Origin of the sequence: Providencia hangzhouensis, from assembly GCF_029193595.2 — a bacterium.
GTDB classification, from domain to species: Bacteria; Pseudomonadota; Gammaproteobacteria; order Enterobacterales; family Enterobacteriaceae; genus Providencia; species Providencia hangzhouensis.
On the sequence record NZ_CP135052.1, the window covers coordinates 3,863,987 to 4,094,672 of the forward strand.

Here is a 230,686-nt window from a genome sequence, read left to right on the forward strand (position 1 = left end):
ATCCACATTAACTCAGCACACTTGATGATAAACGCCTGCATCATTTCTAATGCTTGGTCTTGAGTTAAACGGCCTGTTTTGATGTCATTTTCATACATTGGGAAGCAATATTGGTCGAGACGTCCTAAAGAAAGACCTGTTTGGTTTTCTTCGATTTCAAACAGTGACTCAACAGTCCAAATGCTTTGTAATGCTTCTTGCAACGTCGCCGGTGGGTTCGCTGGCACGTTTTCGTTGACTTGTGCGATAGTCAGCAATTCTTCGCGACGTTTTTGGTCTGACTCCAGCACGGCTAATTCACGAGCATGCGCAGCAATACGGTGTGAATACGCCACTACCCCTTCACAGGTTTCAATTGACGCTTTATAGAAATAAATACGGTCAATATCTTCTGGGTTTTCCATGCTTAACTCAGCCAGTTTCGCCTGAGCATCTGCTTTAATGCCATTCATTCCTTTGGTGAATAACAGCACGTCATAACCCGGACAAGTATCTCCACCACCGTTGATTTGGTGATAAGACAAATCACTGACAAACGTTTCACCGCTGAATTCCCATACCCCCGCTTCGCGGTATTGAGCCTCACAAATTTCATCCAATGAGCGCCCTTCCCAGAATGGCGCGATTTCCTCGCGGATCACTTTTTTGTCTTCTTCTGAGATAACAAATGGATCTTGTGGGCGCGTACTCATGGTATCGAGTTCTTCGACCACCCAGCGCCATGCGATATCTGGAGAGAAAGCACCCGCACGGGCTTTACCACATGGATGGCCTACAATCAGTTCTTCCGGCTGAATTAAGATTGGCGCAGTTTCACAAGCGCGGCGGAATGCTTTCGCACGCAATAGAATTGGCGGTAAACCAGGGTTATTTTTGACAACTTCAGTGAAGGCGAGTGCACGATAGATAGACACACTTGGGCGTGCTTCTAAGTAGCGGTTACGCAAGCGTTGTAAGCGAGGCGTTAACCCTTCCATCACTTTGAATTCAGTTTCCGCTTGTGCCGTTGGAGCAACATAGCTGGCATTTGGCGCGGCGTATTGCGGCTGAATGCTGTTTTTTCCGCAATATAAACGAACTTTTAAGCCGTTATTGATGACACTGATGTTTTCATGAGCAGATAACATCATAGCTGATAATTCGTTAATGCATACACGAGGGTCATTCAGATAAATACCGTCTTTTAATGCATCGAACATTGGGTAGCCATCGACTTGCTTGGTTGAGCGAACTTCAGAGAGCTCAGCCAGTTTCAACCATAAACTTTCTACAATCTCATAAGCTTGTGCTTGGGTTAAGCGGCCTTGTTCAATATCGCGTTGGTAGAATGGGTAAACTGCTTTATCGAACCCCATTGGGTTAACTGCATAACTGCCATTTTCTAAATGCAGGATAAGTTGCAGTAAATAGAACGCTTGGCAAGCTTCTTTGAATGTTTGTGCTGGTTTTGCTGGCACATTACGTAAAATTGCTGCGCTTTCTTGTAACTCTGCGCGACGGTATTGATTAGACTCTGCTGCTGCCATGCTCTCTGCTTTAGAAGCTAAAGCTTGCGCAAAATGGATAGCGGCATCACATGCGTAAATTGCCGAGCGGCAGTTATTCGCCTCATCAATACTATTACGGCTAACTGCACTGCCGATATTTCTAACTTTATTTTCTAATTGCGCTTTGATAGCTAAAAAACCGATGTTTAATACCGCTAAGTAATCGGGTGCATCAATGGCGCTATCGCCAGCTAAAAACGTATAAATGCTGTGGCTGTTGATTTCATTTTCAGTATGGAAAATCGCCCCACGAGGCGTTGATGATTGGCTACCAATAATCAACTCATCTTGGGCAATAAATGCAGGAAAATGACGGATAAATTCATAAAAACGTTGTGCAGGTTTAATCGCCTGCGGTGCGCCAGACAGTTGGTTGCCAAGCGCTTCTAAAATATTGGCACGTTCAGTAATAATTGAGCTATTGCGGGCACTTAAGCGTTCAGCCAGCATTTTTACGCGTGGGGTCAAAGCATATTTATTCATGTTAGCCTATCCTGATGTTCTTTCTAGTTTGTTGTTCATCACATAAAAGCGTTAACTGTTAAAAAGACTGTCTATACAGCACTTCCAGTTGCACCTTGCTCACATCCCGTGGATTGGTCGGAGTGCAACTATCGCGCAGTGCTTGCCTAACCATTTCCCCTAAACGGGCGTTAAAATCGAATTCATTAATACCGGTTGCTTGAATGCCTTTTGGCATATTCATTTCATCTTTCAATACGTTGATTGCCATAATTAAGCTCTCAACGCCTTCACGTATTGTTGAAGCAGGTAAATTCAAGTTTCTTGCAAGACTCGCGTAACGTTTCGCGGCTTCGCTATCACAGCGGCCTTCAAAATCCGCATTGAAAGCCACGACTTGAGCCATCAATAAGGCATTGGCACGACCATGTGGAATATGAAATACGCCGCCTAATGCATGGGCTAAGCTGTGAGTTATCCCAAGTGATGCGTTAGTAAAGGCCATACCGGCAATACATGAAGCGTTGTGCATTTTTTCGCGTGCCACTAAGTTGCTACCGTCGCGATAACAATCAATTAAGTGACCAAAAACCAATTGCACTGCTTTTTCTGCTAAGGCATCCGAAAAATCAGATGCGGTGCGAGAAACATACGCTTCCAGTGCATGACACAGCACGTCCATACCTGTATCTGCAGTAATCGAAGCTGGTACGGATTTCACCAGTACAGGGTCTAAAATGGCGACATCTGGCAGCATGAATTCGTCAACTAAAACCAACTTTTCAGACTGTGACTTGATGACTGAAAATGAAGTCACCTCTGAACCCGTCCCACTGGTGGTTGGGATCGCGATAAACTGCGGTTTGACTCGATTGACGTTTTTTCTGGTGTGCCAGAGGGAGTAAATAACAGCTTTCGCAGCATCAATCACCGACCCACCACCGAGTGCAATCACCACATCTGGATATTGCATATCCATGATTTTCATGCCGTTAACAATGGCTGAAATGTCTGGGTCCGGCACAACATCGTCGTAAATCGAAAATGTGATGCCACTTTGGGTTAGCCTGCGAGTGACTTCATCAGCTAAGCCAAACTTCACCATCGCTTTGTCAGTGACGATAAAGGCATGGTGAGCACTCATTTGTGAGATAAAATCCAATGCGTTAGCACCGAATTGGACTTTAGGTTTAATCAAAAACTGGTTCATGCTGTTTTTACTCCTTGGTATAAACCTTCTCAACAATGGCAACCACTGACATGGCTTTGTAATTGTCTTTATTCAAAGCGAAGTAAGCTTCAGCTAACACAATGTCGTTAATACCTGCGCCAACACTGTCGACTGCCACATACGTTTTGTTTTTCAACGGTTCAAGGTCATCCCCTAGCTTGGTAACCATTAATAAGTTACTGCCGCTAAGTTCTTGGCATTTCTGCGTTGCAACAACATGTCCGACTACCTTTGCGAGGATCATGGTTTATACCGCCTTATTCCAATGAGTTACTTATTTAGGCGTCCGAGAACGGCCTTGATGATTTGCTCAACATTTTCTTCAGTGATGTCACCTTGAGAAACTACCGCCTCAGCAGTCGCAGCCGTTGTTACAGTGCTGCCAAATCGGTTATCGCCAGTTGGGTTAGCCGCGGCTGGTGATGCTGCCGTAACAGGGTTACGGAAACGGTTGTCATCAAAAATACTCACTTGCGGTTGATTTACCGAAGTTGATGCTGTTGGCTGTGCAGGTGCACAAGGCTGAGCTGGCTGTCTTAAATCATCAATGGAACGTACGCCATAACCCACTTTACGGATATTGAGTAAGTTCATCGGGCCGACGTTATCTGAACTAGAACCGCCACCAACTGCCCCACAACCGAGCGTTAAAGCAGGTGTGATATTGGTCGTTGCACCAATTCCGCCCAGTGCCGCTGGTGTATTGATCAAAATACGATTGACGGGTTTTTCCAGAGAGAATTGACGAATAACATCTTCGTTCTGCGTATGGATCACCAAGGTATGACCGAGGCCTTCGTTGGTCAGTAAGTCAACCACACGATGGCAAGCTGACTGCCAATCTTCCTCGATATACATCCCTAAAATTGGGCATAATTTTTCGCGGGAGTATGGGTTTTTCGGTGATACGGTGTCTTGTAAAGCAATCAGCACACGTGTGTTAGCCGGAACAGTGAATCCTGCACGTTGACTCAGTGTGATAGCATCTTTACCAACGACTTCAGGGTTGATAGTACCGTTCGCTCTAAGCAACATGGATGCCATGCGTTTCGCTTCGTCTTCATTCATGAAGTAAGCGCCTTGAGCGAGCAGTTCACGATGAACTTCGTTGTAAATGCAGCGTTCTACAATGATCGATTGTTCTGAAGCGCAAATGACACCGTTATCAAAAGTTTTACTGGTGATGATGTCACTCACCGCTTGCTTGATATTGGCACTACGTTCAATAAATGCAGGGCCATTACCTGGACCACCGCTGATGGTTGGTGTACCGGATGCGTAAGCAGCGCGTACCATGCCTTCACCTCCCGTTGCCAAAATTAAAGAAACGTCTTTGCTGTGCATCAGCTCTTTCGTTGCTTCAAGAGTTAGCATCGTGACGCCATCGACAATTCCTACTGGCGCCCCCGCTTCTAATGCGGCTTTTTTGACAATTTCTAATGTGCGGAAACTGCAAGCTTTGGCATTTGGATGAGGGGAAAAGACAATGGCATTACCCGCCTTCAAGGCAATCAACGTTTTGTAGATGATGGTAGATGTTGGATTAGTAGAAGGAACTAACGCCGTGATCACACCAAGAGGAACCCCCACATCCATGACTTTGTTGACTTTGTCATCATTAATGATGCCAACGGTTTTGAGATCTTTAATGTGTTCATAAACACGCATTGAAGCAAAAGTGTTTTTCAGGACTTTATCTTGCCACTTACCGAACCCAGTCTCTTCATTGGCCATTTTTGCCAGCTCTTCTGCATGAAGTGCGGACTCAATTGCAATGTGTTTAACGATATTATCGATTTTTTCCTGCGAAAATGTCGCAAACTCTTTCTGCGCTTGTTTCGCGTTTCTAACTAGCTCTCTTGCCAGTTGTCTGGATTGCAGATCTTTGTCTAATGCAACCATGTCTTCCCCCGTATCGGAGCCAAAATTAATTCATTAACTTGTCGTGTGATTGGCTTTATCAGCCAATTACTTAGGCTTTGTGTTGCTGTGCAATTTTGCCAATATCGTTGTGTGGTCTCGCAATCACGCGTGAAGTCACCACGGTTCCGATACGTTTTGCAGCCTCAACACCTGACTCAACCGCTGCGTTAACGGCACCGACATCGCCTTTAACCATCGCTGTTACCAGACCTGAGCCAACATTTTCATAACCGATTAACTCAACATTTGCGGCTTTACACATGGCATCAGCAGCTTCAATACAAGCCACTAAACCTTTGGTTTCAATTAGACCAAGTGCTTCTTTCATAAGTAATTTCCTGTTTTATTCCGTGACTTTATACTGGGCGACGATTTTCTGAATATCACTATGAGGACGAGCGATAACCAGTGATGTCACGACGGTGCCAATACGAGATGCGGATTCAACACCTGAATCCACGGCAGCTTTCACCGCACCTACATCGCCTTTGACCATGGCGGTAACTAAACCTGACCCAACATTTTCATAACCAATCAGCACAACATTTGCGGCTTTACACATCGAATCTGCAGCTTCAATACAAGCCACTAACCCTTGAGTTTCAATAAGACCTAATGCGTCACCCATGTTTTTTTCCTCCGGAAAAAGTTATGCCTTATGCTTAATAACGATTTTATTGATATCGTTGTGTGGACGAGCAATGACTAGTGAAGTCACAACTTCACCAACACGCTGTGCTGATTCAACACCTGAATCGACGGCTGCCTTGACTGCTCCGACATCGCCTTTAACCATTGCAGTAACTAGGCCTGAACCGACATTTTCGTAACCAATTAGCTCTACATTCGCCGCTTTGCACATCGCATCAGCCGCTTCGATACAAGCCACCAGACCTTTTGTTTCAATAAGACCTAATGCATCACCCATTGTTGTTTCCTCCGAGAAGCCTTCTTTATTTTTTCTTTACCTTCGATATTCCAAGCTAATGTGTCCGAGTACATGTCCCTTGAAATATCTGGGTAATCATTTACGCCAATGGTGTCTGCGCGGTGATCTGAACGCATGAACGCAGCCTTTGGCTTCAAACTCACTATAGAACCGAAAAATAAAAACAAAATATAAATCCACAAAACGATAATATTTAGTTTTTTAATCTAAAAATTAGAGTGGTTAATTAAGCTATTTACATATTCATACTGAAAAAATTAAAAATTCACGTATCTGTGTTGCAGATAAAAATGGGCTAAATAAAGATTTAGCGTTAGCTAGGTAGATTGTTAATAAAATATTATTGAGCTGATAAAGGGGGGTAATTTGTGAAATGATAACTGTGGGTCTGCTCACTTGGTTATAAGCTTTGCCTACATCAGATATCCGCGAGTTAGGTTCTAACCAAGAGATAGTCTACCTGTCATGATGTCAATTTATAGCTAAATTGAGGATATTGCAGCTTGTGAATACCACATCAGGGAATACGACAAAATAGGAAATAAAGGGAAGTGGGATCGTCAGTTAACGATGAAGTGAACGGCTTCACCGCTAAGCTTATTTATTTAATGAGAACTGAATTAATCAAATTTGCTGCCAGGCTTTAACGTGCAGATATAAAGTGGAGAGTTAATTGAACTGAGTAATAAAGCTTTGTCATTGAGCTTTTGGGCATTAAGAAATAGCCCGTCATGGCTATCTGACATTTCTCGCATAAAGTAATCAAATATCACATCTGGTGATTCATCAATAGAAGAAGCACTCGCTTCCCATTGACTGATATTATAATGACGCTCTGTGGGAGAAACTCGTTTTGTTGTATAACTAAATTTCACATAGCGCTGTAAGTACAACCAGCCCGCTTTAGAATCGGTATATCCTTCAACAACGATGGCTCCTTTGCCATTGGCACCAAAATTGAAATGAATATTGCCATTAACGTTTTCATCCTGCATATTTTCAAAACGCATAATGCCTTTTGTCGAGCACATTAATAAACCATCTTGTTTATTGGAAAGTAAGACCGATTGAGTGTAAATCACAACAATAATAAATAGCAAAAAGCTCAGTAAGCATAATACTTTTCCTGATATCTTCATGATGGTTTCCAAGAATAGTAAAAGTAATTATCGCAATAGCTAAATGGGTTATCTTCATTTACTGCACAATGCGCAAGAAATACTCGACCCAATCCATTAGTCTGCAATTTATCTCCATAGAAAAAAACAAACCGTTCTTTCTCGGCACAGGCTAAATTTAAGTTATTTCTAACCTTATCAAAATTTTGTACATAGTTTAGTGCGACAGAGTTATTGATCATTTTTTCATTCGATAGCACATCACAATTAGTGTGCTCAAGTACTGTCATCTTAATCGGTACTGACGGCTGGTTTGATAAATAAGCCATGACCGCGAGTAAAACGGAACACAATAAAAAGACACCGCTAGCGAGATACCAACAGATTTCTTTTTTTTCTGGCGTCAATGTTGATTCTATTTTTTTGAGGTCTACAGGCTCAGAGATAGGTTTGGGAATTGGAGATAAAACAACCTTAGCCTCTTCTATTTCACTTAAGCTAGGGATTAACTCAGAGGAAGGAATTTTAATATCATCAATTAATTCAAGTGAAACATCTGAATTAAACTCTAATCGCCCCCTCGCCACCGTCACAATAATATTTTCAATACCATATGGACGAAATGCTTTTCTTAATATACTTAGATATTGGTTTAAATTACTGTTCGATGAAACTAATCCATTATCATCCCATACCGCTTTTAACACCTCATCTCGGGAAACAACACCTCTGTGTTGAATAAAATAAAACAACAACGCATTAGCCGTTATCGACAGTTGTGCATCCACCTCATCTTCTTTTAAAGATAAAGTGCCATCAACTGCATCATATAGAATGAAAGCATTGATTTTATATTTCACTGTCGCCTCATGTGCTTATTTTATGAATAAAATTGCACTATCATTACCACTATTATTTTTACTTACGTGCTATTTTTACTTATGGAATTTGTTCAAATGATATTGTCGTTAGCCGACTAACAATCGCATCACGTTCTTGCTGTGATAACGTTTCTCCCTCAGTCAATGACGAAAGCCACAACCCATCAGCCGCATAACGCACTAACGCGCCTAAATAACTGTTATCGAACTCATCCCCCTTTTCCAAATGGTTGGTTACCCAATCTCGCCAGCACTGACGTAACACTGGCTCAGTTGGCATAGCCAAAGACAATAACGCGAGCTGAAAACTTTCATCAGATTCTTTTAACTCACCAATATAGTGCAAATAAGCACGAGAAAAACGCCCATAGGGATTTGGGTCATTATCCATAATGGTATGTATTCTCTCATCCATAATCCCCAGCAATTGCACAAACAGTGCATGAATAAGCTCTTGCTTCGTTGGGAAGTGGTGCATTAACCCGCCTTTGCTAACACCCGCTTCCCTTGCCACTGCATTAAGTGAGAGTGAAGAGATCCCTTCTCTGCCAGCAATAATACGAGCAGCTTTCAGTAACTCCACTTGAAGCTTAATAGGATCTTTTTTTCTATGCTGAGCAGATTTATTCATGCGATGAATGATACCGACCAGTCGGTATGTTTCATTTTGACTAAAATCAAGTAACCCTGATTTGTTCATGGGTAAATCTAAATAGTGGAAGAGGACTCACAATATCGAATTATGATAAGTTGTAACCCCATAATTAATTTAAAAATATCAAATATTTTTGATATTTAGTTATCTATTTTAATTTCACTTAGTTTTGCACATCCTCAGATTATGATGTTTAATAGTGAGAGTGGAACAATTCTCTATTCAATAAATAACGGTTTGCAGTATTCCTAATTAACTCCCCGTGAAAGAGGTTTTATCATGTCAAATCAATACAATATTGGTGTCATTGTGGGTAGTTTGCGCGCTGATTCATATAATTTAGTTGTCGCTAAAGCCATGACTAAATTATTCCCCACAAATTTCACGTTTAAATTTATCAATATTGGTGAACTCCCTCTCTATAACCAAGATGCAGACCAAAATGTGTCTCCTGTTGTGGCTAATTTCAAATCTCAAATTAAAGCCTGTGATGGCATTATTTTCGCCACTCCAGAATATAACCGTTCAATGCCTGGCGTATTGAAAAATGCGATTGACCAAGGCTCTCGCCCATGGGGAGATAATTCATGGGATGGCATCCCTGCTGGAGTACTAGGGGTATCTATTGGCAATATTAGTACGGCTATTGCACAACAACATTTGCGTAATAGCTTGGCATTTTTGAATATGCCGACAATGAACCAACCAGAGTGCTATTTGAAGTGGTATGAAGGAATGGTTGATGAACAAGGTAATATTTCACCCAAAAGTAAAGATTTCCTACAACCGTGGGCAGATACCTTTGTGAAGTTTGTTGGTCATAATGCCAAACGTTAGCCATTAAAAAAGGCATCACAATCGTGATGCCTGAGGTTGTTGACAAAGCGGGATAAAAGCGTGGTTTTCCCACTTTGTGTTATCAGCCGAAAATCAATAAATTGATTTTCCTAATTTATTTTCAAAACCTATTCGACTTGCCGCCAAACATAATATGTTTGTCAGCAGTCTGAGGCATCACAATCGTGATGCCTTTTTATTATCTTCAAACCCTATTTAGCTTGCGACTAAAACAATAATTAACGTCCTGCTTTTAGCTTTTGGAAATACTCTTCATAAATAATATTAGTATTCCCCACATCACTTTGCCATTCGCCTTTTTGCAGAACTTCTTCACTTGGGTAAAGTGATGGGTCATTAGCAATTTCAGCAGGTAATAATTTTTTAGCTTCTAAATTTGGTGTTGGGTAACCAATAGATTCAGCCACTTGAGCCGCAATTTCTGGACGCAATAAGAAATTAATTAACTTATGGGCCCCTTCCACATTTTTGGCGTTAGCAGGAATAGCTAAGCTATCCATCCAGAAAATCCCACCTTCTTTTGGCCACACCACTTCAATCGGTAAGCCAGCTTGCCGCGCGACGAATGCAGAACCATTCCACAACATTCCCACATCAACCTCACCTTCAATAAATGGTGTTGCTGGGTTGTCAGAGTTGAAGGCTAAAATATTTGGGCGTAATTTTTGCAACTCTTTATACGCCTCTTCAATTTGTTTCGGATCAGTCGTATTACCTGAATAACCTAATTTAGTGAGCGCAACTTGGAAAACTTCCCGTGCATCATCCATCATCAGCAAGCTATTTTTATACTCAGGTTTCCAAAAATCCGCCCACGAGGTGACAGACTGTGGGTCAACAGCTTCACCATTAATACCTATCCCTGTCGCACCCCAAATATAAGGCACTGAATAATCATTATTCGGGTCAAATTCTTTATGGATTAAGTTTGGGTCAAGGTTTTTAAAATTGGTTAATTTGCTTTGATCAATCTTTTGTAGCATTCCTTCTTTACTCATTTTGGCAATAAAATAAGTAGAAGGCACCACCAAGTCATAAGCCCCTTCTTTATAGGTCTTTAACTTGGTATACATGCTTTCGTTTGATTCATAGGTGGAGTAAATCACCTTGATGCCCGTTTCTTTGGTAAATTGCTCTAATAAACCGGGGGGAACATATTCTGTCCAGTTATAGAAATACAGTACGTCTTTGTTATCGTCAGCGGCAGTTGCCGTGCCAATACTTGCAGCCATTAACCCTGCTGCCAGTAGATAGGACCATTTTTTCATTACTGAGTTTCCCTCAACAAAGTGTTTTTATCCCTTAATGCATCAAGTAACCACTTGAATTATTTAGGGTATATATCTTATAGGCTAAATAAAGCCCACCCTCTCGCCGTATGGCATCAAAAAGGCGCTGTTATAGAAAAAACCAACACCATCACTCATTTATGATTTCGCTTTTTTCGAGTATTTATCCCGCATCACCCATTGGCTTAAACAAACGAGCAGTAAAGACATAATCAACAATACTGTCGCCAATGCGTTTACTTCTGGGGAGACCCCGACTTTTACCATTGAATATATTTTCAATGGTAAAATCTCATAACTTGGCCCCGTAACAAATGACGAAACCACCACATCGTCCATCGACAATGTAAAACTCAGTAGCCACCCTGCCACAACCGCAGGGAGCGCTAATGGCAAAATGATTTTCCTTAAGATGGTAAACTCACCCGCACCGAGGTCACGTGCAGCTTCTAGCATCTTCACATCAAAGTCCTTTAACCTTGCATACACCGTCACCACTACAAAGGGTAGACAGAATGTAATATGGGAAAAAAGCAATGACCAAAAACCTAGCGAGACCCCAAGGATCATAAATAGAACCAATAACGAAATCGCCATGACGATATCAGGTGACATCATGACCACAAATAACATGCCACCAACAAAAGGTTTTCCTCTAAAGCGATAGCGAAATAATGCAACGGCGGTTAATGTGCCAATGGCTGTTGCGAAAGTCGCTGACAAAACCGCCATGGTTAATGAATGCCCCGCAGCCTCTAATAAGCTATCGTTATTAGCTAGTAATTCATACCATTTGGTTGAAAACCCTTGCCACTGAATACCAAAACGCGACTCATTAAAGGAATTAACAATCAAAATGATGATTGGAATATAAAGATAAGCGTAGATGATGGCCATGAAGCCACCACGCAGAGTACGTCCGATCATTCTTCATATGCCTTTTTATTCAGAAGCTTAGCTGCTCGGTAATACACATACAGCAATAACCCCATCATCACCGTGAGGAAAATGCTGGTTGCTGCCCCGAATGGCCAATCACGAATATTTAAGAACTGGCTCTTAATTACGTTACCGATCAGTAGATTTTTCGCACCACCCATTAAATCCGCGACATAGAACAGCCCCATTGCCGGTAATAAAACCAGCAAACAGCCTGCAATAATACCTGGCATCGTTAAAGGAATGATAATTTTCACAAACCGTTGAAATTTATTCGCACCGAGATCTCTTGCAGCTTCTATATATGACTTATCCAGCTTTTCAATACTTGAATACAGCGGCATCACCATAAACGGCAACAATATATAAATGAGACCTAGTATGACGGCTTCAGGTGTATACATAATTTTCAACGGTTTATCGATAACACCAACCCACAGTAAAAAGTCATTTAAGTACCCTTTGGTACTGAGAAAAACTTTTAACCCATAGATACGAATCAATGAATTGGTCCAAAATGGCACAATTAACAGAAACAGCATCAAAGGTTGCACCCGTTTAGGTAGCTTTGCCAATATAAAGGCAAATGGATAGCCAATAACTAAACAGAAAAAGGTTGCGATCACCGCCATATTGAGCGAGTGCAGCATGACCTCTGCATACATCGGGTCAGACAAGCGAACATAGTTATCCCACGTAAAAACTAAGTCAACTAAGTTGGTGTCGCTACGCGTCAAAAAGCTAGTGCCAATAATCATGATATTAGGCAAGAAGACGAATAGCAGCAGCCAGGCGACCACCCCAGTGATAATAACGTTCTGCAAAATTTTATGTTTACGAATGATCATCCAGAACTACCTCCCAACTTTCAACCCAAGTCACAGCAACTTTTTGGTTAAGGGAGTGGTCGACATCGGGGTCATCTTCATTGAAGAATTCGCTAACCATGACAATTTTGCCATCTTCCATTTCAACCACTGAGTCTAACGTCATGCCTTTATAGTTACGCTCACGAACGTAGCCAATCAGCCCCGGATGGTTATCTGCATCATTCACTTCTTCAACGCGCAAGTCTTCAGGACGTAATAACACACTGACGTGTTGCCCTTCTTTGACAGAGAGCTCAGTGAAAATATCACATTCATGCCCTTCAACATTGGCTCGAATACGCTTATCATCAATGCGACACAATACTTTCGCATCAAAAATATTAATTTCACCAATAAATTGAGCTACAAACAGATTTTTTGGTTCCTCATAGATTTCGCGAGGAGTACCGTCTTGCTCAATTTTCCCTTCACGCATCACTATGATACGGTCAGACATGGCCAAGGCTTCTTCTTGGTCGTGGGTCACAAAAATAAACGTGATCCCCAGTTTTCGTTGAAGCGCTTTTAGCTCATTTTGCATTTGTTTGCGCAGTTTATAATCAAGCGCAGACAATGATTCATCCAATAGTAGGACTTTCGGGCGATTCACTACCGCACGGGCTATCGCCACGCGTTGTTGTTGACCGCCAGATAGTTGGTTGGGTCTACGCTCAGCAAAATCTTCTAGCTGCACCATACGCAAGGCTTGGTCGACACGCTTTTGAATTTCAGCCGCAGGCGTTTTTTGCATGCGCAGGCCAAATGCCACGTTGTCGAAAACTGTCATATGAGGAAATAAAGCGTAGCTTTGAAAGACGGTATTTACAAAACGGTTTTCCGCTGGAATATCCGTAATATCTTGACCATCAAGAATAATTTGACCGCCATCGGCATCTTCTAGCCCTGCAATAAGACGTAAAACAGTCGTTTTACCGCAACCAGAAGGCCCCAGAATGGTCAAAAACTCACCGTTCTGAATGGTTAAGTCAAGCTCAGAAATAATTTGTTTGCCATCAAAACCTTTACTTAAAGATTTTAATTCAATGAGTGGTGTCAGAGAGGTTGTCTCAGTCATTTATTATACACTCTATCCCTAGGAATAATGCAGATAGAACCGCCACCGTTAAAGACTGTATAAGCTTGTCGGAGGTTTACTCTGTCAACTTAAGTAACATAAGTAAATAATTTCCCCAGCAAAGCCCAAAACCAGTAGCGCCATTTAAACTTCATAAGGCATGCATGATAAACACTGTTTTTGCAAATTGAAAGCCATTTTCACAACTTCGTTTGCCTTTCATTATGAATTCTCAATAAATAAAACAGATTTTTGAGAAAAATAAGCGACATAGCGATATATAGAATCAGTCTGTCCATATCTATAGATTTACATGATACATTCGAAGATAAAACTTAAGTCAAATTCAATGAAATTCATAGAGTTAAAACAATTCACAATAAAAATAATAATAATTATGGAATTAATAGTTTTTATTATTTTTAATTTTTTAATTCATATATTTAATGATATAAATTTTAAAACTTCATGCGAGATAAAAATACAATAAGCCTTTACCATAACTAACTCGTCGAGTTTTGATGGTAGTTATATCCAGTAGATATATATCGTGATTATATATAGAACAAAGGCAATAACTGGTAACATCTATAACAAATAATTAAAGTCGCAGTTAATAATATTATTATGTGATTTAAATCTAATTTTCATTAATCCTTATTTTTTATCTCAATAAATTTAACCAATATCATATTATTCTTTGCATCTCTTTGAATATAATAATCAAATTGATATAATTTCAATCTAAACTGTAACTTTTAGTGACTTATTTTGTGATTTTTGTTTCATTATTACACCTATAAATTTTACTTTGTATCTTTCGAGTTAAATCAATTAAAGAATAAACATAAGCCTTCGGGTGATTACCTTTGGAAATTCCACTGAAATTAATATGTGAGTGAGCAAAATGGCTAATAAAGAGTTTTTTTACCAAGAACCTTATCCATTATCTGAGGATAAAACTGAGTATTTCCAAGTCTCTGATAAATATGTTTCTGTAGAACAATTTGCTGGTAAGCAAATTTTAAAGATAGAACCTGAGGCATTAACTCTCCTTGCAGAACACGCAATTTATGAATCCCAGTTTTTTTTAAGAGCTGCGCACCAGAAACAAGTCGCCGCTATCTTACAAGACCCAGAAGCCAGCGAAAACGACAAATACGTGGCGTTACAATTACTTCGCAATGCTGAAATTTCTGCAAAAGGTATTTTGCCAAACTGCCAAGATACAGGAACGGTTGCGGTTGTTGGGAAAAAAGGCCAACAAGTTTGGACAGACTGCAATGACGAAGAGTACCTCTCTCGAGGGATTTATAACGTCTTCCAACACGAAAACCTGCGTTTTTCTCAAAATGCACCGCTAGATATGTTTAATGAAGTCAATACTGGCACAAACCTGCCAGCACAGTTTGACATTTTTGCGACCACAGGCGATGAATATCACTTCCTATTTGTTAACAAAGGCGGCGGTTCAGCAAATAAATCAGCACTTTACCAAGAAACAAAAGCAACATTAACCCCAGCTAAGTTAAAAAATTTCTTAATTGAAAAAATGCGTAACTTAGGAACAACAGCTTGCCCGCCTTACCATATTGCCTTCGTTATCGGCGGTACTTCAGCGGAAACAACACTGAAAACAGCCAAACTCGCCTCCGCAAAATACTACGACAACCTGCCAACCACAGGTAATGAGTACGGCCGTGCTTTCCGTGATATTGAACTAGAAAATGAGTTATTAGAAGCTTCTCGTCATCTTGGTTTTGGCGCACAATTTGGTGGTAAATATTTTGCTCACGATGTACGAGTTATTCGTTTACCTCGTCATGGTGCCTCTTGCCCAATCGGTTTAGCCATTTCTTGCTCTGCCGACCGTAATATTAAAGCTAAAATTACCAAAAGCGGTTTATGGCTTGAAAAAATGGAGCATAACCCAGCCCAATACATTCCTGAATCTATGCGTAACCAAGCTGAAGGAAAAGTGGTACATATCGACCTCAACCGCCCAATGAAAGATATTTTGGCTGAGCTGAGTAAACACCCGGTATCAACACGTGTTTCTCTCAGCGGGCCTCTGATTATTGCTCGAGATATTGCGCATACTAAGCTTAAAGAACGTTTAGATAACGGCGAAGAATTGCCTCAATATTTTAAAGACCACATGGTGTATTACGCAGGGCCAGCCAAAAAACCAGAAGATATGGTTTCCGGCTCTTTAGGTCCGACAACCGGTAACCGCATGGACCCTTATGTTGACCTGTTCCAATCCCACGGAGGTAGCATGCTAATGTTGGCGAAAGGCAACCGAACTCAAGCGGTAACTGATGCATGTAAAAAACACGGAGGGTTTTATTTAGGTAGTATCGGTGGCTCAGCTGCGATTCTCGCTCAAGAATACGTGAAAAGTTTAAATTGCCTTGAGTATCCAGAATTAGGAATGGAAGCGATTTGGAAAATGGAAGTTGAGGGGCTGCCTGCATTCATTCTCGTTGATGACAAAGGCAATAACTTCTTTGAACAAGTCCAAAATGAGACTTGCAGTAAATGCGTTAAATAAGATTTGCCACTCTAGCGCAAAGGAATGCGCTAAATTTCGTTAGCCTATATCACTACATAACGATGTAACATAACAAAGAGCAGGCTTTTGGCCTGCTCTTTGGTTGTTGACAACGTGGGATAACAGTGTGATTTTTCCCGCTTTGCGTTATCAGCCGAAAATTAATATATTGATTTTCATCATGTATTTTTAGCCATCTCTTCGGATTAATGTTAATAATAGTTAATACGGACAATCGTTGAGGCGCTAAATGGTCCTGTTTTTACCGCTCCCACCTTTTTAACCGTCGCACTGTAGTCACGTGTAATCGATGTACTCCCTAAGGGGAGTGTTCCGAAAAACTGGAAGTAATTAAATTTTATTTTTTCCGCTTTATCATCCGAAATAATTAAATTAGTCCCATTTTTTAGATCAATGGCATACTCTCCATTTAACGGGTCTGTAGTTTCGAAGTTAATATTCATGGAAAAATTATCTAAGCAGCCCCGCTTCACCGCTTGTATCTGAAAATCTTTTTTAAACTCTTTTCCTTGATTAAGCTCAGTGATCATTAACTGACCATAGTCAATTTGCTGTGACTCTGGGTAAACTTTAATATCAGCCCCACACTTGAGAAAGCGAATACCTCGTAACCCAGTAATAGAATACTTCAAGTTTTTTGCACCATTGGTATGGTTTATCCCACCACTTCCATCAAACTGGAAAACCGTAAATTGGTTATCCCCTGTGTAGTTACCTGAAGGAGGAACAATACCCGTCACTTTGATATATAGTGTAAAAGTCACTGTTACCGTGACATTCTCTCCGCGGCGAATAGGTGGAGTCCCTAAGTTGACACGCTGCTCATTTTGTTCCAATTGTTGGCCTTGGTAATTCGCGCCTAGTAATAACCCTGTCCCAAGTTTTTGAGATTTCGGATTAAAATACATATGAACAACGTCAACAGCATTACCAAGTACATTGTCACAATAAACGGTTACTGTTAAAGGGTCGGATTGCCAAATAATAGAACCTGCCGTTGTATCAGCAGGAATGGCCAATTGACCTACAGGAACTGCGGGTTTTTCGACGACTCCAGTCCCCTTTTCCACACAATCTAATGCAAAGGTTTTTGGGCTAATAAAAACGAATAGAAATAAAATATAAAAACCATATTTTTGAATAAACTTGTGTATCATGATTTATACACCTTATATGTAAGTAATATTTAAGGTAATTTGCGTTTTAATATTACCCACTGTTAATTCATTTCTTGGTAGATAACTCTCTAGCATGGAATAAATCGTAATTTGCTGGTTATCATCAAAATAGATTGGATAACTACGGTATTCACCATTGGGGACAATATTGCCATCTTTATCCATTAATCGAATCCCATAACCATTTAGAATGGTTTTACCACCAAATAAATTACGGTCTGTACTTTCAGTTGGTTCTGAAATAAACATGATCCGAACAACCGGAACCCTATCATCGCGATTGCGTTTTGGAAAAATACAATCATCAAACTTTAGTTTGATTTCATGCTTAGGGCTTCTGTCTCCAATTTCATTAAAGTAATTCAGAGATATTGGTCCTAATTCAATATTTTGATCTATCGAGTAAAATGAAATCTTACAAGGCAATGCCACCACATTTCCCGTAAAATTAAGATCACCTCTCATCATGCTACTATCTGCATAAGCTTGGCTTCCACATAGAGATAGCATAAAAAGACATATTGAAAAGTAGCAATTTCTCATATCTAAAATCCTATTGGCTCTCTTTTGACAGCTGGCAGGTCGACGCAGCGCATTGGTAAGTCAACATTTTCATGCCACCGTAATCATCCATATAACCGGTATATAACTGATTAAAACTGCTGGCTGGTACGGGAACACTTTCCTTAGAAAGCGGGGCAATCATCACACTTTCAAAACCAGGAAAATTTTTCTGGTTATTATTACTGAGATAACCCAATGTCACATAATATTTAGTTGGATTTTCAATAAGTAATTGCCCACCTGTGTGCGTATATTTCAGCTCTTTAGCCCATACTTTATCGCTGTTATTTTCGATTTGAGGTGGTCGATAAAACATTTTTAGACGGCTTTGAATCGCAATCTGTACGACATTTTCTTTATCTGTCACCGGTGGAATTTCACGCACATTTAAATAGAACAGAGATTCTCTATCTTGTGGAAGAGCATCTATTCCCTCTGTTTTAATAATTTTAATTTGGTTTTTAGCATTCGGCTCAACGCGTTGCATTGGAGGTAAAACTGTAAAAGGTTCAGAAACCTTATTCCCTTTTTCATCTTCCATCCAAGATTGAGCTAAGTAGGGCATTGTTTTGCTTTGGTTATTAATAACCAAACTGATTGATTTATCTTTGCCTGGAAAAATGATCCGTGTACGGTCAATATTAATCGCAGCAGACGCAACTTGCATGCCGACAAAAACTAATGAAAATCCTAAAGCTACTACATACTTTTTACTCATACATCATTCCTTTATTGGCAAGGGATCAGGACTTTCCCCTGATTTTTTTCGGCAATATTAGGTAAATTCAAACTACATTGGTTTGCGCCAGCAGCCCATTTCACTATGTAGCTTTCTTCTGGAGCCACACCCGTTAAATAAGCAACACCACTATCTGCAATAATTCCGACTTCTCTTCCTGTACTTAATTCAGTCACACTGGTACCAAGCGGTGGATAATTCCCATTATTCAAACGGATAACTGCTAAAATACGTTTTCCTTGGTTCGCTTTTATTCTCTGAAAACCAATTGAACCCTCAGTTAATGTTTTACCAATAATGTTGTCATTGACATCCACATCGTCAGGCAGTGTATTCATATCAATGTAAACATCTGAATTAGAAAAACTATTTAAGCTTGTCGCAACACCAATCCCAAATCGGTTCGTGACAGATTCACCATTATTAATAGAAATCCCAGCGACATTGTCACTATCAATCATCACTCGAGGTTCGTTGTTAGTCCCGTTACGGTGCATAGCTGCGCCATATTTCGTTGCTGTCATGGAGCCATACCAACTACCGCCAAAAGCACGATATGAGTTCACATTCTCTGTCGCATTAACATTCAATACGCCATAAGGCGATGAATATTGATAACTACCGCTGATATTTGGCTCAGCACGTCCAAGCTTGTGCTGGTCACCACCAACACGCATACTCCAGTAGTTATTATTCTCGTTCGGGCTGTAATAACCTACCGATTGGCCAAAGCTATGGTCATTATCTGCATATTGAGCGTCGTAACTGACTGACGCACCATTTTCAAGTGGCACGGAGAAAGAAAGGTAAATTTGATTATCATCCGTCTCTTCATATTTAATTTTATTAAGTGATAAGGTGCCGGAAATGTTTTTAATTTGCCCTATACTAAATAGCTTACTAAAACTCATACCAAAGTTTGTTGTAGATTCACTATTCCAAAATTGATGGTGAGAAGCATTAAAATAGACAGTTAAGTCCAACGGGCTGATATATTGGTTAAAAGACGCGGTATACACGTTTTTGTCACGTCTAAAATCAAGCACACCATTCGCTGCATCAATGTATTGAGGCATAGTTAAGAATTCTTTTTCAGAAAACTTATAACCTGCAAATGTGACCTGCGAATTGGTAGATTCAAAACGTTTAGAATAATTTAAACGGTAGCTGTTACCCGAATAAGAGCCAAAATTATCTACATTTGCATGAGTGCGAGTAATATCAAAGGAAATAGCGCCAAACATATTCATGTTTTGCCCTATTCCTAAGTTTATCGCTTGGTAATTGTTATTATCTACCGTAGCAATTAACCCGCCAAAGATGGATGTGTCACCAAATAAACCATAGGAAGCTTCCCCTACAATAAACTTAGGGTCAACTTTCTGCGAGCGGCCAAATGGGTCAGATTTACCCATAGTGAATTTATAAAGCAGTTGGCCCTGACGAGTTAAAAATGGCAGCGATGCCGCCGTCACTTGATAAGTGGTTTTTGAACCGTCCTCTTCCTCAATGGTGACATCTAAAGTGCCTTGTACCGCTTCAGTAATATCTTGAATATTAAATGGCCCTGGAGCGACTTTAACTTGTTTAATCACACGCCCATTCTGTGAAATAATCACCATTGCATTCGTTTTAGCGATACCCGTCACTTGAGGCGCGTAACCACGTAGTGACGGTGGAAGCATTCGATTATCACTAAAAATAGATGCCCCTATAAAGCGAAAACTATCAAATAAGTCAGTCTTCAAATAAGACTCACCAAGTAAAACTTTTGCACCCATTTGAGGCAAAGCACGAAAGGCATATAACTGAGTCCAATCAAACCGTTCATTCGTTTTACCTTGGGAGCGATTATATTGATATTGATAATCAGCGCGGAAACGCCAAGCTCCTAAGTTAACGCCAGCGGTACCGTTACTACTACCACTGAATGTTTCACTATTATTTTTAGGAGCGGAATAGTTGGCAAACAGGTTATAATCAAGAAATGCACCCATAATTCCATTTTCCCATTGGGAAGGTGGAACCCAGTACGGGTCATCATATTCTAACCAAGCTTGAGGGATAGAAAATAAGATATTCTGGTTAGCTTTGTCAAAGCGATAATTAATATCTAAATTTTTAGATAGCTCAATACACTGGCCATTATTATTTTGCAGAAGTTCTTCCTTAACTTTCTTTTTTAATGCAAAAATATTTACCATCTCTGGTGTAACACAGAGTGTTGAGGTATCTTTACTCTCTTCAATAAATTTAATTAAATATTGCCCTGATAATTTTCGACCATTTAATGTAATATCCGTTAGGTATTCACCTGCAGGAATAAAGTCTGGGTTAGAAAACTGACTTAAGTCAATATTATCTCTATCCTTAGCATCAATAATATTCATATTAAATTCCACTGCATTAGACATTCCAGAAAAGGAAAATGCCAAAGCAATCGAAAATAATATTTTATTTATTTTAAACTGAGGAAATAGAGACATGATGTTCCCTGTAAGAAAAATAAAAATAAAGAAAGAAAAATAACAGGCAAATACATGCCTGTTATTTTAAATAAAAAATTACAGGTAGTTTAAAGCGTAAGTTGCTTGAGAAATGATGCTACCAGTTTCAACTTTGCTACCATTTGCTTCAACACGTGCACTGAATACTAATTTATTTGGACCATCCGCTAATGGCAGCTCAACACTGGTATCACCAACTTTCATTGTTGCGCCATCTGCGTTGATTAAACGAACACCAACACCTTTAGAAGTACCTGTATTAGCCAGTAATTCTTTTGCTGTAGTATCTGGAGTACCCGTGAAAGTTACTTTAACTTTGCTAACTGCAGGGAAGACAACTACATCGCTAGCATCTTTAACTTCACCTAAATCACAGTTTTCTAACTGGATATTATATTGAACGCTTTGGCTATATTTGTTACCAGTTTCTAATACTTTATTTGCAACTTGGCCGAGGTCAACGTTAATTGTACCGTCACCTGGGATTGAGCAAGGTGCATTAATAACTTTACCAGTAAAATTGATGACACCACTACCTTGATCTACAGGTGCTGCCTGTGCAATACCAAATGAAGAAGCGATAATTGTAGCTAATGCAATCTTAGTTAATTTCATTTATATTTTCCTATAAAAAGACGACAGATGTACCAATCACCTAATAATCAATAAATTACTAGGTTGATATTTATTTGCTGAGAATGTAAAGGTAAAAATAAGAAAGTTAGATTTTTACTAAAAAAATAAAAACACTACATTTTTATTTTTTTAGATATTTAGTTAACTTTAAATATGAATATTTTTATAATTAGATTACTCTTAATTTTTTAAATTAATTACTTTCTTTATTGATAAAAACATCATCAATAAAAAAGCAAATCATTTCTGTATCTAAAGCGTTAGCAAGGGTGTGCAAGTTTTCAATATTTATATTGCACTCACCCCTTTCATAACGTGAAATCTGTTGTTGGCTAACACCAACAAGATTAGCTAATTCGATGCCTGAAAGCCCTAAATGCTTTCTTCTTTTTCTAATCTCTCTGCCTACTATCCGATTTACATTTATCATCAACAATAGCCCAAAATAACCTAAAATATTAAATGGCTAAATTATATTACAAATCAAAAAATTTCACATAATAAATTGCACTGATTATATAAAAAATCAAAAAAGAACAAACCAATTAAAACACGAAATTTGAGTTAATTATAGTTTTCAATATATAAAAGTAAAACTGTTTGTAACGATCGATAGAATAAATTAAAGCCACTGAAACCTATCAATATTTCATTTTTTTAGTTTGCATTATCATATAAGATAAAAAACACATAATTCATATTAGCTATTATTCTTTTTGAAATAAACAAATAATATGCAACTAATTGATATTAAAGAAAAATAATAAATTACCACTATCAATGGTAACATCCAAAAATATAACAACGCCTTAATTTATAATGGAATGAAGGCATTTATAATTAATTTTATATGGTATTCATTGATTCCTAAGTATTTTTATATACTTATTTTTATAAATTAATTTATTTTTTACATTTTTAATGTTTGCTTCAAAAAAACAACTAACAATGGTTTTTTTATTCTTATCATTTAATTTAATTTAATTTAATAGTATTTTTAATTACTCACAATAAGAGTTATAGGATATAAAAAACTGCAATTTTTTTTTATTGGTCGCTATCTACTCATAAATAAATCAAGTTATTCATATTAAGAGTAATAACAATATTGATAGCCATCGATAACTCACATTTCGAGTAAAAAACAACAATCACCAACAAAAATAACGTATAAATAACAATATGTTATACTTGTTTCCAATTGTAACAAAACACAAAAGTCTATTGCAGATCAACAAGGTAAAAATGAAATATAACAAAAAGAAAACATAATAATTGCACTTCTGTGAACTATAAAACGAGTAAAACAAGAGTTTTACCTCGCACTTTCACAAGAAATCAGTCAAAACAACAAGGGAAATGCTTACTATTATTGTGTGTTGCACATATAGCTTAGGTTAAATTTGTGCTTTTAATACCGAGAATAAAGAGCATTTGTATGCTTGATTCACTAAATGAAAGCATTTCATTGAGGAATAATTGACCTGATACGCTTTAAACCAAAATGGGCAGCATAGGAAGATTACACTTAACTAGGCTATTTTTCCGTATTATATATATTTCAACATCTCTTTTTACGTTAATTTATGTATAAAAATGCTAATACTGATGACCAGACAGATTCATTCAATAACCTATCGTTATGGAATGAGAAAATAACTCATTATTTTTAGCTCAAATAACATGTTTTTATTTCCCTAACTAAGGAGATAAAAATGATGCCAGCACAATCACTGCTTCGGGTTGCAACAGTCCAGTTCCAACACCGTCCTAGCGACAAAACCTACAATTTAGAACGTATCCATGAGTTTATTACTCAAGCCGCCCAACAGAAGGTAAAAATACTGGTTTTACCTGAAATGTGTATTACTGGTTATTGGCACGTGCCGAAGCTACCAGATGATGCCGTTTATGCTTTAAGTGAAACTTTACATGATAGCCCGTCATTAGCATTAATCCGCCAACGGGCCATTGAATTAGACATGATTATCGGGGTTGGGTTGATTGAAAAAGGGTTAGATGGCAAATGCTACAATACTTGGGTCGCTTGTATGCCAGATGGCCAATACCACGCTCATCGTAAATTACATGCCTTTGAGCACCCCGCCATTCATAGCGGAGACAATTACACTGTTTTCGATACGCCATGGGAAGTAAAAGTTGGTATTTTAATTTGCTGGGATAATAACTTAATTGAAAATCCACGCGTCAACGCGCTACTTGGTGCAGATATTATTCTTGCCCCCCATCAAACAGGTGGAACTCATTCGAATAGCCCTCATGGCATGAAACCGCTCGACCTTCGTCTCTGGGAAAATAGAAAACAAAATCCTCAAGCATTATTAGATGCATGTCAAGGGGAACATGGGCGCGGATGGCTAATGCGCTGGTTACCCTCCAGAGCCCACGATAATGGCGTGTTTTATTTATTTAGTAATGGAGTTGGCTTAGATGATGATGAAATTCGAACCGGAAACGCCATGATCATAGACCCTTACGGGCGAGTAATTAAAGAAAGCTGCGCAATAGATGATGATATCGTCATCGCGGATCTTGAATTAGATTTATTGCCTACCTCGAATGGCCGTCGCTGGTTAACCGGAAGACGCCCTGAGCTCTACCGAATCATCACTGAAACTCTGGGTTACGAAACGGATATTCGCCATGTCCGTTTTGCTTCTGAGAATCCCCCTTATCATCAAGAAAAGCAATAATAGTTAAAGTCAATGGCTCATAGCATTCATAATAGAAATGTTATAGCGTCTTCTATTATCAGGAACTGGCTAACAACTATGGATACTCGACTACTCCGTGCATTTATCACTCTCGCAGAGACAAAAAATTACCGCGAAGCCTCATCACGCCTATATATTAGTCAGCCAGCTTTAACAAAACAAATTCAACTTCTTGAGAAACAATTGGATATAGTACTATTTGAGCGGGGACGTCATGGTGCGGTACTATCAGATCATGGCCGCGCTTTACTGCCTTACGCAGAACACACGCTAAACCATATGGCGGAGCTGTTAAACCAAGCCGCCGCTCTTAGAGAAACTCCCCCGCTTTCTTTAAATGTCGGATTCGGTATTGCAACTTTTCACGAAGCCTCTTTTTTTGTTGCCCGTCTGAAAGAACAACTCCCCAATGTCACCATTCTATTAGAGGACATGCCCTCACATGTCATGAGAGAGAAGCTTGTTCAGCACCAGTTAGATATCGCATTTACCCGTAGTGATAAGCAAAACTCAGTGGAATACCTTGCCAGCCGCCCATTGAAAATTGAAACACTGGCGCTTGCTGTCACCAAAGACCAACAGCCACATAGTACAATCAATGATTATTTAGCCCAATATCCACTTCTGATGTTACGCGCACAACGCGGTCAGGGTCTTTATCAACAAGTTCAACATTATTTGCAATCTGAAAATCTGCATATCACGCCACGACAAGAAGCCAGTGACATTCAGACTCTAATTGCGTTAGTCGCCGCTAAGGTTGGCATCAGTCTTGTCCCATATAGCGCCAAGCAGATTGGTGGAGAAAATATCGATTTTATTCCAATTCAGGACAATGCAAATGCTCAATGGCAAGTTGATTTAGTTTGGCAAACGACATTACCGAAGACATGGCAGTCGCTTATTGAGAAATTGGTTGAGGAAACGTCAAAACAGACAATAACCCATATGTAAATTTGAGCTGATTTATCAAACTATACGAAACTGCTATTTATCGTCCATGTGATATTTTTAACTTGGTGATCCTAACTTTTTCTACGCTAGTACATACCATTATTTCTTGATTAAAAATAACAAGATTATTACCCGTACTATCGAGAGAACTCGCAAACTTAATGCCGTCAACGCCTGTAAAAACTTTGATGAATTCACAGATAAATTGAGTTGGAATATAGTCCAGATCTGAGTCGAATCGTCTCATAGGTTGGGATAAGTCTAAGCTGATCTTTTGCCTCAGCAATGTGCCTTTAATCTTTTTATTAATCTCGTTAGGGTGATAAAGGGAGGGGGTTTCTGTAAAATCAGCAATAGCAACTCTTGTAGTAACCGTTGAATCTAATTGAAATTTAGCTACCGTGACCTCATCCAAAAAAGTGGCTCGCACCTCATAAAGTGTTGTCGACAAATTGTCACTAAGGTACAAGTACGGAATACCTATTGGATTAGCACGACCTGAAGTCGTTAAATATTTAGGAGGACAAAGCATTTCTGTTTCATTAAAAGGATCTTGCCCCTCTTTTTGATGAAGTCTCGCTCGATAAAAAATATCACTTGGGCTTATGACAACTTGGCTTTGAAAAAAACTGTCCCAGCCAAGATCTTCTGTTAAATAATTGATATCTGTAAAATATCTTTTTTCCCACTTGAGTTGCTCTTTTAGCTGCTCCCAATAGTTTATGTTTTCATAGATTTCATCTATATAATCAGCACCATCACTCGCGCGAATAAAGTTTGTATCAATATTTTGTATAACATAATTTAGAACTTTATCTGCACACGTTTGGTTTTTAAAAAAACTCCAATCTCCCTGTAACAATTTAGATAAAGACGTTCCATGCTCTTTTGGAACTAAGTTAGTAAATAGTTCTGCAAAAAAACCATATAGCTCATCAACCCTGACAACGTCTACATCTAATGTTTTGCAAAAATCACATTGATTAATCTCACGCTGAGATATAATAAAGCCAATTATTTCAGTATCTGAAAAACATTCTTTACAAACAAATTTCATATATTAAATTGACCTTATATTAATTCATTTATAACTAACACATGATTTTTAATCGATATTTTTTTAACTGTACCTAAGCCTGGGTATTTTTTATCAGTAAAATATTTTCTCAGTTCATCTATCGCAATATTATCCAATGGTAATGAATCACAAAAAGTGATGGCCTTCTTTGTTGCCTCTGCGAATTTACCTTGTACGTTTTCTATTGAATCATTAGATTCAGATGTAAAATGGCTAATCCAAACCTCATTAGTAACCTCACTCTTCGGATAGGTGAGATGGATCACCACCGCCCTAGGAGTACTACCACCATCGACAAAATCACTAGGCAATATCGTATAATCAGAGAAACCTTGGTAGCCATCCTCTTTATAATAGAGATGCTCCTCAGTAAATTTATGCGCAGCTATATCCAAAAAATCGGAATTTCTTTGTTGTTTTTCAAATAAATCATCTAATCTAATGTAGTTTATATCAAGTAATTTCATATACTTGTCTAACCCTCGATACTTATTAGGGTCTAATAACATTAAATGGGAAATTTCATCTCGGGTAGATAATTCTTTCAACTGTTCTTCATCAGAAAATTTATCTAAACAAACTATCAAGCAATTTTCCAGATTATACTTATCTATACAAGAAAGAATATAATTACTGTTATCGGTATATATAAATGCAGGTAAATATGTTTCCCCATTTAATTCTTTCAAGTAATTCAATACATCATATCTATCCCCTGCAATCTCACCACAACAAGGATTAACGATGAGAAAAGCCTTAAAATTTTTCTCTTGAAAAATATTACATGCTAAATTCAATCCACTAAAACTAGATTTAACAGGTTCTAAAACCGGCATTACCTTATTATTTACAATGCCAGATGTAGCGAGTTCCCTTAAGGAAATCAGTTCAAACTGCCTTGCTCTTAAATATGGAAAATACATAGTTTACACCGTATTCGTTTTTAGTTTACTAATCAAATCCTCTCTATCCGTCTTTTTTAAATTTAAAGAAAGGCATATCTGATTAAGCTCATTATTTAGTTTATTAAAAAACAAATTATTAACTTTTCGTTCCTTCATTGCTTCAATAAACAAATGATTCAACTGATTATTTTCAATACTTGAAATTAACTCCTTACAAATATCAAATTGATTAAATGAGTTCATCATTGGCAACTCTTTATAGTAATTTTTTGATATTTTTAAATATTCCTTAGTGTGCAAAACATTCATCAATGTATCAATATCAACATGCTGATTTACTTTTGGCTTACGTTCTAAGTTAAACGCATTACAATCATTACTATATGAAATAACCCCAATAGAATTATCAAAATCGATATATCGCCCCAAATGCTCATGAGGGACGATAATATAAACCTCATTAAATAATTTTTTATACTCTTGGAGTTGATTAGATAACCGATAATCCTTATCTAAAATAGACTTAATTTCAAAAGCTTTCGATACACCATTAAACATAGCTAAATCTGCAATGGCATTTCCAATGCGAAATTCATTAAATATTATGGAACTATTACATCCCAATTCTTTTTTAAGCCACTGATTTAAAAATTCATTTTTTAAAACATACTCATTGGGATAATGCTTTAGCAATAACTTATAGGTCTTTTTTACAAAAGATAAATAGGTTTTACCTTTGTATTTTTCATATAGCTGATATCTATGTAGTTTTACATCAATTGATTTAAAATCGCCTTTAAACCAACGCGATACCTCACTTCTCAAAAAAAGAGAAGATAAGTCTCTAAGCTGATTCGAAGGATATGACATTTTATGTACTCTTTTCAGTATGGATCATTTATGCGTTTATTCTCTTCTATTATCTAACACCTTGAGCCATTATTCAATAACATAAATTTTACTTATTAATTGATATGATTCGTAAAAATAGCAAACCACTGTCAGTGGCAAACGTACAATTTGTAATCTTTCGGTAATATTGTGGCTTAAGACCTTTTCCATTTTGAAGTGAGTCTTCAGAATAAAATGTCTTCTTCCTCCTCGTCTTCACCAAGGCAAAAAAAACATAAAAGTAAGAACTAAGAATAATTCCGTAATTCCTATATATTAAATATTTGAACTTTGATATTTATTGTCAATATTATGATGAGATAGGCACTACTTATATGTCTGGTAATAGGTCAATCACCCCACTAAAAATCATTGCTTCTGGTGTGGCACTACCTGAAAACAAAATTTACTCCTCAATGCTTGATGAAAAGCTCAATAAACCAAAAGGTTTTGTTGAAAAACATTCAGGTATCGAATATCGCTTCCATGCAAGTCATACCGATTCACAAGCAGTGTTAGCTTCCCTGGCGATTCAAAATGCATTGCATGCGAACCATATCGTACCAAGCAGTATTGATATGCTAATTAATGCGTCTGCAATTCCCGTGCAAGCTTTGCCTTGCTCCGCAGCGCATATCCTTGAACAATCAAATTTAAATCAAGGGATTGCCTGCTTTGATGTTAATTCAAGTTGCATAAGCTTTATCACTGCGCTACAGGTTGCTGCGGGGTTATTAGCCACCAGTGCTTATCAACGCATTGCAATTGTTTCTGCGGATATCGCCTCGCGTGGTATTGATTGGCAAGATAAAGAATCATCGTTGATTTTTGGTGATGGTGCAGCTTGTGTTGTTGTGGAAAAAGGGGATGGGAATAGTGGAATTATTTCTTACACACACACCACTTATACCGCAGGCATTGATTTTTGTGAGATTCGCGCAGGTGGCACAAGACGCAATCCACGTGCAGGGATGACCGATGATGATTTTCTGTTCCATATGCAGGGGAAAAAATTGTTTCGCCTCGCATCTTCTTTGATTGAAGATTTTATGCAACAGGTTTCCAGTGAATCAGATATACAACTCAAACAAATTGGTACCGTGATCCCACACCAAGCAAGCCATCTTTCTTTAGAACATATGCGCCAACGTGTGGGCGTAACAACTGAGCAATTAGTCGATATCTACTGCCATCGTGGGAACCAAGTTGCGGCCTCTATCCCTTCAGCATTACACGAAGCAATTATCACAGGCCGTTTCTATGAAAAACCCAGTGCCATGCTAATTGGCACTGCCGCAGGGTTAGCGCTGTGCGCCATGGTATTAGTGCCATGAAGCTCCTCGTCACAGGTGCCACGAGTGGCCTTGGTAGAAATGCAAGTGAGTACTTACTGGGGCGAGGTTTTGAAGTCGTCACTTGTGGGCGAAACCCGCAAGCAGGAGAACAGCTAGTAAAGATGGGAGCTGAATTTATCTCTTGTGAACTGGCTCAGCTTTCTTTGCAACAGGCCAAAGAGATGATGACTGGCTGTGATGCCATTTGGCACTGCGCTGCTCTTTCTTCACCTTGGGGCAAACGTCAAGATTTTGAGACAACAAATGTTCATGCAACTCAAATTTTAGCTACCGCCGCGGGGGAAGCCAAAGTCTCACGCTTTATCCATATTTCCACCCCAGCCATTTATTTTAATTTCACCCACCAGCAAAATATTCATGAGTCCACGGTTAATAAACATTTCGCTAACCAATATGCCAGAACAAAATATTTAGCCGAAACTAGGATTGAGCAGTGCGTTAAGCAGTTTCCGACAACTCGTTACACTATTTTGCGCCCTCGAGGTTTATTTGGCCCCCATGACCGCGTTTTGCTACCGCGTTTGCTCGCCCAAATAAAATCACGTAAGGGAAAATTGGTGTTACCTAATGGGGGAAATAACCATTTTGACCTCACCTATGTGGGAAATGTGGTTCACAGCATGCAGTTGGCGACTTTCAAAGAAATACTCCCTAATGGCGCCATTTATAATATTACCAACCAACAGCCCCAAGCACTAAAACAGACATTAAATCAGTTATTTAGTGAGCTAAACTTAGATTGCGAAATTCGTTCAGCCCCTTACCCTTTACTGTATGTTATTGCCAGCCTATTAGAAGCCATTGGCTATTTAACGGGAAAAGAACCATTACTCACTCGCTATAGCCTTGGCGCAGCCTATTTCACCATGACATTAGATAACCAAAAAGCACAGCAAGAACTGGGTTACTATCCTTTATATAGTATGCAACAAGGTATTCATTTGACGGCTAAATGGCTGAAACAACAGGAGAACCCATGCTAAAAATTCATCAATATGAGGTGGGTTACTGCACACATCCAGGCTGTGTGGCTTTAAAAGGTGCTAGTTTTAAATCCTGTAAATTCCCAGCAAGAGCATGGCTGATTGAAGATGAACACCAGCGTTGGCTATTTGATACGGGTTATGCCACCCATTTTTATGATCATACGCGCCATGGCATTATGCGGTTATATCGAACCGTTACCCCAGTGTATTTCGAAAGCAAAGACGCCCTTGTCAATCAATTGGCTAATGATGGCTTAAAACCTAATGATATCAATGGGGTGATTTTGTCCCATTTTCATGGTGACCATATCGCGGGGCTACGTGACTTCCCTGACATCCCCATTATTTGCTCAGGAGATGGCTGGGCTAAAACACGCCCTTTAACAGGGTTTGCTGCATTGAAAAATGCCTTTGTCAGTGGTCTTCTACCAGAAGACTTTGAACAACGTACTGTATTTTATGAAGGTTTCCCAAAGGTGGCGTTACCGAATGAATTACAAGTTTTGGGCGAAGGCTATGCGGTAAATCAACAGAAGACGTTATTCATTGTGCCGCTTCCTGGGCATGCTGCAGGGCATATTGGTTTGTGTGTACTAACTGACTCAGGCTGGATATTGCTCGCAGGTGACGCAGCATGGTCTCCCACTAATTACCGTGAATTGCGCGGCCCTATGGCCATTGCCAATATCATCATGGATGATAAGCAGGCTTATTACGAAACACTCAATAAATTACATGAAATTGATAAACGCAATGTGGTTATCCAACTGTGCCACGAAGGGGATTTATTGTGATCCTCTCGATGCTTTGGCATTACTGGCGCGCTCGTCATTTGACGTTTCGCAACCGTGACGAGCTAGAAGCTTATCAACAAAAACGTTTGGCACATTTTAAGCGCAAAGTGCTATCGAAAAGCCCTTACTTTCAGCGATATATCAATCAGCCATTATCTAATTTTCCCATTATGAATAAACAAGTCATGATGGATAATTTTGATGAGATGAATACCGCCGGGCTTTCTAGCCAAAAACTTCTAGAATGTGCACAAAAAAGTGAGCAATCTCGGGATTTTGCCCCTAAAGTAGGGCGCTACAGTGTCGGGTTGTCCTCTGGAACCTCAGGCCGTCGAGGCCTTTTCGTTGTTAGCCCAGAAGAACAAAATGTTTGGTCTGGCAGCATGTTAGCTAAAATGCTACCTAAAAGTCTGTTTAGTGGTGAACGTGTTGCTTTATTTTTACGTGCTAATAATAACCTGTATGAAAGTGTCAATAACCGTTGGATTTCACTGCGTTTTTATGACCTTTTTGCAGATTTTGACCTGCAACTTACTGCACTTGAACAATATCAACCATCAATTATTGTTGCGCCAGCCCAAGTGCTATGCGCAATAGCTGACGCCATTAACCAACAGAAACTTCAACTAAATGTGCAGAAAGTCATTTCCGTGGCTGAAGTATTAGAACCCCATGATAAACAAAAATTACAGAATTGCTTCCCCAATGTTGGAGAGGTCTACCAAGCAACGGAAGGGTTTTTAGGCTGTACTTGTTCTCATGGTACTTTACACTTAAATGAAGCGTTTGTGCATATTGAGCCTAATTGGCTTGATAATAACCGTTTTTCGCCGATTATTACGGATTTTACCCGTAAAACACAGCCTATCGTTCGTTATCAACTGGATGATGTGTTAGTGGTGAAAAAAAACACCTGCCCATGTGGCTCCCCTGAAATGGCGATAGAACGCATTGAGGGTCGTTGTGATGATTTACTGCAACTTCCAGGCTATAACGGCAAAATGGTGACGATTTTTGCAGATCCCTGTGCGCGGGTTATTGTGAATCACTTACCTGTTACTGCTGATTTCCGCTTAACACAGCAAGGCAACTCATTATATTTACAGGCTGAATGCTCTCCCATGGAGTTATCCCATTGCCAGCAACAGCTAGCAAGTTACTTTGCAAGCCAACACGTTGATATTACGCAATTAGATTGGCAATTATCATCAGCCGCTATTACGCAAGCACTCTCGGTTAAAAAGCGACGTATAACCCGTAAGGAAGTAAAATGAACAACAGGGAATTATTCACTCGCTTTATCTATTGCCTACTCGGCTGGGGAACCGTAGGTATTGTTTACCAATATACCGGGCAAGTGACTGGGCAAGCTCATATTTTACTCCCTAGTGAACTAGATAATGCCGTCCCATTTTCCCCCGATGCCATCTGGCTTTACCTCTCCTTTTTTCTGTTTATCCCACTTGGGTATTTTCTCTGTCCCCTAAGAAAAACGCGCCCACTTATGTATGCCATGCAACTCTGTGCGCTGGTTTCTGGGGCTGTTTATTTGTGCTACCCCACGACTATGCTGTACCACGATTACGACTTATCAACCTTATCCGGACTGGCTTTATCTGCTTTAATGAATATTGATAGCCCACAAAATTTACTACCTTCTCTACATGTCTCATTGACTCTCGTCGTACTGAATGCATTATGGTCAACACAACAAAAATTTCGCACGGTTCTAGCCGTAATTTGGGCCCTTGCTATTTGTGCTTCTGTATTGGTGTTAAAACGCCATTTATTTATTGATGTGGTCACTGGCGCACTCACCGCTTGTGGGGCATTAGTGATTGTTCACACTGCGAAGTTTGTCTTAAAGAGAAACACTAATGAATGAATTAACCTTTCCGATTGTTTTCATGTTAGCGGTTGTGGTCGCAGAAGGTTTGGTGATAGCCAAAACACAAAAAGGAACCGTTAGCTGGCAAGAATTGGTGTTCAACCTGAACTCTGGCCATATTATGCTGTGGCTGTTTAGAGGGTTAGAGATTTTTTGTTACGGCTTTGTCGTGACCCACTACTCATTCAATCTCGTTGAAAACTGGCCAACCGCACTGGTGTGGGTGTTTACGATTTTTGCTTGGGACTTTGGCTTTTACTGGCTACACCGTTTACACCATACTTACCGTGTTTTATGGGCCGTTCATGTGGTACATCACCAAGGGGAGCACTATAACCTATCATTAGGCGTGCGTAATTCGTGGTATTCATCACTCACATCAATCCCATTCTTTATGTTGCTGGCACTAATGGGGATCCCATTAGAAGTGTTTATCACCGTTTCAATATTGCACTATACCATTCAATTTTTTAACCACAGTGCGCTGATCCCGCGTTTGGGTTGGTTGGAGAAATTTATGGTAACGCCACAGCACCACCGAGTTCACCATGTGAAAGAAGGACACTATTCCAACCGTAATTTTGGCGGCAGTTTTATTTTTTGGGACAAACTATTTGGTACGTTTTCCAAATTACCTGAAACGGAACACCATTTTGGCATCAAAGGGGCTCCTGCTTCTGAAAACCCATTTATTGATAGTAATTTGCCTTTTTGGCGTATCATTAAACGTCGTAGTCAACCCAAGGAAAAACCCGCACCATTATTTCGCGCGAACCAAATCGTATTAGTAATGGGAACACTTCTCCTATTTAGCCTAGTTATTGGTTATGTCTATATTTATGGCTATGGTTATCAGGGAACGACTCAACAGCAAGTGATTTTATTTATCTTATTAGCCTTAGGTACCGTGGCACTATCAGGTATTTCAGATGGCCGCAAAATTGGCCTGATGAGCTGGTTTTTTATCGCTTGCTTACTATTAATTTGCATTTTATTTATTTGGCAATGGACAACGCCATTTTGGGTAATTTTTACCACGGCTCTGTGGCTGCATAGTTTATTAATGTTACTTGGTATCGGCCGAAAACCCATACAGGTGCGTGATGTCGCCTGAGCCGCTAAGGCCGTTAGGCTACCAACACCGCCATGATCAAGCGTTCCAAAAAGCGTTGAACAAGGCCGCTAAACACTATTTACAACAGCGTGCAGATCACCGGTTCGCTGACTTACGCTTTTATTTAAAAAGCTTGGTTTTAATCTTGTGCTGCCTAGGCAGTTACGGCATAGCGCTATGTGTTAACGTGTCTTGGGCTTTTTTTATTTTTTATCCCCTGTTTATCTGTTTCGCATTATTATTGGCAATTAATTTAGTTCATGATGCTTCCCATAATGCGATTTTCAAACAGGCCAAAGCCAATTATTGGCTCAATTTTTGGGTCACTATTCCGTTGGGTTTAGACCCTGAATGTTGGCGAGTCAGGCATATTATTTTTCACCATGCTCACACCAACATTCGTCATTATGATTTAGATATCGAAGAAAATTTTGTCTTGCGCCAAACCCCTTATCAGCGCTGGTACCCGTTTATGCGAGCTCAGCATCTGTATTGGCCATTAATTGCCGCAATGACTTTCCCTGCATTGATTTGGTTCTTTGATTGGATGGATAGATTTCATATGACGCGCGTCGCTCCTCATATGCGCCATCAAGGCCGTCGTGGTATTGGGGCATTTTTATTGGCTAAGTTACTACATTTGATTGTTGCAATAGTCATACCTGCGTTTGTTATCACTGATATCAGTTTAGGTACCTTGCTACTCACTTACTTATTTAGCCAAATGCTTGCCTCCCTCGTATTTGTTGTATTAATACTTGGCACCCATTGGGCGAAAGCAACTTTTTATACGCCCCCCAAAGAAGGCAATATGCCGCATGGTTTTTATACTCATACTTTTTCAACCACTTATGATTGGCAAACCACACCTCGTTGGCTAACCTATTGGTTAGGCGGGTTAAACTTACATCTTACACATCATTTATTTCCGAATTGGAACCACCGCCATTACCCTGCACTTGCTAAGATCATTGAGCAAACCGCCGAACAGTTTTCGATGGATTATCATTGTATTAGCGCGAAAGAACTGTTTGTTTACCAACAACAATTTTTAAAAGAGATGGGAACGGGCAAGCAAGCGGATGAGCACTGAGCCAAACAACCCAGTGCTTACTTCGCTATATTGATTATCTGTCGATAATAATATTTTGATTTATGACGCTTTTTTCACTATTTCCTACCATCTGAGCAAATTTCTCTAATGGGTCAGTCCGAAAAGCATACAAACGTTTGAGCGCAAAAGGGTTATCCCCCAATTTAACTTTTCCTTGAATCGTAGTGACGGCAAGATGTAGCCCCGCATCTTTAGCCGCATCCATCGCTGATTGGTTATAACCACCAAATGGATATGCAAGGTAACGCTGCTCAGGTTCGAAACGGCTTAGAATTCTCATCGATCGTTTGAAATCCAACATGATCGTATGTTCTTTCCGGCTAAATAAAATGGGTGAATTATGATTATCTAAACGATGTAAAAAGTGAGTATGAGATTGGATATTAAAAACGTCTCGGCTATCTTTTATCTCTTGTTTATTCATAAATTGTAAGTCATGCGCTGACCATTTTTGTGGCTGTGTTTTAATCCGCGAAGAAATAATAAATAGCGTCGCCTGCTGGCGGTTATGCCTTAAAATCGGTAATGCATAGCGATAAACTGATTTTAAACCATCATCAAATGTCAGCACGACTGCTTTACCTGGTAAGTTAGCAGATTTATTCAGATAATCTTCCACATCGGCAAGCGAAAGCGTTTGGTAACCCGCCTGTTTTAAATAATTCATTTGTTCACGAAATGCTTCCACAGATGTCGTCGTTGACGTGTCACGAAAATGCTTATTTTCACTGTCTTTGAGAATATGGTGATAAGTTAAAATTGGAATGCCTTTATCTAATGCTACATCATCTAAACGCACATAGCCCAGCCTATCCCCTAGGCGAATCGTTAGCCAAGCAGTCTTTTCTCCTGCTTTATCCGTTTTAATCATCCGTGCTAACACAGGGTAGCGCAGGTTTTCCCATAAAGAGGCAATTTGCTTACTATTACTCTGAGTTGAGTTATATACCGCTGTTTTTTGGTGCGTGACCAAATAATCATAAATGGGATTTTGTAAATCATTTAGCCTATCCACTTCAGGTACATAACGCGGTTTTTGGTTAGAAAACGATACTGTTTTTACAAAGGCATACCCATTGCCAAACTGCATTGCACAATAATCCCCCGAAGGAGAATAGGCATAAAAACCGTGTTCTGCATTGAGTTCTGCGACGGCTCGCATTTCTCCAGCAATCATCGCAAAAATAATTTCAGGCTGTTTTGTTTGCACTAGCTTTGGTGGGATGTCTGCCAACTGCCAATCGTCAGTGTTGTTGACGGTCTCAGAAGCCAAAGATTGGGGAAGATAATTCGTAAATAAAATACAAAGCAATAAAAGAAATCGTTTAGACATGTTTTATCCACTATAAAGCTGGGTTTCCGCCATTATTCTAAACCTACTCTAGATTGAACCCCATACCCTGATAAAAATTTTTATTGTTCCCTGCTTCCCACTATTTTCACCTATTAAGCTGTTATACCAATTTTAAAGATACGCCATAATCTATCATACAAAATAAAGAGATCTAGCTCATATTTATCAGTAAAAAGCACCATACAGGCACAATCTGTAAATCATTTGACAGTTTAATCCACTTCCCACTGTTAGATTGGCATTCAACCACCTTACAACACCTGGGAACAACAATGAAAATAAAAGAAATTAGTACTTTTATCATGCACGTACCTGTCACTAATGACCTAATTGGTGACTCAACTCACAGCATTACCCATTGGGGGATGCCGGGTGTCATGATCAAAACAGAATGTGGATTAGTCGGTTATGGCCACACAGGGACACATGCCGACATCACCACTGACCGTTTAATCACCACTATTATTGAAGATGTTTTCGGCCCAATGTTACTCGGCGAAGACCCAACAGAAGTGCGCTATTTACATCGAAAACTCACTCGCAGCTCAACCAATATCTGGGTAGGTCGTGGTGGTTTGATGCAAATGGCGATTTCTGCCATCGATATCGCCCTTTGGGACCTTAAAGCTAAAGCCGCAGATCAGCCGCTATGGCAACTGTTTGGCGGTTCAAAACACAATAAAGTTAACGCCTATAACACCGACTGCGGTTGGTTAGTGCGTAGCCAAGAAGACTTAGTCGATGATTGTAAAAAAATGATCTTCGAAGAAGGCTTCAAAGCAATAAAAATGAAAATTGGTAAACCAGATCCACGCGAAGATCTACAACGTATTGAAGCTGTTCGTAACGCAATTGGCGACGATATCGACCTAATGGTCGATGCAAACGGTAAATGGGATATCAGTATTGCCAAGCAATATGGCCACCGTTTAAATGATTTCAATATTAAGTGGTTTGAAGAACCATTATGGCATGATGATGTCGCCAGCCATAAACAGCTTGCTGCTTATATGGATACACCTATCGCATTAGGTGAATTACTTTATCACAATGATTCATTTAAAGAATTTGTCTTGGCGGGTGCGGTTGATTACTTACAACCTGATGCAACACGCTGTGGCGGTTTAACAGCGGTATGGGAAATTGCTGACTTAGGTATGGCCTTTAATTTACCAGTGACACCACACCATGGCGATATGATGCAGGCACAATTGCATCTGGTAATGGCACATCCCGCTTGTTCTTTACTGGAATTTATTCCATGGACACTGGATTGCTTTGTTGACCCAGTCGAAGTCATTGATGGTGTTTATACCACACCAACCGCGCCTGGGGCAGGTACGACGTTAAAACCTGAAGCATTAGCCAAATTTAACGTGAAATAATGATCATTCCCTTTTTCAATATTTCATTTCTAACAACATGAAAAAGGGAAATTAATAACAAGAATTATTCATTTTAAATTACTTATTTATACTCTGAATAATTCATGGTGCAATCAACAACACTGCAACTTGAAGTATGACGAGTACATTAGCTCTATACTCTACTCTGCTGGTTATTCAGCGGCGGGCTAAACACATAATAAAAATGAATAGATAACATTACTATCTTACAAAAAACTGGGGTGAACCATGTCCACCAATACGGATCATTTATCATCGGCTACCAGCAAAGCAATACGAAAAATAATACCTATGGTGGTATTAATGTTCATATTGGCTTATTTAGACCGTTCAAATATTGGTTTTGCAAAACAAGAGTTTCAATTAACAACTGGGTTAAGTGACGCTGCATACGCATTTGGCGCAGGGATCTTTTTTATCGGCTACGCACTATTTGAAGTGCCAAGTAATATTCTGTTGTACCGAATTGGCGCTCGGGTATGGTTATCGCGCATTATGGTCACATGGGGGCTAGTCTCTGCCGCCATGATGTTTGCTCATGATGAAACCACCTTTATTGTGCTGCGTTTCTTACTTGGTGTCAGTGAAGCTGGCTTCTTTCCGGGGGTTATTCTGTATTTAACCTTCTGGTTCCCACAAAATATCCGAGCACGGGTGACAGGCTACTTCTTATTTGGGGCACCACTGGCGTTTATCATTGGCGGCCCATTATCTGGCTCATTATTGTCGTTAGAAGGAACTTCATTTGCCTTCGGTTTATACGGCTGGCAGTTAATGTTTGTCGTAGAAGGTTTATTAGCGTCTATTGTCGGGATTTGGGTGTTCTTTTACCTTGATGACCGCCCTGAAAAAGCCAAATGGCTGACAGCTGAGGAAAAAAGTGCACTTTCCGCTAAATTAGCCTTGGAAGAAGATGCCAAAGCAGGCCATAGCCCGAAAGGCGCCTTGAGAGCATTATTAGATATGCGCGTTCTCTACCTGTGTCTGATTTGGTTTACCGTTCAAGTATGTGGCTATGGGATTTATTTCTTCTTACCAACCCAAATCGGTACGTTGTTGGGCAGTAAAGTCGGCATACTTGTAGGCTTTGTTACCGCCATTCCACCACTGTGTGCGGCGATTGCGGTTTATTATGTACCTCGTATTTCAGAACGTCTAAAAGAACGTCGTAAGGTCGCTGCCATCACCTTTATGTTAGGTGCGGCGGGAATTGCGGTTTCTGGTTTATTCGATAGCATTCCCGTCATTGCGATTATTGCCCTGTGTGTGGCAGCGGCTGGTCACTTGGCGATGCAGCCTCTGTATTGGAGCTTCCCATCTGCATACTTAGGCGGCACCGCAGCTGCATCGGGTATTGCTTTGATTAACTCAGTGGGTAACTTAGGTGGTTTTGTGGCACCAAACTTACGAGTTTGGGCTGAAACTACCTTTGAATCTGCCCGTGCAGGACTCTATTTTATCGCATTGGTCGCCTTTATCGGTGGTCTGTTGATTCTGACATTAAAAAGATTAGGTATTGAAAAACGATTTGAAGATTAATTAATTATCTTTTAAATCCCTCCCGAGCCACATTAATGGCTCGGGTTTTCTATTACCCTATTTCTTATTTATGAGGTTTACTCGAATATTACGGCGGTTCATGATTGAACATAACCCTACCAAATGTCATGATAAAGTTAGCCAATCATGCAGGGAGCATTCAGATGAACATTGCGGTACAAAACAGCCAATTAGTTCTAACGCATGAAAATATTCTTGAAATATTAAAAACAAATAGTTGGTTTAGTAACTTACCTGATTATTTGATTTCCATCTTAATGACATGCGCCACATTACGTTTCTATCCAGATGGTGAAATGGTTCACTATCAGGGTGACCCTGCTCGTGGTCTATATGCGGTGATTCAAGGTTCAGTAAAAGTAAGTTCAATTTCCTCAGATGGCCGTGAATGTGTATTTCGCTATCTTTCACCAGGCAATTGGTTTGGCGAAATTGCCATGCTAGATAAATCAGCGCGCACCCATGATGCCAAAGCGATTAGCCCAACCATTTTACTGACAATATCACCGAAAGACTTAACCATGATCTTGGAAAAACACCCCGTTTTTTACCAATTTCTGAATATTTTACTCTGCAAAGTGATTCGTAATGCCTTTACCATTATCAATGACAGTGCCTTATTATCTGTTTCAGCCCGACTCGCCAAACGCTTATTGAGCTTAGCAGAAGGCTATGGCGAACCTCATGAAAAAGGAATTCAACTAAGCTTATATCTCACACAAGATGACTTAGCGACCATCATTAATACCACACGGCAAACCATCAATAAGCGTTTAGTCGCATGGGAAAAACTAGGCTGGATTGATGCAAAATACGGGAAAATTATTTTAGTTAACCTCCCCGCGCTGAAGCAAATATCGGAAGATGATGAGGAATAACTAGCTGTTATCATCCATGGTTGGGCTATCTGCGAAGAAATAGCGATCCATGGTGAATTCGAAGTCATCACTGGTCGCATTGAATAACATTTTTTTGGTATTTTCCAAATGTTGCCACATAGCTTGCCGCGCCCCTTTAGGGTCTCGACGCGCTAACGCCTGCAAAATTTGGTCATGTTCATCGCACCAGCTCTCAATCGAACGGTTATCAATGTGCTCATGAAGCTTGAGCCAGTAAGGGTTACGTAAGCGTTGGCTCCACATTTGCTCAACGATCACCACCATCGCACTGTTATGGGTCGACGCGGCAATTTGCATGTGAAAAGCAAGATCCCATGTTGAATCACGAAAACGATCCTCTTTGCGAGCATGCTTTTGAATATCAACTAGTTTTAAAATATCTTCTTTGGTGGCTTGGGTCGCGGCAAACTCGGCGATATGGCTTTCAATCAGTTGCCTTGCTTGTAAGAGCTCAAACGGCCCACAGCGGCTAAACTCTAATCCCGTTTCTGTATTGACTGAGTTATTAGACCGATTACTAATAACATGTATGCCAGATCCTTTGCGTACATCCACATAGCCTTCTACTTCTAACATAATGATGGCTTCACGGATCACAGTACGGCTCACCTTCATTTCGTCAGCAAGTAACCGTTCCGCAGGTAATTTAGTGCCAACTGGGTATTCGTCATTTTCGATACGTTCTTTGACCAGAGCCGCAACTTGTTGGTATAGGCGCGGTTCACTCTCTTGTGAGCTCATTATTTTCTCCTTTCACATAACCACCCGACTCGCTGGCCATCAATGTCCACAGTATAACGAAATTTTTCGACGATGGGTGAAATAGAACTTCACTAATAAATAAATCGCAATAAATTGGTATAACATCTTTTAAAGTTATAAACCAGACCGTATAATGAATGAAATTTAGACAACAAAAGATCATTCATACTTTTTATGGCTGATCATGCTTAATCCGATTTCCAGTTCAGGGAACGCAATATGATAAAAGATATAATTAAAATACATCCCAATGACAATGTCGCCATTACTTTAGTTAACCGACAAGCAGGGGAAACCATTAGTGTTGCAGAGCAATCAGTAACATTAAAACAAGATGTTGACCGAGGGCATAAAATTGCCCTCACCTTGATTGAGGCTGGCAATAATATTGTTAAATATGGCGCTCCTATCGGCCATGCAACGACTACCATAACGGCTGGAGAGCATGTTCATACTCATAATACCGCCACCAATTTAAGTGCCTTAAATGATTATGAGTACCGCCCTGAACACAACACAATTGCCGTTACACGGCCGGATCCAGAAGTGCAAATCTATCGCCGAGCAAATGGTGATGTCGCTATCCGTAATGAAATTTGGGTGATACCAACAGTCGGCTGTGTTAATGCACTGGCGAGAAAAATGATCGAACGCTTTAATAAACAACATAATGGCGCTTCTGATATTGATGGTGTTTATCTTTATAACCATACTTTAGGGTGTTCCCAGCTCGGTGATGACCATTTAACAACCCGTACTATTTTACAAGATATGGTTAAGCACCCTAATGCAGGTGGCGTTTTAGTCATCGGTTTAGGTTGTGAAAATAATCAAGTCGCCGCCTTTAAAGAAACATTAGGTGACTATGATGATGAACGCGTGAAATTTATGGTATGCCAACAATTAGATGATGAAATTGAAGCCGGTGTAGAGCACCTTAATGCACTTTATCAATTAGTACAGCAAGATAAACGTGAGTCAGGCAAACTGAGCGAAGTGAAATTTGGTCTTGAATGTGGTGGATCTGATGGCCTTTCAGGGATCACGGCTAACCCATTGTTAGGCTGTTTTTCTGATTTTTTAGTCAGTCATAACGGAACTACGGTGTTAACCGAAGTACCTGAAATGTTTGGTGCTGAACAAATTCTAATGAACCACTGCCATGATGAACTGACGTTTGAGAAAACGGTCAATATGATCAATGACTTCAAACAGTATTTTATTGCCCATGACCAGCCAATTTATGAAAACCCATCTCCAGGTAATAAAGCCGGAGGCATTTCGACACTCGAAGAAAAATCCCTCGGCTGCACACAAAAAGCTGGCACTAGCCAAGTAATGGATGTTTTAAAATACGGGGAGCGCCTGACAACCCCAGGATTCAACTTGTTAAGCGCACCGGGTAATGATGCCATTGCCACCAGTGCCTTAGGAGCAGCTGGCTGCCATATGGTGTTATTTACAACAGGTCGTGGCACGCCATATGGTGGCTTTGTCCCCACCATGAAAATTGCGACCAATAATGAATTAGCCGCCAAAAAACCCCATTGGATTGATTTTAATGCAGGTGCCTTATTAACAGGAAAATCCATGAATCAGTTATTAGATGACTTCATTCAGTTGGTTGTCAAAACCGTTAATGGTGAACCTACAAAAAATGAAATCAATGATTTCCGTGAATTAGCAATTTTTAAAATGGGCGTCACACTTTAAAAACAAATTAATCCCTATTGCTTTGGTTATTATTAAGCAATAGGGATATAACTAACTATTTATATTTATTAACTTTTTCCTACCGACCTTACTTTCTATCCTAAGCCATAAGCCCATTTATTGTGACACGAAGACAATAAAGAAAAGTCACCATTTCCCTATTTTTAAGATATGGTAGGATCCATTTCGTAATGACGAATTTTAATTTATTAGCAGGGTAAATAATGATAGACCTAAAACTTAGAGAGGCCAGAGACAGCCTTTCCACCAAAGAAAAACAAGTCGCTGAGTACATTATTGCTAATAAGAAAAACATGCAAAGTATGAGCATTCAATCCCTAGCCCAAGAAAATAAGGTCAGTACCACCACTATCTTGCGCCTGTGCCATAAGTTAGGCTACCAAGGCTTTAGCGATCTAAAAATTGATTTAATTTCATCGATTAATCACAAGTCTTACGGCACTCTACTACAAGAAGATATTGATATTAATGATTCAATGGAAACCGTTAATCACAAAGTAGGATTGATTGAAAAATCATCCATAGAAGAAACTTGCGCTTTGGTCAATTTAAATGCCTTTAAGCTAGCAAATGAATTAATTAGTAAGAGTAAAAAAATTGTCATTTATGGTGCAGGCAGTAGTGGATTAGTTGCAAAAGAATTTGAATATCAACTAATTAAAATAAAAAAAGATGTTAATTGTCACCTTGATTACAGCATTCAATTTAGTATCGTGAATACATTAGATCAGAACGATCTTGTCATTGTCATCTCTCATTCTGGTGAAAACCACGAATGTATCAAACTACTCACTCTTGCCAGAGAATTGAAAGTTCCGACCATTGCTATCACGAAAATGGGGCAAAGCTCGGTGTCATCGCTAGCAGAAACAGTCTTGCACACGATCTCCACGGAGCACGTTTCAAGGCTTATCCCTATTCGCTCAAAAATTTCGCAACTGACTGTAATTAATATGCTGATTACTAATCTATTTATTAAACAATATGATGAAAGAATTCAAAAACAAATTAGCACTCGTGCGGAGCGCTTTTCTCGCTTAAATAGCAATAACTAATCGGCTTTCTCCTCCTTAATATCTTCTATGTGGCTCTAAGTAGCCACTTCGATCTTGCTCACAAAAATGACCCTTTCTAGGAACTCCCCCTTTTCATTCCCCTTTTTTGTGATATTGTTACTTTAAAATAAATATACAAAAGTAATTTTATTACTAAAATAAAAAATAAATATAAGGGGAAAAAATGAGCTCTCAAATACCTATCATACTGGCTAGCCATGGGCCTTTTGCACAAGGGTTATTGGAATGTGCTGAAATGCTAATCGGCTCTCAAGAAGATATCAGCGTGATTTCTATCCAAAGAGAAAGCAACATTAATGAGGTAAAAAAATATTTATTTGAAACATATCAAAATGTTAATAAAGGCGATGGCGTTTTAATTTTAGTGGATTTATTAGGCGGTTCTCCTTGCAATTTAGCCAGCGAGCTCGTTATTACCCAAAATGATGTTGTGCTGTACTGCGGAATCAATGTTCCTACTTTTCTCGAAATACTCAGCAACCGAGACCTCCCTTTACATGAACTTCATCAAGTCATTAATGATGTATTCCCTGACAGTTGCCTTAATGTCGGTGAACAACTTAAACCATTAGCACAAAATGATAGCGAACTTTAGGAGAATCCCATGCCAATTAATGTTGCTCGAATTGATGACAGACTTATCCATGGCCAAGTTATAACCACTTGGGTTAAAAATTTTGATATTGAACAGGTGATTATCGTCAATGACAAAGTTGCCAATGACACCGTTCAACAATCAGTTCTTACTATGGCTGCTCCACCAGATCTAAAAGTAGTCGTTTTTGGCGTCGATAAATTCATTGAAGTCTTAAAAAAAACGGAAATTAAACGCCGCACTATGCTGCTGCTTACTAACAGTATTGATGTGAACAGGCTTGTCGAAAGTGGCTTAAAACTGGAAAAACTGAATGTCGGCGGGATGCGTATGCAAGAAGGCCGTCGTAATTTATCCCGTGCGGTTGCTGTAACACCGAATGAAGAACAAGCCTTTAGGTCACTTATCAACAATAACGTTGCCGTTGAAATTCAAATGGTTCCTAAAGATCCCATTGTTGAATTGAAAACATTACTCAATTAATTCATTTAATCATACTTATTTTCACTCAATAAGTAAGGAGCCTATTATGTTAGTAGAGGCCATTTTAATTGCAATTTGGGCAGGCATTTGCTCATTGGATGATGTCGGTCCGCAAATGCTAAGACGCCCACTGCTCACCGGTACTGTGGCCGGTATTATCATGGGCGATATGGTTCAAGGGTTAGCCATTAGCGCCACATTAGAATTGATGTGGATGGGAATTGGTAACGTCGGCGCTTATTCTGCACCCGATATTATCGCTGGTTCAATTATTGGAGTTGCACTCGGTATTGCTTCCAATGGCGGAATTGCAGCGGGTATCGCCCTTGCCGTGCCAGTCTCTATTCTATGTCAACAATTACTGATTATCTGGCGTTCTTTTGCCAGTTTCTTAAATGTCTGGGCCAGTAAATCCATTCTTGATGGAAACTACAGTGGCCTAACAAAAGTCCATTATTTTTCGACGCCACTGTGGTTTTTTATTCGCGCCATTCCCTGCTTTATTGCCGTTTATTTTGGTAGTGACTTAGTCAATAGCATATTAAATGCCGTACCTGAAAGTATTCTTACCGGTATGGGGGTCGCATCTAAACTGATCCCTGCTGTCGGTATCTGTATTCTGCTACTCATGTTGCTTAAAGGCAGAATGTGGTTTTTCTTTCTGCTCGGTTTTATGCTCACAACCTATTTAAAACTGCCAATTATCCCAATTACTTTTATCGCTCTGGCATTTGCAGTGCTTTATGACATGGCATTTGCCAGCAGTTTGCGCCAAACACCAGAAGAAAAAACAGCACCAACCTCCCATAAAAATGAAGAAGAGGAGTATGACCTATGAGTGAAGTAACCACCTCTGAAAATAAAAAACTCACGAAAAAAGAGCTTAATGGTATGTTTTGGCGAATTCAAACCATGTCATTCTCATACAACTACGAAAAACTGCAAACTATTGGTTTTGCGCATTGTATGGTGCCCGTTCTCGATAAACTGTATGAAAAAGCGGATCAAGAAACACGTATTAAAGCCATGCAACGCCATTTCGAGTTTTTTAACACGCAAATTAACGCTGGCGCATTAATTCTCGGTGTCACCGCTGCATTAGAAGAAAAAACAACAGAAGAAGAAAAAGAAGCTGTCGTTTCTGTAAAAGCCGGTTTAATGGGGCCATTTGCAGGCCTAGGTGATAGCTTATTAAAATTTACGTGGTTACCTATTTGCGGCAGCATCGGAGCCGCATTTGCACTGCAAGGTAATATTATTGGCCCTATCTTAATGTTTATTCTGTTTAATATCGTCAATATCGGCACCAAATATTTCTTTATTCATTATGGCTATAACAAAGGCGTTGATTTAATCGAGCAATCGAAAAAATCAAATATTATTCAGCGAATTACTAATATAGCGAACGTTGTCGGGGTCATGGTCCTAGGTTCCTTGATAGCGACGACCGTCAAGCTTTCCACTCCGCTAACCATTGCCGTCGGTGAGCAATCTATCAAAGTACAAGAGATGTTTGACAAGGTAATACCTAACTTACTCACTCTTCTCTTTGCCCTCGGTATTTTCTTCCTTGTTCGTAAATTTCAAGGGAAACATACCGTTGCACTCATTGTCGCCATTATGGTTTTAGGTGTTATTTGTTCTGTGTTCGGAATTTTAGGATGATAAAGGGAAATATATGGAAATCGAAGTCAACAGAGTGAGTGAATCAACACTCGAAATAAAGTTTAGTGAAATTCCATCCTCTCCTCTAGCATTATATTGGACGGATAGACCTGATACTCAAGTTTATCCTGAGAATTTCATTACAGATAAATTAGAGAATACCATTACAGTTCAAGACCCATTAAATGCTAAACAACGTATCTATTTTATTTTACAAAATGCCAACGGACGTAGATTATTCGCTGAAAGAACATTGCCTATTGAGGGATTAAATAACTTCCGTGATTTTGGGGGTTATACCACAACAGACGGAAAACAGGTGAAATGGGGAATGTTATACCGTTCCAACCATTTGTTTAATTTGAATCAACAAGCGGTCAACTATATTTCCCACCTAGGGATTAACAGCATTATCGATTATCGTACTCAAAATGAAATTAATAAATCGCCTAATTGCCATGTTGGTGAAAAGAAAACCTATCACCTTGATGCAACGGCTCAAACTGCTGAATTAGCAGCACAATTTGCCGCATCACCAGATAATGAAGACAAAGCACTAATCGAAAGTGTTATCCAACACATTCCGAAAGAAATGATTAACGGCGATGGGTTACAAATATTGGAACAATATCGCCAATTTGTGGTGAGTGATAAGTCAAAAGCTGCCTTTAAGCAAATGATAGAGGTTTTATTAAATAAACAAAATGCCCCAAGTATTCAGCATTGCCGTGGAGGAAAAGACCGAACTGGTTATGGTGCATTGCTGGTACTTTCCATGTTAGGAGTGCCAAAAGAAACCATTGTACAGGATTATATGATCACCCATTTTAACCGGCTTGAACGTAACGAAATTAAAATGGCGGGATATCGAAAAATAACCCAAGACCAAAATGTACTGGATTATTTACTCTCACTAATTGATACTCAAGAATCATTTATTTTAGAAGTCTTTAATACAATGGAGGAAATATCTGGCTCTGTTGAAATGTATATTAAAGATGAACTTAAATTCACAGATAATGATATTAAGCAACTTAGAGAGATATACTTAGTTTAAATAAATTTAATTATCTTATAAATAACCACAGGTTTAATCTAATAAACCCGAGAAATTGCTTTATTTAAAATAACAGTAAAATAGCCACATAGAATACTCATTGTGGCTATTTTATTGACGAAAAAATCCTTTATTGATCATAAGACCAATAATAACTCTCGTTCGCCAATTCTATTTAATTAATTTTTTAGCTACTTTATTTTTGCCCGTAATATGCATTTTTACCGTGCTTACGTAAATAGTGTTTATCTAATAATACTTGTTGCATGGAACCTATTTGTGAACTTAATTGACGGGTAAATAAATTCATATAGGCAATTTCTTCTAACACTACGGCGTTATGCACTGCATTATCGGGGCTTGTTCCCCAAGCAAATGGCCCATGGCTATTCACTAATACGGCTGGAATATCTTTTGCTGACAGGCCTTTTTCCTTGAAGGTTTCAATAATCACATGACCCGTTTCTCTTTCATAGTCCCCTTCAATTTCACTTGCTGTCATTTTACGGGTACAAGGAATTTCACCGTAGAAGTAATCGGCATGGGTTGTCCCTAAGGCGCTCAATGGCTGCCCTGCTTGAGCCCATATCGTGGCGTGACGGGAGTGAGTATGAACAATACCGCCAGTTTCAGGGAATGCTTGGTACAGAGCCAAATGCGTGTCGGTATCTGAAGACGGTCGATATTTCCCTTCGACTACTTCTCCACTTTCTAACGATACCACCACCATGTCTTCTGCTTTCATGGTTTCATAGTCAACGCCAGAAGGTTTTATCACCATTAGCCCAGCTTCGCGGTCAATACCACTCACATTTCCCCAAGTAAATGTCACTAGGTTATGTTTGGGTAAGGCAAGGTTCGCTTCAAAAACCTGTTGTTTCAATTGTTCTAACATAACAACTCCCTAGCTTGCTTAAATATGCTTTAATATCAACAACAAAAATTTATTATGGTGATGTTTTTTGTGTGTTGATAACCTTTATCTGGCTATTAAGGTAAACAGATTTAGGCCATTTAAAAAGCACCTCACTTTACAAATTCGTAACAAAATCACCTGAGTCGGTCTTATTCGGGCATATTCAGTCAAATAAAGTCATAATACAGATGTGGTTAAATGACCGAGTTAGCCCAATATTTTTTGTTTATTAAGAGAAAAGCAAAAAAACACCGCAAATATAGTGATTCAAATCTAATTATTATGTAACAAGCCACATTAGCACTCTTAAAATTAAGATCAAAATCACTTTAGCAGGCTTTGTTTTTTTCAAAAACAGATTACTTGAATCCAATCACGACAAAAAAAAAGCAACACGGGCAGAATAAATATCGTGGAAAGAATAGGAGTTAAATATGTTACAAGCCGAACGCCATAAATTAATTTGTTCTCATGTTTCGCAGCATGGCTCGGCGCTAGTGCGTGATTTAGCTCAATTATGTCTCGTTTCTCAAGAAACTATCCGTCGTGATTTAACTACCCTTGAGCGGGAAAATAAGATCATCCGTAGCTTTGGGGGCGCGGTAGCCATCGACCAAGAAGAAATGTCGATGGTGAATGTTATGCCTTCTTCGGTCAAACTCAGTCAAATGGTTGATGGCGCAGAGTCTTTTCGCAAAAGAACCGAAGAGCACCCTGATGCCAAGATGAAGATTTCAAAGGCCGCACTAAAATTAATTCAGCCTGGTGACTGTATTATGTTAGATAACAGTAGTACTTGCTGGTTTCTAGCACGGCAAATACCTGATATCGACATTACGGTAGTGACAAACTCGGTCAAGATTATCCAAGCCTTGGCCTGCCGTGACCGAGTGCGCGTTATTGGTATTGGTGGGGAATATTCAGAACGCCATGATGATTTTCATGGCCCAATTGCAGAAAGTATTATCCGTAGCTTTCAGATAAAAACCTTATTTCTTTCATGCCAAGGGTTCAATATCGAAAATGGTATTCGCGATGGCAGTGAAATAAACTCAAAATTAAAAAATATTATGTTACAGGTTTCCGAAAATAAAGTTTTGCTCGCGGATAATAGTAAATTAGGAAAATATGCATTTAGCCAGGTTTGTACATTTGATGATATTGACGTATTAATTACAAACAAACTAAATGATAATAGTTTTCAAGAAAAGTTCTCTAACCTTAGAATTATCGAGTGCGATAAATAAGTTATAAAAATAAAAATCATGTAACTGTGATGTAAGTAAAAAACAATAAGTTCTATTTTATTTTCTGTATTAAATAAGCGCAGGGATATTATTTACCCATAATTCCTTGGCACTTAATTATAGGCATATCTAAATATAAGAAGTTCATTATTTCTAAATAATGGAATTTCTTGATTTAGTATCCATCTACACTAAGGAATACAACTATGAACATGAAGAAGCTAGTTTTACCTTGTCTAATGAGCGTTGCACTATTTTCAAATGTCGCGATGGCTGAATCACAAAAAGCACAAAAGCCCTTTACCATGGGTGTCGTCGTTAAAGTCGGTGGTATTCCTTGGTTTAATGTGATGGAACAAGGTATTACTGAAGAAGGCAAAAAACTCGGTGTAAATGCCTTCCAAGTCGGTCCAACAACGGCTGACCCAGCGGAACAAGTTCGTGCTATCGAAGATTTAATCGCGAAGAAAGTGGATGTCATTGGCGTTGTCCCTAACGACGCTAAAGTTCTTGAGCCTGTATTAAAACGTGCCCAAGACGCTGGAATTAAAGTCATTACCCACGAATCACCAAACCAAAAAAATGCAGATTGGGACTTTGAATTACTTGATACCCAAAGCATGGGTGCTAACCATATGAGAGACATGGCGGCCTGTATGGGTGAAGAAGGCAAATACGCCATGTTTGTGGGAAGCCTGACAGTACCATTAGTGAACGAATGGGCCGACGCTGCAATTGCTTACCAGAAAGCGAACTACCCGAAAATGCAAATGGTCGATGACCGCTTTGGTGTTGCCGAATCCGTTGATGACTCAATGCGTACAGCTAATGATTTGTTATCTAAGCACAAAGACTTAAAAGGTATCATGTCATTTGGTTCACAAGGCCCTATCGGTGCAGGCCGAGCCATTGATAAACGCCGTAAAAATGATGAAACCTGTGTATTCGGGACATTCACACCTGGCCAAGGCATCAAATTACTGGAAAAAGGCGCAATTGATGGCGGCTATATTTCTAATCCAAAAGTCGCAGGACAAGTATTTGTACAGGTTGCGACTGCCATGATGAATGGTGAAGAAATTAAAGATGGCGTGTCTATTGGTGATATGGGTGAAATCAAAGTCAGTGGCAACACGATTTTGAGTGACAACCCCGTTAATTTGAATATTGAAAATACGAAAAAATTGGTCGAAGTCGGTCTGTAATTTCACCTTGTCAAAATAATGTTCAAAACAAAAATACAATATTTATCAAGATATTAATTTTAATGTTCTTTGAGTTCGAGTCGCCTGCACTGACGCAGCGGCTCGCGCTCATCACGAACAAGCCAACACCAATTTATTTGCAGTAGGAATTGTACTTATGACAAGCACCTCAAAAGCTGACAAATCCGATCCACTCATTACCTTGCGCGACCTTTCCAAAAGCTTCGGTGGTCACCGTGCATTACGCAATATCGATTTGACGCTCAACAAAGGTGAAGTGCACTGTTTAGCGGGCACCAATGGGTGTGGGAAAAGCACATTAATTAAAACCATCAGTGGTGTCTATGCCCCTGATGACGGTAGCAAAATTGAAATTGATGGAAAAAGTTATCACCGGTTGACGCCAGATAAAGCGCGTGAATTAGGCGTACAAGTTATCTACCAAGATTTGTCGTTATTTCCAAATTTAACCGTTGCCGAAAATATCGCCTTTGAGCTAAACCTCAAAGGCTATTTTGGCTGGTTTCGCAAAAAACAACTGCGCGAAAAAGCGCTAGAAATCCTCAATGAACTGGCTTTCACCATTGACCCCGACACGCCTGTGCAATTTTTACCCATTGCTCAACGCCAACAAGTTGCTATCTGCCGCGCCCTAGTCGCCGACGCACGCCTGGTCATTATGGATGAACCAACAGCTTCATTGACCCGAACAGAAGTCAACCAACTACTATCAACAGTTAATTACCTAAAAGATAAGGGTATTACTGTTGTTTTCGTAAGTCACCGACTAGAAGAAGTGAAAGAGATTTCTGACCGCATCACGGTGATCCGCGATGGACAAAAAATTGGGACTTGGCCTGCTGAAGGCTTAACTACCCGCAAAATTACTGAGTTAATGACTGGCTTAGACATTGTCCATGAACGCAAGCCACCAAATAACGCGGAAGACCGACGCACAGTACTTGAGCTAAAAAACCTCAGTCGAGCTGGGCAATATCGTGATATCAACTTAAATTTAAAACGCGGTGAAGTGTTAGGTTTATGTGGTTTGTTAGGTTCAGGCCGTACCGAATTAGCATTATCGTTATTTGGTATTACCCATCCAGATAGCGGCGAATTATTTATCGAAGACAAGCCTGTTAAGTTAAAAAACAACACCGACGCCATTAAGCGTGGCATTGGTTATGTCTCTGAAGACCGCCTGACTTTAGGTGCCATTTTACAACAATCCATCGCAGACAATATGGTGATTTCGATTCTTGATCGACTCAAAACACCTTGGCATTTAATCGATGAAAAACAGTGCCAAGAAATCGTACAAGAGTGGATAGCCGACTTAGATATTAAAGTCACCGACCCAAATAACGCCCTTTCAACACTTTCAGGCGGTAACCAGCAAAAAGTGGTACTTGCCAAATGGATTTTAACTCGCCCTAAAGTACTGATTTTAGATTCGCCAACCGTTGGTGTTGATATCGGTGCAAAAGACAGTATTTACAAGCTGATTCACCGTTTATCAGGTGTTGGTATCTCCATTTTATTAATTACCGATGAAGCCTCCGAAGCTTATTACAATTGCGACAGAATTTTACATATGAAACAAGGCGCTATCGTCAAAGAAATTGTGACAGATTCCATCAATGAGCAACAATTGGAGGAAATCATCAATGGCTAATTGGCAAAAATTACGACCACAATCTGTCGAAGGCTGGCTGACTTGGGTCATTCTTATCATGGTGGTGTTCTTCACATTGATGAGCCCACAATTTCTGACTATCCAAAATTTACTCGACCTCAGTGAAAGCTATGCGGTGACGGGTATTTTCGCCTTGGGCTTATTTGTGGTTCTTGTCACTGGGGGCATTGATATTTCGTTTGCCGCTGTGGCTTCCGTAGTGCAATACGTGATTGCGACTTGGTTATTGCAAGGTTTTATTGCAAGCCCTGCCGTTAGTATCACATTGGCGATTATCATCGGTATCGCTTTTGGCTTAATCAATGCCATTTTGATTTACTCGCTGAATGTTGTGTCAATTATCATCACCATCAGTATGCAATCACTGTTGTTTGGAATGCTGATGTGGTTAACCAACGGTCACAGTATTTATGACTTGCCAGATTGGTGGGTTGACCCTGTGACTATCCTGCCTTTTGAAGTGGATGGCGAATATTACCAAGTTGGCTTGCCGTTAATTGTAATGCTAGGCATTGCCTTCTTAACGTGGATTTTAATGAATAAAACCCACATCGGCCGTCAGTTATACGCTGTTGGCGGCAGCCAAGAATCTGCATCTCGTATTGGTATTCGTGTTTCCGTGATTTATCTGTTTGCTTACGGCTACCTTGGCGCGATGGCAGCGATTGGCGGCATGTTGCAAACCTACCGAATGAGTGAAGTGGTACCGAGTGCCCTTGTGGGAGGGGAGCTGGATGTGCTTGCCGCTGCTGTATTGGGTGGAGCCAGTTTATCCGGTGGCAGAGGCTCGGTGATAGGTACATTAATGGGGGTTTTCCTGATTGGTATCTTGAAAAACGGCCTTAACCTGATTGGTGTTTCAAACTACTTCGTCAATATCGTCATCGGGCTGGTTATTCTCATCGCGATTTGTATTACCCACTATAAAAAACGTAAAGAGACGGACGTAGGTTTTGTTTAACAGGAATATCACCATGAAAAAAAATGCTTTTTTTAAAATTGATGGCTCTGTTATCGGACTGCTTTCAATCTTTGTTCTGGCTATCGCCGCGTTTAGTATTGCCATGCCAGGGCACTTTTTTACTCAAAATACCTTTTTGAGTATCACTTTTCAGTTACCTGAATTGGGCTTACTCACCTTTGCCATGTTTGTACCTATGTTAAGTGGCGGCTTAAACCTCGCCATTATTAGTACTGCTAACTTAACTGGCCTGTTTATGGCTTGGGTGTTTATCAATTACCTGCCAGTGGATGCAGGGACGGGTACACAGCTGATGTGGCTGGTCTTCGCATTGATCGGCGCAACTGTAATTGCGGTCATTATCGGTAGCTTAACAGGGCTGATGATTTCCCATATCGGGGCACACCCTATTCTAGTCACTCTCGGTACTATGACGATTATTAGCGGTATTGGCGTTTACCTCACCAAAGGAGCAGCGCTGAGTGGCATGCCGCCCATTGTTCGTGCCATTGGTTCCGATACGGTGCTTGGGGTACCAATTGCGATGATTATTTTCATTGTTACCGCAATTCTCTTAGCGCTGTTTCTAGGCTGTACGCGTTTAGGTAAAAATATCTATATGAGTGGCAGTAACATCAATGCAACGTGGTTCAGCGGTATTCGTACCGACCGTGTCATGATTGCGATATACACCATTTCTAGCCTGTTATGTGTATTAGCTGGACTCATCATGATGGCTCGCTTTAACTCTGCACGTATGGGCTACGGGGACTCCTATTTACTGCTCACCATTCTTGCCATCGTATTAGGTGGAACTAACCCATTTGGGGGAGTTGGTAAGGTTAGCCGAGTGTTCTGTGCCTTATTGGTTTTACAGGTCATTGCGACAGGTTTAAGCCTGCTTGGTGTAAGCCTGCACTTTAACCTCGCAGTTTGGGGGATCACGCTCATCTTGGCACTAGCATTCAAGTTCTTCAAAGAAAAATGGAGTGCTAAACGTGCGATGAACCGCAACCAACGCCTTAATAAAGCATCGACACAAAGTTAATTTTTCAAGGGGAAAACCATGCGCAAGCATCCAATTGGTATTTATGAAAAAGCATTACCGAAAAACAGCAGTTGGTTAGAAAAATTAGTTATCGCAAAATCTGCAGGTTATGATTTTGTGGAGATGTCAGTAGATGAAACTGACGAACGTCTAGCTCGGTTAGACTGGAGCACCGCTGAACGTCTGGAAGTGGTTAGAGCCATTCAAGAAACAGGTATTCGCATTCCAAGTATGTGTTTATCGGGCCATCGCCGTTTTCCTTTCGGTAGCCATGATGAAGGCACTCGCATGATGGCCTATACCTTAATGGAAAAAGCCATTAAGCTCGCTCAAGACTTAGGCATTCGCACTATTCAGCTCGCGGGTTATGACGTTTACTATGAAGAGCAAGATGCCGAAACGATTGCCAATTTCGAAAAAGGCATGCAATGGGTCAGTGAAATTGCGGCCGCTTCTCAAGTGATGTGTGCGGTAGAAATCATGGATACGCCATTTATGAATTCCATTAGCAAATGGCAAACGCTTTCCGATAAAATTCGCTCGCCTTGGTTCAAGGTGTATCCTGATGTCGGCAACTTAACGGCATGGGGCAATGATGTCGAAAAAGAATTCACCCAAGGAATTGAACACGTCGCAGCAATTCACTTAAAAGATACGTATGCGGTGACTGAAACCTGTAAAGGCCAATTCCGTGATGTGCCTTTCGGTGAAGGCTGCGTGGATTTTGTTAATTTATTCAAATTATTAAAACGTTTAAATTACCGTGGCTCCTTCCTGATTGAAATGTGGACAGAAAAAGCCGATGAGCCACTGATTGAAATTATCAAAGCTCGTCATTGGATGGAAGACAAAATGCAACAAGCAGGCTGGCACAACGCCTAAAGGAGCCGATAATGAATGCATTTTTTATGGGTGTTGACCTTGGTGGTACCGTCATTAAAGCGGGTATCTACACCGCAGAAGGCCAAGAAATTACCGTTGCTGAACATTCTTTTCCCACTGAGAGTCCACAAGCAGGTTTTAGTGAACGCAATATGGAAATGCTGTGGGAAGCGGCTTGCAGCGTGATTCGCCAAGCGATTCAAAATAGCCAGCTCAACGCCGCCCAAATTTCCGGTGTCAGCTTTTCTTCTCACGGCAAAGGGCTGTACTTACTCAATAGCCAAGGAAAACCGGTTAGGAATGGGATTGTGTCATCTGATTCACGAGCTCAATCTATTGTTGATGAATGGCACCAAGACGGCACCGCGGATAAAGCTTATCCATTGAGTTTGCAGCAATTATGGGCTTCTCATCCTGTGGCGCTGTTACGTTGGTTAAAACAACACGAGCCCGATAATTATCGCGATACTCAACATGTTTTGATGGTCCACGATTACATTCGCTACCGTCTAACCGACCAAATTGCCTGCGAAGAAACCAATATTTCTGGCAGCCAATTATTTAACCAAACCCTGTCGAGTTATGACCCTAAATTATGCCAACTATTTGGTATTGATGAGGCAAATGACAAACTAGCACCGGTGATTAATTCGGCTCAACTTGCAGGAACGGTAACCCACAAAGCCGCTGCTGAGTCTGGACTTGTAGAAGGAACCCCTGTATTTGGTGGCTTCTTTGACGTGGTGGGTGCAGCGTTGGCGTCAGGGGTGAGCCAAAAAGATAAACTCAGCGCCGTAGCCGGAACTTGGACCATTTCAACCCGTGTCTTCGATGAAATTGTGCCTTCAGATTACCCATACGTATGGAGTAAATACTGTATTCCAGGTACCTATTTTGTCCACGAAGGCAGCCCGACTTCCGCCAGTAACCTCGCGTGGTTCACTCGTCACTTCTTCAATCAACGTTTGCAAGATTATAACGTACTGAATCACTGTGTGGCTGAAGGGGCAACACGGCCAAATGATATTCTGTTTTTTCCTTGGCTATACGGTTCTAACTACCACAGTAATTTGCATGGTGGTCTACTCGGTTTGAGCTCACACCATACGGATGCTGATATTGTTTATGCTATCTATCAAGGAATTGTGTTTTCACATTTGCTACATCAAGACCGTATTGTTGGCCTTGATAATACAACAGAATCTATTCGTTTCACGGGTGGCCCAACACAGTCACCACTGTGGATGCAAATGTTCTGTGATGCCAGTAACTTGCCGTTAGATGTCGTCAATGTACAGCAATCAGGTTGCCAAGCCGCTGCACTTTGTGCCGCAGTCGGAACAGGTTACTATTCAGGTTTTGATGTCGCTATTGCGGCAAGCACACCCAAAATCACGACTTACCAACCAAACGCCGTTGGGTATCAACAGTTACGTGATAAATTTGCCCGCTTTAAAGCAGTTGCAGATGCATTGAGTCAATAACTTGTTGAATAAAAATAAAGGCAGAACTGATAGCTCGGTTCTGCCTTATTTTTTGACATATTAATTGTCAGCGACAACTTTGGTATTAACTGTGGCTGGTGATAATACGGTATCCTGCGGCAAGCTATCGTACTTCACAAACTCGTCCCGTGGGAAAACAAAGACATCGATATCTTTTTCAGGTGTGATAGTCTCCGCCACGATACTTTTCGCTGGGGATGTTAGGTTAGTTTCTACTCCTAACCACGACGCGAAATAATCAAATAAATTCCACTCACTTAACATTTCATCGCGAAATTCACGTTTAGTATCATCCGAATTGATGACCACTAATGGGACTTGATATGCCCCTTTCACGAGTTGACCATGGCGTAAGTATAGATTTCCGTCTTTGATATACCCTTTATACTCTGCTTCCAGTGCTTTTACGTGCTGTTTATTGGCTTTGACTAGCCCTTGCCCATGGTCAGAAAAATATAAAATGGAGAACGGGTAATCCCCATTTTTATTATTTTCTTGCAAGATACTATAAATATCGCCAATAAAATCGTCACTCAGTTTAATCGCTGAAACATAACAGTTCGCTATACTTCCCCAGCCCGTATTAAATTGCTCAGGGTTAATGTTGTAATTATTTTTAACGAGTTCGCAAGCTCCTTTCGGCCAACCATCATGGTGAGGCCCCCACATATGAACAAAAATGACTTTTTCTTTCTCTGACGGGTTATTTAACGCAGCTTTAAAGGCAGGTAACATTTTAAAATCATTGGTGAGTTTATTCACACTGTCATCAACGACAAACTTTTCTTGCACGAAAAGGTTTTCAAAACCAGGCTTGCTGTCTCTAACCGGTAAAAAATAATTCGCCTTTAGAAAATAATTTGTAAAGCCAATTTCATCATCACCAAAACTGCCATTATTACCGATATAATAAGTTTCATAACCCGCTTTGTTGGCTAAATCAACAACTGAATTATTATTGTAATACGGCTTTTCATGGTGCTGTGTGATCGTCTTTAGATCATTTTTCGCTAAAGCTCGCGTTAAGGTCGGTACCGTATTGGATGCCGCACTAATAAAATTATTGAAAAAACGCCCATTTACCGATGAAAGAAACGGTGTATTTTCTAATGGGTAGCCATAAGTATTCATATAATTCTTATTGGTACTTTCACCAATAATGACAACTTTTATCTTATATTTATCATCGTTTTTTTTAGTGATTTGAATATCACTAGCCGTATTCACGCCATAGCAAATATCTGCATTGCTTTTTGCTGCTTGAATTAACTCAGGTGTACAGGCTTTTTTATAGACGCCGGCACTTTCATTGGTATTTGCTTGAGCCCATGAAACGCTAGCTAACAGAAGCGCACTATAAAGTGCGGTTAATTTCATTACTTTCATACTCAGAACCTCATCTTCGTAACTTATTATATTTATGAGTTGCTGTGGTGTAGCCAGGGTAGAGTTTGTGAAATAATGTAGCATTGCACTAAAATTTCACACCTTAATTAATATATTGAAATATTATTTCATTAAAAGACGAAGAAGACGAAATTGAGATACAGCTAACAATAATTAATTATGAAGAATCACGCATTTACTAGGCATATTTTCATGTTAGCTGTATATCAAGAAAGATAAAAAATTAGTAATCAACTAGTTATATACCATAAATTCATTTATCAGAATGAATAATAAGCGTTACACCCATTACATCTAGAGTTGTGATAAAGATCTGCAATTAAACATTAATCGCCATTTGATTAGTGATACAGCTCTAATTTTGCTCTTTCCTCACTAGAAAGCATTATGGAACCGGTTCCATAATACATTATTCGCAATGACAAATGGGCAAAATGCCCTTTAATCAGACAGAGGAAAGTCATGAGCAAACACATTATTGTTGTCACTGCGGCCTATGGGGCGCAAACCGTAAAACAATTAGGCGGCCAACAAGCCTTATTCGAAGTGATTCAAAACAGCCATGCAGATGGCGTGGAGATCCGCCAAGAGCTTTTGCTGCCGAATGATAGCCTGACGGATATTGCTGATAAGCTACAAGCAAGGCAACTAAAAGCTGTTTATTCTATTCCTGATACCCTATTTCAACAACGAGCTCCTATCGCAATCACCAAATTACAAGGCTATTTCGAAGATGCCAAACAACTCAATGCACGCTTTTTAAAACTATCACTTGGTGAGCTACCTGAGTGCTATGACTTATCCGAAGTTATTGGTGTCATCAATCAATACACCACCCAATTAGTGATTGAGAACGACCAAACAGAAGCCGGTGGTCATATTGCGCCTCTTGAACGCTTTTTTGCTGATGTCAAAACCCAGAATATGCCCATAAAAATGGCGTTTGATATGGCGAACTGGCATTGGCATCGGGAAGATCCGTTAAAAGCCGCACATATTTTTGCTCCCCAAGTCGCTTACATTCACGTTAAAGCCTGCCAATTGCGTGACAACAAACGTGTTGCTGTAGCACTTGATGACAGCGATGGCACTTGGAAAGAAGTGCTAACCGCCCTACCGAATGACGTTCCTTGTGGTATCGAGTTTCCACTCGAAGGCGATGATTTACGTGCAGTCACTGAATACTATGTTTCTCTGTTAAAGACTTTCTAGGTTAGAGGGAGAATTAATTTTATGAAAAACCAATTAGATGTCGTAACTCTTGGTGAGGCCATGATGATGTTCGTCGCCACACAAACAGGGAAATTACATGAGGTCGAAAACTTTGTTCGCCGTGCCGCAGGGGCTGAACTCAACGTTGCTGTTGGCCTTTCACGCCTTGGGTTAAAAACGGGATGGATTAGCCGCTTAGGTAATGACTCTTTTGGGCGTTTTATCCAAGCCACATTGGATAATGAATATATAGATACTCAATGTGTTACGGTAGATTCTCGTTACCCAACTGGCTTTCAACTCAAATCTAAAGCCGAAAATGGAACCGATCCCATCGTAGAGTATTTTCGTCAAGGTTCTGCGGCAAGTCACTTAGATTTAACAGACTTTAATGAAGATTATTTTCTATCCGCACGCCATTTACATTTAAGTGGCGTGGCAGCAGCACTTTCACCCACCAGCTACCAACTGTCACTGCATGCCGCGAAATGGATGCGAAATGCAGGAAAAACACTATCATTTGACCCCAACTTGCGCCCTTCTCTATGGAAGAGTGAAACAGCGATGGTAGAACAGCTCAACCAACTCGCGTTCCAAGCTAATTGGGTCTTACCAGGCTTAAAAGAAGGCAAAATTCTGACGGGCTTCGACCAATCCGAGTCTATTGCTGACTTTTACCTCGCTCAAGGTGTTGAAGCCGTTGTGATTAAAACCGGAGAACACGGCGCATATTATAAAACTGCGGGTAACCAACAAGGTATGGTTCCTGCCGTGCATATTAAACAAGTCATTGATACCGTCGGTGCCGGCGATGGTTTTGCCGTTGGCGTCATTAGCGCCTTACTTGAAGGCTTAACACTACCGCAAGCTGTTGCAAGAGGTAATTTTGTTGGAGCTAGAGCCATTCAAGTTATAGGTGATAGTGAAGGCTTACCAACTCAAGCGCAATTGCAGCATGAAATGGCATTACTCTCCGCCACCACCACTAAAGCTGCATGTTAAAAGGAAATCGATTATGACAATGAATACTCCAGCAGCGTCACGTTGGTGGCGCATCATGCCAATCGTGTTTATCACCTATAGCCTTGCTTATTTGGATAGAGCAAACTACAGCTTTGCCGCCGCTGCAGGTATCAACGCTGACTTAGGCATTACCAAAGGGATGTCGTCACTACTCGGCTCATTATTTTTCCTTGGCTATTTCTTTTTCCAAATACCAGGCGCTATCTACGCGGAAAAGCGCAGTGTCCGCAAACTGATTTTTGCCTGTATTTTTCTCTGGGGAATGTTTGCCAGCTTAACGGGAATGGTCAGTAATATCCCAATGCTAGTGATTATTCGCTTTAGTTTGGGTGTCGTTGAAGCCGCCGTGATGCCAGCGATGCTCATCTATATCAGTAACTGGTTCACTCAATCAGAACGCTCACGCGCCAATACCTTTTTAATTTTAGGTAACCCAGTCACGGTGTTGTGGATGTCCGTGCTATCCGGTTATCTCATTCAAGCGTTCGGTTGGCGTGAAATGTTTATCATTGAAGGGGTTCCAGCGATTTTGTGGGCTTTTTTCTGGTGGAGAACAGCACGTGATAAACCAAGCCAAGTGAATTGGCTAAGCCAGACTGAAAAAGAGACATTAGATAAAATTCTCAGTGACGAACAGAAAAACATCAAACCTGTCCGTAACTACCGTGAAGCTTTTAAATCACGTAACGTGATTTTACTGTGCGCCCAGTATTTTTGCTGGAGCATCGGTGTGTATGGCTTCGTACTGTGGCTGCCATCTATTATTCGTGGAGCATCTAACCTTGGGATGGTAGAAACAGGCTGGCTTTCTGCCGTTCCTTACCTTGCGGCAACCTTAGCGATGATCCTCGTATCATGGGCATCTGACCGTATGCATAACCGCAAACTATTCGTTTGGCCAATGCTTTTACTCGGTGCGATTTGCTTCCTCGGTTCGTACTTACTCGGTAGCACGAATTTTTGGTTCTCTTATACCTTATTAGTGATTGCGGGTGCAGCAATGTACGCCCCATATGGGCCCTTCTTCGCTATCATTCCTGAAATGTTGCCAAAGAACGTTGCAGGTGGTGCAATGGCATTAATCAATAGTATGGGCGCATTAGGTTCATTCTTTGGTTCATGGTTTGTTGGCTATTTAAATGGAGCAACCGGTAGCCCAAGTGCTTCGTATATGTTTATGGGACTCGCATTATTAGCCTCGGTTTTCTTTACCTTGATAGTCAAACCAAACCAAGAACAAAACAGTGATGTTGTCATCACGAAGCATGCTTAAAAGGGATACTATGAAACAGAATATTATTTTATATAAATCCATTCCTACGGATCAACTTGAACGGCTACAGCAACACTTTAATGTTACTGTATTTGATAGCGTTACACCTGAAAATCTCGCTAGCTTTAAACAAGCGTTATCCCGCGCTGACGGCATTATCGGGGCCAGCTATCCTATCACGGCAGATGACATTGCCAATGCTCCGAATTTGAAAGCGGCATCGACCATTTCCGTTGGTGTCGATCAATTTGATATTGATGCAATGAATGCTAGAAAGATTGCATTAATGCATACACCTAATGTATTAACCGAAACCACCGCCGACACCATTTTTACGTTAGTGCTTTGCAGTGCACGCCGCATTATCGAAATGGCTGAGATGGTCAAAAATGGCCAATGGACTCAAAGTATTGGTGAAGATGCATATGGCAGTAATGTGAATGGGAAAACTATCGGTATTTTAGGCATGGGCCGCATTGGCTATGCCGTTGCCAAACGCGCTTATTTAGGCTTCGGGATGCCAGTTCTCTATTACAATAACCATATCCACCCCGATGCAGAAACCCAACTTAAGGCACGTCGTTGTGACCTCGATACGTTGCTGGCAGAATCGGATTTTGTCTGTGTCGTGCTGCCATTATCAGCGTCAACCGAAAAGTTGATCGGTAAAAATGAGTTGGCAAAAATGAAACCCAGTGCATTTTTGATCAACGGTTCAAGAGGCCGTATCGTCGATGAAGCCGCCCTGATCGATGCATTAGAAAGTGGCACAATTCGCGGGGCGGGTTTAGACGTGTTTGAAGTTGAACCCCTTCCAAGCAACTCTAAGCTACTCACGCTGCCAAATGTGGTTGCTCTGCCGCACATCGGTTCTGCCACCCATGAAACCCGTTACGCCATGGTCGAGTGTGCTGTTGATAACCTAATAGCCGCCTTAAAGGGCGACCTAAGCCAAAATTGTGTTAACCCTGAAATAGCAAAATAGCTGGAATGCCCTAATTTATTAGGGCTCTTTGGCTCTTTAACCATCAATGCGCATGAGCGTGTCCCGGGCGAGCAACATTGCTTCGCTCACACTCGGTCAAAAATTGGATAGAATTCAGTTTACTGGTTGATGGCGCTAAATAATATAATCCGACGGTTTTTTGACTGGGTGAGTATATCTCCAACATGCCATTGACATCAGAATAATAATCACCTTTATTTATCACGATGTTAAAATCTTTTATTTTCTCAACGCGTCGCTGTTCCGTACTTTTCACTAACGGATAACTCATATACTCATAGCCAACAAAATCAACGATATTAACCTGATTATTATTGAAAAAGACTTGTACCTTACTTGCACCCGTTGGAAAAATAAATTTGCCATTTCGCTCTAATGTGATGTGATTATAGCTTTGGTCAACTTGGCAGGTATATTCTTTGATACCGCTTCTGGTGCTACACCCCGCTAAAACAAGGCTAGCTAGCAATAATATCCCTATCTTTCTCATATGTTCCCTATGCCCTCAAAATGGTTATAACATAATCTGCATATCAGTATACATGCAACAAACCTTAAGCCAAATTGAGAAATAGTAACGAAATTTTAAGAACCGAATAACTTAGCCCCAAAGACTACAATGTCGTCGATTTTCGGATCAGCAATTCCCCATTAAATAAATATTGCATTGGTGGCTTATCTGGGTTTTCAAGTTTTTCCAATAAGCACTCCACCGCTTTATGCCCCATTTCCGCTGTCGGCTGAGACACTGAGGTTACCCCTTGCCCAGCCAATGCCGCCCATTCGAGGTTATCGAAACTCAAAAAGCCAATATCCGTTCCCCAACGTAACCCTTGTTTATTCATGACATATGCCAACTGCAAAGTGAGCACTCCATTAGCGGCAACAATCACTTTGCGCATACCACGATGTGCAGTACAAAAATCGGCAACAATGGCCTCTAATTTTGCAGGGTCAGGCAAGGTCACTTCATGAAATTCGCTTTGGATATGTTGATGGCTCTGCGATAACGCTTGAAAGGTCTGTAAGCGCTCTTGGCGTGCGCTGTTATACACAATGGGCTCAGTCACGAAGCAAATCGCTTCAAACCCTTGTTCAATCAGATGATTAAAGGCCATTTGTGCAGAAGCGGGGTTATCTAGCCCCACCATGTCACTGGGAAAATTGTCGATTTTTCTATCTAACAAGACGAAAGGTAGGGTGGTTTCTTTCAGCACTTCAATGAATTGTTCGTTAACACCCGCTGAATTTATGATAAGCCCATCAACGCGGTAACCTTTTAGCAATTGAATAAATTGGCATTCACGCTCAATGCTGTTATCTGCATTGCAAACCACGGTCATGAAACCTTGTTTGATTGACTCGGCTTCTACCCCTTTTAATACTTCAACAGAGAATGGATTACCAATATCGGCAATAATCAAGCCAATCAAGCCTGTCCGCCCATGTTTCAAGCTGCGCGCCATTTGGTTTGGGCGATAGTTTAATTCACGAATGGCGCTTTCAATGCGTTGACGTAAATTATCAGAAAGCAAATGAAATTCACCATTCAAATAACGTGAGATACTGGTTTTCCCTGCCTGAGCTTTGGCAGCGACATCTTTGATCGTGGCAACTTTTTGCGTTTTCGGGGCCATAGCTTCAGGTTTTTCCATTCTCTAGAAACATCACCAAGAGGTTATCTTACTCGAATAAGCATCATTTTACTTGTGGTATTGCGTTAACTTGCTGTTTTAACCATTGAATAAAAATATCCGCCTTCGGGTTTCGTTTATCATTTAGCATCGCAAAATAGTGGCGCTGTTGGCACTTCAGCGAAATATCACCAAATGGCATTACTAGTTCTTGGCGCTTTAAGCGTTTTTCAACCAATTGTTTACGTCCCATCGCCACACCGGCATGGTTCATTGCGGCAACAATCGCTAAATCAGAGCGATCAAAGCATAGGTTTCGGCGATGAGGAAACAAGGTTAATTGGTAATGTTCACTCCACGCCTTCCATTCATCATAATCAGAGTTACTGCTCCAAGCTTGTCTATCATGTAGCAAAGTACAATTTTTCAATTGATGAATATTATTAAGCAAATCATGTTGTTTAGCATATTGCGGGCTACAGACCGGAACAATTGACTCTGACATTAAATCTTCACAATATAAATTGGGCCGAGTGATATCATCATAATAAATAGCAATATCAATGCCATAGCCACGAAAGTTAACGTCATCGTTGCCCGTTAATAGATTTAACTGAATTGAGGGATATTGGTTAGCAAAATCCGCAATTTTGGGAATTAACCAGCACTGGGCGATGGATGGTCGTGAATACACCGTAAGTTCACCCGAGATTTCTTGGTTTTTGATATCAATAATTTCTTGGTTAATATCATCCAAATTTTTGCGTAGTGCCCAATAAATTCGCTCACCATCAATCGTCAGCTCAATACGCCGATGAAAACGCTCAAATAATTTAAAACCTAACTCCCCTTCTAACGTATTAATTCGGTGGCTAACTGCACTGGGTGTTAATGCCAACTCCTGTGCCGCTAATGCAAAAGAGCTATGCCGTGCTGCTGCTTCAAAGGTATGTAGGCGCGATAGCTGATAACTTGATAGCCGTTTATTCCATTGAATAAATCCAGATTGCTCAAATTGATTGAAATTTTCTGACATCAACGCCTCCAATAAAAACAACGATACTCAATGATTTCTACAATACCCTTTTTAAGATGAATTTAGATGACCCAAAGACGCTACTCTCCGTTTTATATGACTAATATCACACCTTTGAGTTAATTTAATTCATCTAAAGCTCGTGTTTCATCGTTTGTCACCACTGAATATTTATTATCCAATAGAAAAACAATAACAAGATGATCAGAGGTAGGATATGGACTCTACAATGTGGATGATTGGTACTTTAGTTATCAGTATTTTACTAATCATCGTTTCAATTATTAAATTTAAGTTTCATCCCTTTTTAGCACTTTTACTCGCCAGCTTCTTTGTCGGTATCTCCATGCAAATGAATCCATTGGAGATGGTCAACGCTATCGAAAATGGCATTGGGGGTACACTTGGTTTCTTAGCTGCCATTATCGGGCTAGGAACTATTCTTGGAAAAATGATGGAAATCTCCGGGGCAGCAGAGCGAATTGGGGTGACATTACAAAAAAGCCGTTGGTTGACTCCCGATGTCACCATGGTACTCATTGGGTTAATCTGCGGTATCACCCTGTTTGTTGAGGTCGGTGTGGTGTTACTGATCCCACTCGCATTTTCCATTGCCAAAAGAACCAATACTTCATTATTAAAGTTAGCGATCCCATTGTGTACTGCGCTGATGGCCGTCCATTGCATCGTACCGCCACACCCTGCTGCTCTATTTGTCACAAATGAATTAGGTGCTGATATTGGTACGGTGATTGTTGCAGGGTTAGCCGTAGGCCTAGTCGCATCATTAGTCGGCGGGCCACTGTTCCTCAAATTCTTAGGTGACCGCTTACCGTTTAAAACTGTGCCAGAAGCGTTCTCAGATCTTGAGGTACGTGAAGAAAAAGACTTACCTTCTTTAGGTGCGACACTGTTCACGGTGTTATTGCCAATTGCCCTCATGTTAATCAAGACTGCCGCTGACTTGAACATGAGCAAAGATAGCCAGTTATTTACCCTCTTACAGTTTATTGGTAACCCAATAACCGCTATGTTTATTGCCGCTTTTGTCGCTTATTACATGTTAGGGATCCGACGTAACATGGGTATGAGCGTATTACTCAGCAAAACCGAAGAGAGTTTTAGCTCAATCGCTAATATTTTATTGATTATCGGTGCGGGCGGGGCATTTAACGGTATCTTAAAAGGCAGTGGACTGAGCGATTCCTTAGCGATGGTGTTATCTGGTATTGATATGCACCCAATTTTACTGGCTTGGCTAGTCGCCATTATTCTTCATGCCGCTGTCGGTTCTGCCACCGTTGCGATGATGGGCGCAACGGCGATTGTTGCTCCGCTAATGCCAATGTACCCACACATTAGCCCAGAAATTATGACATTAGCCATTGGCTCAGGCGCAATTGGCTGCACTATCGTCACTGATTCATTGTTCTGGTTAGTCAAACAGTACTGTAATGCGACTTTAGCCGAAACATTCCGTTTTTATAGTGTCGCCACGTTGATTGCGTCTTTCGTCGCGCTGGCCGGGACTTTTGCACTTTCATTTGTGATTTAAAAGAGAGTAATTATGACTCAGATAAATGTTGATAAGTTAATTGCTGACTACCCTTTAGTTCAGGACTTAATCGATTTAAAGCAAATTGCGTGGTTCAACCCAAAGGTCACGACGACGCAAGCGGGTTTGCCTTATGTCGGGCTAACCATTGAAGATGTTCAAGATGCAGAAGCGCGCTTAAACCGCTTTGCGCCTTATTTGATGAAAGCGTTTCCAGAAACTCAAGCGACACAAGGGATTATTGAATCTGAAGTTATCGATATTCCCAACATGCAGGCCGCGCTGGAAAAACGGTATCAAACGCCAATAACAGGGAAAATGTTACTGAAAAAAGATAGCCACCTACCAATTTCAGGCTCAATCAAAGCCCGCGGAGGCATCTATGAGGTTTTAACCCATGCAGAAAAATTGGCTTTAGCAGCAGGTTTATTATCAACAGATGATAATTATGAGATTTTAATCTCTGAACAATTTCGTCAATTCTTTAGCCAATACCGCATCGCGGTGGGCTCAACCGGTAACCTTGGCATGTCCATCGGCATTATGAGCGCTAAACTTGGCTTTAGCGTCAGCGTGCATATGTCCGCAGATGCCAGACAATGGAAAAAAGACAAATTGCGTTCACATGGTGTAAATGTTGTGGAATATGAGCAAGATTACAGCATCGCCGTTGAACAAGGCCGTAAAGAAGCAGAAAAAGACCCAAACTGCTTTTTTATTGATGATGAAAACTCCACGACCCTATTTCTTGGCTATGCCGTCGCAGGCCTTCGTCTAAAAAAACAATTTGTAGAGCAAGGGATTACAGTGGATAACGACCACCCGCTATTTGTCTATTTACCTTGTGGTGTTGGTGGTGGCCCCGGTGGCGTTGCTTTCGGGTTAAAACTCGCCTTTGGGGATGCCGCCCATTGCTTATTTGCAGAACCAACGCATTCACCTTGTATGTTGTTAGGAGTACATACCGGGTTACATGATGGCGTGTCAGTTCAAGAGATTGGTATCGATAATATCACTGCCGCTGATGGCCTTGCCGTTGGCCGCGCATCCGGTTTTGTGGGGCGCGCGATGGAGCGGTTGATTGATGGTTATTACACTATCGATGATAGCGAAATGTATAACCTGTTAGGCTTACTCAACCAGACCGAATCTATTAAATTAGAGCCTTCGGCCTTGGCGGGTATGACTGGCAGTGTGCATGTCACGCAAAACACAGATTATTTGCAATCCAAATCACTCACGCCTAAGCAACTGGCCAACGCAACACATCTGGTATGGGCAACAGGTGGCGGTATGGTACCCGCAGATGAGATGCAAAAATATTTATCACAAGCCAATCTAAGTTAACAATTAACATGTTCAAAGCCCTCCTCACGTTAAATGATATGAGGGCTTTTTACCATCAGCCGCAAATTATTAGTTTTGCAATGATTGCCCCGGTAATGGGACTAAATCACTTTCAATATAGCGTCTCACTAAAGTCGCGAGCGCGACTAATGAGTCCAAATGAGTCCTTTCCCAACCGTGGGAGCTATCTAGTGCGAAACATGCTAAAGCCGCACGAATATCCCATCCTGCATCAATTGCTGCAGCACTATCCGAACGATAATGTTTAAACGTATCGCGGACGTGAGGAATATCATACTGCTGGCATAATTGTAATAAATGCCGCGTAATTGCTAAATCAAACGGGCCGGTTCTGTCGCGAAAAGCTAAGGTGAGGGCGTCATCCCTTGTGGTTTGGTCTGGCGCAGAAACGGAGTTATCAATCGCCAATAACTCTTGAACTTGCGGACCAAAACCGTGGGTGCCTCCGATACCGACCTCTTCTGAAATCGTGAACATCATTTGGCAAGATACCGCTGGCACAATACCGTCATCCACCAGTGATTTTAATGCGGCTAACATCACTGCACATCCGGCTTTATCATCCAAATGACGCGATACAATAAAACCGTTATCAATGAATTCGGGTTGAGCATCCACTGCAACAATATCACCGACGTTTAAGCCATGGGATTGCAAATCAGCAAAGTTATAACAGGGGGCATCAAGGCGAATTTCTAAATTATCCCAATCGGCTACTTGGGTATCTACCTCAGTATTAAAACGGTGCCCTGAGGCTTTTAATGGCAAAATTGTCCCACGATATTGGTGATCATCACTAAATACTGTCACCCTTGCACCTTCCGCAAAACGGGCTGCCCATGTGCCTGTATTACGCAGTGCCAAACGCCCATTCGGTTTGAGTTGTGTCACCATCGCCCCTAATGTATCAAGGTGTGCGGCTAATGCACGTTTAGGTTCTTCAGAACCGAGTGTGATATAGAGCACCCCGCGGCGTGTGTATTTTGGTGTAAACCCCAACTCCGACAACCATTGGTGAGTTTGCGCAACGGCTTGTTCAGTCATCCCTACAGGGCTAGGTGTGCATAATAATGTTTTTAATACAGAGGTCAGATATACTTTATCTATCATTATATTACCTATCTTCACTTAAGAAACGTTCTTGTAATGTGGCTTGTAGAGCTAACATGGCTTGTTCTGCATAAGCCATATGTGCTTCCATTACCGATTGAACTTTAGCGGCATCTTTACGGCGTAAAGCCTCGATTAATTGATATTGGTATTCGATGCCTTGGCGCCTGTCGACAGGCTCAGGTTTTAAATAAATGTCCTGACAAACGGCTAAGTCTTTGAGTAAGCGTTGTAAAAAATGGCAGATAAACACTAATAAAACGTTATCGGAATAGCTGGCGACCACCGCATGAAAATCCAGTTCTGCCATTCGTTGCTGCCAGCGTTCATTTTCATCTACGGGCTCATGGTCATAAATGGCGATGGTATCGTACAGCTTTTGAATTCCTGCGTTATCGATATTATCAATGGCACTGACTGCTACCACCGGTTCTAATAATTTACGTAACGTATAAATATCCTTGATTGATATATCCCGCGTAAATAAATAGTTCGATAACAAACTCATCGCTCGCGCTTCAGTCATTGAATCAATAAACGCGCCACCACCAGGCCCAGTTTTTGTTTTAATTAACCCTTGAACTTCCAATGACTTTAATGCTTCTCTCACAGTGCTTTTGCTAGCGTTATAATGTTCAATTAACTCTTTTTCTTGTGGCAAACGGTCACCGGGTATGAGGTTATTGGCCATAATGGTTTCTTTTATCGCATTGACGATTTCATCAGTACGTTTAATACGCACTGACTCTATCGTCATTGGCTTATTGGTGCTCATATTAGCTTCTCAACTGGTTTAAATAAGTTTCTAATCGACTGAATCAACACGAATTCGTGGGGCACTTGCCAATAAATTTCGCGTATATTCATGCTCCGGTGCGGCAAATAAGCTGCGGGTATCTCGACATTCTAGCAAATCCCCTAAATAGAGTATGGCAACTCTATCTGCAATCGACTCCACTACCGCCAAATCATGGCTAATAAATAAATACGATAATGAAAACTGTTGTTTAAGTTGTTCTAATAACAATAAAACTTGCGCTTGTACCGAAACATCCAGCGCACTAACGGGTTCATCAAGTACCAATATTCGTGCATCCGCAGCTAATGCTCTCGCAATCGCTAACCGCTGTGCCTGCCCTCCTGAAAACTCATGAGGATAGCAAGCTAAAGCGTCGATTGGCATATTGACGGCTTCGAGTAATTCCGCCAAACGCTTCGCTCTTTGTGATGTGTTCATGTGCTTTAAGTATTTCAATGGAACCGTTAATGTCTCGCCTATCGTTTTACGGGGGTTCAAAGAAGCAACCGGGTCTTGAAAAACATACTGAACGGCTTGCCCAAATGCACGTGAACCTTGTTGCAGCCATTCGGCACGAGTTTGCCCTAATACCGTAATTTCCCCCGAGGTTTCACGCTCCAACCCAACTAAAATACGCGCTAAGGTACTTTTTCCTGAGCCACTCTCCCCTACAACAGCAAGGGTTTCACCTTCATAGAGCGATAATGAAATATTTTTTAGTGCGTGAACTTGGCGCCCTCGAGGGTGAAATAGGCTTCTTGGCTGCCCGAAGGTTTTCACCAACTGATTAACCTCAATCACTTTTTTCATTAAACCTCCTGAGCCGATGTTAAATCATCACCATTGGGCTGATGACCATAAAGTTGTTGGACTTGTTTTAAAAATCCACGCCCTTCCCCTAATTTAGGGACACTGGCGATCAGGCGTTGTGTATAAGGATGCTGAGGCTGGCGTAATACCGTTTGTGTCTCCCCTGTTTCAACTATCTCACCTTGCTGCATGACGGCAACACGGTCGCAAATTTGGTTAATAACCGCGAAATCATGGGTAATAAATAAGAGTGCAACACCGCGTTCACGGCGTAGTTGGTTGAGTAACTCTAAAATACGCGCCTGCACCGTAACATCTAATGCGGTGGTCGGCTCGTCGGCAATAATCAACACAGGATCATTAGCCAATGCCATCGCTATCCCTACCCGCTGGCGCTGCCCGCCTGAAAGCTCATGGGGGTAGGCATCAAAACGCTCCTGCGCATCTGGGATCCCAACGCTATCCAATAATTCAATGGCTTTATTTTTCGCCTCATAGAATGACAACGATTGGTGAGCGGTAATGGCCTCACGCAATTGCACACCTATGGTAAATTGCGGATGGAGTGTCGTCAGCGGGTCTTGGAAAATATAGGATACCTTCGCACCGCGACGGCGCTGCATAACAGATAACGGTAATGACAACATTTCTTCATGTTCTACATAAATACCACCAGCGGTAACCAACGCAGGAGGCGATGCAAGCAACCCCATTACAGATAAAGCCGTAACACTCTTACCCGAACCGCTTTCTCCAATTAGCCCTAAACATTCCCCCGCACCAACGGTAAAACTGATCCCTTTTACCGTTGGGCGTAATTGATTTCCTTGGCGAAAAGCGACCGACAAGTCTTTGACTTCTAATACCACTTGTTCGCCTCCCGTTTTCGCAGGAATATTAACTCTGTCAGTCTGTGTCATCGGTTGTGATCGCTGTAAGGCTCCTGATTTTAACCGGGGATCAAGAATGTCACGCACGCCATCCCCTAACAGGTTAAAACTAATCACAATAAGAAAGATCATAATACCAGGTACCAATGCCACATGAGGAGCAACAAACATTTGTGCGCGCCCTTGCCCTAGCATTGAACCTAAATCTGCATTCGGTGGTTGAGTACCTAGCCCTAAAAATGACAAGCCTGCCGTCTCTAAGATCATCCAGCCAATGGTCGTTGACATGGTAACCACAATGATTGGCAAGACATTCGGTAACACTTCCGTTAATAGGACTTGTAGGTGGTTTTTACCTGACAACCTTGCAGCTTGTATAAAATCTCTATCACGTAAACCCACCGTTAACCCACGAATATTCCTAGCAAAAAAGGGAATATTCACTAATGCGATAGCATACAACGCATTGAGTAGCCCTGGCCCAAGTACCGCTACAATCGCTAAGGCTAATAAAATGTATGGAAATGCCATTAGCATATCAATACAACGCATCAATAATGTATCAGTACGATGGCCTACATACCCAGCTACCAAGCCAATTAGGGTGCCGAATATTGCCGCAATTAGTGTTGCGGAAATACCGACCAATAGGGATACTCGCGTTCCCCACAGCAATCGAGACAAAATATCTCGCCCTAAATGGTCAGTACCTAATAAATGGCCAGATGAAAAAGCGGGAAGTAGCCGATTAACTAAATCTGTTTCATCAGGATTAGCAAGAGGTAGCCAAGGCGCTAAAAATGCCAAGAGCATAATGATAGATAACGTAAATAAGCCCAAAGTTGCTAAACGGTTCGCCAGTAATAATGAGCCAATCGATTGGCGATGACGATGCTGAATAACAGGGGTCACTGACTGGCTCATGATTTCAACCTCGGGTCTAACATGGCTTGCGCAACATCCGCAAGTAAATTGATAAAGACATAGGACGCTGCTGCAATCAATACGCCCCCTTGAACTAAAAACAAGTCACGGGTTGCCACAGCCTTCACTAACATGGCGCCTAGCCCCGGCCACTGAAAAACGGTTTCAATGTACACCGCACCACCAAAAACAAAGCCCGCTTGGATACCAATGACTGGGATAACGGAAACCAGTGCCATGCGAAATGCATGGCGAAAAATCACTTTGCGCTCACTCAAGCCTTTTGCTCTTGCGGTACGAATAAAATCAAGTCGCAGTACCTCTAACATTGCTGTGCGCGTCAAACGCGCTATCACCCCTGTCGCGACTAATGAAAGCGTCACTGCGGGTAAAACAAGGTGATGCAATAAATCGCTCAGGCCACCGCCTTGCCAAATATCGTACATTCCTGATGCCGGAAACCATTGTAATTGAACAGAAAAAAGCATAATCATCAATAAGCCGATCCAAAAAGATGGCATTGAGATACCCAATAAAACAGCAAGTGTAATAAATCGGTCACTCCAACTGAATTGGCGAATGGAGGAAAGGACTCCGGCCAGTAACCCTAAAACTGAACTCAGTAACAACGCACTTCCGCCCAAAATTAATGTGGCAGAAAATCGCTCTAAAACTTCATCAACGACAGGCCGGTTAAGAACAAATGAACGGCCAAAGTCACCCGAAATTAAATTATGCATCCAAATAAAATATTGCTGATATAACGGCTTATCCAACCCAAGCTCTGTTTTTACTCTAGCCACATTTTCAGGAGTCGCCCAAGGGCCAAGCAGCGCTTGAGCAGGGTCTCCAGGGATCATTGCCATGATAAAAAAGACAATTAACGTCAAACCAATCAGTATGGGTATGGTCGCTAAAATGCGTTTCAAACAGTATAACCACATAGTTTTTCCCCATAAAATCAAAAGATTAATTGAATATTCAATTCACATTAATCAATCTTTACGAACGTCTTTAAGTAATAAGTTAAAGTTAGGCTGCAATTTGAAATGTTTAACATGCTCATTAGCGACCGCATTTTGCTTCCAATTCGCCACAAATAACCAAGGGGCATCTTGATGAACAATTTTTTGTACTTGCCGATATAACTGGGCGCGCTCCTCGAGATTATTGGTGACTCGAGCTTTGTCTAATAACCTATCGAGCTGCTTGTTACTGTAATAACCAGAATTGAACCCGCCTTTATCCGGCCAAGAAGCGCTATGTAAGGTTAAAAAGGGTAAAGTATCTGGGTCATTCGTCATCCACGCCATTTCGGCCATATGCGCTTGTTTTAGACCTGCATTGACCTTTGATAGGTAAGTATTCCATTCAAAGGTTTGAATTTCGACAGATAGCCCAACCGCTTTCAGGTCTGCTTGAATGGCTGTCGCCATGGGGATCGGGTCTAGCATCCCTGAGCCCCCTTCCGTGACATAAAAAATAACTTTTTGCCCTTGAGCCCCTGCTTCTGCTATTAATTGGCGTGCTTTTTCAGGGTCATAAGGATAAGCCTTGGTTTCTGCATCAAATGCCCAATCAAATGCCGATGGGATTGGTCCTTGTGCTACCCCCGCAGAGTTCTGAAGAATGTATTTCACAATATTGTCTTTATTTACCGCATAGTTAACGGCTTGCCTCACACGCACATCATCAAACGGTGGCTGAGACGCATTGAGCATGGCATACCAAACATGAGGCCCTACGGCTTCATAAACATGAAAGCGGTTGTCATTAACAAATAATGGGACGTTATCAGCAGGGACTTCCACCATGGCATCAATTCCCCCCGATAACATTTCGGCTACCCGAGTATTGGCGTCAGTGATAGGCCGAAAAACAACATGTTTTAAACTGGGTTTACCATCCCAATAGTCTTCATTAGCGGATACGACCACCCTTTGGTTTGCGGTCCACTCATCAAACTTGAAGGGACCTGTTCCGCTAGGGTGCCGGCTAAAGTCTTTGTCATATTTCTTTACTGCTGCGGGTGAAACAATCAGCCCTGCTGGTGTCGCTAAGTTCGATAAAAACGGGGCAAACGGTTCTTTTAAGGTAAACACCACCGTTTTATCATCTGGAGTTTCTATCTTGTCTATTGCAGAAAAGAAAAATGATAATGGGAATGGCCCTGTATGGTAGTACGGGTGCTGGTTATCCAACATTCGTTCAAATGTGAATTTGACTGCATCCGCATTGAATGGGCTGCCATCATGAAATTTTATATTCTCGCGTAAATGGAAAGTATATGTGAGACCATCATCACTAACAGACCATGATTGGGCTAAAGCAGGTTCAAGCGTTAATGTACCATCCGCATTGCGAACTAACCCTTCGTACAAGTTAACCAAAATTCGAGAATCATTCGCAGCGGTTGCCACTTGTGGGTCTAATGACTGCGGCTCAGCAACTTGCCCTAATAACAAGACATCAGGATGGTTCACTGCCAATGTCGGTAGCGAAATAAAGCATAAAAGCCAAAAACTGGCTATCCACCCACATAAACGCATTTTCATTTGCTTCCCCCTGAGTGCTGACATTGCTATATGATTGTGAAGTGTGATTTGTGTCAATTTTGTTAATAATTTTATCTTTTTCTTTATTTATGATGATAAATTATATTTCAAGCAAGAATTTATAATGATAAATTTGATCAAGGTCTAATTTATGAGGTGTAAAATGACATTTTCAATTGTGGCGCGCTGCCCATTGACAGGAAAAATAGGTGCAGCGACGGCAACAGGTGGCCCTGCGGTTGGTGCATTGGTCTTACATGGCAAAAGCCAAACGGGGGCAATCGCAACTCAAGCAATGACCAACCCCATTGCTGGCTTAACAGGTATTGAATATTTGCAGCAAGGCCATAATGCGAATAAAAGCTTAAATCATCTGGTTAAGGAAGATATTGACTGTGAACGGCGACAATTAATTATTATGGATAACTATGGTGATACAGCTGATTGGACAGGTCAATATTGCTTACCTTGGTGTGGAAGTCTATCGGAACCCAACTTAGCCATTGCTGGAAATATGTTAGCTAGTGAACAAGTTTTGGATGCTATTCATCGAAGCTATCATAAAAATGCTCATCAAGATCTGGCTGATCGATTACTTATTGCCATGCAAGCTGGTGCCGATGAAGGTGGTGATTATCGAGGCATCCGCTCCGCTGCATTAAAAGTATGGAATGACCGGCAATACGCAGACATTGATATTCGCTGCGATTGGTCAGAAGCACCGCTATCAGCGCTTGAAACCATCCTTCAACAGGTTCGCTCCGAGGATTATGCTAATTTTTTCGCGCAAATCCCCACAGGAAATGAATATATCGCTAATAAGTGAAGCTATCATGGTGCATATCGACTAATAAAGTAAAATAACTGAATGATGTGTACCTGAAGTAAAAGTAACTATTTATGAAAATATTATTAACTGCATGAATAACTCTGTATTTTTTATCATTAAAGCCAGTTTAGCTTATTATTCAATTTATCATTCATTACTTAATCTTAATTATTCACTCTTGTCATACGTCCTATTACTTTTTACTATTCGTTGCCATCAGAAAATAAGTGGTTATTTTTAACAACATTAAAAATAATGAAAAACATCTATTGCTTTAAATTTATCTAATTCTATCTCATAAATGATTACGATAATTAACCTTAATAAAGACTAGGTTATTTATTTTTGTTTAGGCGCTTCACCACAGAAACAAAATAACATTTATTATCAATTGGTTATAAAACATCTCTCCAGCTAACCTAGTGGACAATATTTATGCAACCTAGCCAATCAATATTAAATACGGTTAAATACTGCAAGCCTTAACAAATGGATGATTAATAATCAAATGAACAAAAATAGCTCAAAAAGTACATTTAAAACTCATTTATATATTAATTTCCCAATTTTAGAACTTAAGGGATATTCAGAATTTTCATCTATGGTGAAATATTAATCTCCCTCTTTGACCCCCTCATCAATTATTGCCTTTAAGCTAAATTTTCATATTTACACCTGTACACTTTTAATGACATTAACATTAAAAAAATATTAATTCTTATATCTCTAAAATAAAGTAATCACCTACAAAGCCTTTACAGCACTGAGTAGATCAATTTACGTCGCATTTCATTTCAATGACCTTTATTAACAAATGCTACCGCCACTTAACAATTACAAAATATATGATAAGATCATTATCTCAATTTGAAATTATTTACTATATAAAAAACAAGATTGTTATTGAGGTTATAGATGAAAATCTCGAGAAGAAAGCTATTATTAGGGGTTGGTGCTGCTGGTGTTCTAGCAGGAGGTGCTGCGGTTGTTCCTATGATCAATCGTGAAGGTCGTTTTGAATCGACTAAATCACGCGTACCCGCTGTTGCTGGTACAGAAGGCAAATTACCAGAGTCTGCGGATGCAGTCATCATCGGTGCTGGCCTTCAAGGGATCATGACCGCAATTAACCTTGCAGAGAAAGGTCTTAATGTTGTTATCTGTGAAAAAGGTGTTGTGGGCGGTGAGCAATCAGGCCGTGCATATAGCCAAATCATCAGCTACAAAACCTCTCCAGCTATTTTCCCTTTACACCACTATGGGAAAATTCAATGGCTCGGTATGAACGAAAAAATCGGTGCTGATACCAGCTACCGTGTTCAAGGCCGCGTTGAAGTGCCTTCAAGCGAAGAAGATTTAGAAATTTCAAGAGCGTGGATTAAGTCTGCATCTGAAAACCCAGGTTTCGATACGCCTTTACGTACCCGTATGATTGAAGGTACTGAACTGGCTAATCGTCTGGTTGATGCGCAAACCCCATGGAAAATTGGTGGTTTTGAAGAAGACTCTGGTAGCCTTGACCCAGAAGTTGTTACGCCAACGATGGCAAACTACGCTAAATCAATCGGTATTCGCATCTACACTAATTGTGCAGTACGTGGTATTGAAACTGCAGGCGGCAAAATTTCTGATGTTGTCACTGAAAAAGGTGCAATCAAAACGTCTCGTGTTGTTCTGACGGGGGGTATTTGGTCGCGTCTGTTCATGGGTAACTTAGGTATTGACGTTCCAACACTAAACGTTTATCTGTCACAACAACGTATTACTGGCGTACCAGGTGCACCAAAAGGTAACGTACACTTACCTAACGGTATTCACTTCCGTGAACAAGCTGATGGGACTTATGCTGTTGCACCACGTATCTTTACCAGCTCTATCGTTAAAGACAGCTTCCTGTTAGGCCCAAGATTCCTACATGTATTAGGTGGCGGTGAATTACCATTAGAATTCTCTCTTGGTAAAGACTTATTCAACTCCTTCATGATGGCAACATCTTGGAATTTAGACGAGAAGACACCATTCGAAGAGTTCCGTACGGCAACAAATACACCAAACAATGAACACTTAGATGGCGTTCTAGAAAGACTGAGAAAAGAGTTCCCAGTATTTAAAGAGTCTAAAGTGGTTGAGCGTTGGGGTGGTACTGTTGCACCAACGGATGATGAAATTCCAATTATTTCAACCATCGAGCAGTATCCAGGTCTGGTCATCAACACCGCTACAGGCTGGGGTATGACAGAAAGCCCTGCATCTGGTCGATTAACGGCTGAGTTGTTAATGGGTGAAACACCATTTATCGACCCTACGCCGTATAAACTTTCTCGTTTTAACTAAAAAACGGGGAAAATAACGATTTTTACTGTGGATCTATTAGCGAATAGTTTAAAGTTAAATGAAAGTTTAATTTTTGATAAAATTAATAGATCCTATTTACTTTGATAATGTTAAGGAGTTTACATGCGCTATAAAACTTTATTGCTTTCTCTGCCTTTGATTTTAGGTGTAGCAAGTGCGAATGCAGCTGATGATGTTAAACGCGTTCCAGTGAAAGGATTCCCTATCTCTGAATCAGTAGAAATCAATGCGGGCAACCTCATTTTCCTAAGCGGAAAAGTTCCTTCTAAAATCTCTGCAGACGCTAAAGAAGGCGTTTTAGAGTCTTATGGTAATACCGAAGCACAAACAATCAACGTATTAAAACAAATCCAAGCTAACCTCGAAGGTATGGGTTTGACAATGAATGACGTTGTTAAAATGCAAGTATTTTTAGTTGGTGGTGAAGAAACTCAAGGTACTATGGACTTCGCTGGCTTCATGGCCGGTTACAATAAGTTCTATGAGTCTGAGAAAATTACTAATCTGCCAGCTCGTTCTACCTTCCAAGTCGCTAAACTGGCTAACCCAGCTTGGAGAGTAGAAATAGAAGTGACAGCGGTACGCCCTGCTGCAAAAAAATAAGTTATTCAATAACGAATAGCTAAACGATAATGAGGCATAGCAATGTGCCTCGTTATAATAACACTTCTTAATTGCCACATCTTTCAACATTCCCTCACAGACTGTCATTATTGCTTCCTGTATGCTATTGCTTAAAGTTCTTCAATAAATAAACGTGCTATGCTGCAATCATTAGCACTGCAATCATTAGCACTGCAATCATTAGGGTAAAAATGAGTCATCGCATCAAATAAGGCAATATATGATTAAAGAGTCTCTCAAGATCCACGGTAAAAAACAGTTTGAAATCAAACAAAAAGTTCTATTGCCTCGTAAATCAAAAGAGATCCGCTATCAGGTCGAAAGTTTTTTCTTTCTTCCATCATCATTGCAAGTCAACCCTGATCTATACACGCCATCAAGCCTTCAACGTAGCCTCAAAAACTATATCCGCTTAAGCCCACCCACGGTTAAGCTTTCAGCTTTACCAGAAGAAAATGGCGAATTAGATGACTTAAAACGCTGGTTAGAACAATGTGACCCATTAAACCCACCCTCATTGGACGAGTATGAGAACAAGTTAAAACGCTATGCTTTAACCTTTAAGCGCACGGTACGAATTAATGTCAAAATGATAAGCCAAAACGCCCAACGACAAACAGATGAATACTTAACCGAGTTTATGGCGAACATGGCGAAATGCCTCGGGGTTTATCGGGCGTTAGCGCCACTGGCGGGAAAAATTGAAGAAAGCATTCGCTCAAATGCATTTTCTTATTGCGACGAATTTATGACCTACTACACCATGAATTATTTGCGTGATTTATTAGCTGAGAAGCAAATACCGTTACGTGAAGAAATCCGTCATTTTTGGTATCAAGAAATGCGTTACCTAAAGAAACAATACCCTGATTGTTTTCCCAGTGATGAAACTGATGCCGAATTAGTGACATATCGTCGCAATTTATTGAAAAAATACATCAATCGCTACCTTTACTTAGAGATCCGCCATAAACGTGGGTTGCCATTATTATTGCACTCCATTTATGGTATCGCTGCAGCAATCTCAATGATTTTTGCCACGTTAATCGCCTTTCTTTGGCAAGGAAAATATGGCGCATTGAGTGCAAATTTATTTTTAGCTATGGTTATTGGCTATATTTTCAAAGATAGGCTGAAAGAAATCGGTCGTGAGCAACTCTATCGCGTTTTCCAAAAGTGGATCCCGGATAGACAGCTACGTATTTATCGTGAAGGTGTTAAGGCCCCTGTCGGGCTATGCAAAGAGTCTTTTCGCTTCATCAGTGAAAACATGCTCTCCCCTGATATCCGTGAAATGCGACAAAAATCCCATTGGGTTAATTTAGTTAATGTCCAACGTATGGAAGATATCCTGTATTACCGCAAAGATGTATTGCTTCATAACCGCCATTCGGTGTTTGAAAAAAACCAATCATCAATTGCTGATATCACACGCTTTAATATTTCAGATTTTCTAAAATATATCGATATTAGCTATGAAGAACTCACTGTAAATGATGATGAACCTACAATCATTGGTGAAAAGGTCTACCATATTTACCTTTGCCGCCGTGTCACAATTAACAAAAAAACCTACAATGAGCTGGCGCGTTTAGTGGTTAATGCCGATGGGATAAAACGCTTAGAAGTGTTGCAATCACTAGATTTACTGACAACCGATGAAGACATTGAAATTTCACCGCAATGAATTCATTCTGCCACTAACGGTCTTCTATTCGGTAATATTCCCATTCATTTAGGTTGTAGCCAACACCGCTACAGCTCAAACTATGATAACCATTTAATTTTCTAAATCATTCGAACTGTAGCAAGGCGGCAAGAGAAGATATCTCGGGGAGCATACAAAAGTATGTGACCCGGAGTAGCTGAACGTAGCCAACACCGCTACAGCTCGAAGGATGATAACCATTTAATTTTCTAAATCATTCGAACTGTAGCAAGGCGGCAAGAGAAGATATCTCGGGGAGCATACAAAAGTATGTGACCCGAGTAGCTGAGCGTAGCCAACACCGCTACAGCTCGAAGGATGACGAAAATTTAGTAGTAGAGAGCAATATACTGATCATCCACCCGTTTAATATCAACCGGAGTATCAAAAATATCCTCAATAATGTCAGATTTCATGATCTCTTCTGGCTTACCGTGATAAGACAGGCGACCGTTTCTCAGAGCGACAATATAGTCCGAATAAACGGAAGCGAAATTTATATCGTGGATTACTAAGATAATGGTTTTGCCTAGCTCATCTGCCGCTTTACGCAGCAGTTTCATCATGATCACCGCATGTTTCATATCCAGGTTATTCAATGGCTCATCAAGTAAAACATATTCTGTATCTTGACATAAAACCATTGCGACATAAGCCCGTTGGCGTTGGCCACCCGATAATTCATCTAAATAACGGTGACGTAAATCTGACAAATTTAGAAAAGAGAGTGACTCATCAATTTTCTTTTTATCGTCAATGGTTAAACGGCCTTTAGTGTATGGGTAACGCCCAAAACCAACCAATTCCTCGACTGTTAAACGGCTGGCAAATTGATTTTCTTGGCGTAAAACTGACAAACATTTCGCTAATTTATCACTCGGTGTTGTCGATACGTCTAAATCATTCACTTTGACGTAACCACCGTAATCAGGCTGTAACAAGCGCCCAATTATCGACAACAGTGTTGATTTACCTGCACCATTAGGCCCGATGATTGAGGTAATACCGCTATTTTTAATTGTTGTTGTTACGTTATCTAAGACTTTAGTATCCTGATAACTTTTCGATATCTGACTAATTTCAATCATACTAAAACCTTCTTAACACCATATAAATAAAGAAAATACCGCCGACAAATTCGATAACAACTGATAATGTCCCAGCCATATTTAAGCCATATTCTAGAATCAACTGCCCACCAATCAACGCAATGACACCAAGTAGAAAGGAAACGGGTAGCAAATAGCGGTGCTGGCTACTGCCAGCCACTAAATAAGCTAAATTCGCGACCATCAAACCTAAGAATGTTAAAGGCCCAACTAATGCTGTAGAAACTGCAACTAATATTGAAATAAGCAACAAAATGACAGTGACTTGCTGGCGATAATTAATCCCTAGATTCACCGCATTGGCTTGCCCTAACGCGATAACATCAAAACAATAACGCATGCGCCACAATAGGACACCTACGACTGCCGTGATCATTAATGTGAATAGAATTAGCTCAGGTGTTCCCTTTGTGAAGGTGGCAAACATCCGGCTTTGTAAAATGGAAAATTCATTAGGGTCCATTAAACGCTGCAGCAATGTCGCTACGCTGCGAAATAATGTGCCAAGAATGATACCCACCATCAATACTAGGTTGATATTCATTTTAACTGACACAAATAACCAGCGGTAGAGCAGAACAGAGAACAGTACAAGTAGTGTGGACTCTAATAGAAACTTACCAATATTCAATAACCAAGAGGATGGAAAACTCTCACTATAGAAGATAAAAATGGTTTGTAATAATACAAACAATGCTTCTAATCCCATGATAGATGGGGTTAATATCTTATTATTAGCAATCGTTTGAAAGAGAACTGTTGAAACCCCAGCCGAGAAAGCTACCACAATCATGGTGAGAACAATATAGCCTCGATGCGGCAAAATATAAGCAAGATTGCTACCCAAATTGACCGTCATATAAAGCACAATGGATAGCAGCGATAGTGCCAGTAGTATCCATATTCTTTGCAACGGCGTTACCCCTTTTTTAGGTAACGCTATTGATGAATTAACTTTTTGCATAACGTTGTTGCTTCAACAATAAATATAAAAAAATCACCGCGCCAACGACACCTAAAATCACACTTGCTGGGATTTCAAATGGATAGCGAATTAAGCGCCCAATAATGTCACACAGTAAAACTAAGCCACCACCAGCAATACAAATCCATGGGATGGTTTTACGTATGTTATCGCCCATCACTAAGCTCACGAGATTTGGAATAATTAAGCCTAGGAAAGGTAATGCCCCGACCACCACGACCACGACGCCACTGATTAAAGCGATAATCGATAAACCAATGGTCATCACTTTGCGATAATTTAGGCCAACATTAATTGAAAACTCACGTCCCATACCAGCCACCGTAAAGCTATCGGCAATCCAGCAAGCAATTAATGTTAATATTCCCACTAACCACAAAAGTTCATATCGGCCTTGAATGATGCTAGAAAAGTCACCGCTCATCCATGCACCAAGAGATTGTAGTAAGTCGAAGTAATAAGCGGTAAAAATGGTCAATGCGCTAATAACTGCCCCTAACATAATCCCCACCAGTGGAACTATCAGGGCAGATTTTAAAATCACACGACGTAATAGCACCATAAACAACATGGTGCCAAGAAGTGCAAAACCGCTGGCCACCACCATTTTAGTCATAATACTTGCTGCTGGGAAAAGCACCATGACGACCAATAAACCTAAACTGGCTGACTGGGTTGTTCCTGCGAGGGAAGGTTCAACAAAACGGTTTTGTGTTAATAATTGCATGATTAGCCCAGCAACACTCATGGCGCTACCAGCTAAAATCAAGGAGACGGTTCGGGGAATTCGGCTAATAAAAAAGATGTCTTGCATCTCTGGGTCGGTGAAAAGCGAAACGGGTGACACGTCACCCGCTCCAATAAACAAGCTTAATACCGCTAAAACAAATAACGCGATAATTCCACAAAAAAGATAAAGCGTTTTCATCGGTTATTTTGCTTGGCTCTTCTCTAATGCTGTATTGATATCGTCCATTAACTGAGAATAAGTTTGGATCCCACCAGCAATATATACTGCAGTTGGGTCAAGGTAAGTAATTTGGCCTTTTTCCCATGCAGCGGTTTTTCTAACTAATGCGTTATCTAATACTTCCGCAGCAGGCTGTGCATCCGTTTTGCCAATTGCGCTGTCACGGTCGATAACAAATAACCAGTCTGGGTTTAATTTCACCAGTAATTCTGCATTAACGATATTACCGTGGCGACCCGTGTTTTCTTCAAACACATAAGCAGGTTCAAAACCTAATACATCAAAGATAAAACCGAAACGAGAACCTGGTCCATACGCAGAAATTTTACCGCCACTAACTAAGATTACCATCGCTTTACCCGCAGTCGGCGCTTTAGCTTTGATACCTTCAATTTTAGTATTGAAATCAGAAATCAGTTTTTTGGCTTGTTCTTCTTTACCGAATAGCGCGCCAAGTTCATTAGTACGTTCAGTTAAGCTACCAATAAAGTTTTTGTTATCAATATCTAATGAAATAGTTGGTGCAACACCGCTGAGTTTGTCATAGGCATCACGAGCACGGCTACCACCTAAAATCAGGTCAGGCTTAGCATTACTTAAAGCTTCATAAGCAGGTTCAAATAATGTCCCGCCATTGACGTATTCAGAACCACTGTATTTAGTTAAGAACTCAGGGAAGTGAACGTTGGTTTGTGGAACACCGGCAACTGGTGCCCCGAGTGCATCCATGATGTCCAATGTTTCCATGTTCATCACCATGACTTTTTGCGGATGACGAGGAATTTCAGTTTTGCCTTGGGCATGTTCTATTGTGATAGTTTGTTTTTCTGCGACTTGAGCTGTTTCTGTCGTGTCTTTTGCGTTATCACAACCAGCTAACACTAACGCAGATAACAACGCAATACCCGAAACTAATGATTTTGCAAACATCTAATTTCCTCCGTCCATCGATAAAAGTACTGATGATAAAATTTGGTGATCCACAATGTAGCGTATATTACACGCAAACAAGCGCAAATGATATTAGTTTGCATTTGCATTCACTAAAAAGTTGTTGCAACGCACAAAAACATCAATTTAATTCGTTGAATCTATGAATTTTAAAGTGTTAAAAGGCAAGAGCGAGATAAAAAAACGAGGAGAACTCTATAAAAGAAAGGGTTGGCAGTTTGTTACGACACTTAATTCAAAAATAAATAGGTTGAGTTTTCTACTGTACGTGCTTGCTTAGCGAATTTTATTACAGTTAGGCGACATAAAATCGTCATCTCAACCTATTTATCATTAACAACCATTTAAAGACTTATTATTGCGAATCATCCAGTCGCCCATTTTCACTGAGCTGAGAGCTGATATCTTCAAGGAACCAATCAATTGGTGTTCCCATCAAAAATGCAAGTTTAAACAAATGAAACAAATCAATCTTGATTTTGCCTCTTTCATAGCGTGAGATCTGTTGTTGACTAACACCTAATAACTGAGCTAACTGAAACCCTGTATACCCCAGTTCTCTACGCTTTTCTAAGATCCTCTGACCTACCATATAATGGATTTTTTCACTGCCATTTTCTGAATACATATTTTCACCATTTATTAAGGCACAGTTAAAATAAGGGCTGCGGCACCTTCAAACTGACCGGCTTGAACTCGGCCATTAGTACCTAATACAGCTTTCATGGTTACCGAATTTGTTCCACCAGCAGGCACATGAATTCTGTAACCAGCTTCTCCTGGCGTATCGTTTCCACCTAGATACAAATTCGCGTATAAACTGTTATCTGGTCGTAAATTAACACGGCCATTTGTCACGTTAACACCTGTGGCAATCACTAGCACATCCATCGCTAAGTTACAGGTCACACTAATGTTTACTTGTTTTGATTGACCAGCAAGTTCAGCTTCACTAATCGAACCAAAGTTAATATCAGGGATCGTATTGTTAATCTTACAAGCCCCAATCGGTGGAGGCGCAATACCACATAATGAGCCGGGAATTAACCCACCGTTACTCGTAACCCCAGTACGATCTTGGTAAAACAGCCCCACACATTCCTGATTATTCTGTAGCCTAACCCCAGTATGAACAGCCCACTGTGTTGCTGGAGCTGTCGCCTTTGCCAAAACACCGGGTATATTCTGAACGTCACGCATGTATTCATACCTAGAAATTTCGGCCAACTCGACGGTTGCCGCCCCTGGTGTTCCAGCAGCTGTATGCTTATGGCTTATGGTGAGATAGCATTTCGACCACCTAAAGCAAGGATTACGCGTAGTTGGCAATTCAGGGTCCCAGCGAGCAATGACGTACTTATAGTTTGCATCCCCATTATTTGGGTTATTACCGGGCTTTGATTCAGTGATATAGGAAAAAACAGAGGCTGATGCAGTAGATGAAAACATGACTGCACCAATTAATAGCGATAAAAATACTTTCATATTAGTTCACAGCCTTATTATTCATAATCTAATTTAAATGTTGCTACAGCACTGTAAGGGCCTACTTTTATTGTCTTATTTGCAATAGCATCCGGTTCACCTTTTAAATAGGCATAGAACCTCAATTGGTTAGCACCATCTTGTAACGTTAACTTCGAGCCTTTCTGGTCAATAGCCAGTGGTGTTTTATCTGAGTTTTGTAACCCCACTGCGAAACCAGATGCAACACTACCTGTTGATAATGCAATAAAACCAGGAAGTGCAAGATTAGGTGTTCCTGAAAACGTCACTTCCACAAATTTGCCTATCGTTGTGTCACAGTCGGCCAGTTTAATCGCAAACTCTTTAGGCGGAGTTTCACCATAGGCGTAAAAGTTTTTTTCTGGTGTATCAAAAAATTCCATCAGGATGTTTTCATCACCCGGTAAAATAGTGCAGGGTTCCTCCACTAAATTACCGATAATCCTTAAATTATCAGGCACAGCGAAAGCAGTGCTAACGTTGATAAGTAAGGCACTAGCTACTGCACATTGAATTAGTTTGTTCATTATTGGTACTCCGCTAGCAATGTCCCTGTTGCGGCAAAGCCTCCTTCAGGCAACGTAACTCCCAATCTTTTCACAGGAACAACCTCTAAAACAGGTGGTTGCCCATAGCTAATCTTTAACGGTTTATTAATTTCAAAACCGAGGCCATTTTGGGTAATACGCATGCCAAGATCTCGAACATTAGTTTCCAGTGCCGACTTATCAAAATCTGTTGCTGTCCCTTTGATAGTTAGCATTAAGTCCCAACCTTTTAAGTTTTCTTCACACTTCAATGCGTAATTAATCGGTTTCGCAAAGTTAACGCCATCAACCTTATGTAAACCAATGTCTTTGTATTCGATGACGTGAACTTTATCTTCAAAAACAGTGCAAGGCGGTGGAAGTAACAAGGTTCCAGTAAATTCCACATCGTTTGCCATCGCAGCGCTAACAGGTATAACTAACAAACTCATTATCAGAGGAAGTCTTTTCATTATTTTTTTCATTATTTTCCCCTCACTGATAATCAAGTTTGATAGTGACGCCCGCATGAAAAACCCCACCCTTTGTTAATGTTGTGGATAAATCACGAACAGGTATGGCTTCAAATTGAGGGGCATTTGGATACACAAACTTAATTTCTTGGTTTAATCGAAGTTTGCTTCCGTTATAACGAAAAGCGATCCCTAAACCTTGAATGTCTGTTTCAATCGCACCACTATCAAAGGAGGCAGGAATACCAACCAACGTCATTTTCATTTGTGATGTCGGTCTTTTTTCACAATCAATATTGTAATTTATCGATTTTGCATAGGCGTTACCGTCAATCCGTGTACTCATGATTTCGTCAAAATTAACTTTGATTATATTTCCGCCATTAATTTTGCAAGGTGGTGGTGCCAAAACAACCCCTTTAATCGGTACGGTTATCATACCTGGCGTAATTGTCGCCCTTGTACTTCCTGATGGGCTAATACGCGAATCGGGTAATCCTGCATAGGAAACCGATGTAAAAAATATTCCAGCGAGACATGATGCCAGCAGGTACCGCTGCTTATTTAAATCACTCATAATCCACCTTAAAGTCCATTACGGCGCTGAAACTTCCTTCCGTCAGTTTTTCGGGAGTTCTCACTGGCGTTACAAAATATTGAAGTGTGCCTTGCGGTGCATCGAGAAATTGTGGACGACCACGACTTCCTAGCCTGATATCTTCTCGTTGTGCATCCGTCACTTCTAACGCCACGCCAGAGACACCTTTTACACTTAACATTTCTGGAAAATGCTTATCCGATACGGCAACAAAAGAAACCGTTATCACCGGTTGCATTGCATCCCATAGTGCACGACCCGTTCGAGTGTCTTTCATTCGACTTTCCGTACGAATGCAGTGCCTAAATTCTAATTCGAATGACACTGGCTCAGCTCTATCACCAGGTTTACGGAGTGAATAAGAAGGGATCTCCCCTAGAGACACTTCTTGGCGCTTTGAATTGGTCACATCCATCGTACAAGGTGCCTCGGTCATCATGCCATTTACTGTCAATGTTCCGTGTAATCCATCAATATCCCAGCTACTTATTCCAAAGGTAAATACTGGAACTAAGCCAAATAAGATAGTGCTGAACTGGAGAGTCCTTTTCATACATTATTCTCCGTTATCTGTCCGTCGAAGATTCAACTTTGCAAGTTGTACCGGCGCAACCAAACGTCAATTTAGGCCTTCCACCATAATCATTGATATAAGTTAGAACTGGTTTTGCCCCCATGGCACTTGCGCTACCCTTAAGCATTCCGTTACTTTTTGGTGAGATCATCACAGGCTCAAATTGCTTCACCGTATCTCCACCCACTCTTGAACTTGCATCCACAATCGTGACAAAGTAAGCAGTTGGATTTGTGATTTCGTAGGCATCTCCTTTACGCGTTAACGTAATTTTTTCCTGCCATGGATTTTCTAAATCCGTACGAGTGGCGTATAACGCTTTTGGTCTATAAAACAATTTAATACGCGTCTGTAATGCAATCTGTAAAACGTTAGCTTCTTTACTACGTGGTGGAATCTCTCGTAAGTTAAAGTAATAAACACTTTCTCTGTCCTGAGGTAATGTAGCGATATCAGGAAGAGATTGAATTTTAACCTGGCTACCTTCACCTGGTTCTACACGTTGAACTGGTGGTAAAACCGTGAGTGGGCTTTCAATTTTGTTACCATTAGCGTCTTCAATCCAACCCTGCGCAAGATAAGGTAATTCTGTGTTTTCATTCTTAATATTCAAGCTAATGGTTTTTTCAGTCCCATTATAAATAACGCGTGTTCTATCAAGTGCAATAGCAGCCAGAGCCTGCCCGCATAGCACCGCAGATAACGTGATTGTTGTAGTAAAAAATGCAATTTTTTTAATATTCATAAGTACCAACTATTTATAAAATCAAGCAACTTGGGTTACTCTGTATAATCTGTGCTGTAAGCAATATCCGGTGGTTTTAATAACCAACGCTGACTCGGCGCTACGCCCTGTTTAATCGGCGCAGGCTTGTAAACTGGAGCAGACTGCCCAACAGGAACGGCTTTTGCTGGCATATACCCAGGTTCAACACTTGGGCTGTTTGTACACGGTAATAACAGTGAGTTAAATTCAGCCGTGGTAATATTTTCTGGAACCTGAATTTTGCATTGCACACTTCCATCCCAATACACATCTAAAACTTCATTTGGGTTGATACCTGAGATATACACAGACCCATTATCAGTTACGATACCGAGCTCTCTATTCTTCTCATTTCTCACGGTGGCACCGAATGGCGGATAACTTCCATCTGCCAATGCCAATCTCACCATGGTTTTAATACCCGATAACACTTCAAACTCGCGGTAACCTACAGCCCCTTCAGTCAGCGTAATTGGCTGAGATGTCCGGATGGCTTCTACGTTGTCAGGCAATTGAGTCACATCAATGGATGTACTGGTACGATAGTAATCACTGATATCAGCAACTACCGCTTTACCAAAAATATTGGTTTCAGTGGTCGGCCCAAAACCTTGAATAGGCACATTTTTCACCCCCTCAGTTCCCACCATCACACGGCTTCCACCTGGGGTATTAATGCGGTGCAATGCAGCACCATGCCCTGTGACTGTAGCACCACCTTGTAAAGAAAATGCAGCTGAGGTAGTATCGCCATTGATATAGCTGGTACTTGCAGTAAGTGTTGCTAAATCAGCGTAACGTGTATAGAAACCATCAATAGTTCCACGGCCTCGGTTACTTACCCCAGTACCCACGCGATAGTTCGTCTTATCATCAATGGAATCAAAATAACTGACGGTGTGTGAGTTACCATCTCTTGTCACCATATTGTTGTAGCTAATTGACGCTCTATCTGCCCAAGGCAAAGAAAGATTCATATATAGCCCGTCGTCATTATTTCTATTATCAAATTTGTTACGGAATGCCGTTAAACTTAAGTTGATATTTTTAAAACGACCAATATCAAAATATTTCGCAATAGAAAGGTTATAACGTTTTGCCGCTGGCTTATTCCAATAGGTTTCGTGGTTATAGTTCAGATACGCGGTCAGATCTGCACTGGTGAAATACTTATTAAATGTAATCGTATACAGCTCTTTACTATTATCGAATTCCACACCTCTATAACGACGATCGAGGTACTGGTTCATACTCATAAAGTCACGTTCAGAGAATCGGTATCCTGCGAAAGTGACTTGGCTATCATAGTCTTCAAAACGTTTTGAATAACTTAAGCGATACGATGCCCCCGTATAGATTTTGTTATCTGTTTTCAGTTTCGCGCGTGACTCGGTGACATCGAATGAAATTGCACCAAAGGCGAGTAAATCTCGACCAACACCGAGTGATAACGCGTTATAGTCACCTGCTGCTATTGCACCGCCGAATAATGACCAACCGTTGGAGACCCCCCAGCTAAATTCCCCCGTAACAAACCCTTGCCCTTCTGTTTCATGTTCCATATTATTCGGTCGTCCACCTGCAATCTTAAACAGAACTGAGCCTGGACGAGTTAAATAAGGAATAGAGGCGGTATTCATTTGAAATTCTTGTACAGAGCCATCTTGCTCTTCGACGCGTACATCTAATTTACCGCTAACCGCATCACTTAAATCTTGAATACGGAAAGGCCCCGGAGCAACTTGTGTTTCATAAATAACACGTCCTTGCTGAGTCACGATCACTTTTGCATTGGTTCTTGCAACGCCAGTCACCTCCGGTGCATAGCCACGTAGGTTTGGTGGTAGCATTCTTTCATCAGAGATCAGGCTGGCCCCCATATAACGGAACGAGTCAAATAGTCCTGAACGTAAAAATTGCTCACCCATCGTGAGCTTTGCATTTAGCTCTTTTACTGCTCTATAGGCATAATATTGGCTCCAATCCCATTTACGGTCGGTCGATTGCCCATTAGTGCGATTATAACTTGCTTGCCAATCTGCCCTAAAACGCCACGCACCAAGGTTAAAGCCAGTTGTACCGTTACCAGTAACTGACTGGGTATTGGCTGAATCCGCAGGCCTTGTTAAGTTAGCATTCAAGTTATAGTCAAAAATTAGGGCGGGTACACCTTCATCCCAACGAGATGGCGGATCCCAGTTATCAGAAGTAAATTCGATATAAGCCTGAGGTACAGTAATTGTGACTGTTTCTTTGGCTAAAGAACCGCTTACTGTCATTCCAGGGATCGTTTCTGGAATTAAACATTGGCCATTTTTAGCAAACTCAACCTTTTTCTTCCATTCATCGCGCAAAGCAATATGTTCAACAACATCTGGCGTTAAACAAGGCTCCGTCATACTTGGATCATTAGGATCCTCGATATATTCAATATCAAAAATGTCAGCTAAGTCGCGATTATTTAAATTAATTTTAAATGGATATTTCCCTGGCATAACATAGCCCGCACGAGAGAACTCGTTTAAGGAAATATTTTTTTTATCCTGAAGATCTAAAACATCTGTATTAAACTCAATACTATCATTATTTGCATTAGCTAAATTTATATGAGCAATAGCAAGAAACACCATGGTAGCAACAGGCGTTAAAAAATAACTTACTGAGTTATTAAATACTTTATTTTTACTTTTTAATTGCAGAGCCATAATAGTCCCTTAGTAATAACTCAGTAATAATCCATTTTAAAACGGATAGTTGTCTGATAATTCCCTGGTTTTAAACGTTTATTATTAGATACTACCCGCACCTTATAATGCAGAGTTGTATTGCCTGCGCTAATGGGTAAATCAGGCATTGCTCTACCAGGTATAGCTACATTTCCAGCTGTATCAGAAATTTTTACTGACAATCCATTTGCATGCCCAAAAACATCGAAGTTACGGCCATCTGTTGGACCATCGAATGTAATATTGAAAGTTTGCCAATTAGGAGTTCCAGGAGTTACCGGTGTTAAAACACAATTGATAAGGCGTATAGAGAAATCACTTGTAGGACTTTCTCTGTCGTGAATTATCTGGCTAACCGGTACAGTCGTTATGTTAACTGATTGATCTCGGCTATCTGCATCTATTGCACAAGGGCTCTCAATGATTGAACCGCCCATGGTAACAGTTCCTTTGAACTGACTTTGTGCCCGAGAATTTTGATTTTGCGCACTAACTATCGGGGCAAATATCATTCCTGAAAGCACCATGACAATGATGCCAAAGTGATTCATAGCGACTCCATTTCAACTTAATAACCAATTTCAATGCATTAAAATTAGTGCCCATACATCCTTGTACGGGCTATACCAATTACTGGTAGCTCAGAGCAAATGTTGCAATTGCATCAAATTCACCTGGTACAGCTGGTTTGTTTGCTGCATCATCATCGCCTTGCAAATAAGCTTGGAAACGCAATGTGTTCGCACCAGTTAATAAAGTTTGAGATGGTGATTTAGCACCTAAAGCAATTTTAGTTCCGTTGTAATCAGTGATCACGATACCCGCGTTTTTCGCAGTACCAGCAATAGCTAAACCATCAGTTACCGAAGTACTTGGAATACCAGTAAATGTAGTTTGAACAGTTTTCAGAGTTGTGATGTCACACTGCTCTAATTGGATATTGAAGTCACGAGCAATACTTTTACCGCCACCGTTTAATGCAGACGTCGCGATAGCACCCATTTGTACTTCAAATGCTTGAGAACCTGGTGGAATTGAGCAAGGAGCATCAATAATTGAACCTTTGAAAGTGACTTGACCGCCACCTTGGTTTGCAGAAGCAGAACCAGCAACTACTGCCAGACCTAAACCTAATACTAAAGCAAGTTTATTTAATTTCATTTTATACATTTCCATTAGATAAAAAAGACGACACAAATTAAAATAATGAGTTATTATCAATCTGATTATTTTAATTTTTTCTTAAAATATATTCGATTAGTAAATATTAAGGATTGACACTAATAACTATTCCTATTTATCAAACTCCATTAATAAATAAAATAATTAAACAATGCATCAATGCGGTGCCATTATTATATCTCATTCTAGTTATGTCAAATCTGAAGATTAATTAACTACTCACATTGTAAGTTAGTGATATATATATATAATCCAGAGAATACTCTATTTTAAATACTCCATTACTGGATAAACGAGTGATGTACATCTAATTAAACCGACCTTTTTTTAATAAAAAACCACAAAATAAACCCAATCATTACTAATAAAGTTTTTTATACTCATAAAACGGGTTCTTATTAGTGAAAAAAAATGAGGTGGAAGATAATAATAAAACTAGAATTAGATAAAATCATTAAAACGAAAAGTTTACTGAAAAATAATTAATCAGAAACATCTCAAAAAAAACAATTAAATATTTTCATAATGTTTCTTAATTCACTGATTGTTACATTTAAGCCAAAAAGAAAAACAAACATAAAACAATAAATATCATATAGATACATTAAATTTTTGTGTTTTTTATATGAATAGCACCTAGAAAACAATAATATAATAAAACATTTTTTTAAATTGAAATGAAAATAGAAACAATTAAGAACAAACAAATTAAATAAGTATCTACTAGAAAAAAACTTCATTGCAAAATATTTCAAATGGTAATAAAAAGTAATTTTCAATAAATCTATAATTATATAAATCTTATCTTTAAGCCTCAAAAAACCCAAAAATTGGCTCCTATAATTACAATTAGGTTATTTTTTAAGATTAACTAACTAAATTAATATACGTTGGATAAAGTCAGTTTCTAGAAAACCCACCATGAATAAACAGAACACCTTAAGTTATTCTCGATAATTACATCACTGACCTAATGGTGATAGTTAAAATATAGAGGCTATACATTTAAGTAAAAATACCAATAAAAAATATTGGAATTAAAATATGATTAAATTAGACGTTATTGAGCAAAATAGAAGATAGATTGATCTCTAGCAGATTAAAAACAATCTGTGCTAGCTTAGTTTGATGTTAATACGTTTTTGTTTTCCTGATAGGCTACTCATTGGGTGGTCATGTGATGTAGGTAAAAAGCCTTATCATGCTCGAAGCACTTGCGAATCGGCAAATAACCGCTAACTAATCAGGATGTGAGATAAGAAGTTAAAAATTTACTGCCATTTCGTCGCATCAGAGTTTGAGGCGATTCCCAACAAGGATGACATTTCTTCGATTACGCTATGAGAACTGCTCCTCAATAGTGTTATTGGATTAGTTTTTCAGCTGTAAAGCAACATACAACAATACCTTACTTTCAATCGTTAATAGATCTAATTTTGTTATCTCAGATATCCTTTTTAAACGATAATCTAATGTATTTCTATGAATAAACAACTCGTTAGCTGTTTCACGAGATAATAAATTATTTTTAAACCAGACTGTTAATGTTTTAATTAGCACACCATTAGAATCTTCATGTAATAATGTATTCAATGGTTTTAATAGTTCTTCTGAAGACCATTTAAAATTTAAACCGTATAATAAAACCGGTAGCATAATATCTTGGTAACAGTAAATTTTTAACTGAGGTTTCTTAGCTTTCCCTACTTGCATGGTAATTTTAGCCGTCTCATATGATTTTTTAATCGATTCCTCTGCGGGCTCTAAAAAAAAATTACCTAATGATATTTTCACTTGTAATTTAAATAACTTCTGAATGTCTGATTCTAATTTTATAATTTTCTTTTTTGCATTATCAATATCCCATCGATTGAACTTATTTAGCGCAGGAGTTAAACAAACAATTTCCGTCAAAGATTGAATAGCGACTAAGTTATCAGGATTCTTATATTCAATTAGCTTTTTAATTTCTTGCAATTCACTAAATGCACTATTCACACCTAATTGGCCACTATCTAATTCAATAATTATAGCAACTCGTGGAATAGAAAAATTAATATTAAGCTTTTTAGACCATTCAGTTATATTATCGGGAATTGTTCCATTTTCGATATAAGTTAGAATAATTTCTTCTTTAAAACGATCGTTTAAATTCAAATGGTTATAAATCTCTGCCTGCTCTAGCATCATTACGGCTGTCATTGAAACCAACTCCCCAAATTGTTTAATTTGGGTTGGTTCTCCTGTTAATCCTATTACACCTATAATTTTACTATTCAAATAAAGAGGTAAATTAACACCTGGTTTAACCCCATGTAAATGATTTGCAGTGGCGTCATCAATAACAACCGTTCGCTTTTGCTTTATTGCAAGCAAAGCGCCTTCATGAAATTCTCCTAATCTATTACTATCTCCACTTCCTATAATACATCCAGTTTCATCCATAACATTAATATTGCAATCAATAATCTTCATGGTTCTATCAACGATTTCTTGCGCTAATTTGGAGGTAAGACAATAATCATACATATTTCAACCTCTTTTACTGGTGCTGTAAAATAGAAACAAGATTTTAAACTATAAGTTTTAATAATGTTTATTATTAATTTAATTGGTTCCAGTATTCAATATTCATTGAAAAAATCAAGAAAAATAAATTCAATTCAAAATAAAGCAAACAAAGCTAAATTTTCAAATTATTACTTCAATTCTTGTTGTCAATTTTAATATTCAACGTATTCGCTATATTTTTAGTACAATTAAATAAATTACTTTCAGCGTTATTCAGTGCTTCTTTTAGTGAACTGATTTTATGCAAAATACTAAACGCTGAATCAATACCATATTGTTGTAAATGACTGAGGTCATCACCAAGGCTTCCAACAATGGCAATAACGGGTATTTTATGTTTTCTAGCTAACTGAGCGACGCCGAAAGGCACTTTGCCATTCAAACTTTGGCTATCTAATCGCCCTTCCCCTGTAATGACTAAACTCGCCCCTACCATATGTGATTCAAGGTTCAAGGTTTGTGCAATAATATCAAAGCCAGGCTTAAGTTCCGCTTTTAGGAAAGCAAGTAAAGCTGCTCCCATCCCTCCTGCTGCACCGGCTCCTGCAATATAATGAACCTCAACATGCAAATCTCGCTTAATGATATCTGCGAAATGTTCTAAATTTTTGTCTAACATTTCAATATGTTCATTTGTCGCACCCTTTTGGGGGCCAAATATTACAGATGCACCATTTTTACCAATCAATGGGTTCGAAACATCGCAAGCAATACTAAATTGACAAGCTTTTATCCTAGGGTCTATTGTACTGACATCAATACACGCTAAGTCGGCAAGTGCTTGTCCTCCTAATTTAATTTGTTGCCCATGTGAATCTAATAATTTGGCCCCAAGTGCTTGCAACATTCCTGCTCCGCCATCATTAGTTGCACTCCCGCCTATACCAATAATAATCTGCTTTACCCCAGTATCTAGGCAGGCTTTTATCAATTCTCCTGTTCCATATGATGTCGTAAGTAACGGGTTTCTTAATTCAACAGGGACTAGCTCTAGCCCACTTGCCGCAGCCATTTCTATAAATGCTTGCTGCTTATTTTGAGATAAACCATAGAATGCTTGAACACTCGTGCCTAAAGGACCAATAACATCAAGGTGATAGATTTCGCCATGGGTAGCCTCAACCATCGTCACAACAGTGCCTTCACCTCCATCCGCAATAGGACACTTTACATAAGTTGCATGTGGAAATACCTCTTTGAACCCGTTCTCAATAACCGTTGCGACTTTCAATGCAGATAAACTCTCTTTAAATGAGTCAGGTGCAATGACTATTTTCATAAAAATAATCCTTTAGAAATTTTTATTATCAATAAGTTAAAAATTCAGGTGGGTATTGCCCCACCTGATACGACTTTTTATTATTTCGGTTCATCAAGTAACAGGATCATAATTAAGCCAATCACCGCACAGATACCAAAGTAAGAGAAAACAGCATCAAACTTACCAGTCATATCTAACAATAGCCCTGCCATCATAGGTGAAACGAAGCCACCTAAGTTTCCTCCACTATTCACAACAGATATCGCAATTGGGTAGTTATTATTATCAGCAACTCCCATTGGATAAGCAGTAAATGCAGGCCAGCCAATATTCAAGAATAAACCAACCGAGAAAAGGGCAAGCGCAACTGCAGTCGTACTTTCAGGAACATTCAACATCACTAACATCATGGCAATCGTCGCTACTGCGGTAAATAGCATCGTAGGTTTACGACGACGACCAAAAACTTTATCAGAAATCCAGCCACCAAAAATCGAACCGATAAACCCACCAACAAATGGCATTGATGCAACAAAGCCCATCTTCATAAATGAAAAGCCTTTTTCATTCACCAGATAAGAAGGTATCCAGGTTAATATTCCATATAAAATACTGACCATCATGAAATAAGAAATGGTATTACACCAAATATTTTTAGATTTAAATATTTGGGAAGCTGAACTTAATGGTGTGACTGATTTAACACGAATAAATTTATCTAGCGTATTAAATTTAGGACTCAGAACAATATTGCCTTCTATTTTCTTTTCTGCAATTTCTGAATTATCGGCACGAATATAATCTAATTCACTTTGTGAAACAAAGCGGCTTTCCTCTGGTTTTGTTCTAACAAATAAATACCAAATAATAGCGAGAAAAATACCGGGAATAGCAAACAGAATAAAGACCCAGCGCCATCCATAAGTTAATGCAATCCAAACGACTAATGGTGGAACAATAATCGGAGCAAACATCGTTGAAGCAATATAAACCCCAGTGGCAGTTGCTTTTTCTTTTGCTGGAAACCAGTTATTAATTGTCGACGTTAACCCGACAGGAGTTGGCGCTTCTGCCATACCTAGGCCGAGACGCAACCACTTAATTGCAAAGGCAGATTGGGCTAAGCCAATAAACCAAGTCATGGCGGAGAAACCGAGAATGGATAATGACACCATTCCTCTGATCCCACGTTTTGCCATCCAAAAGCCCGCGGGTATTTGGCATAAAGCATAACCGAGGAAAAACATACTCGCGAGAGATCCCGCTTCTAAATTAGTTAATTTAAACTCATCAGTAATAAAAGGTAGAACCGCACCAATATTACTTCTGTCTGCATAATTTACAGCATAGACGATAAAAATCAGGGCTAATACCACCCAACGATAATTCGTCTTTGGCTTAATCGGATTTGAATTTATCATTATTTTCGCTCCAGAGCAGTTTATTATTTAATACACGTTTTATTACCTGCTTTTTTAAGAATGAAACGATCCCTGCTAATTCATTAAAATTAACATTTAGGAACGTTATTTAATTTAAACTTACTTCAAATAATTTTATTTACTCGACAAGCTATGCATTGTTTCTTTTAATAAAGGATACAGCCCATTGTAAATATTAAACTGCTTGTCATAAGTATCTTGTGTTTTTTTATCTTGATTTGGTGTGAATGTGATATCTTCTGTTTTTATAATCGGTAAATCAGGGTCATTAATGCCACAGAAAAAACCAGCTCCTGTCGCACCAACCATTGCGGCGCCAAAAGCCGCTGCGTCTGCTGTTTGGGCAATATTATATTCAACCTGAAGAATATCCGCTTTAATTTGAGTCCATAATGTATTACGTGATCCACCTCCTACGCTGAGTAATTCATCTAATATCACTCCCCATTTTTCATTAGCAATATTCAAGATCTGTTTTAGACCATATGCTGTACCTTCAAATGCCGCCCTGACCATATCATCGCGAGTATGATTTAGACGTAAGCCTATCCATGCTCCCGATGCATTAACATCCCAAATAGGGCTACGTTCTCCAGCTAAATAAGGCAGATAAATTAAGCCATTGGCACCAGGTACTGATGATTTTGAAAATATTTCCAACTGTTCATGGTCATTAACTTCCGGCCAAATAGCCTGATTTAACCAACTGAATGTTCCCCCTGTTGTCGACATCGCACCATGGGCCAACCATTGATTGGGGACGATGTGGTACCGGTTCATAAAACGAGGATCAAAATTTGGCTCTTCTAAGCAAAACGTAATGACTCCCGATGTTCCTGTTGATTCAAAAGCCGTTTCAGGGTCAAGTAACCCAACCGCGAATGCTGCAGCGGCGGTATCTGCCGACCCTAAAATAATTGGCGTATTTTCTTTTAATCCCGTTTCTTGAGCGGCTTCTTTACTCACTTTACCAACCACAGAGGTGCATTGGTAAATCGGCGGCAAAATATCGTGATTAAACTTCCAATACCTTAATAATTCTTTTGACCACTTAGGAGCTTTCGCCAAAACCACTGCGCCAGAATACGCAGCTTGGGTCGGGTCAATGGCGGCTTTTTGGCTCCCTAACTTTAAAGATAAAAAACTATTAAGTAGCACGACTTTATGAACTTTTTGCATTAATTCCGGCTGTTGTTCTTGTAGCCATCCTAACGTTCCTACCCAACATGCAGACGGACTTGGGCTATTACAAGAAAGCGCCCGAACATGCGTTATATTTTCCCCAAGTGTTTGCTGTATGAAGCCTTCGGAACGCCCATCGAGGTAAGTAATCCCATTTGCGACAGGTTTATTATGTTTATCCAATAAAACCAGCGTTGGGCAAGCAACAGAGAAACTCACAGATACGATATTCTTTACTTGAGAAGTCACTTCTTTAACTGCATCTGCGGTCTTTCTCCAAAAATCATTTAAGTCAATTTCATGATTTTTGGGAGATTTGGAAATAATATTGGTATCACGTGAAGCCTTTGCCAATAATTCTCCATGGAAATTAAACGCACAAACTTTCACACTACTGCTACCTGCATCAATTCCCAAATAGACACTGTCCATCATGCTGCCTCCAACGCCTGCTTTTAATTGTTATGTATAATAATTTTAATCGCGTCACCTTTTTGAGCGGTTGCCATGGCCTCGTTGATCTCATCTAAAACAAATCGGTGAGTCACTAATTTCTCAATATCAATTAAGCCAGAAGAAATCAGTGTCAAAGCTTGTTGGTATCCTTCCCGGCTTAACGCACTGGCTCCCGTAAGAATAAGCTCGTTGTAGTGAATAATATTGACATCAATTTGCGCCATATCATCTTTTGAAAAACCAGCGAACAAGTTAACACGCCCGCCTTTTCTAGCGAGTTCCAACGCAGGATTAACTAATCCAGGGATGCCAATGGCAATAATCACAACATCTGCCCCCACACCTTCCGTCAAGCCTTTTACGACATCCAGTAAGTTTTCTTGCTGGCTATTAACGACGCGTGTTGCACCGCAATTTAACGCAGCCTGTTGGCGCTGTTCATTGAGTTCACTCACAATAATATTTGTCGCACCTGAGAAACGCGCAAGTTGCACGTGCATTAACCCGATAGGCCCCGCACCAATAATGACCACCGTATCACCAAGCTCAATACCCACATTTTTTTGTCCATTGATACAGCAAGCTAACGGCTCAGCTAATGCTGCGGCTTCAAAAGACATCCCTTGCGGTATCTTAAAGACGTTACCCGATGACAAAGCAACCTCTGGTATTCGAACATATTCCGCAAAAGCACCGTCAAACTCATATCCGATAGCTTGGCGATTTAAACAGACATTTTCTTTACCAATTCGGCAATAAACGCAAGAACGGCATGGTACTACAGGATCAACAGCGATTGCGTCACCGACTTTTAGGTCAGTCACATTTTCACCGACTTCGACAATTTCCCCTGAAAATTCATGTCCTATTACAGAAGGGTAACGCACACCTTTAGTTTTTTTACCGGAAATAATCCGTCCGTCAGTTCCACAAATCGCGGCTGCTTTGACTTTAATAACCACATCGCCTTTACCAACTTGTGGATATTTAACGTCTGCCACTCTAAGTTCATTAGGCGCATACAATACCGCTGCTTTCATTTTTTCCTCCCCCATGCATAACAGCTATGAACGTTAGTTATTTGCCACCAGCTTGCTTATATTCCGCGATAGCTTGGTCAACCGAACAATCATCATTAATTAATGCATTCAGAGCCTTAATGACTGCTGTTGGGTTTTCGTGCTGCCATACGAAGCGCCCGTATGTCACACCACCAACACCAATATCTAATGCTTTACGTGTATTTGTTAGGAAGCTAACAAGATCACTCCCCATATCACCGCCAGCTAAAGCAACCATTGCTGGGCAGCTATCAACGACTGATTTAAATGTCTCAGGGGAACCTGACCAAAGTGTTTTGATGATATCGACACCTAGCTCAGCGCCTGCGCGAACACAGTAAGCGAGATTTTTCGCATCAAAACTATCTTCAATCATTGGACCTTTTGGATAAATATGCGCGACTAAAGGCAGTCCCGCGGAAGCAGCGGCTTTTGATACTTGACCTAAAAATGTCAATTGCTGTGCTTGTTCAGGTCCTCCCATAATACAACCGACTGAAATTGCATCTGCTCCTAAACGAATCGCTTCTTCAACGTCAGCAACGGGTGTGTCATAAGCTTCATGGTAAGGTATGGAATAACTTGTCGCTTTCATGATGATAGAAACATCGGAAGCAACATACGGAGGATAAACCTTTTCAATAATACCTTTATGCATCGTAATGGCATCAGGTGCACCCGCAACAACCTGTTTCATGACAGATTTAATATCACCAATTCCCGGTAATACACCACGTGTAATCGGATGATCCATAGTAATCGCAAGAAGGCGGCCAGATTTTTTATTTAATAATCTTTTTAAACGAATTTCTTTTCCTAAAAACATATTAATGACCTCTTTAAATCAATGAGTGAATTAATTAACTAAATTTTGAGGATGGCCAGATAAAAAGGCTTCGATATTGTCCATCATCATGTCTGATAAGGTTTGTATGGCTTCAAAACTAGCCCATGAAATATGAGGGGTAAGAATAAAATTTGATAACTGAGTTAATTTCATCATATAGCTTTCTTTTTCGGGTGGTTCTGAAATGCAAACATCAAACCCTGCACCTAATATTTTATTATTTATTAGAGCGCCATATAATGCTTCTTCATTAACGATCCCACCTCGTGCTGTATTAATTAAAATACAAGACGGTTTCATCTGTTCGAATTCTGAAAAGCTAATTAAATCCTTGGTGGATTTGAGTAATGGACAATGAATAGAAATAATATCACTTTTCGCAATAACATCCTCAAATGGTGTATATAGTGGGCCCATATTATTCGTGCCTTTGTATGTGGAAAATAACACCTTCATACCAAAAGCTTTTGCGATATCAGCAACTGCCTTACCTAAGACACCATCACCAATAATACCAAGCGTCGACCCAGCTAAATTATTAATTTTATAATCAAAATAACAAAACTGGCCTGATTCTTGCCAACGACCATTTCGTACTGATTGTGCATAGGCTAATAAGCTACGACGTAAGGCTAAAATCAAGGTAAACGTATGCTCAGGCACTGTATTTATTGCATAATTTCTGATGTTAGAAACTAATATATTACGCTCATTACAAGCACCAATATCAATCACATCCGTTCCTGTTGCAGCGACAGAAATGAATTTGAGTTGCTTTGCAGATTCAATAATTTTTTTAGTGATTTTTACTTTATTGGTAATAATAATGTTTGCATTTTTCACTCGCTCAATAATTTCATCTTCCGATGTTTTCCCATATAGTTCTAAACTATATTCTTTATTTATTTTCTTAATATTTATTCCTTCAGGGAAAGTGTCATGATCGAGAAACACGATTTTAACTGTCATTTTTATTACCACCCAATTAATCAACAAAATGAATGTCAATTAGACTTTTTGATTTAATAAAATTATATAATTCGCTTATCAGGAAGGCATTGTAAGAATGACTAGTTTTTAACGTGAAAAATTGAATATAATTGTGCAAATGCACAATTTGTTATGAATTCGATCACAAGAATGTGATGAATAAAAAAACCCCATCTCCTATGAGATGGGGCGCCAAAATAGCAATATTTGTTGTTTACACAAGAACAAGTTGTACAAAAGCAATGTATTGGCCCACCTCCTTGTGGAACCCAAACCTAATGGCGATTTCTCACCAATTGATACCGACGAGTCAGGTATTCGATAGGTGCACTCCAAATGTGCACTAAACGGCAGAATGGGAAGAGTAAAAATATCGTCATCCCCAACACAATATGCAGTTTAAAAACAATGCCAACCCCTTCAAGGTAATTGGATGCCCCCCAATGGAATGTCACAATAGACTGTGCCCATCCCACTAATTTCAACATTTCGCTACCATCCATATGTTGTGCTGAGAATGGAATGGTAAGTAATCCTAAGCAAACTTGCACCACCAGCAAGGTTAAGATCATGATGTCACCAAAGGATGAAGTTGCTCTCACTCGTGGGTTTGTCAGGCGGCGCTTCAATAGCATCGCGCCACCAATTAACATCATCACACCTGCTGATCCCCCACCTATCATCGCCATTAACTGCTTAATGTGCATTGGCAGAAAAGATTCATACATCCAATGAGGCGTTAACATACCTAAAAAGTGCCCGACAAAAATCCCAATAATCCCCAAATGGAATAAGTTTGATGCCAAACGCATGTTCTTTTTATCCAACATTTGGCTGGAACCCGCTCGCCACGTGTATTGCCCGTAATCGTAACGTAACCAACTACCGACAATAAATACCGTCCCAGCGATATAGGGGTAAATATCGAAGAAAAATTGATTGATAAAATTCATTTTTGAACTCCTACATGGCTGCCCACACTGAGATCCAAATACTGTGGTACCACCGCATTGGCGAAGCGATGTTGATGCGCTGCAACTTCGCTACCACATGTTTTTTCATCGGCAAAAAATTTCACTTGCTCCTCTTCCCAAACTGCATCTAGCGCCTCTGGGGTATCATCCCGTACTTCGGTTGCTACTTGTTTGCTTAATTGCTCCGCAGCAATGTCGCTATGGGAAAGCTCAAGTAAAAAATCAAATAAAACAGAGAAACGGCTTTCTCGCTGTTTCAACCTTTCCCCTAACAGCGCTAAAATTGGCGCAATATCCTGTAGCCCCTCGATAGTTTCATCGGTCGGTAATGCCGTGAGGTATTCCAAATAAATGGGCAAATGATCGGGTAATTCACGGCAATCAATTTGCAAACCCTGTTGCTGATATTGAGCCATTAAATCAACCATCGCTTGCCCTCGGTCTCGGGATTCGCCATGTACATGCTCAAATAGCAATAATGATGTCGCGCGTCCTCTATCAAACAGTTCACAATATTGCGCCTGCATATCAAGTAAGTCTTCGTTGAGATACTCACGCACAAACACCATCAGTTGAACAGCCCGTGTGACAGGCAGCTCATCAGCCTGTTCTAGCGCTTCAATGAGCTCATCACGATGCAACCAAAGCGCTTCCGAAGGGTATTCCAATAACCGAGAAATCACTTTTAGTGTCATCATAGTGCTTTCTCCTGATTATTTTTTGGTGTGATATCAATGGCGTCAATGCGCCTGCTATTAAATAAATTCGCTTTGCTATCGCTGCCATGGCAACCATCACCAAAACTAAAGCCACAAGCTTTCGCTTCAGGGAATGCTTCACGCGCCAATTCTCGATGACTGGATGGAATGACAAAACGGTCTTCATAGTTAGCAATGGCTAAATAGCGGTACATTTCTTGTGCCTGAGCTTGTGTTAAGCCGACTTGCTCTAATGCACTGGTATCACATTGGTTTTCCACGGTTTCTGCCCGTTTGAAATGGCGCATCGCTAACATACGTTTTAACGCCAATAACACCGGTTCGGTATCCCCTGCGGTTAACAAATTCGCAAGGTATTGCACTGGAATGCGTAAACTTTCGACATCCGGCAATACACCTTTATTAGCTAATAGCCCTGAATCCGCCACTGACTGGATCGGTGACAAAGGTGGTACATACCACACCATTGGTAACGTGCGGTATTCAGGGTGTAATGGCAGAGCTAAGCGCCATTCCATCGCCATTTTGTACACTGGAGATTTCTGTGCCGCATCGATCACACTTAATGGGATCCCTTGTTTTTGCGCTTCTTCAATCACTTTTGGATCATGGGGATCAAGGAAAACATCAAGTTGGCTCTGGTAAAGGTCGGTTTCCTTTTCGACACTGGCAGCCGACTCAATTTTATCGGCGTCATACAGCAATACCCCTAAATAGCGGATACGACCAACACAGGTTTCAGAGCAAACCGTTGGCATACCTGACTCAATACGTGGGTAACAGAAAATACATTTTTCTGATTTACCGCTTTTCCAATTGAAATAGATTTTTTTATACGGGCAACCAGTTAAGCACATACGCCAGCCACGGCATTTGTCTTGGTCAATCAAAACAATACCGTCTTCTGAGCGCTTATAAATTGCACCACTTGGGCAGGTCGCGACGCAAGCTGGGTTTAAACAATGTTCACACAGGCGTGGCAAATACATCATGAACGTATTTTCAAACTGCCCATACATCTCTTTTTGAATATGTTCAAAGTTTTTATCTTGGGCTCGTTTGGCGAATTCACCGCCTAAATCATCTTCCCAGTTTGGTCCCATTTTCACGTTACTCATTCGCTCACCAGTAATTAATGAACGAGGGCGTGCTGTCGGTACGTGCTTATCTTCTTTAGCATTTTTTAAATGGCCGTAGTCATAATTAAACGGCTCATAATAATCATCCAAAGCAGGTACATCTGGGTTAGCGAAGATTTTTGATAAAACGCCAACTTTGTTCCCCATACGTGGAACCAATTTACCCTTAATGGTGCGGATCCAGCCTCCTTTCCATTTTTCTTGGTCTTCCCAATTATGGGGGTAACCAATACCTGGTTTGGTTTCGACGTTATTAAACCATGCGTATTCTACCCCTTCGCGGCTAGTCCACACGTTTTTACAGGTCACTGAGCAAGTGTGACAACCAATACATTTATCAAGGTTTAGCACCATGCCGACTTGAGAACGAATTTTCATTATGCTTTCTCCTTTCCGCTCAAGGTCTGCTGGTAGGCATCACCTTCACCATCCAGCCAGTCAACCTGTTTCATTTTGCGAACAACCACAAATTCATCACGATTAGAACCTACGGTTCCGTAATAATTGAAGCTATAGGCAAGGTGCGCATAGCCACCGATCATATGCGTAGGTTTCGGGCAAACACGCGTGACCGAATTATGAATTCCGCCACGTTGAGCCGTAACTTCAGAGCCTGGTAAGTTGATCAGTCGTTCTTGGGCGTGGTACATCATGATCATGCCATCAGGAATACGTTGGCTAACGATCGCTTTAGCGGTTAATGCACCATTACTGTTAAAAGCTTCAACCCAATCGTTATCTTCAACACCCAGTTCGCGGGCATCTTCTTCGCTCAGCCAAACAACTGGACCACCGCGACCTAACGTCAACATTAATAAGTTGTCACTGTAAGTAGAGTGGATCCCCCATTTTTGGTGCGGTGTTAAAAAGTTCAGTGCTTTTTCTGGGAACCCATTGGATTTTTTCCCCATAAGTGGCTGAGCCGCTCGAGTGTCAATTGGTGGACGATACACCACAAGGCTTTCCCCAAAGGCGCGCATCCATTCGTGATCTTGATACAATTGCTGACGACCACTGAGCGTCCGCCATGGGATCATTTCATGCACGTTGGTGTAACAGGCATTGTAGGAAACATGTTCATCTTCCAACCCTGACCATGTAGGGCTTGAGATAATTTTACGCGGCTGCGCAACAATATCGCGAAAACGGATTTTTTCGTCTTCTTTATAACGAGCAAGATGAGTATGGTCGCGGCCCGTTACTTTGCTTAATGCATCCCATGCTTTTACTGCCACTTGCCCATTGGTTTCAGGTGCAAGTGTTAAAATGACTTCCGCGGCATCAATTGCCGTTTCAATTTTTGGCCGCCCAGCATTGGTACCGTCAGGCTGGGTTTTATTGAGTTTTTTCAAGAAATCAATTTCATCTTGTGTATTCCAATTGATCCCTTTACCACCATTACCCAATTTATCCATCAATGGGCCAAGAGAGGTAAAACGTGCATAAGTATTTGGGTAGTCACGCTCAACACAGATAATATGCGGCGCTGTTTTCCCTGGAATAAGCTCGCATTGCCCTTTTTTCCAATCTCTAACATCAAAAGGCTGTGCCATCTCGGCTGCACTATCATGTTGAATCGGCAGCGTCACCACATCCGTTTCTTTGCCTAAGTGCCCAACGCTGACCTCAGAAAATGCTTTGGCAATCCCCTTATAAATTTCCCAATCGCTTTTGGATTCCCAAGCTGGGTCAACTGCAGCTGATAATGGGTGAATAAATGGATGCATATCCGAGGTATTCATATCGTCTTTTTCATACCAAGTAGCAGTCGGTAAAATAACGTCCGAGAACAGGCAGGTGCTCGACATTCTGAAGTCGAGAGTCACCACTAAGTCAACTTTCCCTTCTGCCGCTTTATCTTGCCATTCCACTTCTTCTGGTTTGACGCCGCCTTGTTGACCTAAGTCTTTGCCTTGAATACCATTTTCAGTTCCTAATAAGTATTTCAGTAAGTATTCATGGCCTTTCCCTGCGGAACCCAATAAATTTGAACGCCAAATAAACAGATTTCGTGGGAAATTTTGAGGGTCATCAGGTTGCTCTGAAGCAAAGCGAATATTCCCTTCTTTCAACTGCTTAACAGTATAGTCAGTGGGTGACATCCCTTCACTTTGAGCATTCTTCGCAATATTTAATGGGTTGACATTTAATTGTGGTGCTGACGGCAGCCACCCCATGCGTTCTGCACGTACATTCATATCAACCAAACTGCCGCTAAAGGCTTGCTTATCGGCTAGAGGCGATAACAACTCTTCTGTTGCGACTGTTTCATAACGCCATTGGCTTGAATGGTTATAAAAGAAAGATGTGCTATTCATATGGCGAGGTGGGCGCTGCCAGTCCAAACCAAAGGCTAAAGGTAACCAACCCGTTTGTGGCCGTAATTTCTCTTGCCCAACATAATGAGACCAGCCGCCGCCGCTTTGCCCAACGCAACCACAGAAAATCAACATATTGATAATCGCACGATAGGTCATATCCATGTGATACCAGTGGTTAATCCCTGCGCCAACAATCACCATAGAACGGCCATGGGTTTTCTCTGCGGTATCGGCAAACTCACGCGCTATGCGAATAATATTTTGGCGGCTAACCCCAGTGACTTTTTCCGCCCACGCAGGTGAATACGCTTTCATATCATCGTAATCAACCGCACAGTTTTCATCACCAAAACCACGGTCAATACCGTAGTTCGCTAGCATTAAATCATAAACACTAGTAACCAATGATTCGCTACCATCAGCTAACTGAATACGTTTAGCGGGCAGTTTATGTAATAAAACATCTTTAAGTTCAACATGCTGGAAGTGCTCACTTTCTAATCCACCAAAGTAAGGAAAACCAACATCGACAAATTCATCATGGCTATCTGCCAAGCTGAGTTTCATTTTAATGTTATGTGCATCTTGCCCAGCACGCGGTTCTAAATTCCATTTTTGGCCGCCATCCCAACGGAATCCCATTGAACCTTGTGGAGCACATAATTCACCTGTCTCTTCATCAATCGCAATAGTTTTCCATTCGGCATTTTTTTCTTCGCCTAATGAATTATGTAAATCAGATGCCCGTAGCATGCGGCCTGCGGCATAAGAACCATCTTCACGCTTATCTAGCATAACAAGCATCGGCATATCGGTATAAGTGCGCACATATTCACGGAAGTATTCCGCTTCACGTTTTACATGGAATTCATTGAGGATCACATGCCCCATCGCCATTGCCATGGCGCTATCCGTTCCTTGTTTCGGGTTCAACCAATGGTCACATAATTTGGCAATTTCCGCGTAGTCTGGCGTCACCGCGACCGTTTTCGTCCCTTTATAACGCACTTCTGCAAAAAAGTGTGCGTCTGGCGTACGCGTTTGCGGTACGTTAGAACCCCAAGCAATAATATAAGACGAGTTGTACCAATCCGCTGATTCAGGTACGTCAGTTTGTTCGCCCCACGTCATGGGTGACGCAGGTGGCAAGTCACAATACCAGTCATAAAAACTTAAGCATGAGCCACCAATTAACGATAAATAGCGAGCACCCGAGGCGTAGGAAACCATCGACATCGCGGGAATTGGTGAAAAGCCAACAATGCGGTCAGGACCAAATTCTTTAATCGTCGCGACGTTCGCTGCCGCAATCAGTTCATTCACCTCCTGCCAGCTTGAGCGAACAAAACCACCACGACCACGAGCTTGTTTATAGCTTTGTGCCTTCTGTGGGTCATTGATAATAGATAGCCACGCTGCAACAGGGTCTTGCTGCTCCGCTTTTGCTTCACGCCATAGTTTAAGTAAGCGCTTACGCATCATTGGGTATTTAACACGGTTTGCGCTATATAAATACCAAGAGTAACTCGCACCACGAGGGCATCCTCTCGGCTCATGATCAGGTAAATCTGGGCGAGTTCGTGGGTAATCCGTCTGTTGAGTTTCCCAAGTCACTAACCCATTTTTGACATAAATCTTCCAGCTACAAGAGCCCGTACAATTGACACCATGGGTGGAACGCACGACTTTGTCATGCTGCCAGCGGCTACGATAACCATCTTCCCAATCACGGTTTACATTTAACTCTTGCCCGTGATCACCTGAAAAGGTTTCGCCCAACTGCTTAAAATACCGAAATCTATCTAAAAACTTGCTCATCGGATTGCCTCCAAAGAGACGGCGACCGGCGCCGTACATTGCTAAAATTGATTTTTATGACTTGTTATTATTTGTGTTTACGGCCGTATACCAGCCATGTGATAAACACACAGGAAAGATAAAATATAAAAAACACTTTCATTGCATCTGCCGGTGAACCCGTCAGTGTTAATGATGTACCGAACGCTTTTGGAATAAAGAAGCCACCTATTGCACCAATAGCAGAGATAAACCCTAAAGCTGCAGCACTTTCTGTTACCGCCTCTTTTTGGGCTTCTTGCTCTGAAGCTCCTCTTAAGATGGCTTTGTCCATGGTTAATTTACGAAAAACAACAGCAATCATTTGGAAGGTTGAGCCACTGCCTAGCCCTGCTGTTAAAAACAGCACCATAAATACGCCATAAAACGCCCCGAAAGAGCCTCCTTGACCGTTTTCTGGTAACGTAAAAAACAGCAAGCCGGAGAAAACAGCCATGACCACAAAGTTCAGTAATGTGACTTTCACACCACCAAAACGGTCAGATAACATGCCACCGACTGGGCGAGCTAACGCACCGAGGAAAGGGCCAAAAAAGGCAAACTTCAAGATAATGACGTCTGGAAACTGGGTTTTCGATAACATCGCGAAACCAGCAGAAAAACCGATAAACGAGCCGAATGTCGCCAGATATAACAGGCTTAATACCCATAGATGGCCACGTTTCAAAACAGGTAATTGTGCTTTAAGAGATGCCTTATTAGCCGCTAAGTCATTCATGCCAAACCAAGCCATCACCGTAAAAAGCAGTAGAAATGGCACCCAAATCCAAGCAGCATTTTCTAACCACAACGTTGAGCCATCAGGCTGAGCCGCTCCAGTCCCACCAACGAAAGTAAATACACCAACACCAACGATAAAAGGCGCCACCAATTGCATGACGCTGACCCCTAAATTTCCTAGCCCACCATTCAGGCCAAGTGCACCGCCTTGGCGAGCTTTAGGGAAAAAGAAGCTGATATTGGCCATGCTGGATGCAAAGTTAGCGCCGGCAAAACCACAAAGTAGGGAAATAATGACAAAGACTTGATAAGGCGTGGCAGGGTTTTGAATCGCATAACCTAGCCAAATACATGGGATCACTAAAAACAGCGTACTAATAGCAGTCCAACGGCGCCCACCAAAAATAGGAATAACGAATGAATAAGGGACTCTTAATAAAGCACCTGAAACGGAAGGTAATGCGGTTAATAAAAATAATTGGTCTGTCGTAAAATTAAAACCCACTTTATTTAAATTAACCGCAACTGCACTAAATAACATCCATACGCAAAATGCGAGCAATAAACATGGAATAGAAATCCATAAATTACGATTGGCAATACGCTGCCCTGTTTGCTGCCAAAACCGAGTATCTTCAGGACGCCAATCCTGTATAACACCATTATTTGACTGTGCAGCTACACTATTAACATTATCTCGTTGAGACATAAATCACCCCGATAAATACAATTTCTGCTCGCAGTGTGTGGCGAATAGACCACCGTGAAGCTGATCTAAATCAAGAGAGATTTAAATGAAATATGCGTGATTTTTCTCGTTAACCACCAGAGGAGTATTAGGAGTACAAAACAATAATTGATTGAATTAAAACAAAAAAATTCATTGCCAGGTAATTTTATTTGTTGAAATTTAAAGCGAATAATTCAATGGGATATTAAGGAGTAATACCGAAGTGGCATATTCAATTTTATATAATAGAGAAACAATATCTACGTTATCAAAAATAATAAATAAACGTATAGAGTAGAAAGGATCATTTATGTCTATTGCTTATCACCGATTTTCAATCATTAACCAAGTTATTGGTTTAATGCTATTGATTGCCGTACTCGGTATTATTGGCATGACAATTTCAAATAGTATGATTATTAGTGTGCAAGGAAATGCACATGCAATAAATAAATCAGGCTCATTGCGGATGCAAAGTTATCATTTACTTTCATTAGTGCCACTCAACCAATATTCTGACGTATATGTTAGTGAGCTTGAAAAAAATTTATTAAGCAATGAACTAACACAAGTTGTCGATATAGAAGATTTAAATCCGCAATTTGCTGAGCTTTATCAATATTGGGTTACAGAATTAAAACCTGCACTTAACCATGCAGTTTCTCCTAATGATGCACGTCTCGCGGTCGTTACCTTTGTTAATAAACTCGATGCATTAGTTCGTAATATTGATGAAAAAACAGAACGAAAAATAACCTATGTAGCAATCACTCAAATGGTATTTATTGGCCTCGTTTTATTGCTACTTATTTTTGCTATCTGCCATTTTAGAAAGAAAATTTATACACCTTGGCTTAAGTTACTTCATATGGTGAACGCGATTAGTCACCAAGACTTTAGTCAGCGCTTTCCTGTAGGCAAAAAACAAGATGAGCTAAATTCACTGGGCCATACGTTAAATCAAATGTCGGATGAGCTCGCACAGAGTTACCATCAATTAGAATCTCGAGTTATCGAAAAAACCGCCGATCTGCAAAAGAAAAATAAAGTATTACTCTATTTATACCAATCTAATCGAACCCTACATGCCATTGGGCCACTATCAATAAGGTTAGAAAAAGTGTTATTTGAGCTTAAAAGTTTAATCCCACTGCAAAATATTAGATTGAGGCTATACGAAGAAAACAATGATGCCTGCTTTCATGAAATTCATTGTCCAGAAAACGAGGAGCACTCTCTCAAGTCACCCAAGATGGCTGAACACCTTAAAGTAATATCATGGGAGATTTCTGATAATTTACAGCGTTATGGCATGATTTTAGCTGAAATGGATATAAATCAGCCATTATCTGAAGAACAAAATAATTTAGTGCTGATGCTAGTTAAACAAATCGCTGGAATGCTAGCGATGGAGCACCAATTAGAGCAACAACAGCAGTTACTGATTATGGATGAACGATCGGCGATTGCGAGAGAATTGCATGATTCCATCGCACAATCATTATCTTGCCTCAAAATGCAAATTAGTTATCTGCAAATGCAACCTAAAACATTGCCAACTAAGCACCAAGAACTATTAAACGAAATGCGCAATGAAATAAATTCCGCTTATAGTCAATTACGTGAGCTTTTAACAACCTTCAGACTAAAATTAACTGAACCAGGCCTATTCCCTGCCTTAGAAAGCACAATCCAAGAATTCAGTCAGCGCCTTGGTTTTCAAATTGGATTAAATTACCAAATTCCAGCCAAAAGCCTCTCTCCACATCAATCTATTCATATTATCCAGATAATCCGAGAAGCTTTAAGCAATATTCTCAAACATGCTAATGCAAACTGGTCACAAGTCTCATTAATCGAAAATAACGGATTAATCACCATGGCAATAGAAGATAATGGGGAAGGTATTCAGCCTCAGCCAACAAAAAATAACCATTATGGATTGATTATTATGAGAGAAAGAGCGCTAAGCCTAAATGGGAAATATCAAATTTCCCCAAGAGTTCAGGGTGGCACTATTGTTAATGTCGTATTTCCACTGACTGTGGCTTAATTAAATTGGAGTAACTCACTAATGAAAAATGAAAATAAACTGACTGGGCAATCTACCATTTTACTGATTGATGACCACCCGATGCTACGTAATGGTGTTAAACAATTAATTAGTTTAGAACCCACATTAAAGGTAATTGGTGAAGCAGACGATGGAATAACGGGTATTAAAATTGCGGAAGAACAAGACCCAGATTTAATCCTATTAGATCTCAATATGCCTAGTATGAATGGCTTTGAAGTACTCGATAATTTACGTAACCGCGAACTTTCGGGCCGTATTATCTTATTTACGGTGTCCAATTATGGCGAAGACTTAATTAATGCGTTAAAACGAGGTGCTGATGGCTATTTACTCAAAGACATGGAGCCTGAAAAATTAATTATTGCATTAAAAGAAGCCGCAAGTGGTAAAATGGTCGTTAGCCCAACGCTCGCTTCCATTTTAGCTGAATCTTTAAGAGATAACCGAGCCCCTACAGAGCATAATCTATCAGCACTAACCCCAAGAGAAACCCATATCTTAGATTTAATCTCACAGGGGCTATCAAATAAGATGATTGCGAATAAATTACAAATCACAGAGAGCACCGTCAAAGTCCATGTCAAACACTTACTAAAGAAACTTAATTTAAAATCGCGCGTTGAAGCCGCTATTTGGGTTTTACAACAAAAGTAATGATACGGCTCCTTAACTTAATGCATCGAGCCATGGCTGTTGTTTTGGGTAACGTCGACGGTAGCCATGCATCGCAACAGATAACTGAATGAGATCCGTAAACCTTGTCGGGTCCAAACTGGTTTGCTTTTTAATTTGTTGTAACCGATAACTTAATGTATTTCTGTGAATGCCTAATTGCTGCGCGGTGCTACCTATTTCACCATTTTGCGATAAAAACAGCTCAAGGGTTTCAAGCAAAATATCGCCCGAATCATGCAACAATATTTTATGGCAAATATCTAAAAAGAAATTAAATAGATAGCTATTTTCCAATTCATTAAAGAGGCATAAAGATGCCATTTCTTTAAATAAAAAGACTTGTTTATCGGGAACCGTTAGCCGTCCAACTTCAATAACTGAACGTGCAAAATGTACTGCATCCCTCACATGTTCTTGCGTATCTGCCTGAACACCAACACCAATATAATATTGGCTAAGCTGGCTATCTAGAATGAAATGAAGATTAGAAATAAACGATTCATTTTGATAATGCGTTGATGGGAATAGCATCAAAATTTCGCGGCTATTGAGTAATAACACATCACTTTTTTCCATAGCTGATAATTCAGTAATGATTGTATCGAGTATTTCAGGGCGGTACTGAATAGCTTCAATATTAATAATCACAGGAATAGTCGGTAAAGTGAACGCAAAACCGGAATTATGCAATTTTAGAAATGCACTGCGCCCCTGTGCTGGCGTTGTGCTTTCTATAAACTGGACAAATAGCATGTCACGCAAACGATGCTGCCAGTTAATACTACGCCGCTCAATTTCTTGTTGAATTAGCAGCTCAGCCGTCAGTATAGCGAGCTCGGCATAACGCTGGATCACAACAGGGTCACCACTCACGCCAATCACTAATTCCACTTTATCAGCCACAACAATCGGATGGTTTATCCCCGGTGCCACATTCGAATAAGCTCGTGCTTCATTTTCATTGTAGATGGTGATCCGTTTGCCGCAGCGGATCACTTCCACTGCGGCTTCATGGGTTTCACCAATACGCTTTTTTTCACCTGAAGCGATAATCACGCCCTGACTATTAATCACATTGACGTTGTGATGGATAATTCCCATTGCACGCGTGACAATATCATTGGCTAGTTTTTCAGTCAGTAGCATATTACCGCCTCACTTTAGGGTTTTATTTGCGTATTCGGATTTGCGAGTACGGTACGCAGCAAATTTTCTGCTGTATCTGCCAAATAACGTTCACCATTTGTCATGGCTTGCTCAAGGGAAACTGGCCCCGGACAAAGCGACCACATTGCGGTAATGCCATGTTGGAATAAGATACGGCTATCTTCACTATACCCCCCACAAAGCGCAATGACAGGCACACCATAATGACTGGCCATACGAGCCACTCCCACAGGAGCCTTACCATTCGCACTTTGACTGTCAAGCCGCCCCTCTCCTACAATGACTAAATCCGCCTGTTGAATATAAGATTTTGCGCCAAGGAGCCCCAAAACGAGATCGATTCCTTTTTCGAGCTTTGCCGAAACAAACCAACGAAGCCCCGCACCTAATCCACCCGCTGCACCACTGCCAGCCTCCAGTGAAACATCTTTTCCCGTTATTGCTGACATTAATTTCACATAGTGAGCCATCCCAATTTCAAGCTGGTCAAGTGTGGCTTGGTCGGCCCCCTTTTGGGGACCATAAACATAAGTCGCACCATTTTTGCCTAATAAAGGGTTTTCAACATCGCAAGAGACATTAAATTCAACCTTAGCGGCTCGCGAGTCAAATTTATCAAAATCAATCTTTGCAATATTAATGAGGTCTTTTCCGCAAATTGGCGTCTCAATAAGCTGAGAATTTTTATCGTAAAACTGAGCACCCAATGCTTGAGCAAACCCTGCACCACCATCATTAGTTGCACTTCCTCCTATCCCGATAACAATACGAGAACAACCCATATCGAGTGCATGCTTGACCATTTCACCCAAGCCATAAGTTGAGGCATTTTCAACTCGACGATGCTCACGTTGAACGAGTTCCAGCCCACAACATTGCGCCATTTCGATAAAAGCGGTTTTTCCCTCCAATACTAATAACCCTGCATCAACCTTACTACCATAAGGCCCAGTACAGCTAAAAATGTAAGGTGTTACACCAGAAAGCGCGGGGCTATTCTCCAGTGACTCCAACAAACCTTCTCCGCCATCAGATATGGGTAATAACGTCATATCTAACTCAGAGGATACACGCTTGAAACCCTCAGCAACGGCTTGGCACGCTAACCTTGCAGAACAACTTCCTTTAAAGGAATCAAGTGCGATAACAATTTTCATGCAGACTTTCCTATTGTAAATGGCGATGTTGAATTATTTGCTTTCCACTGAAGTCGATACTTGTAATGGCTCAGCTTCGCTCATACCGTTAGTATTCACTCGTGACGCAATAATCGTTCCGATAACTAGCAAACCGACACCAAACCATAATCCAGAAGTGGCTGTTCCTGTATAATCTTCAAAAAAGCCAAGAATGAACGGGCCAAGGAAGCCGCCAAACAGCCCTAAGCAGTTCAATAGTGCCAAACTTCCCGCTAACATGCTGCCACTCATATAAGTCGGAGGAAGCGAGAAAATAATCGATTGAACCACAAAAAACATAAATGCCGTTAAGCAAAAGCCAATTAAACCGACAACTGGGCCACCCAGTGCACCAATCACTAACCCTACGGCCATTACTGCATAACCTGAAATTAAAATACGTGATGAACGACGCGGTGTATTAGCTTTTCTCGCGACAAAAATGCCACCAATTGCGGCTGAAATCCATGGAATCGCTGTTAATAAGCCGATTTGAATAGGTGTTAATTTGCCATATTCACCGATAATAGTCGGTAAAAAATAACTTAAACCATAGACCGAGAACTGGTGAGTAAAATAGATAGCAACAATCATCATAAAGGCTTTATTCTTAAATGCCGCCTTGAGTGAGAATTTACTGTTACTCACACTAATACTGTTTTTGTCTTGATCATGTTTATATTTAATATAATTCCGATCATCTTCATCTAACCATTTTGCATCTTCTGGTTTATTCGGCAACACGAACCACACAACAAATGCTAGGATAACTGCTGGCAAGCCTTCAATAACAAACATCCATTGCCAACCATGGAAGCCTAATAAGCCATCCATACTCAGCAATAAACCACTCAGCGGCGCCCCAATAATATTTGCAAGACAAACCCCGAGTAAAAATAACCCTGTTGCTTTAGCCCGTTCTTCTTGGCTAAACCAATATGTCATATATAGAATAACCCCAGGATATAAGCCCGCTTCAGCCGCTCCCAGTAATAACCGCAAGATATAAAAAGAAGTCGGCCCTGTCACAAACGCCATCGCCGCAGATAATAACCCCCAAGTGATCATGATCCGCGTGATCCAAAAACGCGCGCCTACTTTCTCCATTATCAAATTACTTGGGATCTCAAGAATCGAGTAGGTTAAGAAAAAAAGCCCCGCACCAATACCAAACGCGGTTGCAGATAATCCTAAATCAATCGACATCGCATTTTTTGCCATGCCAATATTTGTTCGGTCAATAAAGCTAATAATGTACGCTAAAATCAACAACGGCATCAGGTTACGGTATATCTTTGCGTTGGTTTTTTTCCCCTGAGCCACATAATCTAACTTTGCATTTGTAGAAAACATAGATAAGATCCTCATGTTGTAGTGAAACAGGTACGGCTCTTGGCAATAAGTGACATACCTGTTGTTTTACTTCAGCAACAGCCCGACGCCCCACGTCGGGCTTTCTGCTTGCAGCTTTTCTTATTCTCTTTCGAACAACATTGATATCCCTTGACCACCACCGATACACATAGTCACTAACCCGGTAGTAACCTGACGGCGTTCCATTTCATACATTAACTTCACAGGTAAAATAGCCCCACTGGCACCCACTGGATGACCCAGAGCAATTGCCCCACCATTCACATTCACTTTAGTGCTATCAAGAGACAAATCATTCATAACTGCAATGGCTTGTGCAGCAAATGCTTCATTTAGCTCAATTAAATCAATGTCTTTTACATCCATTTTGAGCTTTTCCATTAATCGACGGGTTGCTGGCGCGGGTCCAAAGCCCATAATGGCCGCTTCACAACCTGCTACAGCCCAATCGACCACTTTCATTCTTGGCTTCAGACCACGTTTTTCCGCTTCTTCACGACGCATCATCACTAATGCCGCAGCACCATCATTGATACCTGAAGAGTTTGCTGCCGTAATCACACCATCAGCTTTAAATGCAGGGCGCAATTTTGCTAATTTTTCACGTGGTGTATCACGCGGATGTTCATCGGTATCAAAAATACGTGTACCTTTACGGCCTTCGGGTATTTCTACTGGTAATATTTGGTCAGAAAAATAACCGGCTTGAATCGCTTTTAACGCTTTTTGCTGGCTATCCCATGCAAAATCATCCATTTCTTCACGGGTGATATTGAACTGCTCTGCAACATTTTCTGCCGTCATTCCGTTGTGATAAGGACCTTCCGGCCAGGTTAAAATAGACGTTAACCCATCCTCTAGCACATCATTTCCCATGCGATAGCCATAGCGCGCTTTGCGTAAGTAGTACGGCAGCATTGTCATATTTTCAGTACCACACGCCACCACAACATCTGATTGGCCAGTCTGCAACAACATCATGCCATCGGCTAACGCTTGTAGCCCTGAACCACATTGGCGGTTAACAGAATAAGCGGTGGTTTCTTTTGGTAACCCTGCTCGCAGTTGGCAAATACGAGCGATAAAACCACTTTCTGCGATTTGCCCAACATTACCCACAATGACTTCATCAACATCTTCGGGAGCAATTCCAGCTCTTTTCACGGCTTCACGGATAACCACCGCCCCGAGGTCATGTTGATGCGTATTTGCAAAACTTCCCCCCATCGTGCCAATTGCCGTTCTCACACCACTCACAATGACAATATCATTCGCTTGTTTCATTATTTCCCCCTATAACACCATTCCGCCGCCAACATTGATTACTTCGCCATTGATATAACGCGCTTTATCAGAGGCTAAAAATGCAACACATTGGCCAACATCTCGCGGATCTCCTGCAAAACCCGCAGGTATCTTGCTGATCATGATGTCCCACACTTTTTCAGGCACACCACGGGTCATATCCGTATCAATAAACCCTGGGCAAATCGCATTGACTGTGACCCCTTTACGGGCTAGTTCACGGCAAGCCGTTTTAGTCAGGCCAATAACCCCGGCTTTGGATGCAGCATAGTTGGCTTGCCCAACATTCCCAAGCCAACTCGCCGATGAAATATTGACAATTCGGCCGCTTTCTTGCTCACGCATTAACTTTGCCGCCTCTTGCATGCAGTTAAATGTCCCTTTCAGATTGATATCAATCACTTTGTCCCAATCATCTTCCGTTAATTTATGCAGCATGCCATCTCGGTTGATCCCCGCATTATTCACCAGTACATCAATCGCCCCAAAATGTGATAACGCTTTAGAAAATAAGGCATTCACTTCTTCACGTTTGGCAATATCGCAAGGAATAAAAATGGCTTGATGACCTTGCTCTTGTAGCTGTTTTGCACTTTCTTCACCTGATGACATGGCTAAATCAGAAATAACGACTTTTGCCCCTTCTTCCGCAAGTACCTGAGCAATCGCAAAACCAATACCTCTTGCAGAACCCGTCACAATAGCGACTTTATCTTTTACTAACATGGATAAATTCCTCTTTAATATTGAAACTATAAATACGAAACCAGTCCAAAAGGCGCTTCTTCAAATAATGAAGAAGACATCACTTTCAAATCAGGAGAAATTTCAGGTACGAAGTCCATATGGGCAAGAATGTCACGCTCTAGGTCAATACCGGGGGCAATTTCAACCAGTACCGGGGTTTTTCCCCCTAAAGTGAACACCGCACGTTCCGTGACAAAATGCATGGTTTGGTTAATATTTCGCGCGACATCCGCATTCCATGAAATTTGCCGTACTTGGTTAACTAACTTTCTAATATCCCCTTCCCGCACAATATTTAATTGCCCATTTTCACAACGAATATCTAACCCTTTTGCTGTGAACGTTGAGCAAAACACCACGTGTCGAGCATTTTGGGTGATATCAATAAACCCACCTGCACCAGGGCAAATATTGCCTAACAACGTCGCATTGACATGGCCACTGGCATCCATTTCCCCTGCGCCCATATACGTGATATCAACGCCTGCACCGTTGTAGTACAACATTTGGTCTTGGTGACTAATCATCGCTGACAGGTTACGGCCTATGCCAAAATCAATACCGCCTGCTTGGACGCCCCCCCAAATCCCTGACTCCACGGTGATATCGACGCGCTTGGTTGCATTTTCTTCCTGAATAATTGAGCCAATAACATCGTTTGGAATACCCGTTCCTAAGTTAATCACGCAGTTTTCGTATAGATAACGACATGCAATTCGCCCAATCAATTTGCGAATATCTAAAGGTAATGGCGTAGTTTGTTGGATAGGCGTGCGAATATCACCGCATAGCGTTGGGTCAAAAAACCAGCTCGAAGACTGGCGATGGTCTTCTTCAGGGTTATCACACACGACAATATGATCAATAAAGCTCGCAGGAACAGTGACACGCTTGGGATGTAAAGTCCCTTCTTCAACGCAATATTTCACTTGTGCAATCACTTTGGCACCAAAGCGTTTAGCCGCCAGTACCGCATGCAAGACCTCTAGGGCCATGGCTTCTTCATCGGTGGTGAGGTTGCCTTTACTATCAGCGTGAGTTCCTCTGATCACCACCACATCTAAGGGAATTTCTGGGTACCATAACCATTCTTCCCCTTTGAAATTCACTTTTTCAACCAAAGGGGGAAGTACCAACGTTTTAGCGTTCATCCTACCGCCTTCAAGGTCAGGGTCGATAAATGTTCCTAACCCTACTTTGGATAAGCGCCCCGGTAAGCCCGCGGCCATTGCACCATATAAATGCACCATTTGCCCTTGAGGGAGGCAATATGCTTCAACTTGGTTGTCATTAATCATTTGCATCCATCGAGGTGCTAGCCCCCAATGGGAACCAATAATCCGTTTCACCATCCCTTCATGGGCAAAGTGTTGATTCCCTCGAATACGGTTACATTGCCCAGCTGCGTGAACCAGTGTTAATTGATTTGGTGTACCCTCGGATAAAAAGCGTTGCTCAATTGCTGATAAAATAGATTCAGCAGCACTGGTTAATGTCATTCCCACAGTACAAATCGTATCGCCATTATTAATTAATTTAGCGGCATCTTGTTTAGAAATAAATTTATTATTCATGATAAAACCTACCTGAAGGCTAATATTTCATAGCCCCTTTTTGATTAATTAAAAACTAATTTATATTTTAGTTATTTAAAGAGTAATATCGTAATTTCAAATCTTTCTTGCTTATTTTCCCATTCCAAGTTCTAGGGAAGTTACGCGTAAACATAATTCTTACTGGAACTTTATACGTTGGCACCCTATCTTTTAACCACTCAATAATTTCTTTACTGGTTAAACACACTTGATTCTCAGGAATAATAAATGCAATGGGTTCTTCACCATAAATTGTGCTTTCAATTGGAATAACAGCGACCTCATTAACTCCTGGATAATTAGAAATTAAATCCTCGACTTCAATAGAATATATTTTTTCACCACCACGGTTAATCATATCTTTAATTCTATCTTGAATATAAAGAAAACCATCATTATCCATATAGCCAATATCCCCTGTGAAAAACCAACCATCATTAAATGATGTGGTATTCGCAGGACTATCCGGCCAATAACGTTGGATAACAACATCCCCCTTAACCCAAATATTACCTGTGCAGTTCGCGGGAAGATTTTCACCTTTATCATTACGTATGGTCACCTGTAACCCAGGGACTGGTGTACCAGAGCTAGACTTCTTATCGCTATAACGAATATCTTCACGAAATACAGTTGCTGGTGAAGAGGTTTCAGTCAAACCATAAATAGAATGAATGGATGTTTTAGCAAATATATAAGAAAGCTCTTTAATCGTACCTTCATTTAAATGCCCTGCACCACAAGCAATCATTTTTAATGAATTAAATCTTTCTAGGTTAATGCTTTTATTTTCTTTTATTTTCTGAATTAACAATATAAATACTGTTGGAGAACCATGTAAAAATGTTATTTTTTCTTTTGCAATTGTTGAAATAATATCTTTTGCATTGAATTTTTTATGAAGATAAATCGTCCCACCAATATGGATAAATAACGCCAAAATAGCAGAGAGGCCAGTAATATGATAAATCGGCACTGCTAAAATTGTTTTATCGTGTTCAGATAACTTTAATGTTTCCTGATAGGCATATACTGCAGACAATATATTTTTATGCGTGATCACCGCACCTTTTGGCGCCCCTGTTGTACCCGAGGTAAATATTATAACAGCAGGGTCTTCTTCATTAACTTGGTTAATAAAATTAATTTCATCAGTGAATATTACATTACGCCACTGAGAAAGACTCACCCCTTTTGCACTGAGCTGTGCTAACCATGGTTGATATGTATCATCCCAAAAAACAGCATCTGCATTAATACAAGACAAATGCTCTTTACCTTCAAACTCTTTCATTTTGGTACTCAAGGGAATTACCTGAATGCCCAGACCTACCGCGGCATAAAATAATTGGCAAAACTCAATCGTATTTCCCCAGCCAAGTACAATTCGATCGCCTTTTTTCAACTGCACGGTGGTTGTTAGCCACAACATTGTTTGGTTTACTTTCACAAGTAATTGGTGATAACTCCAACTTTGCTCTTCAAATACAATCGCAACAGCGTCTGGCTGCACTTTTGCTCTCTGTAATAAGCTTTGGTAGATGTTTGAATTTGGCGCAAGCATGGGCACACTCCGATACACCTGAATATGACTGATATGCTATCAATGTATAAAATACACTCCGATAAATTAGTGCCAATCTTCACAAATTATTCACACCCTTTTTTTATTTGAATTAGTGATCTGCACAATTCGCTTGTTAACAAATTTTTAACTTAAGTCTCATTTTAAGCTCTGGTTTTTATTGCAAATGAACATATTTACCTTTTGTTATTATCAAGCCATCCCAAAAAACATATAAATTCCTATGAATAGCTCGGTCATCATTGTGCGTATATACAATTACTCATAAACCCAAAAATAGTTTAGAACTAATAATTAACTCTTTCGTTTATCCCCTATGTGTTCTCGCACTCTGTGCTATTTATCCTACCCGCCAAAGCAAATATGATAAAAACAGTGGAGAATTCACGACAGATTGCTACAGTGGGGGGCCTTTATAATTAAAGAATTGATGAGAAAATAATCGCCACCTTTGAAAATGGTTAAGGAGATAACTCATGGCAAACACCCCCTATATTCCCCCGAGAGTCTGGCAATGGGAGCAAGGTAATGGCGGAAAGTTCGCCAATATTAATCGCCCAATTTCTGGTGCAACTCACGAAAAATCTTTACCTATAGGTAAGCACCCACTACAGCTATATTCATTAGGAACTCCCAACGGACAAAAAGTCACTATCATGTTAGAGGAGCTGTTAGCCCTTGGCATTAAAGAGGCTGAATACGACGCTTGGTTAATTAATATTGGTGAAGGCGACCAATTTAGTTCGGGTTTTGTTGAAATTAACCCTAACTCAAAAATCCCAGCGTTAGTCGACAGAAGCGGTAAGGAGCCTATCCGAGTATTTGAATCGGGTTCTATTCTGACCTATTTAGCTGAAAAATTTTCTGTTTTTTTACCCACAACTCAACCAGAACGCGCTGAAACCTTATCATGGCTATTCTGGCAAATGGGTTCAGCACCTTTTGCAGGTGGCGGTTTTGGGCATTTTTATGCCTACGCCCCTGAAAAATTTGAATACCCTATTAACCGCTTTGCGATGGAAACTAAACGTCAATTAGATGTATTAGACAAGCGTTTAGCAGAACACAAATATGTCGCAGGCGAGAACTATAGTATTGCAGATATCGCTATCTGGCCATGGTATGGCGCTTTAGTGAAAGGTTGGCTTTATGATGCTGCAGAATTTTTATCTGTCCATGAATATAAAAATGTTATTCGTTGGGCTGATGAAATCTATGCACGCCCAGCGGTACAGCGCGGCCGCCGTGTTAATCGCCTACAAGGTGACCCCGCACAGCAAGTACGCGAACGCCACGATGCGAGTGATATAGGTTAGGAACCACTCTTAATCCACTGAATTATAAAATAGCACAAGGTAAGTTAATTAGTGCTTACCCTGTGCTAACTCTACATGTCATCGACTATAACGCCCCTGCACCCACTGTGCGCATAACATCAAGCTCAAACTAATCAGCACGGCTAAACACGCCATCGCCATGCCACTACCAATTGAACCTTGCTCAAATTGACGCCATACAAAAATTGAAACCGTTTGCATACCGGCTGGGGCGAGTAATAGCGAAGAAACTAATTCACGCGAGGCCACGGCAAACACTAACATCATGGTAGCGACAAGGCTCGGTAAGACTAATGGAAACAAGATCAAACGCAGCGCTGTCATCGCAGATGCGCCATGCACTCGAGCAGCATCCGCTAAACTGCCACCGATTTGTGTTAATGCCGCGCTGCAATAGCGAACGGGGTAAGGCAATAACAAACAGCTATAGGCAAGCAATAAAATACCCCATGTATGATAAGGCGTTATTGGCCAAAAAGGTTGGTTCCACGCGAGGATCATCCCGACCGCTATCACTATTCCCGGAATAGAGATCGGTAACAAAGACAGCGCATCAATCATCACGGCACCGCGAATGCGCTGAGAAACCACCAGCCAAGCACAGAGAAAACCGAGTACACCAGTAAAAATAGCAGTTAACGTCGCCAGAGAGAGGCTCGTCCATAATGCAGACAATGCTTCAGTTTGTGAGCCAATTAACCCAGAAAAATGCCTGAATGTTAAGTTATCCCACGCCAGACCACCGGATACCGTTGAAGAAAATGCCGTGCCAAACATCGCTAACAATGGCATTCCTACCGCAAGAAATGCGGTTAAAGCAAATAGCCCAACGACTGGCCAGCGCCAGTAGCCAAGTGAGCGAGTCACCACTTCTGCCGCTTTTCCTGTTGTGGTAGCCACGCTTTTCCCTGACACAATAGAACGCTGTAATGTATAAGCAAAAATCGCCACACTGGCCAAAATCAACGATAATGAGGCCGCGCCGGGTAAATCAATCGGCCAATCCGCCAAGCGCTGCTCTATATCCGTAGTTAAAACACGAATACCATTCGAGGCACCAATGGCGGCAGGAATGCCATATTCTTCAATCGCCAAAGTAAAAATCAGCAATAACCCCGCCGCAATAGAGGGTAACGATAATGGAAGCGTCACTCCGAAAAAGGCATTCCAAGGAGAAGCCCCATGCACACGAGCCACATCGGCAAGTCGGTTACCATTCGCTGCCATGCTTTTCGACACCGCAAAATACAGAACTGGGAAGAGGTTTAGCGCCATAATCCCCATCATTCCACCCAGTGAGAAAATCGCACTTCCGGGGCTCACACCAAATAGCTGTTGGGAATAACCATTAGGTTGTAACGTAAGCATCCACGATAATCCAGCAATATAAGGTGGGATTAAAAAAGGAATAAGAAACAGTAGATCCCAACCTTTGGCGAAAGGGATATTAAACAGCCCGCGTAATGCCCCTAACGGAATAGCGATAATGGCGCTGATTGCTGCAACGCCTGTGCCTAGTGATAATGTATTTTGCAGTAATGATGGAAGCTCTGGCTCGTTGAGTAGCTGAATAATAGGCTCTAGCGGCTGGACAAACTGCCCTTGCCCTAATTGTGGGAAAATAGCCTGCAATACAATAAAGCATAATGGGATCACCACTAAAACCACTAATGTGGCCATCACCAAAAGCGGTAGAAAACGCGTTTTTGTCATTGAATACAACACTCCTGCTGGGCAGACAATCTACCCAGCGGTTTGCTAATTAATATGCTTACAAAACCAGCCTTAACGGAATAAAGCGCTTAAACGAGAGAGAACTTCGCCGCGCTCAGCGTTGTCTGTCGCAGCTTCTGGCAACAATTTGAGTGTTGAAAAATCAGGGCGTTTACCTGCAATATCTGCCCTAGCAGGCATTAGCCATGCATTAGCCACAATTTCTTGCCCTTCTGGCGATAGTACATAGTCGATAAATGCTTTAGCTTGGTCAGGCTGCTTAGAACTTTTTAAAATCATCATTGGGCGCGGGGCAATCGCAGTGCCACTACTTGGGAAAATCACTTCAATCGATTCTCCGTTCGCGATGCTACCATAAGCAACATAATCAACCGCACCAAAAACCGCCGCTTTAGCGCCTTGTAATACAGGAGTCAAGGCTTGAGCATTCGGCCCTGAAATCACCATACCATTGGCTTTCAAATCAGAAAATAGTGTCCATGCGGCTTCTTTTTTCGCATTCTGTAACCCTAAAACTAAGTCTAATGACGCGCCAGAAAGTGCGGGATCAGGCATTGTGACTTTATCTTTAAACTCGGGTTGGGCTAAATCTTGCCAATCTGTTGGTTTTGGGGTACCACTTTGGTTATTCCACACAATACCCAGTGCAGAGATCCCTTGCGCCACATAGTATGGCGTTTTAAAACGCTCAGGAACTTGCTGGGCATTTGGGCTTTCATAAGGTAGTAACCAACCTTTTTGTTGCAGATCAACCGCGGTATCCCATGATGCGGAAATCAATACATCCGCACGCGGGTTCGCCTGTTCCGCTTCCAGCCTCGCCATCACTTTTCCGGTTGTCGCTTGGAAAACATCTACTTTGGTACCCGTTTGTTTTTCAAACCCTGCGGCAAGCTGTTTTGCCATGGCGCCTGGGCCTGCGGTATACACGGTAATCGCTTGGGTTGAAACAGAAAATAGTGCACAGGAAAGGCCAAGGCTCATGGTAATACCCTTTAGTGAAAATCCGTTCTTTGATAGTAAATTTCGCATAACAATCTCTCTATTTATAGTGTCGTCAAACTGTCAATATTACCGTTTCGCATATGGGCGATTTGGTGTGCTAATACATGGGCTTCCGTAGGGTCGTGAGTGACATACACTGCAGTGATCCCCAAGGTTCGCAATAACTGAGCCATTTCCTCACACAGAGATTGGCGCAACGCGATATCGAGGTTTGACAGGGGCTCGTCGAATAACAAAATTTCAGGTTCAGCGATAATAGCGCGAGCAAGAGCCACACGTTGTTGTTGCCCGCCTGACAAATCGGCAGGTTTCCGTTTGGCGAAATCAGCCAGCCCTACGCGTTCTAAAGCTTGCATCACACGTTGCTGTATTTCTAGGCGGCCAATACCTCGCATCCGTAAAGGAAAGGCAACATTTTGGGATACAGTCATATGCGGCCACAGCGCATAATCTTGAAAAACCATGCCGAGGTTGCGTTTTTCTGGGGGGATAAGGTGATGTGAGCTCGCCACAAGCTGTTCGCCAAAATAAATAGTGCCATCAGTTGGTTGTAATAAACCCGCTAACAATTTCAGTAATGTGCTTTTACCACAGCCTGAAGGGCCTAATAGCGCAAGAACGGTGCCCTTGGTTACTGTTAAATTAATGCCATTTAGCACATATTGATGTGAAAATGCCTGAGATAAATTTTGTATTGAGATCATCTGTAAGCCACTCGCTTCTTGCTTAGGAGACAAAAAGACCGAGCACTCACTCGATGAAGAGAGAGCGTTTTGCATGTTCATTGTTATCCTCTTTGGGACTTAATCGTTATCAATGATGCTACGGCTTGAATACGTCAAATTGATGACAGTTTTGTGGCTAATTAATTTCAAATTCAATTGAAAAATAATCACCAAATAAAATAGTCACTTTATTTTACTGGTGAACGCCAATATATCTTTGATAACGTGCTGGCTTTAATTTGGTTAAATCCACCAGCACCAACCCGTCGATGCAATCGTTAAACGCGGGGTCTGTACCGAAATCCATAAACTGTACGCCGCCAGGTTCGCATAATTCGGTATATTGCTTATAAAGCGTTGGGATCGAGCAGCCAATGTTATTGAGTAAGCTTTTCAATTTAACCAAATCTTCATGGTAATTGCCCCCTGAAAATTGGGCTAATACCTGTGGCAAAGAAGCCGGGTACGGCTGATGTGACTGTGCAATGCTGTGTGGCGCTGAAAAATAGAGCCGATAAAAAGTAATCAGTAAATCACGTGCCGCAATTGGCATTGAGCCCGAAATAGATACAGGACCAAAAAGATAACGATAGTGTGGATATTTTGCCAAATACGCGCCAATACCTAACCATAAGTAATCTAAACCCCGTTTTCCCCAATATTTGGGCTGAATAAAACTCCGACCAAGCTCAATACCTTGCGCTAATATTGGCATCATGGCTTGGTCATAGTGAAATAAGCTAGAGCTATAAATACCCTCAAGGCCTTTGGTCTCAATTTGCTTTTTAGTCGGTATAAACCGATAAGCGCCAACAATATCAAGTTCGCTTTCATCCCATAAAACCAGATGATAATAATCGTCATCATAGCTGTCTAAATCACGGCGCTTACCTGAACCTTCCCCTACCGCACGAAATGCAATTTCGCGTAATCGACCAATTTCTCGTAAGATCGGTGACCTTACCTCTTGGTTTCGGTGATAAAGGTAAATCGCTTTCCCATCAGGAGAAGTTCCTAGCCGCTCACAGGCCACTAAGGCCTTTTTTAATTCAATTCTATCTTCTGGTAAAGCAATTGGCGATTCACTGGTAAATAGCCCTTCCTTACCTTTTCCCAGCAAATAGACATGGCGGCGAAAGCGCCCTGCTAACTCATGAGCCGCCGTATGACCATCATGCCAATGAATAAATGGGATACTGCCACCAATACGAATTTTTAATCTTTTTCCTCGCTGCTTAAACATTTCCCTGACTAACATTAAAGTAGATAATGGCTTGTAAACCAGCGAAGTTAAGTAAAATAAATGGCTATTACGCCCTTGAATATGGATGGGAACGATAGAGGCTCTAGCCTTTGCGGCTAAACGCAAAAAACCTGTACGCCAGTGGCCATCACGAACCCCTTTGCGACCAAATCGAGAAACTTCCCCCGCAGGAAACACAATTAATGCCCCTTGTTTATCCAAATGCTGTTGCATGGCTTCAACTTGTTGTCGACTGGTTCGGTTATTCATATTATCCACTGAAATAAATAAGCTTTTTAGTGGTTCTATATAATTGAGAAACTGATTTGCCACTATTTTTACATCAGGACGAACGGCAGCAACCACACGTAATAATGCAAGGCCATCGAGTGAACCTATCGGATGGTTAGCAACTAAGACAACAGGTCCTTGAGTCGGAATATTTTCTAAGTCACCCTCAACCATTTCACTAGAAATATCAAAGAACTCCATGATTTGTTCAATAAGATCCAAGCCCTTTAAGTGCGGATAATCTTGAGCAAATTGGTGAAATTCCTGTTCAAACAAAAGCTTTTTTAATAAGCGACGTTTCCATTTGCCTGGTGTTTGATGAGGAAAAATATCGTGCAGCAGGGTATCGACACTAAACATAATGCTATCTCCTAACTGAGTTACGACGAACTTAAGTCAGATTCATAACAACAATATGTTTATTTTATGACAAAATGGTGAAAGCACAAAAATGATGATGTAGATCATTACTTTTTATTTGCCAATATTATGGTTATCTAAAATCAATAATTTTCAGGAATATTGTTTTCTTAAATAATTTATATTTTACTTATTTTGTAATATGCATTTAGTCCACAACAATTAAAAAGGTAAAAACTAAACTTTTCGATTAGTTTTACTCAATTTATTTTAATAATTAAGAAGTTATCATTTATAAATATCCACCAATTAAATTGAACTAAAAATCTATTGCAGTAAGATTAATTTGAAACAATATCCTTTAAATTCAATCTAATAAAATTTAATCATCAGCTTGTTTTTTAATTATTATTTCATTGATAGGTAAATCTTATTTAAACAATCGCTTAAACCGATGGCCATCATTGATAAAAATCAAGAACTTCTCGGACTTATTTATCCATCATAGTCCGGCTGTAGAATTATATTAATTAAAAAATATTTAAATATATTTGACCGCAATCTTTCAAGGATAGTGTAATGAAAAAACTTACTCGCATTACGGTCGCTGTCATATTTTTGCTTTTACTCGGTTATTTTGGATTATCTGGATATGTGTGGTATCACGATAATCAACGAAGAGAAAATAATGACATTCAGACATCTAAAATTGCAGAAAATAATCAAGTCCTCCAATTCTTTGCCGAAAAGGGATGCGATTACTGTCACACACCGTCAACTGATTTACCTGCCTACGCATCATTCCCCATTGCTAAGCAACTGATGGAATACGATATTCAGCTAGGTTATAAGTCATTCAACCTTGAGGCTGCTCGCGCTGCACTCATCGCAGGAGAACCTGTACCACAAAGTGAATTAAATAAAATTGAGTGGGTTATGCAGAACCACACCATGCCTCCAACACGTTATGTTGCACTTCATTGGGCCAGCAGTGTCAGTGATGAAGAACGTAATAACCTATTGAATTGGATAGCTAAACAGCGGGAAGAGCACTATGCCAGCCAAGATACCGCTGCTGAACATCGCAACGAACCAATTCAACCAATTCCAAAATCACTGGATGTTGATGATGCAAAAGTCGCATTAGGTTTCCGCTTGTATCATGATGCACGCCTGTCAGGGGATAGCACAATTTCTTGTGCACACTGCCACGCACTCAATGCAGGTGGTGTTGATGGCCGTAAAACATCAATTGGTGTTGGTGGCGCAGTAGGCCCAATCAATGCGCCAACGGTGTTTAACTCTGTATTTAATGTCGAGCAATTTTGGGATGGTAGAGCACCTGATTTACAAGCCCAAGCCGGTGGCCCACCATTAAATCCTATCGAAATGGCATCAAAGTCATGGGATGAAATCATTGAAAAATTGGATAAAGACCCTGTCTTAAAACAAGATTTTAATGCGGTTTACCCAGAAGGTTTTACGGGTGACACCATCACCGATGCGATTGCAGAGTTCGAAAAAACCTTAATTACTCCAGACTCTCCGTTTGATAATTGGTTAAGAGGCGACAAAACTGCATTAACCGCACAGCAGGTCCATGGTTACCAGTTATTTAAAGAGAACAAATGTGCAACCTGCCATGGTGGCGTGATCTTAGGTGGTCGTTCCTTCGAACCTCTGGGTCTGAAAAAAGACTATGAGTTCGGTGAAATCACCGCTCAAGATATTGGTCGTATGAATGTCACCTCTGATGAGCGCGATAAGTTACGCCAAAAAGTCCCAACACTACGTAATGTCGAGCTAACCGCACCGTATTTCCACCGCGGCGATGTAGCAACCTTAGATGAAGCAGTGAAACTGATGCTGCGTTATCAAGTGGGTAAAGAACTGCCACAAAAAGATGTCGATGATATTGTTGCCTTCCTTAAGAGTTTAACAGGGGTATATACACCCTATGTGCAACAAAGTGAGTCACAACAGTAAATATCAATAGCTGATTGATATAAAAAACTAATAGCACCGTTCAAATAATAACGGTGCTATTTTTTATATAACACTGCCGTATAAGCTACCTACAACCCTGACTTGACCTGTATTCACAGCAATTCACATTATCGAACACCTCTTCCTCACTGTGTTATTACTTAAAAAGTTTCTGTTTCCTATTCATACGAAACAATGTTATCTAGCTCAAAGTTTTTATCAAATGGTATTTAAAAGGTATTATTAAATGGTATTGTTGTTTGCGTACCCTACAATACCTATAATTAGCCGTATAAAGGAATGAAAGATGAAAAAAACGACAGCAAAACTCTCATTCATGATGTTCATTGAATGGTTTATATGGGGAGCTTGGTTTGTTCCCTTATGGCTATTTTTGAATAAAAGTGGCTTTACCCCTTCTCAAATAGCATGGTCTTACGCCTGTACAGCCATTGCTGCAATTATCTCTCCCATCCTTGTAGGATCAATTACTGACCGATTTTTTGCTGCACAAAAAGTCCTGGCGGTACTGATGTTTGCAGGGGCAGTTTTTATGTTTTTCGCAGCTCAGCAAACTGAATTTTCTAGCTTTTTCCCTCTACTATTAGCGTATGCACTGACTTACATGCCAACCATTGCGCTCACCAATAGTATTGCTTTTTCCAATGTGGAAGATGTGGAACGTGATTACCCTCGTATTCGTGTAATGGGGACTATCGGCTGGATTGCATCGGGTATTGCATGTGGTTTTTTACCTTCCATGATGGGCTTTGGTGATATTTCTGCGACCAATATTCCACTCTTAGTGACAGCCGCTAGCTCGGCTTTACTGGGCTTTTTTACCTATTTCTTGCCAGACACCCCACCAAAAGGAACAGGCAAAATGAGTATTAAAGTCATGCTTGGATTGGATGCCATTGTACTATTAAGAGACCGTAATTTCTTAGTATTTTTCGTGTGCTCATTCCTCTTCGCCATGCCTTTAGCCTTTTACTATATTTTTGCTAACGGCTACCTTACTGAAGTTGGGATGAAAAATGCCACGGGGTGGATGACCTTAGGGCAATTCTCCGAAATCTTTTTTATGCTTGCTTTGCCCTTCTTTACCAAACGTTTTGGTATCAAAAAGGTATTACTTCTTGGTTTAATCACTGCGGCTATCCGTTATGCTTTCTTTATCTATGGTGATGCAGACCACTTATTTACCTATGGATTACTCTTCCTCGGTATTTTATTACACGGAGTTAGCTACGATTTTTACTATGTCACTGCATATATTTATGTCGACAAAAAGACCCCTGTACATATGCGAACAGCGGCTCAAGGCTTAATTACGCTCTGTTGCCAAGGCTTTGGTAGCTTACTGGGTTATAGCCTAGGAGGCCAAATGATGGAAAAACTTTTTTCTTACGGTGAACCTGTCAACGGCCAGACCTTTAACTGGGCCGGTATGTGGGGCTTCGGTGCTGCCATGATCGTCGTAATCACGATTGTCTTCATGTTAATGTTTAAAGAGTCGAGTCGTGATATTCAAGAAATTGATATTAATAAAAGTGGCGTAAAACCCACATCCAATTAGTCAAGCAATCATTAATTAAACGCCTTTATTAACCAACAACCAACACATGAAGGCGCTATTTTTAGCCAAAATTGAAGGAATTATAATGAACAAAGAGAACCGTATTTTAGGCACGTTTTATGGCCAAGCCTTAGGTGATGCAATGGGAATGCCTTCTGAATTATGGCCTCGTTCTCGTGTTAAAGCACATTTTGGTTGGATAGACCGCTTCTTACCTGGGCCAAAAGAAAATAATGCAGCTTGCTACTTCAATACGGCAGAATTTACAGATGATACCTCAATGGCCCTCGCACTTGCGGACGCGATTATAGAATGTGGTGGCAAAGTAAACCCTGAATTTATTGGACGTAATATTCTAAAATGGGCAGAGCAATTTGATGCCTTTAACAAAAATGTCCTAGGGCCAACCTCTAAAATTGCATTAAATGCAATAAAACAAGGGACTCCAATTTCTCAGTTAGAAAACAACGGCATGACAAATGGTGCCGCAATGCGAGTTTCCCCACTCGGTTGTTTACTGCCAACTCATTCTATTAATGAATTTATTGATGAAATTACACTCGCCTCATCGCCAACTCATAAATCGGATGTAGCAATTGCAGGTGCGGTCGCTATCGCTTGGGCAATATCTAAAGCGATAGATGGCGAAAATTGGTCGCAAATTCGCGACCAATTACCCGCTATTGCGAAATTAGCACAAGAAAAACACGTCACAACCTTTAGCCCATCAATAGCTGCACGTATTGAACTTGCTTTACACACGGTGAAAAACACAATTGGCACCGAGCAAGCAATGGAACAGCTTTATCAACTCGTTGGCGCTGGTACTAGCACCATTGAGTCAGTTCCTGCCGCCATTGCTATGGTTGAATTAGCGGAAACCGATCCCAACCGCTGTGCCATTCTGTGTGCTAATTTAGGGGGAGATACCGATACTATAGGGGCAATGGCCACCGCCATTTGTGGCGCACTGCATGGCATTGATGCCATCGACAAACAACTTAAAAAACAATTAGATGATGTGAATCAACTTGATTTTACACAGTATAGCAAAGCCTTTATGGCATTGAGAACTGCAAGAGAAAAAGCTTATGAAAACCGCTGAACTTATTGCCCATCTTCCATTGCAAGCAGAGCATCGTCCTGTCTGCCTGATTGGCGCAGCCGTTATTGATGTGATTGCAGATGCGTATTCACTGCCTTATCGCGGAAGTGACATCGAATTGCACCAACAAAGTGTCAATATCGGTGGATGTGCTCTGAATATTGCTGTGGCCTTGCAACGCCTTGGTATCCAATCACTCAATGCATTACCTATTGGGCAAGGTGTATGGGCAGATATCATCCGCAACCAACTCAATAAAAAAGGTGTGAGTTCAGTTATAGAAACGAATAAAGGTGATAATGGCTGGTGTTTAGCCTTGGTTGAACCCGATGGAGAAAGGACATTTCTTTCAATTAGCGGTGTGGAAAACCAGTGGGAACGCCATACATTAGATGATTTACCAATTACATCTAACACCATTATCTATCTTTCTGGTTACCAATTAGCAGCAAAATGTGGCGAAACTCTGCTTTCATGGCTGGAATCACTCTCCGATAACGTCACTTTATTTATTGATTTTGGCCCTCGGATCGCCGACCTTTCGAAAACACAATTATTACGATTGATGGCTTTAAAACCTATCATTTCATTGAACCGTCAAGAAGTCGAACATATCGTCACGCTGTTCCCTGATATCGCACACCAAGGAATGGATACAGAAGCATTAGCCAATATTTGGCATTCTCAATTTTCAGTTTCCGTGATTGTTAGAGTCGACAAAGAAGGCGCGTTCTTTCAAGAAAGTTGTCGTTCATCAGGCTGGGTGGCACCATTTAAAACTACCGTTGTCGATACCATTGGTGCAGGGGATAGCCATGCAGGAGGCGTGATTGCTGCATTGGCGTCCGGCTGGGCACTACAAGATGCCGTATTACTTGGAAATGCTGTCGCATCCTATGTTGTTAGCCATCGAGGAGGTGATTGTGCGCCTTCGTCTGAGCAACTCGCCGCGTATTTACAGCAATATTAATCATTAGAATAAAAAGAGGTCATCCCTCTTTTTATTCTTCAGATACAAATACATACATATCACTACGACATTGATTGAAACTGTATTCAATAGGGACATTTTTATGGTCGAAAGCCACCTGCTTAATCACTAAAACAGGCACGGTCTTTTCTAATTTAATGTGCGTTTGAAAGTCTTCATCTGGCATTCGAGCACTTACCTTGCTCTTTGTTCGCGTAGGATAAATATTTTGGCTGCGGAAATAATCGTACAAAGATAAACCAATATCGTCTACGTCACCAATCAGCCCAATAGGAACATATGATTCCTCAATAGAGACAGGCTGCTCATCCACGTAACGAATGCGTTTTAACATAAATACATCACTATTGATGGGGAGCGCTAGCGACTCTGCGACTTCCTGTGAACAAGGCACGATACTTTTATTGACCCAAAGTGTGTTTGGTTTTTTTCCAAGTAAAACAACTTGTTGTGAAAAACCCTTAGCTTCTTTGAGCGAATACTCAAACTTATCACTAATTTGGGTACCGTAGCCTTGTGACCGAATGATAACGCCTTCTTGCTCAAGTAACTCTAACGCTTTTCGAACGGTAATACGCGACACGCCTGTTTGTTGACCTAACTCCCTTTCACTGGGCAGCATATCACCTTGATGTAAAACCCCTGTTCGCACGGCAAATTTCACCGTTTCAGCAAATTTTACATATAAAGGTGTATTGTCTATTTCAGCAAGACGAGTACAAAGTTGTTGGATCAAAGATAAATGCGCATCATTCATATTGAGTTAGTCACCTAAAAATCGCAGCAATAATCCATAGTACCACTATCCATAGATTAATTGCAGGCAATTGAATTAGATAAATTTATTGCCAATGAAAAACAAAATGCTACAGGGTACCATTTCCACTGAGGTACACGCTTTTCTCTAATATAGGTAAAGTTAATTGTTGTTGATATCCATCCAATGTTTCTTTTGCCAATATTGCTAATGCACGGTAAAAATCGCTGTTAGCCGAATCTATCAATACTTCGAGAAAATGTGCCGACCAAGGTAATAGATGCCAAGCGAGTAACTCTTCTAAATCAGCTCTGCGATTTTGCTCAGCGAGCCAAGCCGCTAACATCAAGATCAGCCCAAAGTGGTCTTCTGGCTCTTTTTGTGTCGTTACGGGTTCAACACCTTTGGCTCGCATCCATTGGCGCAGCTCAACGGTTGAATCACCAAAAACAATTCTTTCTTTGTCTAGCCAGACTGAGCCCCAAGGAGGCGCGGGTAAAGCATAAGGCCCGATAAACAAGCGCTGCCATGCTTCACTCAGTGGTTCATTCTCCTGAGCACTGGATTGCAAAAGCTGGCTAATTTTCGCTAAAGAAGGTAAGGCAAATGGCCATTCTTCATGCCAAGTCGGCTCCTGAAGAATCGTGATAATCTCTGCGTTATTTTCATTTTCTGGTGAGAAATAAAATAAGGACCCCAGAACTCGCCCTGTCACTGCGACGTGTTCAAGAAAGCGTGCTTCTTGCATATTTGATTGTCTCTGAAGTTATCAGCGCAGGGAAACCATCTCCTGCGCTGAAAGGTTTACCAATTAAGCCACAGCCATGCCGACTGTCATGTGTAAACCATAGAATAGCCCACGACCGATAAATTCACCAATCAGTACCAGCACGGTACCAAGAAGTAAACTCAATACCGAAGGCTGATTTTGTCGCACAACAGGCAAAATCCATAGCAGCAACCCGAGACTGGTCACCACTAAACGTATCACTTGTAAAACACCAAAATCAGGGACTAAATCCACTGCTTTTTGTACAGAAGTGGCAATTAGCGCAATTTCTCCGCTTTGCAGTAGTACCGACGCGATAGTCACAATATAAGCCACGATACTAATCGCCGCTAATTTACCACTATTAAACGGAAATTTAGCTACTCGTAATAGCAAAGTGCCTAAGATTGGTCCGACAACAAACAGGGTCATAAAGAAGCCGATAGTGGTATGTGGTGTGTTCCATGTTGGCACCGTGCTTATCATATAAACTCGTGTCATTGCCCAAACAAATAACAGCCCCATCAACATGGTGATGATTAACCACACTTTATCTAACCCTGTTGGCATCTTTTTCATTGCAGATAACAGCCACCATAAGCCGCCCAAAGCAAAGAAAATGAAGCCAAACAACACTTCGTTACTTAATGATGACGCAAACACACGGTTCATCGAGTTAAATGCACGCATCGGTGAGCCCATATGCATCATCGATGCCAAAAATCCTAAGCCCATCAATACCCATAACGCGAACATTGCGTTCACAATGCGCTGTTTTTGTGGCTTATCATCTGTCGATAACCAAGCAAGCCCTGTCACAATCACGCCACCTGCAATACTTTGGCCTAATACCGTAAATAAAATCAGCGGCCATTCGTGTAATCCATTGCCCATGTTATACCTCCCGAGGATTGGCTAAATGGCCTGTCGTATCATTGACAGGGCGACTATTGGCATTGGGTTTAATGACAATATTGGGCTTGGTATAGTGCGCTTCTGGTAGTGGCGCAATCTCTGCCAAATTGCCATGTTTCTCACGTAACTCATCAATAGGACCAAAGTCTAATGCACGCAGTGGACAAGACTCGGCACAAATCGGTTTTTTACCGACGGCAACACGTTCATAACAACCATCGCACTTGGTCATATGCCCTTTTTCGCTATCAAATTGCGGCGCACCGTATGGGCAGGCCATATGGCAATAGCGGCAACCAATACACACACTTTCATCCACAACGACAAAGCCATCTTCACGTTTGTGCATCGCGCCACTTGGGCACACTTTCACACAAGCAGGGTCTTCACAGTGGTTACATGAAATCGACAAATAATAACTAAATACGTTTTGATGCCACACACCGTTATCTTCTTGCCAATCTCCCCCCGCATATTCATAAATGCGCCTAAAATTCACCGCAGGAGATAAATTTTTGTAGTCCTTACACGCTAATTCACAAGTTTTACATCCCGTGCACCGTGCAGAATCAATATAAAAACCATATTGTGTTGTCATGATTTATCTCCCTATACCCTTACCACTTCAACCAAATTACTGTGTTGCGGATTACCTTTCGCTAACGGTGACGGGCGTTGAGTCGTCAGGACGTTTAGGCTACCACCATGGTCCACCTTGTTTTCATCAGGTGCGTACCAAGCCCCTTCCCCCATTGCAACAACCCCTGGGATAATGCGTGGAGTCACTTTGGCAGCGATCTGCACTTCCCCTCTATCGTTGTAAATACGCACTATGTCACCATCTTTAATATTGCGACGTTTTGCATCAATAGGGTTGATCCACATCTCTTGTAAACAAGCAGCCTTAAGCACATCAATGTTGCCGTAAGTGGAGTGAACGCGCGATTTATAGTGGAAGCCACTCAATTGCAGTGGATATTTTTCGGTGAGCTTATCATCATGGCTTTCAAAGCCTGGGGAATACATTGGGAGTGCTGATATCAAATCACCTTCCGCTAGCGTCCATGTTTTCGCGATATCCGCTAATTGTGATGAATAGATCTCAATCTTTCCTGACGGGGTATTTAATGGGTTCGCAATTGGGTCTTCGCGGAAAGCTTTGTGTGCCACGACATGCCCTTGTGGGTTCATTTTTTTGTAAATCCCTTGCTGCTGGAATGTCTCAAAATCAGGTAGCTCAGGTAACTTCTGTCGTGAAATTTCATACAAATGGCGTAGCCACTCTTCTTGGGTTCGCCCTTCGGTAAATTTCTCTTCAACCCCCATACGGCGTGCGATTTGTGTACACATTTCATACACCGTTTTGCTCTCAAAACGTGGTTCAATGGCTTGGCTAGCGAAAATCACATAGCCCATATTACTAGCGGCACCATCCAAGCAAAAATCCATCTGTTCAGACGCGGTACAATCTGGCAGGACTAAATCCGCATATTTCGCTGAAGCCGTCATATGGTTATCAATCACTACTATCATTTCGCATTTTTTATCATCCTGAAGAATGTCATGCGTTTTATTAATATCAGAGTGTTGATTGATTAAACTGTTGCTGGCGTAGTTCCAAATAAACTTAATCGGAACATCCAGTTTATCTTTACCTCTTACCCCATCATGAGTTGCAGTCATTTCAGGGCCGCGCTCTATCGCATCAGTCCATAAAAATACGGAAATACTTGCTTTGACTGGATTTTTTAATGTTGGCATCCGCTCAAATGGAATATCATAGTTCCCTTCACGAGCCCCCGTATTTCCCCCATTTATACCAACATTACCGGTTAAAATCGGTAACATCGCAATCGCACGTGCGGTTTGCTCGCCGTTCGAATGGCGTTGTGGCCCCCAACCTTGGCTAATATAAGCAGGTTTTGCGGAACCAATTTCACGTGCTAATTTGATGATTTTATCAGCAGGAATACCGGTGATTTGTGCAGCCCATTGTGGTGTTTTTTCTACACCGTCATCCCCTTGCCCTAAAATATATGCCTTGTAGTGGCTATTTTTCGGAGCATCTGCGGGTAGCGTTTTCTCATCATAACCCACGCAATATTGGTCTAAGAAGGGTTGATCAACCATATCTTCAGTGATCAATACATGGGCGATTCCTGCCACTAATGCAGCATCTGTTCCGGGGCGGATCGGGATCCACTCATCTTCTCGTCCAGCAGCAGTATCGGTATAACGCGGGTCGATCACTATCATTCTTGCATTAGAACGCTCACGCGCTTGCTCTAATTGATAAGTGATCCCACCACCGCTCATACGGGTTTCGGCAGGGTTGTTTCCGAACAGAACCACCAACTTGGAGTTTTCGATATCGGAAACGCTATTACCTGCCCCACTACCATAGGTATAAGGCATCGCACAGCTGATTTGTGCTGTACTATAGGTACCGTAATGGTTTAAATAGCCGCCCATGCAGTTCATCAAACGGGCGATAGGTGAATTCGCTGGCGGCCATGAACGTGCGACTGTGCCACCTAATGTGCCAGTTCCATAGTTCAAATACACCGCTTCATTGCCATAATCGGCAATAATCCGTTTTAGATTATCGCTGATTAAATCGTAGGCTTCATCCCAACTAATTTGTTTGAATTTACCTTCACCACGTGCCCCAACGCGCAACATCGGGTATTTCAAGCGGTCAGGGTTATAGACACGACGGCGCATTGAGCGCCCACGTAGACAGGCCTTAACTTGATGCTTATTTCCGTAAACATCATCGCCGGTGTTGTCGGTTTCGACATATTTTATTTCACCATCAACAATATGCATACGCAGTGGGCAGCGACTCCCACAGTTAACGGTACATGCGCTCCAAACTATTTTTTCTTCAGGTATGGCTGTTTTGGGTGTGATTTCACTGATATCAGCAACACTATTAAAAGGTAAACTTAGCGCTCCACTTGCAAGTGCGAGTCCCCCGACGGTACTGGTTTGCATTAGCTTCCTGCGGCTGATCTCCGATTGGAGTACTCCCTCAGATAATGCTTTACTCATATCTGCCTCACTTAACATTGCTTCAAAGTTTTAAAATGGCTTTTTTGAAATTTATTTTTATCTTTAATTTATTTATCGACTTCCAATTACCATTCTATAACCGAGGCACCGTGAGGTATTGTGCACGATCAATAATCCAATATAAATTGTGTGGTTTTAATGCGTTATATCGAGTCATTCAAGCCAAATTAAAATTAATATAATTATTTTTAATGTTTAATAATGAATTAAATTGAAATAAATATATTCCATTCTTCTTTAACTTGAGTTTACTGTTTTTCATTTATTTCCGAGTCTCAATTCATAAAAAAAACCCTTAAACGAAAATTGACTAAAACGTTTAAGGGGAAATATAAAATATGAATTATCGAGTGAATATTTGTTCTGCTAACAGCACTTAAAACGGGCAATTACGCCGTTAATCCACCATCTAAGACCAATGTTTGACCTGTTAGGTACTGGCTGCTATTGCCAATCAAAAATTCAACTAGCTCTGCCACTTCTTGGGGTTGCCCTAAGCGGCGTAACGGGATGTTTTGGCACATAGCTTTTAATTTAGCTTCAGGCATTGCACGGGTCATATCACTATCAATAAGCCCCGGAGCAATACAATTCACACGTAACCCAAAACGCCCGACTTCATGAGCCAATGAACGCGTCAACCCCATCATCGCTGATTTACTCGCCGCATAAGCTGTTTGGCCAATATTGCCTTTTAACCCAGTAATTGATGACATCAATACGATTGAGCCGCTCCCCGCCATCAACATTGCAGGTAATAATTTACGGTGCCAATTCATCACGGAAATGACGTTATTCTCTAGCACATCTCGCCAGATTTCAGCATCTTGATGAATATGTAAGGCATCCCTAGTGATACCCGCATTATGAATAATAGCCGTAGGAGCCCCAAATTGTTCCAATAACGAGCTAGAAAGCGCGTCAACTTGTGCTTCATTCTTACCATCACACGGGGATCCTTTCACCCATGTATCTAAATTGGGGTTTTCAAGATTCGCTTGTGTTTCATTAACGCCATCAACGCTACGCCCAGTAAAAACCACATTCCAGTGGCGTCGCAATTCACTAACTAGTGCGAGCCCAATTCCCCGGCTTCCTCCCGTCACGAGTATCCATTGATTATTTGCCATTTTAAGATTTCGACTCCTTATCAATATGTTCACACAGCGCTTTCACCGAAATTTCTGGATGTTCTAGGAAAAATTCCGCATCTAAAGCAACATTAAAGTCACGTTTAACAAGCACCATAAGTTCAACATAATCTAAGCTATCGAACTCTAACTGGACTAAAGTCATCTCCGCATTCAACTCTTCTGCTTCTAAATCTTTTGCATCACAGATCATGTCACTAATTTTGATATAAATTTCTTGATATTGGCTCATTTGTTTTATCCTTGCATTCTTATTGAGTTATTGAATTAACTTTCAATGTTATTGAATTATTTATTATTTTTTCTCTGTAGCGGGCGGCGATACTAATACTCACTAATCGACCACTCTCACTATCCGCGATCACTAAGGCCGGCAAAATACGTAGGTAAATAGGCTCAGGAGAGGTGATAGGAGCCCATTTCGTTAGAAGTTCACGGTCAAACACCACCTCTTGGTGGGTTTGTACGATAGGATAACGGCAAAAAATATCTTTCAATGTTGAGCCGACCGGCAACCATTGTGCAATCTCTTGTTGTTCAAATAACGAGCTATCATGAATTAAGTACCAGAACAAAACTGCGTCAATAAACTGCCATTCATACATTTCGTTGGAAAACTGAGAAAATATTGACTGCAATTTCACCATCTCTGCGGTCGAAATCATTATTTCATTCGCGATTTCATGTAATACCGGTGGAGGGGTGAGTGACAATTGGCAAGTTAAGCAGTTTTGTTGCTCATCAGAAGAGAGTAAAGCCACCGATCCCGCTTTATTTCGTGCAACTAATTGATAATCTTTATCGTTCCATAGCGGATTGCGTAACCGCACGACACATTTGATAAACTCAGAGTCGATAACCTCTTGTGAAGCCAATAATGGGTGATTTAATGACTCACTCGCGAATTGTTTCACATCGAGTAGTGCACGCATGCCATGCACACTCAGTTGATCTCCGCCCTTCGCTTTGACCCATTCAAGGTCGAAATGAATCGGGTTATCATCACCAGAAAATGATGCCCACTGTTTTGCATCCTCAAGGGTATAACGTAACGTTCTCATAACGCTTTCTCTAAAATCAGCGCCGCGTTTGCCCCACCGAAGCCAAAACTCAGGTTTAGTGCACGCTTAACTTCACCAATACGGTGTTCGTTAGGAATATAATCGAGGTCACATTGCGGGTCCGGGTGATGTAAGTTAGCGGTTGCGGGCATCACGCCATGCGCCATCGCTTGCAAGCAAATAATGGTTTCAAAGCTACCAGCAGCGGCGATTAAATGTCCGGTATAGGATTTCGTACTGGATATTGGGACTTGGTAAGCTGCCGCACCTAATGCCTTTTTCAATGATTCTGTTTCATTTAAGTCATTAAGAGCTGTTGAGGTCCCATGGGCATTGATATAATCGAGAGATTCAGGAGCGGCTCCCGCTTGTTGTAAAGCCATTTCAATAGTTTTCACCCGAGCAACACAATCTTCTGCTGGTGATGTAAAATCAAAAGCATCAGAAAAATTTGCATACCCCGTAATCTCGCCCAAAATTGTGGCCCCACGAGAAATAGCGCTCTCACGCTCTTCTAAACACAACACGGCCGCACCTTCAGAAAGGACAAAACCACTACGATCTGCGCTAAATGGGCAACTGGCACGAGTCGGGTCTTCCGCTTCACGTGTTAAAGCACCAAGAACATCGATATTCCATACAGCACAATCTGTCCGCAAGGACTCTCCTGCACCAGCGAGCATCATATCGGCTCGTCCATGACGAATCGCTTCAAAAGCATCACCAATCGCAATAGTGCCTGTCGCACAAGCCGCGATGGTCGTGTTTTGATATCCACGCAAGTTCCAAAACTGGCTGCAAGCCGCCGTTGTCACATTTGGCATTGCATAAAAACAGTTGAAAGGCGAGGTCATCCCTGTCGCTTCGAATTCACTGACCGACATATAACTTTCATCAAGCCCTGCCCATCCTGTTCCCATAATGACACCGCACATCAGTGGGTCATAAAAATCAGTTAATGGCGTGCCTGCGAAGGCCATATCCATGGCTTCTCGCGCTGCCCCCAAGGCTAAACGCGTATGGCGTGGTAAACGACGACGAATAGCCGCAGGAACCCCTTTTAAGCTGGGTTCATTATCAATAAGCCCTAAAAAATGGCTGTGGATATTTTGTGCAGTTTTATCAACGTAACGATAACCGAGCTTTTTATCCATAATCGCTTGCCAACATGCTGAAGCCGTATCCCCCAAAGGAGTGACAGCCCCATAACCTGTGACAACAACGCGCTTAAAGTGAGATTTTTGGTTCATAATGGGTTGTCCTCCTGTTGGGCGCTACCGCCACCTTGTGCTAACCAAAGCTGTAGCGTTGCATAAAGATAATCGTATTGATTTTGAGCTAATGAATTTTCAATAGTTAAAAGGTCATCTTGCGCATTAAGCAGTGTTTGATAATCCACGGCACCTGCTCGGTAACGGCTGCTGGTTAGCTTTAGCCGCTGCTGGCTAAGTGATAATGACTGTTGTAATTGCTGACGAATTTCATCCGCAGCAAAACGGGCTTCCATCGCATTATCGACTTCTGACAAGGCGGTATAAGCCGCACTACGAAATGCCACTGCAGCTTGTTGCACTTGTAAGTCGGATTGTTCAATGGTCAATTTCACCGTATTCCACTGAATAAATGGCAAAGAAATCGAACCCCCAACAACACGTGTCGGGTCACTAAACCATTGAGAAAACAGCTGGCTACCCGCATTAAGCGCACCTTGCAAAGACAGTGTCGGGTAGAAGTTCAATTTAGCAGCGTCAGAATCAGCAAGCGCGGAACGTAAACGTGACTCGGCAGCTTGAATATCCGGCCGCTGTGCTAATACGGCCAACGGTGTCGCGTTAAGAATTTCAATCCGTTGATTTCGATTAAGTGCGGTGAGCTCACGCACATGTTGCTCTGCAGGGCGGTTTAACAATAGCGCTAATGCATTACGGGAGCTGTCACGTTCTTTAATGAGCCGTCGTAATTCATTTTTTCGACTAATCACAGTTTGCTGTGATTGTAAGAAATCCAGCTGGCTAACTTTTCCTGCTAAATACCATGACTTAATTTGCTGCTGGCTTTTTTCTGCAATCTTTTGGCTCGCAATCAGGTTATCAATCTGTTGATTTAACAGTGCAATATTCCAATATAATTGTGCAGTCGTATTAATAACCACTAATGCTGTTGCATGGTAATCCTGTTCGGTTGCTATTGCTTCCCACTCATTCTTTTCACGAATACGTGCCAGTTTTCCCCATAAATCGATTTCATAATTTAAAGTTAGATTTGAGCTATAACTCTCTTGGGGGGAGGTTCCATGACGTATAGATTTTGTATTACTTGCTGAGCCCCCAAGGGAGAAATCTGGGGTTATATTGGTATTTGCTAGCCCAGCCGTACTTCGCGCCAGCTTTAATTTAATTGCCGCTGTGGCTAAATCATTATTATTTTCTAATACCTGATTGATCAGTTGGGATAACAGAGGATCTTTAAAGTTATCCCACCAATTTTCAGTTAGGTTCAATGCCTGAACTGATGTCATCACGTCATTTGCACCGGATTGGCGTATTTTATCATCCCACTGCTGTGGCAAAGTGAGCTCAGGGCGTTGGTATTCCGTACGCGTAAAACTGCCGCAACCATTTAGCAAAAATAAAGCAGAAATAATATAAAGTGATTTGATATTCATTCGCGTGCCAATGCCTCCGTTGGGTTGAGTTTGGCAGCCCGACGAGCAGGAAAATAACCAAAAACCAAACCAATTAGAGCGGAGAAACCGCACGCTAATAAAACGGGGAACAGGGTAAATACCATCGTAAATTCAGTGGTGAAATAAGAGAAAACCCACCCCGCTAACCATGCACCGACAATACCAATTAACCCGCCAAGCGAACAAATCATCACGGCTTCTATCAAAAATTGGTTCATAATATCTTGAGGACGCGCTCCGACGGAAAGGCGGATCCCGATTTCATGAGTTCGTTCCGTCACAGAAACCAACATGATATTCATCACCCCAACGCCCCCAACCAATAAGGAAATAGCGGCAATCGAAGTGATCAGTAATGACATTGAGTCGGATGTTTTTTGTAATGCATTTGCGAGCTGGTCATCCGACTCAATAAAAAAGTCCTTTTTACCATGTTCGCGTAATAACAAACGCTCAACCTGTAATTCAGCTTGTTGAGAAGTTAAGTTTTCAGGGAAGCGCAACGAAATAAATTCAATGGGTTTGTCCCCGACCACACGTTGCTGTAACGATGAGTAAGGCACCCACCCCATAACAAAGCCACTCGACATTTTGGGCCCCGGTTTACGGGCAATACCAATAATTCGCCATGGTGAATGACCAATCTGCACAATTTGCCCTAACGGCTCTTCTTCTGGCTGAAAAAGTACCTCTCGGCTTCCTTCATCCAACACAATAACGGGTTCGCTGTCTGCCATATCGAGCGTACTGAAGAAACTGCCATGTAAAAGCTGAAACCCTTGTGCCGCAAAATACTCTTCTGAAACGCCATTAAGCATGATGGAGTTATCCAAGCCTTTATTAACGACCATCGTCATGCTGCTCGCGACGGGGGAAACAGACTCAATCCATGGCAACTGCTTTAGACTTTTAACATCATTTAACGATAATGCACGCTCCATATCAGGCCGCTTAGCCCCCCACCCAGTACCAGGGCGAATTTCCAGAGTCGTGCTGCCAAGCTTCCCAATTTCATCCATGATGGAGCGTCTTGCCCCTTCCCCCACGGCCATTGATGACACCACAGAAGAAATACCGATGATAATTCCCAACATCGACAAAAATGCACGCATGCGATGACCGAGTAAGGCCCGCCATGCCATACGAATAGACTCAATAATATTGCGCCACACCGATGCACGGCCATTATCTTCAACAGAAGGAAGCTGGTTCCGTTGTTTTGTGTCTGTCTGAGCTTGGTTCTGCTTATCAGAAACAATTTTTCCATCACTAATTTCAATAATTCGCTGAGTTTGCTGAGCGATATTTTTATCGTGGGTCACAATCACAACAGTGTGACCATCGAGATGAAGTTGATGTAAAATATCCATCAATGCGTGGCCACTAGCGCTATCTAATGCCCCTGTAGGTTCATCCGCAAGAATGATTTGCGCACCATTAACCAAGGCGCGGCAGACACTGACACGCTGCTGTTGCCCACCAGATAATTGATAAGGTTTGTGATCCAAGCGCGTTTGTAACCCTAACTTTTCTGCTAATAAAGCAACTCGAGCGCTCCGCTCATCTTCTGGCATCGCCGTATATAAAGCTGGGATCGCAATATTTTCTTCTGCAGTCAGGTAAGGCATTAGGTGATAACGCTGAAAAATAAACCCAAGATATTGGCTACGTAATTCTGCCAACTGATCGCTATTCACCTCATGAACCGCAATCCCATTGATCAACACTTCTCCTTGAGAAGGCTTATCTAAACAACCAATGATGTTCATCAGAGTCGATTTACCTGAACCTGATGCGCCAATGATAGCGACCATTTCCCCTTGGTTAATTGATAGCGAAATATCATTCAAAACAGGAATAGTTTGCGTACCGGCTGAAAACTCACGGTAAACATGATGAAGTTCAATCAGAGGACGGGTAAAAGATACATTTCGTGTCGTCGCCATCATTAACTCGCCACATTATCTGATTGAATAACAACTTGTTCGCCCTCGCTAATGCCCTCAAGTACTTCGACGAAATGGCGATCATTAATCCCCACTTTGATGGTGCGAGTTTCCGGTTTTTCATTGTTGATCACAGTCACTTCATATTGGTTTGCACCTACAGCTCGCCCCAGAGCACTAACGGGGAGTCGTAAAGCATCTTTCGCTTGTGCAACACGAATAAATACTTGCGCTGTCATTGATGTCTTTAATGCACGATCGGCGTTATCAACCTCGAACGTTCCGTTGTAATAAATTGCACTGTTCTGTTGCCCACCAGAATTATTGTTATTTTCATCAAGCGCTTCAGGGGGAATGGGTTGAACATACCCCATCGTACTTTCGTAGTGCGTTTCAGGGTCCGCGATCACATAGAATGTGAGGGGTTGGCCTGGGTGGATTTTTTGAATATCTGCTTCCGAAATTCGTGTCTGAACCTGCATTTTATCTAGGTTCGCCAACACTAAAATGGTCGGTGCCGTCTGTGAAGAAACGATGGTTTGCCCTTCGTTCGCCACAATACCCAGTACTTCGCCACTAATCGGCGCGATGATTCGTGTAAAATTGAGGTTAGCTTGTGCAGTTTGTACATCCATTTCTGATTGTGTGATTAACGCCTCATTAACATTAACCTGCTGTAATTGCGCCTCATATTGTGCTTGCGCTTGTTCATATTCACTGCGAATACCAGAACCATCTCGCTGCATCACTACCTGACGCCGATAGGCTTTGATGTACTGTATTAAAGTTGCTTCCGCAGCCCGTTTTTGCGCCTGAGCACTGGATAACCGGGCGGTTGCATTTTTGAGCTCAGACTGCTGGATAGTTGGGTCGATTTCTGCTAATAACTCCCCTTTAACCACTTTGTCGCCTTGTTTTACATATAATTTTCTGATTTGCCCGTTAACCTGAGCACCTACATTAACTTGCATTGAGGGCTTTAATGTCCCCGTTACCATGACGACTTTTTCAATATCGCCACGTTCCACCGATAAAATTACGTTTTCATGCAATGCTGGGGCGGGTGATTGCCACACAAAACGGCCGATCACCACGACCAGCACAAGCAATGCCACTAACCCACCTAAAGTGCGTAATCGTTGGGTCGTTAAACCCAATTTTGGTGCTACATGGCGGGAGGTCATAAGGAAGTTCCTTCCATTGCCGCTAACAAAGAAGGTTCAGATTGAGGCGTGCCTGCTGTGACACAAGGGGCTTTATTGGTGCTGTTCTCAAGACTTAATTCCCCATCCACGATTCGGTAAAGTGCATCGAAATTAGCCGCTAACTCTTCACTATGAGTGACAACAATCAATGTTTTACCTGTTTTCTGGCAATGTGACTGAATGGTTGCCATGACTATTTTCGCCGTTTCTTCATCCAAATTGGCGGTGGGCTCATCCAATAACAAAATAGGGCGGGCACTGTACAACGAACGAGCCAATAACAAACGTTGACGTTGCCCAAGTGACAGCGCCGCATGGCTTTCTCTTATTAACGCATTAACCCCACCAGGTAATTGAGTAATCACTGCGCCGAGTGCCAATTTATCAAGCAGCACTTCGACTCTTTTTTTATCTTTTTCGCGGAAGTTAGGGTCAAATAGCGTAATGTTATCTAAGACGGTCGCATTAAATAAAATATCTTCTTGGCTTTGCAAGCAAACCAATTGCGTAAGCTGCTGCACACTGACGGCTTCACCATTGGATTCGCATACTCCTTGCTGTGGGCTGAATAAACCCGCAATGGTACGTAATAACGTGCTTTTTCCTGCCCCTGACTCCCCAACAATGGCAACCTGCGTGCCTGAAGGTAAGTCTAATGACACATTATTTAAAATCGGTTTTGCAGGGTCATAACTGAAATGGATCCCCTTGAAAGATAAGTGTGGTGCTTTTCCTTGTACTGAGGTTTGTTTTTCGTGGAATGGTGCGGTGTCCTGCTCGCTTTTCTTAGGGAATAAAGAATGGGCGCGTGTATCAATAATATGCAGTTGCGACTTATGTATAATCGCATAAAAAATACGCGTCACATAATTGGTAAAAATTTGACGCAAGAAACTATAAGCAAAGAAATCCCCCAACGAAATTAACTCATTGGCCACCATGGGTAAAACCACCAACATAAAAATGACCATCTCCAAACTACCAGTTAATTGATAGATGCCATCTTTAATTTGTTGATACACATTTCTGCGTTGTATACAGGTAAACAATTCACGACTTAGCCATGCAAATTGCGCCTTACGCTGATTTTCTATCCCTGCTGTTTTTATGGTCAGAATGCCTTGCAGCGTCTCCATAAAAAAGTCATTTAATTCTGCCGATTTTAGCTGTAACTGCTGGGTATACCACCGATCACGAATAATCGCCCATACGCTAATTAAGCCCATCACGGTAACACCCACAGCTGAAATAGCCGCTAATACGGGTGCAATCCAAAACATGGTACCTAATGCTATCGCACAAATAACCCAATCCGTTCGTAGCCCGTTATCCAGCTCAATTTTTTCGGTTAATGCCCCCTGCCAAGCGACAAAACGGCTAAAAACATCCCCGGGTGCGCGTTTTTCAAAAAATCGCAATGGATTACTCAATAAACGAGAGAAACCAACCCCACTTTTAATCAACACAAAGTGTTTTACGAATCTCTCACTCAGCATTCTCACACCAAGGGCTAATAGTGTTGCAACCACAAAGGCAACAATAAACCAGCCATAAGGGAAAATGGCATTTTTGGCGTCGGAAAAGGCTTGGTTGATTGCATTGCTCACCATGGCTGGCATTAAAAATAGCGTTAAAGAAACCAAAAAAGCGAATATCATCAACCAATAAACACCGCGAATCTCTGAGGTTTCTTTCAGGCTCATTGCATGAGGGGCTTTTTTCCCTGCCCCATCATTTTTGTCTTCCGGTGCTAATGATTCAATTTTTTCCAGCGCGGTATCCGGTTCTAAAATTAATGCATAACCGCTGATTTCCGCTTTTAATGCAGAGAAAGGTAGCCACTGCTGCCCAATTGCAGGGTTCATCACACACACGTTATTTCCCTTGCGATAAGCAAGCAGCACAAAATGGCTTGCTCCGTAATGTAAAATAGCGGGAAGTGGTAAACTATTGAGCTCTTGGTGCTCAAATAACACCGGTGTCGTCGCAATACCGTAATTGGCTAAAATGGACGAAAGGTCAATCAAAGAAGTTCCATGATCCGATGCTGGATAGACCTCTCGCAGAGTTTCAAGAGAAACGTTGAGACCTTGGGTTTGTGCTAACATCGCAATACATGCTAAGCCACATTCATTGGTTTCTTCTTGAGAAACAAAATTTGGAATAATATTTTTCATTATTATTTAATGGCTAATAAAATAAAGTGAATGGCTATGCCATAAAAGCCAATCATTGGGATAATGACGAACCGCATTTTCAATGATGGCTGGCATTTGAGTTGCAACATCTTTTGCTGCAACAGGCGGATAAACCTTGATTTGTAAACCATTTTGGTAGTACAGATGATAAAAAACTACCTGTGCCGAAATCGCACTGGACAAACGCACAACACCATTGTGTAGCTTTGCTGCACGGTTAAATAAGTGGCACGATAATTTGCTCGACGCCCCTTCCTCTGTTTGAACCGTGTAATCAGGGGTAATATCAGGGAAAACAATCATATTTTTTTGCCCTGCCGCCGTTTCTGTCATCGCAGTCATTAATTGGCTAGCTAATACTTTATTTCCCTGATGAATGGAACAATAAGATAAATTCACCTGGCCTAACTCACGTGCCGAAGCGTTATACTTTTGCTGCTCTGCGCTCGACGAAACCACCACCGTTGCATTCCCAGGAGTCACCCCCGCCCCAACCATGGTGGCTAAAACATCAGAAACCATATGCAACGGAGCAAGTACAACGGGTTTATTTTGTTGGTGTAAGGGCGCAACGACGCTATCAAGTTCAAGTGTACAAACTCGAACTTGCGCCATGATTTTTTGGTTTTGTCCCCATGTGGCTGCCTCTTCCAAAATGAAGCGTCGAACGGCTATCCAGCCCATATTAATATGCCCTTTCGTTTCCATTAAACTACGAAAGTTTTCCGTGGCGACTTTATTCCGATTACGATATTGACGACCTAATAAACCTACACGACATAATAAATTAGAAACAAATAATACCGATGTGATATAGCCTCGGCGCAATAACAACCGTAAAAAGGCAAGTCCACTATGATTGAGTTTTTGATATCCTTTTTTAAACGGCATCAAACAGTTTTTCGCTGTAAATACCGTCCAGACAATGAAAAACCGGATCACCGTAACTCCTTATTACTTTTATCTAATAACTCAAGCATATAGGCAGTAAAGTCTGCAAAATCACGGTCTTGGTAAACAACATAGCGTTTATTGATAATAAAGGCAGGTGTTCCAGTAATTTGATAAAATTTGCTAATTTCAAGCATATTTTTTAGACGTTCTTGAACGGCTTGGCTTTCACTGGTTTTTAGGTATTGGGTTGAATCAATATTATGCCGTTTTAACCATTGGTTTAAGACATCTTTATTAGCTAAATCAAGCTTATCGTTGATAACGGCAGTATAAAGATCCTGACGTAATTGAGATTCCCCCCCCATCTCTTCCAATGTCGCAAAAATAGGCGCATAGGCAGCCAGTCCCATATTATTATCCATGGCTAAATGAACGACTTTAAAGTTGACATTCTCAGGGAGTGTTTTTTCGAATTGGCTGACATTGTCATGATTTACTGCACAATAATGGCAACCATAAGAAAGGACTTCTATGATGCTATTATTTTCTTTTATTGGACTCAACAGAACTTGTTCACTATTAAATTCAATAAAAGAAGAGCCTTGTGCATCATCATTTGAGAAAGTATTAAAAACAAAAATATGATAGAACAAAACCGTCATGAGTGAAGAAGCAATAATAACAAATAGAGTATAAAGTGTGATAGTTATTGGTTTAAAACGAGTATTCATAACAGTTAATTCCATTCAGGTACGAAAAATACATGGGGATAACTCCCCATGTATCAATTAATAAAAATTAAATTTAATACTATGGAGCTGTTACATCACAGTTTGATGCACCAACAGCTTTCGCTTTGTATGTTTTGTTACCGTGCTTATCAGTACAAGTCGTTACTAATTGGCAAGATTTAACACCACCAACAGTGATGCTCTCGTAAGAATCAGTACAAACTTGTTTTGTTCCACCAACTACAGCAGCAGCTTCGATAGCATTTAACTTTTTCATGTTATTTCCTTTAATATAGATTTTAATTAATAAAACGCCCTATTTATTGATAATTAACACCAATAAATCCTTTAGATTTTTAATTAACACACGAATTACCACGTGAATAATTAAAAATTCAATCCTTCTAATTTCTCATTATTATCAAATAAAAAAATCGCTTTTCCTTTGACGCTTTTTGCTTTCTCTTTCTCACCTAATTCATTTAAAACAAGAATCCAAGAAAAATAAACATTAATATCTGGGCAAGAACGAGAATAGCTTTCTGCCCAAGACGAAAATAAATTCAAGTAATAGGGGTTCTGTGTCTCGTTATAGCGTAACAAATACCCCATATTGAGATCCAATTTATAACGATCATTGATTAAGTAATATTTCCACTCGCTATAATCGGGCTCATTCATAGAAAGAAGAAACTGTTGCCCTGTTTTTTCGATATACGTTAAATATTGCTGCGTTTGCAAAGTAAAATACAGCAACCCCATGGATAACAAACCACCTAACGCAATAATTGTTTTCGAACAATACCCTACAATTTTATTTAAATGATATTTTTTAGTTGGAATATCGGCACAACGTATTAGTAGTATCAATACCACCCCATGAGGTATTGATAGCCACAATGGAAACTCTGTCATCATATGAAAAACAATTGGTAACGCAATAACTAAAAAAACATAATTATTATTTTTATTTTTTAATGAAGAATAAAGTAGATACCCACTACCAATAATAACTAACAATATCGCAGCAATGCCAACTACCCCACCTTCAACCATCCAACGTAATATCTCATTATGTGGATGTGATATGACCCTTTCACTGGTTCCAAGTAACCCACCACCAAAGCGCTCTAAAAATACAGATTCAAAACTACCAACACCCGTACCAAATAAAATATTTTCACTAAATAAATATAAACTATGCTGCCATAACACCCATCTAATGTGCGATGTCTGTAATTTACTTTCAGAAAAGTCAGAAATATTAAAACCAATTTTTATTCCATAGCCAATAATAAGACCGATAACAATCGATATTAAAGAATAAAAAATATATTTACGATGATACTTTGCAAAAAAATAAAAAACAATAACAATTAATAATAAATTTAAATATCCAGTTAATGATTGAGACAATGGCAATACCACGCTCATTAAAACGAGACTCACAATAATAATGGCTGACGCATACCATGTGACAGTTCTCATTAAAATAAACATACCTATTGCACTGGCAATGCCAACACAAATAAAACTAGAAAGAACATTAACTTGTTGGAATACGCCATATGGCCTATCCCCTGATATCGGAAAAAAATTAAAAATTTGTGCTATTGAAAATAGGCTCTCAATAATAGCAGAAAATAATATACTGCAAACAATTATTTTCAATACAGTTTCTGAAATATTTATTTGCAGTAAAGCTTGATAAAAAAATAACGCGCCCAATAACCAATATGCTGTCAAGTATGCATTAAACTGGTAATCTTTAGGCGCAAAAAAACACAAACCTAATAATAAGACCAATCCAATCGTAATATAATTACTCGACTTAGAGTAATATAATCTTGAATTTTTAATTTGTGTAATACTAACCACTACAATAAAAAAAGCAATAAAAAAACCACTAATTATATTGAATGGTAATGACAAACCTGTTCCGCCCATATTCGGCAGATAAATATGCAATATAATGCCAAAAAATATAACGACAAAACTTAAAAGAACCCATGGATAACGTTCTTTTTTATTATCTTTAATTTTGATTGCAAACATCATGTTTTCATTCGTTATTGATAATTTAATGTATAGTACGCAGTACTATAAAAATTCCCATAGGTAATCGTTTGGTTAATTCTCGCTTCAGGCTCAGCCTCGACATAAGCCTTAAATTGAATTTCCGTATTATTTGTTGCCAGATTTTGTGCTAATGATGGCGTATTCAATTCTATGGGTGTTTCATTTAAGTTTAATAACCCAATACCGATTCCGCTAGCTTCACTTTGGTCACTAATCGCAAGATGGTCAGGAAGATTCTTATTTTCAATTCCATTAAAAGTCACTGTCACCGATTTAAATATGGTCGTATTACAATTCGTTAAATGGATTGAGAAAATTAAAGGTTTCGACTTACCTTCTTTATAAAGGTCTTTAACCGAAATTTGTTGAAAATCAACAGGGACCTTCTCACTTCCCGGCGCTATCTGACATGGCGTAGCAATAACCATGCCTCTGAATGAATAGCTTCCCATATTAGTTGGGATCACACTCGCACTCATCGGCCCCGAGACTAATAAATATAAGCCAATCGACAATAAATATTTTGTACGCTTTATCTGATTATTATTTCGCATGATCGGCCTCATTGGAATTCAGCAAGGATTGTCCCGGTACTTGTAAATTCACCTTCTTCCACACTACTACCAGGCGCAGCTATTGGCGCAGCCGTTAAGTTCCAGGTACCTTGGTTATTAATAAAGTCAGGCACTTGGTATGCTTGATTCGGTTTTACCAATGTACCCGCCACATTATCAGTCACCACAATGCCAAGATTTGTGCGTTTCACACCGTTTTTTAACGTACCGAAATAATCAGGGTTAAAATCCGCACTGCCTGACGCCCCCGGTAAGAGTGACAGCTTGATATTTAAATCACCTGTCGTAAAACTTCCACCGGTACATTTAACTGGGATCTTAAAGGGCTGAGCATAATTAATTCCATTTAACTGTTCACTCGTATTTGCTACATCAAGAAAATCAATATTAATTGGGTTACCTTCATTAATCGTACACTCATCAGCAACCGTGATGATCCCTGCTCCTAAAACAACCCGAGTTGAAGGGATTGGCGCATAAGCTGTACTGCCATTCGCTGGGCTGCCTTTTTTGGCAAAAACCTGTACCAGCTCAGCTTGGTTGATGGTAATGCCATTAATAATCGGTTTTTTCAGCCTAAACGTGATTGTCCCACTCGACCCTGTCCGTAGCTCGACGCCATAGTCACGGCTATTAACACTCGGTGGTGTACACTCTATTGGGTCAGATCCCCCATTCCACATATCCTTCACTGGGACAGTAACTTTCTGACCAACCCTTCCCCCTATTTGAATTTCAACTTTTACATCAAAATATTCATTAAGGTTCAGGTACCCTGGGTTTTGCATTGATGTAGGAATGGTTGACATTAAATCAAATGTCATTCCTGAATCAGGATCTGAATTTCCAGGACCTCCTGGCTTCATATAACTTTGGCAGTAAATATCGAAAAAAGGCCAGTTACCCACATCAAAATTGAATACTGTTTCAGCATCTTTCTCATTGACCAGTAGCTGATTATTCATTGTCGCTTCGAATGTGTAAGTCCCCCCATCAGGTATAGCGGAGCCGTGAGGAAAGCCTAAAGCAGATAACGGCATTAACCCTATTGTGAATAGACCGGCCACAATAGTCATATCTTTTAGTTTTTTGTTGTTGGATACAAACATGGTTATAAATACTCCAGTTTTAGCCTAACTAATCCGCTAAAAGTTCCCGCTGAAACAGACTGTGCTGTAGATTCCAATGAGGCATTAAGTGTAATGTTGTTATCACCAGGTTTGATCACCCATGAACTTGTTGGCTGATTGACCATTAAGTTTTGATGATCTTTACTGGAAATACGTAATCCTGCGCCTCGAACATCGCCTGTAACTCGCACAAGATCAGGGTTAAAAAAATCCGTATCTCCCGCAATACTCAATGAAACTGCGCTTTCTCCCGTCAAGTAATAACGCTGAGCATTTTGAGTTGCCTCTCCAGCAGCATTCACAAATGACTTGGATGCCCCGCGTTGGCAATCTTTGAGCCGAATATTAAATGCAACAGGAGTACTTCTATCGCCAATGCGGTGAAATTCTCTGGCATTGATGTCACCTAAATCGACATACTGCTCTTGTGTTTCTAATTCAAGAACACAAGGTGATGCATAAACGCTTCCTGTCAAATGCACAGTACTATGTACGTCTAGCAATGTTTGGCGAGACAGCTTTTCATCCGCAATTTCTGCAACTGCGGAGAAACTTCCTAATCCCAATAACACGATCCCTAAGCACCTAATGTTCATATCAATACTCCTAGCGAATCTGTTGCTCTGGTGGTAACGCTTTACACGTATTTCCGCTACAACTGTATTTAAGTTCTGGATGACCACCATAATCATTCACATACATCATGGTGAAACTCTCGCCTGAACTATTGACCTTAATATCGAGATGCGATTTAGGGGCAATCATCACCCCTGGGAAATCGGTTAGTTTTTTTCCACCTTCTGCCACTGGTTTATTATTAAGGCTAATAATGGTTACAAAATAAGGTGTTGGGTTTTCAGCACGCCAGTTATTTCCCTGTTTATAAAATATGACTTGGTCTTGCCAAACCGCACTTCTAGATTTAGGAATAATGGCTGTCGGCCGATAAAATAATTTAATACGCGATTGCATCGCTAACTGTAAAACATTCGGTTTATCGGGTTTTGGCGGAACTTCGCGCACATTTAAATAAAATAGACTTTCACGATCTTGAGGTAACTTATCTATCTCGGCTGTTTTTGAAACACGAGCAACCCCTTTTTGCCCCCCATTAATGCGCTGTAATGGTGGCAATACAACTAATGGCGATGTAATTTTTTTTCCATTGGCATCTTCAACCCATGACTGAGCAAGAAAAGGAATACTTGAGCTGGTGTTTGATAAATTAGCACTCGCAGAATTTTCATCGCCTGTAATAATCAGTCGCGTTCTATCCAGTGAAATACCTGCATATGATTGCCCTACGCCAACCATCATAACTAGCAAACCACCTACCCATTTATTTATACGAATCGCCATTTTCTCTACCTTATAGAATACTTTTTCAAACTGTCATTACATTATTGGCAAGGCAGCAAAACTGACATGCCCGAATTTATTTTTTCAGGCAGTTGAATTTTACATTGCGCTTTTCCACCCCAAGATACTGTTAACGTTTCTTTAGGATTTACTGCCATCAAGTACGCCAACCCATTTTCCATTAACATGGCAATGTTAATTCCATCCGCGTTTGTCACATCAGCACCAAACGGAGGTACCGTATCGTTATAACGAATGGTGGCAATGAGCTTTTCACCTTGTGCAACATCAAATCGCTGATAACCGATTGCCCCTTCTGTTAATGTCGAGGTTGCGATCGCCTTATTGGTATCAACGTTATTTTTTAACTTATCGACATCAATACGTGTGTCGAAGCTGTAATAGCTGACAATATCAGGCACAACAGAGATACCAGCCCAGTTAGTTCGCGTTTTTTCATGGTTAAACGGCACGCCACCAACACCGTTGGTATCGACCATAATTCTTGCTGTATCCGTTGTACCGGTGCTGTTATGCAATGCAGCACCATGCTTAGTAGCAGTGAAGCCACCGCGCAATGTCCCGTTGATCGATGCCGTTTGTCTTTCTTGATAGCTCACATTGGTATTAACTTCAGCAAGTTGCGTCCGTTTTTGATAATATCCATCAAACCGGACGCGATCATCGCTGCTTCGGCCGGCTCTAACTCGCCATAAATTATTCGTATCCCTGTTATCACTGTAAGACAGCATATGGCTGGTCTTACTACCACTATTTTGCAAGTCGTATCCAGCCCAACGGCTATCACCAACAGGCACTGAAATCGAAAGTGAAATGCTATCGTCACGTCGACCTCGATAGTCAGAACGGTAAGCCGCAATATTGGTTGAGACACCATTGATGCCCATTAGACGAAATGTTCGCCCCACGGATAAGCCATATCTATCTTGAGATGTTTGGTCCCAAAAGGTCTGATGGGTATAAGTTAAGAATACTGTCGTTCTCCAATCAGGATCATCCGCCCAAAAAGTTTTATTCCCTGTAACGGTATACATCTCTTTTTGACGGCCAATACCCAGATATTTGTTTTCACGCTCATCTAAATATTGCGACAGCGTTCTAAACTTATCCTGCGAGAAGCGGTAACCCGCAAAAGTAATCGTACTGTTAAGTTCATCAAATGACTTTGAATAACTCAGACGATAAGAAGAACCCGTTTGTGTGTTATCACCCGGCATTCGGCTAATGGATTGTGTGATATCTGCAGAAAGTGCACCAAATATAGATAAATCGCGCCCTAACCCAGCAGATATTGCAGTGTAATCCCTACCCGCAAAAAGTAGGCCGCCAATGAGTGACCAGTTATTGCTCAGCCCCCAAGAGAAATCTCCCGTGGCAAACATTGGCCCCTCAGGCTTGTGATTAAATCGAGATGGCTTACCGACCGAAGCGTTGTAACGCACATAACCCGGGCGAGTTAAATAAGGGATATTTGCCGTATCAACTTGAAAAGTCGATACCTCGCCGTCATCACCTTCAACTTTGACATCCAAGGTTCCACGGATTGAGCTTTGCAAATCTTGAATACTGAATGGCCCCGCAGGTACCGTCGTTTCATAAACGACACGCCCAGCTTGAGTCACAACAATTTTTGAATTGCTTTTCGCGATACCATTAATCTGTGGTGCATATCCTCGTAGATTCGGCGGTAACATACGTTCATCACTGGCAAGGTTAAAACCAGTGAAGCGAATCGTGTCAAAAACCTGAGAACTTAGATAAATTTCACCCAGTGTCAGCTTAGCCGCCATGTGGATCAGAGGACGATATGCATAAAACTGGTTCCAATCGAATTTTCTATCGCCACGCTCGTTATAATTAGCTTGATAATCAGCTCTAAAACGCCATGCCCCCAAGTTAAATCCCGTTTGGCCATATGCTGATAATGAGTGTTTATTTGTATGTGTCGTCAAAGAACGAGAAACTGACCCGGTCAGGTTATAATCAAATATAAGGCCTGAAACCCCAGAATCCCAACGCTCAGGCGGCACCCAACTAGGATCGGAATATTTCATCCATGCCTGTGGAATAGTGATATCCAGTTTGCCTTCATGATTATTAATTTTAACGCCTGAAATAGGTAAAATATTTGAACATTCAGGGGATATGGCTTGGATTTTTTTTAACGCATCTTCTTTGAGCGCTAACATTTCAATTTGCTTAGGGGTAAAACAAACTAATGATTTTTCACTATCGTGAGGATCGGTAATATAAGTGACCTTCTGCTGAGACAATGATTGTCCATTAATATAGAGATCTAATAAATATGTCCCAGGAAATACGAAATTATCTTTAGAGAATCGAGTTAAATCAATATTGTTACGGTCACCAACATCTAATACGTCAACATTAAACTCAACAAGATCATTTGCAGACATATTTGGTGAATAGCAAAGTACTGCAATATATATTGCAAATAGTTTTTTTATATTATTTATATTTCCATTTAAAATAATCATTTTAGTTACTCAGTATTCACTCATTAGGCTAGAGATTTAGCTCAATTCTCTTTTATATGTAATTATTATTAGCTTTAGAAATAATCCATTCTAAACCTTAGAACTCCAGCGAAATCACCTGCCTTAATATGCTTTTGATAAGCAACTAAAATTGCAGTAAAATCTAATCTATTGCGCCCTTCTAATAATGTGTAATCCGGCATTTTTCTATTAAGTTTAAGTATTTCGCCGTGAGAGTCTCTAAACTGAATTCCAAACCCCTCTGAATCGCCGCTTACTTGTAAAAGTTGATCATCATTAACAGATGTTCCCATCATGGTTATTTGCGCGCGTGATGCACTACCTTTATCATTAGAAGGCAACGTACATCCAACGAGCTTTATAGCAAAATTCTTACTCACCAGCATATTGACTTCAGGAGTGATCTCTCGGGCACTGATTTCACCAAAATTAACCCAAAGTTCTCGGCTTTCAGGATCAATCGTACATGAGGCTTCTATTAATTCACCTTGCATTACAATATCACCGGGGGTGTTATTGGCGGTCATTCCCCAACTTAATAGAGGCCATAGCAAACTAGAGCCTAGTGCTATTTTTGCAACCCGAATAGTCATGGATAATACCATTTAGTTATTGGTAGATTTTATTAATGCGGAGTATTTAACACTCCGCATCTTGGTATAAAATCAATTACAAATTATTGGTAATCAATTTTAAAATTGATGGTTGAATCAAAGCTACCTGGAGTTACTGCATTAGATGCATTATCAGATTTTAAATAAGCAACGAATGGAATTGCAGTTTTACCATCAGTTAAATTAACTGCTGTAGAAGCTTGTCCCCAAACAACATCTTTATTTCCATTGTCTCTTAAACCGATACCAGCACCACTTGCAGTACCTGAAGTGAACGCCGCTAATGTATTATCATTAGGGTTAATAGTTGATGGTGTATAAGTTACAGTTGCAGTTTGTGCAACGGTAGTATCACACCCTTGCAGAACGATATCTTTCTTGATATTACCTGCACGCTCACCATTTTTTAAATTAGAAACAGGGATCTGATAAAAGTTTACTTTTACAGGACTTGATTCTTCACTTAAACCACAAGCAGAATTCACTAATTCACCTGAAAATTCGATAGTACCGTTAGTAGGTGTACCAGTATAAGCAGCCATTGCTGCGAACGAAGCAAAGCCTGATGCAAATACAGCACCCATTACAAATTTATTCAATTTCATGATTATTTAATCCTGTATAATACTCGTATAATGTATGTTTCGCCAAATAGTTGTTAATAACAACTTTAGATAAAAATAATCATTATTTTTAATTAAATTAATGATTATTTTTAATAAAGTTATCATATATACAAGTTATATTTACTGATTACACTTTGTAAAATAGGTTAGATTTTTATTAACTGAATTAACGCCACATTTTTTTAGTGTCTTTATCTAAGATAGCAAAATAATTATTTTCATTTTTTATAATACATTGTAATCTTTCATTATCGTATCTATCTATTACATGATTAAAAAGGTCTCTCCATGACTTATTGAATATCAAAAGGATTGTGTCCATCATTTCAAATGTCAGTTTTGTTTTTCCCGTTTCATATCGAGATATCTGCTGTTGACTAATATTCAATCTTTTTGCCAACTCTTCCCCTGTTAAGTTTCGCTCTTTTCTAATTCCTCTCAGATACTGCCCTATTTCTTTATTTATCTCATTAGAAAAATAAGTCATTTAATTTAACCTTTATATTAAAAATTAATTATAGGCACCAATCTGAACCATAGATACCGTCCTAAAATTTTTGATTATTATATGTCTGATTATTTATTTTGTATAATCGATAGAGCAAATTGATTACTATTAAAAACATTTATCGCTCTATTAATATAGGAGAAATGTAACAAAAAAAAATCACACTTAAATTAATAATATAAATAACAGTATGTTATAGATTAAAAACCAAAGCTTACCACCCAAAAAATTACATTTTGATACACTTAAAAATATTAAAACATATTTTTTACTAATGAGATGTATTTTATGGTTAAATTTCAACCACGAAATACAACTTAAAAAAGTAGATTTACTCAGATTTTGTGTTTGTAAATTATATGAGATTTTTTTAAGATTTATCTTAACCTTGTTATTTACAAACACCAACAAATTAATTATAAATTACCGTAAAATTTATAATCGAAATTATATACCACAGAAATCATCACTAGCACCCAATAAATTCCAACACAGTCTAAAAATCAGGGGATTTATTACACTAATAATGAGTATTAAGAGATTATATTTCACACATGTAATTTTGTGCTTTGATAAAGTGAATGCCTAATACTGAGAAACTTCAGTACTGGCATTAGATAATATCAGGTAGGAATACAATTAAAGAACGTCAACCTTTATTAAGATTTTATTCGTTGTGTTTGCTGGCTCCGCATGCGATAAGCAAACGCACTTCCCACGATGGCTAAATAGATAAATGGTTCAGGCGTTAAGGTTTTTAATGACAAAGTATAGTGGCAAAGCGCCAATATGAGCGTAGGGTAAAGCAGCATATGAATTCTTTTCCACCATATGCCCAAATAAAGACGTATACGGTTGAATGAACTGACTGCCATCAACAATAAACACAACCAAGCTATCGCGCCAATCACTAAATAGAGCCGCGAAAAAATCTCTTCGAAAAATAGCACCAAATTATTTATGCCAATTTCCAGTAATAGATAACTACTTAAATGCAGCACAGCCCAGAAAAAACACCATAACCCCAGTAATTTTCGCGTCTGAAACAAGGCAGTAAATCGCAATAATTTCGCAACCAGTGGGATCAGTACAATAATAACAAGCAAACGTAAAGCAGCTATTCCTGTAAAATGTTGGATATCTTTGGCAGGGTCGGCTCCAAGCCGTTGGGTATCGACTAAAAAAATCAGCCATACCAAAGGGAGCAAAGCAATAAGATGAAAGCTCCCTTTGGTTAATCCAACAATGAACTTATTGTCTTGGGGCATCAATAATATCTCCGCAAATCCATTCCTTGATACAAACTTGCCACTTGTTCGCCATATCCATTAAACAACAATGTTGGCTGGCGGGTCACTTGGCCTAAGCCCCCAGCACCAATAAAACGTTCGGTGGCTTGTGACCAACGAGGATGGCTTACATCTGGATTCACATTGGCAAAAAAGCCATATTCGCTCGGCGCTGATAAGTTCCATGTCGTGTCAGGCATTTGCTCAGTAAGGCGAATTTTGACGATAGATTTAATCCCTTTAAAGCCATATTTCCATGGTACGACCAACCGGATCGGTGCTCCGTTTTGGTTGGGTAATGTTTTTCCATAAACGCCGGTCGCCAGCAAAGTCAGTGGATTCATAGCTTCGTCTAAGCGTAGCCCTTCAACATAGGGGTACGATAAACCACCACCAATATAACGACTTTTTTGTCCTGGCATTTGTTCTGGTGCGTAGCGTGTTTCAAAAGCCACATATTTAGCTTTGCTAGTGGGTTCGACTAGAGCCAATAATTTCGCTAAAGGAAAGCCAACCCATGGAATGACCATCGACCAAGCCTCAACACAGCGCATGCGATAGATGCGCTCCTCTAAGGGAAACTTAGTGTTTATGTCATCTAAATTAAGCGTCAGGGGACGATTCACTTCGCCATCTATTGTCACCGTCCACTCATCCGTGACTAAAGTATGGGCATTCTCGGCAGGATCGGATTTACCGAGCCCAAATTCATAAAAATTATTATAACCAATCACTTTATCTTCAGGGGTGAGGGTTAAAGATGGCTGAAACTCTTCAGGTTGAATAAATGTCAGAGGTTTTCTTGGCGTCATCGGAGGTGTTGGCGTATCGTCATCGAACCAAGAAAACAGCCCTGCATTAGCCGTCGTCGCAACGGTTAAACCTGCAGCTCCAATGCCTAAAGCCTTAAGTAGCTGACGGCGTTTCATAAAAAAGAGGGTTTCATCCGTGATTTGAGATGCGGGAATTTTAGGTAACTTTTTCATCATGCGCTCCATAGCAAAAAGGATATGAAATTAGTTATACCGAAAGTACGACAAAAGTGGCTGACAGTAAGATGACAAATTTGTCATCTTACTTAATTGTAGGAAATTTCAGGGTAATGGTACTGGTTCCTGCATGGTGTTCAAAACTCGCTGATCCGCCATGTAATCCGACTATCGCTTTCACAATCGCTAACCCGAGTCCTGTTCCCTCTGTCGTTCGAGCATTATCCCCGCGCCAAAAACGGGTGAAAATTTCATCACTATTTTGTAGAGGTTTACCTTGGTTAGTAATTTTAATTTCTCGCTGTTGCGGCAGCGCAATAATTTGGGTAACGACGCGAGTGCCTGAGTGAGAATATTTAATCGCGTTGGAAACAATATTCACTAAAACTCGGCTGAGTAATACTGGATCAGCATCCAGAGTCAGGTATGAGGGCTCACAATACAGCTCAATCTGTTTTTCTTCTGCATAGGCAGAAAAGAGTTCGTAAACATCGTTAACTAACGTATATAAAGAAAGTTTTTCTCGATTTAAGGTAATATTTTTATTTTCCGCACGGGCAATAAACAAAGTACTTTGGATCATTTGTGACAGTTTATCGAGCTCTTCAATATTACTGACTATCATCCCTTCATATTCGCTAACACTGCGCGAGCGCTGAAGTGTAATTTCATTTTGTACCCGAATCGCATTAATTGGGGTTCTCAACTCATGCGCCAAGTCATCAGCAAATTGAGTAAGTTTGACAAAATCATGCTTTAACCGCTGGCGCATCGTATTCATTGATTCGCCCAGCTCTTTTAGCTCTTGTGGTAGCTGATCAATATCGATTGGATCATTTAATGCATGAACGTCTGTTTTGACCGTTATCTGGCTCAATGCTTGAATGTCGGATAACCCTTTTTTCAACAGCCATAAGCTAAGTAGCCCCATCAGCAAAATTGAGAGGACAGAAATCACCACACTTTGGGTAAGATATTGAGCCAACACGCCACTACGGTCGACAGAAACTTTACCAAGCACCACATGGAGCGACCCTATTGGAGAATTCATCGAAAAATAGACCGCAGAAATAGGGATGCCTTGAGCAGTTTGCCAATGGTTAATGGCATTGATGTTTAGCTGCTCAAGATTGACTAACTGAAGAGGTTGGGAGCCCAATAACTCGCGATTGGTTGTGACCAATATTTGCCCTGCTGCATCAGAGATTTGGATCAAGTCTTGGCGCATATCCATCATGCTTTGGAAATACATGGGAAGTGTTTTGATATCAATGCCACCAGCGATGAGTTTGGCAAGCTGCTCCGCACGGTTAACCAGTAAATTATTATCTTGTTGAGATAGTTCATTTTTGAGTGAATGATACAAAATCCATGTCACCACTCCAGCATTAGTAACCATAAGAATGATAAACAGAGAAATAAGTTTGAATCGAAGTGATTTCTTTTTCATTCTATTGGCCTATTTAAACGGTATCCCATCCCTCGAATGGTTTCGATGAGTTTAACGTCAAATTCATCATCGATTTTTTTTCTCAATCGACGGATAGCCACATCAATAATATTCGTGTCACTTTCAAAATCGATGCCCCAAACTTCGCTAGCAATTAAGGTTCTAGGTAAAATTTCATCGCAATGTAGAACGAAAAACAGCAATAAGGAAAACTCTTGCCGAGTTAAGGTGATTTTCTTTCCAGCACGCTCAACATCGTGGCGAGTTAAGTCGATTTTTAAATCCGCAATAGTTATGGTGGTTGAGGCTGGCTGGTTAATTTTTAATTGGTTTTTAACCCTGGCTAATAATTCAGAAAACGAAAACGGCTTAACGAGATAGTCATTGGCACCAAGCTCTAAACCTTTAATTCTGTCATCAACGGCATCCCGCGCAGTGAGGCAAATCACCGGTATGTTTTTAGCTGTGCGTAAGATTTTTAAAATTTCCCAGCCATTCATACCAGGCAGCATGATATCGAGGATCACCAATTGATAACTGTTTTCTAAGGCAAAATAGAGACCATCGCGACCATCATTAGTCACATCAACGAGAAAACCCGCTTCTTCTAACCCATTTTTGACCCACACTTGGGTTTTTAGGTGATCTTCAATTAATAGTATTCTCATAGGAACCTAATAGTGACTTTATTTGACTTAACTCCATTTCATCTTAAAGAAATTTTCCCTTTAAAGAAACGGGTAGGAATTTAACCATAAAATACTCGGAGAAAGACAGCGGGAAAAAACAACATGGGGCCATTAAAAGCAACTCGTAGAATGGTGAGTGGGCCGGCACGAAAAATGGAAATTAGCTGCTTTCATCGACGAGTAAGTATTGTTTCGTAGGCAAATAATCCCTTTTCCCTCGCATTTATAACACAGAATAGAAATTGATTAACCAAATATAAAACTTTAGTTAATTAGTCTTCAATTACCGACTTGGCGGATAATAAATAATTTTTTATTTCACTCATAGAATAAAGGCATTATATTTATCTAAAAAAATTAATGTGTTAGGTCGATTAATTTAGATATGATTGACCTTTTTTGACTAAATAGGGAAACGTTCATGTCCACTCGTAAGTATTTAACTCAACAGGAAATATCTCGACTTTTAGCTGCTTGTCATTTGTCACGACATCCCGAACGTAATTCTTGCTTAATTTATATGTGCTTTATACATGGTCTAAGGGCAAGCGAAGCCCTATCGCTAAAATTATCTGATCTTAACTTAGAAAGTAATGAACTTTATGTACACCGTTTAAAGAATGGTTTTTCAGTTAATCACCCACTGATTGATGAAGAGATCCCACTCATTAAAGCTTGGCTAAAAATTAGAAATACATGGAAAGGGAAAGAAAGCCAGTGGTTATTCTTATCTGAAAGAGGGACTGCCATGACTCGCCAGCGCTTTTATCAACTTTTTTCACGACTTGGCGAGCTAGCTGAGCTGACCCTAGGTATTCATCCCCACATGTTACGACATGCATGTGGTTATGCATTAGCGGATAGAGGTGCCGATACGCGTTTAATTCAGGATTATTTGGGGCATACGAATATACAACATACCGTACGATACACAGCAAGTAACCCTGCAAGATTTCGGGGAGTGTGGTAAGAAAGGTGCTATATGGTGGGATAAAGGCGCTAAAAGAGTTGTCAAAATGCACCAAATTGACAAACGTAATGAATTAGGTGCATCTTAAGTTAAATGAAAATACACGTCAAATACGTAGCGTGTAAATAACGCTATGTATACATTACTAAAAATAAGTACATTCCATTATTAGAAGATCATTGAATTTATTAATTTTTTCACACATTCAAACTCTCCATGCCACTTCAAACTTACACATTGTAATATTCTGAAATGCTTTATTTGGAATAATTAACTAATAATTTTAAAAATAAAATACAAAATTAAAATTATTCATTCATTAATGAAATATTTAACTAACAATATACAACTATTGTCAATTTGGTGCATTTTGACAACAGTTAAATTAGTAAATCATTCAGTTTCGTGAGGAAGATTTTATGCAATCTAACTTATCTCCTAAAGAAATTGTCGGGGGTAATATATATAAAGCCCGCCGAGCAAAAGGATTAAGTGGCTCTGAGTTAGCTGATTTACTTTTATGCTCTCAGCAACATGTTTCACGTATTGAGCGCGGAGTTATTCGACTACACCTAGAGCAGATTAAGCAAATTGCGAACTCGCTTGATATTGATATTAATTGTTTATTAGATGGTGTTGGATTTCAAAATAACTCAGTAAATTATATCCATAATATGGAATGTTATTTTAAAGCTGAAGGATGGTTTTCTGGATCTAGTCAATTTATGAAATAGGTTTAACCTTATGTCAGAAAATATAATAAAACCAACATTTAATATTATTGTAGGAAAAAAAATAAAAAAACACAGAAAAGAAATGAAATTAACTGCTGAGGAACTAGGGAGATATATTGGCGTAAGCCAGCAGCAAATTTCCCGTTATGAATCAGGAGTTAACCATATTAACATTGATTTTTTATCTCAATTATCTGAGTTATTTAAAGTACCAATTCAAGTTTTTTTAATAGAAGACTAAATATATTTTTTAATTATTAACAATTCAATTTCATTTTTAGTATTTGATTTTTTAAATCAAATACTAGTGCTTTGCTTTTTTCCAGTTCATTGCAAATAGAGTGTCTGCAATGAGCAATGAAAACTGACACTCATTCTTTACTTAACAATAAACATAGGACTTTATATTCATGAAAATGAAATCTATTGCAATGGCAACTTTTATGGCTCTGGGATTAGCTTCTGCAGCAAACGCAGCAGATCAAGGCCACGGTAAAGTAACGTTCAAAGGCGCTATTATCGATGCTCCATGCTCAATCTCTCCTAGCTCAATCGACCAAACAGTTGAATTAGGTCAAATTTCTAACATGGCATTAGTTGATGGCGGTAAATCAACTCCACGTCCATTCGAAATCACTTTAGAGAACTGTGATATCACTAAACTGACTAAAGGTGTTCAATTAACCTTTAGTGGTGCTGCTGCATCTTTCGACAATACCAATAAAACACTGGGTATTGTTGGTACTGGCGCAGGCGCTGGTGTTCAGATCACTAATGGTAGCGGCAATGTGGTGACTTTAGGAACAGCAGCACCATTCCAACAAATTCAAAATGGTAACAACACACTGAATTTCGCTGCTTACTTAAAAGGTAATGGTGGCGATATCGACACTATCACTGCCGGTGACTTTAGCTCAGTAGCGGATTTCACTCTGTCTTACGAGTAATTCATCTTGAGCCAACAAATTAATTTGTTGGCTCATTCCGACTGAATTGGGTGTAAGAGAGGGAGCAATGAATAATTCGATAACCAGTGGAGTGTTTTCATTGATCTTAAGTATAGGCACGTTGACTGCGGTATCAACTGCATATGCTCAAGGCTCAGTGAGTATGAATGGAAGCATTATTGAAACAGCATGTGCAATTGATGTCGGCAGCCGTGATCAAACTATTGATATGGGAAGTATTGCGCTGACTCAAATTCGCCGTGATGGGCAAGGACCTGCTCGCCCTTTTGTTATCCGATTAGTGAATTGTGTTCTTGAACGCCAAAATCCTGACAAACCGAATTGGCAATACTTTCGCGTAACATTCGATGGCTCCCATGACAGGGGGTTATTTGGTGTGAACGGACAAGCTCAAGGTGTTGGATTACAAATTCAACGTGAGGGAGATGGTGAAATTGCCATACCTGGCCAAGGAATGTCAGTGAGCTCCCTAACAGCTGGAACAAAAGATCTCACCTATCGGCTACGGTTGGTGGCGAATAACCGCCCATTGGCATCAGGCCAATACTACAGTCAATTACGTTTCAAACTGGATTATGAATAGTCGGTTCCTCTTATAAATGAAACTCCCCTTTGTAGGATGAGCTTCGTGAGCGAAATGACATTACGGATAAAAGAACGCAAAAGAAGGTCGAGATGATGACCCTGAATTTCATTCACACGCCTGTGTTACAGATAACTCGGCCTTGCAGATTAGGGCTTTTAGTCGCGTTGGCTATTAGCTTTGGTGGTCACGCATCCGATATTAAATTTAATATGGATATGCTAGACGTCAATGATCGTAACAACATTGATCTAAGCCAATTTGCGCGTCCAGGCTATCTCATGCCTGGTGAATACAGTTTTACGGTTTTCTTAAACAAGCAAAGCATGCCGGAAGAAACTGTCTTTTACTATGCACCTGAAGGTGAGTCGAATGAAAGCCTCCCTTGCCTGAGCCCTGCTTTAGTTGAAAAATTCGGTATCAAACCTGAATTGATGTCGACGTTAAAGTGGTGGCACGAAGGACAATGTTTATCGCTTGAAAGTTTACCCGGAACTGAAGTTAAAGCCGACCTTGCAACTTCGGCTATGTATATTAGTTTGCCGCAAGCCTACCTCGAATATACCGCTGAGAATTGGGATCCTCCTGCACGCTGGGAAGAAGGATTACCCGGCGCATTGTTTGATTACAACTTAAATGCACAAGTGGGCCAACAAACCCGCTCAGGACAACAAACCAACTACAGTACCAGCGGTAATGGGGTTGCTGGCGTTAACTTGGGTGCTTGGCGTGTTCGTGCTGACTGGCAAATGCGTATTGATAAACAGCAAGGGCAAAGCACGACCACATCACTAGATTGGACTCGTTATTATGTCTACCGAGCAATCAAATCCTTAGGCGCAAAACTCACCTTAGGTGAAGATTATTTAACCTCTGATATTTTTGATAGTTTCAGATTTACAGGGCTTAGCCTGATTACCGATACCAATATGCTACCACCTAATCTACGTGGATACGCACCAGAAATTACTGGGGTAGCAAAAAGTAATGCAACCGTCATCGTGAGCCAACAAGGACGCATTATCTATCAAACTCAAGTCGCTGCGGGCCCATTCCGTATCCAAGACCTAAATGATGCATTAGCTGGGCAAATCGATGTTGAAGTTAAAGAACAAGACGGCTCAACACAGACTTTCACTGTAAATACTGCAAGTGTTCCATATTTAACACGCCCGGGGCAACTGCGTTACAAATTAGCCGCAGGGCGCCCAACAAATTGGCGCCATCATGTTAGTGGCGATACCTTTGCAAGTGGCGAATTCTCTTGGGGGGTTAACAACGGCTGGTCACTGTATGGTGGTGGAATTGGTGCAGAAAACTATGCATCCGCGGCTATAGGGATTGGTCGTGACTTAATGGTATTCGGCGCATTGTCATTCGATATTACTCATGCTCGGGCACATTTAACCAACTTAGGTGATATTGGCAATAAAACGTATCGCGGGAGCTCGTATCGTTTAAGTTACTCTAAACGTTTTGATACTTATAACAGCCAAGTGACATTTGCAGGATATCGATTCTCTGAGCAAGGTTTTATGAGTATGTCTGAGTATTTGGATGCGCAGGAAACAGGTGCACGCCAATACAACAGCAAAGAAATGTATACCATCTCTTATAACCAACAATTTTCAGAGTTAGGGCTAAGTGCATTCATCAATTATTACCATCAAACCTATTGGGATCAACCGGATAACGACCGCTATAGTATTTCGTTAGCTCGCTATTTTGATATTGGGAAATGGAAGAATCTTAGCCTCAACTTGACGGCATATCGAAATCGTTATCGTGAAAACAATGATGATGGCGTATACGCGTCACTCACAGTGCCTTGGGGTGAAAAAAGTTCCATTAGTTATAACAGTAGCTGGGATAAAAATGATAACTCACAGCGCGTGAGTTACTACAGCACCATCGATGAAAGAAATAACTATCAGTTAAGTACCGGATGGGCACGTTCAGGTGCACTTGTGAGCGGCTATTACACTCATCAGGGAGACTTAGCACAGCTCAACGCGAATGCAACTTACCAACAAGACCGTTATCGATCTGCGGGGTTCTCTTTACAAGGTGGTTTCACCGCAACGGAGAAAGGTGCCGTACTGCATCGTGGTAGCCAAATTGGTGGTACTCGCATATTTGTTGATACCGATGGAGTACCTAATATCCCATTACGTGGTTACGGCTCGATTGTGCGCACTAACCGCTTTGGACAAGCCGTTATTAGTGACGTGAATAGCTATTACCGTAACCAAATTAGCGTTGATTTGAATGCATTACCAGATGAAGCGCAAGTGTCTCAATCTATAAAACAAGGCACTTTAACGGAAGGGGCAATTGGCTACCGTCAATTTGATGTTGTCGCAGGAAACAGTGCGATGGCGTTGTTAAGGCTGTCGGACAATAGCACACCACCTTTCGGGGCAATTGTCTTAAACGGTCGTGGTCAGCAAGTCGGTATGGTGGGTGATGATGGAAATACCTATCTCACTGGTTTAAACGCAAAAGATATCTTGCAAGTTCGTTGGGATGACCAAGTGCAGTGTGAAATCACACTCCCTGATACCTTGCCAGAAGATGAATATTTACAGGCAAGCTGGTTATTACCGTGCCACAAACCGGGAGCAAAAGCCGCATCGCCAGCGACCATAAAGACACAATCAGCGAGTCGTGCATTAGAAGCAATGCCGAGAGCATCAGAACTCGTTGTGCCTGTTGTTGAAAGAACAGCGCCAAAGGAGTCAAGCCGCTGGTTACAAAAATAATAAAAATGAGTGGTACGCAAAGAGCGATGAGTGCTCCTTAACCATAGAAGATAACAATATGATGAATAACATGATGAAAAACAAATTGATGAACAAAAAAAATGCCCATAAAGCAGTATTCGCATTGGCTGGTGTTGTGTTGATTTCAACAACGCTATCTTCTGCTCAAGCGGCAGTTGCCTTAGACAGAACTCGAGCGATTATTACGGGAGACGAAAAATCGATCAGTTTAAACATCAGCAACGAAAACAAACAATTACCTTATCTCGCTCAAGGTTGGGTGGAAAATGAGAAAGGTGAAAAAATAAGCGACCCATTTACGGTATTGCCACCGGTACAGCGTGTTGAGCCGGGGGCAAAAAGCCAAATCAAAATCCAAGCTCTGCCAAGTGCCGCTTCTCTGCCGCAAGACAGAGAATCGGTGTATTACTTTAATTTGCGTGAGATTCCACCGAAAAGTGATAAACCCAATACGCTGCAACTGGCATTACAGACACGTATTAAATTGTTTTATCGACCAAAATCAATCATTCCAACACGTGAACAAATGGATAATCCATGGCAGGAAAAAGTGACTCTTACGCGTCAGGGTAACCAGTATACGATTAATAACCCAACTGCCTATTACGTTTCTTTTGTCGATGCTGTCCCCAACAAAAATGGGCAGACAGTCGCAGGGTTTGAGCCCGTAATGGTTGCACCCAAAAGCAGCAAAGCACTGAACGTCAGTGCAGACGCATTAGGTAATAAACCTGTGCTGACCTATATCAATGATTATGGTGGTCGCCCAACACTGTCGTTTACATGTCAGGGAAATAGCTGCCATGTGGTACCTGAAAAAAAATAGACTGATCTGAAATGCGCGATGAGATAGCAGGAGAATATCATGGCAAACACAAGCAGGATGCTCCGTTATGTGGGCTTAGGAAGTTTAGCGCTGAATTTATTCAGTAGCATGGCGATGGGAACAGCCCTAAATAAAGTTGATAGCTGGGATGTAGATGGTTCACATGGCACGCTATATGTCCATGGAGCTTTGACGGAAAGTGCTTGTCGTTTAGCAATGTCATCAGCATATCAAACTATTAATTTAGGTACTGTGGGTACAGGACAGCTTCAGCATGTTGGGCAAACTGGTAACCCTGTTGCGATTGAACTGCGTTTAGAAGATTGTCTAAGTGGTGAAAGTCGCAGCCGCACTGCACAGGGGAATCTTTTGTGGAGCCAACAAATGCCGTCAATGAAGATCCGCTTTTTGGCTCCTATAGATACCCAAGACCCGCGCTTGGCAGCTGTTATCGGTGTTCAGGGGATTGGCCTGCAATTAAGTAATGCAGCGCGTTCACCAATTAACTTAGGTGAGTACAGTACACCACAATTGGTTTCACCTGGGCAAAACCAATTAACTTACTATGTAACGCCAGTACGTACCTCTGCTCAACTAAATGCTGGAGCTTATCAGGCGTTAATTAGATTCCAGGTAAGTTATGAATAGGGGCATGGAGATGAGAGGAGCTTATTTTCTTACGATATGCTTTAAAGCGATTGTCCTAGTTGGGGTAATTCTCTTTGGTGCTCTGATTTCACTCAGCTTTTCTTACAAAGCTATCGCTGCGAATCTCAGCACTAATATCCAAATTCGTGTGACGGTATACGGTGAGCCGGAATGTACCCTTGGCGGTGCAACAACGACTTCTGTAGATTTTGGCGATATACATCAGGCAAAGATTGACGGTGCTTATGGGCGCTCACCTATCAATTACAACTTGATATGTAATGGCTTATATAAGAATACATTAAAGATGACGCTGAGATGGACTGATAGGCAAATTAATGGTGAGTCATCCGTGACGACCAATCTCCCGAATTTAGGTATTGCCATTTACCGTGATGGAACCCGACTCAGCAATGGCGCGACACTCAATTTTAATTATGGGAATTCGCCTGCTTTGTATGCCGTCCCCGTTAAACCTACAGGGGTAAACTTAACATCAGGTGGGGATTTTACGGGCAATCTCACGATGGTATTGGATTACCAATAGGATGATATCAATGAAATTATACCGTTATCTTCTCTCGGTCTGCATGATGCTTAGCCTGTTTAGCCAAAGCCAAGCATCAACACTTGGTATCCAGCTAAAAGGTCGATTATTGGTGACACCGCCCGAGTGTATTTTGAATAACAACCAACAAGAAACTATACATTTTGGCGATATATTGCTCCCACGTATTGATGGAGTTCAATACAAGCGTACTGTACCGATGAGACTCAGCTGCACAAATCTAGCGAAAAACGCTATAAAGCTCACGCTTGTCGGCGATGGAACATCATTTAATAGCAATGGCGCATTGAAAACGAGTAACCCAAAACTCGGTCTTTCCTTTTATGTGAACAATGCTAAGCAAGTTATTAACCAGCCTTTCAATGTGTTATATACAGCGCTGCCAACCTTAGAGGTTGCCCCAGTAAAAAACAGTAATGCCAATTTTACAAATACCGATGGCGGATTTTTTACAGCACTGGCAACACTGAAAATTGAGTATCAGTGAGAATGATTATGTGGAATAACAATCAAATTAAGCATTGGATGGCAGGATTTATAATGGTGATGTCCATATCTTCAGCGCAAGCAAATTGGGCATTTGATGGCACGTTAATTATTCCTCCTGTTTGCCAATTAAGCCATGACGACCCAATAAAAGTTTCATTCGGTAAAGTGGGTGTACGAAAAATCAACGGTACCGCCTTCAAGCAATCTATTCCTTTTCAATTAAATTGTGTTGGCGATATGACACAACCGTGGGATATCAGCTTGATATTCGGAGGAACACCTGCAGGAAGTGGATTTGATAATGCGACATTAAGAACAGTGACACCGTTGAATAATGGCAAATTAGGAATTCAAATTCAAAAAAATGGCCAACCTCAACCATTGAATGAAGCCTTTTTGATTAATGCGGCTTCATTACCATCCCTTTCAGCCGTTCCTGTCATGCGTTCAGGAAGCGAACTTGTAGGGGATAATTTTACTGCATCAGGCACGTTAACCATTATTTTTGAATAGGAGGCGGCAGTCATAACTATGAATATTAAACGTAATATGAGCTTTGCCTTTAGCTTATGGTTTTTGGGTGCCACTGCGGCTTTTTCTGCAAATGTGGAGTTTGATGGCACGCTAATTGAAGATGCTTGTGACGTTTATCCGGGCGACGAATCGATTGAATTAGATTTCGGTACGATAGTGGATAAATACCTGTATCTAAATACTCAAACAAATAGCCAACCTTTTACCATTCGCTTAATCAATTGCGATTTAGCATTAGGCCATGAAGTGAAAGTCACATTTATTGGCGCAGAAAGTTCAGCTTTACCTGGTTTATTGGCATTAGATGCAGGAAGCCAAGCAACTGGCGTGGCTGTTGGTATTGAAAGTATTTCCGGTGCGGCAATCAAAATTAATAGTGGCAGTTATACCCAAGGGTTATATACCGGAAATAATAATGACCTAAGATTTCAAGCGTATGTGAGAGCTGAGCCAGTTGCATTGCAAAATAAATCAATTGTGCTCGGTTCATGGGCTGCGAGTGCCACGTTCAAATTAGATTATGAGTAAATCATTATGTATGCGAAAAAAGCAAAAATATACGGAATGTTAAATACAAGCCGTTTGAGTATTTTATTATTAATCATCGCATTAGCGTCTCTATTTCCTTCTCGCCCAGCCAATGCGATTGCGTATGTAATGCCTGTGAGTATGACCTCTGGAGCCTGGCCTCGTGTTGAGATGGACATTCTTTCTTGGAGTGAAGCAAGTGGTGTCACTAACCCTTGTTATGGGTCAACAGAATGCTGGGTAGGCCCTGATGTTCTGTATGCATCTGGTGCGCCGTCGTTGAGTGGCTCTTGCTTAGATTATGGTAACTGCATTCGAATTAACCAGTATCGAACAGCGGAAGAAGTCGCAGCGGCTTTTCGTAGTGCAAAAGGAATTCCTTATCGTGCATCGTTTGTCATTGATAGCCCAAATGCAACTTGTATTGGGTTATTTTATGTCAACCATAAACCAACCCCGGGAGTTAGGAATGCAATCCAATGGCCAGGTAGCGTTTGTGGTAAAATTCCACCTACAAATCAAACATGTAGTATTTCTTTGCCTTCTTTTGTTAATCACGGGGCGCTCAGTAACACGAGTTTAAATGGTAAAACAAACTCAGTTTCTGGCAATATCACTTGTACACAGGCGACAAATATCAACTTATTTGCTCGCTCAACCACGGGTGAGCGTTATGTATATTTAAATTCGACTTCTAACTTTTATTCAAATCCATTAATTAATAATCAAAATGGCTGGAATGGCGCGAACATGAATATTTCTGGAAACAATGCGGCGAATTCATTTACATTCACTTCTGAATTGCATGCATCAGGAACGGTAACGCCTGGATATTACACAGGAAATGCAGTCGTCATTATTGCATTTAATTAGTTAATCAAAGCCTTCGAACCCAATTCACTAACTTGGTAGTTTAGCAGCGTATTTTTAAATAGAATACGCTGCTTTTATGAATATTAATAAGCTGTAACCTTTTCATTTCAATAACATTTCTAACCCGATAGAAAACTTGAAACCCACTAGCACCGCAAAGTAAATAACCAGTGCATTGCTGGTACTCGATGTGGCACTCTCACTTCACCAAAGGTATATCTGCAAGCTAAACTATTTGACAAATTTAGCGAAAAAACCAGCAACCACATGATATAATTTGAGTTTAGAATTAAAAGTCCTAACGATATAAACTCGCCTGAACCGGACGGTACCCCCTAATGTAATAAAAAGCCAATCATAGCTATGTATTACCGATTCAAATGTGACAATACATAGCTACCAATGCTAAATTATAAAAAGAACATGCAATCGAAAAATCTTATATTAAGTCAAATGTAAAAATTGAGTTTCTGCTGACACTCCGATTAGTTCAATACTCTGAATAGGGGTAAGTGTGTGAAATGCTCCTTTTTCATGATAAACTTATATTGAAAATATAAAGAGTTAGGTTGATTCAGACTTAGTATACAAATAAGCTCAATACTGGATTTTAGTCATGAAAGAAATCAAAAAAATGTCAGATAAAGACTTTGTTGATACACTAATACAAGAGTGGCTGGAAACCGTCCCTACATTAGACTTGAGTGGTTTGCCTATTATCGCCCGCATAGTACGCATGAGCCATTATATTTCTCAATTTATTGATGCCAATCTCGCTTGTTATAATCTAAATGTGGGTGAGTTTGAGGTACTAGCAGCACTTGCTAGGAATCCTGATCGTCAGCTTTCACCAAAAGAACTTCAAAAAAAAATCCTTATTTCCTCCGGTGGGTTATCTAACCGAATTAATCGATTAGAAGAAAAGAAATTTATTGTTAGAATTCCAGATCCTGCGGATAGACGTGGTGTGATTGTAAAAATAACACCAGAGGGACGAAAGCTAACCCTTGAAGCTGTGGAAACTCACGTCGCGATTGAAAAATCATTAGTTCAAGGATTAGATGACGAAAATAAAGATCAACTCGCAATGCTACTGAAAAAACTTATTCAATCACAAAAATCTGAGCTCAACGAAAAAAATGGGGCTTAATAAAAAACCCCAAAGTTGGAATAAACCTCAGGGTGCAGCTCACATTGAGCTGTCTTCATTTTGCCTTAATCACTTTAGTTAGGTTTTTTACTGACCCGTCCCTCAGACTTTAAAACTAACCATAACCCAGCCAAAATCAAACATAGCCCTACTATAGCAAACATATTAACATTTTCATGGGCAACAACGATCGCCAGGAAAAATGCCACAATTGGTTCAATTAAACCCAATGCCACTCCTGTTGGAGCACTAATATGTTTCAAAGCTTGAGTATATAAAAGATAAGCCACTCCAGTTGTTAATAATCCAAGATAAAATATGACTGCAATGCTCACCCAACTGACAGTTGGCGTTCCCGCTAGTATCCAAGCAATTGGAACCGCGATAAATATAGCAATACTGAATGTATGCTTAGTAATGGTTAATGGAGAATCAATGCTAACCAATTTCTTACTCATCAACGTATAAAGTGCATAGCAAAAGCCAGCACTTAAACAAATAAGTAAGCCCCCCGTATTGATTTGCCAACTGCTACTTTGAGAAAGAACCATCCATGTCCCTCCAGCCGTCGCACAAAAAGTTCCAAGCCACCAAAGTAAAGATGGGGATTTCTTGAGAAGAATCGCCTGCATTAAGCCAGCCCAAATAGGTGCGCTACCAATAGTTGTTGCTGTACCAATAGCAATCCCTGTCGCCTTTATACCTGCAAAAAACGTTAAGTTATATAACCCCATACAAATACCTGCGATAGTAATATATCGCCAATATCTCCTTGACCTATTCGAAGAATTTTCGCTTTGCTGTCGCTCATTTATTTTTAGTGATTGGCGGCTTGCACTACGATAAAAAAACAACAAATGGAAGAATAAACACGCAACAAGTAATCTAAATGCACCAATCCAGTAAGGTGCTGTTGCACCCTGTACAAAGCTTTGAGCCGTCCCCGCAGTACCCCATAAAAAAGCGGCACTTAGCGCTAGTGTGATACCCACTAAAGATACTTTTCTCATCGTCATTGAACTTTTACCACCATTTCAATAAAAATATATCTTCACACTAAGATACTTCATAAGAAGATACAAGTTGGATTAGATTCAAGGTGAAAGAAAAGTAATTGTTCATGATAAAAATCAATTATAGTAAGTTTTTTGATTGATATTAAAAAGCGAATTACTAATATTGATATATCTTCTTATGAAGATACTTCCAACAAAGAAATAATAATGAGAGGCAGCTATGACTGTTATATTTATCAGTGTAATAGTGTTGATACTGGCGGGTTATGCAATTGCGAAGAACTACGAAGCAAAGATTGTATTGTTCACTGCTGGTATTGCGCTGATGCTCAGCGCAGCAATGTTAGGGATGCCCATTTTAGATATAAAACAAAGTACAGGGAATATTTGGCTTGATCCACTAAAACAAATACAGCTAGGGTTTATAAAACAGTTTGGTGGCGCAGGGATCATAATCATGGTCCTATTTGGTTTTTCTTCTTATATGTCACGCATTGGTGCAAACGATGCAGCCGTTCATTTAGTCGCAAAACCTATTTCAAAAATTCGTTCTCCTTATATCCTAGTCCCAATCGTTTTTTGGTTAGGAAACTTACTATCATTAGTGATCCCCAGCGCAGCTTCATTAGCCGTTATTTTAATGGCGACCTTATATCCAATATTAAGAGCTGCCAAAATGTCATCAATGACAGCGGCAGGTATTATTGCAACTACGGCGACAATTATGCCAACACCACTAGGGGGTGATAATGTTGTTGCGGCTCGATTACTGGGTTTTGAACATGTTGTCGACTACGTCACGTTACACCATGCTGTTGTCTCACTTCCTGTTTTATTATTAATGGGATTTGCACACTATTTTTGGCAAAAGTATATGGATAAGCGCCAAGGTGCATCCGCATTTACTGAAGTTGATGAAAGTAAACTCGAAGGTAATAAAGAACTACCCCCTGCTTACTACGCCTTATTTCCGCTCGTTCCACTTATTCTAATTATCGTTTTAGGACTCTGTTTTCGAGAAATCAAAGTGGGGCTTGTTGAAATCACACTCTTCTCTTTTATTCTTGCATTTGCCACTGAACTTATCCGTAAAGGCAATCCAAAAGAACAAATGGTTCAAGCTGGGCTCTTTTTTAAAGGCATGGGTGAAGGCTTTTCTCAAGTTGTTGTTCTGATTGTTGCCGCAGGTACGCTTGTTGCTGGCCTTAATGCTATTGGCATCATCGATATGATTTCGGGCGTGGTCAAAAACGTGAATAATGCAGGCGTTGGATTAATGTTTATTTTCTCCGGCTTAACAGCATTAATCACCTTTATTAGCGGTAGTGGTAATGCGGTATTTTATTCTTTCATTGAATTAATTCCATCTATAGCGAATCAAGCCCATGTTGATCCAATTATGGTTGCTCTTCCAATGCAATTTACGTCTAACTTAGTTCGAGCAATCTCCCCAGTCTCAGCTGTCGTCATTATTGTCGCATCGGTTATCAAAGTGAGTCCTGTTGAAGTAGTGAAAAGAACCTCTGTACCTTTAGCGGTAGGCACGATAGCAACGTTAATTTATGCATATTTTCTGTATGCGTAGAATGGGTTATTAAAAGGAAAATAAAAATGACTACAATAGATAATGCCTCATTAGTTACGTGGCGACGTCAATTCCACCGTTACCCAGAAACGGGTTGGGGAGAGTTTTATACCACGGCGACCTTAATTAAAATACTTGAAGAAATGGGGCACCACGTATTAACAGGGGAGCAGATCATCAACCCTGATTTTATTCGTGGGCGCAATCCATCCATTGTTGAAAAAGCCAAGCACGCAGCCAAAGAACGTGGAGTCGATGATGCGCTACTCGAAAGGATCGGCGACTACACAGGATGTGCAGCAATCTTTGATACCGGACGACCGGGGCCCACTATCGCATTTCGTTTTGATATTGATTGTGTCAATGTACAAGAAACCGATACGGCAGAGCACATTCCAAATCAAGAAGGATTTAACTCTACTAATCAAGGCTATATGCATGCTTGTGGCCATGATGGGCACATGGCTATCGGCCTCGGTGTCGCAAAATGGTTGATGGAAAATAAAAATAGTTCACTAAAAGGTGTTATTAAACTCATTTTCCAGCCAGCTGAAGAAGGTGTACGCGGAGCAAAACCTATCGCCGAAAGTGGCATTCTAGATGATGTTGATTACTTTGCTTGCGGGCATCTTGGCTGTGATATCCCAAGTGGAGTGATTGTAGCCGCACCGGAACGTTACCTTTCGACATTAAAAATGGATCTACGTTTTAAAGGTAAAGCCGCGCACGCAGGTATGGAGCCACATGCCGGAAAAAATGCATTACTCGCCGCTTGTAACGCGACTATCCAGATTTTAAGCCTACCTACCCATGGTGAAGGAATGACCCGCGCTAATGTCGGGGTATTAAATGCAGGAGAAGGCCGTAATGTGATCCCTTCATACGCACAAATGCAAATTGAAGTACGTGGCGAAAATGAAAAAATTAACAATTACATGACCGAAGAAGCCTTAAGGCGTGCACGTGGTGTAGCACTCAGCTTTGATGTTGAACTCGAAACTGAGGTCATGGGGGAAGCCGTTGATTTCATTCCTGACGATGAAATGACTGACTATATCACCGAAGTAGCCCAAACTATTCCAGCCGTAAAAAAAGTACAGCGCACCATGAATTTTAATGGCAGTGATGATGCCACACTGTTGATTAAACGCGTACAAGCTCATGGCGGAAAGGCCGCTTATTTTGTGATTGGATCTGATATCAAAGCTGGCCACCATCAAGCCAAATTTGATATCGATGAAGAACAGCTATTCACTGGTTTTTCAATCTTTACAGGGTTACTACAACGTTTATCCGTATAAAAACAGCAAATCAATATAAGCCAATTATGAAACCTTATAGCTGATGATGTTATAAGGTTTTTTTAAGGAAATATGATGAAAAAGACATTATTAAATACACTACTTTCTAGCCTGATCTTATATACCTCTGTTTCACTCGCAGCTGATGCCATTAAACCCAACGTAACTATTTTAGCCACTGGGGGGACCATCGCAGGAAGCTCCAAATCCAACCTTGATACCACCGACTATAAAGCGGGCTCACTGGGTATTAATGTGTTAATCAATGCCGTGCCAGAAATCAACGATGTTGCTATCGTCAAAGGAGAACAGATTTCTAACACCATCAGCGGCAATATTAGCAGCGAGATCCTATTAAATCTCAGTAAACGTGTTAATCATTTACTGAATGAAGGAAAACAACAAGGCGTCGTTATCACCCATGGGACGGATACAATTGAAGAAACAGCGTTCTTCTTAGAGTTAACCACCCAAAATAAACAGCCTATCGTTATTGTCGGAGCCATGAGACCAGCAACCGCTATCAGTGCAGATGGCCCAATGAATCTGCTTGAAAGCGTCGTACTTGCTGCGGATAAGAAAGCTGAAAATCGCGGAGTCATGGTAGTTTTAAACGACCGCATTGGTTCTGCTTTTTATACCACCAAAGCAAACTCAACCACTCCTGATGCATTTAAATCTTATGAACCTGGCTATCTTGGAGTCTTTGTCAGTGGAAAACCCAAATTCTACTATACCCCTGCACAGCCTGTTGACCGTACTTTTTTCGATGTTAGTAAGGTAGATAAACTCCCTAATGTCGAAATTATTTATGCCTACCAAGACCAGACCCCAGCTATGCTTCATGCCGCTATCAATAACGGAGCCAAAGGGATTATTGTTGCGGGCAGTGGTAATGGAAATGTCTCAAGTAACATGGAGGAGGCAATTAAGCAGCTCAGTGACAAAGGTATTCCTGTTGTGATGGCAACCCGAACAGGCTCTGGCTATGTGAGTAGTAAATCATTTGCTATCGGGTCTGGCTTTTTAAACCCACAAAAGTCTCGCATTCTCTTACAACTCGCCCTTGCAACTGGTGCCAATCTTAAACAAATATCGAATTACTTTGATAGCCAACGTTAATTAAATATCTTCATTGTTAAAGGCGTCTAAAATATAGACGCCTTTTTAGCATTCATCATACTTATTTCTAGGATAATAAATAAATTATAAAAACAAGTTTAAATTTATTATATAGATAATCAATATTCAGATAGCGTTAGTGCCCCACTTAGTTAAATGGCTAATATTTGAATAATTAAAATTTGGCTTTATTTGATTACTATTTTTAAATATTGGCTTTCTTTGCTAGTAGATAATAAATAATTGCTGTAATCGGAAATGCAATAAAGAATGCAAAATTATAACCTATCATACCTGATACCAACCCAATCACTAGCGCAGTAATACCCGGTTTTCGCCAGTTAGGAATATCATCGCTGTACAGGTTTTCTAAATTAAGATGACATTTACGAATAAGGTAATAATGTACTAGCATAATCGCCAATATGGGAGCGAGTATTGCAGAGAAAATCATTTGCACATAATCAAGGTAGCTTAATAATAACCATGGCATCATTAAAATACTAATCAACCCAACTAGCCATGTCGCTTTTGCGAAAGTTAATTTAGGGAAGAAATTAAGCATAATTAATGTTGCGGGAAAAATATTCGCACAGGTATTGACGGTCCATTGTGCAAATACAATGATAATACAGCTAATAATTAATATGGTTGCGTTATCAGCAAAAGCAATTTGTAGCATCCCAATAGGGTTATCGCTTTTCGTCAGATAAGCACTAATCAACCCTGCAAGAGTGAGCAATAAGCCTGTACCAACAAACCCAAGCCCAAAACAAAAGATAGTGCGTTTATTACGAGCAAAGAAGCTACTTGATGCACTGTTTTCAGGTAATTTTAGCTTTCTGGTTAAGTCACTGCCATTTAGAGCTTCAGATAACCATCCTCCACTAAAGATAGCAATAACAGTAATAAAGCTGAACCCGGTTCCTTCTAATGGAGAAGCCGTCACAATATCGGGTAAAGAAATTTGGTGTTCTTGTAATAACCAAGCAACCAATGACACCAATCCGCATGCCAAAATGGGGACTGCCAATGTGCCAAACTTACTCATACTGTCTACGTTACGGCTTGCATTGAATAGCTGTAAGGATGCATAAGTGATGAATATCACCCAAAACATGGAAACCCCAGTGACAATTTCGATAATCGCATTAATCGCCTGCGTCCCTAAAAATAAAATCACACCGCACCATGTTAAACAGACGATGGCTCGACATATCGCACCAATTTTCGCCCCTTGTTTTCCTAAGCAGTCGCGAATAAAAATGGTGAAAGGAACACCGTAACGTGTACCGATATCACCAGTTAACGTAATTAACACGGTGACTAATAAAAAACCGAAAAAACAAGCAATTAACACTTCAATAGGGGAATATCCTCCTCTTAAAAGTACTTGAGCGGGGATCACCAACCCCACAACGTTGATCACCATCGATGAACAAAGCACCAGCAAGTCGCGCGTCTTTAACGTTCTGTCTTTTTCCTGTGTAGGTAGCAATTCCTGATTGGCTTTAGCAAGCAATTCCTGTGAAATATTTTGTCCATTATTCATGAGTCTAGCCTCATATTTATTGTCGTTTTAGTTTAATTTCAAAGTACGTTTAATAAATTTCCCTTGGCCTTTACTTCCCATAAAGGTGTTGTTATCCATAATGATTTCGCCACGTAAAAGGGTTGTTTTAACCTTTCCTTTCGCTTTATATCCTTCATGTAGGCTATAGCCAGCACCACTGTGTAAGTTATTGGCTGAAATAACCCATTCCTCATTCAGATCAAAAATGACAATGTCAGCATCAGCTCCAGGTAATAGCGTCCCTTTTTGTGGATAACATCCCATGGTTTTCGCAATGTTAGTGCTACATAGTGCAACCGCTTGGTTCATAGTGATTTTTCCGTTCTCTACACCTTCGGTTACCATCAAATTAAAACGGATTTCGAGGCCAGATAACCCATTCACCACCTTAGTAAAATCGGGGATAATTTTGCCATTGGCATCGCGCTGTAAAGCCTTTTCCTTTTCCTCACGAGTGAAAGTGCAATCATCGGAACCAATCAAGGTGATCGTACCGTTCTTAATGCCATCCCAAAGTTCATCCCGCTCTTTACGAGTGCGCAGTGGAGGCGAACAAATGGCCAGATGCCCATTTTCAATATCATCATAGAGTTCATCGAACAGCGTTAAATAGTGAGGGCCCGTTTCGATATACAGTTTTTGGCCTCGCTCTTGTGCTTGTTGTGCAATGTTTAGACAAGGACCATTTGTGGTATGAACAATCAGAAGAGGAACACCAACTGATTCAGCGAGTTTAGCCACGCGGCCAAAGGCTTCTGTTTCACAAATAACGGGCTTACTATTGGCAAAGTCACGCCAAGTTAGGGTGTTATTTTTGATGCACTCATCCACCGCGGTTTCTGCTATCGCATTACTTTCCGCATGGATCAATGGCATACAGTTATTTTCTTTTGCACGTTTAAAGACCTGCATCAGAGTCATATCATCTGCCATCACACCTTCTTTACGGTAAGTCATAAATAATTTAAATGTTGGGCACCCTTTTGCCGCAAGAAGTGGAATTTCATCTAATAACTGCTCGTTAGCTTCAACAAATTTGCCATGTACACTAAAATCAATCGCAGACTCAGTCATTTCCTCAATACGGTCATCTAGCGCCTGAAGAACACTTGAGCCTTTCCAAGTATTGGTAAAATCCATATAGGTTGTGACACCCGCAAATGCGGCGCAAATACTTTGCTGATAAAAGGTAAGTTGCGGGGAAATCCCTTGAAATGGAGCCTGTGTGTGCATATGCGCATCAATTAAACCGGGTAGAACTAATCGGCCTTGCGCATCAATTTCTTTTTGGCATTCAGCGGGCTCATCAGGGCCAAGTAAAGCAGCAATTTTGCCTTTTTTAATTGCCAAATCGGCGCGAACCGTACCCTCTTCAAGAACTAAATGCCCATTTCTAATAATTGTGTCAAACATAACTATCTCCAACGATTTTTATGTCACAACACAGCGAAAAAGAGACTGTGTTGCAGCTATTATTGATTGATCAACTCAGCGTTCCTTTCCGTAAAACTTGTCCACTGCAGGCATAACTTTCAATGTGATTAAACAGCGCAATTCGACCATTAACCATCACAAGCTCAATACCTTCAGGGTATTGATTTGGTTCAACAAAAGTACCTTTGTCTGTAATGGTATGTGGGTCTAACATTACGATATCGGCTTGGTAACCCTCTTTAAGTAATCCCCTATTGGTTAATCCCAAAACCTCTGCTGGTTTGCCGGTCATTTTGCGAATCGCTGCTTCCCAAGTTAAACAAGCTTCTTCGCGTACATACTTCCCAAGTACTCGAGGAAATGCTCCAAAAACACGGGGATGAGGCTTACCTGCCCCCATTAAGCCATCCGTACAAACATTCTGCTCTGGGCGGCACAAAAATTTAATCACATGCTCTTCTGTCCCATAAAAATCCACCATTCCAACAGCGTTATCTTCCTCATATAACAGGTCAAAAGTGGCGTTATAAGGGTCTTTACCACGTAACTCTCCAAGTTGAACTAAGTTTAAACCTACTGCATCTTGGTTTTTCTGTTGCTTCACACTGGTAATGAAGATTTGATCTAACCCAGCGAAATCAATGAAGTTATCCCACCCAGGGATCCCTTTTTCGATATCGTCAATCATACGTTGGCGTAATTCAGAAGATTTCAGGCGTTCGAGTAGCTTTTCCGTACCACCTGCATGCACCCACGGCGGTAAAATCACCCCTAACATGGTGCTACCAGCAACATAAGGATATTGGTCGAAAGAGATGCGTATTCCTTCTTGCTGTGCTTGTTCAAGCATCGATAGCATTTCATCGATCAGTGACCAGTTTTTCTTACCACAGACCTTCATATGAGAAATATGTAGCCAAACTCCGGATGCATGAGCAATATCAATAAGTTCTTGAGTCGACTGAATGATGTCATCCGCTTCACTGCGCTGATGAACCACAAAAATCCCATTATATTTGGCTGTCACTTTGCAAAGTTCGGTGATCTCAGCGGTATCGCCAAAAGCACAAGGCATATAGATAAGGCCTGTAGATAGCCCATAGGCCCCTGCTTGTAACTCTCGCTCAAGAATCTGGCACATTTTGGCGACATCTTCCTGCGTCGATGCCTTACCATCTAATCCCATGGCTTCCATACGGATATTACCGTGGGGAACAAGATAAGCGAGGTTCGTAGCGCTTCCTCGCGCCTCTAACATGTTGAGATATCCCGCTGTATTTTTGAAGTGCCAGTCAATCTCATCAGAGTCACCATCGAGGCCAGCAATATTTTTACGCCACGCGGAAATATATTGTTCAGGCAAAGGTGCCAATGCAACGCCGTCTTGCCCCAACAACTCAGTCGTGATCCCTTGGCGAATTTTTGCGGAAACTGCGGGGTTTAATAACACCGATAAATCAGAGTGAGTGTGCGTATCAATAAAACCGGGACAAATGATTTTACCGGTTGCATCAATAACCTGGTCCTGAGTGTTGGCGCTAATATCGCCGATTTGAATAATTTTACCTTCATTAACAAGTAAGTCGCTGTGATACTGACTTTCTCCTGTACCGTCAATGATGATGGCATTTTTAAATAGTGTTTTCATTGTTCTCTTCCTTTATCAATGCCTTAGTAGTCACTAAGGCATCAAAAGATAACTATTTGTTATTATTGTAAATACTAGAAATTATGCTGTAGTAGCCTTTGACTGAGCCTGTTAATTGTCCAATTTCGATATATTCATCAATGGTGTGAGCCAGATTTTCTCTGGAAGGCCCAAAGCCAATCGTAGGAATATTGGCTTCCCCCGCATAGTGGCTACCGTTGGTACAAAATGAATATTGGGTAATGGTTGGGTTAATACCGACTTTTTTGAGTCCCGATAAAACACACTGCACAAATTCATCCGATTCATCTAACACCCAACCGGGAAAGAAACGCTCTCCTTCAATGGTACTACCGGTATAGCAAGATTCCGTACCATAGGCATAAGACACCCGCGCTTTAAATTCGGGGTCCAACTGAATCATTTCTTCCAACACTTTTTGGATAGGTTCAATTACGCTATCTTTGCTTTCACCAACCAATAACCTACGGTCATAAGTCGCTCGGCAATATTCAGGGACAACCGATGCGCCGGGATATGGTGAAGATTTAATATCCGTTAATTCAAGGATCCCTAAACCAAGAACGGGGTGAACAGGCGGAGTTAATGTTCTAATTTTTTCAACCAATGCCGCCATTTTATAAACCGCGTTAATACCCGCTTGCGGGTTTGCGGAGTGGGCTGGCTTACCAAATGTTTCTACCACCACCTCTGCGCGACCACGTTGGCCAATTTTCAGGTTAAGCTCAGAAGCCTCGCCGATAACCACATAATCAGGATGATACTTTTCAGTGACTAGGCGTGCCGCTACACCTTCAAAACATTCCTCATGTACGATGCAGGAAACATAAATTTTCCCAGCAAACTCACGCAGATAGTCTTGGCCGAAAAAACCAATGGCTGAAATCATGGCAGCAACTGCACCTTTCATATCGGTCGTACCACGACCATAAATTTTGCCGTCATTAATTTCTCCGCCAAATGGGTCTTGCGTCCATTGGCTTTCATCGACTGGAACCGTATCGATGTGTCCATCAAAAACCAGCGTTTTTCCAGGGTATTTCCCTACAATTCCACCAATGATATTGCCGTATCTATCAACATGAATATCATCAAATTCATAATCTTCCATCATGGATTTAATAACACGGACAACATTGCCCTCTTCACCGGAGTAACTTTTTTCACGAACTAAAGCCTGACAATTCTTGATGACTTCGTTAAGACGATTTTCTGAAAACATATTTTTCACCCCGATTAAAATTGGCCAAAGCTTGGGAACTCACCATCCCAAACAATATCCCGATAACGTTGAATATCCGTGTCGCCCTCAGTACTGATAAGCAAAATGCGTGAATTTTCATTCAGTTCCAGCCTGTTGCGCACATCAGCATAATTTTGGGACTGCATTAAAATAGAAAGTAACCCTGTAGTGACAGCACCAGATTCACCCGAAACAATCGGAGGGTCAGTCGGTAATGGGTTACCTAATATCCGCATCCCTCGCGTTGCGACAAAGTCAGGGCAAGAAAAGAAAGCATCGGCGTAGTCTCGTAATAATTGCCAACCTGCAATATTGGCTTCACCACATGCCAGCCCAGCCATAACTGTTTGTAGATCGCCTCCAACAGAGATCGCTTCCTCATTTTCAGCAACCGCTGAACGGTAAAGGCAATCCGCAATTTGAGCTTCAGCAATAATCACTTTCGGTCTATCCTCTCCATAAAGTGCCGTTAACATCCCCTGCACCATGCCAGCAAATGAGCCAACACCAGCTTGAACAAAAACGTGTGTCGGTTTCACTTCATGTAACTGTGACAAAGCTTCAAACATTAACGTGCTGTAGCCTTGCATAATCCACTGTGGGATCTTTTCATAGCCAGCCCAAGCGGTATCTTGCACCACCACCCAGCCATATTTTCTTGCCATTTCGGCTGTCATACGTACCGCATCGTCATAATTCATATCTACAATTTCTGCGGTCGCACCTTCATTCAAGATGGCATCTAAGCGTTCATGGGAAGAACCTTTAGGCATATAAACTACTGATTTTTGTTTAAGTTGACGTGCCATCCACGCCACGCCTCGCCCATGATTACCATCCGTCGTGGTGGCAAAAGTAATGCCATTTAATTGTTCTCTAACCTCATTGCTGACCATAACGTTATAAGGAAGCTCAGAGATATCTCTCCCCAACTCTTCGGCGATATGGCAGGCCATTGCATAGGCGCCACCTAATGCCTTAAATGCCTTGAGGCCAAAGCGTTGAGACTCATCTTTTAAGTAAATCTGTCCGACATTTAATGACTTGGCGAGTGCAGGTAAATGATAGAGCGGTGTTGGTGCATACTCAGGAATTGAGCGGTGAAATTGCCACGCTTTATGTAATTCAGCTTGCGAAAAAGAGGCAAGGTTCGCCGTAGGTTTCTGCTTAAAACGGCTGTGATTAATGTAGTACTTTAATTGCTCCTGCATGGAAAACCTCATGAACTTATTATTAATAAACAAGACAATTAAGTCTTAATAAAAAATAGGTTTACAGCTTAGGTAGCAATACACATGCCAAGATCGGCATTTACGTATAATTATAATGAGAAAATAATGTAGCCAGTTGATATAAAACAAAATTTAAAATAAACCATATAGAATTGCTTTTACTAAATTCGATATCATTGATTTACCTCATTGATAAATTATCAAATATGATAAATAGTGTGATGGCGATATATAAATAATTTAATATATTGATTTATAAATAAAACTATAATTATCACCTCAATTAAATTTATTAATATTTATCAATTTTGATAACAAGGGAAAAAATGACATCCATTCTGAGTACTATCCAAAATGAAATTTGCCATTACGCAGAAGCTATTTCTGGCGTAACCGGAACAGATGTCGAAATTATTGATGAATATCTGATCCGTATTGCAGGAACGGGTTATTACAAACACATGCTTAATCAAAACGTTTCACGTAACGGCTATATTTATCGTCATGTTTTACGAGTACAAGAAACCGTATTAATTAAAGATCCTGGGGAAAATAACCTCTGCCATCTATGTGAAAATAGAGAAACCTGTACGGAAGAATTAGACCTTAACGCACCGATTTTTTTAAATGGTAAAGTCATTGGTGTCATTGGCATTATTTGCTCGACCAAACAACAGCGAGCCGTATTACTTCAGCAACTCAATAAATTCATCACATTCATCGAACAAATAGCCGAAATGATATCGAGTAAGGTATTTGAGTGTCTTGAACGCTTGAGAGCCCAAGAATCTTTACATGCATTTCGGCGATTAATTGATGCTATGGATAGAGGCGTAATAGCCATCGATAGCCAACAAAAAATTTGGCATACCAACCGCTCTGCATCCCGCTTTTTTAATAAAGATATTATAGGCCTATCACTGTCCTTTGAACTTACAGGGGATATTTTATATGGCGATGAAGAAGCATGGTTAGAATTAGAAGGCCAGCGCTATCATGTACTCTGCCGTAATGTTACTTTTACTTCACTGGAAAATGATACGTTAACCATGATCATTTTTCAGGACGCCCGTGATTATATTACTCATGTCAATCAATCATCCGTTGAAATCAGCGAAGCCCCTTCACAGTTAATCGGTAATTCATTGACTATGATGAACCTCAAACAAACCATCAAGAAGGTCGCTGTCAGTCATGCAAATGTACTGATCACGGGGGAAAGTGGCTCAGGAAAAGAGGTCGTCGCTTATGCTCTACATACACAAAGTGCTCGACATGCTCAGCCCTTTGTCACCATAAACTGTGCGGCAATACCAGAGCAACTCCTTGAAAGCGAGCTCTTTGGCTATATCAGAGGCGCATTCACCGGAGCAGATCCTAAAGGGCGTATAGGTAAGTTTGAATTAGCCCATGGAGGTAGCCTATTTCTCGATGAAATTGGTGATATGCCTTTGTTATTACAGGCTAAGCTACTGCGTGTTTTACAAGATAAAACCATCACCCGAGTTGGTTCAAATAACCAAATACCTACCGATGTCCGCATTATTGCAGCCACAAACAAAAATTTATTAGAGATGGTCGAACACAAAACGTTTCGAGAAGACCTATATTACCGATTAAATGTTGTGCCGATCCCTGTTCCTGCATTACGGGAGCATCGTGAGGATATTGCTGATTTAGCGAAATATTTTTCTGACCAATTTTCAATGCAATATGATAGAGAAAAGCAAAAGATCCCTGATACAGTAATGAATTATTTATATGGCTATCATTGGCCGGGTAACATACGTGAACTGCGTAATGTCATCGAGTATATTTATGTAATGCAAGGCGATCTGCCTGAAATGAACCATAGCCATTTACCTGAGTATATTACAGAAACAAATTCATCAACAGAATCAATACATTCCATTACAAAAACCGCTGCGCTGCCTGTACACCATTATGAGAAAGAAACCATACAACACGTACTTGAAAAAACGGGTTACTCCATGGGAGGAAAGAAAGAAGCGGCACAAATATTAGGTTTAAGTATTGCGACACTGTATCGCCGATTAAAAAAATACGATATTTCCAGCTGACCTTCATATCTAGGCACTAATATTTCTCTCAGTGCCTGACTTATCGTACTTATTACTAATAATCCAACCAACTGTTACTGCTATACAAATAGTCACAAAGCGAATGGTCATTTTGTGATGGCTATCTTACTTTTGTTTTTACGCCCTTCTCAAAATATCTCATCTTTTAATGGCAAGTAAGATAAATTAACACCTTATGATCGCCAATAAAAACCTCGCCAACGCGAGGTTTTTATCTCTTCAGAAGAACACAAAACGAATTATACATTTTTCCTTTCGATGGTTTCTTCCCCCCAATATAGCCTATCCGCGGTGGTCTTCGAGAAGGCCAGAGGTAAAACTTCATCAGAACCTTCTTCCCAAATTTGTTCCGCTAATACTTCATCATTATTCGCTAATTCAAAAATAGCTTGAGCAATTTCAATTGAGGTTTCTCTAACTTTAGCCCATTCGGCTATATGGTGAGGGTCTTTCATTATTCGCTCCTGATTAAATGGTTCTGGTAAAAACACTGAGAGATTTCAAGTCTGTGAATAAGATCACTACGACTTTAAATATATTGCCATTTTTCCTTTTTAGTGACGCTCCATTAAACGCGCTCACTATTCACTATCTCTAGTATATGACTATAAGTTAAGTAATAGAGATTAAAAAGTCATGAATATTCGCCATGTTGTTGCTATTGATTTAGGCGCATCTAGCGGTCGTGTCATGTTGGCTTGCTATGATGTGCATAATAAAAAATTATCATTAGATGAAATTCATCGTTTTACAAACCATTTGATCACTGAAGGTGATCATTGTTATTGGGATCTGGATGATCTTGAGACTCAAATACGGATTGGCTTACACCATGTAGAGCAATCTGGCATCCATATTGACAGCATTGGCATCGACACTTGGGGCGTTGATTATGTTCTACTTGACCGTGATGGTGCCACCGTCGGTCGCAATTTCTCTTACCGTGATAACCGCACCCAAGGTGTCATGGAGCAAGTCCAAACCGACCTTGGTGTTCAAAATATCTACCAAAAAACAGGGATCCAATTTCTCCCTTTCAATACCTTATATCAATTGAAGTCCTTGCAACAATCACACCCTCAATGGCTGGAACAAGCACACCATTTATTATTGATCCCTGATTATTTCGCATACCGTTTGACTGGGCAAATCAACCATGAATATACCAATATTTCCACCAGCCAAATGGTTAACCTGGAAACAAGTGATTGGGATGATGAGTTAGTCGAGTATCTACAAATACCACGCTGTTTATTAGGTGAAATCAAGCAACCAGGTAATATCATTGGCCACTGGCAAACGCCCAAAGGTAAAAAAATTCCGGTGATTGCCATAGCAAGCCATGATACGGCCAGCGCTGTCATTGCGGCGCCGATAACCGATAGCCATAGTGCCTATTTAAGCTCAGGAACTTGGTCATTAATGGGCCTCGAACGTACTACTCCTTGTACTTGTGAATACGCATTTGCTGCCAATATTACCAATGAAGGTGGAGTAAATGGCCACTACCGTGCCCTAAAGAATATTATGGGGTTATGGTTATTCCAACGCATTTGTCTTGAACATGACGTGCAAGATATTTGCAGCCTAATTGCGTCAGCAGAAGCTATCCCCGCCTTCACTTATCTTATTAACCCCAATGATAACCGCTTCTTAAACCCTGAGTCGATGAGCCAGGCCATTAAAGAGGCTTGTCAGGAAAACCAACAACCCGTCCCAAATACTATCGCTGAGCTAGCTCGCTGTGTTTTCGACAGCTTAGCACTGCTCTATCGTCAAGTGTTTCTTGAATTGCAGCAAATAAATCATGCCCCATTACAGCAGCTGCATATCGTCGGTGGTGGTAGCCAAAATGCCCTACTTAACCAACTCTGCGCCAACACTTGCGGAGTTCCTGTGAGCACAGGCCCGATTGAAGCGTCCACCTTAGGAAACATTGGGTATCAGTTGATTGCCCTAAACACCATTCCAGATGTACCAACCCTGCGCACCATTATTGCAGAAAATACCGAGCTTTGTTGGTTTCAACCTCAAAGCATCGCGCTGGATGAACCTTGGAAACGATTTAAAACCATTACGGCCTAACTCAGGTTATTAACCGTATATCGATAAGTTATAAGGAAAATTTCATGTCTAATTACAAAGAAAGTTATCTTATTGCCAAACAACGTTTTGCTGACCTTGGTATCGATACTGAACTGGCGATGCAAGCCATGGCTGACTTGCCTGTATCGATGCATTGCTGGCAGGGAGATGACGTAGCTGGCTTTGAAAAATCTGCAACCGCTTTAAGCGGTGGTATTCAAGCTACAGGTAATTACCCCGGCAAAGCGACCAATGCGATTGAATTACGCGCAGACATGGATAAAGCAATGAGCTTAATTCCTGGCCCTAAACGCGTTAACCTGCACGCTCTTTATCTCGAAGCTGATACCGCCGTCGAACGTAATGAAATTGAACCTCGCCATTTTGCCAATTGGGTTGATTGGGCGAAAAAAAACCATATCGCACTCGATTTTAACCCTTCTTATTTTTCCCATCCACTCAGTAGCGAAGCGACGCTAACTCACAGTAATAAGGAAATTAGAGACTATTGGATTGGTCATGGACAAGCTTGTCGCCGTATTTCTGCGTATTTTGGCGAGTCATTAAATAGTGCTTCCGTAATGAATATTTGGATCCCTGACGGCATGAAAGATCTCCCCGTCGACCGCTATGCGCCACGCCAACGCTTAGTCGAGTCATTGGATGAAATTATCAGTGAAAAAATTGATATTAAATATCATATCGATGCCGTCGAAAGTAAGTTATTCGGTATTGGTGCTGAATCTTACACCGCAGGCTCCAGTGAGTTTTATTTGGGCTATGCCATCACACGTAAAACCGCATTATGTTTAGATGCCGGCCACTTCCATCCAACCGAGGTTATTTCAGACAAAATTTCAGCCGTCATTCCTTATGTTGAACGCCTATTACTGCACGTCAGCCGTCCTGTGCGTTGGGACAGTGACCACGTCATTTTACTTGATGATGAAACTCAAGCGATTGCCAATGAAATCATTCGCCATAACTTAAAAAACCGTGTGCACATTGGTCTCGATTTCTTTGACGCATCGATTAACCGCATTGCTGCGTGGGTCATTGGGACTCGCAATATGAAAAAAGCGTTACTACGCGCCTTACTTGAACCAACCGCAAGACTGCGTCAACTCGAAGCAGAAGGGGACTTCACAGCTCGCCTCGCGCTATTGGAAGAACAAAAATGCCTGCCATGGCAAGCTGTTTGGGATGAATACTGCGAACGCAACAATGTTCCTGTAGGCGAAAAATGGTTAGATGAAGTTAAACAATACGAAAAATCAACATTATTAACACGTTAAGGTGAATTGTATGCAAGATATTCTGACATCTTGGTTTGTCCAAGGGATGATAAAAGCCACCAGCGATATGTGGCTCAAAGGCTGGGATGAACGTAATGGCGGTAATGTGAGCTTACGACTAACTGAAGACGATGTTGCTCCATTTAAACACACTTTTCACGCTGACCCGCGTTATATCGAAACAACTGAACCAGTTAAAGAGCTAGCAAACCAATATTTTATTGTCACAGGTTCTGGTAAATTTTTCCGTAATGTTGCCTTAGACCCTGCAGATAACTTGGGTCTAGTTCGTATCGATAATGAAGGTCAGGGTTACCATATTGTTTGGGGCTTTGTGAATGGTGCAATACCAACCTCGGAATTTGCTGCTCACTTTCAATCACATATCACACGTATGCAAGCCACTAATGGCGCTAACCGCGTCATCATGCACTGCCATGCAACCAATATCATTGCGCTAAGCTATGTTTTACCGCTCGATAGTGCATCCATCACGCGTCATTTATGGGAAATGAGTACCGAATGTTTGGTTGTTTTCCCTGATGGTATCGGTGTGCTGCCATGGATGGTGCCTGGCACAGATGGCATCGGCTTAGAAACAGCGGAACAAATGAAACAACATGGCTTAGTACTTTGGCCATTCCATGGAATTTTTGGTTCCGGCCCAACCTTAGATGACGCTTTTGGTTTAATTGATACCGCAGAAAAATCCGCTGAGATACTTGTCAAAGTTCTCTCGATGGGCGGTAAAAAACAAACTATTTCAACAGAGAATCTGATTGCGCTTGCCAAGCGATTTAATGTCACACCAATGTCTGATGCATTGAAATAAAGCCTGTTTCTCTGTGGATAGGCCTTCCCTTCCACAGAGAAATTAAAACGATAATAAACAGTGAGGAATAGTTCATGGGCAGTGGAATTTTACTCGGTATTTTTTGGCATTTTGTCGGCGCAGCTTCGGCGGCTTGCTTCTACGCACCATTAAAAAAAGTTAAAAACTGGTCATGGGAAACTATGTGGTCCATTGCCGGGATTTTTTCTTGGATTATTTTACCTTGGACCATCAGTTATATTTTACTTCCTGACTTTTGGGCCTACTACAGCTCTTTTAGTGCAAATATTCTGATCCCCGTTTTTTTATTTGGTGCTATGTGGGGGGTGGGTAATATTGGCTATGGTCTGACTATGCGCTATTTAGGTATGTCAATGGGCATCGGAATTGCCATTGGTATTACGCTCATTGTTGGTACCTTAATGACCCCAATTATTCAAGGCACATTTGGCGAATTGATTGCCTCTACGGGCGGAAAATTAACAATTCTTGGCGTCCTTGTGGCTGTTCTTGGGGTTGCCATCGTTTCCTATGCCGGGTTACTAAAAGAAAAAGCGACCGGAGTGCAAGCCGAAGAGTTCAACCTGAAAAAAGGCTTATTACTGGCAGTCATGTGCGGCATTTTCTCAGCCGGTATGTCATTCGCAATGAGTGCAGCCGTCCCTATGCACGAGGCGTCCGCTGCCCTTGGCGTTTCTTCTCTTTATGTGGCATTACCAAGTTACGTCATCATCATGGGTGGCGGTGCATTAATCAATTTAGGCTATTGTTTTATTAGACTTATTTATCGTAAAGATATCTCTTTCAAATCAGATATCTCTGTCCCCAAAGCCCTACTGGTCAGCAATATTTTATTTGCCATTTTGGGTGGCGCTATGTGGTACTTCCAATTTTTCTTCTACGCATGGGGACATGCAAATATCCCATCACAATACGGCTTTATGAGCTGGATGCTACATATGAGTTTCTATGTTCTGTGTGGCGGTATCGTGGGGTTAGCGCTAAAAGAATGGAAAGGCACCGGCAGAAAACCCGTTCGAATTTTATGTTTAGGCTGTTTAGTGATTATCTTAGCGGCAAATATTGTTGGCTTGGGAATGGCCGCCTAATGTAACCGTTTTTTATTTTAATTGATTGGGAGGTCAGCGATGACCCATAGAATGATACTTAATGAAACCTCATACTTTGGCGAAGGGGCAATTAACCACCTTGTCGAGGAAATTCAAAAACGCCAATTTAACAAAGCACTGATTGTCACGGATGCGGATCTGGTTAAATATAATGTAGTCAGTAAAGTCACCCAATTATTAGATGACGCTAAATTGGACTACGCCATTTATGATGGCGTTATTCCTAACCCAACCATTGATACCGTCCAACAAGGGCTAAAACACTTCAAACAATCTAATGCAGATTGTCTTATCGCTATCGGAGGAGGTTCTCCACAAGACACCGCTAAAGCGATTGGGATTATTATCAATAACCCACAATACGAAAATGTGGTGAGCTTAGAAGGTGTCGCTCCAACCCAAAACCCAGCAGTTCCTATTATCGCAATCCCAACTACCGCAGGAACTGCAGCTGAAGTCACGATTAACTATGTCATCACAGATAACAAGCTGTGCCGTAAATTTGTGTGCGTTGACCCCCATAGTATTCCGATTGTTGCCATTATTTATCCATCAATGATGGCATCCATGCCTGCAAGCTTAAAGGCTGCAACTGGCGTTGATGCTCTCACCCATGCTATTGAAGGCTATATCACGAAAGGGGCTTGGGCACTTACCGATGCTCTACACCTTAAATCCATTGAGTTGATCAGCAATTCGTTACGGCAATCCGTTAAGGGCGACCCGCAAGGTGTTGAAACGATGGCACTAGCACAATACATGGCAGGAATGGGCTTTTCTAACGTTGGCTTGGGGTTAGTTCATGGTATGGCTCATCCCCTTGGAGCGTTTTACAATACTCCACACGGTGTCGCTAACGCCATTTTATTACCTCATGTTATGTCGTATAACGCTGATTATACTGGGGAAAAATATCGAGATATCGCTCGTGCTATGGGTGTAAAAAATATCGATGCCTTTTCACTTCAAGAAGCCAGAAATACCGCCATTGCTGCTGTTTTTGCGCTAAACAAGGACGTTGGTATTCCTGAAAAACTGCGTGAGATCGGCATGAAACTGGAAGATATTCCATCCCTTGCTCAAGCCGCCTTTGATGATGTGTGTACTGGAGGTAATCCACGTGACACCACATTAGAAGACATCACTGAATTATATCAAGCGATTTATTAGAGGGTGATATCATGATAAAAAAAGCATTTGTGATGCAAATTGCTCCTGACGCCCACCAAGAATATCAGCGCCGACATGATGAAATTTGGCCTGAATTAGTGCTGACACTCAAAGAACATGGCGCACATCACTATTCTATTTTCTTAGATAACAAACGAAATTTATTATTCGGCTACGTGGAAATTGAATCACAGGAACGCTGGGATAGCGTTGCACAAACGGAAGTGTGCCAAAAATGGTGGAAATATATGTCGGATATTATGCCATCAAACCCTGACAATAGCCCAATCAGTGATGAGTTAAGGTCGGTATTTTATTTAGACTAATCTCCCCCTAGGCAGTGCTAGTCTATTGGCTAGCACTTACCTCAATTTATCTTTTTGTAAAAAACAACGGCGATATGCACTTGCTGTCATTTTCATTTTTTTATGGAAGACACTCGAAAAATAATTACTGTCTTCATAACCACATTGCCCAGCGACTTCACTAATCGACAACGAGGTACTACGCAATAATAACGCCGCTTGGCACAAACGTAATTGTTGCAGATATTCCATTACCGTCATTCCTGTTTTCGACTTAAATAAACGCTGCAATGAACGCGCAGACATCTGATGCTCCTGAGCAAATTTTTCTAATGAAAATGACGTATTGATACTTAAATTTAAACAATTTATTAGCTGATCCATTTGGTGTAATAAACTTATTGGAGCTTGATCTGGCTGATAACGTAAACGATAAATATAAATAGCTAACTGTAAAAATAGCCCTTCGCAAAGATGAATAGATGGAATATCCGGTTTTTGGCATTCTAATGCCATTTTCTCAATAATGGGCGTCAACGTTGATAAGCTGGAAGGCGGCAATTTCCAGTGCCTAGATGTTATCGGCTGATAACTTAATGGAACATACTTTTCAATAGATTTTTTAATGAAAAACTCATTAGGTTTATATAATACATTAACCAGTTTTAAGTTATTTACTGAGTGATAGCCATGACAATCTTCCGCATTAATATAAAACAGATCTCCACAAGTAATTGGATAATCAATACCATTCCAATGGTGTAAACCATTTCCTGAAAAAACAATCACAAACTCATTAAAATTATGGCTATGAACAATAAAATCTTCCTGAGAATCCCGCATTTCTATCGTCACGGTATTTTCAGGCCTAATAAAATAATCACTGCTGTTGATCGAAAGAATGCTTTGTATCATGATCACCTCAAAAAAGTGTAGGGATGATCATTACGATCTTTTTTAATTACTGCAATGACGCAGGTCACGGGGTGTGAAATTATACTCACTTTTAAAACACGTCGAAAAATATGCACTATCATTAAAGCCACTTTCCAATGCAATATCCGTAATGGTTTTATCTGAAAAACGAATTTGGTAATAAGCTTCTGATAGCCTCAACTTTATTAAGTAATTTTGTGGTGATATGCCTAAATTATTTTTCATATAACGATGAAAGGTCCGTAATGACACTGAAAATTGAGTGGTTAAATGCCCCCAATCGACATCTTCGGTAAAATTCATATTTAGCCAGCGTAACATCTGGATAATACGTTGTTCATTATTCCCTTCACCAATATGGTTATAACGGCCATCTTGTAAATTAACAATTAACTGCAAAAAAAGGCTTTCAGTATAAGCAAGATCAGAGCCATCGCTTTCGTTGAGTTTATCAATAATTTGTTGTGCTTTATTGTAATGCTCTTTATTTAAGAGCCAATGTGAAATGTTTTTTTCAGCATCTGTCGGAAAAAAATGACTGATATTATTTAAATAGGTAAAACTGGAGTCTGAGCGATAAAGTACATTGGTTAAATTTAGGTTGGAAACATTATCAAATAAGTGATAATCACAGGATTTTATATAGCACACCATCCCAGGACATAATGTATAAGGCCTCCCATTAAGTACATGTAGGCCAATACCCTGAGTTACCAAAAAGATCTCACTAAAATCATGTGTATGTTCAGGAAAAATAGGCTGAGGTACCCTTGGCTCAACTGTAATGTGCTGCTGCGGTGTGATAAAAAAATCTTCGCTATATAATTTCATGAAAGATCTCCTAATAAACACTTCTCGCCCGTAAAACTGACCATGGTTTATTTATCGTTCGTGGGATTATCGTAAATACCCTTATATCCCTATTCTATTGATCTCATCCAAAATCGCCTTGAAATTATGACCAAGTAATCACGCGTTATTGGCGATATTTTCAAGAGTTCACCAAGTAAATGTACAAAATGTGACCCTGGATACATAAAAGCCACTCTATCTAAGAACACCGTCTCTGTAGCACATAGCGTATAATAACGATCACACGTTGTTGTAAGCGAGCCACAACATAAAAGGGTACAGATTCTCTACGGCTTTAATTGAATCAAGAGATACCAATAACAGATACTTGATGTAGGATGAGTTGGATTGAAATGTATTAACGGAAAAGTAGAAGATTTCTTATAACATTGTGATTTAAAACATAAAAAAAGACGCCTTTAGTATCTCAAACTGCTGACCCTAAATAGTCATTAGGGAATTATTGAATACTACCCTAAATTAAATAATTCCATCAAAAACAACACAAAATGCCTGTGTAATTTTAAACCAGAAAAACCTCATTATCTCTCCGCCATTTTAGGCTAAGCCAATACCACCGCATAGAAGTGATATTGACTTAATACAAACCTGAAACTTACTAACGATAGCTAAATAAAACATTCACGGTATTACTGAATTGCCCTGATTTAATGGCTTCGGCATCTTTCTTGGATAATTCGACACTGTAAGGGAAGTAGCCAGGCTGCTGTTTACTGATACTCCCTTTATAATAATACTGATCAAATGCGACCTGCTGGTTATTGGTTCTGTCTGTAATTGCAGCTTGTAGGCCATTGTCAAAGACGATGTACTTTTTATTTACCACGCCGCTGTTGCTTTGGAATGCAACACTGACTTCTAATGCTGCTTCACACGTTGAATCGGGCACTAAATCTAATGAAAAGTTTTCTCTAACTATTTGACCATTTTCAAAATTCTCAGCAGTGAGTTCTTTAAAATCAACCACTTTATTGCTCATACGGACAATCGGTGTTGGGCAATAGTTCACCAGTTTTCCCACAATCTGGGCGCGGTATATATCGCCAAAATTTCGGCCTGTTCCATCAACATGATAGCCCACAGTAAATAAACCTGTATCAAACGATTTTAACGGCCCTACACCTCTTTTGAGCTCATAGATATATATGAAAGCAATATTATACTGACCTGGACTCCAATACCCCACTTCTATCCTAGGTGTGTTTGTAGCGGTAATTTCTACGGGTCTATTTGGGTCCGTATATTGATAGAGCCGAACACCGTTTGACAATAAATACGCTTTTGTTGTTGCTGGTGTTTGATTAACAAAATAAATCATTCTATCTTGTGTATTTCCACTAAAATTACATCTCCATGAAAAAAAACCTGTCGATGCCGTTCCTAGTAGCGTACCCGCAGGGACTGAACCAGGCGTCGTGTTCATATCTATATTTATCAGCGGTGAAGGGTTCCAGTTGTGTCCGCCGTTAGGGACACAATCCGCGCCTGCATAGACATCATGACCAAAGGCTAAAAGCATTATCCCTAATATACCTTGCCGTGCTTTTATTGATTGTTTTTTGTTATTTTTCATTTGTTTTTCGCCTGTGGCAATAATTGGCAAGGCTGTGCTGCGGCGCACTGGTATTTATTAAATTTCAGACCACCGAAGTCATCAATATAAGCGACTTCAAAACTGTTCCATGCCGGGTTTTTCAAGGTCACGGTCGAATCACTAAACGGGGCGACAAGCACTTCAGGGAAATCTTTATCTTTATTTTGATCAACATTGATATTGGTGATCACAATATTAAACGGGGTTGGATTCGACAACGTAATCTGTCCACCTTGTTTTGTGACTTTTAAATCACGCTGAAAATCTTTCTCGGCAGAGACTGTGTAGTCAATACCTTTTGGGCGATAAAACAGTTTTAAGCGTGATTGGATAGTAAACTGAACCGCATTCGCTTCTTTACCTTGCGGTGGAATACCTAATACATTGAAATACAACAGACTCTCCCTGTCCGTGGGTAAGGTATTTTGCCCATCCATATACGCAATTTTGATTTGTTTTTTCTGTTTAGGGCCAATTTTTTGTAAAAAAGGTAATGCCACTAGTGAGTTAGTCAGCTTTTCACCTTTTTGGTTTTCTATCCATGTCTGCGCTAAAAACGAAGAGGCGGTATCTTGGTTTTCAACAACGATACTGGTTCCGCCATCGGCTTCATTAAAAATAACACGGGTTCTATCTAACCCAAGAACGGCATACGCTTGGCTCATGACGCTTGAGAGTAAAACAACGGAAAGTACTTTTTTAAATAATGTCATTTTTTCACCCATTGAAATCACATTAGTGACGACAAGCAATTGAATCGCTACTTTTAGCCAGGAGACTGTCCGCTAAGAACGTACACGCTTGTGCATCTCCCCAGTTAACGCTAAGTTGGTCGCCCATGTTCAACCCGGTTAAGTAGACGATACCGGATTCAGCAATAATGCCTGAAACTTTACCCGTTACGTTATTTTTCACCACTGAGCCTAATGGTGGGTATTGACCATTAGCCAGCTTAATTCGTGTTATCAGTGACTTACCAATATCTGCATCCATTTTAGCATAACCGATTGCCCCATCAGTGAGTGTAGACGCTAAAACATTATCATCAATGTTTACCGTGTCTGGCAGGTTGTTCACATCCACCTTGTATTCCATATTATAGTAGGTCGGAACGTTACTGATGGTGGCTAACCCACGGCTATTCGTCGTCGCATGGCCATTTTCAATCATCACGCCTTGCGCATTTGGCACATCAACCACTAAGCGAGATTGGTCACGATAGGTTAAACGGTGCGCGGAAATACCGTGCTGTGTCGCGGTGACCGAGCCACTCATCGTCATACTTAGCGACGTCATGGAATCCGATAATGACCCCGTCACTTGGACTTGGCCGGCATCCGCACTGTGTGACACATAGGTGCTCACCATGCCTTCCGATAACCCATCTTGGGTCGATGCGGTTAAATTATAGTTCGTGTTGCTATCAACATGACGACTGTAATTCACGTTATTTGCATAGCGCTTGTTGCTGTCACTGTAAGAGGCGAAATACGATATTGATGCATTTTGGTTTTCAGTACTTAATGGTTTGCTGACGGATAAATAAACTTGGTTATCCGTTTTATTATTCGCCCCACGAACTTGGTTTAAAGACAGGGAGATATTCCCACCTTTCATGACGCCTTCATCGAAGAATTTATTGAGCCCCACACTGAAATAGTTATTTTGTTTACCATTCCAATAGGTTTTACGTGATGCGGTGATATTCGCACTCGCATTCATTCCACGTAATTGCTGAGCGTAAGACAATGAAAAAACATGTTTGTCTTTATTGGTATCGATATCTTGTCTGTCGACAAAGTTTTGCTCAACAAAATTGGATAAAGAGTTAAAGGTTCTGTCGGCAAAACGGTACCCGGTTAATGTCAACTGCCCATCAATACTCGGTAAATCTTTGGCATAGTTAATACGGTAGCTTTTGCCTTTCTCACGCCCCAATAAGGTGTCGGCGTAAGATTGGGTGATGTCCACCGAAAAAGCCCCTAAAAAGCCGATATTTTGGCCAATGCCGAGGTTAATGGCTTTATATTTATTCCCTGATGTCGCCACGATTCCGCCAAAAACAGAGGTATGGTTAAACACCCCAACAGAGCTTTCGACAGTCATAAAATTGTCGTTAGCATGGGTGCCATTTTTCGGGGATAGCTGACCTAAATTCAAGGTGTAGCGCGCTTGCCCCTTACGGGTTAAAAACGGAATATTGGTTGTCGTAAACTGAAATTTCGTTTCTTTACCGTTATCCTCTGCCACGGTCACATCAATGGTGCCCATGATGGATTGACTTAAGTCCTTAATCACAAAAGGGCCCGCCGGCACTTTCACTTGGCTGATGATACGGCCATTTTGTGATAAGGTGACCGTTGCGTTTGAGGCGGCAACCCCGGTAATTTGAGGGGCATACCCTCTGAGGTTCGGTGGCATCATGCTTTCATCGGTAAACATGCTCACGCCTTTGAAACGCACGCTATCAAACAAGTCTGATTTAATGAAAATTTCCCCGGCAAACAACTTCGCCGATAAGCTGGCAATGTCCCTAAAAGCGTAGACTTGGTCCCAATCTAAGTTGCGTTTCTTGCTACCCCGTCCATCTTCGCCCGCCAATTTATTCTCATATTGGTAATTTGCCCGTAAACGCCATTGCGCGAAGTTAGCGCCCACATTCCCGAAGGCATAGAGTTGGTTACGTGTTTCTTCGTTTTTACGGATTAAATGATTATCGCTAATCGTATAATCTAAAATTAACCCCGCAATCCCATAATCGCGCATTTCAGGGCTCACCCACGAAGAATAAGTCGATGCCATATATTTCTGAGGTATCGAAATACTCAGGACTTGTTCGCTATCATTAAAATCGATAGCCACATTTTTATCGAGAGAGAATAAATTAATACATGCGTTTTCTTGAGCAGAAAGTAATATTTCTTTCGCTTCTTCATTTAAGGGAAAACGTTTTATTAATTGTGCCGTAATACACGGCTCAATCGTTCCGTCATGATTAATAAACTTAATTTTTTCGCCGCGGATAATTTTTTTATCATTTAAAATAATATCCGATTCATATAAACCTTCACTTAAACTATTTTTTTCAAAATAGCTTAGGTCAATATTGTCGTCTGCAGACAAATTAAGGGCATTGATATTAAAAGTTTCTGCATTTGTATACCCACCACACATAATGAGTGAGATAATATAACCTATATTTTTTTTCTTAAAATACATGTTGGCACTCTTATGATAATCGATAGTGGGAATACAAAGCTTTACGCTAATTAGCGTAAAGCTTTTGCTTAGGCATGATGGCTATCTTATTCGTAGCTTAATACGTAGTTTGCGATAGAGTTGATGCTACCTGAAGTGGCGGCACCGGTTGCTTCTGCTTGAGCAGACAAAATGATTGTGGTGTCAGACGCTTTCAGTGTTTGCTCTAAAGTCTCACCGGGTTTAATCGTTTTACCTGTACTATCTAAGAATGAAACTGCAACGTTATTTGCGCTACCAGTGCTTGACCATAAAGATGCGTTTGTGGCATCAGGTTGGCCATTAAACGTAATTTTTACTTTAGAATAAGGAGTACCTGAAGCACTTGGGTCTAATTGGCAATCTTGTAATTTTAATTCAAATGAATTGAGTGGGCCTTTTTTACCAGCAGCATCTAAATTAACCGCGGCAATATTACCTAATTGAACTTCTTTATTCACATCAGTCGGTGCAATTGTACATGCACCGCTATTAATTGTGCCTTTAAACGTAATTTTACCAGAACCGGCATCCGCAGCCATTGCAGAAATAGAAGTTGTCGTTAACGCTAAGCATAATGCAATTAAAGTCTTATTCATGTTATCTACCTTATATTAAGTCATTTAATTAAAAATTTTTATCTGTTGTGAAGAACGAAACAAATAATATCCATAAAATGAGTAATCAGATATCGCTAAAGTATGTATTTCGCCGGTAGAATGTAACGAAATATATTAAATTAACGCATTGAAATTAAAAGAAAATAAAAAACGAAATATTTATTAACATTATCACTAGCACCGCGTTAAGGCGTTGAATGCAGATCTTTAAGCCAAAAAACAACCCACCATAAGCATTAAACGCCAACATAACCCATAAAAACAAATAAACGCATTACAAGAGTATTTAAGCAGTGAAATATATCTTAAATAATCAAAAACCGAGTTATTGAGATATTTATTTACATCCGTTTATGAGTTTGAAATGGCTTTATCGCGTTAGATTAATTCATTCGCATAAGAAATAAGTCTAATCATTTGTTTTTTAATGTTATTTTTTATGTGATTAAATGAAGGCGATATTCTGATGTTTTTCACTTATTTTTATCCGGTAAAGTAGATAAAACAAAATTCATTACAAAACAATTAGTTACAATCAAATGTCATTCTATCATTGAGGTAGCTTTTGATAAAAGGATGAATAATAGCCCGCCTATCAATAAAAAAATCCCTTAAACCGAAGAGTAACGAAAAGTTTAAGGGATAAATGCGCGAGTCTAATTAGAAGTATAAAAAGTAGAAAGTTACGACAAGGTTAACGATTGCGGCAACTGCCATTGGGATTGCCGTTCGTTTTACTATTTGGAACGGCGAAACCCCTGCAATTCCTGCAATTGCAACAATTGCTGCAGTGATAGGTGACACAGTACGCCCAAAGCTTGTCATAATTTGCATCGGTAAAATGAGTGTCACCACATCCACTTTAAGGAAAGCAGCAATTTTCGGTGTCAATGCAGCAAAAGAGAAGAATGCTGCATTCCCTGAGCCCATCAGGAAAGCCGCGAGTGCAAGGATGGCACTCATAACAATAATCATCGCACCAATACCAAAGCCGGCATCTTGAGCTGCGCTAATTAACGTATCCACCGCCCCACTTTTGAGTAATCCATTTGCGAAAAACTCCCCTGAAACAATCAAAGAAACGACTAAAACAAACTGTTTCCCCATTCCTTCAAAGAACAACATAAAGCTGTCCATGACGGCTTTCGCATCACGTAAACGGACGTATTCAAAAATCAGTGCAATGACGGTACTGATAATCATCGCGGTGGTAACTTCCAACTTAATATATGGGTGTAATAATGGGCTAAACCCGATAATTAGGATCAATGGAATAACTGGTAACAACGCATAAGACAATGGGACTTTATTACCGCCATCTTCTTTAATAGTATCAATTTTGCTCAAGTCAAAAACAAACCCTTCACGCTTATCCCACCAACGCTGAACAAAGAAATGGGTGATTGCCACTGCAATAATAATAGGGATAGTTACGGGTAATTGGTGTTGAACAAAGTAAACAGCGGGTTCAATATCCGCGGTTTTCGCTGCCATAATGACATTACCAGAACCGGGTCCATGGTCGATAAACTGGCAACAACCGATAACCGCTAAAGCAGAGAGTGGGCTGATTCCCGAACGAATTAATATAGGGTACATTGTCACCATTAATAACATCCCCAGCCCTGCATGGCTTGGAATGAAAATCACCAGAACTTGCGTCACTAGAAATGAAATCACTAATAGCAAATAAGGTGATTTAATGGTCTTTAGCGGCTTTTCAAAAATAGCAAATAATGCGCGACTAGCTCCCACATGCTCCATATAACGGGAGAATCCAGCAATCGCCATTAATGTTAACCCTAAGCCAGCTAATCGAGAGCTCATGATATCAGTAAAAATTTGGAAGATATCAAAGTACTTAAAATGCGTGGTTTTATTTTCTGGTAACAATGAATTAAGATCTAAAGATGCGGTTAGGAGCAACAAAAGTAAGCCCCCTAGCAACAAGACTGGCTGAGGTTTATAACCCCGAGCCAGCAGGTAAACAACCAGCGCTGTAACTAGCGCGGCAATGATTAAACCTGTCATAGAAGAATTCCCCAGTATTGGTGCAGCTTTATTGTTATTGATTTAATGTTGAAAATGCTTGTGTAATATCCGCTATCAAATCATCCACAGACTCCAAGCCAATATGTAAACGAACAAAAGGCCCATGACCTTCGCTCCAATCTGATGCTGTTCTTGCGCCGACTACGTTAGCGGGTAGTGCGAGGCTTTCGAACCCACCCCACGATGCGCCGATACCAAACAGGGCGAGAGCATCAATAAAGTTTTCTGTTTGCTTCGCGGTATATTGTTTTTTGAATTCAATGGTTAATAAGCCATTACTACCTTTGCAGTCACGCTTCCATAAATCATGGCGTGGATGAGATGGCAATTCAGGGAACCAGACTTTTTCCACTTCAGAACGCGTTTCCAGCCATTGCGAAATCGCTAGTGCAGCTTTGCCATGCGCAGCTAATCGCTGCCCTAAAGTACGCATCCCTCGTAAAACTAAGGCAGCATCATCGGGGCTACTGGCTTGACCTAAAGCTTCTGGCAAAGCGCCAATTTGTTTCCACGCTTTTTCTGTCGCAACCATAATTCCCATCATCACATCAGAGTGCCCACAAAGGTATTTTGTCGCTGCAATCACAGAGACATCTGCGCCTAATTCCAACGGGTTATATAGCCATGCTGAACCCCAAGTGTTGTCAACACCCACTGGGATATTTCTTTCATGTGCAATACGGCATATTTCGGGTAAATCCAACATTTCATAAAGTAATGAACCTGGGGATTCAACAAAAATAAGTTGTGTATTACTTTGAATTTTTTGCTCAAAATCTGAAGCATCTGTTTTAAAGAAGCTGTAGGCGATGTTATTTGGTTTTAAAAAAGCATCGGCTATTTTACGTACAGGTTCATAAACAGAATCTGCAAACAATACGTGCCCACCACTGTGTGCATAGCCCATAATAGTGACTGCAATCGCGGCTAGACCCGTAGGAAATAATTGCGCTCTATAGCCCCCTTCTAATTCAGTCACCAGGCTTTCGAGTGCAAATGCGGTTTCTGTACCTCGCGCACCGTAACTTAAAACACGTTCCGTTGCGCGGCGATCGCGAACATCACGCCAGCTTTTAATTGAATCAAAAACAATAGTACTCGCTCTCATTACTGGCGGATTAATTGGTCCTGATGTTGTAATAGGTTGTCGTCCACTATGTATTAATTTTGTATATTTATTTAATGTCATTGTTTATTTCTCCAAATATAGAAATAGATTCCCTAGTAATTAAAAGGAAGGTTATTTATTTTTAAAAGTTCGATTTCATATTATGTATATCAAATTACTTTCCTTTTAAAACATGACTTATTTAAAAAGATGATCTTCATCATATAAATGAGCATTAATTAAATTAATGAAAACTTAAGAGAAAATTAAGAATTAAAATCGATATGTAATAAACAATAAATTAAAATATAACAAATTGATTTAAATGGAAAAATAAATACATAAGAAAGTCTTTTATTAACATTAATCTTATTAAGGTGTTTATTTTTATTTTTTATTGCATAAATAAAGCAACTCTCTAACAAATAACCACCTTTTAATTTTCAATATTATTCTTATACAGGGGAATATTATGGGTACCAGTGTTTTTGATTCTGTATTATTAAAAAACTTATGGTCTACAGAAGAAATGCGCGCTATTTTTTCTGATAAGGTCAGAATGCAAAATTGGCTTGATTACGAAGCTGCATTAGCGATTGAACAAGCTGAATTAGGTTTAATTCCAAAGCAAGCCGCAGAGGTCATTGCTGATACGGCAAAACTTGAAAAGTTAGATATGGATTTCATCTTAGAGCAAGTGCGTTTAACTCGTCATCCACTTGTTCCAACCATTCGTGGTTTAGAGCATGCTTGCCCTGAACATTTTGGTGAATATGTCCATTTTGGGCCCACGACACAAGATGTTATGGACACAGGCTTAGTGCTTCAACTAAAAGAGGCTCATAACATTTTTTTACGTGATATCAAAATATTAGGGCGTTCTCTATTATCGTTAAGCGAAAAACATCGCAATACACCAATGCCTGGACGAACCTTAGCCTTACAAGCCCTACCGATTACTTTTGGCCACAAAACTGCTATTTGGTTAACGGAATTAGCACGCCATTATCAACGGTTAAAAGAAATCGAACCTCGCTTATTCGTTGGTAGCGTTGTTGGCGCTGTTGGAACTAAGGCCTCATTGAGCGACAAAGCAGATGAGCTTGAAGTTCGTGTATTAAATCGACTCGGTTTAGGCACCCCTGAGATTTCTTGGCAGCCGGCTCGTGACCGATTTAGTGAATATGGCATGCTGATTGGTTTAATTAGCGGCACGTTAGGAAAAATTGCCAATGAAATTTTATTATTAGCTCACAATGAAATTGATGAACTTTCAGAGCCTTTTAGTAAAGGTCAAGTTGGCTCCTCAACGATGCCACACAAGCGTAACCCTGCCATTGTCGAAAATGCGGCCTGTGTCAGTAATACATTGAAAGCTAACCTTTCTGTGCTTACCGACATGATGAAACACCAACACGAAAGAGATGGTGCGATTTGGAAGATGGAATGGAAAGTGATGCCAGAAATGTGCCTGATGCTTTCGGTGATCTTCGATAACATGAAAACTGTATTAGGGGGATTAAACGTACATACCGATAAGATGCGCCAAAATTTAGATATTTTAGGTGGATTTATGCTTGCTGAGCGCGTCATGTTTGCGTTGTCAGACAAAGCGGGTAAACAAACTGCCCATGAAATTGTTTATGAAGCTTCTATGTCTGGCCAAGAAGAAGGCATCACCTTTATTGAGGCCATTAACCGTGACACGCGCATTCGTGACCATATAACGCAAGAAGAACTTGATGCCCTATTAGACCCAACGACCTATGTAGGGAATGCACCTGAACAAGTCACTCGAGTAATAGAACAAACCAAAGCATCCGGTTGGCTTAATGACTAATGCATTTTAGCAAAGTTTAAATCTCTACTTTCTTAAAGCCAGTCAAGTGCTGGCTTTTTCATTCACCAGAGGTATCTATGACATTAAGCCAACAGCTAAGCCAATTTATCACATCCCTATCATTTTCTGATATTCCACCGCAAGTTATTGAACGCGCCAAATATCATTTACTCGATACATTAGGCGTTGCACTTGCCGGAAGCCTCCAACAAAGCGCAACACAATGCCGTAAGGGAGTCGCTTATTTACCTGATCATCAAGGAAAAATTCCAATTTGGGGAAGTAACCAAACCGTTTCAACTACCACCGCCGCTTTAGCAAATGGTATTTCTGCGCATGTATTAGATTTTGATGATACACACACCGACTCAATCACTCACGGTAGTGCCGTACTTACTCCTATAGCCTTTGCACTCGGTGAACATTTACAGGCGACAACAAAAGAGATCCTTACTGCATGGATTATTGGCTGGGAAGTCGCAGCCAGAGTGGGATTAGCAAGTCATAGTGGGTTTCACCTACGCGGCTTCCACTCTACAGCTATAGCGGGTATTTTTGGTGCGACGGCTTGTGCAGCTTCATTACTCAAATTAACTCGGGAACAAACAGTTAACGCTCTAGGCCTAACAGGAAGCCAAGCCAGTGGTGTTGCTGAATACCTAACCAATAGCTCGTCAGCAAAATGTTTTCATGCGGGCTGGGCTGCGCAATCAGGCATTATTGCAGCTTGTTTAGCTAAAGGCGGAATGACAGGGCCAGAAACTATTTTTGAAGGACGCTATAGTCTGTACCAAACACATGGTCTCCGTGAAAAGGCACATCCAGAGCAAGTCGCCCAAGACTTAGGTAATGTTTGGCAATTCATGAATGTTTCCATTAAGCCCTACCCTGTTTGCCATTTTGCTCATGCCACCGTCGATTGTGGGAGACGATTATTACAACGAGGAATAACCCTCGATCAAATTGCAAAAGTAGAATGCGTTGTCGATCCCGTTGCAGCGGCCTTAATTTGTGAGCCACCAGAACAAAAATGGGCACCTCAGAGTGCCTATGCAGCGAAATTTAGCCTCCCGTGGTTGTTTGCCGCTGGTTTTATCGAAGACAAATTAACATTAAGTTTGCTCTCTACCGAAAATTTACAGCGAGCAGATATCCAAAACCTCGCGAAAAAAGTCAGCTATCGTTATCCCACTGAAAATGAAATTCCTTTCCCAACCTATTTTCCCGGCCTAATTTTTGTCACATTAACCCATGGTGAGACAATAACGGAACGATTAGATATCCAATACGGTAACCCACAAAATCCAATGTCTTTGGAGGATATTGTGAGCAAATTCTATGACAATGCAGGGCTGGTAATGAAAAATGAACAAGCTGCGCAGCTTGCTAAAAGTGTATTATCTTTTGAAGCGAAAACTATATCGGCTATCACACAGCTATTGCGTGTTGGTCTTTAATAAGACCGACTAACGAATAGAAGCCCACACTGAATGGGCTTCTATTTTTCCTTCCTCTTATTATTCATTTAACTGAGCAATAATTTGCTGTAAATGAGCAATAGCAACATCATTGAGAGGTTCTTGTGGAAGGATCGGGTCACCAACATTAAACCCTTGAATGTTTAAAGATGCTTTAATACATGACGCTAATGCATATTGCGTAAAAGCTTCGTTGATTTGCCACATTTCTTTCTGTTTTGCTAACGCTGTATCCCAATCCCCTCTAGTGGCCAACTCATACAGTTCAACACACTGTTTTGGCAACACACAGGCAGGACCCGCCATCCAGCCTACACCACCTAATTTAATAACTAATAGAGGAATATGTGCTGAAGCACTAAAAATTTTAACCCGCTCACCGAAGGTGTTGAGCATCGTTAATAACCTTCCAGTATTACTCGATGCATCTTTAACATATTCGATATTAGGGATATAGCTTAATTCATTCAAAAGAGAAATAGACAGTACATCCCCCAGCAAACCAGGGTTGGTATAGACCGTCATGGATTTTTCAGGAAAAGACTCCGCTATTGTTTGGAAATAACCCAATTGGGCTTTATCACTCAGAGGGTACATTTTTTGCGATATCAGCACCATGCCATCCACACCTAAATTGGCATACTGTTCCGCTTGAAAACATGCATCTGACGTTGAGAAACTGGCAACCCCCGCTAATACAGGTACTCGCCCCGCAGCTTGATCAACTGTAATGCGAACCACCTCATTTCGTAATTCCTGTGACAAATATGCGTATTCACCAGTGCTCCCTAATGGGCTCAATCCGTGAACTCCGCTCGAAATGAGGTGCTCAATTAGGTGACGAAGAGATGATTCAAGAACAGTACCTTTAGTTTGATCGACTGGTGAAACAAGATAAGGAAAAATACCGTGAAAATGGGTCATAATTATTCCTAATTTTAGTTGTTATGGGAGATAACGGCTGTTTGTTCATTTTTTAATGAGTTAAAAAGAATTTGTGCGGCTTTGGTTGGGCTTTTTGAGTTGAGATACAGGTTATATCGAATTGCCGGAAGTACTGGTAGCCCTTCATCCTCACCGAGTATGCGCAAATCCTCCCCTGAAAGCTCAATTGAGCGAGCCATAATACCCAATCCCGCCCTAACCGCAGCGCGTGCTCCAGATAGTGTTGTCGCCATATAAGCAATGCGCCAAGGTATTTGCTGTTGTTCGAGGTGATTGATCATCATCTCGCGATAAGTACTCGGCTCATCTAACACAACTAATGGCAGCGGCTGCTCTAAGTTAAAACTAAAATGTTTCCCGCAATACCATAGTGAAGGGGAAACACGTAAGACAATTTTAGGGTAGCCAACATGCTCCTCGGTTGAGATCGCCAAATCGAGTTCATTATCCTCTAACATTGACATAAGAAATGGGCTGCGTTTGACAATAATATCCATGATTAAATTTGGATAAGCTCCTGAAAATCTGGCTAATAAATCAGGCAATATAGTATTCGCGGTGTCATCTGGCGAACCAATTTTTAATACTCCGTCAATTTCTTCATAAACTAGTGATAAACATGCCTCATCATTAAGACGTAAAATACGGCGGGCATAGCTCAATAGTTGTGTACCAGAGTCCGTCAATGCTTTATTTCTGCCCTGCCGGACAAATAACTCCTTGCCAATGAGTGACTCCAGCCGTTGCATTTGTTGACTCACCGCTGATTGCGTTCGGCAAACAGATTCTGCGGCGGCGGCAAAAGTTGCACCATCAACAACCGCAATAAAAGTGCGAAGTAAATCAAGCTCTAAATTAAAAATAGGACGTTTAGCAGCTGGCATTTTAGTTATCTCTTTTCTTAAGGTGTGTGGTGTCATCCAACAAAAGTGTTTAATTTACATACTAAGAAGAAAGCCTTAAATAATCTATGTTAGAGCTCAATAGTTTGGCTCTAAATTGTAGCGACTTAATAATAAATTTGACTACCTGAATATCCGCCATAATACGATTGATAAAGTAGCTACAGATGGAAAGACATAACAAATGGTTATTTATAGGCGATTCTCCTCAAAAGAGTTTGCCATCAGATAAACTTAGTCAGTAATTTCATTCGGTATCCCCAATTTCAAAAGTCACTGATTGATTTTGTGTGCAGTGTCGTGACTACTTCAAACTCAATCAAAAATGTTGCCCGAACTGTCGAAAGGGGATTTTGTGTATTGCTGCGAAGAATGTTACAGAGGAACATCGGCTTAAAATAGAAGACTAATTTGCATATAAACAATTTAAATATTAATGGATTTTAATAATTATAATGCTATTCATTTTATAACCTAACTCACTCCTATATTCTGTGTATAATTAAGCACTAATCCCAATTTCGTTGAGAGAGCTGCTATGGCTGGTGTGAATAAAACTCATCTGACTGAAACAGACATCATCACTAAATTTATCCTCCCTGCAATTAAAGATGCGGGTTGGAACTTGATGTCGCAGATCCGCCAAGAAGTCAAACTTCGCGATGGTAAAGTCGTTGTGCGTGGTAAGCTAGCAGCACGGTTGACAGTGAAATCAGCCGACATAGTGCTCTACCATAAGCCGGGGTTACCACTTGCAGTCATAGAAGCTAAAGCGAATAAGCACGAGATGGGAAAAGGGATGCAGCAAGGGCTAGATTACGCGCGCCTACTCGATGTCCCTTTTATTTTTGCTTCTAATGGTGATGGTTTTATCTTCCACGACAAAACAAATCCTGCGCAGCTTGAATCCGAAATTACACTCGACGATTTTCCAACACCTGAACAGCTTTGGACTAAATACTGTATTTGGAAAGGTTTTACCGCTGAACAATTGCCTGTCATCAGCCAAGACTATTACGATGACAGTAGCGGCAAATCCCCTCGTTATTATCAACTACAAGCCATTAATAAAACCGTAGAAGCCGTTTCTGCAGGACAAAAACGTGTATTACTTGTGATGGCGACGGGGACTGGCAAAACCTATACCGCATTTCAGATTATTTGGCGCTTATGGAAAGCTAAAAATAAAAAACGCATTCTGTTTCTTGCCGACCGCAATATCCTTGTCGACCAAACTAAAAATAACGACTTCCAACCCTTTGGTAGCGCAATGGCAAAGGTGACTGGTAGAACAATTGACCCAGCTTATGAAATTCAATTGGCACTCTACCAAGCAATTACAGGCCCAGAAGAACACCAAAAAGCCTTTAAGCAAGTTGCTCCCGATTTCTTTGATTTGATTGTTATCGACGAGTGCCACCGCGGTAGTGCATCGGAAAACAGCGCATGGCGAGAAATTCTTGAATACTTCAGCAGTGCGACCCAAATTGGCTTAACTGCAACACCAAAAGAAACCGATGACGTTTCCAGCACTGATTACTTTGGCGACCCCGTTTATACTTATTCACTTAAAGAAGGTATTGAAGACGGTTTCCTTGCACCATACAAAGTCGTTCGAGTCGATATCGATGTCGACTTACAAGGTTGGCGCCCCACTAAAGGCCAAGTTGATAAACAAGGCCAACTGATTGATGACCGAATTTATAACCAAAAAGACTTTGACCGCACTATGGTGATTGATGAGCGTACCCAATTGGTCGCACAAACCATCACTGACTACCTAAAACGCACTAATCCTATGGATAAAACCATCGTTTTTTGTAACGATGTTGACCACGCTGAACGTATGCGCCGTGCGTTGGTAAACCTAAACCCAGAACAAGTGCGAATAAATGAAAAATACGTGATGAAAATCACTGGCGATGACGACATCGGTAAGGCGCAACTCGATAATTTCATCAACCCGAAAAAGCCTTACCCAGTGATTGCAACCACCTCAGAACTGATGAGTACGGGTGTGGATGCGCAGACCTGCAAACTGGTCGTGCTAGATCAAAACATTCAATCCATGACCAAATTTAAGCAGATCATCGGGCGTGGAACACGTATTAACGAGAAGTTCGATAAACTCTGGTTCACCATTCTCGATTTCAAAAAAGCCACCGAATTGTTTGCAGACGAGCGCTTTGATGGCGTGCCTGAAAAAGTGATCCGCACAACACCTAAAGATATTTCCGATCCAGAGTCGGATTTCAATGATGTATTGGAAAGTGAAGTTCCAGAAAATGGAACGCTAGAATGCGATGCATTTACGGGTGCAGAAGAACCACCTGCTCACTATGGCGCCACATCAGAAAGTGCCAGCGGTGCTTTTGATGAAAATGACGAAAATAAAATCCGTAAATATCATGTCAACGGCGTCACCGTAAAGGTGCTAGCAAAACGCGTCCAATATTATGATGCCGATGGCAAATTAGTCACCGAATCCTTTCAGGACTACACCCGTAAAACGCTACTCAAAGATAAAGACTTTGCCTCTCTTGATAACTTCATTCGAAAATGGCACTCTGCCGAGCGCAAACAGGTTATCATTGATGAACTTCAGCAGCTTGGTGTGCTTTGGGAAGTGTTAGCAGAAGAAGTGGGTAAAGACCTTGACCCATTCGATCTCCTTTGCCATGTAGTTTATGGTCAACCGCCCCTGACGCGTAAAGAACGGGCTGACAACGTGCGTAAACGTAACTACTTCACCAAATATTCAGAACCTGCACAGCATGTACTCAATACCTTGCTGGATAAATACGCGGATGAAGGCGTGCAGGAAATCGAAGATATTCAGGTGCTAAAACTAAAACCGTTCGACAGCCTAGGCCGTCCGCTAGAAATCATCAAAAGTAGTTTTGGAAATAAACAAGCATACGAGCAAGCCGTCAATGAACTGGAAGACCAAATTTATCAGTTACCACCTCGCCAGGCCTAATAACCCATATTATTTTACCACCGTGAGTTATCAGCTCTCGGTGGCTTCATTTTTACCAATGGAATACAAACATGTCGATTAGCTCAGTCATTAAATCCTTACAAGACATCATGCGCAAAGATGCAGGTGTAGACGGTGATGCTCAACGCCTTGGGCAACTGTCTTGGCTATTATTTCTGAAAATATTTGATACTCAGGAAGAAGAGCTCGAACTCGAGCAAGACGACTACCAACTCCCTATTAACTCGCGTTACTTGTGGCGTACTTGGGCGGCAAACAGCGAGGGAATCACAGGGGATGAACTGCTCGAATTCGTTAATGACGATTTATTCCCTGCTTTAAAAAACCTGACCGCGCCTATCGATAAAAACCCACGGGGCTTTGTGGTGAAACAAGCGTTTAGCGATGCCTATAACTACATGAAAAATGGTACGCTCTTACGCCAAGTCATCAATAAGCTGAATGAAATCGACTTCAGCAACAGCACCGAACGCCACTTATTCGGTGATATCTATGAACAAATTCTACGCGACTTACAAAGCGCAGGTAACGCAGGTGAGTTCTATACTCCACGTGCGGTCACTCGCTTTATGGTCAACCGTATTGACCCGAGATTGGGTGAGTCGATTATGGACCCAGCGTGTGGTACTGGCGGCTTCCTTGCCTGTGCGTTCGACCATGTGAAAGAGCATTATGTTAAGACAACTGAAGATCATAAAACGCTACAACAGCAGATCTTTGGTGTTGAAAAAAAACAGCTCCCACATTTGCTGTGCACCACGAATATGCTACTGCATGGTATTGAAATTCCGGTACAAATTCGTCATGACAATACATTAAACAAGCCTCTATCCGCTTGGGATGAGCAATTCGACGTCATTATTACCAACCCGCCATTTGGCGGCACTGAAGAAGATGGGATCGAGAAAAACTTCCCAGCAGAAATGCAGACCCGCGAAACCGCTGACCTATTCCTGCAATTGATCATTGAAGTGCTGTCCGATAAAGGCCGTGCAGCCGTAGTTCTGCCGGATGGCACACTGTTTGGTGAAGGCGTCAAAACCAAAATCAAAAAACTGCTGACCGAAGAGTGCAACTTACACACCATTGTTCGTTTGCCAAATGGCGTATTTAACCCATATACCGGAATCAAAACCAATATTCTCTTCTTCACCAAAGGCCAGCCAACCAAAGAAATCTGGTTCTACGAACACCCCTACCCTGAGGGAGTTAAAAACTATAGCAAAACCAAACCGATGAAGTTTGAAGAATTCCAAACAGAAATCGACTGGTGGGGCAATGAAGCCGATGGCTTTGCAAGCCGTGAAGAAAACAATCAAGCGTGGAAAGTCAGCATTGATGAAATCATTGCCCGTAATTTTAACCTCGATATCAAAAACCCGTATCAAGGTGAAACGATCAGCCACGATCCCAACGAATTACTGGCGCAGTACCAAGCACAACAAGCTGAAATCAGTAAACTGCGTCATCAGTTACGCGATATCCTCGGTGCGGCATTGACTGGCAATAAGGAAACAAACTGATGACCGTTGAGAAACTGATTACCGACCATATCGATATTTGGTCTTCCGCGCTGCAAACTCGCTCCACCGCAGGACGTGGCAGTAGCGGTAAAATTGATCTTTATGGTATTAAGAAACTGCGTGAGCTGATCTTAGAACTCGCCGTGCGTGGCAAATTAGTACCGCAAGACCCAAATGATGAACCTGCTTCTGAGTTACTAAAACGTATTGAGAAAGAAAGAGAGGGATTAGTTAAGAGTCGGAAAATTAGGAAATCTAAAGTACTTGGGCCAGTTGATACCTCAGAATTACCATTTGAATTACCGCGTGGCTGGGAGTGGTGCTATTTAAATGATGTTGGAAATTGGGGGGCTGGAGCTACTCCAAATCGCTCTAATTCAAAATATTATGATGGAAATATTCCATGGTTTAAATCAGGTGAACTCTCCTCTGATTTTATTTCAGAGTCTGAGGAGAAAGTGACAGAACTGGCATTAAAAGAGTGTTCACTCAGAGATAATAAAGTGGGAGATGTTTTAATTGCAATGTATGGCGCAACAATTGGAAAAACATCGATATTAAATGTCCGCGGTACAACTAATCAAGCTGTATGTGCTTGCACTCCATATAGCGGAATCTCAAATGTTTATCTATTAACTTTATTAAAAGCATACAAACGAATATTTATAGGTATGGGAGCTGGTGGGGCTCAACCAAATATATCAAGGGAAAAACTTATTGCTACAGTGATTGCACTGCCACCTAACGCTGAACAGAATAGAATTGTCTATAAGGTTAACGAGCTCATGTCACTCTGTGATCAACTAGAGCAACAATCGCTAACCAGCCTTGATGCCCATCAACAGCTCGTTGAAACCCTGTTAGCGACGCTTACTGATAGCCAAAACGAAAAAGAACTCGCTGAAAACTGGTCACGAATCAATCAGCATTTCGACACGCTGTTTACCACCGAAGCGAGCATCGATGCACTAAAGCAAACCATTTTGCAATTAGCAGTGATGGGTAAACTGGTTCCACAAGATCCTAACGACGAACCAGCTTCTGAACTGCTTAAACGTATTGAACAAGAAAAAGCGCAGATGGTGAAAAACGGTAAAATTAAAAAACAAAAACCATTACCACCGATTAGTGATGAAGAAAAACCTTTTGAGTTACCGCAAGGGTGGGAATGGTGTCGCTTAGGAAATCTAGCCCATAATTCAGAAGCTGGCTGGAGCCCTCAATGCGAGGTTTCACCAAGAGTTGATGACAATTGGGGAGTGTTGAAAATTAGTTCCGTCACATGGAGTGAATTCAATCCTAATGAAAATAAAGCTCTTCCAAAACATTTAGAACCTAAAATAGAATATGAAGTCAAAGCAAGGGATTTTTTAATTTCAAGAGCAAATACTGCCGACCTTGTAGCTCGTTCTGTCGTAGTTCCTGACTCTCCACCGAACCATTTAATGCTTAGTGATAAAATCATTAGGTTTCAATTCTCTAAATTAGTCGATGCTAACTATATTAATTTAGTCAATAACTCTAAGTATTCTCGAACTTATTACTCTGAGGTTGCTGGTGGAACGAGCTCTTCTATGAAAAACGTATCAAGAATACAAGTTTCTTCCTTACTGGTTGCCTTACCTTCTTATAACGAACAATTAAATATAGTTGAGAAAGTGCGCAATTTGACATTGCTATGTGAACACCTCAAATCTAGACTGCAATCCGCCCAACAAACCCAGTTCCACCTAGCAGATGCGCTCACCGACGCAGCATTAAACTAAGGAACAGACGATGCCGATTAATCATGCTATCTGGCGTGTGGGTGATAATCCCCAACCGCTAACGACTAGCAAACTTGCCAGCGAACAACTACTGGAAAAATGATTTTAAACAACCCAGCCATTCTCTCTGACCAATGGATAATTGAGAACACGTCAAAATTAGAAGTTGCTTTAAGACAGCCTCTTGTAGAACTTTCTATTCAACTCAAACAAAGTGGCTTAATTACAAGAGGGTGAAGAAGAGTAAATCTTAGGTGATAAGGATTTAGACAATTTAGGTTTTGTTAGTTTATGGGGAAACTAGGGGAATTCACATTTCCCTAATATCGTCCCTGATTTGGCGATCAAATTAACTATCCCTCTGCAATAAGCCAATGAAAAATGAAGGCAACCTATTGAATATCATAGATTATAGCCCTATTACCTCAGTAGTGTAATCAGGGCTTTTCATGTGTCAGACTGGGTTATCTATTAGGATCCATAATCTCATTTATATTTTCATTGAATACTATCAACACTTCTCATAAACTTAACCTAAGCTAAATTTTAGAAAGGGAATTAACATGGCGTATAAATATGATCCCGTATCAAAAACACTCATTGATGCGGACGCGAAATTTAGCTTCGAAGAGGTACCTAACTATGATGAGCTTTATTATCAAGCTAATCTAATAAAGATTAAAGGTATTCTTAACAATGAAAAAGACGATGATAATGTTGCTGCAGTAGCTACAATTGAAGAAGCAGATTATATTTTAAAGAATATGTCCACCCCGACGCCTTTCAAAGACCCTAAAGAGGCTTTATTTGGTATTGGTGATTTTATTTCTAATTACTCATCAAATATCTATGAGGCTCATCGTGTTACTAGAATTATCAATGAATTTAGAAATATTAATATCCAAGCAACTGAATATGTTGGCCCAAACGGTAATGTTTATATTCGCCTATCTGGGCATGCTGGAGTTAGAGCTTACTTAAATGGGACTCGGTATTTAATCAACAATCCTCGCATTCTATACATGGGTGTAGGAACCCAAGGTATGAATAACATATCCGTTGGTGCAACTCGATTCGCAATCGTTTTTTCAGCAGCTTACAGAGTAGTAGAATTAATATTCAAAAGTGAATATTCACTAGTGGATTTTTTTGTGAACATCACCATGGATATGGCAAAATTAGCTATTAGCACACAGATAAGTACTGCCATTGTAGGAGGTTTAACAACCGCAGGATTAATTACAGGAGGAAGCGTTATTGTCATATCCGTGGGGATATTTTTACTAGGAGCAGCAATCGCTTATGCTCTGTATAAATTAGATGATGAATTCCAAATTAGTGAGAGTATTATTAAAGCCTTAAAAACTCACAGGCCAAGAAAACCTGAAACACCTTATCACCCAGACCAATTTTTCTCACAGTGGGGGAGGTTCAGTCGTGGTTAAAATAAACCCATTTAAATTGTATTTAATTGCAGCGTTTCTTTTATTTTTAGCTTTATTTTGTTTCTATAACTCTATCATTTATTATAAAAATTATTTCATGATGAAAGATAGAATTTTATTTTCATTTCAAACTGGTCTACTTTGTTTTGCAGCACCTTTTATTATTTATTTTTCATACCTATCTTTTACATGTGGATATACAAAAAAACCACAAAAAATGAATAATAAATTAGCCAGTTTGTTTGCCGGAATCGGGGTAGTGGGTATCATATTTAGCTTTTTCTTTTCCGCCTATGTCAGCATTGATTTAGCATCGAAAGGCTACTACACCTGCTACAAGCCATCTATTTTCGCGCCAAATGAATACGTTATATCAAAAGAGATGTGTAAGTAATATTCATCTCTTTTGATACTAAAAACTACTTAACCATCTCACTATTAATACTGTAGCTTGATGTGTTCGCCATTAAATGACTTCTTGATATAGATTCGTATTTCATTTGAACCCGTTGATATGGCATGGATTCATTATCTTTTATTGAATCAGGAAATATGTCGGAAATCTCAATCAAGGAAACACCAGTAAGTTTGATTTCATAATATCTTTCAAGTTGACCAGCTTGACTTGTTCGGTAAAACATAAATTTTGCTTCTAGCACTTCGTTACTATCCAAAGCCACCGAAAGTAAAGGAGATGATTTATCAATCGGCTTAGTAAATACGACGGGTTTATATGAAGCATTCTGCTCGCGAAAAGAACCGCTATTTAGGCCTATTACTTGAATTTCGTCTTCATGGCCTATCTGATAGCGATTACCGATTGAATCCTGAGATGAGCACCCTGCCGAAATCAAACCTTGGCTTTTACCTTTTAACACTAAATACGTCGGATATGCCATACTCTCTCCTGTAATCGTTGGCCTTTAACTATTCATTGTTCATATTACCTGAATTTAGGTTAAGTACACCAATTTAATTCACGTTTAAAGGCTGAATCAAGAATGGTAAGAGTGAAAACCTACAGCCCTTTGTAGGGCTTGGCATATGTCAGGCAGGGTTATCTAAGAGCAGAGACATTTTGTGGCTGTACGCGTTGCTGGAGGCAGGGAAAGCCATAAAATCTAGCTCTAAAGGCTCATCTACCGCGATTAAACAGCCTAAGATAAAGCTCTCCGCTATCGCCATGCGTTTGGGCTTTAAAACCTCTATTTGCTTAACGTTGAGTGGCATTGAGGGGGCACCTATAACAATCGAATTGAAGTGCCCCTTATTTGGCCCCTTTTGGGGATGGGCACAAGAGACGTTATAAGATGCCACTGGATAAAGTTGTCATTAATTTTTTTTAGATATTTTTTATTTTATGGATGATTTGAGACGTTAGCATACGTCAAGATAGTGCGAAGGCCGGACTCGAATTTAACACCCAATATACTAATATAAAAGTGGTTTATAATCATGAATAATTAGTTATACCCGCACATGTACCCTCAAGTTAAAATCCGTATAAAAAATAGACATCGCGAGTGGGTATATAGCCATACCAGTAGAACACTGGTATGGCTGTCGAAGCAAGACTCAGGCAGGCAGAAACGTTTTCTTCAGAGGCACCAAAAGTTTAGTCTCAATATCAACTTGTTCGTAGTTCTCAATAAGCGCACGGACGAGATCATCAAGTGTCCAGAGCGTCAGTGGTATTGTCGAACGGTCGGCTTCATATCGAGCATCTTTCGTAAAACCCCCTGTACTAACATAAAGCCCGCGATCGTCTTTATGGCGACCGCCGATAAAGCTGCGTATCTGTTGGCTTCCCATCTGTTCCCTACGGTGCTTTACTTCAACGATGATACGCGGATTTTCAAAACCGAACCCATCAGGTGAAGCAATGATGTCTTTACCCCGATCTGCTCCCGCAGGTGAGACCTGCGTTTTATAGCCCATACTGCGTAAAACTCCGGCAACAAGATTTTGCATCTCATCCCAGTCAAGAGAGTTGATACGATCTTTGATACCCTCAAACGCTAGCATTTCCATATCGCGAAGCGGATCAGAAACAACCTCATCTTCATCCATCGCAATTGGATTCTGAGTAATTACATCTGCAGTGGGTTTCTTATCCTGCAAAAGCTCTTCTAGTGCATATTCTGGAAGCTGGAAAACCGTCAGCGTAGAACCCAATGTGTTTTTGGTAGCAACAGACAGTCTATCGCGTTCGATTTCTTGAGTATTCCATTTAACCTGCCGAGCGATACCCATCCCCTCTTCCACCCATTCAGGATGATACTGGAAGTCTGAAGTAACTTTGCCTAGCAAATAAGTACGGTTGGCTGGCGAATAAGTAATAACCCAATCACCCTTTTGGATCTCATTCACAAAACGCCAGACCTGCGATGCACCAGAACGGGCTGTTCCCAGCTTTGTTAAGGGATCTGCCTCCTGGTATAAGGCGAGTAACTGGGCTCGGGACAGGCCGGGTTTGACTAATGGAGCCAGCTGAGACCAACCGATGCCTACAATTTGCTTATCGCGAAAATCGTCATAGAGCTTGCCGCCGTCACCGCGGATCATCCACATTCTATTGCCCATACCCGTCCCTTCATTAGGAAAAGAAATTAAGCTGGATCATAAGCTTGTTCGCCGTAGGTGTCAAAACTCTCCAAAACTACTTCGCTAACATTCCTGGGTAGTGTTTAGCGATAATATCATTCATCCTCTCGACCAAATCCAGGCGCTTGAAAGTCAAGTGCGCAGTGCCCTTCTGAAAGTAGCGAATACGGAAGAACTCATCTTCATAAACATCCTTATCCGGGTTATCTCGAATATGCTCCATCAACCGAGTAGTTATATCGCTACGGTTGTCAGGTATTGATTTACCACTCAGTAAAAACAGCATTCGCTCCAAGTCAGCCAACTGATCCCTCCGCCAACCCCAGTTCAGACTAAATCCCCAGCGATTGTGGCTCACCAGATTATTGATGATGATCTTCTTACCAAAGCTGCAGGGACTATTGGTTTTATAATCCCACGACAGGCCTTTGAAGATGTTAATGATCCCGCGCTCAAATACTTCCATTTTGTTCAGATGTAACTGTTCAAAAGTACTGAGAATATTCGCCTCACTGATAGCAGGAAGATCGCCCTCCTTCAAGTTCTTATGCCACTGGTCGCGAGCCTGCGCATCCATTAAGGCCATCATGCCGGACTTCAGCATCAGATCGCGCCAGATACTACTGTCGATATTGCGGGTGACGGCAGGCATCGCTTTATTTGCCTTCTCAGTCAGCCAACTATCGTAGCGGTGCCCTAGCTTCATCGCCCAGTCTTGCGCTGTACCACCGCCAATTTCTGAGGTTAACCGTGAAATGGCATCAAGCTGTTCAATGAGTTGTTCTATCTGTTTTAGTGCGGAATCGCGTCCAGTGACTACACGTTCGATACTAGTCGAAAGAATGAGCTCATTGTGTTCAGTCAACACGTCGGGTTCTGTTTGCATCGTTAATCGTCCATAAAAGCAAACACGCCTGCCGGGAGTGGCAGGCGCATTATGCAATGAATAAAAAAGTTGGGAAGTTCAAAGGTAAAAATCAGGAACGAAGCTCGAAGAATTCAAGTATTTATTAATCCGGTAGCTCGCCTGGCTCTAAGGATATCGGTGGAGGTCAGGAACGGCGCCTGCTCCAGCCAAGTGAATCCCTTATGGTCAGTACGCACCAGTTCATAACGTTCCACCAGGAAATTCACCGCATCAGCTAGATTTATTCCCGCCTCGATATGTTCTTCGATAGTCGCGTCGTCCTGGAATGGGGTGTCGTTAAGGGTCAGACCGTAATGATGCTCCAGCAGATACGTTAACAGTTGCTGCCACACCTGCACAGACGACAGACGTGACGAAACTGGCACCATGGCCGGTCCAGATGAAATGTGCATAATTTGGGTCCTGATAAAAGAAGAGAGAAGGCATTAATGGGCGGGGTAAACAGTGAGGTAAACGTAGCCGCAGCTACTAAGGGTATCAGCTATACAAGTTAAACCTGTAAGCTGAATGGTCATCTGATGTTGCTGCTGTGGATTTAACTCACCGGAACGCAACATATTTTCTAACTGATCTATAAACAGTGGGAAAGCATTTTCCAGGCTTTGTAGCTGCTCTGGGCTAAAGCTTCCCGTAAAACCAGCCCTGTCAGCCAGGTAATGCAGCCGGTTGCCTTCCTGGACTAATCTTGCGCCAAATCGTGGGGTGATATCGCTTTGTAGCCCCCATTCATGGGATAGTGTGAATGGCATGAAAACCTCCGTTTAAAGCAAACCCTGCTCAGCAAAAGAAACCACTTCATTCCCAACAACCAAATGATCCAACACTCGCACTTCTACCAGTGCTAACGCTTTCACTATCCGCTGAGTAATGTGTTTATCCTGCTGACTGATTTCTGTCGTACCTGACGGATGGTTATGAGCCAGAATGACTGCAGCAGCATTGTGCTTCAATGCCAATTTAACCACTTCGCGGGGATGAACTTCGGTTTGGCTGAGTGTGCCGGTAAACAGTGTTTCGCACCCCAGCAGGCAGTGCTGATTATCGAGATACAACACCATAAAAACTTCACGCTCCTGATGAGCCATCTGCAATTGCAGCCAGATTTTAGTGAAGCTGGTGGAAGTAAATGGCTCACTCGGTTGACGCTGATATTTCTCCACCAGTCGTAACGCCCGACGAATGATGCGTTGCTCTCGTGCAGGAAATACCGGGGATAAATTGAATACAGACATATTTGCTCCTTAAAACAAAAAGCCTCGCCGGTTTATTGGCAAGGCCTGAGGGAAGGGATAATAAAAAGGTTCATGAGGCAAGCTGCAGCATATTCTCAGCCATCACCCACAGAGCACGGTTAAGCTTCACATCACCGTCGATGCCTTTTACAGCACGAGTATGGGTACGTTTGCCTTTGGTGGTTCGTCCAGACAGGCCGCCTTTAATCAGGTTTTCCTGAATGCGCTGATAAGTGGTCCACAGGTCGTTACTTTCATCCTGCCAGCGGCGCGGGGATAGGATTTGCGATTCCGTCACCGGCTGATGCTCTTCACCAAAGCGATAGGTTAATGCCGCTTTCGCCATCGCCTGCTGTGCTGGCGGAGTTAACATTAGCGACTGCATAGCATAGCGTTTCTCTTCTACACGATCAAATATTCCCAGTACTTCATACGCTCCTTCAATCACTTTACCCACTACATCCCCTTTATGAGGGACTCGCACTTCACCTAACACATCACCGTACACCAAACCGTTGGAACACACGGCTCTAAAGAGCCCCGGCAACATTTGGTAGCTGCTTGAACCGTCATGGCTATTAAGCAGAATAATTTCAGGGACTTGTACGCCAGTGATTTGATCATGTCGCCGAAGTCGTAACATATGCTTAGTATGTTCTCGACGGCTGGCATCACGTACACGAGTTTGACAAGCAAAGAACGGATAAAAGCCTTCTTTTTGAAGGCTATCGAGTAAGGTAATGGTTGGAATATAAGTGTATCGCTCACTTCTGGACTTATGTTTTTCTTCAGAGAAAACACTCGGTACAGTACGAAATAATTCTTCGATGGTAAGTGGACGGTCACGACGGATACTATTAGCAGAACCAAAGCGCGAAGCTAATAAACTCATGATAGGCTCCTGATTAATCAATTAAGTGAAAAATGGCAGCGGATTCGGAATGTTGTGAAGCGTAGTCACGTAACTGATAAAAGCGGTCGCACATCACTTCGCTTTCTGTTTGGAATGACCAGATGCTGTACAGGATTAGACACACTGCAATGCCTGCCGCCTCTTGGCTCACGGTGGCTTCATTGCCATTATGCATGTTGAATAGGGTTAAGATGTCTGCGTTGATATCAGGGTAGATAAAGGCTCCCCCATTACTGAGCACGCCATACTCCCAGTAACCGCCATGATACTCATCACAGAATTGGCCCATCGTGGTGAAGATCACTACTTCAAAGGTGGTCCAGCCTTTCACACCACCAAAATGGTTGAGCCAAAAATCAAGGTGTTGTTCATCAGGGACTAATTCCATTGTGATAGCGGATTCGGTTGAATGATTCATAAGTTGAGACTCCATTAAAAAGAAATAAAAAAGCGCCAGTCCCGTTAAGGACTGGCGCTTGATGTCATCAATGCTTTGTTAATTTAAGAAGCTAAAAGAAAAAGCTCCACAGGGATTTAGCAATGGATACGATGCTATTTTTGACAGTACTGATCGTATGTTTTATCAGTGGGGGAAATGGAATGATATCGACTATGGTATTGATGATATCACTGATAAGTTGTTCAAAATCATTAAGTAAAAGGATTTCTACAGAGATGGTTCTATAAGTTGAGTGTAGTTGCCTAGCGATGCCACTACAGACTTCTGCGGGTAATATCTGTATGAGTTGGCCTGTGAATTCAGTAGGTTATAGTCTTCTATCGCAGACACGACTATCACAGGATGATGTAGCTTAAATGTGGTAATCACTGTTTGTATTTTTATATCAAGTTAGTAACTTGTTTAGGGATGGCTGGTGGTACTCCTTATCTCGGTCAAATATCTCGAGAACCACATCAGTGGCTTCAATGACTTTCAGGGGACAGGAGCAGTGATTCAGGTCGTCTGTTGTAAAAGCCTCAACGGCATCAGATACTGTCAAGGATCCGCAGAATACGAGTCATCAACGCCG

At 40.8% G+C, this 230,686-nt stretch carries 206 protein-coding genes and 1 pseudogene (2 of these 207 cut by a window edge); 77 read left to right on the forward strand and 130 right to left on the reverse strand.

Features of this window, described 5'->3' with window-relative positions; all coding sequences use genetic code 11:
• From cutC to PZ638_RS17705, 11 genes are all read right to left on the reverse strand, one after another.
• Window positions 1-2,030 carry the 5' portion of a choline trimethylamine-lyase gene (cutC, locus tag PZ638_RS17655; RefSeq protein ID WP_272674550.1) on the reverse strand. The gene continues 1,402 nt to the left of window position 1, outside the view, so only the first 2,030 of its 3,432 coding nucleotides appear in the window; its start codon is at window positions 2,028-2,030; its stop codon lies off the left edge, out of view.
• A gap of 58 nt (window positions 2,031-2,088) precedes the next feature.
• Complete coding sequence (locus tag PZ638_RS17660; RefSeq protein ID WP_206277720.1) at window positions 2,089-3,219, reverse strand: 1-propanol dehydrogenase PduQ; 1,131 nt, start codon at window positions 3,217-3,219, stop codon at window positions 2,089-2,091.
• A 7-nt stretch (window positions 3,220-3,226) separates the two neighbouring features.
• Window positions 3,227-3,484, reverse strand: coding sequence for a EutN/CcmL family microcompartment protein (locus tag PZ638_RS17665; RefSeq protein ID WP_004259057.1), 258 nt, complete (start codon window positions 3,482-3,484; stop codon window positions 3,227-3,229).
• A gap of 26 nt (window positions 3,485-3,510) precedes the next feature.
• Window positions 3,511-5,142, reverse strand: coding sequence for an acetaldehyde dehydrogenase (acetylating) (locus tag PZ638_RS17670; protein ID WP_136135367.1), 1,632 nt, complete (start codon window positions 5,140-5,142; stop codon window positions 3,511-3,513).
• Between the two features lie 70 nt (window positions 5,143-5,212).
• A complete protein-coding gene (locus PZ638_RS17675) occupies window positions 5,213-5,491 on the reverse strand; it encodes a BMC domain-containing protein (protein WP_004259063.1) in 279 nt (92 codons plus the stop codon).
• A gap of 15 nt (window positions 5,492-5,506) precedes the next feature.
• Window positions 5,507-5,791 (reverse strand): BMC domain-containing protein, encoded by a 285-nt coding sequence (locus PZ638_RS17680; RefSeq protein ID WP_004259066.1) that lies wholly within the window; start codon window positions 5,789-5,791, stop codon window positions 5,507-5,509.
• Window positions 5,792-5,812: 21 nt separating this feature from the next.
• Window positions 5,813-6,091, reverse strand: a complete 279-nt coding sequence (locus PZ638_RS17685; RefSeq protein ID WP_004249182.1) for a BMC domain-containing protein — start codon at window positions 6,089-6,091, stop codon at window positions 5,813-5,815.
• Window positions 6,076-6,228, reverse strand: a complete 153-nt coding sequence (locus tag PZ638_RS17690) for a hypothetical protein (RefSeq protein WP_165880770.1) — start codon at window positions 6,226-6,228, stop codon at window positions 6,076-6,078. Before PZ638_RS17690 ends, PZ638_RS17685 begins: the two co-directional genes overlap by 16 nt.
• A gap of 504 nt (window positions 6,229-6,732) precedes the next feature.
• Window positions 6,733-7,251: a FidL-like protein gene (locus PZ638_RS17695; RefSeq protein WP_004259073.1), complete on the reverse strand. Its 519-nt coding sequence runs from the start codon at window positions 7,249-7,251 to the stop codon at window positions 6,733-6,735.
• Entirely contained in the window at window positions 7,248-8,090 is an 843-nt protein-coding gene (locus PZ638_RS17700; RefSeq protein WP_144141136.1) for a transcriptional regulator, read from the reverse strand. The genes PZ638_RS17695 and PZ638_RS17700 overlap by 4 nt, the downstream gene beginning before the upstream one ends.
• Before the next feature lie 79 nt (window positions 8,091-8,169).
• Window positions 8,170-8,742, reverse strand: a complete 573-nt coding sequence (locus PZ638_RS17705; protein ID WP_036958231.1) for a TetR/AcrR family transcriptional regulator — start codon at window positions 8,740-8,742, stop codon at window positions 8,170-8,172.
• A gap of 303 nt (window positions 8,743-9,045) precedes the next feature.
• Between PZ638_RS17705 and PZ638_RS17710 the strand changes: the two genes are divergently transcribed.
• Window positions 9,046-9,603, forward strand: a complete 558-nt coding sequence (locus PZ638_RS17710) for an NADPH-dependent FMN reductase (RefSeq protein ID WP_094961559.1) — start codon at window positions 9,046-9,048, stop codon at window positions 9,601-9,603.
• Between the two features lie 239 nt (window positions 9,604-9,842).
• On the opposite strand, the gene potD is transcribed toward PZ638_RS17710, so the two are convergent.
• From potD to potA, 4 genes are all read right to left on the reverse strand, one after another.
• Window positions 9,843-10,892, reverse strand: coding sequence for a spermidine/putrescine ABC transporter substrate-binding protein PotD (gene potD / locus PZ638_RS17715; protein ID WP_094961560.1), 1,050 nt, complete (start codon window positions 10,890-10,892; stop codon window positions 9,843-9,845).
• Between the two features lie 159 nt (window positions 10,893-11,051).
• Window positions 11,052-11,840 (reverse strand): spermidine/putrescine ABC transporter permease PotC, encoded by a 789-nt coding sequence (gene potC, locus PZ638_RS17720; RefSeq protein ID WP_004259098.1) that lies wholly within the window; start codon window positions 11,838-11,840, stop codon window positions 11,052-11,054.
• On the reverse strand, window positions 11,837-12,700 hold the full coding sequence (gene potB / locus PZ638_RS17725) for a spermidine/putrescine ABC transporter permease PotB (protein WP_004259100.1): 864 nt from the start codon (window positions 12,698-12,700) through the stop codon (window positions 11,837-11,839). The genes potC and potB overlap by 4 nt, the downstream gene beginning before the upstream one ends.
• A complete protein-coding gene (potA, locus tag PZ638_RS17730) occupies window positions 12,687-13,796 on the reverse strand; it encodes a spermidine/putrescine ABC transporter ATP-binding protein PotA (protein ID WP_144141134.1) in 1,110 nt (369 codons plus the stop codon). Before potA ends, potB begins: the two co-directional genes overlap by 14 nt.
• A 907-nt stretch (window positions 13,797-14,703) precedes the next feature.
• On the opposite strand from potA, the gene PZ638_RS17735 reads away from it, so the two are divergent.
• Entirely contained in the window at window positions 14,704-16,350 is a 1,647-nt protein-coding gene (locus tag PZ638_RS17735) for a fumarate hydratase (protein WP_004259110.1), read from the forward strand.
• A gap of 212 nt (window positions 16,351-16,562) precedes the next feature.
• Here PZ638_RS17735 and PZ638_RS17740 read toward each other — a convergent pair whose 3' ends face one another.
• The 6 genes from PZ638_RS17740 to PZ638_RS17765 all read right to left on the reverse strand — a co-directional run bounded on the left by PZ638_RS17740 (window position 16,563) and on the right by PZ638_RS17765 (window position 22,425).
• Window positions 16,563-17,528 carry a fimbrial protein gene (locus PZ638_RS17740; RefSeq protein ID WP_004259112.1) on the reverse strand — a complete coding sequence of 322 codons (966 nt, stop codon included), beginning with the start codon at window positions 17,526-17,528 and terminating at the stop codon, window positions 16,563-16,565.
• A 12-nt stretch (window positions 17,529-17,540) separates the two neighbouring features.
• The gene (locus tag PZ638_RS17745; protein WP_004259115.1) at window positions 17,541-18,059 is read right to left on the reverse strand and encodes a fimbrial protein; all 519 of its coding nucleotides are present in this window, start codon (window positions 18,057-18,059) and stop codon (window positions 17,541-17,543) included.
• 43 nt (window positions 18,060-18,102) lie between these two features.
• Window positions 18,103-18,831: a fimbrial biogenesis chaperone gene (locus PZ638_RS17750; RefSeq protein ID WP_004259120.1), complete on the reverse strand. Its 729-nt coding sequence runs from the start codon at window positions 18,829-18,831 to the stop codon at window positions 18,103-18,105.
• Between the two features lie 11 nt (window positions 18,832-18,842).
• The gene (locus tag PZ638_RS17755; RefSeq protein WP_094961562.1) at window positions 18,843-21,338 is read right to left on the reverse strand and encodes a fimbria/pilus outer membrane usher protein; all 2,496 of its coding nucleotides are present in this window, start codon (window positions 21,336-21,338) and stop codon (window positions 18,843-18,845) included.
• A gap of 78 nt (window positions 21,339-21,416) precedes the next feature.
• Window positions 21,417-21,974, reverse strand: coding sequence for a fimbrial protein (locus tag PZ638_RS17760; protein WP_004259129.1), 558 nt, complete (start codon window positions 21,972-21,974; stop codon window positions 21,417-21,419).
• A 214-nt stretch (window positions 21,975-22,188) separates the two neighbouring features.
• Complete coding sequence (locus tag PZ638_RS17765; protein WP_004259130.1) at window positions 22,189-22,425, reverse strand: helix-turn-helix domain-containing protein; 237 nt, start codon at window positions 22,423-22,425, stop codon at window positions 22,189-22,191.
• Between the two features lie 1,288 nt (window positions 22,426-23,713).
• Here PZ638_RS17765 and PZ638_RS17770 point away from each other — a divergent pair.
• Window positions 23,714-24,709, forward strand: coding sequence for a nitrilase family protein (locus PZ638_RS17770; protein ID WP_272674545.1), 996 nt, complete (start codon window positions 23,714-23,716; stop codon window positions 24,707-24,709).
• 78 nt (window positions 24,710-24,787) lie between these two features.
• On the forward strand, window positions 24,788-25,684 hold the full coding sequence (locus PZ638_RS17775) for a LysR family transcriptional regulator (protein WP_094961563.1): 897 nt from the start codon (window positions 24,788-24,790) through the stop codon (window positions 25,682-25,684).
• A gap of 37 nt (window positions 25,685-25,721) precedes the next feature.
• Here PZ638_RS17775 and PZ638_RS17780 read toward each other — a convergent pair whose 3' ends face one another.
• From PZ638_RS17780 to PZ638_RS17790, 3 genes are read right to left on the reverse strand one after another with little or no spacing between them, the layout of a single operon-like run.
• Window positions 25,722-26,741, reverse strand: coding sequence for an RES family NAD+ phosphorylase (locus tag PZ638_RS17780; RefSeq protein WP_094961564.1), 1,020 nt, complete (start codon window positions 26,739-26,741; stop codon window positions 25,722-25,724).
• Between the two features lie 14 nt (window positions 26,742-26,755).
• Window positions 26,756-27,685 carry a sce7725 family protein gene (locus PZ638_RS17785; RefSeq protein WP_094961565.1) on the reverse strand — a complete coding sequence of 310 codons (930 nt, stop codon included), beginning with the start codon at window positions 27,683-27,685 and terminating at the stop codon, window positions 26,756-26,758.
• Window positions 27,686-27,688: 3 nt separating this feature from the next.
• Window positions 27,689-28,537, reverse strand: coding sequence for a sce7726 family protein (locus PZ638_RS17790; protein ID WP_094961566.1), 849 nt, complete (start codon window positions 28,535-28,537; stop codon window positions 27,689-27,691).
• 356 nt (window positions 28,538-28,893) lie between these two features.
• Between PZ638_RS17790 and PZ638_RS17795 the strand changes: the two genes are divergently transcribed.
• The 7 genes from PZ638_RS17795 to PZ638_RS17825 are packed head-to-tail and all read left to right on the forward strand — an operon-like array spanning window position 28,894 to window position 35,788.
• Window positions 28,894-29,892 carry a 3-oxoacyl-[acyl-carrier-protein] synthase III C-terminal domain-containing protein gene (locus tag PZ638_RS17795; protein ID WP_094961567.1) on the forward strand — a complete coding sequence of 333 codons (999 nt, stop codon included), beginning with the start codon at window positions 28,894-28,896 and terminating at the stop codon, window positions 29,890-29,892.
• Entirely contained in the window at window positions 29,889-30,896 is a 1,008-nt protein-coding gene (locus PZ638_RS17800; protein WP_094961568.1) for an NAD-dependent epimerase/dehydratase family protein, read from the forward strand. Before PZ638_RS17795 ends, PZ638_RS17800 begins: the two co-directional genes overlap by 4 nt.
• Window positions 30,890-31,693, forward strand: a complete 804-nt coding sequence (locus PZ638_RS17805) for an MBL fold metallo-hydrolase (RefSeq protein WP_094961569.1) — start codon at window positions 30,890-30,892, stop codon at window positions 31,691-31,693. The genes PZ638_RS17800 and PZ638_RS17805 overlap by 7 nt, the downstream gene beginning before the upstream one ends.
• Complete coding sequence (locus PZ638_RS17810; RefSeq protein ID WP_172412240.1) at window positions 31,687-32,967, forward strand: F390 synthetase-related protein; 1,281 nt, start codon at window positions 31,687-31,689, stop codon at window positions 32,965-32,967. Before PZ638_RS17805 ends, PZ638_RS17810 begins: the two co-directional genes overlap by 7 nt.
• Window positions 32,964-33,578: a phosphatase PAP2 family protein gene (locus tag PZ638_RS17815; protein WP_275612179.1), complete on the forward strand. Its 615-nt coding sequence runs from the start codon at window positions 32,964-32,966 to the stop codon at window positions 33,576-33,578. The genes PZ638_RS17810 and PZ638_RS17815 overlap by 4 nt, the downstream gene beginning before the upstream one ends.
• Complete coding sequence (locus PZ638_RS17820) at window positions 33,571-34,695, forward strand: sterol desaturase family protein (protein WP_094961572.1); 1,125 nt, start codon at window positions 33,571-33,573, stop codon at window positions 34,693-34,695. Before PZ638_RS17815 ends, PZ638_RS17820 begins: the two co-directional genes overlap by 8 nt.
• Complete coding sequence (locus PZ638_RS17825) at window positions 34,685-35,788, forward strand: fatty acid desaturase family protein (protein ID WP_206277434.1); 1,104 nt, start codon at window positions 34,685-34,687, stop codon at window positions 35,786-35,788. The genes PZ638_RS17820 and PZ638_RS17825 overlap by 11 nt, the downstream gene beginning before the upstream one ends.
• Before the next feature lie 34 nt (window positions 35,789-35,822).
• Here the strand turns inward: PZ638_RS17825 and PZ638_RS17830 are convergent, their stop codons facing one another.
• Window positions 35,823-37,142 carry a polysaccharide deacetylase family protein gene (locus PZ638_RS17830; protein ID WP_004259157.1) on the reverse strand — a complete coding sequence of 440 codons (1,320 nt, stop codon included), beginning with the start codon at window positions 37,140-37,142 and terminating at the stop codon, window positions 35,823-35,825.
• A gap of 293 nt (window positions 37,143-37,435) precedes the next feature.
• On the opposite strand from PZ638_RS17830, the gene PZ638_RS17835 reads away from it, so the two are divergent.
• The 3 genes from PZ638_RS17835 (at window position 37,436) to PZ638_RS17845 (ending at window position 41,007) form a co-directional block, all read left to right on the forward strand.
• Window positions 37,436-38,548, forward strand: coding sequence for a mandelate racemase/muconate lactonizing enzyme family protein (locus PZ638_RS17835; protein ID WP_004259162.1), 1,113 nt, complete (start codon window positions 37,436-37,438; stop codon window positions 38,546-38,548).
• A 249-nt stretch (window positions 38,549-38,797) separates the two neighbouring features.
• The gene (locus PZ638_RS17840; RefSeq protein WP_004259164.1) at window positions 38,798-40,108 is read left to right on the forward strand and encodes an MFS transporter; all 1,311 of its coding nucleotides are present in this window, start codon (window positions 38,798-38,800) and stop codon (window positions 40,106-40,108) included.
• A gap of 164 nt (window positions 40,109-40,272) precedes the next feature.
• Window positions 40,273-41,007 carry a Crp/Fnr family transcriptional regulator gene (locus PZ638_RS17845; RefSeq protein WP_099975398.1) on the forward strand — a complete coding sequence of 245 codons (735 nt, stop codon included), beginning with the start codon at window positions 40,273-40,275 and terminating at the stop codon, window positions 41,005-41,007.
• On the opposite strand, the gene exuR is transcribed toward PZ638_RS17845, so the two are convergent.
• A complete protein-coding gene (gene exuR / locus PZ638_RS17850) occupies window positions 41,008-41,769 on the reverse strand; it encodes a transcriptional regulator ExuR (protein WP_004259169.1) in 762 nt (253 codons plus the stop codon).
• A 240-nt stretch (window positions 41,770-42,009) separates the two neighbouring features.
• On the opposite strand from exuR, the gene PZ638_RS17855 reads away from it, so the two are divergent.
• From PZ638_RS17855 to PZ638_RS17885, 7 genes are all read left to right on the forward strand, one after another.
• Complete coding sequence (locus PZ638_RS17855; protein ID WP_144140528.1) at window positions 42,010-43,503, forward strand: UxaA family hydrolase; 1,494 nt, start codon at window positions 42,010-42,012, stop codon at window positions 43,501-43,503.
• Between the two features lie 224 nt (window positions 43,504-43,727).
• Window positions 43,728-44,579 carry a MurR/RpiR family transcriptional regulator gene (locus PZ638_RS17860; protein ID WP_004259175.1) on the forward strand — a complete coding sequence of 284 codons (852 nt, stop codon included), beginning with the start codon at window positions 43,728-43,730 and terminating at the stop codon, window positions 44,577-44,579.
• Between the two features lie 184 nt (window positions 44,580-44,763).
• Complete coding sequence (locus PZ638_RS17865) at window positions 44,764-45,195, forward strand: PTS sugar transporter subunit IIA (protein WP_206277433.1); 432 nt, start codon at window positions 44,764-44,766, stop codon at window positions 45,193-45,195.
• Window positions 45,196-45,204: 9 nt separating this feature from the next.
• Window positions 45,205-45,678, forward strand: a complete 474-nt coding sequence (locus PZ638_RS17870; RefSeq protein ID WP_206277432.1) for a PTS sugar transporter subunit IIB — start codon at window positions 45,205-45,207, stop codon at window positions 45,676-45,678.
• A 46-nt stretch (window positions 45,679-45,724) separates the two neighbouring features.
• Window positions 45,725-46,516: a PTS mannose/fructose/sorbose/N-acetylgalactosamine transporter subunit IIC gene (locus tag PZ638_RS17875; RefSeq protein WP_047756133.1), complete on the forward strand. Its 792-nt coding sequence runs from the start codon at window positions 45,725-45,727 to the stop codon at window positions 46,514-46,516.
• Window positions 46,513-47,343 carry a PTS system mannose/fructose/sorbose family transporter subunit IID gene (locus tag PZ638_RS17880; protein WP_004259186.1) on the forward strand — a complete coding sequence of 277 codons (831 nt, stop codon included), beginning with the start codon at window positions 46,513-46,515 and terminating at the stop codon, window positions 47,341-47,343. Before PZ638_RS17875 ends, PZ638_RS17880 begins: the two co-directional genes overlap by 4 nt.
• A gap of 13 nt (window positions 47,344-47,356) precedes the next feature.
• Window positions 47,357-48,400, forward strand: a complete 1,044-nt coding sequence (locus tag PZ638_RS17885) for a tyrosine-protein phosphatase (RefSeq protein WP_206277431.1) — start codon at window positions 47,357-47,359, stop codon at window positions 48,398-48,400.
• Between the two features lie 196 nt (window positions 48,401-48,596).
• Here PZ638_RS17885 and araD read toward each other — a convergent pair whose 3' ends face one another.
• The gene (gene araD / locus PZ638_RS17890) at window positions 48,597-49,295 is read right to left on the reverse strand and encodes an L-ribulose-5-phosphate 4-epimerase (protein WP_094961579.1); all 699 of its coding nucleotides are present in this window, start codon (window positions 49,293-49,295) and stop codon (window positions 48,597-48,599) included.
• Between the two features lie 455 nt (window positions 49,296-49,750).
• Here araD and PZ638_RS17895 point away from each other — a divergent pair, with 455 nt between their 5' ends.
• The 7 genes from PZ638_RS17895 to PZ638_RS17925 all read left to right on the forward strand — a co-directional run bounded on the left by PZ638_RS17895 (window position 49,751) and on the right by PZ638_RS17925 (window position 57,839).
• Window positions 49,751-50,563, forward strand: coding sequence for a DeoR/GlpR family DNA-binding transcription regulator (locus tag PZ638_RS17895; protein WP_206277430.1), 813 nt, complete (start codon window positions 49,751-49,753; stop codon window positions 50,561-50,563).
• Between the two features lie 212 nt (window positions 50,564-50,775).
• A complete protein-coding gene (locus PZ638_RS17900; protein WP_036958239.1) occupies window positions 50,776-51,768 on the forward strand; it encodes a substrate-binding domain-containing protein in 993 nt (330 codons plus the stop codon).
• 157 nt (window positions 51,769-51,925) lie between these two features.
• Complete coding sequence (locus tag PZ638_RS17905) at window positions 51,926-53,443, forward strand: sugar ABC transporter ATP-binding protein (RefSeq protein ID WP_094961581.1); 1,518 nt, start codon at window positions 51,926-51,928, stop codon at window positions 53,441-53,443.
• The gene (locus PZ638_RS17910) at window positions 53,436-54,425 is read left to right on the forward strand and encodes an ABC transporter permease (RefSeq protein WP_004259203.1); all 990 of its coding nucleotides are present in this window, start codon (window positions 53,436-53,438) and stop codon (window positions 54,423-54,425) included. Before PZ638_RS17905 ends, PZ638_RS17910 begins: the two co-directional genes overlap by 8 nt.
• Window positions 54,426-54,438: 13 nt before the next feature.
• The gene (locus PZ638_RS17915) at window positions 54,439-55,473 is read left to right on the forward strand and encodes an ABC transporter permease (RefSeq protein WP_004259206.1); all 1,035 of its coding nucleotides are present in this window, start codon (window positions 54,439-54,441) and stop codon (window positions 55,471-55,473) included.
• Between the two features lie 18 nt (window positions 55,474-55,491).
• The gene (locus PZ638_RS17920; protein ID WP_096864476.1) at window positions 55,492-56,355 is read left to right on the forward strand and encodes an L-ribulose-5-phosphate 3-epimerase; all 864 of its coding nucleotides are present in this window, start codon (window positions 55,492-55,494) and stop codon (window positions 56,353-56,355) included.
• Window positions 56,356-56,366: 11 nt separating this feature from the next.
• Window positions 56,367-57,839: an FGGY-family carbohydrate kinase gene (locus PZ638_RS17925; protein WP_096864475.1), complete on the forward strand. Its 1,473-nt coding sequence runs from the start codon at window positions 56,367-56,369 to the stop codon at window positions 57,837-57,839.
• A 60-nt stretch (window positions 57,840-57,899) separates the two neighbouring features.
• Here PZ638_RS17925 and PZ638_RS17930 read toward each other — a convergent pair whose 3' ends face one another.
• Entirely contained in the window at window positions 57,900-59,246 is a 1,347-nt protein-coding gene (locus PZ638_RS17930) for a phosphoethanolamine transferase (RefSeq protein WP_172412239.1), read from the reverse strand.
• Window positions 59,247-59,729: 483 nt separating this feature from the next.
• On the opposite strand from PZ638_RS17930, the gene PZ638_RS17935 reads away from it, so the two are divergent.
• From PZ638_RS17935 to PZ638_RS17950, 4 genes are read left to right on the forward strand one after another with little or no spacing between them, the layout of a single operon-like run.
• Entirely contained in the window at window positions 59,730-60,479 is a 750-nt protein-coding gene (locus PZ638_RS17935) for a sugar phosphate isomerase/epimerase family protein (RefSeq protein ID WP_094961586.1), read from the forward strand.
• A 21-nt stretch (window positions 60,480-60,500) separates the two neighbouring features.
• Window positions 60,501-61,481, forward strand: a complete 981-nt coding sequence (locus PZ638_RS17940) for a sugar kinase (protein ID WP_004259219.1) — start codon at window positions 60,501-60,503, stop codon at window positions 61,479-61,481.
• A gap of 13 nt (window positions 61,482-61,494) precedes the next feature.
• Window positions 61,495-62,775 (forward strand): MFS transporter, encoded by a 1,281-nt coding sequence (locus PZ638_RS17945; RefSeq protein ID WP_094961588.1) that lies wholly within the window; start codon window positions 61,495-61,497, stop codon window positions 62,773-62,775.
• A 10-nt stretch (window positions 62,776-62,785) separates the two neighbouring features.
• Window positions 62,786-63,760, forward strand: a complete 975-nt coding sequence (locus tag PZ638_RS17950) for an NAD(P)-dependent oxidoreductase (RefSeq protein WP_096864472.1) — start codon at window positions 62,786-62,788, stop codon at window positions 63,758-63,760.
• Between the two features lie 43 nt (window positions 63,761-63,803).
• Here PZ638_RS17950 and PZ638_RS17955 read toward each other — a convergent pair whose 3' ends face one another.
• The 3 genes from PZ638_RS17955 to dsdC all read right to left on the reverse strand — a co-directional run bounded on the left by PZ638_RS17955 (window position 63,804) and on the right by dsdC (window position 66,451).
• Window positions 63,804-64,271: a hypothetical protein gene (locus PZ638_RS17955; RefSeq protein ID WP_004259227.1), complete on the reverse strand. Its 468-nt coding sequence runs from the start codon at window positions 64,269-64,271 to the stop codon at window positions 63,804-63,806.
• Between the two features lie 124 nt (window positions 64,272-64,395).
• Window positions 64,396-65,436, reverse strand: a complete 1,041-nt coding sequence (locus PZ638_RS17960; RefSeq protein ID WP_094961590.1) for a LacI family DNA-binding transcriptional regulator — start codon at window positions 65,434-65,436, stop codon at window positions 64,396-64,398.
• Between the two features lie 43 nt (window positions 65,437-65,479).
• On the reverse strand, window positions 65,480-66,451 hold the full coding sequence (gene dsdC / locus PZ638_RS17965) for a DNA-binding transcriptional regulator DsdC (RefSeq protein ID WP_004259232.1): 972 nt from the start codon (window positions 66,449-66,451) through the stop codon (window positions 65,480-65,482).
• A 217-nt stretch (window positions 66,452-66,668) separates the two neighbouring features.
• Between dsdC and dsdX the strand changes: the two genes are divergently transcribed.
• Window positions 66,669-68,006, forward strand: a complete 1,338-nt coding sequence (gene dsdX, locus PZ638_RS17970) for a D-serine transporter DsdX (RefSeq protein ID WP_094961591.1) — start codon at window positions 66,669-66,671, stop codon at window positions 68,004-68,006.
• A 12-nt stretch (window positions 68,007-68,018) separates the two neighbouring features.
• Window positions 68,019-69,353 carry a D-serine ammonia-lyase gene (gene dsdA, locus PZ638_RS17975; protein WP_206277428.1) on the forward strand — a complete coding sequence of 445 codons (1,335 nt, stop codon included), beginning with the start codon at window positions 68,019-68,021 and terminating at the stop codon, window positions 69,351-69,353.
• A 69-nt stretch (window positions 69,354-69,422) separates the two neighbouring features.
• On the opposite strand, the gene PZ638_RS17980 is transcribed toward dsdA, so the two are convergent.
• The 6 genes from PZ638_RS17980 to PZ638_RS18005 are packed head-to-tail and all read right to left on the reverse strand — an operon-like array spanning window position 69,423 to window position 76,462.
• On the reverse strand, window positions 69,423-70,484 hold the full coding sequence (locus PZ638_RS17980) for an osmoprotectant NAGGN system M42 family peptidase (RefSeq protein ID WP_036958059.1): 1,062 nt from the start codon (window positions 70,482-70,484) through the stop codon (window positions 69,423-69,425).
• Window positions 70,485-70,488: 4 nt separating this feature from the next.
• The gene (locus PZ638_RS17985) at window positions 70,489-71,259 is read right to left on the reverse strand and encodes a FadR/GntR family transcriptional regulator (protein ID WP_004259240.1); all 771 of its coding nucleotides are present in this window, start codon (window positions 71,257-71,259) and stop codon (window positions 70,489-70,491) included.
• Window positions 71,260-71,289: 30 nt separating this feature from the next.
• Window positions 71,290-72,093 carry an ABC transporter ATP-binding protein gene (locus PZ638_RS17990; RefSeq protein ID WP_206277427.1) on the reverse strand — a complete coding sequence of 268 codons (804 nt, stop codon included), beginning with the start codon at window positions 72,091-72,093 and terminating at the stop codon, window positions 71,290-71,292.
• Window positions 72,093-73,907, reverse strand: a complete 1,815-nt coding sequence (locus tag PZ638_RS17995) for a dipeptide/oligopeptide/nickel ABC transporter permease/ATP-binding protein (protein ID WP_094961595.1) — start codon at window positions 73,905-73,907, stop codon at window positions 72,093-72,095. The genes PZ638_RS17990 and PZ638_RS17995 overlap by 1 nt, the downstream gene beginning before the upstream one ends.
• A complete protein-coding gene (locus tag PZ638_RS18000; RefSeq protein WP_206277426.1) occupies window positions 73,904-74,851 on the reverse strand; it encodes an ABC transporter permease in 948 nt (315 codons plus the stop codon). Before PZ638_RS18000 ends, PZ638_RS17995 begins: the two co-directional genes overlap by 4 nt.
• A 51-nt stretch (window positions 74,852-74,902) precedes the next feature.
• On the reverse strand, window positions 74,903-76,462 hold the full coding sequence (locus PZ638_RS18005) for an ABC transporter substrate-binding protein (RefSeq protein WP_144140543.1): 1,560 nt from the start codon (window positions 76,460-76,462) through the stop codon (window positions 74,903-74,905).
• A gap of 163 nt (window positions 76,463-76,625) precedes the next feature.
• Between PZ638_RS18005 and PZ638_RS18010 the strand changes: the two genes are divergently transcribed.
• The 4 genes from PZ638_RS18010 (at window position 76,626) to PZ638_RS18025 (ending at window position 81,957) form a co-directional block, all read left to right on the forward strand.
• Window positions 76,626-77,288, forward strand: a complete 663-nt coding sequence (locus tag PZ638_RS18010) for a DUF1028 domain-containing protein (protein ID WP_144140545.1) — start codon at window positions 76,626-76,628, stop codon at window positions 77,286-77,288.
• 918 nt (window positions 77,289-78,206) lie between these two features.
• On the forward strand, window positions 78,207-79,625 hold the full coding sequence (locus PZ638_RS18015) for an NAD(P)/FAD-dependent oxidoreductase (protein WP_004259261.1): 1,419 nt from the start codon (window positions 78,207-78,209) through the stop codon (window positions 79,623-79,625).
• 123 nt (window positions 79,626-79,748) lie between these two features.
• Window positions 79,749-80,249 carry a RidA family protein gene (locus PZ638_RS18020; protein ID WP_004259262.1) on the forward strand — a complete coding sequence of 167 codons (501 nt, stop codon included), beginning with the start codon at window positions 79,749-79,751 and terminating at the stop codon, window positions 80,247-80,249.
• Window positions 80,250-80,490: 241 nt separating this feature from the next.
• On the forward strand, window positions 80,491-81,957 hold the full coding sequence (locus PZ638_RS18025) for a hypothetical protein (protein WP_144140547.1): 1,467 nt from the start codon (window positions 80,491-80,493) through the stop codon (window positions 81,955-81,957).
• 350 nt (window positions 81,958-82,307) lie between these two features.
• On the opposite strand, the gene PZ638_RS18030 is transcribed toward PZ638_RS18025, so the two are convergent.
• The 26 genes from PZ638_RS18030 to PZ638_RS18155 all read right to left on the reverse strand — a co-directional run bounded on the left by PZ638_RS18030 (window position 82,308) and on the right by PZ638_RS18155 (window position 112,594).
• Window positions 82,308-83,066, reverse strand: a complete 759-nt coding sequence (locus tag PZ638_RS18030; RefSeq protein WP_144140549.1) for an iron ABC transporter ATP-binding protein — start codon at window positions 83,064-83,066, stop codon at window positions 82,308-82,310.
• A 1-nt stretch (window position 83,067) separates the two neighbouring features.
• Window positions 83,068-84,051 carry an iron chelate uptake ABC transporter family permease subunit gene (locus tag PZ638_RS18035; RefSeq protein WP_004259269.1) on the reverse strand — a complete coding sequence of 328 codons (984 nt, stop codon included), beginning with the start codon at window positions 84,049-84,051 and terminating at the stop codon, window positions 83,068-83,070.
• Entirely contained in the window at window positions 84,038-85,000 is a 963-nt protein-coding gene (locus tag PZ638_RS18040; protein ID WP_112307546.1) for an ABC transporter permease, read from the reverse strand. Before PZ638_RS18040 ends, PZ638_RS18035 begins: the two co-directional genes overlap by 14 nt.
• A 3-nt stretch (window positions 85,001-85,003) precedes the next feature.
• Entirely contained in the window at window positions 85,004-85,972 is a 969-nt protein-coding gene (locus tag PZ638_RS18045; RefSeq protein WP_004259275.1) for a siderophore ABC transporter substrate-binding protein, read from the reverse strand.
• A gap of 376 nt (window positions 85,973-86,348) precedes the next feature.
• On the reverse strand, window positions 86,349-86,621 hold the full coding sequence (locus PZ638_RS18050; protein WP_112307547.1) for a helix-turn-helix domain-containing protein: 273 nt from the start codon (window positions 86,619-86,621) through the stop codon (window positions 86,349-86,351).
• A 14-nt stretch (window positions 86,622-86,635) separates the two neighbouring features.
• The gene (locus PZ638_RS18055; RefSeq protein WP_004259287.1) at window positions 86,636-87,478 is read right to left on the reverse strand and encodes an MrpH family fimbial adhesin; all 843 of its coding nucleotides are present in this window, start codon (window positions 87,476-87,478) and stop codon (window positions 86,636-86,638) included.
• A 17-nt stretch (window positions 87,479-87,495) separates the two neighbouring features.
• Window positions 87,496-88,026, reverse strand: a complete 531-nt coding sequence (locus tag PZ638_RS18060) for a fimbrial protein (protein ID WP_004259289.1) — start codon at window positions 88,024-88,026, stop codon at window positions 87,496-87,498.
• Window positions 88,026-88,511, reverse strand: coding sequence for a fimbrial protein (locus tag PZ638_RS18065; RefSeq protein WP_036958061.1), 486 nt, complete (start codon window positions 88,509-88,511; stop codon window positions 88,026-88,028). Before PZ638_RS18065 ends, PZ638_RS18060 begins: the two co-directional genes overlap by 1 nt.
• A gap of 10 nt (window positions 88,512-88,521) precedes the next feature.
• Window positions 88,522-89,076 (reverse strand): fimbrial protein, encoded by a 555-nt coding sequence (locus PZ638_RS18070; protein WP_004259293.1) that lies wholly within the window; start codon window positions 89,074-89,076, stop codon window positions 88,522-88,524.
• Entirely contained in the window at window positions 89,069-89,650 is a 582-nt protein-coding gene (locus PZ638_RS18075; RefSeq protein WP_004259295.1) for a fimbrial protein, read from the reverse strand. The genes PZ638_RS18070 and PZ638_RS18075 overlap by 8 nt, the downstream gene beginning before the upstream one ends.
• 13 nt (window positions 89,651-89,663) lie before the next feature.
• Window positions 89,664-90,416: a fimbria/pilus periplasmic chaperone gene (locus tag PZ638_RS18080; RefSeq protein WP_004259296.1), complete on the reverse strand. Its 753-nt coding sequence runs from the start codon at window positions 90,414-90,416 to the stop codon at window positions 89,664-89,666.
• A 35-nt stretch (window positions 90,417-90,451) separates the two neighbouring features.
• On the reverse strand, window positions 90,452-93,142 hold the full coding sequence (locus PZ638_RS18085; protein WP_004259298.1) for an outer membrane usher protein: 2,691 nt from the start codon (window positions 93,140-93,142) through the stop codon (window positions 90,452-90,454).
• A 20-nt stretch (window positions 93,143-93,162) separates the two neighbouring features.
• Complete coding sequence (locus tag PZ638_RS18090) at window positions 93,163-93,714, reverse strand: fimbrial protein (RefSeq protein WP_004259299.1); 552 nt, start codon at window positions 93,712-93,714, stop codon at window positions 93,163-93,165.
• Between the two features lie 79 nt (window positions 93,715-93,793).
• The gene (locus PZ638_RS18095; protein WP_036958062.1) at window positions 93,794-94,324 is read right to left on the reverse strand and encodes a fimbrial protein; all 531 of its coding nucleotides are present in this window, start codon (window positions 94,322-94,324) and stop codon (window positions 93,794-93,796) included.
• 1,392 nt (window positions 94,325-95,716) lie between these two features.
• Window positions 95,717-96,874 (reverse strand): sugar diacid recognition domain-containing protein, encoded by a 1,158-nt coding sequence (locus PZ638_RS18100; protein WP_110591140.1) that lies wholly within the window; start codon window positions 96,872-96,874, stop codon window positions 95,717-95,719.
• Between the two features lie 175 nt (window positions 96,875-97,049).
• Complete coding sequence (locus tag PZ638_RS18105) at window positions 97,050-98,195, reverse strand: glycerate kinase (RefSeq protein ID WP_004259307.1); 1,146 nt, start codon at window positions 98,193-98,195, stop codon at window positions 97,050-97,052.
• Between the two features lie 80 nt (window positions 98,196-98,275).
• Window positions 98,276-99,598 carry an MFS transporter gene (locus tag PZ638_RS18110; protein WP_004259309.1) on the reverse strand — a complete coding sequence of 441 codons (1,323 nt, stop codon included), beginning with the start codon at window positions 99,596-99,598 and terminating at the stop codon, window positions 98,276-98,278.
• Between the two features lie 135 nt (window positions 99,599-99,733).
• Complete coding sequence (locus tag PZ638_RS18115; protein ID WP_096864455.1) at window positions 99,734-101,236, reverse strand: xylulokinase; 1,503 nt, start codon at window positions 101,234-101,236, stop codon at window positions 99,734-99,736.
• A gap of 20 nt (window positions 101,237-101,256) precedes the next feature.
• On the reverse strand, window positions 101,257-102,297 hold the full coding sequence (locus tag PZ638_RS18120) for a zinc-dependent dehydrogenase (RefSeq protein WP_036958064.1): 1,041 nt from the start codon (window positions 102,295-102,297) through the stop codon (window positions 101,257-101,259).
• 37 nt (window positions 102,298-102,334) lie between these two features.
• A complete protein-coding gene (locus PZ638_RS18125) occupies window positions 102,335-103,144 on the reverse strand; it encodes a class I fructose-bisphosphate aldolase (RefSeq protein ID WP_004259316.1) in 810 nt (269 codons plus the stop codon).
• Between the two features lie 30 nt (window positions 103,145-103,174).
• A complete protein-coding gene (locus PZ638_RS18130) occupies window positions 103,175-104,134 on the reverse strand; it encodes a D-2-hydroxyacid dehydrogenase (RefSeq protein WP_096864453.1) in 960 nt (319 codons plus the stop codon).
• A 296-nt stretch (window positions 104,135-104,430) separates the two neighbouring features.
• Window positions 104,431-105,108: a respiratory nitrate reductase subunit gamma gene (gene narI, locus PZ638_RS18135; protein WP_004259342.1), complete on the reverse strand. Its 678-nt coding sequence runs from the start codon at window positions 105,106-105,108 to the stop codon at window positions 104,431-104,433.
• Complete coding sequence (gene narJ / locus PZ638_RS18140) at window positions 105,105-105,827, reverse strand: nitrate reductase molybdenum cofactor assembly chaperone (protein ID WP_094962392.1); 723 nt, start codon at window positions 105,825-105,827, stop codon at window positions 105,105-105,107. The genes narI and narJ overlap by 4 nt, the downstream gene beginning before the upstream one ends.
• A complete protein-coding gene (narH, locus tag PZ638_RS18145) occupies window positions 105,824-107,365 on the reverse strand; it encodes a nitrate reductase subunit beta (protein ID WP_094962391.1) in 1,542 nt (513 codons plus the stop codon). Before narH ends, narJ begins: the two co-directional genes overlap by 4 nt.
• Window positions 107,365-111,126 (reverse strand): nitrate reductase subunit alpha, encoded by a 3,762-nt coding sequence (locus PZ638_RS18150; protein WP_137019289.1) that lies wholly within the window; start codon window positions 111,124-111,126, stop codon window positions 107,365-107,367. The genes narH and PZ638_RS18150 overlap by 1 nt, the downstream gene beginning before the upstream one ends.
• 67 nt (window positions 111,127-111,193) lie before the next feature.
• Window positions 111,194-112,594 (reverse strand): NarK family nitrate/nitrite MFS transporter, encoded by a 1,401-nt coding sequence (locus tag PZ638_RS18155; protein WP_094962389.1) that lies wholly within the window; start codon window positions 112,592-112,594, stop codon window positions 111,194-111,196.
• Between the two features lie 331 nt (window positions 112,595-112,925).
• Between PZ638_RS18155 and narX the strand changes: the two genes are divergently transcribed.
• Both narX and narL read left to right on the forward strand, forming a co-directional pair.
• Entirely contained in the window at window positions 112,926-114,668 is a 1,743-nt protein-coding gene (narX, locus tag PZ638_RS18160; protein WP_144141118.1) for a nitrate/nitrite two-component system sensor histidine kinase NarX, read from the forward strand.
• 21 nt (window positions 114,669-114,689) lie between these two features.
• Entirely contained in the window at window positions 114,690-115,346 is a 657-nt protein-coding gene (narL, locus tag PZ638_RS18165; protein WP_004259360.1) for a two-component system response regulator NarL, read from the forward strand.
• Window positions 115,347-115,358: 12 nt separating this feature from the next.
• Here the strand turns inward: narL and PZ638_RS18170 are convergent, their stop codons facing one another.
• The 7 genes from PZ638_RS18170 to PZ638_RS18200 all read right to left on the reverse strand — a co-directional run bounded on the left by PZ638_RS18170 (window position 115,359) and on the right by PZ638_RS18200 (window position 124,297).
• Window positions 115,359-116,513, reverse strand: coding sequence for a CdaR family transcriptional regulator (locus PZ638_RS18170; protein ID WP_144141120.1), 1,155 nt, complete (start codon window positions 116,511-116,513; stop codon window positions 115,359-115,361).
• Between the two features lie 14 nt (window positions 116,514-116,527).
• Window positions 116,528-117,691, reverse strand: coding sequence for a glycerate kinase (locus PZ638_RS18175; RefSeq protein ID WP_144141122.1), 1,164 nt, complete (start codon window positions 117,689-117,691; stop codon window positions 116,528-116,530).
• Between the two features lie 33 nt (window positions 117,692-117,724).
• The gene (locus tag PZ638_RS18180; protein WP_004259371.1) at window positions 117,725-119,065 is read right to left on the reverse strand and encodes an MFS transporter; all 1,341 of its coding nucleotides are present in this window, start codon (window positions 119,063-119,065) and stop codon (window positions 117,725-117,727) included.
• A gap of 120 nt (window positions 119,066-119,185) precedes the next feature.
• Window positions 119,186-120,370 (reverse strand): thiolase family protein, encoded by a 1,185-nt coding sequence (locus PZ638_RS18185; protein WP_004259374.1) that lies wholly within the window; start codon window positions 120,368-120,370, stop codon window positions 119,186-119,188.
• Between the two features lie 9 nt (window positions 120,371-120,379).
• Entirely contained in the window at window positions 120,380-121,117 is a 738-nt protein-coding gene (fabG, locus tag PZ638_RS18190; protein WP_144141124.1) for a 3-oxoacyl-ACP reductase FabG, read from the reverse strand.
• Window positions 121,118-121,143: 26 nt separating this feature from the next.
• Window positions 121,144-122,712, reverse strand: a complete 1,569-nt coding sequence (locus tag PZ638_RS18195; RefSeq protein ID WP_094962384.1) for an acyl CoA:acetate/3-ketoacid CoA transferase — start codon at window positions 122,710-122,712, stop codon at window positions 121,144-121,146.
• Window positions 122,713-122,779: 67 nt separating this feature from the next.
• Window positions 122,780-124,297 (reverse strand): class I adenylate-forming enzyme family protein, encoded by a 1,518-nt coding sequence (locus tag PZ638_RS18200; RefSeq protein ID WP_096864442.1) that lies wholly within the window; start codon window positions 124,295-124,297, stop codon window positions 122,780-122,782.
• A 497-nt stretch (window positions 124,298-124,794) separates the two neighbouring features.
• Between PZ638_RS18200 and yghU the strand changes: the two genes are divergently transcribed.
• Window positions 124,795-125,634, forward strand: coding sequence for a glutathione-dependent disulfide-bond oxidoreductase (gene yghU, locus PZ638_RS18205; protein WP_144141126.1), 840 nt, complete (start codon window positions 124,795-124,797; stop codon window positions 125,632-125,634).
• A 78-nt stretch (window positions 125,635-125,712) separates the two neighbouring features.
• Here the strand turns inward: yghU and PZ638_RS18210 are convergent, their stop codons facing one another.
• The 4 genes from PZ638_RS18210 to olsF form a co-directional block, all read right to left on the reverse strand.
• A complete protein-coding gene (locus PZ638_RS18210; RefSeq protein WP_206277866.1) occupies window positions 125,713-127,368 on the reverse strand; it encodes an ABC transporter permease in 1,656 nt (551 codons plus the stop codon).
• Window positions 127,369-127,440: 72 nt separating this feature from the next.
• A complete protein-coding gene (locus PZ638_RS18215) occupies window positions 127,441-128,421 on the reverse strand; it encodes an ABC transporter substrate-binding protein (RefSeq protein ID WP_094962380.1) in 981 nt (326 codons plus the stop codon).
• Between the two features lie 14 nt (window positions 128,422-128,435).
• Window positions 128,436-129,098, reverse strand: a complete 663-nt coding sequence (locus tag PZ638_RS18220) for an ABC transporter ATP-binding protein (protein ID WP_112307669.1) — start codon at window positions 129,096-129,098, stop codon at window positions 128,436-128,438.
• A 214-nt stretch (window positions 129,099-129,312) separates the two neighbouring features.
• On the reverse strand, window positions 129,313-131,013 hold the full coding sequence (gene olsF, locus PZ638_RS18225; RefSeq protein WP_094962379.1) for a bifunctional ornithine lipid synthase OlsF: 1,701 nt from the start codon (window positions 131,011-131,013) through the stop codon (window positions 129,313-129,315).
• A gap of 579 nt (window positions 131,014-131,592) precedes the next feature.
• On the opposite strand from olsF, the gene PZ638_RS18230 reads away from it, so the two are divergent.
• The 4 genes from PZ638_RS18230 (at window position 131,593) to PZ638_RS18245 (ending at window position 136,653) form a co-directional block, all read left to right on the forward strand.
• Entirely contained in the window at window positions 131,593-132,999 is a 1,407-nt protein-coding gene (locus PZ638_RS18230) for a cytochrome-c peroxidase (protein WP_094962378.1), read from the forward strand.
• Between the two features lie 307 nt (window positions 133,000-133,306).
• Entirely contained in the window at window positions 133,307-134,578 is a 1,272-nt protein-coding gene (locus PZ638_RS18235) for a nucleoside permease (protein ID WP_004259450.1), read from the forward strand.
• 85 nt (window positions 134,579-134,663) lie between these two features.
• On the forward strand, window positions 134,664-135,683 hold the full coding sequence (locus PZ638_RS18240; RefSeq protein WP_144140515.1) for an ADP-ribosylglycohydrolase family protein: 1,020 nt from the start codon (window positions 134,664-134,666) through the stop codon (window positions 135,681-135,683).
• Window positions 135,670-136,653, forward strand: coding sequence for a PfkB family carbohydrate kinase (locus PZ638_RS18245; RefSeq protein WP_047757124.1), 984 nt, complete (start codon window positions 135,670-135,672; stop codon window positions 136,651-136,653). Before PZ638_RS18240 ends, PZ638_RS18245 begins: the two co-directional genes overlap by 14 nt.
• Before the next feature lie 31 nt (window positions 136,654-136,684).
• Here the strand turns inward: PZ638_RS18245 and PZ638_RS18250 are convergent, their stop codons facing one another.
• The 29 genes from PZ638_RS18250 to PZ638_RS18390 form a co-directional block, all read right to left on the reverse strand.
• A complete protein-coding gene (locus tag PZ638_RS18250) occupies window positions 136,685-137,431 on the reverse strand; it encodes a GntR family transcriptional regulator (protein ID WP_047757123.1) in 747 nt (248 codons plus the stop codon).
• Window positions 137,432-137,540: 109 nt separating this feature from the next.
• Window positions 137,541-138,179, reverse strand: a complete 639-nt coding sequence (dmsD, locus tag PZ638_RS18255) for a Tat proofreading chaperone DmsD (protein ID WP_094962376.1) — start codon at window positions 138,177-138,179, stop codon at window positions 137,541-137,543.
• Between the two features lie 63 nt (window positions 138,180-138,242).
• Entirely contained in the window at window positions 138,243-139,094 is an 852-nt protein-coding gene (locus PZ638_RS18260; protein WP_206277817.1) for a DmsC/YnfH family molybdoenzyme membrane anchor subunit, read from the reverse strand.
• 1 nt (window position 139,095) lies between these two features.
• Window positions 139,096-139,713: a DMSO/selenate family reductase complex B subunit gene (locus PZ638_RS18265; protein WP_004259506.1), complete on the reverse strand. Its 618-nt coding sequence runs from the start codon at window positions 139,711-139,713 to the stop codon at window positions 139,096-139,098.
• An 11-nt stretch (window positions 139,714-139,724) separates the two neighbouring features.
• Window positions 139,725-142,169, reverse strand: a complete 2,445-nt coding sequence (locus tag PZ638_RS18270) for a DMSO/selenate family reductase complex A subunit (RefSeq protein ID WP_206277819.1) — start codon at window positions 142,167-142,169, stop codon at window positions 139,725-139,727.
• Between the two features lie 410 nt (window positions 142,170-142,579).
• Window positions 142,580-143,320, reverse strand: coding sequence for an SDR family NAD(P)-dependent oxidoreductase (locus PZ638_RS18275; protein WP_004259521.1), 741 nt, complete (start codon window positions 143,318-143,320; stop codon window positions 142,580-142,582).
• A 1-nt stretch (window position 143,321) separates the two neighbouring features.
• Window positions 143,322-143,573, reverse strand: coding sequence for an acyl carrier protein (locus PZ638_RS18280; protein WP_004259523.1), 252 nt, complete (start codon window positions 143,571-143,573; stop codon window positions 143,322-143,324).
• Window positions 143,574-143,592: 19 nt separating this feature from the next.
• The gene (locus PZ638_RS18285; RefSeq protein WP_094962372.1) at window positions 143,593-144,402 is read right to left on the reverse strand and encodes a MaoC family dehydratase; all 810 of its coding nucleotides are present in this window, start codon (window positions 144,400-144,402) and stop codon (window positions 143,593-143,595) included.
• A complete protein-coding gene (locus PZ638_RS18290; protein WP_094962371.1) occupies window positions 144,399-145,652 on the reverse strand; it encodes a beta-ketoacyl-[acyl-carrier-protein] synthase family protein in 1,254 nt (417 codons plus the stop codon). The genes PZ638_RS18285 and PZ638_RS18290 overlap by 4 nt, the downstream gene beginning before the upstream one ends.
• On the reverse strand, window positions 145,649-147,061 hold the full coding sequence (locus PZ638_RS18295) for an efflux transporter outer membrane subunit (RefSeq protein ID WP_094962396.1): 1,413 nt from the start codon (window positions 147,059-147,061) through the stop codon (window positions 145,649-145,651). The genes PZ638_RS18290 and PZ638_RS18295 overlap by 4 nt, the downstream gene beginning before the upstream one ends.
• 2 nt (window positions 147,062-147,063) lie before the next feature.
• Window positions 147,064-149,037, reverse strand: coding sequence for an ABC transporter permease (locus PZ638_RS18300; RefSeq protein ID WP_094962370.1), 1,974 nt, complete (start codon window positions 149,035-149,037; stop codon window positions 147,064-147,066).
• Entirely contained in the window at window positions 149,037-150,218 is a 1,182-nt protein-coding gene (locus PZ638_RS18305) for an efflux RND transporter periplasmic adaptor subunit (protein WP_232062933.1), read from the reverse strand. The genes PZ638_RS18300 and PZ638_RS18305 overlap by 1 nt, the downstream gene beginning before the upstream one ends.
• On the reverse strand, window positions 150,215-152,416 hold the full coding sequence (locus PZ638_RS18310) for a peptidase domain-containing ABC transporter (RefSeq protein WP_110591116.1): 2,202 nt from the start codon (window positions 152,414-152,416) through the stop codon (window positions 150,215-150,217). The genes PZ638_RS18305 and PZ638_RS18310 overlap by 4 nt, the downstream gene beginning before the upstream one ends.
• A 6-nt stretch (window positions 152,417-152,422) precedes the next feature.
• A complete protein-coding gene (locus PZ638_RS18315; RefSeq protein WP_036958073.1) occupies window positions 152,423-153,379 on the reverse strand; it encodes a lysophospholipid acyltransferase family protein in 957 nt (318 codons plus the stop codon).
• Window positions 153,376-154,062 carry a thiol:disulfide interchange protein DsbA/DsbL gene (locus PZ638_RS18320; protein WP_226617008.1) on the reverse strand — a complete coding sequence of 229 codons (687 nt, stop codon included), beginning with the start codon at window positions 154,060-154,062 and terminating at the stop codon, window positions 153,376-153,378. Before PZ638_RS18320 ends, PZ638_RS18315 begins: the two co-directional genes overlap by 4 nt.
• 79 nt (window positions 154,063-154,141) lie before the next feature.
• Window positions 154,142-154,339: a DUF4762 family protein gene (locus PZ638_RS18325; protein WP_004259555.1), complete on the reverse strand. Its 198-nt coding sequence runs from the start codon at window positions 154,337-154,339 to the stop codon at window positions 154,142-154,144.
• A 110-nt stretch (window positions 154,340-154,449) separates the two neighbouring features.
• Window positions 154,450-156,120 carry an O-antigen ligase family protein gene (locus PZ638_RS18330; RefSeq protein ID WP_164456104.1) on the reverse strand — a complete coding sequence of 557 codons (1,671 nt, stop codon included), beginning with the start codon at window positions 156,118-156,120 and terminating at the stop codon, window positions 154,450-154,452.
• Window positions 156,121-156,131: 11 nt separating this feature from the next.
• Window positions 156,132-156,695, reverse strand: coding sequence for a fimbrial protein (locus PZ638_RS18335; protein WP_226617009.1), 564 nt, complete (start codon window positions 156,693-156,695; stop codon window positions 156,132-156,134).
• A gap of 8 nt (window positions 156,696-156,703) precedes the next feature.
• Window positions 156,704-157,825 (reverse strand): fimbrial protein, encoded by a 1,122-nt coding sequence (locus PZ638_RS18340; RefSeq protein ID WP_094962365.1) that lies wholly within the window; start codon window positions 157,823-157,825, stop codon window positions 156,704-156,706.
• 2 nt (window positions 157,826-157,827) lie between these two features.
• Entirely contained in the window at window positions 157,828-158,442 is a 615-nt protein-coding gene (locus PZ638_RS18345) for a fimbrial protein (protein ID WP_004259573.1), read from the reverse strand.
• A gap of 10 nt (window positions 158,443-158,452) precedes the next feature.
• Window positions 158,453-159,205, reverse strand: coding sequence for a fimbrial biogenesis chaperone (locus tag PZ638_RS18350; protein ID WP_004259578.1), 753 nt, complete (start codon window positions 159,203-159,205; stop codon window positions 158,453-158,455).
• A 41-nt stretch (window positions 159,206-159,246) separates the two neighbouring features.
• Window positions 159,247-161,724, reverse strand: a complete 2,478-nt coding sequence (locus PZ638_RS18355; protein ID WP_144140505.1) for a fimbria/pilus outer membrane usher protein — start codon at window positions 161,722-161,724, stop codon at window positions 159,247-159,249.
• A 74-nt stretch (window positions 161,725-161,798) separates the two neighbouring features.
• Complete coding sequence (locus PZ638_RS18360) at window positions 161,799-162,338, reverse strand: fimbrial protein (protein ID WP_004259587.1); 540 nt, start codon at window positions 162,336-162,338, stop codon at window positions 161,799-161,801.
• 83 nt (window positions 162,339-162,421) lie between these two features.
• The gene (locus tag PZ638_RS18365) at window positions 162,422-162,964 is read right to left on the reverse strand and encodes a fimbrial protein (RefSeq protein ID WP_004259591.1); all 543 of its coding nucleotides are present in this window, start codon (window positions 162,962-162,964) and stop codon (window positions 162,422-162,424) included.
• A 187-nt stretch (window positions 162,965-163,151) separates the two neighbouring features.
• Window positions 163,152-163,472, reverse strand: coding sequence for a helix-turn-helix domain-containing protein (locus PZ638_RS18370; protein WP_004259596.1), 321 nt, complete (start codon window positions 163,470-163,472; stop codon window positions 163,152-163,154).
• Window positions 163,473-164,152: 680 nt separating this feature from the next.
• Window positions 164,153-164,761 (reverse strand): protein-methionine-sulfoxide reductase heme-binding subunit MsrQ, encoded by a 609-nt coding sequence (locus PZ638_RS18375; RefSeq protein ID WP_206277939.1) that lies wholly within the window; start codon window positions 164,759-164,761, stop codon window positions 164,153-164,155.
• On the reverse strand, window positions 164,761-165,768 hold the full coding sequence (msrP, locus tag PZ638_RS18380; RefSeq protein WP_094962362.1) for a protein-methionine-sulfoxide reductase catalytic subunit MsrP: 1,008 nt from the start codon (window positions 165,766-165,768) through the stop codon (window positions 164,761-164,763). Before msrP ends, PZ638_RS18375 begins: the two co-directional genes overlap by 1 nt.
• An 88-nt stretch (window positions 165,769-165,856) precedes the next feature.
• Window positions 165,857-167,221: a heavy metal sensor histidine kinase gene (locus PZ638_RS18385; protein WP_206277940.1), complete on the reverse strand. Its 1,365-nt coding sequence runs from the start codon at window positions 167,219-167,221 to the stop codon at window positions 165,857-165,859.
• A complete protein-coding gene (locus PZ638_RS18390; protein WP_004259607.1) occupies window positions 167,218-167,889 on the reverse strand; it encodes a heavy metal response regulator transcription factor in 672 nt (223 codons plus the stop codon). The genes PZ638_RS18385 and PZ638_RS18390 overlap by 4 nt, the downstream gene beginning before the upstream one ends.
• Before the next feature lie 442 nt (window positions 167,890-168,331).
• Here PZ638_RS18390 and PZ638_RS18395 point away from each other — a divergent pair, with 442 nt between their 5' ends.
• The 14 genes from PZ638_RS18395 to PZ638_RS18460 all read left to right on the forward strand — a co-directional run bounded on the left by PZ638_RS18395 (window position 168,332) and on the right by PZ638_RS18460 (window position 179,564).
• Window positions 168,332-168,880, forward strand: coding sequence for a tyrosine-type DNA invertase (locus PZ638_RS18395; RefSeq protein ID WP_014657972.1), 549 nt, complete (start codon window positions 168,332-168,334; stop codon window positions 168,878-168,880).
• 419 nt (window positions 168,881-169,299) lie between these two features.
• Window positions 169,300-169,614, forward strand: coding sequence for a helix-turn-helix domain-containing protein (locus PZ638_RS18400; protein WP_004259612.1), 315 nt, complete (start codon window positions 169,300-169,302; stop codon window positions 169,612-169,614).
• Window positions 169,615-169,624: 10 nt separating this feature from the next.
• Window positions 169,625-169,855 carry a helix-turn-helix domain-containing protein gene (locus tag PZ638_RS18405; protein ID WP_110591112.1) on the forward strand — a complete coding sequence of 77 codons (231 nt, stop codon included), beginning with the start codon at window positions 169,625-169,627 and terminating at the stop codon, window positions 169,853-169,855.
• A 169-nt stretch (window positions 169,856-170,024) separates the two neighbouring features.
• Window positions 170,025-170,561: a fimbrial protein gene (locus PZ638_RS18410; protein ID WP_004259621.1), complete on the forward strand. Its 537-nt coding sequence runs from the start codon at window positions 170,025-170,027 to the stop codon at window positions 170,559-170,561.
• 67 nt (window positions 170,562-170,628) lie between these two features.
• A complete protein-coding gene (locus PZ638_RS18415; protein ID WP_004259625.1) occupies window positions 170,629-171,165 on the forward strand; it encodes a fimbrial protein in 537 nt (178 codons plus the stop codon).
• 92 nt (window positions 171,166-171,257) lie between these two features.
• Window positions 171,258-173,927, forward strand: coding sequence for an outer membrane usher protein (locus tag PZ638_RS18420; RefSeq protein ID WP_206277762.1), 2,670 nt, complete (start codon window positions 171,258-171,260; stop codon window positions 173,925-173,927).
• Between the two features lie 58 nt (window positions 173,928-173,985).
• On the forward strand, window positions 173,986-174,774 hold the full coding sequence (locus PZ638_RS18425) for a fimbria/pilus periplasmic chaperone (protein ID WP_036958076.1): 789 nt from the start codon (window positions 173,986-173,988) through the stop codon (window positions 174,772-174,774).
• Between the two features lie 39 nt (window positions 174,775-174,813).
• The gene (locus PZ638_RS18430; protein ID WP_112307645.1) at window positions 174,814-175,422 is read left to right on the forward strand and encodes a fimbrial protein; all 609 of its coding nucleotides are present in this window, start codon (window positions 174,814-174,816) and stop codon (window positions 175,420-175,422) included.
• A gap of 10 nt (window positions 175,423-175,432) precedes the next feature.
• Window positions 175,433-175,969 (forward strand): fimbrial protein, encoded by a 537-nt coding sequence (locus PZ638_RS18435; RefSeq protein ID WP_226617010.1) that lies wholly within the window; start codon window positions 175,433-175,435, stop codon window positions 175,967-175,969.
• A gap of 10 nt (window positions 175,970-175,979) precedes the next feature.
• Entirely contained in the window at window positions 175,980-176,477 is a 498-nt protein-coding gene (locus PZ638_RS18440) for a fimbrial protein (RefSeq protein WP_226617011.1), read from the forward strand.
• 2 nt (window positions 176,478-176,479) lie between these two features.
• Window positions 176,480-176,992 carry a fimbrial protein gene (locus tag PZ638_RS18445; protein ID WP_004259643.1) on the forward strand — a complete coding sequence of 171 codons (513 nt, stop codon included), beginning with the start codon at window positions 176,480-176,482 and terminating at the stop codon, window positions 176,990-176,992.
• A gap of 18 nt (window positions 176,993-177,010) precedes the next feature.
• Window positions 177,011-177,541, forward strand: coding sequence for a fimbrial protein (locus tag PZ638_RS18450; RefSeq protein ID WP_112307642.1), 531 nt, complete (start codon window positions 177,011-177,013; stop codon window positions 177,539-177,541).
• 6 nt (window positions 177,542-177,547) lie between these two features.
• Window positions 177,548-178,414 carry an MrpH family fimbial adhesin gene (locus PZ638_RS18455; protein ID WP_004259647.1) on the forward strand — a complete coding sequence of 289 codons (867 nt, stop codon included), beginning with the start codon at window positions 177,548-177,550 and terminating at the stop codon, window positions 178,412-178,414.
• Window positions 178,415-179,030: 616 nt separating this feature from the next.
• Window positions 179,031-179,564 carry a MarR family winged helix-turn-helix transcriptional regulator gene (locus tag PZ638_RS18460; protein WP_206277761.1) on the forward strand — a complete coding sequence of 178 codons (534 nt, stop codon included), beginning with the start codon at window positions 179,031-179,033 and terminating at the stop codon, window positions 179,562-179,564.
• A gap of 74 nt (window positions 179,565-179,638) precedes the next feature.
• On the opposite strand, the gene PZ638_RS18465 is transcribed toward PZ638_RS18460, so the two are convergent.
• On the reverse strand, window positions 179,639-180,580 hold the full coding sequence (locus PZ638_RS18465; protein WP_112307639.1) for a DMT family transporter: 942 nt from the start codon (window positions 180,578-180,580) through the stop codon (window positions 179,639-179,641).
• A gap of 220 nt (window positions 180,581-180,800) precedes the next feature.
• Between PZ638_RS18465 and dcuC (PZ638_RS18470) the strand changes: the two genes are divergently transcribed.
• The 3 genes from dcuC (PZ638_RS18470) (at window position 180,801) to PZ638_RS18480 (ending at window position 184,588) form a co-directional block, all read left to right on the forward strand.
• Window positions 180,801-182,165 (forward strand): C4-dicarboxylate transporter DcuC, encoded by a 1,365-nt coding sequence (dcuC, locus tag PZ638_RS18470; protein WP_004259659.1) that lies wholly within the window; start codon window positions 180,801-180,803, stop codon window positions 182,163-182,165.
• Window positions 182,166-182,191: 26 nt separating this feature from the next.
• Window positions 182,192-183,466: an amidohydrolase gene (locus PZ638_RS18475; RefSeq protein WP_004259661.1), complete on the forward strand. Its 1,275-nt coding sequence runs from the start codon at window positions 182,192-182,194 to the stop codon at window positions 183,464-183,466.
• Window positions 183,467-183,538: 72 nt separating this feature from the next.
• Complete coding sequence (locus PZ638_RS18480) at window positions 183,539-184,588, forward strand: asparaginase (protein ID WP_004259666.1); 1,050 nt, start codon at window positions 183,539-183,541, stop codon at window positions 184,586-184,588.
• A 205-nt stretch (window positions 184,589-184,793) separates the two neighbouring features.
• Here the strand turns inward: PZ638_RS18480 and PZ638_RS18485 are convergent, their stop codons facing one another.
• The 5 genes from PZ638_RS18485 to dpaL all read right to left on the reverse strand — a co-directional run bounded on the left by PZ638_RS18485 (window position 184,794) and on the right by dpaL (window position 191,718).
• On the reverse strand, window positions 184,794-186,140 hold the full coding sequence (locus PZ638_RS18485) for a cytosine permease (protein ID WP_004259669.1): 1,347 nt from the start codon (window positions 186,138-186,140) through the stop codon (window positions 184,794-184,796).
• A gap of 27 nt (window positions 186,141-186,167) precedes the next feature.
• The gene (gene hydA / locus PZ638_RS18490) at window positions 186,168-187,574 is read right to left on the reverse strand and encodes a dihydropyrimidinase (protein ID WP_180312164.1); all 1,407 of its coding nucleotides are present in this window, start codon (window positions 187,572-187,574) and stop codon (window positions 186,168-186,170) included.
• Between the two features lie 70 nt (window positions 187,575-187,644).
• The gene (locus PZ638_RS18495; RefSeq protein WP_206277593.1) at window positions 187,645-189,243 is read right to left on the reverse strand and encodes an N-acyl-D-amino-acid deacylase family protein; all 1,599 of its coding nucleotides are present in this window, start codon (window positions 189,241-189,243) and stop codon (window positions 187,645-187,647) included.
• A gap of 52 nt (window positions 189,244-189,295) precedes the next feature.
• On the reverse strand, window positions 189,296-190,486 hold the full coding sequence (locus tag PZ638_RS18500) for a YgeY family selenium metabolism-linked hydrolase (RefSeq protein WP_096865085.1): 1,191 nt from the start codon (window positions 190,484-190,486) through the stop codon (window positions 189,296-189,298).
• 14 nt (window positions 190,487-190,500) lie between these two features.
• Window positions 190,501-191,718, reverse strand: coding sequence for a diaminopropionate ammonia-lyase (gene dpaL, locus PZ638_RS18505; RefSeq protein WP_096865086.1), 1,218 nt, complete (start codon window positions 191,716-191,718; stop codon window positions 190,501-190,503).
• Window positions 191,719-192,065: 347 nt separating this feature from the next.
• Here dpaL and PZ638_RS18510 point away from each other — a divergent pair, with 347 nt between their 5' ends.
• Window positions 192,066-193,820 carry a sigma-54-dependent Fis family transcriptional regulator gene (locus PZ638_RS18510; protein WP_004259685.1) on the forward strand — a complete coding sequence of 585 codons (1,755 nt, stop codon included), beginning with the start codon at window positions 192,066-192,068 and terminating at the stop codon, window positions 193,818-193,820.
• A 260-nt stretch (window positions 193,821-194,080) separates the two neighbouring features.
• Here PZ638_RS18510 and PZ638_RS18515 read toward each other — a convergent pair whose 3' ends face one another.
• Entirely contained in the window at window positions 194,081-194,296 is a 216-nt protein-coding gene (locus PZ638_RS18515) for a YccJ family protein (protein WP_047756975.1), read from the reverse strand.
• A 181-nt stretch (window positions 194,297-194,477) separates the two neighbouring features.
• Here PZ638_RS18515 and rhaB point away from each other — a divergent pair, with 181 nt between their 5' ends.
• The 6 genes from rhaB (at window position 194,478) to rhaM (ending at window position 200,679) form a co-directional block, all read left to right on the forward strand.
• Window positions 194,478-195,926 (forward strand): rhamnulokinase, encoded by a 1,449-nt coding sequence (rhaB, locus tag PZ638_RS18520; RefSeq protein WP_180312165.1) that lies wholly within the window; start codon window positions 194,478-194,480, stop codon window positions 195,924-195,926.
• 44 nt (window positions 195,927-195,970) lie between these two features.
• Window positions 195,971-197,221, forward strand: coding sequence for an L-rhamnose isomerase (locus PZ638_RS18525; RefSeq protein WP_004259694.1), 1,251 nt, complete (start codon window positions 195,971-195,973; stop codon window positions 197,219-197,221).
• 10 nt (window positions 197,222-197,231) lie between these two features.
• Entirely contained in the window at window positions 197,232-198,053 is an 822-nt protein-coding gene (rhaD, locus tag PZ638_RS18530) for a rhamnulose-1-phosphate aldolase (protein ID WP_004259698.1), read from the forward strand.
• 74 nt (window positions 198,054-198,127) lie between these two features.
• Window positions 198,128-199,162, forward strand: coding sequence for an L-rhamnose/proton symporter RhaT (rhaT, locus tag PZ638_RS18535; protein WP_004259701.1), 1,035 nt, complete (start codon window positions 198,128-198,130; stop codon window positions 199,160-199,162).
• 39 nt (window positions 199,163-199,201) lie between these two features.
• A complete protein-coding gene (fucO, locus tag PZ638_RS18540) occupies window positions 199,202-200,353 on the forward strand; it encodes a lactaldehyde reductase (protein WP_272674530.1) in 1,152 nt (383 codons plus the stop codon).
• Between the two features lie 11 nt (window positions 200,354-200,364).
• Entirely contained in the window at window positions 200,365-200,679 is a 315-nt protein-coding gene (gene rhaM, locus PZ638_RS18545) for an L-rhamnose mutarotase (protein WP_096865089.1), read from the forward strand.
• A 36-nt stretch (window positions 200,680-200,715) separates the two neighbouring features.
• Here the strand turns inward: rhaM and PZ638_RS18550 are convergent, their stop codons facing one another.
• The 8 genes from PZ638_RS18550 to metC all read right to left on the reverse strand — a co-directional run bounded on the left by PZ638_RS18550 (window position 200,716) and on the right by metC (window position 211,159).
• The gene (locus PZ638_RS18550) at window positions 200,716-201,573 is read right to left on the reverse strand and encodes a helix-turn-helix domain-containing protein (RefSeq protein WP_144140484.1); all 858 of its coding nucleotides are present in this window, start codon (window positions 201,571-201,573) and stop codon (window positions 200,716-200,718) included.
• A gap of 42 nt (window positions 201,574-201,615) precedes the next feature.
• Window positions 201,616-202,425: an HTH-type transcriptional activator RhaS gene (gene rhaS / locus PZ638_RS18555; protein WP_096865091.1), complete on the reverse strand. Its 810-nt coding sequence runs from the start codon at window positions 202,423-202,425 to the stop codon at window positions 201,616-201,618.
• A 640-nt stretch (window positions 202,426-203,065) separates the two neighbouring features.
• Complete coding sequence (locus PZ638_RS18560) at window positions 203,066-204,040, reverse strand: hypothetical protein (protein WP_272674543.1); 975 nt, start codon at window positions 204,038-204,040, stop codon at window positions 203,066-203,068.
• Complete coding sequence (locus tag PZ638_RS18565; RefSeq protein ID WP_311972594.1) at window positions 204,037-204,774, reverse strand: fimbrial biogenesis chaperone; 738 nt, start codon at window positions 204,772-204,774, stop codon at window positions 204,037-204,039. Before PZ638_RS18565 ends, PZ638_RS18560 begins: the two co-directional genes overlap by 4 nt.
• Before the next feature lie 22 nt (window positions 204,775-204,796).
• On the reverse strand, window positions 204,797-207,280 hold the full coding sequence (locus PZ638_RS18570; protein ID WP_272674872.1) for a fimbria/pilus outer membrane usher protein: 2,484 nt from the start codon (window positions 207,278-207,280) through the stop codon (window positions 204,797-204,799).
• Window positions 207,281-207,366: 86 nt separating this feature from the next.
• Window positions 207,367-207,897 (reverse strand): fimbrial protein, encoded by a 531-nt coding sequence (locus PZ638_RS18575; protein ID WP_004258966.1) that lies wholly within the window; start codon window positions 207,895-207,897, stop codon window positions 207,367-207,369.
• Between the two features lie 681 nt (window positions 207,898-208,578).
• The gene (gene dcuC / locus PZ638_RS18580; protein ID WP_047756434.1) at window positions 208,579-209,949 is read right to left on the reverse strand and encodes a C4-dicarboxylate transporter DcuC; all 1,371 of its coding nucleotides are present in this window, start codon (window positions 209,947-209,949) and stop codon (window positions 208,579-208,581) included.
• 34 nt (window positions 209,950-209,983) lie between these two features.
• On the reverse strand, window positions 209,984-211,159 hold the full coding sequence (gene metC, locus PZ638_RS18585) for a cystathionine beta-lyase (RefSeq protein WP_004264200.1): 1,176 nt from the start codon (window positions 211,157-211,159) through the stop codon (window positions 209,984-209,986).
• A gap of 391 nt (window positions 211,160-211,550) precedes the next feature.
• On the opposite strand from metC, the gene purB reads away from it, so the two are divergent.
• Window positions 211,551-212,918 (forward strand): adenylosuccinate lyase, encoded by a 1,368-nt coding sequence (gene purB / locus PZ638_RS18590; RefSeq protein ID WP_094961545.1) that lies wholly within the window; start codon window positions 211,551-211,553, stop codon window positions 212,916-212,918.
• 77 nt (window positions 212,919-212,995) lie between these two features.
• The gene (locus PZ638_RS18595; protein ID WP_094961544.1) at window positions 212,996-214,375 is read left to right on the forward strand and encodes an MmgE/PrpD family protein; all 1,380 of its coding nucleotides are present in this window, start codon (window positions 212,996-212,998) and stop codon (window positions 214,373-214,375) included.
• Window positions 214,376-214,435: 60 nt separating this feature from the next.
• Here PZ638_RS18595 and PZ638_RS18600 read toward each other — a convergent pair whose 3' ends face one another.
• On the reverse strand, window positions 214,436-215,320 hold the full coding sequence (locus PZ638_RS18600) for a dihydrodipicolinate synthase family protein (RefSeq protein ID WP_094961543.1): 885 nt from the start codon (window positions 215,318-215,320) through the stop codon (window positions 214,436-214,438).
• 14 nt (window positions 215,321-215,334) lie between these two features.
• Window positions 215,335-216,225 (reverse strand): LysR family transcriptional regulator, encoded by an 891-nt coding sequence (locus PZ638_RS18605; protein ID WP_036958742.1) that lies wholly within the window; start codon window positions 216,223-216,225, stop codon window positions 215,335-215,337.
• A gap of 556 nt (window positions 216,226-216,781) precedes the next feature.
• On the opposite strand from PZ638_RS18605, the gene hsdR reads away from it, so the two are divergent.
• The 6 genes and pseudogenes from hsdR to PZ638_RS18635 all read left to right on the forward strand — a co-directional run bounded on the left by hsdR (window position 216,782) and on the right by PZ638_RS18635 (window position 224,372).
• On the forward strand, window positions 216,782-219,223 hold the full coding sequence (gene hsdR / locus PZ638_RS18610) for an EcoAI/FtnUII family type I restriction enzme subunit R (protein WP_094961542.1): 2,442 nt from the start codon (window positions 216,782-216,784) through the stop codon (window positions 219,221-219,223).
• Between the two features lie 71 nt (window positions 219,224-219,294).
• Window positions 219,295-220,767, forward strand: coding sequence for an N-6 DNA methylase (locus tag PZ638_RS18615; RefSeq protein WP_094961541.1), 1,473 nt, complete (start codon window positions 219,295-219,297; stop codon window positions 220,765-220,767).
• The gene (locus PZ638_RS18620; RefSeq protein WP_094961540.1) at window positions 220,767-222,533 is read left to right on the forward strand and encodes a restriction endonuclease subunit S; all 1,767 of its coding nucleotides are present in this window, start codon (window positions 220,767-220,769) and stop codon (window positions 222,531-222,533) included. Before PZ638_RS18615 ends, PZ638_RS18620 begins: the two co-directional genes overlap by 1 nt.
• A 10-nt stretch (window positions 222,534-222,543) precedes the next feature.
• Window positions 222,544-222,686: pseudogene (locus PZ638_RS18625) on the forward strand (nuclease); the annotation flags it as partial.
• Between the two features lie 410 nt (window positions 222,687-223,096).
• Window positions 223,097-223,978: a hypothetical protein gene (locus tag PZ638_RS18630; RefSeq protein WP_094961539.1), complete on the forward strand. Its 882-nt coding sequence runs from the start codon at window positions 223,097-223,099 to the stop codon at window positions 223,976-223,978.
• A 97-nt stretch (window positions 223,979-224,075) separates the two neighbouring features.
• Window positions 224,076-224,372 (forward strand): DUF1240 domain-containing protein, encoded by a 297-nt coding sequence (locus tag PZ638_RS18635; RefSeq protein WP_232058933.1) that lies wholly within the window; start codon window positions 224,076-224,078, stop codon window positions 224,370-224,372.
• Between the two features lie 25 nt (window positions 224,373-224,397).
• Here the strand turns inward: PZ638_RS18635 and PZ638_RS18640 are convergent, their stop codons facing one another.
• The 10 genes from PZ638_RS18640 to PZ638_RS18690 form a co-directional block, all read right to left on the reverse strand.
• Complete coding sequence (locus PZ638_RS18640; RefSeq protein ID WP_210853026.1) at window positions 224,398-224,877, reverse strand: Hcp family type VI secretion system effector; 480 nt, start codon at window positions 224,875-224,877, stop codon at window positions 224,398-224,400.
• A 148-nt stretch (window positions 224,878-225,025) separates the two neighbouring features.
• Complete coding sequence (locus tag PZ638_RS18645; protein ID WP_242452166.1) at window positions 225,026-225,208, reverse strand: hypothetical protein; 183 nt, start codon at window positions 225,206-225,208, stop codon at window positions 225,026-225,028.
• A 345-nt stretch (window positions 225,209-225,553) separates the two neighbouring features.
• Window positions 225,554-226,561 (reverse strand): restriction endonuclease, encoded by a 1,008-nt coding sequence (locus PZ638_RS18650; protein ID WP_275612223.1) that lies wholly within the window; start codon window positions 226,559-226,561, stop codon window positions 225,554-225,556.
• Window positions 226,562-226,637: 76 nt separating this feature from the next.
• A complete protein-coding gene (locus tag PZ638_RS18655; protein WP_275612224.1) occupies window positions 226,638-227,468 on the reverse strand; it encodes a DUF4942 domain-containing protein in 831 nt (276 codons plus the stop codon).
• A gap of 113 nt (window positions 227,469-227,581) precedes the next feature.
• Window positions 227,582-227,902: a TA system toxin CbtA family protein gene (locus PZ638_RS18660; protein WP_275612225.1), complete on the reverse strand. Its 321-nt coding sequence runs from the start codon at window positions 227,900-227,902 to the stop codon at window positions 227,582-227,584.
• A 33-nt stretch (window positions 227,903-227,935) separates the two neighbouring features.
• The gene (locus PZ638_RS18665) at window positions 227,936-228,259 is read right to left on the reverse strand and encodes a type IV toxin-antitoxin system YeeU family antitoxin (protein WP_275612226.1); all 324 of its coding nucleotides are present in this window, start codon (window positions 228,257-228,259) and stop codon (window positions 227,936-227,938) included.
• A 12-nt stretch (window positions 228,260-228,271) separates the two neighbouring features.
• Window positions 228,272-228,742, reverse strand: coding sequence for a RadC family protein (gene radC / locus PZ638_RS18670; protein ID WP_275612227.1), 471 nt, complete (start codon window positions 228,740-228,742; stop codon window positions 228,272-228,274).
• Between the two features lie 70 nt (window positions 228,743-228,812).
• Window positions 228,813-229,634 (reverse strand): DUF932 domain-containing protein, encoded by an 822-nt coding sequence (locus PZ638_RS18675; RefSeq protein WP_275612228.1) that lies wholly within the window; start codon window positions 229,632-229,634, stop codon window positions 228,813-228,815.
• A gap of 13 nt (window positions 229,635-229,647) precedes the next feature.
• Complete coding sequence (locus PZ638_RS18680; protein WP_275612229.1) at window positions 229,648-230,073, reverse strand: antirestriction protein; 426 nt, start codon at window positions 230,071-230,073, stop codon at window positions 229,648-229,650.
• Window positions 230,074-230,642: 569 nt separating this feature from the next.
• A protein-coding gene (locus PZ638_RS18690) for a hypothetical protein (RefSeq protein WP_275612230.1) crosses the window boundary here: on the reverse strand, window positions 230,643-230,686 show its 3' end. 169 nt of this gene lie beyond the right edge of the window; the window shows 44 of its 213 coding nt (coding positions 170-213); the start codon falls outside the window, past its right edge — the gene reads right to left on this strand; its stop codon occupies window positions 230,643-230,645.

Coding starts and splice junctions, on each gene's coding strand:
- rhaT (WP_004259701.1), top strand. CDS start 198,128: ATGGGCAGTGGAATTTTACTCGGTATTTTTTGGCATTTTGTCGGCGCA.
- PZ638_RS17680 (WP_004259066.1), bottom strand. CDS start 5,791: ATGGGTGACGCATTAGGTCTTATTGAAACTCAAGGGTTAGTGGCTTGT.
- PZ638_RS18015 (WP_004259261.1), top strand. CDS start 78,207: ATGAAAATCTCGAGAAGAAAGCTATTATTAGGGGTTGGTGCTGCTGGT.
- narJ (WP_094962392.1), bottom strand. CDS start 105,827: ATGATGACACTAAAAGTGATTTCTCGGTTATTGGAATACCCTTCGGAA.
- PZ638_RS18235 (WP_004259450.1), top strand. CDS start 133,307: ATGAAAAAAACGACAGCAAAACTCTCATTCATGATGTTCATTGAATGG.
- potD (WP_094961560.1), bottom strand. CDS start 10,892: ATGAAAAAATGGTCCTATCTACTGGCAGCAGGGTTAATGGCTGCAAGT.
- PZ638_RS18285 (WP_094962372.1), bottom strand. CDS start 144,402: ATGAGAACGTTACGTTATACCCTTGAGGATGCAAAACAGTGGGCATCA.
- radC (WP_275612227.1), bottom strand. CDS start 228,742: ATGTCTGTATTCAATTTATCCCCGGTATTTCCTGCACGAGAGCAACGC.
- PZ638_RS17795 (WP_094961567.1), top strand. CDS start 28,894: ATGTCTGGTAATAGGTCAATCACCCCACTAAAAATCATTGCTTCTGGT.
- PZ638_RS17675 (WP_004259063.1), bottom strand. CDS start 5,491: ATGAAAGAAGCACTTGGTCTAATTGAAACCAAAGGTTTAGTGGCTTGT.
- PZ638_RS17710 (WP_094961559.1), top strand. CDS start 9,046: ATGTCAAATCAATACAATATTGGTGTCATTGTGGGTAGTTTGCGCGCT.
- PZ638_RS17740 (WP_004259112.1), bottom strand. CDS start 17,528: ATGATACACAAGTTTATTCAAAAATATGGTTTTTATATTTTATTTCTA.
- PZ638_RS18325 (WP_004259555.1), bottom strand. CDS start 154,339: ATGAAAAAGTTAAATGCTATCGAAGCTGCTGCTGTAGTTGGTGGAACA.
- PZ638_RS17785 (WP_094961565.1), bottom strand. CDS start 27,685: ATGTATTTTCCATATTTAAGAGCAAGGCAGTTTGAACTGATTTCCTTA.
- PZ638_RS18405 (WP_110591112.1), top strand. CDS start 169,625: ATGTCAGAAAATATAATAAAACCAACATTTAATATTATTGTAGGAAAA.
- PZ638_RS18155 (WP_094962389.1), bottom strand. CDS start 112,594: ATGTCTCAACGAGATAATGTTAATAGTGTAGCTGCACAGTCAAATAAT.
- PZ638_RS18045 (WP_004259275.1), bottom strand. CDS start 85,972: ATGTTTGCAAAATCATTAGTTTCGGGTATTGCGTTGTTATCTGCGTTA.
- PZ638_RS18660 (WP_275612225.1), bottom strand. CDS start 227,902: ATGCACATTTCATCTGGACCGGCCATGGTGCCAGTTTCGTCACGTCTG.
- PZ638_RS18305 (WP_232062933.1), bottom strand. CDS start 150,218: ATGACCTCCCGCCATGTAGCACCAAAATTGGGTTTAACGACCCAACGA.
- PZ638_RS17950 (WP_096864472.1), top strand. CDS start 62,786: ATGAAACAGAATATTATTTTATATAAATCCATTCCTACGGATCAACTT.
- PZ638_RS18360 (WP_004259587.1), bottom strand. CDS start 162,338: ATGACTATTCGGGTTGCAAAAATAGCACTAGGCTCTAGTTTGCTATGG.
- PZ638_RS18050 (WP_112307547.1), bottom strand. CDS start 86,621: ATGTATTCAGAAAATGGCAGTGAAAAAATCCATTATATGGTAGGTCAG.
- PZ638_RS18075 (WP_004259295.1), bottom strand. CDS start 89,650: ATGAAAAGGACTCTCCAGTTCAGCACTATCTTATTTGGCTTAGTTCCA.
- PZ638_RS17735 (WP_004259110.1), top strand. CDS start 14,704: ATGGCTAATAAAGAGTTTTTTTACCAAGAACCTTATCCATTATCTGAG.
- PZ638_RS18675 (WP_275612228.1), bottom strand. CDS start 229,634: ATGAGTTTATTAGCTTCGCGCTTTGGTTCTGCTAATAGTATCCGTCGT.
- PZ638_RS18055 (WP_004259287.1), bottom strand. CDS start 87,478: ATGAAAGTATTTTTATCGCTATTAATTGGTGCAGTCATGTTTTCATCT.
- PZ638_RS17920 (WP_096864476.1), top strand. CDS start 55,492: ATGCGCAAGCATCCAATTGGTATTTATGAAAAAGCATTACCGAAAAAC.
- PZ638_RS18495 (WP_206277593.1), bottom strand. CDS start 189,243: ATGAAAACACTATTTAAAAATGCCATCATCATTGACGGTACAGGAGAA.
- PZ638_RS18425 (WP_036958076.1), top strand. CDS start 173,986: ATGATGAATAACATGATGAAAAACAAATTGATGAACAAAAAAAATGCC.
- PZ638_RS18280 (WP_004259523.1), bottom strand. CDS start 143,573: ATGAGCCAATATCAAGAAATTTATATCAAAATTAGTGACATGATCTGT.
- PZ638_RS18415 (WP_004259625.1), top strand. CDS start 170,629: ATGAATAATTCGATAACCAGTGGAGTGTTTTCATTGATCTTAAGTATA.
- PZ638_RS18150 (WP_137019289.1), bottom strand. CDS start 111,126: ATGAGCAAGTTTTTAGATAGATTTCGGTATTTTAAGCAGTTGGGCGAA.
- PZ638_RS17865 (WP_206277433.1), top strand. CDS start 44,764: ATGAGCTCTCAAATACCTATCATACTGGCTAGCCATGGGCCTTTTGCA.
- PZ638_RS18650 (WP_275612223.1), bottom strand. CDS start 226,561: ATGGGCAATAGAATGTGGATGATCCGCGGTGACGGCGGCAAGCTCTAT.
- PZ638_RS18210 (WP_206277866.1), bottom strand. CDS start 127,368: ATGACAAAAACGCGTTTTCTACCGCTTTTGGTGATGGCCACATTAGTG.
- PZ638_RS17840 (WP_004259164.1), top strand. CDS start 38,798: ATGTCCACCAATACGGATCATTTATCATCGGCTACCAGCAAAGCAATA.
- PZ638_RS18230 (WP_094962378.1), top strand. CDS start 131,593: ATGAAAAAACTTACTCGCATTACGGTCGCTGTCATATTTTTGCTTTTA.
- PZ638_RS17685 (WP_004249182.1), bottom strand. CDS start 6,091: ATGGGTGATGCATTAGGTCTTATTGAAACAAAAGGTCTGGTGGCTTGT.
- PZ638_RS18060 (WP_004259289.1), bottom strand. CDS start 88,026: ATGAACAAACTAATTCAATGTGCAGTAGCTAGTGCCTTACTTATCAAC.
- PZ638_RS18220 (WP_112307669.1), bottom strand. CDS start 129,098: ATGATCTCAATACAAAATTTATCTCAGGCATTTTCACATCAATATGTG.
- PZ638_RS18095 (WP_036958062.1), bottom strand. CDS start 94,324: ATGAAATTAAATAAACTTGCTTTAGTATTAGGTTTAGGTCTGGCAGTA.
- PZ638_RS18275 (WP_004259521.1), bottom strand. CDS start 143,320: ATGGCAAATAATCAATGGATACTCGTGACGGGAGGAAGCCGGGGAATT.
- PZ638_RS18640 (WP_210853026.1), bottom strand. CDS start 224,877: ATGGCATATCCGACGTATTTAGTGTTAAAAGGTAAAAGCCAAGGTTTG.
- PZ638_RS17845 (WP_099975398.1), top strand. CDS start 40,273: ATGAACATTGCGGTACAAAACAGCCAATTAGTTCTAACGCATGAAAAT.
- PZ638_RS18250 (WP_047757123.1), bottom strand. CDS start 137,431: ATGAATGATGCGCATTTATCTTTGATCCAACAACTTTGTACTCGTCTT.
- PZ638_RS18090 (WP_004259299.1), bottom strand. CDS start 93,714: ATGAATCACTTTGGCATCATTGTCATGGTGCTTTCAGGAATGATATTT.
- PZ638_RS18600 (WP_094961543.1), bottom strand. CDS start 215,320: ATGACCCATTTTCACGGTATTTTTCCTTATCTTGTTTCACCAGTCGAT.
- PZ638_RS17820 (WP_094961572.1), top strand. CDS start 33,571: ATGAATGAATTAACCTTTCCGATTGTTTTCATGTTAGCGGTTGTGGTC.
- PZ638_RS18215 (WP_094962380.1), bottom strand. CDS start 128,421: ATGCGAAATTTACTATCAAAGAACGGATTTTCACTAAAGGGTATTACC.
- PZ638_RS17855 (WP_144140528.1), top strand. CDS start 42,010: ATGATAAAAGATATAATTAAAATACATCCCAATGACAATGTCGCCATT.
- PZ638_RS18320 (WP_226617008.1), bottom strand. CDS start 154,062: ATGAATACTCGTTTTAAACCAATAACTATCACACTTTATACTCTATTT.
- PZ638_RS17885 (WP_206277431.1), top strand. CDS start 47,357: ATGGAAATCGAAGTCAACAGAGTGAGTGAATCAACACTCGAAATAAAG.
- hsdR (WP_094961542.1), top strand. CDS start 216,782: ATGGCTGGTGTGAATAAAACTCATCTGACTGAAACAGACATCATCACT.
- potC (WP_004259098.1), bottom strand. CDS start 11,840: ATGATCGGACGTACTCTGCGTGGTGGCTTCATGGCCATCATCTACGCT.
- PZ638_RS18500 (WP_096865085.1), bottom strand. CDS start 190,486: ATGTTTTCAGAAAATCGTCTTAACGAAGTCATCAAGAATTGTCAGGCT.
- PZ638_RS17995 (WP_094961595.1), bottom strand. CDS start 73,907: ATGAGCCAGTCAGTGACCCCTGTTATTCAGCATCGTCATCGCCAATCG.
- PZ638_RS17665 (WP_004259057.1), bottom strand. CDS start 3,484: ATGATCCTCGCAAAGGTAGTCGGACATGTTGTTGCAACGCAGAAATGC.
- PZ638_RS18375 (WP_206277939.1), bottom strand. CDS start 164,761: ATGCCCCAAGACAATAAGTTCATTGTTGGATTAACCAAAGGGAGCTTT.
- PZ638_RS18175 (WP_144141122.1), bottom strand. CDS start 117,691: ATGAAAATTGTTATCGCACTTGATTCCTTTAAAGGAAGTTGTTCTGCA.
- potA (WP_144141134.1), bottom strand. CDS start 13,796: ATGACTGAGACAACCTCTCTGACACCACTCATTGAATTAAAATCTTTA.
- PZ638_RS18525 (WP_004259694.1), top strand. CDS start 195,971: ATGTCTAATTACAAAGAAAGTTATCTTATTGCCAAACAACGTTTTGCT.
- purB (WP_094961545.1), top strand. CDS start 211,551: ATGGGTACCAGTGTTTTTGATTCTGTATTATTAAAAAACTTATGGTCT.
- PZ638_RS18115 (WP_096864455.1), bottom strand. CDS start 101,236: ATGATGGACAGTGTCTATTTGGGAATTGATGCAGGTAGCAGTAGTGTG.
- PZ638_RS17835 (WP_004259162.1), top strand. CDS start 37,436: ATGAAAATAAAAGAAATTAGTACTTTTATCATGCACGTACCTGTCACT.
- PZ638_RS18385 (WP_206277940.1), bottom strand. CDS start 167,221: ATGAAAAAGAAATCACTTCGATTCAAACTTATTTCTCTGTTTATCATT.
- PZ638_RS17705 (WP_036958231.1), bottom strand. CDS start 8,742: ATGAATAAATCTGCTCAGCATAGAAAAAAAGATCCTATTAAGCTTCAA.
- PZ638_RS17745 (WP_004259115.1), bottom strand. CDS start 18,059: ATGCTATCTCTATGTGGAAGCCAAGCTTATGCAGATAGTAGCATGATG.
- PZ638_RS18440 (WP_226617011.1), top strand. CDS start 175,980: ATGAAATTATACCGTTATCTTCTCTCGGTCTGCATGATGCTTAGCCTG.
- PZ638_RS17660 (WP_206277720.1), bottom strand. CDS start 3,219: ATGAACCAGTTTTTGATTAAACCTAAAGTCCAATTCGGTGCTAACGCA.
- potB (WP_004259100.1), bottom strand. CDS start 12,700: ATGATCATTCGTAAACATAAAATTTTGCAGAACGTTATTATCACTGGG.
- PZ638_RS17875 (WP_047756133.1), top strand. CDS start 45,725: ATGTTAGTAGAGGCCATTTTAATTGCAATTTGGGCAGGCATTTGCTCA.
- PZ638_RS18335 (WP_226617009.1), bottom strand. CDS start 156,695: ATGCGAAATAATAATCAGATAAAGCGTACAAAATATTTATTGTCGATT.
- PZ638_RS18290 (WP_094962371.1), bottom strand. CDS start 145,652: ATGAACCAAAAATCTCACTTTAAGCGCGTTGTTGTCACAGGTTATGGG.
- PZ638_RS17805 (WP_094961569.1), top strand. CDS start 30,890: ATGCTAAAAATTCATCAATATGAGGTGGGTTACTGCACACATCCAGGC.
- PZ638_RS18355 (WP_144140505.1), bottom strand. CDS start 161,724: ATGATTATTTTAAATGGAAATATAAATAATATAAAAAAACTATTTGCA.
- hydA (WP_180312164.1), bottom strand. CDS start 187,574: ATGTTTGACACAATTATTAGAAATGGGCATTTAGTTCTTGAAGAGGGT.
- PZ638_RS18630 (WP_094961539.1), top strand. CDS start 223,097: ATGGCGTATAAATATGATCCCGTATCAAAAACACTCATTGATGCGGAC.
- PZ638_RS17905 (WP_094961581.1), top strand. CDS start 51,926: ATGACAAGCACCTCAAAAGCTGACAAATCCGATCCACTCATTACCTTG.
- PZ638_RS18025 (WP_144140547.1), top strand. CDS start 80,491: ATGATTAAAGAGTCTCTCAAGATCCACGGTAAAAAACAGTTTGAAATC.
- metC (WP_004264200.1), bottom strand. CDS start 211,159: ATGACATTAAATAAATATACAAAATTAATACATAGTGGACGACAACCT.
- PZ638_RS17895 (WP_206277430.1), top strand. CDS start 49,751: ATGTTACAAGCCGAACGCCATAAATTAATTTGTTCTCATGTTTCGCAG.
- PZ638_RS17990 (WP_206277427.1), bottom strand. CDS start 72,093: ATGAAAAAAGTGATTGAGGTTAATCAGTTGGTGAAAACCTTCGGGCAG.
- exuR (WP_004259169.1), bottom strand. CDS start 41,769: ATGAGCTCACAAGAGAGTGAACCGCGCCTATACCAACAAGTTGCGGCT.
- PZ638_RS18010 (WP_144140545.1), top strand. CDS start 76,626: ATGACATTTTCAATTGTGGCGCGCTGCCCATTGACAGGAAAAATAGGT.
- PZ638_RS17915 (WP_004259206.1), top strand. CDS start 54,439: ATGAAAAAAAATGCTTTTTTTAAAATTGATGGCTCTGTTATCGGACTG.
- PZ638_RS17940 (WP_004259219.1), top strand. CDS start 60,501: ATGAAAAACCAATTAGATGTCGTAACTCTTGGTGAGGCCATGATGATG.
- dpaL (WP_096865086.1), bottom strand. CDS start 191,718: ATGCAGGAGCAATTAAAGTACTACATTAATCACAGCCGTTTTAAGCAG.
- rhaM (WP_096865089.1), top strand. CDS start 200,365: ATGATAAAAAAAGCATTTGTGATGCAAATTGCTCCTGACGCCCACCAA.
- PZ638_RS18035 (WP_004259269.1), bottom strand. CDS start 84,051: ATGCAAAAAGTTAATTCATCAATAGCGTTACCTAAAAAAGGGGTAACG.
- PZ638_RS17815 (WP_275612179.1), top strand. CDS start 32,964: ATGAACAACAGGGAATTATTCACTCGCTTTATCTATTGCCTACTCGGC.
- PZ638_RS18595 (WP_094961544.1), top strand. CDS start 212,996: ATGACATTAAGCCAACAGCTAAGCCAATTTATCACATCCCTATCATTT.
- PZ638_RS18070 (WP_004259293.1), bottom strand. CDS start 89,076: ATGAGTGATTTAAATAAGCAGCGGTACCTGCTGGCATCATGTCTCGCT.
- PZ638_RS17945 (WP_094961588.1), top strand. CDS start 61,495: ATGACAATGAATACTCCAGCAGCGTCACGTTGGTGGCGCATCATGCCA.
- PZ638_RS18300 (WP_094962370.1), bottom strand. CDS start 149,037: ATGATGGCGACGACACGAAATGTATCTTTTACCCGTCCTCTGATTGAA.
- PZ638_RS18460 (WP_206277761.1), top strand. CDS start 179,031: ATGAAAGAAATCAAAAAAATGTCAGATAAAGACTTTGTTGATACACTA.
- PZ638_RS18635 (WP_232058933.1), top strand. CDS start 224,076: ATGATGAAAGATAGAATTTTATTTTCATTTCAAACTGGTCTACTTTGT.
- PZ638_RS18105 (WP_004259307.1), bottom strand. CDS start 98,195: ATGAAAATAGTCATTGCACCTGACTCATTTAAAGAGAGTTTATCTGCA.
- PZ638_RS17770 (WP_272674545.1), top strand. CDS start 23,714: ATGCCAGCACAATCACTGCTTCGGGTTGCAACAGTCCAGTTCCAACAC.
- PZ638_RS18445 (WP_004259643.1), top strand. CDS start 176,480: ATGATTATGTGGAATAACAATCAAATTAAGCATTGGATGGCAGGATTT.
- PZ638_RS18400 (WP_004259612.1), top strand. CDS start 169,300: ATGCAATCTAACTTATCTCCTAAAGAAATTGTCGGGGGTAATATATAT.
- PZ638_RS17690 (WP_165880770.1), bottom strand. CDS start 6,228: ATGCGTTCAGATCACCGCGCAGACACCATTGGCGTAAATGATTACCCA.
- PZ638_RS17910 (WP_004259203.1), top strand. CDS start 53,436: ATGGCTAATTGGCAAAAATTACGACCACAATCTGTCGAAGGCTGGCTG.
- PZ638_RS18130 (WP_096864453.1), bottom strand. CDS start 104,134: ATGACAGTTAAAATCGTGTTTCTCGATCATGACACTTTCCCTGAAGGA.
- PZ638_RS18240 (WP_144140515.1), top strand. CDS start 134,664: ATGAACAAAGAGAACCGTATTTTAGGCACGTTTTATGGCCAAGCCTTA.
- PZ638_RS17870 (WP_206277432.1), top strand. CDS start 45,205: ATGCCAATTAATGTTGCTCGAATTGATGACAGACTTATCCATGGCCAA.
- PZ638_RS18620 (WP_094961540.1), top strand. CDS start 220,767: ATGACCGTTGAGAAACTGATTACCGACCATATCGATATTTGGTCTTCC.
- PZ638_RS18515 (WP_047756975.1), bottom strand. CDS start 194,296: ATGAAAGACCCTCACCATATAGCCGAATGGGCTAAAGTTAGAGAAACC.
- PZ638_RS17670 (WP_136135367.1), bottom strand. CDS start 5,142: ATGGTTGCATTAGACAAAGATCTGCAATCCAGACAACTGGCAAGAGAG.
- PZ638_RS18195 (WP_094962384.1), bottom strand. CDS start 122,712: ATGAATAATAAATTTATTTCTAAACAAGATGCCGCTAAATTAATTAAT.
- PZ638_RS17925 (WP_096864475.1), top strand. CDS start 56,367: ATGAATGCATTTTTTATGGGTGTTGACCTTGGTGGTACCGTCATTAAA.
- PZ638_RS18310 (WP_110591116.1), bottom strand. CDS start 152,416: ATGAAAAATATTATTCCAAATTTTGTTTCTCAAGAAGAAACCAATGAA.
- dcuC (WP_047756434.1), bottom strand. CDS start 209,949: ATGACAGGTTTAATCATTGCCGCGCTAGTTACAGCGCTGGTTGTTTAC.
- PZ638_RS18550 (WP_144140484.1), bottom strand. CDS start 201,573: ATGATACAAAGCATTCTTTCGATCAACAGCAGTGATTATTTTATTAGG.
- PZ638_RS17790 (WP_094961566.1), bottom strand. CDS start 28,537: ATGTCATATCCTTCGAATCAGCTTAGAGACTTATCTTCTCTTTTTTTG.
- PZ638_RS18575 (WP_004258966.1), bottom strand. CDS start 207,897: ATGAATAAGACTTTAATTGCATTATGCTTAGCGTTAACGACAACTTCT.
- PZ638_RS18040 (WP_112307546.1), bottom strand. CDS start 85,000: ATGAAAACGCTTTATCTTTTTTGTGGAATTATCGCGTTATTTGTTTTA.
- PZ638_RS18260 (WP_206277817.1), bottom strand. CDS start 139,094: ATGGGCAATGGATTACACGAATGGCCGCTGATTTTATTTACGGTATTA.
- PZ638_RS18200 (WP_096864442.1), bottom strand. CDS start 124,297: ATGCTTGCGCCAAATTCAAACATCTACCAAAGCTTATTACAGAGAGCA.
- araD (WP_094961579.1), bottom strand. CDS start 49,295: ATGTTAGAACAATTGAAACAACAGGTTTTTGAAGCGAACCTTGCCTTA.
- PZ638_RS17860 (WP_004259175.1), top strand. CDS start 43,728: ATGATAGACCTAAAACTTAGAGAGGCCAGAGACAGCCTTTCCACCAAA.
- PZ638_RS18000 (WP_206277426.1), bottom strand. CDS start 74,851: ATGTGGTTATACTGTTTGAAACGCATTTTAGCGACCATACCCATACTG.
- dcuC (WP_004259659.1), top strand. CDS start 180,801: ATGACTGTTATATTTATCAGTGTAATAGTGTTGATACTGGCGGGTTAT.
- PZ638_RS18340 (WP_094962365.1), bottom strand. CDS start 157,825: ATGTTTGTATCCAACAACAAAAAACTAAAAGATATGACTATTGTGGCC.
- PZ638_RS18435 (WP_226617010.1), top strand. CDS start 175,433: ATGAGAGGAGCTTATTTTCTTACGATATGCTTTAAAGCGATTGTCCTA.
- PZ638_RS18480 (WP_004259666.1), top strand. CDS start 183,539: ATGATGAAAAAGACATTATTAAATACACTACTTTCTAGCCTGATCTTA.
- rhaS (WP_096865091.1), bottom strand. CDS start 202,425: ATGAAATTATATAGCGAAGATTTTTTTATCACACCGCAGCAGCACATT.
- PZ638_RS18020 (WP_004259262.1), top strand. CDS start 79,749: ATGCGCTATAAAACTTTATTGCTTTCTCTGCCTTTGATTTTAGGTGTA.
- PZ638_RS18170 (WP_144141120.1), bottom strand. CDS start 116,513: ATGCTACTGACTGAAAAACTAGCCAATGATATTGTCACGCGTGCAATG.
- PZ638_RS18565 (WP_311972594.1), bottom strand. CDS start 204,774: ATGACATTATTTAAAAAAGTACTTTCCGTTGTTTTACTCTCAAGCGTC.
- PZ638_RS17980 (WP_036958059.1), bottom strand. CDS start 70,484: ATGATAGATAAAGTATATCTGACCTCTGTATTAAAAACATTATTATGC.
- PZ638_RS17900 (WP_036958239.1), top strand. CDS start 50,776: ATGAAGAAGCTAGTTTTACCTTGTCTAATGAGCGTTGCACTATTTTCA.
- PZ638_RS17985 (WP_004259240.1), bottom strand. CDS start 71,259: ATGAGCACCAATAAGCCAATGACGATAGAGTCAGTGCGTATTAAACGT.
- PZ638_RS18465 (WP_112307639.1), bottom strand. CDS start 180,580: ATGACGATGAGAAAAGTATCTTTAGTGGGTATCACACTAGCGCTAAGT.
- PZ638_RS17880 (WP_004259186.1), top strand. CDS start 46,513: ATGAGTGAAGTAACCACCTCTGAAAATAAAAAACTCACGAAAAAAGAG.
- fabG (WP_144141124.1), bottom strand. CDS start 121,117: ATGTTAGTAAAAGATAAAGTCGCTATTGTGACGGGTTCTGCAAGAGGT.
- PZ638_RS18330 (WP_164456104.1), bottom strand. CDS start 156,120: ATGATGTTTGCAATCAAAATTAAAGATAATAAAAAAGAACGTTATCCA.
- PZ638_RS17695 (WP_004259073.1), bottom strand. CDS start 7,251: ATGAAGATATCAGGAAAAGTATTATGCTTACTGAGCTTTTTGCTATTT.
- PZ638_RS18125 (WP_004259316.1), bottom strand. CDS start 103,144: ATGTTTTTAGGAAAAGAAATTCGTTTAAAAAGATTATTAAATAAAAAA.
- yghU (WP_144141126.1), top strand. CDS start 124,795: ATGGCAAACACCCCCTATATTCCCCCGAGAGTCTGGCAATGGGAGCAA.
- PZ638_RS18005 (WP_144140543.1), bottom strand. CDS start 76,462: ATGAAAATGCGTTTATGTGGGTGGATAGCCAGTTTTTGGCTTTTATGC.
- PZ638_RS18665 (WP_275612226.1), bottom strand. CDS start 228,259: ATGCCATTCACACTATCCCATGAATGGGGGCTACAAAGCGATATCACC.
- PZ638_RS18395 (WP_014657972.1), top strand. CDS start 168,332: ATGTCCACTCGTAAGTATTTAACTCAACAGGAAATATCTCGACTTTTA.
- PZ638_RS18030 (WP_144140549.1), bottom strand. CDS start 83,066: ATGATTGAAATTAGTCAGATATCGAAAAGTTATCAGGATACTAAAGTC.
- dsdC (WP_004259232.1), bottom strand. CDS start 66,451: ATGTCAGAAAATTTCAATCAATTTGAGCAATCTGGATTTATTCAATGG.
- msrP (WP_094962362.1), bottom strand. CDS start 165,768: ATGAAAAAGTTACCTAAAATTCCCGCATCTCAAATCACGGATGAAACC.
- PZ638_RS18065 (WP_036958061.1), bottom strand. CDS start 88,511: ATGAAAAAAATAATGAAAAGACTTCCTCTGATAATGAGTTTGTTAGTT.
- PZ638_RS17825 (WP_206277434.1), top strand. CDS start 34,685: ATGTCGCCTGAGCCGCTAAGGCCGTTAGGCTACCAACACCGCCATGAT.
- PZ638_RS18185 (WP_004259374.1), bottom strand. CDS start 120,370: ATGAAACAAGCGAATGATATTGTCATTGTGAGTGGTGTGAGAACGGCA.
- PZ638_RS17765 (WP_004259130.1), bottom strand. CDS start 22,425: ATGATAAATGTAAATCGGATAGTAGGCAGAGAGATTAGAAAAAGAAGA.
- PZ638_RS18085 (WP_004259298.1), bottom strand. CDS start 93,142: ATGGCTCTGCAATTAAAAAGTAAAAATAAAGTATTTAATAACTCAGTA.
- PZ638_RS18420 (WP_206277762.1), top strand. CDS start 171,258: ATGATGACCCTGAATTTCATTCACACGCCTGTGTTACAGATAACTCGG.
- olsF (WP_094962379.1), bottom strand. CDS start 131,013: ATGTTTAGTGTCGATACCCTGCTGCACGATATTTTTCCTCATCAAACA.
- PZ638_RS17955 (WP_004259227.1), bottom strand. CDS start 64,271: ATGAGAAAGATAGGGATATTATTGCTAGCTAGCCTTGTTTTAGCGGGG.
- PZ638_RS17780 (WP_094961564.1), bottom strand. CDS start 26,741: ATGAAATTTGTTTGTAAAGAATGTTTTTCAGATACTGAAATAATTGGC.
- PZ638_RS17750 (WP_004259120.1), bottom strand. CDS start 18,831: ATGAGTAAAAAGTATGTAGTAGCTTTAGGATTTTCATTAGTTTTTGTC.
- PZ638_RS18100 (WP_110591140.1), bottom strand. CDS start 96,874: ATGTATGATTATTGTCTTACCTCCAAATTAGCGCAAGAAATCGTTGAT.
- fucO (WP_272674530.1), top strand. CDS start 199,202: ATGACCCATAGAATGATACTTAATGAAACCTCATACTTTGGCGAAGGG.
- PZ638_RS18680 (WP_275612229.1), bottom strand. CDS start 230,073: ATGAATCATTCAACCGAATCCGCTATCACAATGGAATTAGTCCCTGAT.
- narI (WP_004259342.1), bottom strand. CDS start 105,108: ATGAATTTTATCAATCAATTTTTCTTCGATATTTACCCCTATATCGCT.
- PZ638_RS18430 (WP_112307645.1), top strand. CDS start 174,814: ATGGCAAACACAAGCAGGATGCTCCGTTATGTGGGCTTAGGAAGTTTA.
- PZ638_RS18080 (WP_004259296.1), bottom strand. CDS start 90,416: ATGAATATTAAAAAAATTGCATTTTTTACTACAACAATCACGTTATCT.
- PZ638_RS17800 (WP_094961568.1), top strand. CDS start 29,889: ATGAAGCTCCTCGTCACAGGTGCCACGAGTGGCCTTGGTAGAAATGCA.
- PZ638_RS18410 (WP_004259621.1), top strand. CDS start 170,025: ATGAAAATGAAATCTATTGCAATGGCAACTTTTATGGCTCTGGGATTA.
- PZ638_RS18365 (WP_004259591.1), bottom strand. CDS start 162,964: ATGAAATTGAATAAATTTGTAATGGGTGCTGTATTTGCATCAGGCTTT.
- PZ638_RS18605 (WP_036958742.1), bottom strand. CDS start 216,225: ATGCCAGCTGCTAAACGTCCTATTTTTAATTTAGAGCTTGATTTACTT.
- PZ638_RS18560 (WP_272674543.1), bottom strand. CDS start 204,040: ATGAAAAATAACAAAAAACAATCAATAAAAGCACGGCAAGGTATATTA.
- PZ638_RS18615 (WP_094961541.1), top strand. CDS start 219,295: ATGTCGATTAGCTCAGTCATTAAATCCTTACAAGACATCATGCGCAAA.
- PZ638_RS18265 (WP_004259506.1), bottom strand. CDS start 139,713: ATGACAACACAATATGGTTTTTATATTGATTCTGCACGGTGCACGGGA.
- PZ638_RS18655 (WP_275612224.1), bottom strand. CDS start 227,468: ATGCAAACAGAACCCGACGTGTTGACTGAACACAATGAGCTCATTCTT.
- PZ638_RS17930 (WP_172412239.1), bottom strand. CDS start 59,246: ATGAAAGTAATGAAATTAACCGCACTTTATAGTGCGCTTCTGTTAGCT.
- rhaB (WP_180312165.1), top strand. CDS start 194,478: ATGAATATTCGCCATGTTGTTGCTATTGATTTAGGCGCATCTAGCGGT.
- PZ638_RS18110 (WP_004259309.1), bottom strand. CDS start 99,598: ATGATAAATTCAAATCCGATTAAGCCAAAGACGAATTATCGTTGGGTG.
- PZ638_RS18180 (WP_004259371.1), bottom strand. CDS start 119,065: ATGTTTTCTACAAATGCAAAGTTAGATTATGTGGCTCAGGGGAAAAAA.
- PZ638_RS17755 (WP_094961562.1), bottom strand. CDS start 21,338: ATGTCTCTATTTCCTCAGTTTAAAATAAATAAAATATTATTTTCGATT.
- PZ638_RS17775 (WP_094961563.1), top strand. CDS start 24,788: ATGGATACTCGACTACTCCGTGCATTTATCACTCTCGCAGAGACAAAA.
- rhaD (WP_004259698.1), top strand. CDS start 197,232: ATGCAAGATATTCTGACATCTTGGTTTGTCCAAGGGATGATAAAAGCC.
- PZ638_RS18370 (WP_004259596.1), bottom strand. CDS start 163,472: ATGACTTATTTTTCTAATGAGATAAATAAAGAAATAGGGCAGTATCTG.
- narH (WP_094962391.1), bottom strand. CDS start 107,365: ATGAAAATTCGTTCTCAAGTCGGCATGGTGCTAAACCTTGATAAATGT.
- dsdA (WP_206277428.1), top strand. CDS start 68,019: ATGACTCAGATAAATGTTGATAAGTTAATTGCTGACTACCCTTTAGTT.
- PZ638_RS17960 (WP_094961590.1), bottom strand. CDS start 65,436: ATGGAAAAACCTGAAGCTATGGCCCCGAAAACGCAAAAAGTTGCCACG.
- PZ638_RS17935 (WP_094961586.1), top strand. CDS start 59,730: ATGAGCAAACACATTATTGTTGTCACTGCGGCCTATGGGGCGCAAACC.
- dsdX (WP_094961591.1), top strand. CDS start 66,669: ATGGACTCTACAATGTGGATGATTGGTACTTTAGTTATCAGTATTTTA.
- PZ638_RS18120 (WP_036958064.1), bottom strand. CDS start 102,297: ATGAAAGCAGCGGTATTGTATGCGCCTAATGAACTTAGAGTGGCAGAC.
- PZ638_RS18450 (WP_112307642.1), top strand. CDS start 177,011: ATGAATATTAAACGTAATATGAGCTTTGCCTTTAGCTTATGGTTTTTG.
- PZ638_RS18645 (WP_242452166.1), bottom strand. CDS start 225,208: ATGCCACTCAACGTTAAGCAAATAGAGGTTTTAAAGCCCAAACGCATG.
- dmsD (WP_094962376.1), bottom strand. CDS start 138,179: ATGCAAGAAGCACGCTTTCTTGAACACGTCGCAGTGACAGGGCGAGTT.
- PZ638_RS18345 (WP_004259573.1), bottom strand. CDS start 158,442: ATGAACATTAGGTGCTTAGGGATCGTGTTATTGGGATTAGGAAGTTTC.
- PZ638_RS18455 (WP_004259647.1), top strand. CDS start 177,548: ATGTATGCGAAAAAAGCAAAAATATACGGAATGTTAAATACAAGCCGT.
- PZ638_RS18245 (WP_047757124.1), top strand. CDS start 135,670: ATGAAAACCGCTGAACTTATTGCCCATCTTCCATTGCAAGCAGAGCAT.
- PZ638_RS18510 (WP_004259685.1), top strand. CDS start 192,066: ATGACATCCATTCTGAGTACTATCCAAAATGAAATTTGCCATTACGCA.
- PZ638_RS17760 (WP_004259129.1), bottom strand. CDS start 21,974: ATGAAATTAACTAAGATTGCATTAGCTACAATTATCGCTTCTTCATTT.
- PZ638_RS18570 (WP_272674872.1), bottom strand. CDS start 207,280: ATGTATTTTAAGAAAAAAAATATAGGTTATATTATCTCACTCATTATG.
- PZ638_RS18350 (WP_004259578.1), bottom strand. CDS start 159,205: ATGGCGATTCGTATAAATAAATGGGTAGGTGGTTTGCTAGTTATGATG.
- PZ638_RS17830 (WP_004259157.1), bottom strand. CDS start 37,142: ATGTCTAAACGATTTCTTTTATTGCTTTGTATTTTATTTACGAATTAT.
- PZ638_RS18390 (WP_004259607.1), bottom strand. CDS start 167,889: ATGAGAATACTATTAATTGAAGATCACCTAAAAACCCAAGTGTGGGTC.
- PZ638_RS18475 (WP_004259661.1), top strand. CDS start 182,192: ATGACTACAATAGATAATGCCTCATTAGTTACGTGGCGACGTCAATTC.
- PZ638_RS18485 (WP_004259669.1), bottom strand. CDS start 186,140: ATGAATAATGGACAAAATATTTCACAGGAATTGCTTGCTAAAGCCAAT.
- PZ638_RS18270 (WP_206277819.1), bottom strand. CDS start 142,169: ATGAGTAAAGCATTATCTGAGGGAGTACTCCAATCGGAGATCAGCCGC.
- narL (WP_004259360.1), top strand. CDS start 114,690: ATGAAAAATGAAAATAAACTGACTGGGCAATCTACCATTTTACTGATT.
- narX (WP_144141118.1), top strand. CDS start 112,926: ATGTCTATTGCTTATCACCGATTTTCAATCATTAACCAAGTTATTGGT.